This is a genomic window from Ruegeria sp. (assembly GCF_965243365.1).
Lineage (GTDB): Bacteria > Pseudomonadota > Alphaproteobacteria > Rhodobacterales > Rhodobacteraceae > Ruegeria.
In genome coordinates, this window is sequence record NZ_CBDEUW010000001.1 from 1 (window position 1) to 230,686 (window position 230,686).

Annotated in this window: 209 protein-coding genes and 5 pseudogenes (1 of these 214 cut by a window edge); 102 read left to right on the forward strand and 112 right to left on the reverse strand. The window is 57.2% G+C overall.

Annotated elements, in window-relative coordinates; translation table 11 throughout:
- A partial coding sequence (locus ACP0GE_RS00005; RefSeq protein ID WP_424829957.1) for a hypothetical protein occupies nt 1–486 on the forward strand: 486 nt, incomplete at its 5' end.
- Nucleotides 486–1,034, forward strand: a complete 549-nt coding sequence (locus tag ACP0GE_RS00010) for a helicase HerA domain-containing protein (protein ID WP_424829958.1) — start codon at nt 486–488, stop codon at nt 1,032–1,034. The genes ACP0GE_RS00005 and ACP0GE_RS00010, both read left to right, overlap by 1 nt.
- 367 nt (nt 1,035–1,401) lie before the next feature.
- Here the strand turns inward: ACP0GE_RS00010 and ACP0GE_RS00015 are convergent, their stop codons facing one another.
- The 19 genes from ACP0GE_RS00015 to ACP0GE_RS00105 all read right to left on the reverse strand — a co-directional run bounded on the left by ACP0GE_RS00015 (nt 1,402) and on the right by ACP0GE_RS00105 (nt 10,416).
- On the reverse strand, nt 1,402–1,617 hold the full coding sequence (locus ACP0GE_RS00015) for a hypothetical protein (RefSeq protein ID WP_424829959.1): 216 nt from the start codon (nt 1,615–1,617) through the stop codon (nt 1,402–1,404).
- A 121-nt stretch (nt 1,618–1,738) separates the two neighbouring features.
- A complete protein-coding gene (locus ACP0GE_RS00020) occupies nt 1,739–2,047 on the reverse strand; it encodes a hypothetical protein (protein WP_424829960.1) in 309 nt (102 codons plus the stop codon).
- Nucleotides 2,044–2,661, reverse strand: coding sequence for a hypothetical protein (locus ACP0GE_RS00025; RefSeq protein ID WP_424829961.1), 618 nt, complete (start codon nt 2,659–2,661; stop codon nt 2,044–2,046). The genes ACP0GE_RS00020 and ACP0GE_RS00025 overlap by 4 nt, the downstream gene beginning before the upstream one ends.
- Nucleotides 2,654–2,866, reverse strand: a complete 213-nt coding sequence (locus ACP0GE_RS00030; RefSeq protein ID WP_424829962.1) for a hypothetical protein — start codon at nt 2,864–2,866, stop codon at nt 2,654–2,656. The genes ACP0GE_RS00025 and ACP0GE_RS00030 overlap by 8 nt, the downstream gene beginning before the upstream one ends.
- Nucleotides 2,867–3,461: 595 nt before the next feature.
- Nucleotides 3,462–4,001, reverse strand: a complete 540-nt coding sequence (locus ACP0GE_RS00035; RefSeq protein WP_424829963.1) for a M15 family metallopeptidase — start codon at nt 3,999–4,001, stop codon at nt 3,462–3,464.
- Nucleotides 3,998–4,387 (reverse strand): hypothetical protein, encoded by a 390-nt coding sequence (locus ACP0GE_RS00040; protein WP_424829964.1) that lies wholly within the window; start codon nt 4,385–4,387, stop codon nt 3,998–4,000. The genes ACP0GE_RS00035 and ACP0GE_RS00040 overlap by 4 nt, the downstream gene beginning before the upstream one ends.
- Nucleotides 4,384–4,569 (reverse strand): hypothetical protein, encoded by a 186-nt coding sequence (locus ACP0GE_RS00045; protein ID WP_424829965.1) that lies wholly within the window; start codon nt 4,567–4,569, stop codon nt 4,384–4,386. The genes ACP0GE_RS00040 and ACP0GE_RS00045 overlap by 4 nt, the downstream gene beginning before the upstream one ends.
- On the reverse strand, nt 4,566–4,691 hold the full coding sequence (locus ACP0GE_RS00050; protein ID WP_424829966.1) for a hypothetical protein: 126 nt from the start codon (nt 4,689–4,691) through the stop codon (nt 4,566–4,568). The genes ACP0GE_RS00045 and ACP0GE_RS00050 overlap by 4 nt, the downstream gene beginning before the upstream one ends.
- A complete protein-coding gene (locus ACP0GE_RS00055) occupies nt 4,688–4,852 on the reverse strand; it encodes a hypothetical protein (RefSeq protein WP_424829967.1) in 165 nt (54 codons plus the stop codon). Before ACP0GE_RS00055 ends, ACP0GE_RS00050 begins: the two co-directional genes overlap by 4 nt.
- Nucleotides 4,849–5,091 (reverse strand): hypothetical protein, encoded by a 243-nt coding sequence (locus tag ACP0GE_RS00060; RefSeq protein ID WP_424829968.1) that lies wholly within the window; start codon nt 5,089–5,091, stop codon nt 4,849–4,851. The genes ACP0GE_RS00055 and ACP0GE_RS00060 overlap by 4 nt, the downstream gene beginning before the upstream one ends.
- Nucleotides 5,091–5,702 (reverse strand): transglycosylase SLT domain-containing protein, encoded by a 612-nt coding sequence (locus tag ACP0GE_RS00065; protein ID WP_424829969.1) that lies wholly within the window; start codon nt 5,700–5,702, stop codon nt 5,091–5,093. The genes ACP0GE_RS00060 and ACP0GE_RS00065 overlap by 1 nt, the downstream gene beginning before the upstream one ends.
- Nucleotides 5,699–6,448, reverse strand: coding sequence for a hypothetical protein (locus ACP0GE_RS00070; protein ID WP_424829970.1), 750 nt, complete (start codon nt 6,446–6,448; stop codon nt 5,699–5,701). The genes ACP0GE_RS00065 and ACP0GE_RS00070 overlap by 4 nt, the downstream gene beginning before the upstream one ends.
- Complete coding sequence (locus tag ACP0GE_RS00075; RefSeq protein ID WP_424829971.1) at nt 6,445–7,518, reverse strand: hypothetical protein; 1,074 nt, start codon at nt 7,516–7,518, stop codon at nt 6,445–6,447. The genes ACP0GE_RS00070 and ACP0GE_RS00075 overlap by 4 nt, the downstream gene beginning before the upstream one ends.
- Nucleotides 7,508–7,939 (reverse strand): hypothetical protein, encoded by a 432-nt coding sequence (locus tag ACP0GE_RS00080; RefSeq protein WP_424829972.1) that lies wholly within the window; start codon nt 7,937–7,939, stop codon nt 7,508–7,510. The genes ACP0GE_RS00075 and ACP0GE_RS00080 overlap by 11 nt, the downstream gene beginning before the upstream one ends.
- A 3-nt stretch (nt 7,940–7,942) precedes the next feature.
- On the reverse strand, nt 7,943–8,293 hold the full coding sequence (locus ACP0GE_RS00085; RefSeq protein ID WP_424829973.1) for a hypothetical protein: 351 nt from the start codon (nt 8,291–8,293) through the stop codon (nt 7,943–7,945).
- The gene (locus ACP0GE_RS00090) at nt 8,290–8,532 is read right to left on the reverse strand and encodes a hypothetical protein (RefSeq protein ID WP_424829974.1); all 243 of its coding nucleotides are present in this window, start codon (nt 8,530–8,532) and stop codon (nt 8,290–8,292) included. Before ACP0GE_RS00090 ends, ACP0GE_RS00085 begins: the two co-directional genes overlap by 4 nt.
- Nucleotides 8,532–9,059 (reverse strand): hypothetical protein, encoded by a 528-nt coding sequence (locus ACP0GE_RS00095; RefSeq protein WP_424829975.1) that lies wholly within the window; start codon nt 9,057–9,059, stop codon nt 8,532–8,534. The genes ACP0GE_RS00090 and ACP0GE_RS00095 overlap by 1 nt, the downstream gene beginning before the upstream one ends.
- A 12-nt stretch (nt 9,060–9,071) precedes the next feature.
- The gene (locus ACP0GE_RS00100; RefSeq protein WP_424829976.1) at nt 9,072–10,172 is read right to left on the reverse strand and encodes a hypothetical protein; all 1,101 of its coding nucleotides are present in this window, start codon (nt 10,170–10,172) and stop codon (nt 9,072–9,074) included.
- Nucleotides 10,173–10,287: 115 nt separating this feature from the next.
- Nucleotides 10,288–10,416: a hypothetical protein gene (locus tag ACP0GE_RS00105; RefSeq protein WP_424829977.1), complete on the reverse strand. Its 129-nt coding sequence runs from the start codon at nt 10,414–10,416 to the stop codon at nt 10,288–10,290.
- A gap of 90 nt (nt 10,417–10,506) precedes the next feature.
- Here ACP0GE_RS00105 and ACP0GE_RS00110 point away from each other — a divergent pair, with 90 nt between their 5' ends.
- Nucleotides 10,507–11,280: a helix-turn-helix domain-containing protein gene (locus ACP0GE_RS00110; protein WP_424829978.1), complete on the forward strand. Its 774-nt coding sequence runs from the start codon at nt 10,507–10,509 to the stop codon at nt 11,278–11,280.
- Entirely contained in the window at nt 11,280–11,828 is a 549-nt protein-coding gene (locus tag ACP0GE_RS00115; protein WP_424829979.1) for a helicase HerA domain-containing protein, read from the forward strand. The genes ACP0GE_RS00110 and ACP0GE_RS00115 overlap by 1 nt, the downstream gene beginning before the upstream one ends.
- Nucleotides 11,829–12,130: 302 nt before the next feature.
- Here the strand turns inward: ACP0GE_RS00115 and ACP0GE_RS00120 are convergent, their stop codons facing one another.
- The 5 genes from ACP0GE_RS00120 to ACP0GE_RS00140 form a co-directional block, all read right to left on the reverse strand.
- Nucleotides 12,131–12,361 (reverse strand): hypothetical protein, encoded by a 231-nt coding sequence (locus tag ACP0GE_RS00120; RefSeq protein ID WP_424829980.1) that lies wholly within the window; start codon nt 12,359–12,361, stop codon nt 12,131–12,133.
- Nucleotides 12,354–12,611 (reverse strand): hypothetical protein, encoded by a 258-nt coding sequence (locus tag ACP0GE_RS00125; protein WP_424829981.1) that lies wholly within the window; start codon nt 12,609–12,611, stop codon nt 12,354–12,356. Before ACP0GE_RS00125 ends, ACP0GE_RS00120 begins: the two co-directional genes overlap by 8 nt.
- A 108-nt stretch (nt 12,612–12,719) precedes the next feature.
- The gene (locus ACP0GE_RS00130; RefSeq protein WP_424829982.1) at nt 12,720–12,962 is read right to left on the reverse strand and encodes a hypothetical protein; all 243 of its coding nucleotides are present in this window, start codon (nt 12,960–12,962) and stop codon (nt 12,720–12,722) included.
- Entirely contained in the window at nt 12,959–13,579 is a 621-nt protein-coding gene (locus tag ACP0GE_RS00135) for a hypothetical protein (protein WP_424829983.1), read from the reverse strand. Before ACP0GE_RS00135 ends, ACP0GE_RS00130 begins: the two co-directional genes overlap by 4 nt.
- Nucleotides 13,572–13,787 (reverse strand): hypothetical protein, encoded by a 216-nt coding sequence (locus ACP0GE_RS00140; protein WP_424829984.1) that lies wholly within the window; start codon nt 13,785–13,787, stop codon nt 13,572–13,574. The genes ACP0GE_RS00135 and ACP0GE_RS00140 overlap by 8 nt, the downstream gene beginning before the upstream one ends.
- A gap of 202 nt (nt 13,788–13,989) precedes the next feature.
- Between ACP0GE_RS00140 and ACP0GE_RS00145 the strand changes: the two genes are divergently transcribed.
- The 10 genes from ACP0GE_RS00145 (at nt 13,990) to ACP0GE_RS00190 (ending at nt 27,277) form a co-directional block, all read left to right on the forward strand.
- Nucleotides 13,990–15,621, forward strand: coding sequence for a dynamin family protein (locus ACP0GE_RS00145; protein ID WP_424829985.1), 1,632 nt, complete (start codon nt 13,990–13,992; stop codon nt 15,619–15,621).
- 51 nt (nt 15,622–15,672) lie between these two features.
- Nucleotides 15,673–16,074 (forward strand): hypothetical protein, encoded by a 402-nt coding sequence (locus tag ACP0GE_RS00150; RefSeq protein WP_424829986.1) that lies wholly within the window; start codon nt 15,673–15,675, stop codon nt 16,072–16,074.
- 24 nt (nt 16,075–16,098) lie between these two features.
- Nucleotides 16,099–16,953: a hypothetical protein gene (locus ACP0GE_RS00155; protein ID WP_424829987.1), complete on the forward strand. Its 855-nt coding sequence runs from the start codon at nt 16,099–16,101 to the stop codon at nt 16,951–16,953.
- A 69-nt stretch (nt 16,954–17,022) separates the two neighbouring features.
- On the forward strand, nt 17,023–19,065 hold the full coding sequence (locus tag ACP0GE_RS00160; RefSeq protein WP_424829988.1) for a dynamin family protein: 2,043 nt from the start codon (nt 17,023–17,025) through the stop codon (nt 19,063–19,065).
- Nucleotides 19,062–20,351: a dynamin family protein gene (locus ACP0GE_RS00165; RefSeq protein WP_424829989.1), complete on the forward strand. Its 1,290-nt coding sequence runs from the start codon at nt 19,062–19,064 to the stop codon at nt 20,349–20,351. Before ACP0GE_RS00160 ends, ACP0GE_RS00165 begins: the two co-directional genes overlap by 4 nt.
- A 336-nt stretch (nt 20,352–20,687) precedes the next feature.
- Entirely contained in the window at nt 20,688–22,820 is a 2,133-nt protein-coding gene (locus tag ACP0GE_RS00170; protein WP_424829990.1) for a serine/threonine protein kinase, read from the forward strand.
- A 201-nt stretch (nt 22,821–23,021) separates the two neighbouring features.
- Nucleotides 23,022–24,062 (forward strand): FHA domain-containing protein, encoded by a 1,041-nt coding sequence (locus ACP0GE_RS00175; RefSeq protein ID WP_424829991.1) that lies wholly within the window; start codon nt 23,022–23,024, stop codon nt 24,060–24,062.
- Entirely contained in the window at nt 24,062–24,841 is a 780-nt protein-coding gene (locus ACP0GE_RS00180; RefSeq protein WP_424829992.1) for a PP2C family protein-serine/threonine phosphatase, read from the forward strand. Before ACP0GE_RS00175 ends, ACP0GE_RS00180 begins: the two co-directional genes overlap by 1 nt.
- A gap of 21 nt (nt 24,842–24,862) precedes the next feature.
- Nucleotides 24,863–26,125 carry a peptidoglycan-binding protein LysM gene (locus ACP0GE_RS00185; RefSeq protein ID WP_424829993.1) on the forward strand — a complete coding sequence of 421 codons (1,263 nt, stop codon included), beginning with the start codon at nt 24,863–24,865 and terminating at the stop codon, nt 26,123–26,125.
- Nucleotides 26,126–26,170: 45 nt separating this feature from the next.
- Entirely contained in the window at nt 26,171–27,277 is a 1,107-nt protein-coding gene (locus ACP0GE_RS00190; protein WP_424829994.1) for a peptidoglycan-binding protein LysM, read from the forward strand.
- Nucleotides 27,278–27,565: 288 nt separating this feature from the next.
- Here the strand turns inward: ACP0GE_RS00190 and ACP0GE_RS00195 are convergent, their stop codons facing one another.
- Nucleotides 27,566–29,779: an NADP-dependent isocitrate dehydrogenase gene (locus tag ACP0GE_RS00195; protein ID WP_424829995.1), complete on the reverse strand. Its 2,214-nt coding sequence runs from the start codon at nt 29,777–29,779 to the stop codon at nt 27,566–27,568.
- Between the two features lie 353 nt (nt 29,780–30,132).
- On the opposite strand from ACP0GE_RS00195, the gene ACP0GE_RS00200 reads away from it, so the two are divergent.
- Nucleotides 30,133–32,319, forward strand: a complete 2,187-nt coding sequence (locus tag ACP0GE_RS00200) for a Tex family protein (RefSeq protein ID WP_424829996.1) — start codon at nt 30,133–30,135, stop codon at nt 32,317–32,319.
- Nucleotide 32,320: 1 nt separating this feature from the next.
- Here ACP0GE_RS00200 and ACP0GE_RS00205 read toward each other — a convergent pair whose 3' ends face one another.
- Both ACP0GE_RS00205 and gap read right to left on the reverse strand, forming a co-directional pair.
- The gene (locus ACP0GE_RS00205) at nt 32,321–34,252 is read right to left on the reverse strand and encodes a multiheme c-type cytochrome (protein ID WP_424829997.1); all 1,932 of its coding nucleotides are present in this window, start codon (nt 34,250–34,252) and stop codon (nt 32,321–32,323) included.
- A 288-nt stretch (nt 34,253–34,540) separates the two neighbouring features.
- Entirely contained in the window at nt 34,541–35,542 is a 1,002-nt protein-coding gene (gene gap / locus ACP0GE_RS00210; protein WP_424829998.1) for a type I glyceraldehyde-3-phosphate dehydrogenase, read from the reverse strand.
- Nucleotides 35,543–35,761: 219 nt separating this feature from the next.
- Here gap and ACP0GE_RS00215 point away from each other — a divergent pair, with 219 nt between their 5' ends.
- Nucleotides 35,762–36,520, forward strand: a complete 759-nt coding sequence (locus ACP0GE_RS00215) for a DeoR/GlpR family DNA-binding transcription regulator (protein WP_424829999.1) — start codon at nt 35,762–35,764, stop codon at nt 36,518–36,520.
- A 69-nt stretch (nt 36,521–36,589) separates the two neighbouring features.
- Here the strand turns inward: ACP0GE_RS00215 and ACP0GE_RS00220 are convergent, their stop codons facing one another.
- Together ACP0GE_RS00220 and ACP0GE_RS00225 are read right to left on the reverse strand one after the other, a co-directional pair.
- Nucleotides 36,590–37,720: a Hint domain-containing protein gene (locus tag ACP0GE_RS00220; RefSeq protein ID WP_424830000.1), complete on the reverse strand. Its 1,131-nt coding sequence runs from the start codon at nt 37,718–37,720 to the stop codon at nt 36,590–36,592.
- Nucleotides 37,721–38,280: 560 nt separating this feature from the next.
- Nucleotides 38,281–39,462, reverse strand: a complete 1,182-nt coding sequence (locus ACP0GE_RS00225) for an ABC transporter substrate-binding protein (RefSeq protein ID WP_424830001.1) — start codon at nt 39,460–39,462, stop codon at nt 38,281–38,283.
- A 237-nt stretch (nt 39,463–39,699) separates the two neighbouring features.
- Between ACP0GE_RS00225 and ACP0GE_RS00230 the strand changes: the two genes are divergently transcribed.
- Complete coding sequence (locus ACP0GE_RS00230; protein WP_424830002.1) at nt 39,700–40,551, forward strand: aminotransferase class IV; 852 nt, start codon at nt 39,700–39,702, stop codon at nt 40,549–40,551.
- A 263-nt stretch (nt 40,552–40,814) separates the two neighbouring features.
- Here the strand turns inward: ACP0GE_RS00230 and ACP0GE_RS00235 are convergent, their stop codons facing one another.
- The 8 genes from ACP0GE_RS00235 to ACP0GE_RS00270 all read right to left on the reverse strand — a co-directional run bounded on the left by ACP0GE_RS00235 (nt 40,815) and on the right by ACP0GE_RS00270 (nt 50,199).
- Complete coding sequence (locus tag ACP0GE_RS00235; RefSeq protein ID WP_424830003.1) at nt 40,815–42,125, reverse strand: branched-chain amino acid ABC transporter permease; 1,311 nt, start codon at nt 42,123–42,125, stop codon at nt 40,815–40,817.
- Nucleotides 42,122–43,132, reverse strand: coding sequence for a branched-chain amino acid ABC transporter permease (locus tag ACP0GE_RS00240; RefSeq protein WP_424830004.1), 1,011 nt, complete (start codon nt 43,130–43,132; stop codon nt 42,122–42,124). Before ACP0GE_RS00240 ends, ACP0GE_RS00235 begins: the two co-directional genes overlap by 4 nt.
- 3 nt (nt 43,133–43,135) lie before the next feature.
- Nucleotides 43,136–43,969: an ABC transporter ATP-binding protein gene (locus ACP0GE_RS00245; protein ID WP_424830005.1), complete on the reverse strand. Its 834-nt coding sequence runs from the start codon at nt 43,967–43,969 to the stop codon at nt 43,136–43,138.
- On the reverse strand, nt 43,966–44,754 hold the full coding sequence (locus ACP0GE_RS00250; protein ID WP_424830006.1) for an ABC transporter ATP-binding protein: 789 nt from the start codon (nt 44,752–44,754) through the stop codon (nt 43,966–43,968). Before ACP0GE_RS00250 ends, ACP0GE_RS00245 begins: the two co-directional genes overlap by 4 nt.
- Before the next feature lie 248 nt (nt 44,755–45,002).
- Nucleotides 45,003–46,397 carry a formimidoylglutamate deiminase gene (locus ACP0GE_RS00255; RefSeq protein WP_424830007.1) on the reverse strand — a complete coding sequence of 465 codons (1,395 nt, stop codon included), beginning with the start codon at nt 46,395–46,397 and terminating at the stop codon, nt 45,003–45,005.
- A gap of 13 nt (nt 46,398–46,410) precedes the next feature.
- Nucleotides 46,411–47,217, reverse strand: a complete 807-nt coding sequence (gene hutG, locus ACP0GE_RS00260; protein ID WP_424830008.1) for an N-formylglutamate deformylase — start codon at nt 47,215–47,217, stop codon at nt 46,411–46,413.
- Nucleotides 47,217–48,464, reverse strand: coding sequence for an imidazolonepropionase (gene hutI / locus ACP0GE_RS00265; protein WP_424830009.1), 1,248 nt, complete (start codon nt 48,462–48,464; stop codon nt 47,217–47,219). The genes hutG and hutI overlap by 1 nt, the downstream gene beginning before the upstream one ends.
- Before the next feature lie 16 nt (nt 48,465–48,480).
- On the reverse strand, nt 48,481–50,199 hold the full coding sequence (locus ACP0GE_RS00270) for a urocanate hydratase (protein WP_424830010.1): 1,719 nt from the start codon (nt 50,197–50,199) through the stop codon (nt 48,481–48,483).
- A 200-nt stretch (nt 50,200–50,399) separates the two neighbouring features.
- On the opposite strand from ACP0GE_RS00270, the gene hutC reads away from it, so the two are divergent.
- The 11 genes from hutC (at nt 50,400) to ACP0GE_RS00325 (ending at nt 61,891) form a co-directional block, all read left to right on the forward strand.
- Nucleotides 50,400–51,161 (forward strand): histidine utilization repressor, encoded by a 762-nt coding sequence (gene hutC, locus ACP0GE_RS00275; protein ID WP_424830011.1) that lies wholly within the window; start codon nt 50,400–50,402, stop codon nt 51,159–51,161.
- Nucleotides 51,162–51,223: 62 nt separating this feature from the next.
- Entirely contained in the window at nt 51,224–52,510 is a 1,287-nt protein-coding gene (gene hisC / locus ACP0GE_RS00280; RefSeq protein ID WP_424830012.1) for a histidinol-phosphate transaminase, read from the forward strand.
- A gap of 43 nt (nt 52,511–52,553) precedes the next feature.
- Nucleotides 52,554–54,203 (forward strand): HAL/PAL/TAL family ammonia-lyase, encoded by a 1,650-nt coding sequence (locus ACP0GE_RS00285; RefSeq protein ID WP_424830013.1) that lies wholly within the window; start codon nt 52,554–52,556, stop codon nt 54,201–54,203.
- 25 nt (nt 54,204–54,228) lie between these two features.
- On the forward strand, nt 54,229–54,603 hold the full coding sequence (locus tag ACP0GE_RS00290; protein ID WP_424830014.1) for a thioesterase family protein: 375 nt from the start codon (nt 54,229–54,231) through the stop codon (nt 54,601–54,603).
- 317 nt (nt 54,604–54,920) lie between these two features.
- Nucleotides 54,921–55,163 (forward strand): hypothetical protein, encoded by a 243-nt coding sequence (locus tag ACP0GE_RS00295; protein ID WP_424830015.1) that lies wholly within the window; start codon nt 54,921–54,923, stop codon nt 55,161–55,163.
- A 133-nt stretch (nt 55,164–55,296) separates the two neighbouring features.
- The gene (locus tag ACP0GE_RS00300; RefSeq protein ID WP_424830016.1) at nt 55,297–56,382 is read left to right on the forward strand and encodes a TRAP transporter substrate-binding protein; all 1,086 of its coding nucleotides are present in this window, start codon (nt 55,297–55,299) and stop codon (nt 56,380–56,382) included.
- Between the two features lie 72 nt (nt 56,383–56,454).
- On the forward strand, nt 56,455–56,946 hold the full coding sequence (locus ACP0GE_RS00305; RefSeq protein ID WP_424830017.1) for a TRAP transporter small permease subunit: 492 nt from the start codon (nt 56,455–56,457) through the stop codon (nt 56,944–56,946).
- The gene (locus ACP0GE_RS00310) at nt 56,943–58,487 is read left to right on the forward strand and encodes a TRAP transporter large permease (RefSeq protein WP_424830018.1); all 1,545 of its coding nucleotides are present in this window, start codon (nt 56,943–56,945) and stop codon (nt 58,485–58,487) included. The genes ACP0GE_RS00305 and ACP0GE_RS00310 overlap by 4 nt, the downstream gene beginning before the upstream one ends.
- A 558-nt stretch (nt 58,488–59,045) precedes the next feature.
- Nucleotides 59,046–59,915, forward strand: a complete 870-nt coding sequence (locus ACP0GE_RS00315; protein ID WP_424830019.1) for an ABC transporter permease — start codon at nt 59,046–59,048, stop codon at nt 59,913–59,915.
- A 65-nt stretch (nt 59,916–59,980) separates the two neighbouring features.
- On the forward strand, nt 59,981–61,027 hold the full coding sequence (locus tag ACP0GE_RS00320) for an ABC transporter substrate-binding protein (protein ID WP_424830020.1): 1,047 nt from the start codon (nt 59,981–59,983) through the stop codon (nt 61,025–61,027).
- Between the two features lie 60 nt (nt 61,028–61,087).
- Nucleotides 61,088–61,891, forward strand: coding sequence for an ABC transporter ATP-binding protein (locus tag ACP0GE_RS00325; protein ID WP_424830021.1), 804 nt, complete (start codon nt 61,088–61,090; stop codon nt 61,889–61,891).
- An 18-nt stretch (nt 61,892–61,909) separates the two neighbouring features.
- On the opposite strand, the gene ACP0GE_RS00330 is transcribed toward ACP0GE_RS00325, so the two are convergent.
- The 12 genes from ACP0GE_RS00330 to ACP0GE_RS00385 all read right to left on the reverse strand — a co-directional run bounded on the left by ACP0GE_RS00330 (nt 61,910) and on the right by ACP0GE_RS00385 (nt 73,705).
- Nucleotides 61,910–62,440, reverse strand: coding sequence for an Lrp/AsnC family transcriptional regulator (locus tag ACP0GE_RS00330; protein ID WP_424830022.1), 531 nt, complete (start codon nt 62,438–62,440; stop codon nt 61,910–61,912).
- Nucleotides 62,441–62,654: 214 nt separating this feature from the next.
- A complete protein-coding gene (locus tag ACP0GE_RS00335; protein WP_424830023.1) occupies nt 62,655–63,671 on the reverse strand; it encodes an alpha/beta fold hydrolase in 1,017 nt (338 codons plus the stop codon).
- Nucleotides 63,672–63,731: 60 nt separating this feature from the next.
- Nucleotides 63,732–65,174: a glutamine synthetase family protein gene (locus ACP0GE_RS00340; RefSeq protein ID WP_424830024.1), complete on the reverse strand. Its 1,443-nt coding sequence runs from the start codon at nt 65,172–65,174 to the stop codon at nt 63,732–63,734.
- Nucleotides 65,175–65,327: 153 nt separating this feature from the next.
- Nucleotides 65,328–65,732: a cupin domain-containing protein gene (locus ACP0GE_RS00345; RefSeq protein WP_424830025.1), complete on the reverse strand. Its 405-nt coding sequence runs from the start codon at nt 65,730–65,732 to the stop codon at nt 65,328–65,330.
- Nucleotides 65,733–65,735: 3 nt separating this feature from the next.
- Nucleotides 65,736–66,173, reverse strand: a complete 438-nt coding sequence (gene gloA, locus ACP0GE_RS00350) for a lactoylglutathione lyase (RefSeq protein ID WP_424830026.1) — start codon at nt 66,171–66,173, stop codon at nt 65,736–65,738.
- Nucleotides 66,174–66,188: 15 nt separating this feature from the next.
- Complete coding sequence (locus ACP0GE_RS00355; RefSeq protein ID WP_424830027.1) at nt 66,189–67,298, reverse strand: aromatic ring-hydroxylating oxygenase subunit alpha; 1,110 nt, start codon at nt 67,296–67,298, stop codon at nt 66,189–66,191.
- Nucleotides 67,299–67,558: 260 nt separating this feature from the next.
- Nucleotides 67,559–68,422, reverse strand: a complete 864-nt coding sequence (locus ACP0GE_RS00360) for a nitronate monooxygenase (protein WP_424830028.1) — start codon at nt 68,420–68,422, stop codon at nt 67,559–67,561.
- A gap of 119 nt (nt 68,423–68,541) precedes the next feature.
- Nucleotides 68,542–69,870, reverse strand: coding sequence for a type III glutamate--ammonia ligase (gene glnT / locus ACP0GE_RS00365; RefSeq protein WP_424830029.1), 1,329 nt, complete (start codon nt 69,868–69,870; stop codon nt 68,542–68,544).
- 79 nt (nt 69,871–69,949) lie between these two features.
- Nucleotides 69,950–71,287 (reverse strand): FMN-binding glutamate synthase family protein, encoded by a 1,338-nt coding sequence (locus ACP0GE_RS00370; protein WP_424830030.1) that lies wholly within the window; start codon nt 71,285–71,287, stop codon nt 69,950–69,952.
- Nucleotides 71,288–71,297: 10 nt separating this feature from the next.
- On the reverse strand, nt 71,298–71,981 hold the full coding sequence (locus tag ACP0GE_RS00375) for a protein GlxC (protein ID WP_424830031.1): 684 nt from the start codon (nt 71,979–71,981) through the stop codon (nt 71,298–71,300).
- Between the two features lies 1 nt (nt 71,982).
- Nucleotides 71,983–72,879 carry a class II glutamine amidotransferase gene (locus ACP0GE_RS00380; protein WP_424830032.1) on the reverse strand — a complete coding sequence of 299 codons (897 nt, stop codon included), beginning with the start codon at nt 72,877–72,879 and terminating at the stop codon, nt 71,983–71,985.
- 175 nt (nt 72,880–73,054) lie between these two features.
- Nucleotides 73,055–73,705 (reverse strand): helix-turn-helix domain-containing protein, encoded by a 651-nt coding sequence (locus ACP0GE_RS00385; RefSeq protein WP_424830033.1) that lies wholly within the window; start codon nt 73,703–73,705, stop codon nt 73,055–73,057.
- A 177-nt stretch (nt 73,706–73,882) separates the two neighbouring features.
- Here ACP0GE_RS00385 and ACP0GE_RS00390 point away from each other — a divergent pair, with 177 nt between their 5' ends.
- The gene (locus tag ACP0GE_RS00390) at nt 73,883–74,917 is read left to right on the forward strand and encodes a GlxA family transcriptional regulator (protein WP_424830034.1); all 1,035 of its coding nucleotides are present in this window, start codon (nt 73,883–73,885) and stop codon (nt 74,915–74,917) included.
- Nucleotides 74,918–74,919: 2 nt separating this feature from the next.
- On the opposite strand, the gene ACP0GE_RS00395 is transcribed toward ACP0GE_RS00390, so the two are convergent.
- The 4 genes from ACP0GE_RS00395 to ACP0GE_RS00410 form a co-directional block, all read right to left on the reverse strand.
- Nucleotides 74,920–75,486, reverse strand: coding sequence for a sarcosine oxidase subunit gamma (locus ACP0GE_RS00395; protein ID WP_424830035.1), 567 nt, complete (start codon nt 75,484–75,486; stop codon nt 74,920–74,922).
- Nucleotides 75,479–78,436 (reverse strand): sarcosine oxidase subunit alpha family protein, encoded by a 2,958-nt coding sequence (locus ACP0GE_RS00400; protein WP_424830036.1) that lies wholly within the window; start codon nt 78,434–78,436, stop codon nt 75,479–75,481. The genes ACP0GE_RS00395 and ACP0GE_RS00400 overlap by 8 nt, the downstream gene beginning before the upstream one ends.
- The gene (locus tag ACP0GE_RS00405) at nt 78,433–78,720 is read right to left on the reverse strand and encodes a sarcosine oxidase subunit delta (RefSeq protein WP_424830037.1); all 288 of its coding nucleotides are present in this window, start codon (nt 78,718–78,720) and stop codon (nt 78,433–78,435) included. Before ACP0GE_RS00405 ends, ACP0GE_RS00400 begins: the two co-directional genes overlap by 4 nt.
- Before the next feature lie 72 nt (nt 78,721–78,792).
- Nucleotides 78,793–80,043, reverse strand: coding sequence for a sarcosine oxidase subunit beta family protein (locus ACP0GE_RS00410; protein ID WP_424830038.1), 1,251 nt, complete (start codon nt 80,041–80,043; stop codon nt 78,793–78,795).
- Nucleotides 80,044–80,278: 235 nt separating this feature from the next.
- On the opposite strand from ACP0GE_RS00410, the gene ACP0GE_RS00415 reads away from it, so the two are divergent.
- Nucleotides 80,279–80,734, forward strand: coding sequence for a MarR family winged helix-turn-helix transcriptional regulator (locus ACP0GE_RS00415; protein ID WP_424830039.1), 456 nt, complete (start codon nt 80,279–80,281; stop codon nt 80,732–80,734).
- Here ACP0GE_RS00415 and maiA read toward each other — a convergent pair.
- Nucleotides 80,731–81,348, reverse strand: coding sequence for a maleylacetoacetate isomerase (gene maiA / locus ACP0GE_RS00420; protein ID WP_424830040.1), 618 nt, complete (start codon nt 81,346–81,348; stop codon nt 80,731–80,733). The two genes, ACP0GE_RS00415 and maiA, sit on opposite strands and share 4 nt — an antisense overlap.
- Nucleotides 81,349–81,786: a MarR family winged helix-turn-helix transcriptional regulator gene (locus tag ACP0GE_RS00425; protein ID WP_424830041.1), complete on the reverse strand. Its 438-nt coding sequence runs from the start codon at nt 81,784–81,786 to the stop codon at nt 81,349–81,351.
- Between the two features lie 134 nt (nt 81,787–81,920).
- On the opposite strand from ACP0GE_RS00425, the gene hmgA reads away from it, so the two are divergent.
- The 3 genes from hmgA (at nt 81,921) to ACP0GE_RS00440 (ending at nt 85,590) form a co-directional block, all read left to right on the forward strand.
- A complete protein-coding gene (gene hmgA / locus ACP0GE_RS00430) occupies nt 81,921–83,276 on the forward strand; it encodes a homogentisate 1,2-dioxygenase (RefSeq protein ID WP_424830042.1) in 1,356 nt (451 codons plus the stop codon).
- A 66-nt stretch (nt 83,277–83,342) separates the two neighbouring features.
- Nucleotides 83,343–84,602 (forward strand): fumarylacetoacetase, encoded by a 1,260-nt coding sequence (gene fahA / locus ACP0GE_RS00435; protein ID WP_424830043.1) that lies wholly within the window; start codon nt 83,343–83,345, stop codon nt 84,600–84,602.
- Nucleotides 84,603–84,639: 37 nt separating this feature from the next.
- Nucleotides 84,640–85,590, forward strand: coding sequence for an MBL fold metallo-hydrolase (locus ACP0GE_RS00440; RefSeq protein ID WP_424830044.1), 951 nt, complete (start codon nt 84,640–84,642; stop codon nt 85,588–85,590).
- Nucleotides 85,591–85,660: 70 nt separating this feature from the next.
- Here ACP0GE_RS00440 and ACP0GE_RS00445 read toward each other — a convergent pair whose 3' ends face one another.
- Entirely contained in the window at nt 85,661–87,718 is a 2,058-nt protein-coding gene (locus tag ACP0GE_RS00445; RefSeq protein WP_424830045.1) for an adenylate/guanylate cyclase domain-containing protein, read from the reverse strand.
- A gap of 560 nt (nt 87,719–88,278) precedes the next feature.
- Between ACP0GE_RS00445 and ACP0GE_RS00450 the strand changes: the two genes are divergently transcribed.
- Entirely contained in the window at nt 88,279–90,003 is a 1,725-nt protein-coding gene (locus ACP0GE_RS00450; RefSeq protein WP_424830657.1) for a type I secretion system permease/ATPase, read from the forward strand.
- On the forward strand, nt 90,000–91,307 hold the full coding sequence (locus tag ACP0GE_RS00455) for an HlyD family type I secretion periplasmic adaptor subunit (RefSeq protein ID WP_424830046.1): 1,308 nt from the start codon (nt 90,000–90,002) through the stop codon (nt 91,305–91,307). Before ACP0GE_RS00450 ends, ACP0GE_RS00455 begins: the two co-directional genes overlap by 4 nt.
- Nucleotides 91,308–91,316: 9 nt before the next feature.
- On the opposite strand, the gene ACP0GE_RS00460 is transcribed toward ACP0GE_RS00455, so the two are convergent.
- The gene (locus ACP0GE_RS00460; RefSeq protein ID WP_424830047.1) at nt 91,317–93,365 is read right to left on the reverse strand and encodes a dockerin type I domain-containing protein; all 2,049 of its coding nucleotides are present in this window, start codon (nt 93,363–93,365) and stop codon (nt 91,317–91,319) included.
- Between the two features lie 222 nt (nt 93,366–93,587).
- Between ACP0GE_RS00460 and ACP0GE_RS00465 the strand changes: the two genes are divergently transcribed.
- The 5 genes from ACP0GE_RS00465 (at nt 93,588) to ACP0GE_RS00485 (ending at nt 103,038) form a co-directional block, all read left to right on the forward strand.
- Nucleotides 93,588–97,412 carry an Ig-like domain-containing protein gene (locus ACP0GE_RS00465; RefSeq protein ID WP_424830048.1) on the forward strand — a complete coding sequence of 1,275 codons (3,825 nt, stop codon included), beginning with the start codon at nt 93,588–93,590 and terminating at the stop codon, nt 97,410–97,412.
- A gap of 63 nt (nt 97,413–97,475) precedes the next feature.
- A complete protein-coding gene (locus ACP0GE_RS00470) occupies nt 97,476–98,297 on the forward strand; it encodes a SapC family protein (protein ID WP_424830049.1) in 822 nt (273 codons plus the stop codon).
- Nucleotides 98,287–99,618, forward strand: coding sequence for a TolC family protein (locus ACP0GE_RS00475; protein WP_424830050.1), 1,332 nt, complete (start codon nt 98,287–98,289; stop codon nt 99,616–99,618). Before ACP0GE_RS00470 ends, ACP0GE_RS00475 begins: the two co-directional genes overlap by 11 nt.
- The gene (locus ACP0GE_RS00480) at nt 99,618–101,744 is read left to right on the forward strand and encodes a type I secretion system permease/ATPase (protein ID WP_424830051.1); all 2,127 of its coding nucleotides are present in this window, start codon (nt 99,618–99,620) and stop codon (nt 101,742–101,744) included. Before ACP0GE_RS00475 ends, ACP0GE_RS00480 begins: the two co-directional genes overlap by 1 nt.
- Nucleotides 101,728–103,038 (forward strand): HlyD family type I secretion periplasmic adaptor subunit, encoded by a 1,311-nt coding sequence (locus ACP0GE_RS00485; protein WP_424830052.1) that lies wholly within the window; start codon nt 101,728–101,730, stop codon nt 103,036–103,038. Before ACP0GE_RS00480 ends, ACP0GE_RS00485 begins: the two co-directional genes overlap by 17 nt.
- Before the next feature lie 72 nt (nt 103,039–103,110).
- Here the strand turns inward: ACP0GE_RS00485 and ACP0GE_RS00490 are convergent, their stop codons facing one another.
- From ACP0GE_RS00490 to aspT, 4 genes are all read right to left on the reverse strand, one after another.
- Nucleotides 103,111–103,812, reverse strand: coding sequence for a response regulator transcription factor (locus ACP0GE_RS00490; RefSeq protein ID WP_424830053.1), 702 nt, complete (start codon nt 103,810–103,812; stop codon nt 103,111–103,113).
- A complete protein-coding gene (locus tag ACP0GE_RS00495) occupies nt 103,812–105,674 on the reverse strand; it encodes a PAS-domain containing protein (protein ID WP_424830658.1) in 1,863 nt (620 codons plus the stop codon). Before ACP0GE_RS00495 ends, ACP0GE_RS00490 begins: the two co-directional genes overlap by 1 nt.
- Nucleotides 105,675–105,764: 90 nt before the next feature.
- Nucleotides 105,765–107,381: a bifunctional aspartate transaminase/aspartate 4-decarboxylase gene (locus ACP0GE_RS00500; RefSeq protein ID WP_424830054.1), complete on the reverse strand. Its 1,617-nt coding sequence runs from the start codon at nt 107,379–107,381 to the stop codon at nt 105,765–105,767.
- Between the two features lie 19 nt (nt 107,382–107,400).
- Nucleotides 107,401–109,086, reverse strand: coding sequence for an aspartate-alanine antiporter (aspT, locus tag ACP0GE_RS00505; protein ID WP_424830055.1), 1,686 nt, complete (start codon nt 109,084–109,086; stop codon nt 107,401–107,403).
- Nucleotides 109,087–109,355: 269 nt separating this feature from the next.
- Between aspT and ACP0GE_RS00510 the strand changes: the two genes are divergently transcribed.
- From ACP0GE_RS00510 to ACP0GE_RS00525, 4 genes are read left to right on the forward strand one after another with little or no spacing between them, the layout of a single operon-like run.
- On the forward strand, nt 109,356–110,480 hold the full coding sequence (locus ACP0GE_RS00510) for an ABC transporter permease (RefSeq protein WP_424830056.1): 1,125 nt from the start codon (nt 109,356–109,358) through the stop codon (nt 110,478–110,480).
- Nucleotide 110,481: 1 nt separating this feature from the next.
- Nucleotides 110,482–111,297 carry an ABC transporter ATP-binding protein gene (locus tag ACP0GE_RS00515; protein ID WP_424830057.1) on the forward strand — a complete coding sequence of 272 codons (816 nt, stop codon included), beginning with the start codon at nt 110,482–110,484 and terminating at the stop codon, nt 111,295–111,297.
- A 5-nt stretch (nt 111,298–111,302) separates the two neighbouring features.
- A complete protein-coding gene (locus ACP0GE_RS00520) occupies nt 111,303–112,619 on the forward strand; it encodes an MlaD family protein (protein WP_424830058.1) in 1,317 nt (438 codons plus the stop codon).
- The gene (locus ACP0GE_RS00525) at nt 112,616–113,272 is read left to right on the forward strand and encodes an ABC-type transport auxiliary lipoprotein family protein (protein WP_424830059.1); all 657 of its coding nucleotides are present in this window, start codon (nt 112,616–112,618) and stop codon (nt 113,270–113,272) included. Before ACP0GE_RS00520 ends, ACP0GE_RS00525 begins: the two co-directional genes overlap by 4 nt.
- A gap of 21 nt (nt 113,273–113,293) precedes the next feature.
- On the opposite strand, the gene ACP0GE_RS00530 is transcribed toward ACP0GE_RS00525, so the two are convergent.
- The gene (locus ACP0GE_RS00530) at nt 113,294–114,874 is read right to left on the reverse strand and encodes an FMN-binding glutamate synthase family protein (RefSeq protein WP_424830060.1); all 1,581 of its coding nucleotides are present in this window, start codon (nt 114,872–114,874) and stop codon (nt 113,294–113,296) included.
- Nucleotides 114,875–115,041: 167 nt separating this feature from the next.
- On the opposite strand from ACP0GE_RS00530, the gene ACP0GE_RS00535 reads away from it, so the two are divergent.
- Both ACP0GE_RS00535 and ACP0GE_RS00540 read left to right on the forward strand, forming a co-directional pair.
- Entirely contained in the window at nt 115,042–115,437 is a 396-nt protein-coding gene (locus ACP0GE_RS00535; protein ID WP_424830061.1) for a fluoride efflux transporter FluC, read from the forward strand.
- A complete protein-coding gene (locus tag ACP0GE_RS00540) occupies nt 115,434–115,805 on the forward strand; it encodes a fluoride efflux transporter FluC (RefSeq protein ID WP_424830062.1) in 372 nt (123 codons plus the stop codon). The genes ACP0GE_RS00535 and ACP0GE_RS00540 overlap by 4 nt, the downstream gene beginning before the upstream one ends.
- On the opposite strand, the gene ACP0GE_RS00545 is transcribed toward ACP0GE_RS00540, so the two are convergent.
- From ACP0GE_RS00545 to ACP0GE_RS00560, 4 genes are read right to left on the reverse strand one after another with little or no spacing between them, the layout of a single operon-like run.
- On the reverse strand, nt 115,798–116,124 hold the full coding sequence (locus ACP0GE_RS00545) for a cytochrome o ubiquinol oxidase subunit IV (protein ID WP_424830063.1): 327 nt from the start codon (nt 116,122–116,124) through the stop codon (nt 115,798–115,800). The two genes, ACP0GE_RS00540 and ACP0GE_RS00545, sit on opposite strands and share 8 nt — an antisense overlap.
- Nucleotides 116,117–116,749, reverse strand: coding sequence for a cytochrome c oxidase subunit 3 (locus tag ACP0GE_RS00550; protein WP_424830064.1), 633 nt, complete (start codon nt 116,747–116,749; stop codon nt 116,117–116,119). Before ACP0GE_RS00550 ends, ACP0GE_RS00545 begins: the two co-directional genes overlap by 8 nt.
- On the reverse strand, nt 116,746–118,836 hold the full coding sequence (locus ACP0GE_RS00555) for a cbb3-type cytochrome c oxidase subunit I (RefSeq protein ID WP_424830065.1): 2,091 nt from the start codon (nt 118,834–118,836) through the stop codon (nt 116,746–116,748). Before ACP0GE_RS00555 ends, ACP0GE_RS00550 begins: the two co-directional genes overlap by 4 nt.
- Nucleotides 118,833–119,795, reverse strand: a complete 963-nt coding sequence (locus tag ACP0GE_RS00560) for a cytochrome ubiquinol oxidase subunit II (protein ID WP_424830066.1) — start codon at nt 119,793–119,795, stop codon at nt 118,833–118,835. Before ACP0GE_RS00560 ends, ACP0GE_RS00555 begins: the two co-directional genes overlap by 4 nt.
- A gap of 141 nt (nt 119,796–119,936) precedes the next feature.
- On the opposite strand from ACP0GE_RS00560, the gene ACP0GE_RS00565 reads away from it, so the two are divergent.
- The 8 genes from ACP0GE_RS00565 (at nt 119,937) to ACP0GE_RS00600 (ending at nt 130,913) form a co-directional block, all read left to right on the forward strand.
- The gene (locus ACP0GE_RS00565) at nt 119,937–121,172 is read left to right on the forward strand and encodes a lytic murein transglycosylase (protein ID WP_424830067.1); all 1,236 of its coding nucleotides are present in this window, start codon (nt 119,937–119,939) and stop codon (nt 121,170–121,172) included.
- A 389-nt stretch (nt 121,173–121,561) separates the two neighbouring features.
- The gene (locus ACP0GE_RS00570; RefSeq protein WP_424830068.1) at nt 121,562–123,190 is read left to right on the forward strand and encodes a peptide ABC transporter substrate-binding protein; all 1,629 of its coding nucleotides are present in this window, start codon (nt 121,562–121,564) and stop codon (nt 123,188–123,190) included.
- 66 nt (nt 123,191–123,256) lie between these two features.
- Nucleotides 123,257–124,180, forward strand: a complete 924-nt coding sequence (gene oppB / locus ACP0GE_RS00575) for an oligopeptide ABC transporter permease OppB (protein ID WP_424830069.1) — start codon at nt 123,257–123,259, stop codon at nt 124,178–124,180.
- Between the two features lie 10 nt (nt 124,181–124,190).
- Complete coding sequence (locus tag ACP0GE_RS00580; protein ID WP_424830070.1) at nt 124,191–125,120, forward strand: ABC transporter permease subunit; 930 nt, start codon at nt 124,191–124,193, stop codon at nt 125,118–125,120.
- Between the two features lies 1 nt (nt 125,121).
- Nucleotides 125,122–126,927, forward strand: a complete 1,806-nt coding sequence (locus ACP0GE_RS00585; protein ID WP_424830071.1) for a dipeptide ABC transporter ATP-binding protein — start codon at nt 125,122–125,124, stop codon at nt 126,925–126,927.
- A gap of 294 nt (nt 126,928–127,221) precedes the next feature.
- Nucleotides 127,222–128,115: a UTP--glucose-1-phosphate uridylyltransferase GalU gene (gene galU, locus ACP0GE_RS00590; RefSeq protein ID WP_424830072.1), complete on the forward strand. Its 894-nt coding sequence runs from the start codon at nt 127,222–127,224 to the stop codon at nt 128,113–128,115.
- Between the two features lie 72 nt (nt 128,116–128,187).
- Entirely contained in the window at nt 128,188–129,624 is a 1,437-nt protein-coding gene (locus tag ACP0GE_RS00595) for a mannose-1-phosphate guanylyltransferase/mannose-6-phosphate isomerase (RefSeq protein ID WP_424830073.1), read from the forward strand.
- A 212-nt stretch (nt 129,625–129,836) separates the two neighbouring features.
- Nucleotides 129,837–130,913: a DUF2793 domain-containing protein gene (locus ACP0GE_RS00600; protein ID WP_424830074.1), complete on the forward strand. Its 1,077-nt coding sequence runs from the start codon at nt 129,837–129,839 to the stop codon at nt 130,911–130,913.
- Between the two features lie 25 nt (nt 130,914–130,938).
- Here the strand turns inward: ACP0GE_RS00600 and fcl are convergent, their stop codons facing one another.
- Both fcl and gmd read right to left on the reverse strand, forming a co-directional pair.
- Nucleotides 130,939–131,916, reverse strand: coding sequence for a GDP-L-fucose synthase (gene fcl / locus ACP0GE_RS00605; protein WP_424830075.1), 978 nt, complete (start codon nt 131,914–131,916; stop codon nt 130,939–130,941).
- A gap of 9 nt (nt 131,917–131,925) precedes the next feature.
- Nucleotides 131,926–133,050, reverse strand: coding sequence for a GDP-mannose 4,6-dehydratase (gmd, locus tag ACP0GE_RS00610; RefSeq protein ID WP_424830076.1), 1,125 nt, complete (start codon nt 133,048–133,050; stop codon nt 131,926–131,928).
- A 159-nt stretch (nt 133,051–133,209) separates the two neighbouring features.
- Here gmd and ACP0GE_RS00615 point away from each other — a divergent pair, with 159 nt between their 5' ends.
- Entirely contained in the window at nt 133,210–134,514 is a 1,305-nt protein-coding gene (locus tag ACP0GE_RS00615) for a UDP-glucose dehydrogenase family protein (RefSeq protein ID WP_424830077.1), read from the forward strand.
- Nucleotides 134,515–134,519: 5 nt separating this feature from the next.
- Here the strand turns inward: ACP0GE_RS00615 and ACP0GE_RS00620 are convergent, their stop codons facing one another.
- Complete coding sequence (locus ACP0GE_RS00620; protein WP_424830078.1) at nt 134,520–135,521, reverse strand: sterol desaturase family protein; 1,002 nt, start codon at nt 135,519–135,521, stop codon at nt 134,520–134,522.
- 108 nt (nt 135,522–135,629) lie between these two features.
- Between ACP0GE_RS00620 and ACP0GE_RS00625 the strand changes: the two genes are divergently transcribed.
- A complete protein-coding gene (locus tag ACP0GE_RS00625; protein ID WP_424830079.1) occupies nt 135,630–136,520 on the forward strand; it encodes a LysR family transcriptional regulator in 891 nt (296 codons plus the stop codon).
- Here the strand turns inward: ACP0GE_RS00625 and ACP0GE_RS00630 are convergent.
- From ACP0GE_RS00630 to ACP0GE_RS00640, 3 genes are read right to left on the reverse strand one after another with little or no spacing between them, the layout of a single operon-like run.
- Nucleotides 136,493–137,566 carry a helix-turn-helix domain-containing protein gene (locus ACP0GE_RS00630; RefSeq protein WP_424830080.1) on the reverse strand — a complete coding sequence of 358 codons (1,074 nt, stop codon included), beginning with the start codon at nt 137,564–137,566 and terminating at the stop codon, nt 136,493–136,495. The genes ACP0GE_RS00625 and ACP0GE_RS00630 overlap by 28 nt on opposite strands.
- A 60-nt stretch (nt 137,567–137,626) precedes the next feature.
- On the reverse strand, nt 137,627–138,370 hold the full coding sequence (locus ACP0GE_RS00635) for a hypothetical protein (RefSeq protein WP_424830081.1): 744 nt from the start codon (nt 138,368–138,370) through the stop codon (nt 137,627–137,629).
- Complete coding sequence (locus ACP0GE_RS00640; protein ID WP_424830082.1) at nt 138,367–138,888, reverse strand: RNA polymerase sigma factor; 522 nt, start codon at nt 138,886–138,888, stop codon at nt 138,367–138,369. Before ACP0GE_RS00640 ends, ACP0GE_RS00635 begins: the two co-directional genes overlap by 4 nt.
- Before the next feature lie 96 nt (nt 138,889–138,984).
- Here ACP0GE_RS00640 and ACP0GE_RS00645 point away from each other — a divergent pair, with 96 nt between their 5' ends.
- On the forward strand, nt 138,985–139,566 hold the full coding sequence (locus tag ACP0GE_RS00645; RefSeq protein ID WP_424830083.1) for a YceI family protein: 582 nt from the start codon (nt 138,985–138,987) through the stop codon (nt 139,564–139,566).
- On the opposite strand, the gene ACP0GE_RS00650 is transcribed toward ACP0GE_RS00645, so the two are convergent.
- From ACP0GE_RS00650 to ACP0GE_RS00675, 6 genes are all read right to left on the reverse strand, one after another.
- Entirely contained in the window at nt 139,563–140,609 is a 1,047-nt protein-coding gene (locus tag ACP0GE_RS00650) for a trans-3-hydroxy-L-proline dehydratase (protein ID WP_424830084.1), read from the reverse strand. The two genes, ACP0GE_RS00645 and ACP0GE_RS00650, sit on opposite strands and share 4 nt — an antisense overlap.
- A gap of 10 nt (nt 140,610–140,619) precedes the next feature.
- Nucleotides 140,620–141,858 carry an NAD(P)/FAD-dependent oxidoreductase gene (locus tag ACP0GE_RS00655; RefSeq protein WP_424830659.1) on the reverse strand — a complete coding sequence of 413 codons (1,239 nt, stop codon included), beginning with the start codon at nt 141,856–141,858 and terminating at the stop codon, nt 140,620–140,622.
- A 2-nt stretch (nt 141,859–141,860) separates the two neighbouring features.
- Nucleotides 141,861–142,787 (reverse strand): proline racemase family protein, encoded by a 927-nt coding sequence (locus ACP0GE_RS00660; RefSeq protein ID WP_424830085.1) that lies wholly within the window; start codon nt 142,785–142,787, stop codon nt 141,861–141,863.
- On the reverse strand, nt 142,778–143,737 hold the full coding sequence (locus tag ACP0GE_RS00665) for a dihydrodipicolinate synthase family protein (RefSeq protein WP_424830086.1): 960 nt from the start codon (nt 143,735–143,737) through the stop codon (nt 142,778–142,780). Before ACP0GE_RS00665 ends, ACP0GE_RS00660 begins: the two co-directional genes overlap by 10 nt.
- Nucleotides 143,738–143,896: 159 nt before the next feature.
- On the reverse strand, nt 143,897–144,955 hold the full coding sequence (locus ACP0GE_RS00670) for an ABC transporter ATP-binding protein (RefSeq protein WP_424830087.1): 1,059 nt from the start codon (nt 144,953–144,955) through the stop codon (nt 143,897–143,899).
- Nucleotides 144,952–145,758 carry an IclR family transcriptional regulator gene (locus ACP0GE_RS00675; protein WP_424830088.1) on the reverse strand — a complete coding sequence of 269 codons (807 nt, stop codon included), beginning with the start codon at nt 145,756–145,758 and terminating at the stop codon, nt 144,952–144,954. The genes ACP0GE_RS00670 and ACP0GE_RS00675 overlap by 4 nt, the downstream gene beginning before the upstream one ends.
- Before the next feature lie 153 nt (nt 145,759–145,911).
- Between ACP0GE_RS00675 and ACP0GE_RS00680 the strand changes: the two genes are divergently transcribed.
- The 13 genes from ACP0GE_RS00680 (at nt 145,912) to ACP0GE_RS00740 (ending at nt 159,911) form a co-directional block, all read left to right on the forward strand.
- Nucleotides 145,912–147,171: an ABC transporter substrate-binding protein gene (locus ACP0GE_RS00680; RefSeq protein ID WP_424830089.1), complete on the forward strand. Its 1,260-nt coding sequence runs from the start codon at nt 145,912–145,914 to the stop codon at nt 147,169–147,171.
- 97 nt (nt 147,172–147,268) lie between these two features.
- Nucleotides 147,269–148,192 carry a carbohydrate ABC transporter permease gene (locus tag ACP0GE_RS00685; RefSeq protein ID WP_424830090.1) on the forward strand — a complete coding sequence of 308 codons (924 nt, stop codon included), beginning with the start codon at nt 147,269–147,271 and terminating at the stop codon, nt 148,190–148,192.
- Between the two features lies 1 nt (nt 148,193).
- Nucleotides 148,194–149,042 (forward strand): carbohydrate ABC transporter permease, encoded by an 849-nt coding sequence (locus tag ACP0GE_RS00690; protein ID WP_424830091.1) that lies wholly within the window; start codon nt 148,194–148,196, stop codon nt 149,040–149,042.
- Nucleotides 149,039–150,379 carry an alpha-glucosidase/alpha-galactosidase gene (locus ACP0GE_RS00695; protein ID WP_424830092.1) on the forward strand — a complete coding sequence of 447 codons (1,341 nt, stop codon included), beginning with the start codon at nt 149,039–149,041 and terminating at the stop codon, nt 150,377–150,379. Before ACP0GE_RS00690 ends, ACP0GE_RS00695 begins: the two co-directional genes overlap by 4 nt.
- A 57-nt stretch (nt 150,380–150,436) precedes the next feature.
- Nucleotides 150,437–152,143 (forward strand): IlvD/Edd family dehydratase, encoded by a 1,707-nt coding sequence (locus ACP0GE_RS00700; protein WP_424830093.1) that lies wholly within the window; start codon nt 150,437–150,439, stop codon nt 152,141–152,143.
- The gene (locus tag ACP0GE_RS00705) at nt 152,143–152,907 is read left to right on the forward strand and encodes an SDR family NAD(P)-dependent oxidoreductase (RefSeq protein ID WP_424830094.1); all 765 of its coding nucleotides are present in this window, start codon (nt 152,143–152,145) and stop codon (nt 152,905–152,907) included. The genes ACP0GE_RS00700 and ACP0GE_RS00705 overlap by 1 nt, the downstream gene beginning before the upstream one ends.
- 4 nt (nt 152,908–152,911) lie before the next feature.
- Entirely contained in the window at nt 152,912–153,805 is an 894-nt protein-coding gene (locus ACP0GE_RS00710) for a 2-dehydro-3-deoxygalactonokinase (RefSeq protein WP_424830095.1), read from the forward strand.
- The gene (locus tag ACP0GE_RS00715; protein WP_424830096.1) at nt 153,802–154,407 is read left to right on the forward strand and encodes a 2-dehydro-3-deoxy-6-phosphogalactonate aldolase; all 606 of its coding nucleotides are present in this window, start codon (nt 153,802–153,804) and stop codon (nt 154,405–154,407) included. Before ACP0GE_RS00710 ends, ACP0GE_RS00715 begins: the two co-directional genes overlap by 4 nt.
- Complete coding sequence (locus ACP0GE_RS00720) at nt 154,404–155,264, forward strand: SMP-30/gluconolactonase/LRE family protein (RefSeq protein ID WP_424830097.1); 861 nt, start codon at nt 154,404–154,406, stop codon at nt 155,262–155,264. The genes ACP0GE_RS00715 and ACP0GE_RS00720 overlap by 4 nt, the downstream gene beginning before the upstream one ends.
- On the forward strand, nt 155,261–157,177 hold the full coding sequence (locus ACP0GE_RS00725; RefSeq protein WP_424830098.1) for a beta-galactosidase: 1,917 nt from the start codon (nt 155,261–155,263) through the stop codon (nt 157,175–157,177). Before ACP0GE_RS00720 ends, ACP0GE_RS00725 begins: the two co-directional genes overlap by 4 nt.
- 75 nt (nt 157,178–157,252) lie before the next feature.
- Nucleotides 157,253–158,302 carry an ROK family protein gene (locus ACP0GE_RS00730; RefSeq protein WP_424830099.1) on the forward strand — a complete coding sequence of 350 codons (1,050 nt, stop codon included), beginning with the start codon at nt 157,253–157,255 and terminating at the stop codon, nt 158,300–158,302.
- 1 nt (nt 158,303) lies between these two features.
- The gene (locus ACP0GE_RS00735) at nt 158,304–159,239 is read left to right on the forward strand and encodes a carbohydrate kinase family protein (RefSeq protein ID WP_424830100.1); all 936 of its coding nucleotides are present in this window, start codon (nt 158,304–158,306) and stop codon (nt 159,237–159,239) included.
- 6 nt (nt 159,240–159,245) lie between these two features.
- Complete coding sequence (locus tag ACP0GE_RS00740) at nt 159,246–159,911, forward strand: D-lyxose/D-mannose family sugar isomerase (protein ID WP_424830101.1); 666 nt, start codon at nt 159,246–159,248, stop codon at nt 159,909–159,911.
- On the opposite strand, the gene ACP0GE_RS00745 is transcribed toward ACP0GE_RS00740, so the two are convergent.
- Nucleotides 159,908–160,822, reverse strand: coding sequence for a GlxA family transcriptional regulator (locus ACP0GE_RS00745; RefSeq protein ID WP_424830102.1), 915 nt, complete (start codon nt 160,820–160,822; stop codon nt 159,908–159,910). The two genes, ACP0GE_RS00740 and ACP0GE_RS00745, sit on opposite strands and share 4 nt — an antisense overlap.
- A 97-nt stretch (nt 160,823–160,919) precedes the next feature.
- On the opposite strand from ACP0GE_RS00745, the gene ACP0GE_RS00750 reads away from it, so the two are divergent.
- Genes ACP0GE_RS00750 through ACP0GE_RS00760 form a run of 3 tightly spaced genes read left to right on the forward strand, consistent with a single transcriptional unit; the run spans nt 160,920 to nt 164,881 of the window.
- Complete coding sequence (locus ACP0GE_RS00750) at nt 160,920–162,080, forward strand: acyl-CoA dehydrogenase family protein (RefSeq protein ID WP_424830103.1); 1,161 nt, start codon at nt 160,920–160,922, stop codon at nt 162,078–162,080.
- A gap of 2 nt (nt 162,081–162,082) precedes the next feature.
- On the forward strand, nt 162,083–164,098 hold the full coding sequence (locus ACP0GE_RS00755) for an acetate--CoA ligase family protein (protein WP_424830104.1): 2,016 nt from the start codon (nt 162,083–162,085) through the stop codon (nt 164,096–164,098).
- 3 nt (nt 164,099–164,101) lie between these two features.
- Nucleotides 164,102–164,881, forward strand: coding sequence for a carnitinyl-CoA dehydratase (locus tag ACP0GE_RS00760; RefSeq protein ID WP_424830105.1), 780 nt, complete (start codon nt 164,102–164,104; stop codon nt 164,879–164,881).
- Between the two features lie 84 nt (nt 164,882–164,965).
- On the opposite strand, the gene ACP0GE_RS00765 is transcribed toward ACP0GE_RS00760, so the two are convergent.
- Entirely contained in the window at nt 164,966–165,649 is a 684-nt protein-coding gene (locus tag ACP0GE_RS00765; RefSeq protein ID WP_424830106.1) for a DnaA N-terminal domain-containing protein, read from the reverse strand.
- 468 nt (nt 165,650–166,117) lie between these two features.
- Between ACP0GE_RS00765 and ACP0GE_RS00770 the strand changes: the two genes are divergently transcribed.
- Together ACP0GE_RS00770 and ACP0GE_RS00775 are read left to right on the forward strand one after the other, a co-directional pair.
- Complete coding sequence (locus ACP0GE_RS00770; RefSeq protein ID WP_424830107.1) at nt 166,118–167,425, forward strand: AAA family ATPase; 1,308 nt, start codon at nt 166,118–166,120, stop codon at nt 167,423–167,425.
- The gene (locus ACP0GE_RS00775; protein ID WP_424830108.1) at nt 167,422–168,528 is read left to right on the forward strand and encodes a ParB/RepB/Spo0J family partition protein; all 1,107 of its coding nucleotides are present in this window, start codon (nt 167,422–167,424) and stop codon (nt 168,526–168,528) included. Before ACP0GE_RS00770 ends, ACP0GE_RS00775 begins: the two co-directional genes overlap by 4 nt.
- 41 nt (nt 168,529–168,569) lie before the next feature.
- Here ACP0GE_RS00775 and ACP0GE_RS00780 read toward each other — a convergent pair whose 3' ends face one another.
- The 10 genes from ACP0GE_RS00780 to ACP0GE_RS00825 all read right to left on the reverse strand — a co-directional run bounded on the left by ACP0GE_RS00780 (nt 168,570) and on the right by ACP0GE_RS00825 (nt 178,242).
- Complete coding sequence (locus tag ACP0GE_RS00780; protein WP_424830109.1) at nt 168,570–169,625, reverse strand: tyrosine-type recombinase/integrase; 1,056 nt, start codon at nt 169,623–169,625, stop codon at nt 168,570–168,572.
- A 259-nt stretch (nt 169,626–169,884) separates the two neighbouring features.
- Entirely contained in the window at nt 169,885–170,565 is a 681-nt protein-coding gene (locus tag ACP0GE_RS00785; RefSeq protein WP_424830110.1) for an IS6 family transposase, read from the reverse strand.
- A 95-nt stretch (nt 170,566–170,660) separates the two neighbouring features.
- Nucleotides 170,661–171,452 carry an amino acid ABC transporter ATP-binding protein gene (locus tag ACP0GE_RS00790; protein ID WP_424830111.1) on the reverse strand — a complete coding sequence of 264 codons (792 nt, stop codon included), beginning with the start codon at nt 171,450–171,452 and terminating at the stop codon, nt 170,661–170,663.
- Nucleotides 171,434–172,387, reverse strand: coding sequence for an ornithine cyclodeaminase family protein (locus tag ACP0GE_RS00795; protein WP_424830112.1), 954 nt, complete (start codon nt 172,385–172,387; stop codon nt 171,434–171,436). Before ACP0GE_RS00795 ends, ACP0GE_RS00790 begins: the two co-directional genes overlap by 19 nt.
- A 3-nt stretch (nt 172,388–172,390) precedes the next feature.
- Entirely contained in the window at nt 172,391–173,530 is a 1,140-nt protein-coding gene (locus ACP0GE_RS00800; RefSeq protein ID WP_424830113.1) for an NAD(P)/FAD-dependent oxidoreductase, read from the reverse strand.
- Nucleotides 173,523–175,019, reverse strand: coding sequence for a M81 family metallopeptidase (locus ACP0GE_RS00805; RefSeq protein WP_424830114.1), 1,497 nt, complete (start codon nt 175,017–175,019; stop codon nt 173,523–173,525). The genes ACP0GE_RS00800 and ACP0GE_RS00805 overlap by 8 nt, the downstream gene beginning before the upstream one ends.
- A complete protein-coding gene (gene speB / locus ACP0GE_RS00810; RefSeq protein ID WP_424830115.1) occupies nt 175,016–175,984 on the reverse strand; it encodes an agmatinase in 969 nt (322 codons plus the stop codon). The genes ACP0GE_RS00805 and speB overlap by 4 nt, the downstream gene beginning before the upstream one ends.
- 5 nt (nt 175,985–175,989) lie before the next feature.
- On the reverse strand, nt 175,990–176,673 hold the full coding sequence (locus tag ACP0GE_RS00815) for an ABC transporter permease (RefSeq protein WP_424830116.1): 684 nt from the start codon (nt 176,671–176,673) through the stop codon (nt 175,990–175,992).
- 1 nt (nt 176,674) lies between these two features.
- Nucleotides 176,675–177,391, reverse strand: coding sequence for an ABC transporter permease (locus ACP0GE_RS00820; RefSeq protein ID WP_424830117.1), 717 nt, complete (start codon nt 177,389–177,391; stop codon nt 176,675–176,677).
- 56 nt (nt 177,392–177,447) lie between these two features.
- Complete coding sequence (locus tag ACP0GE_RS00825) at nt 177,448–178,242, reverse strand: transporter substrate-binding domain-containing protein (protein ID WP_424830118.1); 795 nt, start codon at nt 178,240–178,242, stop codon at nt 177,448–177,450.
- Nucleotides 178,243–178,359: 117 nt separating this feature from the next.
- Between ACP0GE_RS00825 and ACP0GE_RS00830 the strand changes: the two genes are divergently transcribed.
- The 3 genes from ACP0GE_RS00830 to ACP0GE_RS00840 all read left to right on the forward strand — a co-directional run bounded on the left by ACP0GE_RS00830 (nt 178,360) and on the right by ACP0GE_RS00840 (nt 180,879).
- Nucleotides 178,360–179,277, forward strand: a complete 918-nt coding sequence (locus ACP0GE_RS00830; RefSeq protein WP_424830119.1) for a LysR family transcriptional regulator — start codon at nt 178,360–178,362, stop codon at nt 179,275–179,277.
- A gap of 97 nt (nt 179,278–179,374) precedes the next feature.
- Nucleotides 179,375–180,055: an IS6 family transposase gene (locus tag ACP0GE_RS00835; RefSeq protein ID WP_424830120.1), complete on the forward strand. Its 681-nt coding sequence runs from the start codon at nt 179,375–179,377 to the stop codon at nt 180,053–180,055.
- Nucleotides 180,056–180,195: 140 nt separating this feature from the next.
- A complete protein-coding gene (locus tag ACP0GE_RS00840) occupies nt 180,196–180,879 on the forward strand; it encodes an IS6 family transposase (protein ID WP_424830121.1) in 684 nt (227 codons plus the stop codon).
- Nucleotides 180,880–180,925: 46 nt separating this feature from the next.
- Here ACP0GE_RS00840 and ACP0GE_RS00845 read toward each other — a convergent pair.
- Nucleotides 180,926–181,141, reverse strand: a pseudogene (locus ACP0GE_RS00845) (IS6 family transposase); the annotation flags it as partial.
- Between the two features lie 122 nt (nt 181,142–181,263).
- Nucleotides 181,264–181,701, reverse strand: a complete 438-nt coding sequence (locus tag ACP0GE_RS00850; RefSeq protein ID WP_424830122.1) for a 3-keto-5-aminohexanoate cleavage protein — start codon at nt 181,699–181,701, stop codon at nt 181,264–181,266.
- On the opposite strand from ACP0GE_RS00850, the gene ACP0GE_RS00855 reads away from it, so the two are divergent.
- Complete coding sequence (locus ACP0GE_RS00855; RefSeq protein ID WP_424830123.1) at nt 181,700–182,119, forward strand: HpcH/HpaI aldolase family protein; 420 nt, start codon at nt 181,700–181,702, stop codon at nt 182,117–182,119. The genes ACP0GE_RS00850 and ACP0GE_RS00855 overlap by 2 nt on opposite strands.
- Nucleotides 182,120–182,143: 24 nt before the next feature.
- Nucleotides 182,144–183,151 (forward strand): annotated as a pseudogene (locus ACP0GE_RS00860) (arginase family protein).
- Nucleotides 183,152–183,521: 370 nt separating this feature from the next.
- Here the strand turns inward: ACP0GE_RS00860 and ACP0GE_RS00865 are convergent.
- Nucleotides 183,522–183,770 (reverse strand): hypothetical protein, encoded by a 249-nt coding sequence (locus tag ACP0GE_RS00865; RefSeq protein WP_424830124.1) that lies wholly within the window; start codon nt 183,768–183,770, stop codon nt 183,522–183,524.
- Between the two features lie 133 nt (nt 183,771–183,903).
- Nucleotides 183,904–184,086: pseudogene (locus tag ACP0GE_RS00870) on the reverse strand (DDE-type integrase/transposase/recombinase); the annotation flags it as partial.
- A gap of 250 nt (nt 184,087–184,336) precedes the next feature.
- Here ACP0GE_RS00870 and ACP0GE_RS00875 point away from each other — a divergent pair.
- A pseudogene (locus tag ACP0GE_RS00875) lies at nt 184,337–185,554 on the forward strand (IS110 family transposase).
- Nucleotides 185,555–185,581: 27 nt separating this feature from the next.
- On the opposite strand, the gene ACP0GE_RS00880 reads toward ACP0GE_RS00875, so the two are convergent.
- Nucleotides 185,582–185,884: a DDE-type integrase/transposase/recombinase gene (locus ACP0GE_RS00880; protein ID WP_424830660.1), complete on the reverse strand. Its 303-nt coding sequence runs from the start codon at nt 185,882–185,884 to the stop codon at nt 185,582–185,584.
- 868 nt (nt 185,885–186,752) lie between these two features.
- On the opposite strand from ACP0GE_RS00880, the gene ACP0GE_RS00885 reads away from it, so the two are divergent.
- The 4 genes from ACP0GE_RS00885 (at nt 186,753) to ACP0GE_RS00900 (ending at nt 189,908) form a co-directional block, all read left to right on the forward strand.
- Nucleotides 186,753–188,195 carry a glutamine synthetase family protein gene (locus tag ACP0GE_RS00885; RefSeq protein WP_424830024.1) on the forward strand — a complete coding sequence of 481 codons (1,443 nt, stop codon included), beginning with the start codon at nt 186,753–186,755 and terminating at the stop codon, nt 188,193–188,195.
- A 93-nt stretch (nt 188,196–188,288) separates the two neighbouring features.
- Nucleotides 188,289–189,113 carry a 3-methyl-2-oxobutanoate hydroxymethyltransferase gene (locus ACP0GE_RS00890; protein WP_424830125.1) on the forward strand — a complete coding sequence of 275 codons (825 nt, stop codon included), beginning with the start codon at nt 188,289–188,291 and terminating at the stop codon, nt 189,111–189,113.
- A 64-nt stretch (nt 189,114–189,177) separates the two neighbouring features.
- Entirely contained in the window at nt 189,178–189,567 is a 390-nt protein-coding gene (locus tag ACP0GE_RS00895) for a hypothetical protein (RefSeq protein ID WP_424830126.1), read from the forward strand.
- Nucleotides 189,568–189,584: 17 nt separating this feature from the next.
- Nucleotides 189,585–189,908: a 2Fe-2S iron-sulfur cluster-binding protein gene (locus ACP0GE_RS00900; protein WP_424830127.1), complete on the forward strand. Its 324-nt coding sequence runs from the start codon at nt 189,585–189,587 to the stop codon at nt 189,906–189,908.
- An 8-nt stretch (nt 189,909–189,916) separates the two neighbouring features.
- On the opposite strand, the gene ACP0GE_RS00905 is transcribed toward ACP0GE_RS00900, so the two are convergent.
- The 6 genes from ACP0GE_RS00905 to ACP0GE_RS00930 are packed head-to-tail and all read right to left on the reverse strand — an operon-like array spanning nt 189,917 to nt 196,261.
- Nucleotides 189,917–191,065, reverse strand: coding sequence for an alpha-hydroxy acid oxidase (locus tag ACP0GE_RS00905; RefSeq protein ID WP_424830128.1), 1,149 nt, complete (start codon nt 191,063–191,065; stop codon nt 189,917–189,919).
- On the reverse strand, nt 191,062–192,324 hold the full coding sequence (locus ACP0GE_RS00910; protein ID WP_424830129.1) for a M24 family metallopeptidase: 1,263 nt from the start codon (nt 192,322–192,324) through the stop codon (nt 191,062–191,064). Before ACP0GE_RS00910 ends, ACP0GE_RS00905 begins: the two co-directional genes overlap by 4 nt.
- A 5-nt stretch (nt 192,325–192,329) precedes the next feature.
- Nucleotides 192,330–192,641, reverse strand: coding sequence for a non-heme iron oxygenase ferredoxin subunit (locus tag ACP0GE_RS00915; RefSeq protein WP_424830130.1), 312 nt, complete (start codon nt 192,639–192,641; stop codon nt 192,330–192,332).
- Nucleotides 192,622–193,635 (reverse strand): fatty acid desaturase, encoded by a 1,014-nt coding sequence (locus tag ACP0GE_RS00920; RefSeq protein ID WP_424830131.1) that lies wholly within the window; start codon nt 193,633–193,635, stop codon nt 192,622–192,624. The genes ACP0GE_RS00915 and ACP0GE_RS00920 overlap by 20 nt, the downstream gene beginning before the upstream one ends.
- A gap of 28 nt (nt 193,636–193,663) precedes the next feature.
- Complete coding sequence (locus ACP0GE_RS00925; protein WP_424830132.1) at nt 193,664–195,286, reverse strand: 5-guanidino-2-oxopentanoate decarboxylase; 1,623 nt, start codon at nt 195,284–195,286, stop codon at nt 193,664–193,666.
- Between the two features lie 3 nt (nt 195,287–195,289).
- On the reverse strand, nt 195,290–196,261 hold the full coding sequence (locus ACP0GE_RS00930; protein ID WP_424830133.1) for a C-terminal binding protein: 972 nt from the start codon (nt 196,259–196,261) through the stop codon (nt 195,290–195,292).
- A gap of 142 nt (nt 196,262–196,403) precedes the next feature.
- Here ACP0GE_RS00930 and ACP0GE_RS00935 point away from each other — a divergent pair, with 142 nt between their 5' ends.
- The gene (locus tag ACP0GE_RS00935) at nt 196,404–197,297 is read left to right on the forward strand and encodes a LysR substrate-binding domain-containing protein (protein ID WP_424830134.1); all 894 of its coding nucleotides are present in this window, start codon (nt 196,404–196,406) and stop codon (nt 197,295–197,297) included.
- 9 nt (nt 197,298–197,306) lie between these two features.
- On the opposite strand, the gene ACP0GE_RS00940 is transcribed toward ACP0GE_RS00935, so the two are convergent.
- The 3 genes from ACP0GE_RS00940 to ACP0GE_RS00950 all read right to left on the reverse strand — a co-directional run bounded on the left by ACP0GE_RS00940 (nt 197,307) and on the right by ACP0GE_RS00950 (nt 200,692).
- Nucleotides 197,307–198,197 (reverse strand): 2-hydroxy-3-oxopropionate reductase, encoded by an 891-nt coding sequence (locus ACP0GE_RS00940; protein ID WP_424830135.1) that lies wholly within the window; start codon nt 198,195–198,197, stop codon nt 197,307–197,309.
- A 10-nt stretch (nt 198,198–198,207) separates the two neighbouring features.
- A complete protein-coding gene (locus ACP0GE_RS00945) occupies nt 198,208–199,224 on the reverse strand; it encodes a D-2-hydroxyacid dehydrogenase (RefSeq protein ID WP_424830136.1) in 1,017 nt (338 codons plus the stop codon).
- A gap of 82 nt (nt 199,225–199,306) precedes the next feature.
- The gene (locus ACP0GE_RS00950; RefSeq protein WP_424830137.1) at nt 199,307–200,692 is read right to left on the reverse strand and encodes a Rieske 2Fe-2S domain-containing protein; all 1,386 of its coding nucleotides are present in this window, start codon (nt 200,690–200,692) and stop codon (nt 199,307–199,309) included.
- Here ACP0GE_RS00950 and ACP0GE_RS00955 point away from each other — a divergent pair, their 5' ends adjacent.
- The 6 genes from ACP0GE_RS00955 (at nt 200,693) to ehuA (ending at nt 206,428) form a co-directional block, all read left to right on the forward strand.
- Nucleotides 200,693–201,397: an Lrp/AsnC family transcriptional regulator gene (locus ACP0GE_RS00955; protein WP_424830138.1), complete on the forward strand. Its 705-nt coding sequence runs from the start codon at nt 200,693–200,695 to the stop codon at nt 201,395–201,397. It begins immediately after the preceding gene.
- 299 nt (nt 201,398–201,696) lie between these two features.
- Nucleotides 201,697–203,160 carry a betaine-aldehyde dehydrogenase gene (gene betB, locus ACP0GE_RS00960; protein ID WP_424830661.1) on the forward strand — a complete coding sequence of 488 codons (1,464 nt, stop codon included), beginning with the start codon at nt 201,697–201,699 and terminating at the stop codon, nt 203,158–203,160.
- 170 nt (nt 203,161–203,330) lie between these two features.
- On the forward strand, nt 203,331–204,170 hold the full coding sequence (locus ACP0GE_RS00965) for a transporter substrate-binding domain-containing protein (RefSeq protein ID WP_424830139.1): 840 nt from the start codon (nt 203,331–203,333) through the stop codon (nt 204,168–204,170).
- 105 nt (nt 204,171–204,275) lie between these two features.
- Entirely contained in the window at nt 204,276–204,941 is a 666-nt protein-coding gene (ehuC, locus tag ACP0GE_RS00970; RefSeq protein ID WP_424830140.1) for an ectoine/hydroxyectoine ABC transporter permease subunit EhuC, read from the forward strand.
- A 3-nt stretch (nt 204,942–204,944) separates the two neighbouring features.
- Complete coding sequence (gene ehuD, locus ACP0GE_RS00975; protein ID WP_424830141.1) at nt 204,945–205,613, forward strand: ectoine/hydroxyectoine ABC transporter permease subunit EhuD; 669 nt, start codon at nt 204,945–204,947, stop codon at nt 205,611–205,613.
- On the forward strand, nt 205,610–206,428 hold the full coding sequence (ehuA, locus tag ACP0GE_RS00980) for an ectoine/hydroxyectoine ABC transporter ATP-binding protein EhuA (protein ID WP_424830142.1): 819 nt from the start codon (nt 205,610–205,612) through the stop codon (nt 206,426–206,428). The genes ehuD and ehuA overlap by 4 nt, the downstream gene beginning before the upstream one ends.
- Before the next feature lie 433 nt (nt 206,429–206,861).
- On the opposite strand, the gene ACP0GE_RS00985 is transcribed toward ehuA, so the two are convergent.
- The 4 genes from ACP0GE_RS00985 to ACP0GE_RS01000 all read right to left on the reverse strand — a co-directional run bounded on the left by ACP0GE_RS00985 (nt 206,862) and on the right by ACP0GE_RS01000 (nt 211,610).
- Nucleotides 206,862–208,109, reverse strand: coding sequence for an RNA polymerase sigma factor (locus ACP0GE_RS00985; RefSeq protein ID WP_424830143.1), 1,248 nt, complete (start codon nt 208,107–208,109; stop codon nt 206,862–206,864).
- Between the two features lie 6 nt (nt 208,110–208,115).
- A complete protein-coding gene (locus tag ACP0GE_RS00990; protein ID WP_424830144.1) occupies nt 208,116–208,598 on the reverse strand; it encodes a YciI family protein in 483 nt (160 codons plus the stop codon).
- 458 nt (nt 208,599–209,056) lie between these two features.
- Nucleotides 209,057–210,064 carry a DUF1254 domain-containing protein gene (locus ACP0GE_RS00995; protein WP_424830145.1) on the reverse strand — a complete coding sequence of 336 codons (1,008 nt, stop codon included), beginning with the start codon at nt 210,062–210,064 and terminating at the stop codon, nt 209,057–209,059.
- 37 nt (nt 210,065–210,101) lie between these two features.
- On the reverse strand, nt 210,102–211,610 hold the full coding sequence (locus tag ACP0GE_RS01000) for a DUF1254 domain-containing protein (protein ID WP_424830146.1): 1,509 nt from the start codon (nt 211,608–211,610) through the stop codon (nt 210,102–210,104).
- 203 nt (nt 211,611–211,813) lie between these two features.
- On the opposite strand from ACP0GE_RS01000, the gene ACP0GE_RS01005 reads away from it, so the two are divergent.
- Entirely contained in the window at nt 211,814–212,419 is a 606-nt protein-coding gene (locus tag ACP0GE_RS01005) for a Crp/Fnr family transcriptional regulator (RefSeq protein ID WP_424830147.1), read from the forward strand.
- A 441-nt stretch (nt 212,420–212,860) separates the two neighbouring features.
- On the forward strand, nt 212,861–213,232 hold the full coding sequence (locus ACP0GE_RS01010) for a hypothetical protein (protein WP_424830148.1): 372 nt from the start codon (nt 212,861–212,863) through the stop codon (nt 213,230–213,232).
- 146 nt (nt 213,233–213,378) lie between these two features.
- On the opposite strand, the pseudogene ACP0GE_RS01015 reads toward ACP0GE_RS01010, so the two are convergent.
- A pseudogene (locus ACP0GE_RS01015) lies at nt 213,379–214,302 on the reverse strand (hypothetical protein); the annotation flags it as partial.
- A 376-nt stretch (nt 214,303–214,678) separates the two neighbouring features.
- On the opposite strand from ACP0GE_RS01015, the gene ACP0GE_RS01020 reads away from it, so the two are divergent.
- The gene (locus ACP0GE_RS01020) at nt 214,679–215,401 is read left to right on the forward strand and encodes a response regulator (RefSeq protein ID WP_424830149.1); all 723 of its coding nucleotides are present in this window, start codon (nt 214,679–214,681) and stop codon (nt 215,399–215,401) included.
- Here ACP0GE_RS01020 and ACP0GE_RS01025 read toward each other — a convergent pair.
- On the reverse strand, nt 215,398–216,792 hold the full coding sequence (locus tag ACP0GE_RS01025) for a sensor histidine kinase (protein ID WP_424830150.1): 1,395 nt from the start codon (nt 216,790–216,792) through the stop codon (nt 215,398–215,400). The genes ACP0GE_RS01020 and ACP0GE_RS01025 overlap by 4 nt on opposite strands.
- A gap of 260 nt (nt 216,793–217,052) precedes the next feature.
- Here ACP0GE_RS01025 and ACP0GE_RS01030 point away from each other — a divergent pair, with 260 nt between their 5' ends.
- The 7 genes from ACP0GE_RS01030 to ACP0GE_RS01060 all read left to right on the forward strand — a co-directional run bounded on the left by ACP0GE_RS01030 (nt 217,053) and on the right by ACP0GE_RS01060 (nt 228,453).
- Complete coding sequence (locus tag ACP0GE_RS01030; protein WP_424830151.1) at nt 217,053–218,834, forward strand: type I secretion system permease/ATPase; 1,782 nt, start codon at nt 217,053–217,055, stop codon at nt 218,832–218,834.
- A gap of 38 nt (nt 218,835–218,872) precedes the next feature.
- On the forward strand, nt 218,873–220,204 hold the full coding sequence (locus ACP0GE_RS01035) for an HlyD family type I secretion periplasmic adaptor subunit (protein ID WP_424830152.1): 1,332 nt from the start codon (nt 218,873–218,875) through the stop codon (nt 220,202–220,204).
- 288 nt (nt 220,205–220,492) lie between these two features.
- Nucleotides 220,493–221,155, forward strand: coding sequence for a hypothetical protein (locus tag ACP0GE_RS01040; RefSeq protein ID WP_424830153.1), 663 nt, complete (start codon nt 220,493–220,495; stop codon nt 221,153–221,155).
- 307 nt (nt 221,156–221,462) lie between these two features.
- Nucleotides 221,463–223,778, forward strand: a complete 2,316-nt coding sequence (locus ACP0GE_RS01045) for a calcium-binding protein (RefSeq protein ID WP_424830154.1) — start codon at nt 221,463–221,465, stop codon at nt 223,776–223,778.
- A 42-nt stretch (nt 223,779–223,820) separates the two neighbouring features.
- On the forward strand, nt 223,821–224,912 hold the full coding sequence (locus tag ACP0GE_RS01050; protein ID WP_424830155.1) for an IS630 family transposase: 1,092 nt from the start codon (nt 223,821–223,823) through the stop codon (nt 224,910–224,912).
- Between the two features lie 101 nt (nt 224,913–225,013).
- Nucleotides 225,014–225,523 carry a M10 family metallopeptidase C-terminal domain-containing protein gene (locus tag ACP0GE_RS01055; RefSeq protein ID WP_424830156.1) on the forward strand — a complete coding sequence of 170 codons (510 nt, stop codon included), beginning with the start codon at nt 225,014–225,016 and terminating at the stop codon, nt 225,521–225,523.
- 353 nt (nt 225,524–225,876) lie between these two features.
- Nucleotides 225,877–228,453: a hypothetical protein gene (locus tag ACP0GE_RS01060; protein ID WP_424830157.1), complete on the forward strand. Its 2,577-nt coding sequence runs from the start codon at nt 225,877–225,879 to the stop codon at nt 228,451–228,453.
- A 301-nt stretch (nt 228,454–228,754) separates the two neighbouring features.
- On the opposite strand, the gene ACP0GE_RS01065 is transcribed toward ACP0GE_RS01060, so the two are convergent.
- Nucleotides 228,755–229,783 carry a bestrophin family protein gene (locus tag ACP0GE_RS01065; RefSeq protein WP_424830158.1) on the reverse strand — a complete coding sequence of 343 codons (1,029 nt, stop codon included), beginning with the start codon at nt 229,781–229,783 and terminating at the stop codon, nt 228,755–228,757.
- Nucleotides 229,784–230,107: 324 nt separating this feature from the next.
- A protein-coding gene (locus ACP0GE_RS01070) for a DMT family transporter (protein ID WP_424830159.1) crosses the window boundary here: on the reverse strand, nt 230,108–230,686 show its 3' portion. 369 nt of this gene lie beyond the right edge of the window; 579 of the gene's 948 nt are visible here — the last part of the coding sequence; its start codon lies beyond the right edge, outside the window — the gene reads right to left on this strand; it ends in the stop codon at nt 230,108–230,110.

Consider the following 230,686-nt stretch of genomic DNA (forward strand, 5'->3'; position numbering starts at 1 on the left):
ACCGATCATGACAATCTTGACGCGGATCATGACACTCATGACGGCAATCATGACAGTCATGACGCGAATCCTGACAATCTTGACGCTCCGGCCGCGCGGATCGCTCCGGAAAGCATGGCGGACCTGGAAGCGGCCGTGCTGGGTGCCACGCCCCAGGATGTCATCGAGGTCGGTAGTGCCGATCTTGACACCGGCCCTGCCCTGCCCGCTCCGTCCAGCGAGTGGCGCGATAATGTCTGGCTGTTTGCTCATGACATGATCGCCGCCTATGTCGGCCCTCCACGCGGCCCCCTGATCGCCAAACACGCCCGGTCGGCCCATGGCACCGCAGCCTGCGAAGCGTCCGAGCGCGTAGCGCACCGCATGGGCCTGGACAATCTCATGAGGTCCGGACACTGGACCGTCGATCTGGCCATCATGGCCAGCTACGCCATCACCGTTCTGAAGATCACGAAGGGTCCGGACGAAAAACAAGAGGTCGCTTGATGACAGACACCCCCGTCCTCGATGCCGCCGCGCGCTCCGCAATCTGGGGCGTGTCCGGCTCCGGCAAGAGCACGCTCGCCGCGCGGATCGCCGCGTCCTGGGCGTCGGCCCGGGCCGTGGTGATCATCGATCCCACCGGACCCCATCACCCCGCCCTGCCCCCGGACTGGAAGCCCCGGCCCGGCTTGACGGCGCTGTCACCGTCCACGCCCGACCAATGCACCGCCGCGCTCCTGACCGCTTACCTGGTCAGCCACCGCACAACACCGGTCACCGTGATCTGCGACGAAGCGCCCTTTTTCCTGGCGAAGCCATCGGAAGCCGTCCTGAAGGTGGTCTACCAGGGCAGACATCGCGGCCTCGGCATGGTCCTCGTCGGTCAACGGCCCTCTGCCGTCGCCCCCGGTGTGCGCTCGCAGGTCACGCGGACGATCTACATGAAGCTGACGGATCGCGCCGATCTCAACATCGTCGCCGCCAGTTCCCGCCAGTTGGCCGCCGATCTGCCCGGCCTCGATGTTGGAGAATGGAGACAATGGCCGACATGATCTGCATGACACCAGATCAGATTATAGATCTGATCTGCAGAAGCGTTACCGTCGTGTTGGGCGTCGTTTTGGTGCTGGGATTGTCCATAAAATGAAAGTAGAAACAAAGAACGGGCCGTGATTGCCTCACGACCCGCCAACCCAAAATCACCAAACCGCTGAAAGGAGGTGATATTGATGAGTACTCAGCAGAGTTATATGGCATTCGCCTGTGCAATGGCAATCGGCTTTTGTGCCGCTGCACTACGGAAAGCGCTGAAGTCTGTTCCGGGTCCGCTTTCTGATAAGCCACCTGAACCTGACGACACAATTCACTAAAATATGATCCGCGTCCAAAATTCCAGCGGGCGCGGATCGCGCGTATCACTCAATGCCCGTCGCTGATCTCCAGGCGACGTTCGATCCGCTCAACGCGGCGCGTCAAGGCGTCATGATCCTGGTCAAGCCGTGTCATGCTTTTGACAAGAACCGCCATATGACCTTCAAGGGCACCAAGCCGATCTTCAACGCGCTCCAAGCGTCCTTCAATACCAGAAAGCTTTTTCTGGATCGCCTTGAGGTGCTCAAGGAGATCGTTTGTCACGTTATCTGTCATGATTGGCAAGTTCCCATGTTGACTGTCAATGACACTGCCATGATTCCGTCATCGATGTCCATGACGGCCGGAAAAGATTCTTCACGATGTCAAAGAGCTAACCAGCCCATCAGCTGGTGGATTTCATAGGTTTTCCGATCTCGGCCGCTTCCAGGTCCACCGCGCCGTTATCGCCTATGAATTTTGCAATGGGCTTTACTTTTTTCCATGTCACGTAGCGCGCTTCGTATTTGTAATCTGTTGGTGATAGTATGTATTCCCGGAGGGTGGCCTGGGCGAACAGCTTCGTGGTGGCGGTGCAATCGTCATAGCTTGCCGCTGTGATCGGGTGTAGCTCATGCCATACCATCAAAGGCACACGAAGCGTTTTTTTATCACCTTCATCTGTCGAGCGTTCCCAGATGTTGATTTTTATCATTCCGGCGGCTCCTCGATGTCCCCTGCGTCCCAGGCGGTGATCAGTTCCTTGGCGGCTGCATAAGTCCCGCCATACTTCAACGCCTTCACGAAGCGCCGCGTTTCCGCCTCTCGCTCCGGCGTCATTTTGCGTTGCTGTTTCTCAGCAAATTTGCCGCCGCTCGGTCGATCCCCGCGCTTTATCCCGCTTCCGCTGCGACCAGCAGCGGGCCTTTTTCGGACTGCCGAAGGCGGGCCGTCAGACATGGAATCTATGGATTCTATGGTAGGGGGGTCATCATGACCCCCTTTAGGTTCATCATGACCCCCTTTAGGTTCACCATGACCCCCTTTTTTTGCAACAAGCAGTCGATAAGTGGGACATCTTGAGCGTCCCCCCAAGCCATTGTAGATGACCTCGATTGATCCAACAGATTCTAAACATCTCAAAGCGCGGCGAACGGTGCTTTTTGAAACCCCCGCGCGGCGCATAATTTGGTCTTTGGTGATCGAAACCTCTGGCCTGTCGAACTCGGCTTGCCAGCACAAAACAAGCAATACATTTTTTGTTGACTGAATTACTTCAGAAGCCGCCAGTACGCGGTTCAGATAAGTGCGCGATCTGTACTCACTCATCGCCGACCTCGATCTCGAAGCCTGGCAACGGCAACTGGTCGAGTGTGCCGTCCCGTTCCATCTGCTTGTACGCTTGATACACAGCCGTCTTAGACCGCTTGAGTGCCTTCGCAGTCTGGCCGTAGCTCCACCCCTGATGACCAACCATAAGCCGGATGAAGTCTGCCTCGAAATTGGAAAGCGGCTTTGCGCCTTTGGTTTTCATTTGCGTGTCCCTTTACAATCGGGAACGCAATGTTTATAAAATTTTTACGTTCGTGAACGAGCCTTGCCCCTCTAAGTCCGCTTTGAGATAGCTACAAAGTTTGAGTACGAGGACGGGTAAGGCCCCTTCCCTACCTTAAATTTGCCATATTTTTCTCTTACAAAGCAAGGAAGCAGCGTAAGAAGAGTTATGGTAAATTCGCGGGTGAACGCTTTTTACCTCCACACAAAGCGATTATTAACTAAGCCTATTAATACACGAATTGTTTGGTTGTCAAACTTAAAGCATCACTTCAACTTCGCGGCGCGGTTCTCGCCTCGATCTTCCTGAAGGAATCGCCTTCAGGGTGTTTGGATCGTGTTTGGATCGTGCTAAACGAGGTGAGCCGGTGCGTGTGTGCGCACCGGCTCTGAAAGATAACCGCCGGATTGGCGATGGAATGCTAGCGCGCTCACTGTGAGCGCATGGCAACCAAAGGTCAACCGTGATCGCCGCTTTGCTCCGGAGATAACCAGGGCGGGCTGTAACCTGCCGGAAATATTGGTTATTCCAACCGGCTGACGCGGTTCAAATGTTTTTCACCGCCCGAAGAGGATTAATCCGGATACCATTCCCTGGGCAACTGGAAGTGCGGGCCGTCCACGAAGCGCGCCCAGTCGCCGCCCCATTCGAGCGGGATGCCGAGGTCATCGGCCGCGCGTTTCCAGGTCGTGGCCATGCGCTGCCAAGCGCGCCAGTCGTTCCAGGGAATATCGCCATCGATCCACGGATGCGCGTCGAGCGCATGGCCGGTCACGTGGCGGCTGTCCATGGTCAGGCTCTTGCCGGTTTTCACGAGGATCTTCTGCTCCTCGATCGATCGCAGCCCGCAGTGGATGCCAAAATCGTGGCTGCTCATCTCAAGCGCGCGCCGCGCCACCCGGACCAGATCCGGGTGAACGGCTTCAAAACAGTCCTCGGACCGCTTGCCGAAACGGAACTTTTTGGCCCGGCCCATCACTTCCACGCCTTCTTCATGGCCTTGGACAAAGCCGCCTTGCTCGGCTTCTTTCCCTTCTTGTTGCGCCAGGCCTTCTTCATCTCCGCCCGCGCCACGGACTTGTTGAATCGCTTCTTTCGTTTCATCGCGTTTCACTCCTTTTTTTTTGAGTTGAATTGAGGGATCACACGCCGGCCGAATGCAAAGCTGATCGCGCTCAGCAGCGCCCACTGATACCAATCCGGCGTGGCATCGAGCGCGTCGAATCCGGCCTCGATATAGGGCGGAATGCCAGGGACGAAGCTGAGCAACAGCGGAATCGACAAAACGATTGTGAACCATTCATCTTTCCAGCTTGTTTTGCTTGCCTGGACTGCCAGCAACTCCCATGACTTGCCATGCTCCACGGCGGCTGTGGCCGCTTTCGCGCGCGCCGTCTCGATGTCCGCGCGCGCCTTCAGCTCCGCGACCTTCAGGTCAGCGCGCGCTTTAAGCGCCTCGCCGCCGATGCCCAGCACCCCCGCCAATAATTGTAGGATCATTCCCCCGGCTCCCTGTAACTGTTCAACTGATCGATCTTGACCAGCAATTCGCGGATTGCCTCCGCCAAAGGCTCAAGCACCTCGCGGCGCTCGCGCTGTGACTGGATGACCAGGTAGAGCGCGCCGGTGAGCGCCAGCATCCCCATGCCGCCGTCGATGATATGCGGCAGGATCTCGATCATCTCGAGTCCTCCCCTTCAACTGGCCGCGTCAGCCGTGCCAGCGCCATTGCGCCGGCCAGCAGCACCAGCCAGGCCGGCAGTTTGTTCAGCTTGTCGAGATTGCCCAGCAATTGATCGATCATTTGATGATCCTCCACAGCAACACGCCCAGCAACGCATAGACGATCAGCCCGTTCGCGCCGCCGATCCCCGCGTTGGCCCCGGCCCAGGCGTGACGCACATCGTCCAGCCCGTGCATGTGATCGCGCCCGCGCCCGTCTCCGCTGTATCCGCGCCGTCTCATCCGCTTCGCCCTCCGTTTCTCGCCAGCATGTAGGCCCCCAGACCGGCGCTCACGCCCAGCAGCGCGTTATCGGTGACGGCCCCCACCGCAACGCCGGTGAGCGCGCCGATCGCCACGTCGCCCAGCGTGTCAACGTCCTCGACAACCGCGTCGGTCGACTCCTTCGCCCACCAGGCGAGAACCGCGCCGCCGGCCACCACCGCGCCTTTGATGATCCAGGGTGTCAGAGGTCCCGCCATCAAGCCGCCTCCGATTGCTGCCGCGCCTGGACGGCCCGGATCGCTTCGAGATAGCGCAGGGTCGCCGCGCGCACCCCGGTGCCCTTCTCGTGCCAGGTCTCGCCGCCATTATAGGCGCGGATCACCCAGTCTTCCGGCGCGTCTGCGTAAGCGTCCGGAACACGGTCCCGCAGATACCGGATATAGGCGTAGCCGATGATCACGCCCCAGACCGGATCGAACAGCGCCTGGCCCAGATCGTCCCGGCCGAAGCGCCGGCGCAGGCCCAGCGTTCCCGTGTCCGCGTCCCAGAGGCCGCGCGCGGTGCTCAACTGGACTTGCATCAGGCCCCGGCTGTCCTCGCCGGCCGTGTTGTGCGCCAGCGGATCGCCGCCGCTCTCCACCTCGATCATCGCGGCCACAAGCGACTGGTCGCGCGCCGGTACACCGGCCTGGCGCGCATAGGCCCAGGCGCGGGTTCCGGTTCCTGGTGTGCGGTCCACGTTTGCGGATGGTGCGGGATCCAGCGCCCCGCGCACCTCGCCGATCAGGCCGGCCACCTGAGCCCGGTTGTGATAGAGCCACCAGGCGGCCGCCGCGATGACCGCAAGCGATGCAAGGTCCCGGATCATGGCCGCACCTTCCCAAGCAACCGCACTTTGATTGTCATCAGTGCGCCAAATTGCAGCCAGAGTTGATTAGTTAAGCCAGTGTATTCAGCTTCATACGTGACATGCAGCTTCAACATCGTACCGGTCGCCACCAGATAGGGCGACGGCAGGATGAATGCTTCGCCTTGGAATACCGGCACCGAGTCATGTTCGACGGGATCCGTATTAGCGGTATTTCTCACATGAAACAGGTCCGGCGGCTGACCGCCCGCGTGCCCGTATGATGCGATGACTCTTTGACCGGCCGGCAGCAAGGGAACGGGCGAAACCTCGTTGGTGATCACATTGGCCCGCAGCCTTCCAGCTTTTGGCTGTGGGTCCAAATTCGTAAAATCCACTTCGACCTGCTCGCCTTCAGGCGGCTTCAGGTAAATCGATTTTGTTTGATCCGTTTCCCGTCTCAGATTCACATAGTAATAGAAAACGTCCTTCTCTTTGGCATAGGAAGGTTCATCGGCATGGCCATCCACGAGGCGGCGGCCAAATTCGAGCGTCACGTCCACCGCGCGATGCGTCAGCGGCGATGCCACCACCATGTCAGACCGCGCGCCGGCGATGATCCCGCCGCGCGGCAGACGATGCCAGGTGCCGCCGTGCCGCACAAACAACTCGTCCACGTCGCCCTGGACGTAGCGGACCTGTTCATGACTGCCCAGATTGCGCTCGCCCAGCAGGGTGTAGCTCGCATAATAAACGCCCGCAGTCATGCCGCCCTCCAATTGCCCGCAAACACGATCACCGCCGCGCCGATCAGCGCCCAGGTGATCAAACGGACCTGCACATTGCTTGTTTGACCCAGGGTTCCGCGCGCGAGGTCCAGAATCTCGCCCGTGACCCGATCCTGCCGATCCCCGGCCCTGTCGATCAGATCCGCGCCCACATCCAGCGCCGAACGCTGCTCCCGCCCAACCGCCGCAACCAGCCGCGCGCCGGTGTCCAGCACGTCCTGTTGCCGGTCACCCACCGCCGCAACCAGGCGCGTATTGATTGCATGTTGGTTCTCCGCCCTCTGACCAGCCCGGTCCACCAGCCGCGCGCCGGTATCGAGCGCGTCCTGTTGCCGGTCGCCTGCAGATGCGACCAGCCGCGCGCCGGTGTCCAGCGCCTCCTGTTGCCGGTCACCCGCCGTCGCAACCAGCCGCGCGCCGGTGTCCAGCGCCTCCTGTTGCCGGTCACCCGCCGTCGCAATCAGCCGCGCGCCGGTGTCCAGCGCCTCCTGTTGCCGGTCGCCCGCAGATGCAATCAGCCGCGCGCCGGTGTCCAGCGCCTCCTGTTGCCGGTCGCCCGCAGATGCAATCAGCCGCGCGCCGGTATCGAGCGCCGCTTCGGCAAAATCGATCCCGGCCTGCAGCTGCCCCTGCCAGCTTTGAAGCTGCGCGTAATGGGCGTCATTGACCGCAATGATGCCGTCATTGGCCGCCGCCAGAACCTCGCTCAGAAGCCGGTTGATGCCGTCCTGATCGAAGCGCCGCGCGCTCAGCAATTCGGCCGCCTGGCGCTCCCAGGCCGCCACCGTCGCCCGCAGCGTCTCGTCGCTGGGATCGATGTTGACGTAGACCGAATCGAGGATCTGCGTCGCGTCGTTGAGAACGGCGCGCTTGTCCACACTCGAATCCGTGATGTCGAAGTGGCGGTTGTCGCTCAGGTCGCGGTTGTCCTCGGTATGGACATTCGTGGTGTTGGTGGTCTCGTTGACGTTGCTCGTGATCGTCCTGTTCTCGACATTCGAGCTGGACTTGTTGGACGTTCTGCTTCTGGAACTGGATTTACTGCCCATCGGTGCCCTCCCAGACCCGCTTCAGGATCCATTCGTCCCCGGCCTCAAGCACCCAGCCTTCCCGCGCCATCGCCCGCTGCGCCGCCGCCAGCAGCGGACGGGCCAGGCCCTTCAGCTTCGGGCTTGGCAAGCACCGGATCACCCCGATCCGGCCCGTGTTCCGAAGCGCGCGCCAGATCGCCAGGGCTTCCCCCCAGGTCTCGAAATGGTCGTAGACCATCTGCCACGCTTCGGACGCTCCGGACACCGCTCCGGGGCGCTCCTGCGCCAGCAGAACCCAGGTATCCCCGCAGCGCGCCGTGAAGCTGTTGTTAGCGTTCACACCGGCGGCCCAGGCCTCTTCGGCCGTCACCAGGCCGATCACCGGTCCACTGGCGACCTGGACGGGCGCGTCGGACGGTTTATAGCTTCGGTCCAGCATCGATCAGCCCCGCTTCCTCATCAGCCACCACAGGCCCAGCCCTGCCGCTCCCAGGACGCCCAGGACGATCAGCGGGTTTGCACCGCCGCCCCCGCCCGGGTTCTTCAGCCCCGCACTCCGGACGGCCGCGCTGAAGAACCCGTCCTCAGCGGCGGCGCCGAACACCACCGGCCCTGTCTGCCCGGTCACGTCGCCGGTCGAGACGTCCGCGCGCGTGTCGGCACTGCCCGTGTTCTCCAGGTCCTTCAGGATGTCGTTCACGACGTCATCGGCCGATTGCGCCGCCGCCTCGGCAATCGCCGTGGCGTCTGCCGCGCTTGGGGCGGAAAGGCTCAGATCCGGAATGGTGGTCATGATCCGCGTTCCTCAAGCAGCCGGTTGGTCAGCGAGCGATAGCGGCCCTGGCTCAGCGCCAGTTCGCGTTCGGCCAGTTCCAGTTCCTCCTGCGTCCGCCGCGCGACCAGCTCGTGCCGGCGCAACAGCGCCCGCGCCAGCGCCGCGCGCAGCCGCTCAACACGCCGGTCGGCCCTGGCCACCATGAGCCGCGCCGCGCCCAGCACGTCCTCTTCCACCCGCCGGTCGATCTGATCCATTAGCGTAGCTCCCTGAATACGTAGATCGCCCCCACCGCGGCCGCGGCCAAAGCCGCCGGCCACATCAGGCGGCTGATCAGCGTGTCGCCGCGCCGCGACTCGAAGGCTTCGCGGTAGAGCGTGCCCCGGTCCACCAGCAGCCGGCGCGCGTCGTCGCGTTCCTCGTGCTGTGCGTCAAGCGTCACCTCGTAAGCCGCCAGTTCGTCGTTGCGCTCCCGGTCCTCGCGCGTGGTCACGTCCCGGAACCGCTCGTTCCCGTCGTCGCGTTCCAGGTCCTCACGATCCGTTTCCAGGCGATACTGCGCGCGCTTGTCATCGAGCCGGGACCGGATCAGGTCGTGCTCGTCGTCCCGCGCCCGGTCCTGACGGTCGGTATCGTCCCGGAACCGTTCATTGCCCCGCAGCCGGCGGTCGGCCCGGTCCTGGTACTCGCGCAGCCGGCGGTCCTGCCGGTCCCTGGCCCGCCGGTCGAGCGTGTCGTCCAGCGTGTCCCAGGCCCGGCCCAGCAGATCATCCCAACTCGACATGGCTACCTCTCGTCAGAGACGATCCGCGAAATAGACCTCGACTGTGACCTCCGTGTTGGCCGACGTCAGTTCCAGTTCGATCTCGATCCGGTCATCGCGCCGGCGTTGCTGATCAGACGTCAGCGGCGCAAGCGCCAGCCCGTCGCGTTCCTGATCGATCAGCAGGTCAACGCAGCCCCCTACCCCGATCAGCGCGCCCGTCGCATTGCGGTACGGACCAACATCCTCCTGATCTGATGCCTTGTTCGGCCTCAGCAGCGCCTCGACATGATTCACATGCGTGTCGGATTTGATCCATTCCACATCGCCGATGCTCACCTCGAAGTTCTCGATCTTCTTGCCAGCGCCGGATGTCACGATGATGCGCTGAATGCGCCGGTCGATGCGGATGTCGTCGATGATATGCTTGCCCGAGGTGGCGAAGCTCTTCTTGTAGACCTGGCGGGAAATGACATTGCCGGCCGGCACCAGAACCGGGTTGTAAAAGGCGATGATTTGAGGCTTGATCTCGGTCTTGTGCTTGTCGGTCGTGTAGAGCGTCAGGCGCAGATCGCGGATATTGCCGGTTCCCAGGGCGTAGAGGTCCTGGACCGGTGCGCCGGCGCGGAACACGTTCGGCCACCCAAACGGGATGAACCACGCGGTTCCCAGCCCCAGACACCCGTTCATGCGCAGATACGCCTCGAATCTGGTGATGTCCTCGAAGTCCCAGATCGTGATGCCGTCCGCCTCCAACTTGATCCGGTCCAGGATCTTCGCGAAATGGTCGGTGTTGACGTATTTTTCGCCGTTATCGCCCGTTTCCAGAAGATCGTTGGCATTGGTGCCGGTGATCGCTGTATTGGCCAGCGTCTCGAAGCGCAGCATCAGCCCGCGATAGGTGTATGCGCCGGTTGGTACATCGATCTCGTATTCGCCGCCTGAGAGCCTCTGGGAGATTGTCACCAGATCGTCGGCCACGTTGATGTAGTCTGGAAGCGCCGCGTCCGCGCCCATCACAAGTTGAGAGCCGGGCATCCCGGCGCGGACCAGGTTGGGATTGACCGGTGCCGCAGCGGCCGACGCGGGTGCGCCACGCGCGGCCGCCCGTGCGCGATTGAGGAAGTTCGACATTAGAAGCCTCCGAACGCCCGCCGGATCGACCGGCTGTCGGCAAAGATGGAATAGATGAACAGACCGGCCACCGTGCCGATCGTCGATGCCAGGATCAGTTCGCTTTTCATGAGCGTTACCGGCTGATCATTCTGGATACGGACTGGACCAGCCGATCCGTCAGGCCGGAATTGTCCAGGACTTCGTAGAGGAAGATCCCGACCATGGTTCCGGCGGCATAGTGCATAAGCGTCTTGGCTTTCATTGCTGAGCTCCGAAGCTGAAGAAAGAAAAGATGCCGCCCAGCATGGCGCTGTCATTATTCGTCAACAAATACAATTTGGTGACAGTCATCATGACACGTAAATTGACGGTCATGACCAATGTTGACACCAATGTTGACGGGGCGATTGACCACCTGAACCGGGTGATCGCGGCCAGAGGCCGGGGCGGGGGCTTCTCCGTGGCCGTGGATTTGGGCGTTGATCCCTCGCAAGTGTCGCACTGGCGGCGCGGAAAGCGGGTCCCCTCCCCCGACATGACACGCAAAATCAACGGCTTGCCTGTCATTGACAATCATGACGGTGACAAACTTGACACCGATCATGACAAACTTGACACCGATCATGACAAACTTGACACCGATCATGACAATCTTGACGCGGATCATGACAGTCATGACGCGAATCCTGACAGTCATGACGCGAATCCTGACAATCTTGACGCTCCGGACCCCGTGCGGATTGGTCCGGAAAGCATGGCGGACCTGGAAGCGGCCGTGCTGGGTGCCACGCCCCAGGATGTCATCGAGGTCGGTAGTGCCGATCTTGACACCGGCCCTGCCCTGCCCGCTCCGTCCAGCGAGTGGCGCGATAATGTCTGGCTGTTCGCGCATGACATGATCGCCGCCTATGTCGGCCCTCCACGCGGCCCCCTGATCGCCAAACACGCGCGGTCGGCCCATGGCACCGCAGCCTGCGAAGCGTCCGAGCGCGTAGCGCACCGGATGGGCCTGGACAATCTCATGAGGTCCGGACACTGGACCGTCGATCTGGCCATCATGGCCAGCTACGCCATCACCGTCCTGAAGATCACGAAGGGTCCGGACGAAAAACAAGAGGTCGCTTGATGACAGACGCCCCCGTCCTCGATGCCGCCGCGCGCTCCGCAATCTGGGGTGTGTCGGGCTCCGGCAAGAGCACGCTCGCCGCGCGGATCGCCGCGTCGTGGGCGTCAGCCCGGGCCGTGGTGATCATCGATCCCACCGGACCCCATCACCCCGCCCTGCCCCCGGACTGGAAGCCCCGGCCCGGCTTGACGGCGCTGTCACCGTCCACGCCGGACCAATGCACCGCCGCGCTCCTGACCGCTTACCTTGTCAGCCACCGCACAACGCCGGTCACCGTGATCTGCGACGAAGCGCCCTTTTTCCTGGCGAAGCCATCGGAGGCCGTCCTGAAGGTGGTCTACCAGGGCAGACATCGCGGCCTCGGCATGGTCCTCGTCGGTCAACGGCCCTCGGCCGTCGCCCCCGGTGTGCGCTCGCAGGTCACGCGGACGATCTACATGAAGCTGACGGATCGCGCCGATCTCAACATCGTCGCCGCCAGTTCCCGCCAGTTGGCCGCCGATCTGCCCGGCCTCGATGTAGGAGAATGGAGACAATGGCCGAAATGATCTGCATGACACCAGATCAGATTATAGATCTGATCTGCGCCAGCGCCACGGTCGCCTTGTGCGTCGTTTTGGTGCTGGGATTGTCCTTAAAATGAAAATGGAAGTCGCTGGAAGTTCGCGGACGTCAGTGATCCTGTTCCGCCTTCAATTTTCTTATGCGTTCTTTCTCGTTCTGTCTCTCATTGAGAAATTGACTGATTGCCTGAATCCAAGCCGGTCCCTTCACAATCACACACAGAAGTACAGCAAACGTAAAACCATGGCGGACCAGATCGCTTATTTCCGAAACCTCGCTCAATCACTCAATGCCCGTCGCTGATCTCAAGCCGCCGTTCGATCCGCTCAAGGCGCGTCTGCATTGCGGCAATAGCGTTGTCTTGGGCAACTTCGGACTGCATGAACCCGGCCATGTGCGCCTTGATGCCACGCATATCGGATTTCAGGTCGCCAATATCAGAGGCCATTTCGGCAAGTTTCGCCTGGATCGCCTTGAGGTGCTCAAGGATCAATTCGTTGGTTACGTTTTCAGGCATGGAACTTTTCCTTCTTGGGAAAGTCGAATCCCAATCCGCTCAGAGTTTTGCGCAGTTCCTCGCGAATCTCGGGATTTAACTCTTCGCATTCGAGCACTTCAAAAACCGTCTCTCGAACATACGGGTTCATGTCGTCACCAAGCATCTGCTTGATCGCGACCTCCATGCCCATTTCAACCAAACGACTCCATTGTTCAAGCTTCTCAATTCGGCTTTGGAGCCGCGAAATTGATTCCTCCATTTTGGTCATGAACGGCAAGTCCCATGTTGACTGTCAATGACACTGCCATGATTCCGTCATCGATGTCCATCACGGCCGGAAAAGATTCTTCACGATGTCAAAGAGCTAACTAGCCGATCAGCTCGTGGATTTCTTTGTCAATCCGGAATTAAGTTCACGGAGATTTTTGATACTCTCATCAACTTTCAGGTGACGAACGGATTCGAGATACTGAATCCGCCCGAACGTCTCCGAATACAGTTGGCAGGTTTTGCCGCGCTCTCCAAAGTCCCTGACCAGGTGATCCAACACCTGTTTGTGAAATTGAAGATGACGTTCGATCTCTTGGTACGACATGTCCGTGGTGGTGATAGCGGTCATTCCGGCGGCTCCTCGATGTCGCCTGCGTCCCAGGCGGTGATCAGGTTCTTGGCGGCTCCATAAGTCCCGCCATACTTCAACGCCTTCACGAAGCGCCGCGTTTCCGCCTCTCGCTCCGGCGTCATTTTCTCAGCAAATTTGCCGCCGTTCGATTGTCCGCTGCTCGGTCGATCCCCGCGCTTTATCCCGCTTCCGCTGCGACCAGCAGCGGGCCTTTTTCGGACTGCCGAAGGCGGGCCGTCAGACATGGAATCTATGGAGTCTATGGTAGGGGGCTTGTTAAGCGCCCCTTTAGCGACATTAAGCGCCCCTTTAGCGACATTAAGCGCCCCTTTTTGTGCAACAAGAAGTCGATAAGTGGGACATCTTGAGCGTCCCCCCAACCCGTTGTAGATCACCTTGATTGACCCCTCATCTTCAAGCCGCCGCAGAGCTATCCGAACACGATCAGAGCACAATCCTGTGGCCTCCATGATCTGTGGTTTGCTGATCGTGACTTCCGGCCGGTCGAATTCGGCCTGCCAGCACATGACTCGGAGCACGTGCGCGACCGAATGCGTTGCTGTCGATGCGTCCAGTACGCGGTTCAGATAGGCTCTTGGCCGGTACTCACTCATGGCCAGCCTCGATCCCGAAGCCTGGAAGCGGCAACTGGTCGAGTGTGCCGGCGCGCTTCATTGCCTGATATGTCTTGTAAACAGTCGTCTTTGGTCGCCCGAGATATTGGGCGGTCTTTCCGAAGCTCCATCCGTGCTGGACGATCATCAGACGGATAAAATCGCGCTCAAATTCATCAACGAATTTAGCGCCTTTGGTCTTGGCCATGCGAACGCACCTCTTTACTTCGTGGTTCGCTTTGTGTATTAATTATTAGCGTTCGAGAACGAAGCCTCGCCCCTCTGCGCTCGTCCTGAGATAGCTACAGGACTACCACGGCGGACTGGGTGAGGCGCTCTCGGTCCCCTTCCCTACCTTAAATTTGCCATATTTTTCTCTTACAAAGCAAGGAAGCAGCGTAAGAAGAGTTATGGTAAAAGATAGTCAAACCCGCTTCGTCTCTCCTAAGGCATGGGAACGCATCGAGCAGTGGTCCCGCCGCAAGCCTGTGTTTGCGCTTATGGGGGAATTCAGTGCCGGCAAATCGACGCTGATGAACTTTCTTCTGCGCAAGCACGCCTTGCCCACGCAGGTAACGGCGACCCAGCTGCCACCTATCTGGTTCAGCTGGGGTCGGCGGCCTGCCTATGTCAAGCGTAACGATGGGACCTCGCACTCAATCGAACTGGACCAACTCGATTCTGTTGGTGTCAATGACGTCCAGTTCGTCCGCATTTATCTTGAGGCCGATATCCTTGAAGCTGTCGACCTGATCGACACACCCGGAATTTCGGACCCCAAGATTTCAAGCGACGTCTGGCAGCGCGCTGTTGGACAGGCAAATGGTGTCTTGTGGTGTACGCATTCGACACAAGCCTGGCGCGAAACGGAACGGGCCACATGGGTCTCACTACCTGAGCGTTTGCAGAACAACTCATTGTTGCTGGTTACTCGCGCTGACGCGCTGAGCCAGAAAGATCGGCAAAAAGTGCTGCGCCGCGTAAATCGTGAGGCGGGCCACCTGTTCAACCGCTCGATCTTGTTCTCGGCACGTGACGCAATTCTGGCCCGCGATAAAACTGGTGATGCCGACATGTGGGCGCGCAGCGGCGGAGGCAAGGTTGTCGACAGCTTCCTTCAGATCACCGAACAGGTCATGGACGTCCGTGCGGACCTGATGGCCCGGTATCAGGTCGACAAGTCCATGCAGACCACCACCAAAGTACAACCCATCCGCCCATCCAAAAGTGCCGACGCCGAGGTGGCAACCCTAACGGTGGTCGAAACCGTGGATCAGGATGACGCAAACGGTGACGTGGTTACAAGCTTCCCGGTCCGTCCTGCACGCGTTGAACGGCGTGATGATGAGCTTGGGCGCGAACGAATTGGCGCCGAAGAAGCCGAAAAGCTGCGCGCTGAAATGACGTCGGAACCGGATGAAACCGGAGAAGATCTGCGGGCATATTTCCGCGAGGCGAATGACGACCCGCTGGAATTGAATATTCTGGCCCGCCCTGGCGAGGACGTGGATGAATTCGAGTTCATGGACGAAGAAGACGGCGAAGACGATTCGGAACTGATCGTTGTTGCAGCAGACGAGGTTGAGGAATCGAGAGAGGACAGCCAACCGGAGGCCACCTCGGAAATCGAAGCCTCGGTATCGTCTATCACCGCATTGCTGTCGGAACAGGCGCAAAACGCAGATCAGGAATATGAACCTGAACCGGAATCGAATGCGCTTACTCCTGCCAACGATGAGCAAGCAGCGGGCGCTGATCATATCCGGTCGATCGAATCCGAAGACGCTGGTGAAACCGCCCCTGAACTGACGAAACTGCTGAATGTACCTGCCGGTATGCCCCTCAGCGCGTTGGATATGTGGCGCGAAGTTGTTGCGAATGAACAGCTTCCGGAAGACGCGCAGAGACTACAAACTGTATTTGCGGCTTTCTTGTCCGAGTTCGACCAGATTGCAAAGGAACACAGCACGACCAGTCGGAGCGAGCCGCGCCCGATGCAGAAGCTGCAGGAAAACGGCGGAGCTGAGTGGCATGTATTATAACGGCCCTGGTTCCGGATATCCTGTCTGTCGGTATTGCGAGTGAGAGAAATGATGCCGATAGAAACAGCCTTGTCCTCTGCCATGAAGACCATACCCGACTGCATTGCAGCCGGGTATGTCGATATGGAGACCGGTATGTTGCTGGGCCTTCAAGAGACAGAAGATGGGCACGCAAATCTTTTAGGAAACCTGGCGCTGGCCGTCGCAAACCTGTTTCAGGGCCGCGGAATAGCCGCCTTTGAAGAGTTGTTGCGCACCGCTGGTGTCGATGAGTCTGAACATCCGGGATTTGGGGAAATCGCGGTCTTTTCAGACGACCGGTTGCACATCTTTTTGCGCACACCGGATTACCCCGATCATGTGGTCTGTTACATCTGTCAGGACAGTACAAATGTCGGGTTGGCGCTTACGAAATCACATCTCAGCCTTGGGCCAGTGGTGGCAGCAGTTTAGACGGGACCAGAGGGGGTCACGGAAATGAAGGATACGGACATTCTGGAATTGCTCGAAGACATCGGGCGATCTTCGACGGCGCGGCTGTCTCCGGCGGTTAGTCTTTTCGGAGAAACTGCACACGAACGTCGCCAGAGGATTCTGCAAACTATTCGGGGCACCATATTGCCCCGCCGATTGGAACTCACGGCTGCAAATGGCGACTTTCTTGCCATCGAAGTCAACAGCTCACGCATCACTGATGTTTTCCGCACCAGCGCAGGGCCTGTGCCGGATTTCGAAACCGAGCCGCGCGCCGAACTGACATCGAAACTGGCCCGGCTGGTCTCGGATCTGTCGCTGCCCGCCGGGCCTTTGGAATTGGTTTCAAAACGCCCCGATTCCACGTTAGAGGCAGATGATGTTGGGATAACTTTTTCGGAATTCGAAACCGCTTGCAGGCAAATCGAGCTGCCTGAAGAACCCCAAATGTCCATCGTCGCCAGCACCGACGACGAACCGGACCCCAAAGAAGACACCCCAAGCGACGCCGGGCTGGCCGAACAGTTCTACGACGGGGCCGGTCAATTTGCTCAGGGTCGTGTGCTATTTGATGGCCAAGGGGCCTCTGAGCCTCAGTTTGACGGATTGTGCGCTCCGGACCGCCCGGCTCATCCGGATGATACGCTGCTGACCCGGTTCACCCGCGATTTGGCCCGTTGGGATGAAGACAGCTCTTTGTCGCAACCCCAGATGATCGTATTACGCCCTTCAGGAGGCCGCGGCATGGGTCTCGCTTTGCTGCGGGATGGGCATCATTCTGCCACTGCGCTACATGACGCCCGCAAGCTCGGTGCGGTCGTAAACCTTTGGAAGTCCCTTAGGGACGCCGCCGAATAACCCCGATCCTGCCCAATATTGTCCTTTGTGTTATGTCAATCTGAGAATACGAGTTATCAAGGTGCAACTATGAGTGAGTTTAACCGCCGTGAGCTGATCCGCATCGCAGAAGAGATGAACGGGATGAGTAATGACGAAACCCGTCAATTCATCACGCGCATCATCGATGATCTTTCCAACCTGAAACCATCGATTGCATTCGTAGGTCAGATCAAAGCAGGAAAGTCGCGCCTTATCAACGGCTTCACGGGTCAGCCCGAGTATCTGCCCTCGGATGTAAACCCTTGGACCACTGTAATCACCGACATGCATTTCGGCCATCCATCCGGGCGGACCTCGGGGGCTGAATTCCACTTCTTCGACAATCGTCAATGGCAAGCTCTGATCGCCGAGGGCGAAGAACTGCGCAACATGTTTCCCGACGAGGAAGACAGCTATAAGCGCGAAATGATTGAGGAGCAGGTCGAGGCGATGAAGACCCGCGCTCAGCTGCGCCTGGGCGATAGCTATGAGCAGTTGTTGGGACAGCATCACGATCTCGAAGAACTGACCTCAGACGACTTGGCGCGCTATGTCTGCGCAGGTGATGATCCGACCGAAGAAGGTGAGCATGATCCCGGGTCCGACCGCGGGCTGTACAGCGATATCACCCGCAAGGCCGAGGTCTATTTCGACATCGGCCACTTCCCCTACCCCCTTACCGTCACCGACACACCGGGCGTCAACGACCCGCTGCTGATCCGCGAAGAAATCTCGCGCCAGTATCTCAAGGAATCGGATTTCTTCGTTGTCGTGCTATCCGCCCATCAGGCTCTGTCTCGGGCGGATCTAAAACTGTTCCGTCTGATGCAGGCGCTGGAACTGGGCCAGATCGTCGTGTTCATTAACCGTGTGGACGAATTGGGTGACGGTGCCATGGACGCGGCCAAAGTCCGGGCCGATGTTCAGGACGGGCTGGAGCGCGCGCTGGGCAACTCGGATATCGACGTTCTGATGGGCAGTGCTCAGTGGGCCCATTATGCGCTGACCGGCGACGAAACCGGCATCAGCCATGACAGCATTCTGGCCTGGTTGCGCGCTCACCCCGAACAGATGAAGCAATATCTGGAAGGTGTCGAAGAGATCAAACAAGGCCCCGGCCCCATCAGCCGCGAGGCCGTGCTGCGTTTCGCCGCCATGATTGCTTCGGGCTTGCCGGACCTTCGGCGCCATGTAACCCAGGCCCTGACAAACGGCCCGCGCAATGAACAAATGCGCATGGCGTGGCAGCACCTAAACAGCTTCGCGCAGGGTGAGCTGGAACGCAGCACAGCCCGGTTGCGGGCTTTGGCGGCTGAAGAAAGCCCCGATGCCAACGATGCAGATGAAAGCAACAAACTTCTGAGCGACCTCCGTGCCCTGGTCGCCGAAAAGACCGAGGCCATCACCAGTGACATGGATGATGTCCTGTCCAACCTGCGTGGTGTCATGGACGACACCGTGGCCGAGGCTGTTTCAACCGTCGTGCGCGGACCCGATGGGACGTCGCCTTTACTGGCCAAGAACGGCGAAACCGAAATGAACTTCACGCCCCTGCGCGAGCGTATGCGCGAATTGGTGCAGGGGGCCACTCAGGTGGTGCGGCAGCGCATGCTGAGCGAACTTTATGCAATCGACCTGCAAAGCAACGCCGCCCTGCGCGCCCTGCCCGGCTGGCAGGAGCCGGTGGACAATCGAATGAACACAAGCGCGGTCCGCTGGTTCCGGCCGGACATGACGGCGCTGACCCGTGGGATTACCGTGGAACTGCGCGTGACCTGGCTGTCACGCCTTATCTCGCGCAAAAGTGTTGTCAGCCGTGCAGAGCGGATGATCGTGCAGGAATTCGAAATGATCGGTGATGATTTGATCGACACCGCACGCGGCGACCTGGCAGAGCGTTTGCAAACTGTCGTTGACCACTATCTGGCGCTGTTGGCAGGTCATCTGGAACATCGCGTTGGGCCAGATGGCACCAACCCGCATACCGAAGCGCAGCGCGCAGTTGATCAAGCCCGGCGCATTACCGACGAGTTGAGCACAGCGCTGGGACCCGTCCCGGCAGATAATCTACAGGCAGAGGCTGCAGAATGATCGAATTCCCCGGAACCGAACAGGAAGTACGACAACTTGAGCGCTTTCTGAACGCGACTGAAAAAACACCACAATCGGAAGAGATGGAAGAACTGCGCGCCCGCGCGCTGACCCATGCCGAACGATTGTCTAACGCAGTCACCATTGGTTTCGCCGGAGAGTTCGGCGCCGGTAAATCCAGCCTTGCCAATATGTTAGCCGGGGCTGATATATTGCCAACCGGACCGCATCACCTGAAATTGCCTTTGGTCATCGTGGCCTATGCCGAACAACCCGAAACCACAGTGGGTTGGTGGGACAAAGAACCCAAAACTTACTCCGGCATAGCCCTCGACAAAGCCGCCGGCGACAACCCGGATTTCATCTCGGTCGGACTGAATACGCCAGCGCTGCAAGAGATTTCCCTGTACGATCTGCCGGGATCAGGGGCGCTGGACGACACCTACAAACAAACCCTCGAGCTGCTCGACTATGTCGATTGCGCGATCTGGTGCACCAATGGCACCACCGCATGGCGAGAGACTGAGCGGCACCTGTGGAAGCAGGTACCCCAAAAACTGCGGCAAAACAGCCTATTGGCCGTCACCCACGCGGATCTGCTGTCTGAGGACTCAGCTTTGGATCGTGTTGTCGGTCGATTGGAAAAGGAAAAGGGCGACCTGTTTCAGGCGGTGGTTCCTATCGGTACCCCCGTGGCAGTAAAGGCCATGGCCCAGGAACCAGAGCCCGATTTCGACCTGTGGACATCCTGTGGCGGTCAAGACTTGGCCGAGCAGGTGCTCGGCGTGGCATCGCGCCATCGGCAGCATGATCTGGACGCGGCACGGCAAGACCTGACCGAACATTTCCTGCCCTATCTGGAATCCCTGGAAGTTCAGGCAACGACCGCTGATACAATTTCACCGGCTCAGGCTGTGCAGTCCAGTCTGACGACCGCCCTGCCCCCTTTGGACAACCCGATTCTCGAAGACTGGCTGGCGGCGATTACCAGTATCTATGACGATCTGCGTGAAAGTTCTGATATGGAGCCCGCGACATTCCTGCACAGCTGTCAGGAAATTGTCGAAGAGTTTGCCGAACGGCTCGAAAGTGGCAACGAGATTGACCCGGAAGCCGACTGGATTCCCGCCGAATTCGAAAAGGCAACCGACCTGCTGCTGTTACTGCAATTCGAAAGCGGCGATGCGCCGCTGAAGGATGCGGTTAGCATACTGGCACAGCTCAGCGACAATCTGGCCTGGGCCGGCAGCACCGTTGCCTCTGCTCCACCGCGTACCGGCACCTGATCTTTTCCCGTTTAGATTGAGTAAATGCGAGTCGAATCGGGCGCCCAGGAATCGCCCGTTTATTGTTTCGAATTCGTAGACCAAACTGCAATTTTTCAAGAATAGGCGCGCCGCACCTTGCCCTATGCCACCATATGTTGCGCCGCACATCCACCGACCACTAAATGTGCGATTTCTCATTTACACATCCTTAGTGAAGCCATGAGGCGGCCCCAATAAAGTCAAATTTGAAACGTCTAACCGTCTTAAGTGTCCTGCGGTTGTTTTTGGTTGTGAGTTCGTGGGCTGATTGCCCGGTTATCTGTACCGCAAAGTGAATTGAATGGGCGGGAAGACATGAGTCACAATCAGGCGGTCGGCGCGACGCACGACGAACCTCAAATCGAAGGCCTGAAACCAGGCGCAAAACTGCTGCGCGGCCAGTACGAGATCATCCGTTTCCTCAGTAATGGCGGCTTTGGGATTACCTATCTTGCGCGCGATAGCCTGGAGCGTAACGTCGTCATCAAAGAATGCTTCCCCGGAGCTCTTTGCCAGCGCAAAGGTGATCTGGTCGAACCGGCCAACTCGGATCACAAGGAAGATCTGCGTTCAATTATCGACCTGTTTATTCTGGAAGCACGGAACCACGCGCGACTGGTGCATCCCAACATCGTCGACGTCCATCAGGTGTTCGAAGACAACAACACCGCCTATATCGCGATGGACCTGATCCGCGGCTGCGATCTGCTCGACTATATCGAAAACCCGGACAACGAAAGCGGTCCGGACTTCATCGTGCAAGTGACCGAAAAGATGCTATCGGCGGTGTCCTTTATTCACCAGAGCGGCATGCTGCACCGCGATATCTCGCCCGACAACATTCTGATCGACGAACATGGCGAACCAATCCTGATCGATTTTGGTGCTGCACGGGAACAAGCGGCCAACCAGAATGCAGCTCTGCTGACGTTGCGCGTTATTAAGGATGGCTACTCGCCCCACGAGTTCTATATCCGCGGTGCTGAACAAGGGCCCAGCAGCGACCTCTATGTTCTGGCAGCCACATTGTACCACGCCATCAGCGGTGAACGCCCAATTGACGGCCAAACCCGCCTGAATGCGTTCAATAGCGGCCAGGCGGACCCCTATCGCCCGCTGGCTGGGCGGTATGTTGGGTACCCCAACGGTTTCCTGGAAGCGATCGACAAAGCGATGGAGGTCCACACCCCCGATCGGCTGCAATCGGCTTTGGACTGGTTGCGGATGTTCCGCGGACCGGATGTCATGTTCGACAGCTTCGCTTACCGTCCGGTCTCTGTCATCGTTGGTATGGACCGCAAAGATGACGAGGTCGAACAAGAGCGCATCAAAGCCGAAAGCGAAAACGCCGAGGCTGTGGTAACCGCTTTGCTGGCAGGCAACGCCGATCTGGCTTTGGGCAACCAAGAGAAGCCCGACGAGGATCTGAACAAGCTTACTCCTAAAGAAGAACCTCCTGTCGCCGTAGATACGATTGTAAAAAGCGGGTCGGGTGGTTCCAGCAAGACGATCCTGTTTGCAGGGGTTGCATTGGTGGCCATTGCAGCAGGTGGTTTCTTTGTCATGTCGGGCGACTCCTCAGAGCCCGAAGCAAGTCCGGTGACAGCGCAGGCTCCGACCACTCCGGAACCCGCAGTTGCTGCGCCGGAACCGGTCGAGCAGACCGCCGAAGCCGCAGCAGAGCCGGAACCGGCCGAACCCGCTTTGGCATCAGAAGAAACTCAAGTGGCGCAGGAACAGCCTGTCGAGCAGGCGCAGACAGAAGTCGCCACCCCTGCGGAAGAAGAACAGGTGGTCGAGGCCCCTGCCGAGCCGGCCGCCACCACGGATGCTCCGGTCAATCTGGCAGAAAATCAGGTCGCCTATGCTCATTGGGATGTTGAGGTTCCATTCACAACGTCCAGACGCAGGGGCACCACCGGGAACGTGCTGGCTGTCACAGGTGTTGATGCTGGTCAGGACATGTCTGTCATCGGTGACTGGATACAGCGCGGCGCAACGATATTTACGCTGAACGGCGAACCGGTGCGTGCTGACGCCTCATTGGCCGCGCAAGTCTTGGACAATTTCTCGGTCGACCCGGATGGCTATGTCCGCGTTACAGCGCGCTATCGGGCATTGGGACAGCAACGCGCCCAAAATGGCCTGCTTGCCCTGCCCGCCAAGCGCGAATTTGGTCTGGAAAACGGTTACGCATTCGAAGCGCTGAACACTGGTGACTCCGGCTGGCAGACAGTTGTGACAGCAGCCACCCAAACTGGCGCCGGGGATCTGCAACAGGGGGATATCCTGCTGCGTGAGAACCAGACCGATCAGGCGATTGATGCCGCAAAGAGTTTGGAGGCGGTGCTGATGGCGCTGGTTTCCGACAGTAAACCCACCGCTCAGCTGACCGTTCTAAGGAACGGGGCCGAGGTTTCGGCCACCATGCAGCTGACACAGGAGTAGAACTGACCGGTGTAAGTGAAATTCGCCAGCGTGTGTGTGCTGAGAGAGGCACGAATACTGCCTCTCTGTCGGGAACCGGCCCGTCGCGGAGTTAAATAGTTTCCCTGTTTCTCTTCATCAGTGCCCCTGCCCCAAGTGCAGAGGTTTGTAGCAGCCCCGCGGGCGAAACCCCGCGCCAGAATTCGAAAAGGTGTCGACACCATGTTCAAATACAAAAGCCCTCTCAGCCGGCTTCTCGAAGGTGGCGGTAAAACTAAAGACGAGGATCAAACCGAAGCGGAGGTTGCGGAAACCGAGCATTCAGAACAGCCTGCTCCGATTGCCGATTTCAATGCGCTGCGTCAGGCCTTGGGCGGCGGGGTTTCGCCGTCGGAATCCTACGAGGAAGCCGATGAATTGATCCCGGAAGAAAAAATGCCGGAGTTTGAAGAGGCTGAAGAAGCAGAGCCAGAGGTCGACGAGATCGAAGCCGATGCTCCCTCGGAAGAGGTTGAAGAGGGCAACGACCAGATCGTCACCCTGCATCTGAGCCAGAAGGATGCCGCGGACCCTGAAGAGGACATGCTGGCTGCGGTCGCAAAAGCTTCGACAGAGGCCGAAGAACCTGTCGCCGAAGCGGTGGCAGAGCCCGTCGCCCCCGAGGTCGAAACGTCCGAGCCTGTCGTTGAGCCGACGGCTGAAGAGACACCTGAACCGGTAGCCGAAGAGACGCCGGAGCCGGCCCCCGAACCTGAAGCCACCGTTGCCGAGCAACCTGAGCCCACACCTGCCCCGGCCACAGATCGCCGGTCCCGCGTGAAAACAACGTTCCTGGGTTTCGAGCGTGCTGATACGCATGTTCAGGACATGCTGGAAACCGCCGAACCGGTGGCTAAATCCGAAACCACGCAGCAAACCTTCCCTGTCGGGTGGCTGGTAGTGACCTCCGGACCGGGGCGCGGAGCCTGCATCACTCTGACCGAAGGCCTGATGCAGATCGGCCGGAACGACGATCAGGCGATCCAGCTGGATTTCGGCGATACCGGTATTTCGCGCAGCAATCACGCGGTGGTCGCTTACGATCCCGAAGACCGCAAGTGTTACTTGGGTCACGGTGGCAAAGCGAACCTGGTGCGTCTGAACGGCAAACCCGTTCTGAGCACAGTTCCGCTGTCCAATGGCGACCTGATCCGCATCAGCGAAACGTCCATCCGCTTTACTGCCTTCTGCGATGACGGTTTTGACTGGAGGGATGCTGAATAATGCTGGCAACCCCTGCATATGACATCGCCCTGATCCTGCATCAGGGTCAGCGCGATGCGCAGGAAGACGCGATTGCGGCCCGGGTATCGGACGCGGCAAGCGCGGGATACGTGGTCGTTGCTGACGGCATGGGAGGACATGAGGCGGGCGATATCGCCTCGGGCCTTGTCATCTCTGCCTGGCGCGACGCGATGGATACTCAACTGGATGGACCGGACCTTGTCGAGAGCGCCCTGCTCGACGCTCTGCCATTGGCCGCGATGCAGGCCAATGCCGCCGTGGCAAACCATGGTGAAGAAAACGGGGTCAACCTGGGGTCAACCCTGTTGGGTATGCTGATGTTGGGACGCCGGGTGTTCTGGATATCCATCGGCGACAGCCCGCTCTACCTTTTCCGTGACGGCAGGCTCACGCAGATCAACGAAGATCACTCGATGGCACCGATGATCGACGCACAGGTCGCCGATGGCACCCTGTCTGCCGACGAAGCGTTGATACATCCGGATCGCAATCAGTTGACCTCGGTCATCATGGGCGCTGCAATCCCCAAGGTGGACTGCCCCGAACAGCCACTGGCGTTGCGCCCGGCCGATATTCTGATCCTGGGCAGCGATGGTCTGCAATACCTTAAGAATTCCGAGATCGAGAGCCTGTTGCGCACCCATGTCCAATCCCCGGCGCGGGACATCTCCGACGCATTGCTGAGGGCGCTACAGGCCAAGGGTGATCCGGATCAGGACAACATATCAATCGCCGTGGTCAAACCGGCTAAACCCTAAAATTGCAGGGAAAGAACATCTATGAAAACCCGTCTGATCGTATCAAGCTTGGCCCTTGCAGCCGCTACCGGCGCAGCCTCGGCGCAAGAAGCATGCTCGACCTATGAAATCCAGCCCGGCGACAGCTTGCGCGAGCTGGCAATTGCGATTTACGCGACCGAGGACTACCGTGTTATTCACAACGCAAACCGCGATGTGATTGGTTCGAACCCCAACCTTATTCGTGTCGGAGACATTCTGACCCTACCCTGTCTGGACGAGGCCGGAAGGGGTCCTCAACTGCCGGATACCGAAGCTGGACGCATGGCAGCCGAGATGGCAGCGGAACTGGTCAAAGCCGCCGAACAGCGTGCAGAAAAGGCAATCGCTGAGGCCGAAGCCCGTGTTGCCGAGGCCGAAGCAGAAGCCAAGAAGGCCAGCGAAGATGCCGTGATCGCGGCCAAAGCTGCCGCCAAACAGGAAATCGAAGCTGCCCGCGCGGAAGGCGCTGCCCTGATCCGTAACGCGGATGAAGGTGGCCACCCGGAAATCCGGGACCGCCAATTGCTGCTGATTACAGGCGGCAACTATGCGCCCTTCACCGATGAAGGCCTACCGCAGCGTGGCCTGTATACCGAGCTGGTGGAAACAGCGTTTCTGCGGGCAGCACCGGAACAGGGCTACAAAATCCAGTTCGTGAATGACTGGTCGTCACATCTAGACCTTCTGATGCCGACTCTTGCGTTCGACGCGACATTCCCGTGGTCCCGCCCCAATTGCGATGCAGCTGAAACGCTTTCAGAAGCTGACCGGGGCCGCTGTGAAACCTATGACTTTTCTAATCCGTTCTACGAAGTCGTAGATTCCTTCTTTGCTCTCGAGGGCTCAACCTACGTCGAAACCCTGTCCTATGCCGACTTTGCCGGCACAACGATCTGCCGCCCTGAAGGTTGGTCAATGACACATATGGACCTGGTCAGCCTTTACGAGCCCGTCGTCACGCTGATGCGTCCGGTTTCCCCCGATGATTGCTTCCACGCCGTTATGGACGGAACAGCAGACATCGTAGCCATCGAGGCGCACCTGGCCGTCGAGGCCATCAGCCGCCTGGGGTATCAGCATCAGATCATAGAAAACCCCAACCTAGCGGCAATCAAACCGCTTAACATCATGATCCATAAAGACAATCCAGATGGGGATGCGATCCTTGAGACGTTGAATCAGGGTCTGGCGATCATGCAGCAATCCGGCGAATGGCGGGACATCGTCTCAACCGCATTACGTCATCAAATGGAAAATGGATAAGGCCCCGAACAGCCTGAAAACACTATTAATCCGGAGGAAGTGGAAATGTTTGAATTCAATCTGAAGAAAGTTGTGATGTCGGCCACGGCCGTCACCGCCCTCAGCGCTGGCGCCGCCGCAGCTCAGGAAGCCTGTACCAACTATACAGTGCAGGACGGTGACACGATGGCGACAATTGCGATCGCAGCTTATGGCACATCGAACTATCAGCCGATCTTCAACGCGAACCGCAACGCGATCACCAACCCCGGCTCGCTGCAGCCCGGTCTGGTTCTGGCTCTGCCCTGTGAGGACGGTAGCCTGCCAAACGGTCAGTCCGCACAAGAACTGATCGCGGCAGAAGAGAAGCGCGCGGCCAGCGTCAAACGCTCGAACGTCTATGCCCCACCGATCAAGTTGGTCGCGGGTAATGGTTGGGAGCCATTCACCACCGAAGCGCTGAGCGGCGGCGGCATCATGACCCGTCTGGCCACAACCAGCCTGCAGCGAGCAGGCAACAGCCGCGACTATTCGGTCAGCTTCGTGGATGACTGGAGCTCGCACCTGGAAACCCTGCTGCCGCTTGGAGCGTTTGACATTTCGATCGCATGGACCGTCCCGGACTGCACCAACCGCTCGTACGAGTGGTCGGCGGAAACCGAAGCACGCTGCACGCAGTTCGTCGCATCGGTGCCGGTCTACGACGTTGTGGGCGGCTTCTACACCCTGCCGGAAAGCGAATATGCTGCGGCGACGGATTTCTCGGACTTGGAAGGCTCGACCATCTGCCGCATGGCGGGTTGGAGCATGGTCGTGCTGGAAGAAGTTGGCCTGAATCGCTCGAACATTTCGGTGGTGCAGCCAAATTCGGCCCGCGAATGCCTTGACGCGGTTCTGACCGGCACTGCGGATGTTGCAGCGTTCGAAGTTGAGCTGTTCGCCTCAACCATGAAAGACATGGGTCTGACTTCGGCCGACATCGCCGAAAACCCATATGTTTCGACCCTGTCCTCGATGAGCTTCCTTGCTCATCGCACCAATCCCTTCGCGCGTGAATACATCGCGATGATCAACAAAGGTCTGGTCGAGATGCGCGAAACCGGTGAGTGGTACGCAATCATCTCGGACACTCTGCGCGAACAGAATGAAAAGTTGAACACAGCATCGAACTGATCCCTCGGTTCAGCTGATAGACTTAGGCCGGTCGAAAGACCGGCCTTTTTTGTAAAGGTGGACTTCTGGAACACCGATTTTCCCGGCACTCTACGGGAATCCCCCAATATTCAGGGGCAGCAAACGGCGTAAGATAAACTCAGCTACACCGGTGAGGCTTTGGCCCCACCACTCACTCCGAAAGGGACCGGCTACGGGGGCTGGTCCCTTTCTTGTTTAAAATGGAAAAACCGGCCCTGAGCAGAGCCGGTTTCGCATGTCGGTCGCGGAGATTCTCCTGCCGGTCGATTATCCGATTATCGCGTTCAGTGTCGGACTGGGCCGCATGACACTTGCGGTTTTGGCAGCATTGGTGTGGTAGTACCCACCCAAATCCGCAGCAGCGCCCTGCGCAGCTGCAAGCTCCGACAGAATCTGCTCCTCATTTTCTGCCAGTTCTTTGGCAAGCGGAGCAAATTCGGCAGCCAGTTCCGCATCCTCCGATTGCGCGGTCAACGCTTCGGCCCAGTAACGTGCAAACCAGTAGTGGCTATCCCGGTTGTCAGGTTGCCCCACCTTACGGCTGGGTGAGCGGTTGTTGTCCAGAATGCCCTGAGTTGCGGCCTCGGCTGCGGCACCCAGAACACCAGCTTTGGTGTTGCCCTTGCTATCGGCCAGGAAGTTCAGGGATTCACCCAGCGCGCAGAACTCACCCATCGAGTCCCACCGAAGGTGGTTTTCTTCGACCAACTGCTGCACATGCTTCGGGGCCGATCCCCCTGCCCCGGTTTCGAACAGACCGCCGCCATTCATCAGTTTGACGATGGACAGCATCTTGGCCGAGGTGCCCAGTTCGAGGATCGGGAAAAGGTCGGTCAGATAGTCACGCAGCACGTTACCGGTGATGGCAATCGAGTCCTTGCCTGCCGTGATCGTTTCAAGCGACTGGCGGGTCGCCTCACGTGGGGCCATGATCTGGAACTTGTCGGCGACGCCAGCAGTTTCCAAAGCCGGTTTGACGTATTTGATCAACTCAGCATCATGGGCGCGATTGGCATCTAACCAAAAGATCGCCTCGGACCCCGTCAGGCGCTGACGATCCATCGCCAACTGAATCCAATTCTCAATCGGGGCTTTCTTCACAGTGCAAGACCGCCAGATGTCACCCTTTTCGACGTCGTGCGAATGCAGCACGTCACCGTTGGCCAAAACAATGCGGATCGTGCCATCCGAAGGGGCCTGGAACGTCGTCGGGTGCGAGCCGTATTCTTCCGCCTTCTGCGCCATTAGACCAACATTGGCCACTGCTCCGGCGGTTGCGGGGCTCAGCGCGCCATTGGCTTTGAAAAAGTTGATGGCTTCGTCATAAACCGGTGCATAGCAGCGGTCGGGGATCACGCAGTTGGTGTCGCCTTTCGCTCCGGATTCGTCCCAGCCCTTGCCACCTGCGCGGATCACGGCAGGCATCGAGGCGTCGATGATTACATCCGAAGGCACGTGCAAATTCGTAATGCCACGGTCCGAGTCGACCATGTAGATGGATGGACGATCTGCTTTCAGCGCATCGATGGCCGCCACAATCTCGGCATTGTCCTTCACGCGCTCCAGCAGGTCACCCAGGCCCGAGTTCGGGTTAACGCCCAGCGCGTCCAGTTCGGCGCCGAATTTATCGAACACCGGAGCCAACCACGCCTTGACCGCATAGCCAAAGATGATCGGATCACTGACCTTCATCATCGTCGCCTTCAAATGCAGCGAGAACATGGTGCCATCATCCTTGGTGTCTTCGATGGCATTGGCCAAGAACGATGACAGCGCCTTGACCGACATGAAGGTCGCATCGGCAACGGTGCCTTCTTCCAATGGCCAGCTATCTTTCAACACGGCGAGGCTGCCGTCTTTGCCAACAAATTCAATTTTGGCATCACCCGCCTGAGCGGCGGTAATGGTGGCTGACTTTTCATTCGCATAGAAATCATCGCCAGACATGGACGAAACCTTGGTTTTGCTGTCCGATACCCACTCACCCATCGAATGCGGGTTCTTCTGGGCGTAATTCTTCACCGCCCGCGCAGCACGGCGATCGCTGTTGCCCTCGCGCAGGACCGGGTTCACGGCCGACCCTTTGATGGCATCATACCGGACACGGATCGCTTTTTCGGCGTCAGTCGAAGGTTCTTCAGGATAATTGGGGATATCATACCCCTGCGACTGCAATTCCTCGATGGCGGCCATCAACTGCGGAACCGAAGCCGAGATGTTTGGCAGTTTGATAACGTTGGCATCGGGCGTTTTCACCAACTCACCCAAAGCCGCCAGATCATCGGTGATGCGCTGCGCATCCGTCAGGTTTTCCGGGAACGTCGCCAGAATACGACCAGCAAGCGAAATATCCTTAGTGCCAACGCTGACACCTGCGGCCGAGGCGAACTTGCGGATGATGGGCAGGAACGACGCGCTCGCCAGCTCGGGCGCTTCGTCTACAATGGTATACAATATGTCGAAGTTCGATTTTTCTGCCATATTCCTTTACCTTTTTTAAAGCCTTTCGGGGCGTGCGATCCAAGAGTGTGTGCCAACGCTCAATACTGGCACCGAGCCGTAACGAGGCGTTGACGCCCCACGGGTGACTCTGATTTGACAGGGCCTCCCTTAAATCAGGATGGGCTTGGGATCAATCCATGTTCGGGCGCGCATATTGACACGGGGGGTGTGCTAATTCACCCATCACCCCAGCACCCGGCAATCAACACAGTGGGCTTGCCACAAGGCGACTCTCTGATTTCGCTTATCCACAAACCCTGCCTCACGGTCTCTTTCCCTTGTCCCAATGACTGGCTAGAACGGGCCTCCAACTGCTAGAATGGAGCCCCCTTTTGGACCGCATCACCAGCACCATCGCTACGGACATCAACGCGCGCGTCAATCAGGTCAGCGCTGCGATCAAACTTCTGGATGAGGGTGCAACAGTCCCTTTTGTGGCCCGCTATCGCAAAGAGGCCACGGGTGGATTGGACGATTCTCAGCTGCGGGTTCTATCCGACCGGCTGGCCTATCTGCGCGAACTTGAAGCGCGGCGCGAAACCATTCTGGGCTCGATCAAAGATCAGGGTAAGCTGACCGACGATCTGGCCAAATCCATTGCGCGGGCCGACACGAAGGCGCAGTTGGAAGATATCTATCTGCCCTTCAAACCCAAACGACGAACCAAAGCGATGATCGCCCGCGAGAACGGATTGGAACCGCTGGCGGACGCAATCTTGGCTGACCGCTCGGCAAGCCCTGAAAGACTGGCAGAAACTTATGTCACTGGGGCTTTAGCCTCGACAAAAGATGCGTTGAACGGCGCACGGGACATCATCACAGAGCGGCTTACCGAAAACGCGGACCTGCTTGGTGAATTACGCAGTTTCATGCAGCACGACGCGTTGCTAAGCGCCAAGGTGATTGAGGGCAAGCAGCAGGAAGGTGCCAAGTTCAGCGATTATTTCGACCATTCGGAGCTTTGGGCCGCTGTCCCGTCACATCGGGCTCTTGCGATGCTGCGCGCCTCAAAAGAAGGAATCGTGACGCTCGACATCGCGCCTGAACCAGAATTTGGCGGCCCCCGGGCCGAGGCGATCGTTGCCGCCCATCTGCACACACGTACAGACGGCCCCGGGGACGCATGGCTGCGCAAGGTGGCAGGCTGGACCTGGCGGGTAAAACTGTCGCTGTCGATGATGGTCGAGTTGATGGCTGATCTGCGATCCCGCGCGCAGGAAGAGGCGATTCAGGTCTTCTCGCGCAATCTGAAGGATCTGCTGCTATCCGCCCCTGCAGGGGCGCGGACTACATTGGGTCTTGATCCAGGTATTCGGACAGGAGTCAAAGCTGCGGTTGTGGACGCAACGGGTAAGGTTTTGGCAACGGATACGCTTTATCCTTTTCAGCCAAAGAACGATCTGCGCGGTGCTCAGGATACCATTTTCCGGCTGATCACGACCCACAAGATCGAGTTGGTCGCCATTGGCAACGGCACTGCCAGCCGTGAAACTGAACGGCTTGTGGCTGACACACTAAAGCTGCTGCCCAATACGGTTACGACCCCGACCAAGGTTGTGGTATCCGAGGCCGGAGCATCGGTCTATTCCGCCTCGGAACTGGCTGCGCGGGAATTTCCGAATCTGGATGTATCGCTGCGCGGCGCGGTGTCGATTGCCCGCCGCCTGCAAGATCCACTGGCCGAACTGGTTAAAATTGAGCCCAAAAGCATCGGCGTCGGGCAGTATCAGCACGAAGTAGATCAGCATAAACTGTCTCAATCGCTCGAAGCTGTGATCGAGGATGTTGTGAACGCGGTCGGCGTTGATCTGAACACAGCCTCGGCCCCGTTGCTTTCACATGTCTCGGGTCTTGGGCCTGGGCTGGCAGAAGCGATTGTGACGCATCGGGACATCAATGGCGCTTTCGCAACGCGTGCGGACCTGCTGAAGGTCGCCCGCCTTGGTCCGCGCGCCTATGAGCAATGCGCCGGGTTCCTTCGTATTCGAGACGGGGATGAGCCACTGGATGCCTCCTCGGTCCACCCCGAAGCTTATGACGTTGCGCGAAAGGTCGTTGCCGCCTGCGGCCGTGATATCCGGCAGATCATGGGGCACGATGGGGCATTGAAACGGTTAAGGGCCGAACACTTTGTAAATGATCGGTTTGGCCTGCCCACGGTGCGCGACATTTTTGCCGAGCTCGAAAAACCGGGCCGCGACCCCCGCCCCAGCTTTGTCACCGCCTCTTTCGCTGACGGGGTCGAAGAAATCACCGACCTCAAGCCTGGAATGACGCTGGAAGGTACCGTGACAAATGTCGCCGCCTTTGGTGCCTTCGTCGATATCGGCGTGCATCAGGACGGATTGGTTCACATCAGCCAACTGGCCGACCGGTTCGTGAAAGACCCGCATGAGGTGGTCAAAACAGGCGAAGTGGTCAAGGTGCGCGTGACCGAGGTTGACGTGCCCCGCAAGCGGATTGGTTTGACGATGCGCAAACAGGGTGGATCGTCAGATCAGCAGCAACGGGCGCGCTGACCTATTGCGCAAGGATCGCGGCGCGCAGCTCGGCCAGCACCTGACTGGCCGGCACCCTTTCCAGCGCCTCGTCAAGCACCTGCAATGATGCCGCACGCCCTTCCGTAGCGGCAGTGATCCGGGCCAGCATAACCCATGCGTCTTCGCGCTGGGGGTCCATGCGCACAACCTCTTGAAACGCGCCCTTGGCGGCAGGGAAGTTGCGGAGCGTCAGGGCCATGCCACCCAGTACCAGATGGGTTTCCGGAAAGTCGATCCGCGCCTGCAATGTTTGCTGCCACTCGGCCATCGCCTTCTGCATCTCGGCCTGGACAGGATCAGGAAGACGCGCCGCGGGAAGGGTCAGCATGGCTTTGGCCGCCTCAATCCGGACAGATCGGACCGGATCACTCAGCAACTGACCCACCCGTTGCGCCAGAACCAAGGGCGGTGCATCCTGTTGAACCGCAATTGCCGCCGCCCGCACCAAAGGATCATCATCCGCCAATAAAGGAGCCATCGCCGCCGCCATATCTGCGTCAGCGGCTTGAGATAACAACCAAACAGCCGTCGCTCGGATAAGCCCCGGCTGCGCTTGATCCAATGCCAGAGTACTCAGATCTGATTGCGCGTTCACGGGATCGGCCCGCCCTGCCGCCAACGTGACTCCGTAATGCGACCGAACCGCTGCATCGGGATAGCGCTTGGCGATTTCGGCAGCGGCCCATTCGGCGGTCTGATCTGCGTGGCAGTCCGTGCAGGCATCGGGTGCCCCTGTCGCCGCTGCTAAATCGGGTCTCGGGATGCGGAAACTGTGATCCCTGCGGCCATCGATGCCCATATAGGCGCGTTCGATCATATGACAGCTTTTGCACTGCGCCCCTTCGGAACCTTCCATATGAAAATGGTGGGACGGATCGTCATAGACTTTCAAAGGCAGCGTTTCAAAATCCGGGTTCCCGGCTGGTGAGTGGCACTGCGTGCACACCGTGTTACCTTCGCCCTTCATCCCGGCGCTGTGGGCGTCATGACAGTTCAGACAACCTACACCTTTGGAGTACATTTTGGATTGAAGGAAGGACCCGTAAACATAAACCTCATCCAGAATCTGGCCGTCTGCATGATATAACCCAGGGCGAAGCAAAGACAGGTTATAGGCATCGTGATAGGGCGTTCCCGGCAACGGATTGCCTTCACCAAATGGTTCTCGCCGAGAGTGACAGGTCGCACATTGTTGTATCGTCGCTTCGGTGCCGCGCGTCGAAAAATCCATCGAAAACCCATATCCGGCAGGCGCCGATTGGGAACCCGTGCCCGATGCCTCTGCCCATTCGACGTGGCGTGAACCGGGACCATGACAAGCTTCGCAGCCGACCCCGATCTCGGCCTGCGTTGAGGCATACGACTGCCGGGCTTCATCATACCGCTTTTCAAACCCGGTCGCGTGGCACTCGGCACATCGGGCGTTCCAGTTTTTGTATGGGCCAGTCCAGTGCAACCCGTCATCCGGCGGCAGGCTCTGGTGTGGATACAGGTGGAACCAGCGTTTTCCGGGAACGTCCCAAACGACATCAAAACTCTGTAACCGACCCGACTCGGTTTCGATCAGATATTGCTGAAGCGGCGCGACCCCCGCGACTGAATGCACGGTGTAATTTTTCTTGGTCCCGTCGGCCTCGGTCAACAAAACGCGGTAAGTGCCTTCCGCGATCGAAAATTCATATTGCACCCCGTCATGCTCGAAACGAGTCTCGTCAAAATCGGCCAATATTGTATCTGCGGAAGGGAGTGTCCACGCGAGCGCGTGATGCGACCCACTCCAGACCTCTGCCACATCCTGATGACATGCGGTGCACTGATCCGAACCGGTATATCGGGCCGGATCGTCCTCAGTTTGCGCCGCTATGGACGTCGCCCATAATAACAACACGGGAAAGATCAGGAGATGATTCAAGAGGTCCTCCTGCCAACTAGGGCCCGCCCGATGATCGCTTCGCCCATAAGGGAAATCAAATTTTCGACGGCTTCTTGCGGGCCTGTAGCCATGGGAGATTCAACGCAGATTGAACGAAATTGACCTGAACTGTTGGAAACAGGCCAGGCGCGAAAAAGAGATCAGCGACATTGAACCCGCTGATCAAACCGATTGCAATGCTGGAACGTGATGGTCGGCATAGGCCCAACAAAAAAAGACGCCTTTCCAACAGGAAAGACGCCCCAAACTTCACCAAGTGTGAACCAACTACAGTCGGCCCATCATTGCGCAGGCGGTATCCAGCATGCGATTGGAAAAACCCCACTCGTTGTCATACCAGCTAAGAATGCGAACCATTCCGCCGTCTGTCAGCCGCGTCTGTTGCGTAGCAAAGATCGATGAATGCGGATCATGGTTGAAATCTGTCGAGACCAAAGGTTCATCCGTCACGGCCAACACACCGCGCATCTCGCCCTCTGCCGCTGCCCGGATTGCGTCATTTACTTCCTCAACGGTTACGTCCCGTTTGGGCATAAAGCACAAATCCACCGCCGAGACGTTTGGCGTCGGCACCCGAATGGCCGACCCGTCCAGCTTGCCTTTCAACTGCGGCAGCACTTCGCCCACGGCGCGGGCGGCTCCGGTCGAAGTCGGGATCATCGACATGGCTGCCGCCCGGGCGCGGTAGAGATCCTTGTGCAATGTGTCCAGCGTTGGCTGATCGCCGGTGTAGGAATGAATGGTAGTCATATACCCGGTTTCGATCCCAAAAGTATCATCCAGAACTTTCGCTACCGGGGACAGGCAATTGGTCGTGCAACTTGCGTTCGAAACGACCAGATCCTTGCCGGTCAGGCTTTTGTGGTTCACACCAAACACGATGGTCTTGTCCGCATCAGTGGCAGGCGCGGAAACCAAAACCTTTTTCGAACCGTTTCCAAGATGCTGAATGGCGCTTTCGCGTTTGGTGAACAGGCCGGTGCATTCCAGAGCCACATCCACATCCTGCCAGGCCAGTTTAGACGGATCACGCTCGGCGCTGACGCGAATCTGACGGCCACCGACCAGCATGGTGTTGCCTTCAATCTGAACATCGGCGTTCAGACGACCATGTACACTGTCGTATCTTAACAAGTGAGCATTGGTTTCAACCGGCCCCAAATCGTTGATCGCGACGACCGAGACATCGTTTCTGCCGACTTCAACCAAGGATCTCAGGACACCGCGACCGATGCGACCAAACCCGTTAATGGCTACTTTTACAGTCATTTTCGTCTCTCCCACTTTTCAGCGATGCCTGCCGAAATTGCGTGTCCACACGACTCGCGTAAATTTGTTATCGCTAACAATCACTATTTGACTCAAAAGTCAACACATTCGCACTTCGATCCTGCGCCGTTATGTTCGTTAAAAGAGAAATCGAACATTTCAGCCTTGCGAAAATGTGCGAAATTGAGCAAATTCGAACAATCTACAGGGCAAACGAACATGTTGAGCAGAAATCGGAAGTCGGAAATACTCCAGATCGCACAAAGTGAAGGAACCATTCGGGTCGAAGATCTGGCGCGGCGGTTTAACGTTGCGGAACAGACAATCCGCAGGGATCTGTCACAGCTATCGGACGCAGGGCATCTGGAACGCGTTCACGGTGGTGCAATCCTATCTTCAGGGCTGGGAAACCTTGACTATGTGCAACGCAGGAATAGGAACACGCAGGGCAAAGCGTTAATCGGCCGAGAATGCGCACGCCACGTTCCCAACGGATCAACCGTTTTCATCAATATCGGCACCACTACCGAAGCCGTCGCCCGGGAAATGCTGACCCACACCGATCTGCTTGTGGTTACCAACAGCCTGAATACGGCCAATATCCTTGCCGCCAATCCCAATATCGAGATCGTCGTCGCCGGAGGCTCGCTCCGGCGCACGGACGGGGGATTGCTTGGCAATCTGACTACGCAGGTTGTCGATCTGTTCAAGTTCGACTTCGCGATCATCAGCTGTGCTGGAATAGATGCCGATCTCGATCTGCTGGATTTCGACTTTCAGGAGGTCCGGGCGACCAAGTCGATCATTCGCCAGTCAAAATCGGCTTTTGTGGTGGCCGATAGCTCGAAAATTCTGCGATCTGCCCCGGGGCGGATCGGAAATCTGGGGGATGCCGATACCCTGTTTACGGATGCTCCGCTGCCTGGGGAAATGAGTGCCAGACTGTCCAATCTGGAAACCTCTGTTGTCGTGCCCTAGCATCGATAATGGCTAAGCAGGCAAACGCGTTATTCACCCCACAACAGTTCTGAAGCCAAACACCCGCTGTCAGGCAATTCTTCTGACCGGCTCCTCAGGTTCCGATACAGCCCACGACCCATACGTTTCCAGCAATGGCTTGTGATTTTCCATGTGCCGCACAACAAGTTTCTTTTGCTGCGGCCCATTTGGGATAAGCAACGCGGGTTTTGGCGAATAGTTTGCATTCTTCAAATCTGGAAAGATGGTAAGAATTTCGCGCCGCGCTTCCTCCGAAACTGATTTCAAAGCTTCGGGCCCTGTAAACAGGCTCTCGGTCGGCGCGCCCTCAGCAAAGATAATTTCATGCCGATCAAACATCAGGTGGAAGTACTCTACATCCTCGATCGTTTCATCGACAAACACACCCGGCATCTCGGTCAGTTTTATTGCAGGAACAAGAACTTCGGGAACCCCAAACATGCGATCGACGATCCGTGAAGACACAGTCATGCGATGTTGACGAGAGACGACAAGATCACGTTTCGGAAAACCGTTTCCTAAGGCACCTTGAGTGATCCGGATCGGCACCATCCTAGGATTTCGGCTCAGAGTAGTCTTGCATAGCTTCCGGGAGCCAATCCAACGTACCGGCTGCAATCCCTGACCCTGCGTTACAATCAGATCACCGACCTCAATATCTTCGATTGCCCGTGGTCCAGAGGAAGTTTCAATAAACACACCTTTGGTGAAGCAGACCATCGTCCCATCAAATGAGACATTGTCCACAAAGGCATCAAGGCTGCCTAAATTCCCGGTCGACGTATCGGTTATGCGAATTGTGTAGTCATTTGTGGTGGCCACAAAAGACGTTGAAGAGGTCGTGCCCGCTGTTGTGGCAGTTTGCGAGAAGACGACGTTTCCATCCCCGTCCAGAATTTCGACAAGCACGCTGGCGTCTCCACCGCCGCTGCCGCCACCAGCTTCACCGTAGTCGAAAGAAAACGTAACCGGATCTCCGATTTTGACTCCGGTCACTGTCTGCTCAATCTGACCTCCGGCGTCGCTGCCATTTCGGTTAAACTGAACCCGGTCCTTGTTGACCTGCACCTGATCGTCGTTTGTCTCGGTGACTGTCCAGAGAGCCGGATCCAAACCCGTTCCTGCACCACCATCAGGAGATGTCTGCGAAAAATCTCCGTTTACCACAAACTCAACCACGTTTTTTCTCCTACACTTATTGCGACCGGCAACCGAGTTGACCAGTATTTGCGCGGTGCCGCTGCAGGTCTCGCCCAAGGCCGAGGGGAAAGCCTCAAAGACGACGTTGAGAGTGAGTGACTACCTACAGCGGCACGGCGCAAATACTCACGAAGGTCTTGCACTCCAAGGGGAATTTCTGTCAAATCACATCTTAATTGACCAATCAGTCAAAAAAGTGGCAGGCCTGTTCTTTTTTTCCCTAAAAGCATCGAAGCACATTCTTCGTATGGGAAAACCGAGGATCGAAAACTGGCGAAGGTGCACATAACACATGCCGGATATCGGCAGTCTGCTTTACATCTTTCGCAGACCACAAGCAGGCGAAGAAAGTGGACTTCTATTGCGTGCCATAAAGAGCAGGCCCACCCTGGCAGTAGCAGGAATACAGGGTCACCCGACATCAGAGGTCAACTTATGCGACCGGTGGACGGAAAAGGTATACTCGAATGGGAGGCACCACCTACCTGCAGGGAGTTTACAAGGTAGGTGGTGCCAGAGCGCTGAAAGGCTAATGCCTATCAGCGGATATCAACCTGCTCGTAGTCGCCGCCGTTGATTGTATAGTGCAGGAACGTACCGGACACCTCACCGGGGCCGATCAGTTCGATATTGGTGGCACCAACATAATCAACTTCGCCGCCGTTCTTCAGGATTTCGATCCCCTTGGCGAGCTCACCCGGCAGGATGGGTTCTCCGGGGCCGTTTGCCACTTTCCACATGCTTTCCTTGATGGCTTCCGGAGAGGTTTCGCCAGCAGCCTGGATTGCAAGGGCAATTAGCGCCGCCGCGTCATAACTCTCACGTGTATAAGAAGCTGAACCGTCTACATTGGCCGCTTCTGCAAGGGCAGCAAAAGCATCGGCGCCTTCACCATGCGTCCACGGCACCGCACCAAACGAACCGTCCAGCCCATCACCAAATTCACTGATCAGCGAGTCACCATACATGGCCTCACCCAACAGGAAGGTATCGAAAGCACCTGCATCAAGCGCGGCCTGAATGATGCCACGGCCACCCTGATCGGCGTAGCCGAGAACAACAAGCAGTTCCCCGCCGGCCGAGAACAGGGCGCCAACTTCCGCCGAGTAGTCAGGCTTTCCGTCTTCATGCGAGGCGTTCAGCGTGATCTCGCCGCCTTGCGACGTGAATGCGCTGACGAAACTGTTCGACAGTCCTTTGCCGTAGTCGTTGTTGGTATAGGTAACAGCAACGTTTTTGATACCCTTTTCGACAAGCAGCTCAGCCAGAACTTCGCCTTGGCGGGCATCCGACGTTGCCGTCCGGAAGAACAGGCCATCATCTTCTGCCGTCGATAGCGCCGGCGAGCTGGCCGAAGGTGAAACCAAGGGGATCTTGTTCGGGACGGCCACATTGGCAAGAACAGCACCCGTCACGCCCGAGCAATCCGCGCCAAGGATAGTCACAACGCCATCGGACGTGATCAGCCGTTCGGCTGCAGCAACAGCAGCACCGGCATCGACGCAGGTGGCATCCCCCCTATGCACCGAAATCATGTCACCATCGAACAAACCGCCAGCCGCATTGACTTCGCTAAATGCCAGCTCACTCGAATCCGCCATTGGAGGCACCAGAGATTCAATTGGTCCGGTAAAACTCAAAAGGAGGCCGACTTTGATATCCTCCGCGCTCGCAGCAACGGCACCGCAAATTAAAACCGTTGAGAGCATTAGCTTCTTCATTATTGCCTTCCTCCTCACATTTGTTGGCAGTTATATATACAACTATATACTAAGTCGGTCAATGATTTGCATTGAGCTGTATTCATTGTTCTCATTGTCCCGAATTAGCAATTGACTATAGTTACATAAGCAATAGAGCTGTTGACGCCCGAGCAACGATAAGGCCTAGAGTCGCCTGGCAAATTTACCCACCCTTCAGTCCAAGTGGACGCATATCAACTGACCAAGGAGGAATTCATGCCACGTACAGTTTTTGTGAATGGCGACTTTGTGCGGGAAGATAACGCGATGGTCTCGGTCTTCGATCGTGGTTTCCTCATGGGGGATGCGATTTACGAAGTCACAACCGTGCTCAATGGAAAGTTGATCGAGTTCGACGCGCACATGACCAGGCTGAAACGTTCACTGGATGCTTTGGAGATTCCCTATGTTGTGGACTCAGCCGTACTTCTGGATATTCATCGCAACCTGATTGAAAAAAACGGTATCAAGAATGGTACTGTATACATTCAGGTCAGCCGCGGTGCAGCCGACCGTTCGTTTCATTACCCTGAAGGAATCGAACCGACGGTGGTTGCCTTCACTCAGGATATCGACTGGCTGGCCGCGCCGTTTGTCGAATCTGGTCTCAAGGTTATGTCGCATCCAGACAAGCGCTGGGGCCGTCGCGACATCAAGACCACTCAGCTTCTCTGGGGCAGCATGAGCATGATGGCCGCGAAGCGCGGCGGAGTGGACGACGTTTGGTTCGTTCAGGATGGTGAGGTGACCGAAGGCTCGTTCTGCAACGCATTCATTGTCAAAGACCGGAAGATCATCACACGTGAACTGTCGAACGACATTCTTCATGGCACCATGCGTGCAAGCATTCTGGGGTATGCGCGCCAAAATGGTTTCGAAGTGGAAGAACGCACGTTTTCCATCTCAGAAGCGCAATCGGCCGATGAAGCCTTTGTCACCGCTTCACCTTTGTTTGCGACCGGAGTGGTCGAGATTGACGGCAAGATGATTGGCAACGGAAAACCCGGCGCGGTCACAGTTGAGCTTCGGAAGATCATCCTCGAAGAAAGCCTCAAGACCGGGGTCTGATCCTCTGCAATAACCGACCAAACGGGTTTCAAAACTATGTAACGCCTTCGTCCGCGGACGGAGGCGTTTTCTTTGTGCGCAAAGAGTTCGCCAGAACCCCTCCAGGCTTTAAGCCCATTCAAGCAGACTAAACAACCATCCGAGCGTCCAACATGGATAAGAAGCAGGGATCTGACCGATGATCGACTAACCACTTTCCTTCGATCAAAAAAGCTGGCCCCTTCCAGGAGCCAGCCTGTGCAATTCAATGGTGATACGGTCGATTATCTCTCTGGAATCAGACCTCTGGGACTAAAGCGAAGAACCAGCACCAGGATCAGACCCATTGTGAACAAACGCATATGCGCGATCCCATCCAGAAGGTGCTCCTTTACAATAGAGCCATCCGGCATCCAGGATGTCAGAACGTGCATCAGCCCCGCGCCGATGGGTTCGACCTGCACCCAGAAAAACCAGATAACGATCCCACCCAAAATTGCCCCAAGATTGCTGCCAGAACCGCCAACGATGACCATCACCCAAATCAGGAAGGTAAACCGCAACGGTTGGTACGTACCCGGCGTCAACTGCCCATCCAGTGTCGTCATCATTGCACCGGCCAATCCGCAAACCGCTGAACCCAGAATGAATATCTGAAGGTGCCTTTTGGTGATGTCCTTCCCCATCGCGCGCGCGGCATCTTCATTGTCTCTGATGGCGCGCATCATGCGTCCCCAGGGGCTTTTCAGAGCTCCTTGCGCCAGCGCGAACAGGATGATCAACACGATCAGGAACAGCACCGAATAGGCAAGCTTCACATAAAGCGTCGAAGCTACGACCGGATCCATTCCCAAAGAAGTGGCCGTTTCGGCAAATCTGGGGTTGGCTTGCAGCTCGGCCTCGTAACCGACCATGCCCGGGCGTGGGAGACCGGCGACATTCTTGACGCCTCGGCTTAACCAATCCTCGTTCTTCATTATCGCGATCAGGATTTCCGCAATGCCCAGCGTTGCAATCGCCAGATAATCCGACCGCAGCCCCAGTGTTACCTTACCAATAAACCAGGCCACACCAGCGGCCAGTAAGGCACCAACAGGCCATGACAGCAGAACAGGAAGCCCAAGACCGCCAAGATAGCCGGTAGCGGCGGGATTAACGGCTTCGATGGCTACCACTGCCGGATCATAGATGGACCGGAAGATGAAGAAACCAGCGACAGCGATTGCAGCGACGACCAGCTTCCGAACCAAACCAGGTTGCATCCGGTTGTGTGTCAGAACCGCAGCGACCACGACAGCCACTGCAAAGACCAACGCCAAAAGGACCCTAGGACCGCCCTGAGTCCACGCGTCGGCAACCGGTGACGCAGAGACCAAGACAACGGCAAGCCCGCCGACCGCAACAAATCCCATAATCCCGACATTGAACAAGCCCGCAAAACCCCATTGAAGGTTCACTCCAACCGCCATGATCGCCGAGATCAATCCCATGTTTAGGATCAGCAGCGCCGAGTTCCAGCTTTGAAAGATTCCTGTCCCCAGAAGCAGGAGCGCAACAATCGCAAAGTAGATTGAGTTCTTTTGTGAAGTGCTCATGTCGATTTCCCGTTAAAGAGGCCTGTTGGCTTGATCAGAAGAACAATGACCAGGATGACAAAGCTGACCGCAAATTTGTACTCGGTCGACAGAATCTGCACCAGGCCGGACGGCTCAAGGCTTGTCGGCAACATATAGACCAGCGCCTTCTTCCAGACATAGGTTACCGCGACTTCAGAGAACGCGATGACAAACCCACCGACAATTGCGCCGATCGGACTGCCGATACCGCCGACGATGGCTGCGGCAAACATGGGCAGCAGAAGCTGGAAATAAGTGAATGGCTTGAACGATTTGTCGAGGCCATACAGCACACCGGCAATTGTCGTAAGCGCGGCAACTATGATCCAGGTGTTTCTGACAACGCGATCCGGATCGATACCCGACAAGAGTGCCAGATCCTCGTTATCGGAATACGCCCGCATGGACTTTCCCGCGCGCGTTCTGTTCAGGAACCAGAACAGCAGCGCCACCGCGATGACCGCTGTGATGATGGTCAGGCCTTGCGACATTTTAAAGCTGATACCCTCGGGCAGGCCTGTCGATTCTTTGAAGTCTCTGGCAGAGACCAGGAAACGGGTTCCATCTGCGAAACGCTGATTGTCCGGTCCGATGATAAATCGAACAACCCCATTGGTCATGAACATCACACCGATAGAGACAATCACCAGAATGACCGGATCGGCCTTTTGGGTCCGGTAGAAGCGATAGATGTACTTATCGGCCAACAATACGAGTGCGGCGCAGAAAACGATACCAGCCGGCAGCGCCAAAAGAGCCGTTGGGAGGGGACCCAACGAGACACCCATCGATTGCAACCACCAAGTCACCAGAATGGTGACCATGGTGCCAAAAGCCATCGTGTCGCCATGTGCAAAGTTGGAAAACCGCAGGATCCCATAGACCAGGGTAATCCCAAGCGCCCCGAGGGCAAGCTGGCTTCCATATGCAATGGCAGGAATGAAAACAAAGTTCGTCAGAACCAAAATGCCGTTCAGAACATCCATACCTCAGCCCCCCAGGAACGATTTGCGCACTTCTTCGTCCGCCAGCAGATCCTTTCCGCTGCCGGTGTGGGCATTTCGGCCCTGAACCAGAACATAGCCTTTGTCAGCGATTTCAAGCGCTTGCCGGGCGTTTTGCTCAACCATCAGAATCGGGATGCCCGTTCGCGAGACCTCGATGATCCGGTCAAAAAGTTCGTCCATAACGATCGGAGATACGCCGGCGGTCGGCTCGTCAAGCATAAGCACCTTTGGCTTTGTCATCAGGGCGCGACCAACGGCAACTTGTTGCCGCTGACCCCCGGACAATTCTCCAGCGGCCTGAAATCGCTTGTCCTTGAGGATCGGGAACAGACCGTAAATCTGTTCCATCGTGTCCGAGATATCATCCTCGCGGATGAAGGCCCCCATCTCCAGATTTTCCTCAACCGTCATCGAGGTGAAGATGTTGTTAACCTGAGGGACAAAACCCATCCCCTTTATCACGCGGTCCTGCGGGCTTAATTCGGAAATATCTTCACCATCCAGCGAAACCGATCCGCCGCGCAGATTCAACATGCCAAAAACGGCCTTCATGGCCGTGGACTTTCCCGCGCCGTTCGGGCCGACAATGACCGCGATTTCGCCTTTATCAACCGAGATCGTGCAATCGTGGAGAATATCAGGACCGGTCTTGCCGTATCCTCCGGTCATGTTATCGCCAATCAGAAACGGCCGGTCCGTGACGGGTTTGCTGCTGCCGCTTTTTGGGTGAGCAGGGATAAGTGTTCCCCTGCCCTTGCGGTTTGTGATCGAGGCATCTTTGTTGCCACGCGAGTCATCATAAAAATCGCTTGTCACGCCCCTGCCTCCAACTTGTCTTTGTTCTTGAGGCCAGTGCCCAGATAAGCCTCGATCACGTGCTCATTGTTTTTGATCTCTTCCAGCGTTCCTTCGGCCAGTACTTTCCCTTCGGCCATGCAAATGACCGGATCACAGATTTTTCCGATGAAATCCATGTCATGCTCGATCACAACAAAGGTATAGCCGCGCTCTTCGTTCAGCTGCTTGATAGCGTCAGCAATCGTATAAAGCAGCGTCCGGTTCACACCCGCGCCCACTTCGTCCAGAAACACGATCTTGGCGTCGACCATCATGGTCCGCCCAAGTTCAAGCAGCTTCTTTTGCCCGCCAGACACTTCGCCCGCTTTCAGATCCGCGATATGCGAAATGGTCAGAAATTCCAGAACCTCATCTGCCTTAGCCCGCAGGGCGCGTTCTTCATCAGCAATTCGCTTGCGCCCGAACCAGGTGTTCCAAAGCATCTCGCCAGATTGACCGCCCGGAACCATCATCAGGTTTTCGCGACACGTCATCGAGCTGAACTCGTGGGCAATCTGGAACGTTCTCAGCAGCCCTTTGTGGAAAAGTTCATGGGGTGGCTTTCCGGTGATGTCCTCACCATCCAGAAGAACCTGACCCGATGTCGGCTTATGTACCCCGGCAATGACATTGAATAGCGTAGTCTTTCCTGCGCCATTCGGGCCGATCAAGCCTGTGATCGTCTGCTTGCCAATCTCCAGCGTCGCGCCATCAACCGCGCTGAAGCCCCCAAACTTTTTGTGTATGTCGTCTACGACAATCATGAACTCCTCCCCGAGTTCGCCAGAATTCCGCCGGTTATGCTGATGAACATCAGGGCGAGTGGCCCCGTCATCGCAAATCAGCGGAATTCGATCATTTGTAGTACCTGTTGTCTGTCGCAAAGCGCGGATGCTGTGGTGTTTTTATCCCGCACTTGTACAGTACATTCCTTCTCTCGCAATATTGTATGATGTTGTATAGACAATACGACAGGCTTTGCCGGATTGTCAATGTCCAGACCACACTCACTTCAGCTTGTCAGTCGCTTCATCGCTGCTTGATAATCCTGCCGCACGGTGTCCTGTTGCGGATGGCGACCATCCCTGATGACCCAGTTACCGGCGACCATGACGTCCCGAACCGGGTTCTCTGTTCCGCCCAGCATCCATGCATCCAGTACCGTTCTGGATGTATGCCCAAGGAACACATCCGCATTCGGGTCCAGCATGACCAGATCGGCACGACGTCCCGGCACCAAGGCTCCGCCGCCCTGACGCGATGACAGCTCGCCACCTTTCAAAGCAGTGTCAAAATGAATGCGGCCCGTGTGAACTTCCGCATCGCCATCCGGTTCAGCAATGACGTTACGACGGCGCAATTCCAGGCGCTTGCCGCATTCAAGAATTCTAAGCTCCTCGGAAATACTGGTCGAGTAATGGCTGTCGGTGCCAATACCCCAGTTGCCCCGGGCTTTGTGATATTCCACCAACGGGAAGAAGCCATCGCCCATGGTTGCCTCGGTCAACGGGCAGATTCCAGCCACTGCACCGCTTTTTGCAGAACCGGCGATCTCGGATGCGTCCAGATGCGTGGCATGCACAAGGCACCATTTGTCGTTCAGATCCACATTGTCGATTAGCCACTGAACCGGGCGGGCGCCCAGCCCTGCCTCAACCTCTTCAACTTCATGCGTTGTCTCAGAGACATGGATGTGAATGGGGGCGTCCGGGGCCATTCGATTGAAACCGGCAAGAGTCTCGTGTACCTCGTCCGGTGTGACGGCCCGCAGCGAGTGCAAAGCGACACCGACGTTCAGCGTCCGATTGTCGGCCATGCCCGTGCGCAGATTTTCGATCAGCGCCAGATATTCGTCGACGGTATGCACGAACCTTTTCTGAGTTGGCTCGACCGGCTTATTGATGCCGCCATGCGCATACAATACCGGCAGCATTGTCATTCCCAGACCGGTACGACCAGCGGCGGCAATCAGCCGTTTTGACATTTCGGCCGGGTCGGCGAACTTGGCTCCACCCGGCTGATGATGCACGTAATGAAATTCACAGACAGCCGTCATGCCAAATTTCAGCATTTCCAGATAGACCTGCGCGCCAATCGCCTCATAATCTTCCGGCGTTAGCCGGTCGACCATGCGGTACATTTCCTTACGCCATGTCCAAAGGTTGTCTTCTGCTAGGGCACCCGTGACAAATTCGGTCCGCCCGGCCAAAGCCCGTTGAAAGGCGTGGGAGTGCAGGTTTGAAAGGCCCGGAACGCCGTAACCCGAAAGGCTTTCAACTTCCTTGCCCTGAGGCCGATCACCAGAGACCGATACGATCTTTCCGGCCTGATCCACTTCAACATAGCCCGGTGAAAGCCATCCATCAGGCTGGTGGAGATGTTCAACTTCGTAGGTTTTCGTGGACATTTGACTAACCGTTTTAGTTTTTTGTGAATTGGCCTGAGCGAGCGGCGGTTTCCAGTGACGCAAGGAGCGCTGCCAATGTCTGCCGCAGTGGCGCAGCCACAGTTGAGTTGTATTCCCAGGGCGCTTTTTCAGCGCTCAGATAGGCACGCTGCGCCAGTTCCATCTGGATCGTATGAACGTTGTGTTCGGGGTTTGCATAGTGCCGGGTTGTCCAGCCGCCCTTGAACCGACCGTTCACCACAAAGCTCTCGCCGCTATCACGGCACGCCTCGGTGACGATACGCTCAATCGCCGGATCGCAAGTCGTGCCGACATTGGTTCCAATGGAGTAAACGGGCAGAAGACCTTCGAACAGAAACGGGATCTCTGATCGAATTGAGTGGCAGTCATACAGGATTGCAACCCCGTGTTTGGCCTTAACCCGCTCGATCTGATCGGCCAGCGCCTGATGATAGGGGCGGTGATACCCGTCACGGCGTTCCGCGATTTCGTCCGCGTTGGGCTCCTGACCTTCGCGCCAGATCGGCTGGCCGTCAAAATCCGTTACAGGACACAGATTGGTTGTGTTCTGGCCGGGGTACAGTGACTGCCCCTCGGGGTCGCGGTTGGCGTCAATCAGATAGCGATGGAAGTTTGCCTTAACCACCGTCGCCGACGGCAAAAGCCCGTCATACAAACGGTCGATATGCCAGTCTGTATCGGCCAGCTCTTGCCCGCGCGATGTCAAACGGTCAGCTATGCCGTCAGGCAGCCACGTTCCAACATGCGGCTGCCCAAGAATGATCGGGCTGTCGCCCTCGATCACCTCAAAGGGCGGCATTAGCTGACCGCCCCGGCATCATATACAACTTTGCCATCTTTCAGCACCTTGGAGGCCTGCCCGCGACCAAGCCGATAGGCCATGTCTTCATAACGCTCATACGGGAAGATCGCGATGTCAGCCTTTTTGCCGGGTTCAAGCGAACCCAGACTGTCTTCACGACACACCGACATAGCGGCGTGAAGCGTACCGGCGCGAATGGCTTCGGCTGGGCTGAACTTGTACAGACGGCACGCCAACTGAATTACGAACGGCATGGATTCCAGCCAGCAGCCGGGGCACATGTCGGTCGCCAGCGCCAAAGTGACTCCGGCATCCAGCATGGCGCGAGAGTTGAATGGCTTGGTGTGGCCAACGGCGAAATCGAGCGCAGGCATGACTACGCCAACGACACCTGCCTCGCGCAATTTGGCGTATTCTTCCGGGGCGGTGTAGTTCAGGTGGTCGGCGGAAACGGCACCCATTTCAGCAGCGAGTGTTGAGCCGCCGATATGCGAATAAGCATCGGTGTGAATCTTGATCTTCAGGCCGTGCTGTTCGCCGACTTCCAGGATCTTGCGGCTTTCTTCGACGGTGTAGTAGCCATCATCGCAGTACACGTCGTTAAATTCGGCCAGCTTGCGGCGCCCGACCTCTGGGATCATCTCGGTCAGGATCTCTTCGATATACGCCTCGCGATCCTTGTCATCGGGGAACTCATGCGCACCGAGGAAGGTTGAGATGATATCGATTGAATGGTGCTCGTTCAGATCTTGGTTGACCTCGAGCATCTTGATTTCGGTCTCGGTGTTGAGACCGTAGCCGCTTTTGCTTTCCACGGTTGTGGTGCCAAAAGCCAGCATATAGTCCAGCCGCTCTTTTGCGCTTTCGAACAGCTGTTCCTTACTGGCTTCGCGCATCATACGAGCAGTGGCGGAAATCCCGACAGGAATGCCCATCGCGCGGACTTCATCTGCCGTCGCGCCGCGAACCTTCTGGGCGTATTCTTCAACCCGGGATTTGTGAAAAACCAGGTGCGTGTGGCAGTCGACGAAACCGGGCATCACCATTTCGCCATTGGCGTCAATGCGTTCAGCTTCACTCAAATCGAACTGCGCAGCAATTTCTTCAGGGGTGCCGGTGGCGGCGATCGTGTCTCCACTGATCGCCACTACCGTGTTCTTGGACGCTCCGACAAGATCAGGCGCGTCTTTTGCACAGGTCAGGACTTGGCCTGTATTTTCAATAAGTGCGGTAATTCTGGTCATGTCGGAGCTCTTCTACTTACGAGTTTTTCTTACGAGGTGCGCCGGAATCATCCGGACCGAAGGTTGCAGTGGGTTCCCACCACAGCGGTACCGAAACACCGTCTTTCTCGAAACGATCAGCCGCGGTTTTGCGCGCGATGTCGTAACCAGCCTGTGCGTGACGCACAACACCGATACCACTGTCAGTGGTCAGCGATGCGGACAGACGCAGGTCAGATTCTGCGGTACCATCGGCGATCATGGTCACGCCGGTGTGCACAGCTTCACCCATCGAGTAGTTTTCCTGGATAGCAACCAGGTCAGCACCCGCAGCAACGTTCAGCAGAGCGTTCAGGTAAGGCCAGTCAGAGATCAGGTCCGAACCATCCTTCATCCGCTCGGATTCGAAGGTCGGGTTCACGATCGAACCGGAGTCCAGGTTGTCGCGCGAGAAGCCGACAGGACCTTTCAGTTCGCCAGTGCGGACCATTTCGTTCACGCGCATGCCGAAGGCTTTACGCTGACCGAAGCCCAGATAGCAGATACGTGCCGGCAGACCTTCGATCGGCAGGTGCTTACGCGCCTTCTTGATCCAGCCAACAACCAGCTCGTCGTCCGCGAACATCTCTTCGATCAGGTCGTCCAGTTTGGCCAGATCTTCCGGATCACGCGACAGGCAGGTCCAGCGGAACGGACCACGGCCTTCGCAGAACAGCGGACGGATGTAAGCAGCCACGAAGCCAGGCAGCTTCATTGCTTCTTCAACGTCCATGCCGGCGTCACGCGCTTCTTTGCGCAGCGAGTTACCGTATTCGAAGACCTGTACGCCACGATCGTAGAAGCGGTTCAGGGTTTCCAGGTGCTCGATCATCGAAGCGCCTGCACGCTTGAAGTACTCGTCGCGGTCGTTCTTACGCAGATCGCGCGCTTCTTCGACAGTCATGCCAACCGGGATGTACGAAATCGGGTCGTGCGCCGGTGTCATGTCGGTGATGATGTCGGGCATGAAGCCGGTTTCTTCGGCCTTCTTCAGCACGTCAACAGCGTTACCCATCAGAGCGATACCCAGCGGGCGCTTCTCGGCGGCTGCTTCTTTTGCCAGACGAACGGCTTCGTCGAAGTCTTCCACGATCACGTCGCAGAAACCAACTTCTTTACGGTGGTTGACAACGTCACGGTCAACGTCGGCACAGATGCAGACACCGCCCAGCATTGTCATGGCACGCGGCTGGTTGCCGCCCATGCCGCCCATGCCTGCAGTCAGCAGGATGCGGCCGCGCAGGTCGCCATCAAACTTCTGGTCACCGATTGCAACCAGAGTCTGGAAAGTGCCCTGGATAACGCCCTGTGTACCGATGTACTCCCACGGTGCCGCTGTATAGTTGGCATACATGGTCAGGTTCTTGTCCTGCAGATCGTAGAAGATCGGCCAGGTGGCTTTCATGATGTTGGTGGTCGCCATGACGACGCGCGGTGCCAGCTTGTTGGTCGGGAAGATCGCAACAGGCATACCGGACTGAACAACCAGAGTCTGGTCATCTTCCAGCTCTTGCAGCGCATCAACGATGGCGTGGTAGCTTTCCCAGTTACGGGCGCATTTGCCAATACCGCCGTAGATCACCAGCTCTTCGGGGTGCTCGGCGTTTTCCATGTTGTTTTCCAGCATCCGCAGGATGCTTTCCTGCTTCCAGCCTTTACAGCGCAGGTTGTTGCCGCCCTGGGCGCGAACTTCATAGAGGATTTCTGGTTTGCTCACAGCAGTCTCCTTTTTTGATAAGCCAAGTTTTAGCTTGGTAAGGGTATAGCTTATATATACAACCTCATACAAGCGAGGTTCTTGGAGAGTCAAGCGAGAAAATGTCCGGCTGCAAGAAACGCCATTATGATAAAGCAGTGTTGACTGTACATCTTTTCGACTATGGTACGGCAAGCAAAGAAGAAACGAAGGTTTAGGTTATGAAAAAGAAGGCAATTGAAAGGCAGGTTATTCACCCCCGGGGCAAGGGGGATATTGGGCTTCCGCTCGGCCAGCAGCTACGGCGGTACATATTGGGAATGATCGAATCCGGGGAGTGGGCAGAGGGTGACAGAATCCCCTCCGAGCCCAAACTGGTCGAGCAATTCGGTATCTCTCGGATGACGGCGCACATCGCCCTGCGGGACCTGGCCGCCGAGGGCCACCTTGTCCGCCGCCAGGGAACCGGTACGTTTGTTGCCCCCAAACCCAGCCAATCGACATTTATGCAGCTGCGAAATATCAAGGACGAGATTGAGGAGCGCGGCAGCCAACATACAACCGAGGTTCTGTCGCTTCATGCTATAGATTGTGAGCTTGGATTAGCGACAGAGCTTGACGTAATACCCGGAACAAAGCTTTTTCACTCGGTCATTGTCCACTATGAAAACGGTGAACCGATCCAGCTTGAAGACAGGTACGTCAACCCAAGCTTTGCACCATCCTATCTGGAACAGGCCTTTGAGGATAAAACCCCAAACGACTATCTGATGAGCTGCGGACCCCTTACCGAGGTCGAGCATATTATTCAGGCAATTCCCGCCGATAAAAACACAAGCCAGCTTCTGAAAGTGTCAGAAGGAGATGCGATACTATTGATTCGACGCCGCACATGGTCGGACAATGTTATTGTTACCAGCGCCCGCCTTAGGCATCCGGGATCGCGGTTCAGTCTGGCCGGACGGATGTCCAGCACAAACTGACCAAGCTGACAGAATCGGCGGACGCGCGACACGCCCTATAGTTGCATCTTGCCATATCAGGCGTGCGCGTTGCCCATGCAATATCTGCATCCGAAGGTATCGCCACAGTATTTTCCGGTAATCTGCCCTTGACACGGCCAAGGAAATCACGTTGCCTATACAAGTTCGATCAAGTGGTGGAATCGCACGAACTGCGGATAGTGCAGGTTGAAGCCATACACCAGGATCACAGGCATTGCTTTTTTACGACGTCGGAGAAGTTTGAAGTGCGCAGCGCGGAACAACAATCTTTGCAATCAAGTTCTCGGCTGAGAAATCTGCCCGGCTATGGACGCGGCAGAATTGCAAGCTTCCCCGCTGGCACAGCCCGGCTGGGTTCGAATGAGAATTCAATTCCCCCTTCCGAGCAAACTGTGGAGCAAGCCTCCAACGCTCTGACGGAACTTAACCGGTATCCAGACCTTCGCGGAGAAAGCCTTTCGGCGGCTCTGGCCGAGCTTCACGGCCTCCGGATTGAAAACGTTGCGGTATCTGCGGGTTCAGTCGTCATGCTTGACCTGCTTGTCCGCGCATATTGCGATGCTGGGGACGACGTGCTCACCGCATGGCCTTCTTATGAGGCCTATCCAATCATCGCAGGCGGGCAAGGATGCAGCCTGACTAAAATACCACTCACGCAAGAACAAGGCGTTGACCTCGACGCCATCGTCGCGTCGATCTCTGATCGCACGCGGATCGTGCTGATCTGCAATCCGAACAATCCTACGGGCACAGCCGTCAGCCTGCAGGAAATCGATCGCATCCTGAACGAAATCCCAAAGGACAGGCTCGTTATTCTGGACGAAGCCTATGCAGAGTATAATCCGTCCCGGCTCTCCGACATAAGCAATGCGCTTGCCGAGCATTCAAATCTGGCGGTTCTGCGCACATTCTCAAAGGCTTATGGCCTTGCCGGGATGCGGATCGGCTACTGTCTGGCCTCTTCAGATATCATCGACGCTGTACAAGCGCTGCAGCCTCCGTTCCCGCTGCCAACACCCGCCCTGACGGCGGCGATCAGTGCAGTTGGCGAACAACAATCGCTGGCGGAGCACATCGCGTCAAACGAGGTCGAACGCCGCAGATTGACAGACGAACTCAGAGCAATCGGATTGTCTGTCGCGGACTCATACGCCAACTTCGTGTTTCTTCCCTTGGGCGAAGAATCTCAGGCGTTTTCAAATGCCCTGAGCCAAGATGGGATTGTCACGCGGTGCTTTCCCGGCGACGGGGTCAGAATAACCATAGCCACTTCGGAGGATTCGATGCGCGTCATCGAAGCCGCCGGTCGTTGGTTCAACAGTAAATAACCATTTCCGTTCCCATTCGGATACGCAAAGTCAGGAAATACAAATGAACACGCACGTTGCACTCGGAACAAAGCCGCTCACCCTGCATGAGCTCAAATGTGTCGCTCAGGATGGCGCCAAAGTCACCCTTAGCGATGAAGCCCGCAAAATCATGGCACCCAGCGAGGCATGGGTCGCCGGAATTTCGGAACAAATGGACCGTGGCGAGCCCGCGCAGGCAATCTACTCGATTAACACCGGTTTTGGGTCGCTTTCCGGCCGCGAGGCTTTCAAGACAGCGGCGCAGGCCCGCGATCTGTCCCGCCGGCTCGTCATTTCCAACGCTGCGGGTGTTGGGCGCCTGTTCCCCGAAGAAATCGTACGCGCTGCGATGCTGATTCGCGCTGCCAGCCTGATCAAGGGCTACTCGGCAGCACGTCCGGTTGTGGTCGAAACGATTGTTGAGATGCTCAATAAAGGCGTCATCCCTGCGGTGCCCGAATACGGTTCGCTCGGGGCCAGCGGCGACCTGATTCCGTTGGCTCATATGGCGCTGGTCATGTCACGGGCGGAAGAAGGCGAAAAGGAAATCGACAGCGGGCAGGCTTTCTATAACGGCGAACTGATGTCCGGTGTTGCTGCAATGGAAAAAGCGGGCATTGAACGCATCGTCCTTGGTGCCAAGGAAGGGCTGGCGCTGCTGAACGGGACGTCCTTCTCAACCTCCCAGACAGCAATCGCCCTGTCCGATGCCAAAACACTTCTTGCCACTGCGGAATTTGCTGCGGCCATGTCGATCGAAGCGCTCATGGGCTTTGGCGACGCCTTCATCCCCGAACTGCATGAGGCGCGCGGACAGCCGGGCCAAATCGCAACCGCGGCGGCCATTCGGGCGGCGCTGAAAGGCAGCACGCTGATTGATGGCGGATCCGAACGGGACCCCGAGCGTCAACCCCCTCAGGATGCCTATTCATTACGTTGCACCCCGCAGGTTCTGGGCCCTGTTCGCGACACGCTTGAATTTGTCGAGGGCATTGTCGAACGCGAAATCAACGCGGCAACCGACAACCCGCTGATCTTTGCGGATGGCCTGCCCAAACGGAGCTTGAAAGCAGTTTCCGGCGGCAACTTCCACGCGGAGTACATCGCGTTTGCCGCAGACTTCCTGTCGATTGCGGTCACTGAGATCGGCAACATCGCCGAGCGCCGTTTGTTCCGCTTGAATGACGGCACCCTTAATCGTGGATTGCCCGATATGCTGGTCGACAGTGAATATGTCGGTATGGATTGCGGCTATATGCTGCCGCAGTATCTGGCGGCCGCGCTGGTGTCGGATTGTAAGACACTTGCACACCCCGACAGCGTGGACTCGATCCCGACCTGCTCGAACCAGGAAGATCACGTATCCATGGCCAACAATGCCGGACGTCACGCCAAGCAGATCGTTACGAATATTCAGAACGTCGTTGGCATCGAAGTACTGATGGCTGCTCAGGCATTAGAACTGCGGATGGCGGAACAAGGGATTGATGAATCTGCCTTGTCGCATGTCAGCCGTTCGGTGCTGAAGATGCTGCGCGCGCAACCCGCAACGGACGGGCGCCCGATCGATCACCTCAAGCAGGACGTGGTCATGTACCCGCGCATGCAGGCAGCCACAGAGCTGGTAAAATCCGGCGCAGTGTTGAATGCTGCCAACGCGGCGCTGCAATAAGCGCCGCCCAAATGCAGGGGTAAGAATGCATAAATTGAGGCCAGGAGTAAGCCAAACACTATCTCTGACGGTTACGCCAGAATACACCGCTCATGCCATGGGCAATACTGGTGTGCACGTTCTGGGAACACCGGCAATCGTCTTGAAGATGGAAGATGTTTCAAGCCGTATCCTGGCCTCATATCTCGAACCCGGCGAAACATCTGTCGGCACTATCGTCAACATCCAGCATATTGGTCCGGCCAAAACCGGCGATCTGGTTGTTTTCCGCTCCTTCGTTACATCCGTCGAACGGAACCGCGTGCAATTCCACTGCACGGCAGAGGCCGAAAACGGCCAGGTCCTTGCGCATGGAACGCATGAACGCGCAGTTATTCTGACTGAGCGTGTAGATCCCTGAGCTTCTTGAAAGTCGGGAGAGTTGCAGATTCTTAACGAAATGCACGGCCCCAACGAAAACTCTCCCGGCTGCAGAACTATATCCCGTTCAAATTATCGCACCCCACCCTGGAAGAACGGAATTGGTAGTACGACCGAGATACTGAACTGACCGGACAGAGAAGCCATGGACGGCTTCGCCATCCGGGCAGCCATAACTCCAATCCGACGGGCGGCAGAGTTCTCGACTTCGACGACAATCGGATTGAGCTCTCGGGGAACGAATCGTTTGCGTTTGGCCCGAGTGAAATCCCATATGGAACCCCAGGCGACTCGTTCGTGAAGGCTGTGGATTTGATGGCGCAAGGTGATCGGACAGCCATCTCTCATTGTAAGGTCGTCAACACCTCCGAACGTGCGCAGGGTGCCAACGAACTGACACTCATGCAGCCATTTACCGATCAGATTAAAGTGTCTGTTTCGGGATCGACAATTTCTTTTAATACTCTGGATATATTACTTATTTTCGGATATAAGAAAATTAATATACTATCAGATACACGCTGTTTTCTGGCAGCCTGACTGCTTCGCCGGGAAGCGGGTTCGCTTGCGCTCCCGCCTCCGGTGAACAACACGCCATTCTAAAGATCAAAATATTGGACTTTGGTTGCATGGGGTTGTACATATAATTCATTGCATACAAGGAGGATGTCGCATGGAACGCAGACAGTTTATCAAGACAGGTCTTGTTGGGGCCGGCGCAGCTGCTTTGGCAGCGCCTGCGATTGCACAAGATATCAGGCAGTGGAAAATGGTCACATCCTGGCCCAAGAACCTGCCAGGGCCGGGTGTGAACGCCCAGAAAATGGCCGACATGATCACCACGATCTCGGGCGGCAGGCTGGAAGTCAAACTGTATGCGGCCGGTGAGCTTGTGCCCGGAAACGGTGTTTTTGACGCTGTTTCGGAAGGCACGGCTGAAATGTACCACTCCGTACCTGCTTACTGGGGTTCCAAATCCAAAGGTATCCTGCTGTTTGGTTCTCAGCCTTTCGGCCTTCGCGCAGATGAGCAAATTGGCTGGCTGAAACATGGCGGCGGTCAGGAGCTCTATGACGAAATGTATGCACGCTTTGGCCTGAAGTCATTCCTGTGCGAAAACACCGGACCGCAGTGGGGTGGTTGGTTCCGCGAGGAAATCAACTCGCTGGATGACCTGAAAGGCATGAAATTCCGCACAACCGGCTTGTCGTCAGAAATGCACTCGAAAATCGGCATGGCCGTTCAGGCCATGGGCGGCGGCGCCATGTTCCAAGCACTGCAATCCGGCACGATCGATGCAGGTGAATTCATCGGACCCTGGACAGACAGCGCGCTGGGTTACCAGCAAGTTGCCAAGCACTACTACTGGCCCGGTGTGGGCGAACCTTCCTCAGCCGCGGAAGTGTCCATCAACCTGTCGGAATGGGAAGGCCTGCCGGATGACCTGAAAGAGGTTATCAAGCTGGCAAGCGACAGTGTTTATATCACATCGCTGACTGAGTATCAGACGAACCACGCCAAGGCACTTGAAACGCTTGTGGCCGAGCATGGCGTTCAGGTTCACAAGATGCCAGATGATGTCGTCGCAGCGATGGGCGAGGCTGCAAAAGAAGTCATCGGAGAACTGCAAGAGTCGGACGATGAACTTGTACGCCGCACAGCGGAAAGCTTTGTCGCCTATCGTGACTCCATCGGCCAATACATGGTTTACGCAGACGCAGGCGAGCTAAACGCCCGTGCTGCGGTCATGGGTTACTGAAAAAACGCTTGTGGGGGCAGCCAATTTTGGCTGCCCCGTGCTACTCTTGTGTGAAACAGCGCTGGCGACATCATGAAGTTCCTGGATGAAATAAACGAGCAGATGGGCCGGTTTGTCCGCTGGCTTGTTCTGGCAATGGTCCTGTTGCAGTTTGCCATTGTCGTTTTACGCTACGTATTCAGCTTCAGTTCGATCGCCCTGACAGAGCTGGTGCTTTATTTTCACGCCACACTCATCATGTTATCCGCCGGATACGCGCTGCTGCATGACAAACACGTCCGGGTCGACATATTTTACTCCGGTCTTTCAGAGCGCGCCAAAACGATCATCGACATCTGCGGCCACCTTTTCTTCGTTCTACCCTCCATGACCGTATTGCTGGTTATGTCCTGGCCCAGCGTTCGAAATTCCTGGTCGATCCTGGAAGGTCCAATCTCTGTTGGCGGGATACCGGCTTCTTTCTACCTGAAATCCCTCATCACCGCATTCAGCGTTCTCATCATCATCCAATCGGTGTCGATCCTGATTGGTAAGTTTCGGGCTGGCGGAGCATTCAGCAAATGATCACTCTGGATCTGATCATGTTCGCGGCGTTGATCGCTGCAATCCTGTCGGGTTTCCCGGTCGCATTCAGTATTGCGGGAATTGCCGTAATTTTCGGCACCATTGGCAGCATGACGGGTGTAATGGATTTTGGGCTGTTTGGCGCATTGGGGCAAAGGTTTTTCTCCACCATCACCAATGAGGTCCTGATCGCCATTCCTCTGTTCGTCTTCATGGGGGCAGTTCTGGAGAAAAGCGAGATCGCTGCCGATCTTCTTGAAACGATGGGCCGGCAATTCCGCAGTTTGCGGGGCGGGTTGGGCGTTTCAGTCATTCTTGTCGGGGCGCTTCTGGCGGCCTCAACAGGCATTGTCGGGGCTACTGTGACGGCGATGGGCCTGATCGCGCTGCCGACGATGCTGAAGAACGGCTATGATCCCAAACTGGCTGCGGGGATCGTTTGTACCGCTGGCACATTGGGGCAAATCATTCCCCCGTCCACGATGTTGATCATCCTTTCGGACGTTATGTCCAACGCCTTTCAGCAGGCACAGTATGCGCAGGGCAAATTTTCGATCGAGACGATCTCGGTCGGCCAAATCTTTGCGGCAGCCTTGGTTCCCGGCCTCCTGTTGGTCAGCATCTACATCGTCTATGTGTTGGGTTACGCTTTTTTGAATCCAAAGGTCGCGCCCGGCTTGGCGGTCGATGAAAAGCCGAGCTTTTCAGTGGTTTTCGGCGCGTTGGTGCCGCCGGTGCTGCTAATCCTTGCCGTTCTGGGTTCGATTCTGGGCGGTATCGCAACCCCGACCGAGGCTGCCTCGGTCGGAGCTGTTGGCGCAATACTGTTGACCGCCTGGAAGTTGAAAGCAAACAGGTTGCTGGTCATCGGCTCGGTTTTGTCCCTGGGGGTACTGGCTGTCGCTGCTGGTGTTTACCCAGTGCGTTTGCAACGTAGTGATATCGGAATAGGCGATTGGGTGCTTGCGGGCGTCTACTTGCTGATGGCCGCGATCATCTTTTATGGGCTTTTTGCAGGGCTAACCAAGTCACTTAAAACCGGAATGCTGGTGCCGGCCGTTACATCCAGTCTTACGGTCACCACAATGATCTTCGCCACCATTCTGGCGGCAAGTATGTTCTCGCTTGTTTTTGTCGGTTTGGGTGGTGACGAGACTATGGCGGCAATCCTCGAGCAGATGCCCGGAGGACCGACCGGAGCGCTGATATTTTGCATGGTGCTGATCTTCATCCTTGGGTTTTTCATCGATTTCGTTGAGATCACTGTAATCGTGTTGCCCGTGACCGTGCCGATCCTGATCGCGATGGGTCATGATCCAATCTGGCTGGCCATTCTGATTGCGATCAACCTGCAAACGTCCTTTCTTACCCCGCCCTTTGGCTTCTCGCTGTTCTATCTTCGCGGTGCTGCACCAAAGGAAATCACAACAGCGCATATCTACGGCGGTGTTGCTCCGTTCATTCTTCTGCAGATCATCGCTGTCGCGCTCATCTGGATATTCCCCGCGCTGACGACCTGGTTGCCGAGAGCCCTGTTTTAAGGGCTTGCCCAGTTTGGCCAATTAGGGACGTGCCAGCTCAACCAGAATAAGTGAGCACGGGCGCCGTACTAAACACGCCGGTCACACATCATTCTCTGATGGGGTTTGGGTCAAAAACGGCCGGCTCAACCATGTGCGATAAAGGTAAACGACACCATCCTGGTCAACCTGTGTTGCCCTCGGCTGTTGAAATGGGTGTCGCATTGGATTCTGCCGGTTCCTGGATCGTCGTAAAAGGATGTGATTGCGGCCGCGCTCAGGCGTTTTATCGATCGCCCGTACGTCAGCCTTCAAGATAGGTTTCAAGCCACTGATTTGCTCTCTCCATGTCAAAACTAGTCGAGCGCAGCAGCTAAAGCAGTGTTCCCTAAACTCCTGAATTTGACATTACTGATTCAAGCTCAATTTTCCTGTTATTTTATCCCTTTGCCTTAGGTATCGTAACAAAAATTACGAATTTCGATGTTTTTTGTTCATTATTCTGATTTTTCGTCATATCCTTTCTCCGTAATCCGCAGATTTGGCAACTTTGCGCGACAGAAAAATGGGGAAGACAGAGTGAGCGAACTGGTCAGCAAGTCAGCACGTCCAAGCCACAAAACGAAAACAGAGGCCTCTGCCGCACGCCCCGGTCGCCGCAGAAAGATATTCGAGTTCAAAAAAGACATCCCGGCCAGCTGGTCAATCGGACTGGGTATATTGGTTTGGCTGTTGTTTTTCGGCCTGTGGGAGATGGCCGTTTGGCTGAAATGGACCAACCCAATTCTTCTTCCGGGCCCAGGCAAGGTGCTGTCGGCACTTTATACGCTGTTTGTCGAAAACAACTTTGCCAATGACGTCCTGGTCAGCGTCTGGCGCGTTGTCCTAAGCTTTGCGTTGGCATGCGCCGTTGCGATTCCGCTGGGTATTCTGATGGGTACCTTTCGCGTGGTTGAGGCCTTTTTCAACCCGTTTGTCTCGGCCTGGCGTTATCTGCCAGCCCCGTCTTTCATTCCACTATTGCTGATGTGGTTTGGTGCCGGAGACATGCAAAAGCTGTCCCTGCTGTTCATCGGGGTTGTCTGGTTTCTGATCACGCTGATCATGGACCACGTCAAGGCGGTTCCGTCGGACCTGATCCGAACGGCCATGACGTTGGGAGGATCACGGATTCAGGTCCTACGCACAGTGGTCGTGCCTGCATCTCTGCCGAATATCATGATCGCAATGCGCCAAATGCTGGCGGTCAGCTGGACCTATCTGGTCATCGCCGAAATCACTGCCGCCGATGCCGGTATCGGGGCGATGATGATGCGCGCCAAACGGTTCCTGCATGTCGATGAGATCATGGCCGGAATTCTGGTGATCGGCGTTCTGGGCCTGCTGTTCGACTTCCTGCTCAGACAGCTTTACCAGATCGCGTTCCCCTATCTTGAGGAGAAAACTTAACGCCAAAAAAGCCCGAAGCGCGGAAGACGCAGGGGCCGCACACCCAACAGGAGAAGGAGATAACAATGAAATTCACCAAGCTACGCTGTGCAGCCGCAGGGGCGGTCATGGCCCTGGCGCCGACGCTGGCACAGGCGGCAGAGGATGTGAAGATATCCGGCTTTACCTGGCCCGGCTACGGGTTCTGGTACATTGCCATCGAAAAGGGTTTGGCGCCCGATCTGAACATCGACTACCAGGCGATTGAAGACCCCTATGAAAGCTTCAATCTGGTTGCCGCCGATCAGATGGACGTGGTCAGTTCGACTGTTGAGTTCACCCCTGTTGGCATCGAAAGCGGCCTGCCGATCAAGCTGGTGGCCTTTGGCAACCTGTCCTATGGCACCGACAAGATCGTGGCCGCGCCGGGCATCAACACCGCCGAAGATCTGGTCGGGCAAGAGGTCGCCGTACTGGAAGGTGGCCTGTCCCAAATATTCGTTGCGATGTGGCTGGAGCAAAATGGCGTCGCGTTTGACTCGGTAACCTATCGCAACATTATCGCCGATGATGCGTTCGCGGCAATGATTGGCGGTTCGGTTGCTGCATCTGAGTTTTGGGAACCTTATGGCGCCAATACGCTGAAGGCTCTGGAAGGCTCCAGCGTTCTGGCCCAATCACGCGAGCCCTATTGGCTGCAGAAAGGCGTTATCGCCGACGGTCTCTACATGAGCGACAAATTCGTGACCGAGCGCCGGGATACCGCCAAGATGACACTGCAGGCGCTTTATGATGCGATTGCGTGGTGGCAGGAAAACCCGACCGAAGGGAACCAGATCATCGCCGACGGCATGAAGATGAGTGTGGCAGATGTTGAACTGGTTCTGGGTAAGGACGGCAGCCGCACGGACGGAGGTCTTTACGTCTATGACTTCATGGAGGCCGCGCAATTTTGCGGAGCCGCACCCGGGAATCCTCCGTTCGACCAGTCCAATGGACAGATGGCCGATCATTGGAATCTGGTCAGCGAATGGTGGGTCAAATTCAACCTGATCGAAAAGATCAACCCGCCGGAAACCGGCATTGAATGCGATCTGCACCGCGAGCTTTACGAAGCTGGATATCGCGGCTGAACACTCGAATACCCGGGCGGCAAAAGCCGCCCGATTACACTTGCACTACAGAGATTTGACATGCCGTTAGACGATACAATCCTGACCGCGCAGAATGTCTGCAAGACTTTTGGCGGCAAACACCAAACCGTCGAAGCTCTGCGAGATATTACATTCTCGGTCGAGAAAAACGAACTCTGCGTCCTGCTGGGCCCCTCGGGATGCGGCAAGTCCACCTTGCTCAATATCGTGGCAGGCCTGGAAGAGCCGACAAGTGGCATGGTCCATCTGGACGGGCACGAGGTGTTAGGTCCCGCTCGCGAGCGGGGCATGGTCTTCCAAAGCTATACGTCCTTTCCCTGGTTGACCGTCATTCAAAACGTCGAATACGGCATGAAGCTGAATGGCGTTCCCAAGGAGGAGCGGCGTGCGCGGGCCGAGAAATTTCTGGATCTGGTACATCTGTCACGGTTCAGGGATGCCTACCCCAAAACCTTGTCAGGCGGGATGAAGCAACGGGTGGCCATTGCCCGAACACTAGCAAACCAGCCCGAAATCCTGCTGATGGACGAACCTTTTGGCGCCTTGGATGCCGAGACGCGCTGGCATATGCAGGAGATGCTGCTGGAGATTGTCGAGACAACCCACACGACCATACTGCTCGTCACCCACGACATTCAGGAGGCCATCTTTCTGGCGGACAAGATCGTATTCCTATCTGCCAATCCTGGCCGGCTGAAAACCATTCTGGACCTGGACTTCAAAAAAGGTATCGATCTGCACAGCAAGGAAGAACTGATCGCCCTGCCCGGTTATCTGGAATGCGAACGGGAAATTACTGCGCTGATGCGCTCGGAAGCTGGCCAAAACCGGGACGAAATGTAGCCTCACCCCCTTGGGGATTTAAGTTTTGGACCGCTGCTCCCAGTTGCGCTTGAGCAGGAACTGATTTTTGAAGTTCTTGAGGCCCAGCATCACCTCGGCGTCGACTATGTCTTCTACGCCGTGGATATGCTCCTCAAGAAAGGTCGCCAGATCGTCCGGTTCATCGCAAACCAGCTCGACCATCAGATCAAACCGTCCTGTGACCCAGAGGATATAGACAACACTGGGCACCGCACCCAGTCTTTCAGCGACAATGTGCGGGGTCGTACCTGGTGCAACTTTCAGGCAAACCATCGCATCCGCCTTGTATTCGGCTGCTGTGGGATCGGCGATCGCAACAATCCGCAGCAAACCGGCATCTTTCATGGCGTTGACGCGGTTGCGCACCGTACCTTCGGACACACCAAGCTTCTGTGCAATCTCGGAGAATGGCATCCGACCGTCCAGTTCGAGCATTTGAACAATTTCGCTGTTCAAACGCTCTTCAACCGAATGTGTGCCCCGTTGACGGGAAGGTTTTTCCGCTTCTGACTTTCGCGATAAGTTCAAGGCACTTCCTCTTTTTTAGCGTCAGGCATACGCGACCAGATCATAGGCGGTAAGTCGTGAAAATATCAAACCGATTTCCCGATACCTGCGGCCTTCCGTTAGTCTGAACCCCTCCGGACCTTCGCAGAACCAGGATATTGCCCCGCTCACTATTCTGACCCCCTCCCAGTCAGCCGTTTTGGTCATGTTAGCCCGTTAGGCAGGCATACACGACTTACTCCTGCAAAAGCTCACGAATTCCATCATCCAGCGCGGCGGTGAACCCCGGATCGTTGCCCGGATTGGCCGCGCAGTGGCCCCAGGCGGAGTCATACGGGCGGAACTCGGCATTCGGCATATGCCGCGCTTCGATTTCATTGTCTTCCGGTGGGAAATACAGATCCTGCGTGCAGGGCATCAGGATCGCCCGGGCCTTGATCGCGCCGAGTGCGGCCTTGAAATCGCCTTTGTAGAGCGGCCCGGCCGAGATATCGCCGGCCTGCCATGTTGCCAGTTTGGCCAGCAGATTGTTGGCGTCCCAACCATCGACGTGGTCGACCTCCCAATCCACCAGCAGAGCTTCGATGGTTTCAAAACCAAGCTGTTTGTACAGAGCCTCGCGGTAGAAGGTCTGCGAGAAGGCCCACCCCGCGTAGACCCGTCCAAACGCTTTCAGACCAGCCACCGGTGGGCTGTCGTAATCACCACCATTCCAGGTTTGATCCGCGCAGAGCGCAGCTTTGACGCCTTCAAGGAACACGAAGTTATGGGGCGAGGTCTTGGCCGAAGCGCAAAACGGCAGGATTGCCTGCACCATATCGGGATACTGTGCGGCCCACTGATAAGACTGGCAGCCAGCCATCGACCAACCTGCTACCAAAGCAATCTGTTCGATCCCCAGATGGTCATGGACCAGACGATGCTGGGCCGCGATGTTGTCCCACATCTGTACCAGCGGAAAACGCGGCCCATCCTGCGGCGCAGGCGTATTCGACGGCGACGAGGATCGCCCGTTGCCGAACAGGTTCGGACTGACAATGAAATGCCGGGCCGGATCGATTGCCCGCCCCGGACCAAAGAACCCTTCGTTGCGAGAGTTTGTGCCCGTGTAGAAGGTGGGCAGGACAATCACATTGTCTCGCTCGGGCGACAGGGTGCCGTAGGTCTGATAGGCAAGCTTGGCATCTTTAAAAACCTCGCCTGACAACAACTGAAAATCGCCCAGTTCGAGTATCTGAAAGTCTTGCGTCATCGTTTGCCCGCTGTTCAAAGAAGTTCGGCCCCGACACATGCCGGGGCCGTATGATTTTGATTAGTATAGCCGCAGATATTCCTGGACTTCCCAATCTGTCACCGACTGGTGGTATCGTTCCCACTCGTCGTTTTTGTATTCGAGGTAGGATTTGCGCATCACCGGGCCCATGACGTGTTCGGCCATGTCGTCCTGGCGCAGCGCCTCAATGGCGTTGAACAGAGTGCGCGGCAGGCGGCGGATGCCCAGCTCGGCCAGTTCGGCGTCGGTTTTCGAATACAGGTCAAAGTCGGTCGGCTTGCCGGGATCGATCTTGTGTTTGATCCCATGCAGCGCACTACTCAGATGCATCGCCATCGCCAGATAGACGTTCATCGTCATGTCGCAGGCGCGGTTTTCGATACAGTGACGGCTCTGCGGCAGGCGGAACTGGGCCGAGCGGTTGTTGAACCCGTAAGTAATATTGGTCGGCGCCCAGGTCACGGTGCCGCCTTCGAACCCGCCAACACGCGGGACCAGACCGTTATACGAGTTCACGGTCGGGCAGGTGATCGCCGTGATCGCCTCGGCATGCTGCATCAGGCCACCAACGGCCCACCGGCTTTCATCCGACCAGTCGCTGCCATCTTCGGTTTCAAAGATGTTCTGACCCGGACGGCTTTCATGCTGCATCGACATGTTGATATGCGCGCCTGACCGCCAGTCACCCACTGTGGGTTTCGGCATGAAGGTCACGAACATGCCGTGCTTCTTGGCCACCTCTTTCAGCACGATGCGCAAAAACGCCAGACGGTCAGACATTTCCAGCATGTTGGTATAATGGAAATCCAGCTCGAACTGGGAATAAGCCCCTTCGGCCACCACATCATGCAGGTTCCAGCCCAGACCTTCGATGATGTCGATCATGTCCTTCAGGAAGGGCATCGAGTCGATCGAGTATTCCACATCATAACCAAAGGCCTGACGGCGGGGGCTGATCGCCTTGCCCAGATCGTCGTCGAAGGCTTTCACGGGCTGCCCGTCTTCGTCGTATTTCATGACGATGAATTCGGGCTCGACCCCGGCGTATCCGGTGTATCCTTCGTCTGCGGCTTCTTTCATGGCGCGTTTCAGCGCCTGACGCGGGCAGACATTGTAAGGTGCATCCTCCCAATAGAGATCCGAGAAGATGATCGCCATCGACGTGTCCCACGGGCAGATATAGACCGCGTCCAGATCCGGCACCACGACCTGATCGCTATCAGCCGGGCTGAGTTCCGGCACGAACGAGATCGAGTGAACAGCAAATTGCGGACCTTTGCCCAGGCACAACGGTTCGAAATCGCTCATCGGGACGGGTTTGGTCTTTGGGATGCCATGCAGGTCGATCCAGGCAGCCATCACATATTTAACGCCTGCATCCTCCAGTCGCTTTTGAACGGCAGGAATTTTCGGGCGGTTCCGGTCAACCGCTTCCTGAAAAGTCTCGTAGTAGATCTTACCGGTCGCATTGTCTTTAGGCACGTGGCGTCCTCCTGTCAGGGTGCCGTCGGTCTCTGGCGTCAAAGCCGGACGGTCTGGAATATATCAGCGCTTTCTGCGCCGCTTGGGGGGAAGGCAGGCACTCCACAGCAGGGAGAGCACAATGAGAGCCTGCCTTCAGACCGCAGCAGGCTATCAGCCCGCTACAAAATCATCCGGATCAATGCCGGGAACCTTTGTAATCCCGGCCAATTGCTTCCAGTTATGCGGGTAGGCAGCGTAGAAGATCACGCAGCGATCATCCGCCTCATACGAGATGTGGTTGTCCTTGGGGATGTAGAGCACATCACCGCGGTTGCAGATGTAGCTTTCACCGTCACAAACCAGGCGAAACGTACCTTCAAGAACATAGATGATCTCATCACAAGTCAGATCCCACGGCACCTTGATGTTCTTCAGAACATTGATGCCGCCGCACATGGTCTTGGAAAACTCACTGGTGACCATCGGCTTGATGTAGGTGTCACTGTCCTTGTCGCCGATCTGGTTATAACGATCTTCGACAAGATCCCATTTCATCAATTGTGGCTTTTCACCCATGGATCAGGATCCTTCTTTAGCCAGGTGTTTCAGAATGGACTCGTTCAGCTCGACCTTGTAGCCGTCCGGGTCTTCGCAGAAGGCAATCACGCGGGTGCCGTTTTTCATTGGCCCCGGCGGGCGGGTGATATTCACACCTGCCGCCGCCAGTTCCTCGCAAGCCTTGTAGACATCGGGGGTTTCGATGCAGATGTGCCCCCAGCCATTGCCCTTGTCATAGTGTTCTTCCTGACCCCAGTTGGCGGTCAATTCCAATGTCGGGTGTTCCGCCTCGGGGCCATACCCGATGAAGGTGTTGGTGAATTTGCCCTCGGGGTAATCAGTGCGGCGCAGAACCTGCATCCCCAGAATTCCACAGTAGAATTCCAGTGATTTCTCCATGTCCTTCACCCGCATCATTGTGTGGGCAAGGCGGAAGCCGCTGCTAATGCTGTCGGTCACGTTGGTCTCCTCAATTCAGTGTTTCTCGGTGGTGGTCACATCCCGTGCCACCATCTCCTGGAACGCACGCACACTGTCTTCCCAAGCCGGGGATAACACGCCGCCTGCTTCGGAAATGGTCGAAGCCCGACCCAGCTGCAGCCGTTCCGTCATTTCGTGATCTTCCTTGTGCACATCCCACCAGAGCTTTTTCAGCCCCTCAACTTCTTCGGGCGTCAGGGATTGGCCTTCGGTGGTGTAAAGCGCCCGTTTCTGCATCATCGTGCCGGGGCCCGTGGGGATGTTCAGATAAACCCCCAGCTGGTCGGGAAAATACCGCCCCAGAATGAAGTTCGGATATAGCGTCAGATAGCGCGAGCTGACACCCAGACTGCAGGACGTTCCGATCTCTTCCTCCAGATCAACCGCACTGCCCAGACAATTGCCGTCAATGATCGTATAGTGATCCTCTAACGGCTGATCCGTGGTCGAGGAATGCACGAACTGCACGTGATACGGCTCGATGAAGTTCTCCATGATGAACTTCCAGTTGCAGGCCACCTCGCCGAAATCCAGGGTTCCGATACAGTTGAGCTTGCCCCAGTCCATTCCATCCAACCGCGACTGGATCGAGGCGGAGTACGCGTCGAAATCGGGGGCTTGCCCGTCGAGGTTCACAAAGATCCAGTCATTCCAGATATGGCTGCGCACGGGGACAAGGCTGTTTTGCGCCTTGTCAAATCCATCCGCCTGATGATCATTGGCGCCCCCGAAATGAGGGGCCGCACGCAGTTGACCGTCCAGATCATAGGCCCATGCGTGATAGGGGCAACGAATGAGCTTACCCACGTTTTTGGGTGCATCCACCAAAGTCAGGCAGCGGTGGCGGCAAATGTTGTGGAATGCCTTAATTTCACCGGCAGTGTTGCGCACCAAAAGCAGGGGATGTTCGGCCACTGTAACCGGCACGGCATCTCCGGCGGCCTGCAGCTCATGCGCGAAACCAACGCAAACCCAATTGCGCGTGAAAACCGACGCGCATTCGGCACGCCAGAATTCGGCATCCTTGTAAGCCGCGGCAGGCAGGCCGCGCCGAGGAGTGGTTTCTTCGTAGAAAGACTCAAGCAACGAATCGATTGGCTTCATCGTTCAAGTTCCAGACTTAGGGTTTCAAGGTCCACACCGCAGCCTTGCTATCGATGTGCATCGCATTTTCTGAGCCATAGTGAACTGCGAAAATCGCACCTTGTCCATCAATTTCTGCGGATTCATTACAAAATTTATAGCTTACCAGCATTTCACGATTGTTCTGGCACGCCATTCCTGATGGTTTCGCATTTCCACGAAACCTATTTTCGCGAAGCCGCAGGCAGTCCTTCAACAGGCTGCGATTCCTGCAACGTCCGCTACGGCACCACTTTGCGTTGCGCATGAACCATCAGCCGGCTGGCTTTCTGCGTAATGACACGCAGGATATCGTCAACTGATGGCATATCCCGGATCAGGCCAATCCCCTCTCCCGCGGGGATCGCCTCCGATGAGATGTGCAAGGCGCGGGCCTCGACGGAATCGGACCAATCCGCGCCTGACATTTTCGTCACTTCAGTGTCGTCACCTGTCGCCTGCAAAACTGCGTCGGCATATTGCGCTGATCCCTGTCCCTCGCGGCTGGCCCAAAGCCTTGTACCCATGACAACACCATCTGCGCCCATCACAATACAGGCAGCCAGACCACGGGAATCTGCGATACCACCGGCCGCAAGCAACAGGGTGTCGTGGGCTTCACGGTGCAGAAAATCCGCGACCTCCGGCAGCAAGGTCAGCGTCGAACGCGACCCTGAGATACCGGCCGACGCGCGCCCCTGCGCCACAATAACACTGGCTCCGGCTTCGACAGCCCGGGCTGTGCTTTGTAAACCCTGCACCTGACAAATCAACGGAATCTTCGCATCTGCGATACGGTCTGCGAAAGGGCGAGGATCACCGTGGCTTAGAAAAATTGCACGTGGACGTTTTGCCAGCACCTGACACAACAGTTCCGGCGTTTGCGCCAAACGCCAGGTGACAAACCCACAGCCGACTGCTTCATTTCCAGCTGCCCGGAACTGGGCATCTATCCACTCCGCATCACACACTCCGGCACCAATTATTCCCAAAGCGCCCGCTGTCGCCACAGCAGCAGCCAGCCGCCCGTCAGCCTGCCCGTGCATCGGGGCAAGAACGACGGGGCACGTCAAACCGAAAAGACGAGTCAATCGGGTGTCAATCACACTCCACCTCTTGGATTTTGTGTGACTTAAACACAGACGCCGGAGCGTAACGAACACTCCGGCGACATGAATGGTCTGGTCGCGGCATTTCAGCAAAAAACCGCGGCGACTGCGTGGAACTAGATGTCCAGAGTGTGCTCTTTCTCCCAGCGTGAGAAATGGCTGACGAAAGAGTCCCATTCCTGGCGCTTCATCTTCAGGTAAGCGGCCGAGAATTCTTCGCCCATGGCCGCCTTGAGGCCTGCGTCTTTATCATATTCCCGCAGCGCATCCAGCATGTTCAGCGGCAGCTTCGGTGCATCGGTGATCGTGTGGCCCTCGGCATACATGTCAATGTCATAGCGGCGGCCCGGGTCGGCCTTTGACCGGATACCCGAAAGGCCCGCGGCGATGATCACCGACTGAAGCAGATAGGGGTTCACCGCACCGTCCGGCAGGCGCAATTCGAACCGGCCCGGCCCGGGAACACGCACCATGTGCGTACGGTTGTTGCCGGTCCATGTGACGGTGTTCGGCGCCCAGGTCGCACCCGACATGGTGCGCGGAGCATTGATGCGCTTGTACGAGTTCACCGTTGGGTTGGTGATTGCCGCCAGCGCACTGGCGTGTTTCATGATCCCGCCAAGGAAGTGCTTGCCTTTTTCGCCCAGGCCGACCTCTCCGGTCGGGCCATCGCCTTTACCTGCGAACACGTTGGTCTTGGCATCTGCGCCGGGTGCATCCCAGACCGAAATATGAGCGTGACAGCCATTACCTGTCAGCCCCTCGATCGGTTTGGGCATGAATGTCGCGCGGAAGCCGTGCTTTTCCGCGACGGATTTCGTCATGAACTTGAAGAATGAGTGCTTGTCCGCAGTCTTCAACGCGTCGTCAAATTCCCAGTTCATCTCGAACTGGCCATTGGCGTCCTCGTGGTCGTTCTGGTACGGACCCCAGCCCAGCTCCAGCATGTAGTCACAGATTTCGCGGACCACATCATAGCGGCGCATGACGGCCTGCTGGTCATAGCAGGGCTTTGCCGCCGTGTCGTAAGGGTCGCTGATCTGCTCTCCATCCGGAGTCAGCAGGAAAAATTCCGCCTCGATCCCGGTTTTGACATGCATCCCGTCAGAGGCGGCCTCGTCAATCAGGCGGCGCAGTACGTTGCGCGGGGCCTGTGCCACATCCTGGCCTTCCATCACGCAGTTGCCGGCGACCCATGCGACCTCGGGCTTCCAGGGAAGTTGGATCACCGAAGACGGATCCGGTACTGCCAGCATGTCGGGGTGCGCAGGAGTCATATCGAGCCATGTGGCAAATCCCGCAAAGCCCGCGCCATCCTCTTGCATATCGGCGATGGCCTGTGCGGGGACCAGCTTGGCCCGCTGTCCACCGAACAGATCGGTGAACGAAATCATGAAGTATTTAACGCCTTTTTCCTTGGCGAAAGCTGCCAGATCTGTCGTCATGGTCGGCTTCCCTTTCCCTGTTGATGCGGTTCAATATATGAACGGCGCCGCCCATAGGGCAGCGCCTTTTTTAATCGGATCAGAACCCGGCCTTGCCCGGGTACCAGTCGGTGCCTGCCAGCGGAACCCGCGCCATTGCGGCGGCCTCCATCGTCAGGGCGCACAGATCTTCGGGTTCCAGATTATGCAGGTGGTTGTGGCCACAGGCCCGCGCGATGGTCTGCGCCTCAAGCGTCATAACCTTCAGATAGTTGCGCAGGCGGCGCCCGGCCTCGATCGGGTCAAGACGCGCGGCCAGTTCGGGATCCTGAGTGGTGATCCCCGCCGGATCCAATCCTTCGTGCCAGTCGTCATATGCACCGGTTGTGGTGCCCAGCTTTTGATATTCGGCCTCCCATTTCGGGTCGTTGTCGCCCAGTGCGATCAAAGCCGCGGTACCGATGGCCACCGCGTCCGCACCCAGCGCCATCGCCTTAGCCACATCGGCCCCGGTACGGATACCGCCCGAGATCACCAGTTGCACTTCGCGATGCACGCCCAAATCCTGCAGCGCCTGAACAGCGGGGCGGATGCACGACAAGGTCGGTAGGCCGACATGTTCGATGAACACATCCTGCGTGGCAGCTGTACCGCCCTGCATCCCGTCCATCACCACAACATCAGCCCCCGCCTTCACCGCCAGCGCGGTGTCGTAGTAGGGCCGTGTTGCGCCGACCTTGACGTAGATCGGCACCTGCCAATCGGTGATTTCCCGCAGTTCGAGGATCTTGATTTCCAGATCGTCCGGGCCGGTCCAGTCCGGGTGACGGCAGGCCGAACGTTGGTCGATACCCTTGGGCAGAGTACGCATTTCAGCCACTCGGTCGCTGATCTTCTGACCCAGCAGCATGCCGCCGCCGCCGGGCTTCGCACCTTGACCTACAACAACCTCAATGGCGTCAGCCTTACGCAGATCGTCGGGGTTCATACCGTAACGCGAGGGCAAATACTGATAGACCAGCTTGGAGGAATGCCCACGCTCTTCAGGGGTCATGCCGCCGTCACCGGTGGTGGTTGACGTACCCGCCATGGAGGCACCCCGGCCCAAAGCCTCTTTCGCGGGACCCGAAAGCGCGCCAAAGCTCATGCCCGCAATGGTCACCGGAATGTCCAGCTGAATTGGCTTCTTGGCAAAGCGCGTCCCCAGCGTGACCGAAGTATCGCAACGCTCCCGATAGCCTTCCAACGGGTAGCGCGAAACCGACGCGCCCAGAAACAGCAGATCGTCGAAATGCGGCACCTTGCGTTTGGCACCACCACCACGGATGTCGTAGATGCCAGTCGCAGCCGCCCGGCGAATTTCCGCGTTGATCGGGTTGGTGAAGGTCGCCGACTGAATCGGCTCTGTGCGAGGGATGTGATTATCTGAATCTTTCATGGCCATTTCCCTAGTACGCCGCCGCGTTGTCGACGTCGAAATTGTAAAGCTGTCGGGCCGAGCCGTAGCGCTTGAACTCTTCCGGCTTGGCATCGCTGCCAGCCCGTTCCAGCAAGTCTTTCAAAATCTCGATATGCTCTGGCCGCATCTCTTTTTCGATGCAATCGGCACCGAGGCTTTTGACAGAGCCACGGACGAACAGGCGCGCTTCGTAAAGGGAATCCCCCAGCGCGTCTCCTGCGTCGCCGCAAACCACCAGATTGCCCGCTTGCGCCATGAAGGCTGACATGTGGCCGATATTGCCATGCACGACGATATCGATCCCTTTCATCGAGATCCCGCAGCGCGAGCTTGCATTGCCCTTGATCACAAGCAGTCCGCCATGCCCGGTCGCGCCAGCATACTGGCTGGCATCGCCGTCAACGACCACGGTGCCGGACATCATGTTCTCGGCCACGCCAGGGCCAACCGAGCCTTCGACCTTGACGGTTGCCTGCTGGTTCATGCCCGCGCAGTAGTAACCAGTCGAGCCTTTGACGGTGACCTCAATCGGCGCGTCCAGACCCACCGCAATGGCGTGACTGCCTTTGGGATTCTGCACCACCCAATTGGTCTGGTTGGTTTCATTACGTTGCGCCTGCAGGGCCGAATTCAACCCGCGCAGGCCATTTTCTGCGACATCATAAGTCTGCATCTTAGTGGCTCCAGAAATAGACGGTTGCGGGCTCGGGCTCCCAGACTTTGGCGTCTTCGATGCCCGGCAGGTTGACCAGCGCGCGATATTCGCTGCCGAAAGCCACGTACTGATCGGTCTCGGCCATCACCGCCGGTTTGCAGGCGATCGGGTCACGAACCACGCCGAACCCGTCCTTGGTGCCCACAACAAAGGTGAAGAACCCATCCAGATCTTCAAGGCTGCCTTCCAGCGCCTCACCCAGGGTGGCCCCGTTCTGCATCTTCCAGGTCAGATAGGCCGCACCAACCTCGGTGTCGTTCATCGATTCAACCCGCACACCTTCGCGCTTGAGCTTGCGGCGCAGGGAATTGTGGTTCGACAGCGAGCCATTATGGACCAGACACTGATCCGACCCGGTGTTAAACGGGTGTGCGCCTTCAGTGGTCACGGCGGATTCCGTTGCCATACGCGTATGGCCAATACCGTGGCTACCACCCATGGTCGATACGCTGAAACGTTCAGCCACATCCTTGGGCAATCCGACCTCTTTGTAGATTTCGATCGCCGCGCCGTCCGACATCACCCGCATCCCCGGGCGCAGTTCGCGCACAGTCTGCCGCGCCTGTTCCACCTTAGAGGCGTCCAGTTCCAACACCGCATGGGTGTCATTGGCACGCAAAGTGACCTTGGCCCCAACGGCGGCCCCCAAGTCTGCGGCGAGCGTGGCAAAATCCTGCTCGGGCTGGTCCGACTGTACTGTCAGTTTGGCCGCGTTGTCCGATTCCGCCCCGTAAATCGCAATCCCCGCACTATCCGGGCCGCGGTCAGTCATGGTGACCAGCATATCTGTCAGCATCGCCCCGAGTTCGGGCTCCAACGTTCTGTCTTTTAGAAACAGACCGACAATTCCACACATCAGCTTTTGCCCTCTGAAATTTCGTCGAGTCAGACGCTAGCAGGCCGTTTTTGAAAAGACAACTATAAGAAATAAATTTTCCTGATAGGAAAATCCAAAACCCTTAAAGCCGACAAAACCAAACCCGGCCGGTAAGCCCGCGGACCAGAGCTTCTTGGAATCAACAGCTTAGCGGTCAGCTGGTCTGAGGATACGAGATGATCGATAGATATTTGGCAGGCAGCTTCACCAGACCCTCGGGCCCGTGCGGAGCGTCGGCATCAAAGAAAAGTGTATCCCCCGGCCTCAGCGAATAGATCGAGTCGCCGTGGCGGTAGTCAACTTCCCCTTCCAGCATGTAGAGCATTTCGATGCCGTCATGCTGAAACGTTGGGAAGCGATCGGACTCCTCGGTCAGTGTGATCAGATAGGGTTCGACCACGACGCCGCTGGCATTTGCCCCGAGATGACCCAGAAGATTATATTGGTGACCGGCGCGTGTCCCGGCCCGCTCTGTCTCAACCCCCTGACCCGCTTTTGTGTGTACCGCGTTGCGGTTTTCCTCGTACCTGCGAAAGAATGAGGTGATCGGTGTGCTAAGCGCATTGGCCAGCAATTGCAGCGTCGTCAGTGAAGCCGAGGTCGCGCCGTTCTCGATCTTGGACAACATGCTGATGGACAATCCGGTCAGGACTGATAATTCGGCGATAGTGATGTCCTGCTGTAGACGCAAAGCCTTGATTTCGCGCCCAATGGCGGTTTCAAGGTCCTTTTCACCGCTGTCCCGAACCCTGTGCGGATCCTGTGACAGCGCCACCGTCTCATCTTTGTTTTCCGTCTGCGCCATCGGGTTCCTCTTGATCCGCATCACCGTCCCGGGCAACCATGGCACAGGTCAGGGGCGTTTGTGTAGTCAGCCCTGTCAGGAAAATTTATTTCACAACAGGGAAAACTCTGATAAAGTGCCCTTTGCCCCGCCAATTGTCGGGCACAGTGTGGCGATTTGCAGATATCAGAGGCTGTCATGCACCAGATCTCAGCACCCCTGAAATACCTGAAATTCGATGGACGCATCCAGATTTCCATCGGCTTCCTGTTGTTGCCCGGTTTCCCGATGGCTTGTCTTTCTTCGGTGATCGAACCTCTCAGGGCAGCTAACGAGATTTCCGGACAGGAGAAGTTCTCCTGGACCCTGTATTCCGAAGACGGCACCTCGGTCCGGTCCAGCGCGCGCCTGTCGTTTGAGGTGGATGGCGCATTGAGCGACGTAAGCGAAGTTGATTTCCTGGTCGTCCTGTCCGAACCCGACGGCACATTCTCGAATCCGCAATCGGCGACGGGTAAGCTGAGGTATCTGTTCCGGCATGGAACCACGCTATGCGCGATCAGTGGCGGTGTTTTCCCGTTGGCGCGCTCTGGTGTTTTGGATGGCCAGACGTGCTCGGTGCATTGGCTCTATCGCACTGCATTTGCAGCGGAATTCCCACAGATTGAAACGACGGATGACGTGATTGCCATCAACCGCAGGTCCTGCACGGCGTCGGGGGCGGCCTCGGCCTTCGATCTGGCGCTGCACGTAATTGATGCGGCCCTTGGCGAGTCCACTATGGCCGAGGTCGCCTGCTGGTTTCAGCACTCGGCGATCCGCAATCCCAATATTCGGCAGAAAACACCGACATTTGGCACGGACGAAACCGCTGATCACCTGCCTGACAATGTCTCACGCGCGATTTCGCTGTTTTCCGAAAATCTGGAGTTCCCCCTGACCACTCGCGAGGTGGCCCGTCAGGTCGGCGTATCCGCCCGGCATCTGGAACGCAGTTTCCGGCAGGCCATTGGTCAAAGCCCCGGTGAATACTATCGCCTGCTGCGCCTGCGGGCGGCGCGGCAACTTGTGATCTACACGCAGGATTCGCTGACCTCTATCGCCCATGCTGTTGGGTATACCAGTCCAACCTCAATGTCGCGGCAATACGCCGAACAGTTCGGGGCCTCGCCACGGCAGGATCGTCAGGAACACAACCGATTCCGGGTAACCAGCAACGCGTTCCTGCACTAAGATCAGGCGACAGCCTGTGCGGTTTCGATCAATGCGTGATGCAATGAACCCGCCGATGATCTTGGCCCGAGGACCGAGAACGTCTGACCAGCCTCGCGGCACCAGATATAACAGCCGATATGATGAATGGCGCATCGTGTGGCCGTATCGGACTGCATAGCACGGATATCGGCGTTGGACAGCCGTTCGAACAGATCGCATACCGCAGCACCGGTCACATCAAAACGGCACCACCCGTCGGTTTGTTCGACGACCGATGCGGTCTCCTGCATCACCGACTTGATCTGGGCAGCGAGATCTTCGTAACCGGCGTAGTCAGCATCGATCATCCAACTGTCCGGAGATATCCAAAAGGCCGCAAAGGACGTGCCAACAGACGCACCACCCGGTTGGGGCAGGTCGAAACCCAGCAGGTCCTGCGCTCGTTTGGTGAATTCACTGTCATGACCAAGCCGCATGGACAATGAGGCCAGGGCCCGATCCGTCACCTCGGTAATCGTCAGGTTTTGGAATTCATCTGTCGATGGCCCTGTTGCGCCAAGCGGTGTTATCGCTTTCAATTTATGCACGCTGACGTCCTCCGTCCGGATCGACGAAATGGGCACTGACCACCTCGACCTTCACTTCGCTGCCCTCCAGCGGGTTCGCAAGGCGCAGAACCTCACCCATCCGCTCGGCCCCGTTTTTCAGATAGCCAATACCGATTGAGCTTTGAAGCACCGGCGAATAAGCCGCCGAGGTGACATAGCCCTGATCATGGGCCGCATCGACCGGACCATCTGCATTCATCAGATGGCCCCCGGCCGCAACGGTATCCCCGGCATCCAACGGTTTGAAACCCACCAGCCTCAGGGCGTCAGCTTCGTTCAATCCTTCACGTTCGCTGAGCGTATTGCCGATGCAGTCTTTCTTTTTGCTGACCATCCGGCCCATGCCGAGGTTCAACGCTGTGGTGGTGCCGTTCAGCTCATTGCCTGCCGCGTGACCTTTTTCGATCCGCATGACCCCCAATGCCTCGGTACCATAGGGGACCACATCGAACTCCTCGCCCGCCTCCATAAGCGCGCGGATCATTGCGTCGCCATAGCGCGTTGGAACAGCGATTTCATAAGCAAGCTCACCGCTGAACGAGATACGGAACAGCCGCGCACGGCAACCGCCGCAGACGGTGATCTCAGCACAAGCCATGAAAGGGAAGGCCTCGTTCGACAGGTCGACATCGTCGACGATCTTTTCCAGCAACTTGCGCGAGTTCGGACCTGCCACCGCATACTGAGCCCAGGCCTCGGTCGTGGAAATGAGCTGCACGTCAAGGTCCGGCCACAGGCACTGCCGCGCGAACTCCATCCGGCGATAGACCAGCACTGCATTGGCGGTGGTGGTGGTGACAACAAAATGATCATCGGCAAAGCGGGCTGCGGTGCCGTCATCATAGGCAATCCCGTCCTCGCGCAGCATCAGACCATAGCGGACCTTGCCCACAGGCAGTTTCGCAAACCCGTTGGCATAGATTTTGTTGAGGAACTCTGCCGCATCCGCGCCCTGAACGTCGATTTTACCCAGAGTCGTCACGTCACAGACACCGACCGAATTGCGGGTCGCCAACACTTCGCGATCCACTGATTGCCGCCAATGGGTTTCACCCTTGCGAGGGAACCACTGCGCGCGCAGCCAGTCACCGACTTCGGTGAATACAGCACCTTGCTCAACTGCCCATTTGTGACTGGGGGTTTCGCGGGTCGGGTGGAAATGCTTGCCAACCGCGCGCCCGGCCAGCGCACCCATCGCCACCGGCGTATACGGCGGGCGGAAGATGGTTGTGCCGGTCTCGGGGATCGACTTGCCGGTCATCTCGGCCATGACCGCAAGGCCACCCATGTTCGAGGTCTTGCCCTGATCGGTTGCCATCCCAAGGGTCGTGTAGCGTTTCAGATGTTCGACCGAAACGAAGTTCTCCTGATGCGCCAGCTTCACATCCTTGACGGTCACATCATTCTGCTGATCAATCCAGGCCCGGCCCTTGCCGTCTTTCACATACCAGAAGGGTTGCAGATTGACCGGCGCATCTTCGGCCTGCGGAACATTGCCCGGCTTGGCCTGAATGCCCAGATCGGCCAGCGCTTCGACAGCACGGGCAGCACCCGTTTCCAAAGCCCCATGAGTGGATAGCGCACCATCCGCTGCTCCGGCGACGGACAGCCCGACGGGCAGGGATTCGCCCGGCACAAAAGCGGCCAGTGCTTCGTTCCACTGAGGACGCTCACGCTGATGACAGGTCAGATGCACATTCGGGTTCCAGCCGCCGGAAACCGCCAGCGCACCACAGATGATGTCGCGGGTAAAGCCTTGCTGCGTCTGGACCGTTACGACCTCCAAACCCAAACGCCCCTTGCTGCCGATCACCTGCGCGCCGGCAAAGACTTCGGTGCCATCGAGCTGGGGCGCGTCGGCACGCGTATCGATAACGGCGGCAACCTGAACGCCTTTGGCCATCAGGTCAGCGGCGGTGCGATGCCCATCGTCATTATTGGTGAAGACGGAGATCCGTTGATCCGGTGTCACCGCCCAACGATTGGCATAAGATCGCACGGCACCGGCCATCATGATCCCAGGCCGGTCATTGTTTGGAAACGCGATAGGACGTTCCGTTGCACCGGCACATAGAACGGCCCGTTTCGAATAGATCCGCCAGAAGATCTGACGCGGCTCGTCTGCGCCGGGCTGCGGTTTATGATCGGCAACACGCTCAACAGCGCCATAGATGCCGTGATCAAAGGCACCGACCACTGTTGTACGTGGCAACAGGCGCACATTGTCCATCGACGACAACTCAGCCACAGCCTGAATGGCCCAATCCGAACCGGCCATGTTGTCGACGGCATAGGTTTCCGAATTCAACCGCCCGCCGAGCGCAAAATCCTCATCCGCCAGAATGACCCGAGCCCCGGCGCGCCCAGCTGTCAGCGCCGCCGACAGACCCGCAGGACCAGCCCCGATCACCAGCAGGTCGCAATGCAGGAAGCCCTTGTCATAAACATCCGGGTCATCTTCACCCGAAACGCTGCCAAGACCCGCGGCACGACGGATAATCGGCTCGTACAGTTTCTCCCAAAACGCCTTGGGCCACATGAACGTTTTGTAATAGAAGCCTGCTGTCAGGAAATTGCTGAACAGATCATTGACCGCCAACACGTCCCGCTGCAGCGACGGCCAGCGATTCTGAGAGTTCGCGTTCAGCCCCTCATAAAGCTCGGCCACAGTGGCGCGGGTGTTCGGCTCCTGCCGTCCGCCTGAGCGCAGCTCAACCAGCGCATTTGGTTCTTCCGATCCGGCCGTCAGCACCCCGCGCGGGCGGTGGTATTTAAAGGAACGGCCCATCAGGCGCACGCCATTGGCCAGAAGAGCTGAGGCCAGCGTATCGCCCGCAAGCCCCTGATAGCTTTTGCCGTCAAAGGTGAAATTCAGGTTTTGGCCATGGTCGACCAGACCACCATTCAGTCGATTGATCTGTCCGCTCATCTGCCGCGCCCCTGTGCCCGGGCCACGTCGCGGGCCAGTTCAACACTTGTAATCTCATGTGTCAGCGTATTGCGCGTGACCACCAGCCACGACCGGTCGCCCTGCTCGTGATACCAAAGCTCACGATGCTCACCCGCCGGGTTGTCGCGTAGGTAGAGATAGTCGTGAAACGCCTCTGCTGCGTTTTCCGCCTGCCAGTCGGGGCGGTTGATCATTGCCGCATCGCCCAGATAGACAAATTCCTGCGCATCGCGGGGGCCAAGAAGAGGATGATTGATAATCATGTGTCGCTTTCCTGTCGCATTTCCGAACCGCAAAACCGGTTCCCACTTTTGCTGAAAATGCTCATGCCTCCGTCAGTGCAGGTTGGGCTGCGCGCCCACCCCTTTTTCATCGATTATGTGCCCGGTACGGAATCGATCCAGACGATAGGCTGTTGCGACCTCATGCGGGCGGGCGGTGGACAGAAGATGCGCGAAACACCAACCCGAGGCGGGCGTGGCCTTGAAGCCGCCATAACACCAGCCACCGTTGAAATAGAGACCATCGATCCCGGTCCGGTCGATGAACGGAGAGCCATCCATCGACATGTCCATGACACCGCCCCACGCCCGCAGCAGACGCACGCGGCCCAATGCGGGGATCAGAGAGATGCCGCTTTCGACCACATCCTCGACCGCTGGCAGGTTCCCCCGCTGGGCATAAGTGTTGTACATGTCGATATCGCCACCAAAGACCAGCCCACCCTTGTCCGACTGGCTGCAATAGAAATGCCCGGCACCATAGGTGATCACTCCGGGGATCACCGGTTTCAGACCCTCTGACACAAACGCCTGCAACACGTGGCTTTCGATCGGCAGGCGCATGCCCGCCTTCTCCATCACCCGGCTGGATGATCCGGCAACCGCCACTCCAACCTTTTTGGCGCCGATATAGCCGCGCGTGGTTTCCACACCTTGCACACTACCGTTTTCGATACGGAACCCGGTCACTTCGCAGTTCTGTATGATATCCACACCACGTAAATCCGCGCCACGCGCATAGCCCCAGGCAACTGCGTCATGACGCACGGTACCGCCACGTCGATGCAGCAAGCCCCCTTTGATCGGGAAGCGTGCGTTGTTGAAGTTCAGGAACGGGTACATCGCCCGGACGCCATCAGTATCCAGCAGCTCGGCATCCGAGCCATTCAGGATCATCGCATTGCCCCGCCGCCTTGCCGCATCCCGTTGGGCATCGGTATGCACGAGGTTCAGAATCCCGCGCTGACTGACCATGGCGTTGAAGTTGAAATCCTGCTCCAACCCTTCCCAGAGCTTCAACGAGAACTCATAGAAAGGCTCATTTCCGTCCAGCAGATAGTTCGAGCGGATGATAGTCGTGTTCCGCCCGACGTTACCGCCACCGATCCAGCCTTTTTCAAGAACTGCAATCCGGGCTTCACCGAATTCCTTTGCCAGATAGTACGCTGTAGCAAGCCCATGGCCGCCACCACCGACGATCACAAAATCATACTGGTCTTGCGGCTCTGGGTCGCGCCAGGCCGGTTTCCAGCCTTTATGCCCCGTCAAAGCCTCTTTAAGAATCCGAAGTCCGGAATAGCGCATAGGTCTCTCGTGTCAGTTTGATGACAAATTGCGTGAAGCTGAATTGAAAGTCTTGGCAGTTTTGCGGTGTCCAAATGCTCGATTGCGACCGATGCAGCGTTGTTGGTCGTATTCGAAGGTCCGAAAAGACTGAGGCAGCTGAACTTTGGTTTGCAACAGTGTTTCCTTGGCCTATTGATCTGAATCATTTCGTTGCACCTGCAACAAAATACAATACAGGCAAAAAGGTGCGCTTATGGATCTCGATACTTATTTTCCCTATCAACTCGCATCAACGGCCGAGGCGTTCTCGCGCCAGCTTGTTGAAGTCTATGGCGGTACCTATGGGCTGTCCCGGGAAGAGTGGCGCATGCTTCTTTTACTCGCTGACGCGGGACAGCTGAATTCACAGGAGCTGGCGCAACGCACAACACTGGACAAAGTTCAGGTAAGCCGTGCAGCGACGCGGTTAGAGAGCAAAGGGCTGATCAGCCGCGCAGTGGCCGACAGCGACCGTCGGTTACGCCAATACACCTGCACCTCAAAAGGCAGGTCCCTTTTTGACCGCGTGTTTCCAGCCGTTCAATTCTGCGCTGACACAATTCTGGGACATATGGACAGCGACGATCTGAACAAGTTGCGAGACGGGTTGCGCGCCCTGGAACAGGCCGTAGCCAAGTTTGACACAGGTCGGAAGATGGCAGCCGGTTAGTGCGGGCTGCGATCCGGGTGGGCGTTCTGAAAGGCCGGTATCAAGTCCAGAGTTTCCTTGACCCGCGAAGTTTTCGGAAACAAAGACAGATCAATGCCCCAACGCTGCGCGTTATAAAGTTGCGGCATCAAGCAAATGTCGGCCAGAGACACAGTGTCGCCAAATGAATAGTCTCCTCCGGATATAAGGGCCTCGTAAGCTTTCAGCCCTTTTTCGATGAAATGCTGCATCCAGCCTTCCATTGTGATCTTTTGATCCGATTGCTCCACTGCCCATTTTGCGACACCAAGGTTGCAGATCGGATGGATTTCCATCGCAATCGCATAAGACAGGGCACGCACAGTGGCGCGGGCAACAGGGGCTGCGGGCAGAAGCCCGAGGCCTCTGGTCTCATCGATATACTCGATCTGCGCGAGGGATTGGGTAAAACGATGGCCATCAATCTCAAGAACCGGCACCAGGCCTTGTGGGTTCAGCGCCAAGTGTTCTTTTGACCGGTGTTCGGCCTCCAACAGGTTTACCGTGACCGTTTCCCATGTTTCCCCCGCCAACCCCAGGGCGATCCGGACGCGATAGCTGGCTGAAGACCGCCAGTAGTCATAGAGCTTTATCATTCAATCTTCCGATAGCAGATCGAGGGCCGCATGCAGCGCTTCCTCGGTTTCGCCAAGTTTGGCCTTGAGGCTGATTTGATAGGACAGTGCAATTGGGATGAGCCGTCCAAGAACGTCGACCCCCTGGTCAGTCAGGTTGAGTTTGACAAGACGGCGGTCATCAGGGTCGACAACCTTGGTGATCAGGCCACGGGCTTCAAGCCGCGCCGCCGCCCTGCTGACTTTCGACTTATCCAGGTTGACCCGCCTTTCAATATCCCGAACCGACGGGTTTTCGACATATCCAACATTTACCAAGACCCGCCATTCAGGGATCGAGATCCCGAATTCACCCTTATAGCGCTGGGCCAATTCCCCGCTCAGCCGCGCTGCCAATGCTGTCAGGCGATACGGCAAGTACCTGTCTAAATCGAACTCTGGCAAGTCTTTAGCGGTCATCGGGATTTCCTTTTGCCTGCATAGAATTCAAACTGTCGTTGCAAATGCAACAAAAATATTGACACCGTTGCAAATGCAACGAATATTCGGCGCAACGCCAAAACCTGCTCGAATCGTTTGAATAGGAGGCCCCGATGAATGAGCTTTCGACTTACAGCGGACTGACCGTTGCCATTGATAAATCAGCCGTTACAGAGGGTTATATGCCCGGCTGGGCGAATGATTTCGAGACCGAGGCCCTGCCCGGCGCGCTGCCACGTGGCATGAACAGCCCGCAAAAGTGCAATTACGGCCTTTATGGCGAACAGCTGAGCGGTACTGCATTCACCGCGAATCCGCCCGAACGGACATGGTGTTACCGGATACGACCCTCGGTCAAACACTCTCATCGCTACAAGAAGATCGATGTGCCGTATTGGAAATCGGCCCCCAACGTTGACCCGGACGTCATCAGCCTGGGGCAATACCGCTGGGATGCCGTGCCGCATTCGAGTGAGGCGCTGAACTGGATCACCGGGATGCGCACCGTGACCACCGCCGGTGACGTGAACACTCAGGTCGGTATGGCCAGCCATGTCTATCTGGTCACTGAATCCATGATGGATGACTATTTCTTCTCGGCTGACAGCGAATTGTTGGTTGTGCCGCAAGAGGGCCGTCTGCGCTTTGCGACAGAACTGGGGATCATCGATCTTGAACCCAAAGAGATCGCCATCATCCCGCGCGGACTGGTCTATCGTGTTGAAGTGCTGGAAGGCCCTTGCAGAGGCTTTGTCTGCGAAAATTATGGCCAGAAATTCGATCTGCCCGGTCGAGGGCCAATCGGAGCCAACTGCATGGCCAACCCGCGCGATTTCAAGGCCCCGGTCGCCGCGTTCGAAGACCGCGAGGTACCTTCGACCATCACCGTGAAATGGTGCGGCCAGTTTCACGTGACCAAAGTAGATCAGAGCCCTCTGGATGTGGTCGCATGGCACGGCAACTACGCGCCCTACAAATACGACCTGCGCACCTATTGCCCGGTCGGTGCCATCCTGTTCGACCATCCGGACCCGTCGATATTTACCGTGTTGACCGCCCCGTCAGGTCAGCCGGGGACCGCCAATATCGACTTTGTCCTGTTCCGCGAACGTTGGCTGGTCATGGAAGACACGTTCCGTCCGCCCTGGTATCACAAGAACATCATGTCCGAACTGATGGGCAATATCTACGGCCAGTATGACGCCAAGCCGCAGGGCTTTGTTCCTGGCGGCCTGAGCTTGCACAACATGATGCTGCCACATGGGCCCGACAAGGAAGCCTTTGAAAACGCGTCGAATTCAAATCTGGGGCCGGACAAGCTGGAAAATACCATGTCCTTCATGTTCGAAACCCGCTTCCCACAGCACCTGACAGCATTTGCAGCCAATGAGGCCCCGTTGCAGGATGACTACATCGACTGCTGGACCGACATCGAAAAGAAATTCGACGGCACCCCCGGCAAGAAGTAAACACTATCTCGGCTCAAGATTTCTTGTCGAGGAATCTTGCCGACGTGACGAAGGTCTGGAGACAAAATGCCTTTGAAAAAATCCTGGGTGGCTTCGGCCAATGATGAAACCCATCCCTTTCCGCTGAACAACCTGCCCTACGGTGTTTTTTCAACCAACGGCGAAGACCCCCGATGCGGCGTTGCGATCGGCGATATGATTCTGGACGTCACTGCTGCCGAGGAACAGGGGCTGATCGTCTTGTCGGACGAGCCATTGTTCGACCTACCCTTCTGGAACCCTCTGATGGAGGAAGGCCCCGCCGTGTGGGCGGCATTGCGGGACCGCCTCACAACACTGCTGGCTGATGGATCTGAGGATCGCAACAGCGTAGAGCCCCTGTTGGTGGCACAGAGCGATGTCCAGATGCACCTGCCCCTGGTGGTCAGCGAATATACCGACTTCTACGCCGGTCGCCATCATGCCTTCAATGTCGGAACGATGTTCCGCGGGCCAGAAAACGCCTTGCCGCCAAACTGGCTGCACATTCCAATCGGGTATAACGGTCGCGCTTCCTCGGTCGTTGTGTCGGGCACCGATATTCGCAGGCCTTGGGGTCAGCTCAAAGGCCCCAACGATGCGCTGCCCCGCTTTGCGCCGTCGCAGCGGTTTGATATCGAACTGGAAATGGGAGCCATTGTCGGCACGCCATCCGATGGACCAATTTCCGTGCAGGAAGCCGATGACAACATCTTTGGCTACGTGCTGCTGAATGACTGGTCCGCGCGCGACATTCAGGCCTGGGAATACCAGCCCCTCGGCCCATTTCAAGCCAAGGCAACGGCCACCTCAATTTCTCCGTGGATCGTCACCAAAGCGGCGTTGGAGCCGTTCCGCTGCGACACTCCGGCACGTGAATTTGAGCTGCTGGATCATCTGAAAGACGTTGGGCCGATGTTGTATGACATCGATCTGTCGGTCACCATGGCACCCGCAGGCCAGTCCGCTACCACGATTGCCCAGACCAACTACAAAGAGATGTATTATTCTGCGGCACAGCAATTGGCACATCACACCACCTCCGGCTGCCCGATGAACACTGGTGACCTGTTGGGCTCTGGCACAATCTCCGGCCCGGAAAAGCAGAATCGCGGGTCGCTGTTAGAGCTTAGCTGGGGCGGTAAGGAACCATTGACCCTCGACTCTGGCGAAACGCGCAGTTTCATAGAAGATGGTGACACATTGACGCTACAGGGTGTGGCCAAGGGTGACGGTTATCTGATCGGCTTTGGCGATTGCACCGGGACTGTTCTTCCGGCGCTTGATGCGCCATACAAACGCAGCTGAGCCGTACGACCATCGGCCAGAACACCGGAGACCACCCATGGCAAAAGCATTCGCATCGCAAGGCGATCTGACCGAAAAGACAATCACCTTTGATGAGATCGGAGAGGGGCTGTGGGCTTTTACCGCCGAGGGTGACCCGAATTCGGGTGTCATCATCGGTGATGACAGCGTGATGATCATCGAAGCGCAGGCCACACCGCGCCTTGCAAACAAGGTGATCGAAAAAGTTCGAGAGGTTACCGACAAGCCTATCAGCCACGTTGTCCTGACCCATTACCACGCAGTGCGCGTGCTTGGAGCCTCGGCCTACAACGCGGAACAGGTGATCATGTCCGACGTGGCCCGTTCAATGGTCGTAGAGCGCGGGCAAGAGGATTGGGACAGCGAATTCCAACGCTTCCCGCGCTTGTTCGAAGGACATGAAAGCATACCGGGCCTGACCTGGCCCACCACCACATTCAGCGACAGCATGACCGTATATCTGGGCAATCGCCGTGTGGACATCAAACAGATCGGCCGGGCCCACACAGCCGGTGATGCGGTGATTCATGTGCCTGATCAGAACGTGATGTTCACTGGCGACATCGTCGAAGACCACTCGGCCTGTTATTGTGGCGACGGTCATTTCGAGGAGTGGGGCGGCACCCTGAACGCGATCAAAGCATATGACGTGGACGCCATTGCTCCGGGGCGCGGTGCGGCACTGGTTGGCAAGGACGCCGTGGAACGCGCGATTGAAAGCACACGGGACTTTGTGAATTCCACTTACACACCGGCCAAACGTGTGGCGATGAAGGGTGGCTCGCTGAAAGATGCCTGGGACGCCGTGCGCGAAGCCTGCGACCCGAAGTTCAAGGATTATGCGATCTACGAACATTGCCTGCCCTTCAACGTCAGCCGCGCCTATGACGAAGCCCGCGGGATCACACACCCTCGCATCTGGACGGACAAGCGCGATCTGGAGATGTGGGAGCAGTTGCAAGGCTGAACCTCGTTAGGCTGTTCCAACGCACAAAAGAAAGGCCTGGCGCCGCTGGGCGGTGTAAGGCTGTTTGGAACTACTTGTCTGCGACGACCGAAACACCCGTCCAATCATCTGTGGGCGGCTCAGCCTGCAGCGCGGCGGCCCTTTGGATCATCAAGACCGAGGCCGGATCGCCGCCACGCAGCCGATCGGCTGTTTCAAATGCGCTGACGGCCTGAGAGAATTGTTTGGCCCTGTAATGGGCCAAACCCGTTTCGTAGGCATCAATCCAGTTTCGATGACCATCGAAACTGTCTGACATCGCGATCAACTCAAACACAACAAGTTCACCTGACCTGCCCGCGACCGCCAGCATGTCCAGTTCTCTGACAACAATCGCTTCGCCCGCTTCGCGTCGTGTCTCGGGGCCAATCAGAATCGCGCTGCCATAAACCTTGTTCACGCCTTCCAAACGGCTGGCTACATTCACGACATCACCGATTGCGGTATAATTCAACCGTTGCTCCGAGCCGATATTGCCGACTAGCGCTTCGCCACTGTTCACTCCAATCCTGACACGCAGCGTGGTGCCGGAGTCATCGTGTATTCCAGCCTTTTCGACCACGGACACAAGCTCCAGCGCAGCGCGACAGGCGCTTTCCGCGTGTTTGGGATTCTGCCTTGGGGCACCCCAGAACGCCATGACTGCATCCCCAATGAACTTGTCGATCGTGCCATCGTGACGCTCGATCGTCGAGGACGCCGCGCTGAAGAAGGGTTCTAACAACCGGACGATCTTTGGCCCGTGCTTTTCTGCCAGCCCTGTGAACCCCGAGACATCGCAAAACAGAACCGAAATCTGTTTTGTCTCGCCACCGGGTTGGGTTTCAATACCCTCGGCCACCAGCATTTTGACAAGGTCGGTTGGAACATATTTTCGGAAAGCCGACAGCCCCGCAGCCATATTTGCGGTGGCGGCCGAAAGGTTTTCCAGCTCTTTAAGCCGGGACGGGCGGCGCGACACCTGTTCGACGTCGAAACGTTCAATTTTACTCAGGTCCTCGGCAACCCGGGACAGCGGTTTTGCAACGATCCCGCGCACCAACAAGATCGCCAGACCCGTTGCTGCAACCACCACCACCAGCAGCGCGTAAACCAAGTTGACCAGCGTGCGGTCGATGCCCGACAGAAATGCAGATTCAGGAATTACCGTGGCAACGCGCCAGCCATAGAACCCAAGAGGTGTCAGGGCCACGGCATAGGGCACATCGTCATACACTATTCGTTTCGTCAGGCTGCCGGCAACGGTCCGCTCGGCATTGGCCAACAAGCGTTCTCCGGAAATTCTTGCGACTTCGTATAGTTCACCCTCGCCCATGCGTGCCGGAGTGATCTCATCGGCATTCGGGTCCGGAATGGCGATCACCTTGCCGTCGGCGTTCAGCACAAAGGCCGCGCCAAATTCACCGGGGCGCAGCGATCCCAGAAACCGGGACAACCGGTCGGTATCGATTGCAACCGCCAGCACACCCTGCCGCCTGCGGTTCACATCAATCGGCCCCGCAAACGCATAGATCGTCTTGTCACTGTCCGGCAGGTCGCGCACCTCGATCCAGTCGGGCATATCGCGGGTGATCGAATTGCTGTACCACGCGTGGTCTCGCGGATCGAAATCCGTTTCCGAGAAACTGCGCTCTTCGAACTGAATATCGCCGGGGATAAAAATGTAGCGGTCCCGTCGCAGCATCCGATCCCGAATTTCTTCGTCGATTTCCATCATCTCCAAACCACCGTCACCCAAACGATGGGCGGCAAAGAAATTGCCATCGGGCCAGCCGAACGCGATCCAAGATATGTTGGGCTGTGCTTGCAACTGCGACAGAAAAACGAATTCGCGCTTGTCGGCTTGTCGGGTCTGGATGACGTTTTGCACAAAAACTGTCCTGACCGCCGCCCAGGCCGCCTCGGCTGATCTGAGGGTCAGCCCAACCTCGATTCGAACAGTATTGGCGATCTGGCTGTTGATCTCAGCCGCCAGCATCCGGCTGTTTTCCCGCGCCGTAGTCCACCACAGCGAATGCACAACAAATGTCGATGCGCCGATTGACAGGGCGACAAGTATTGATACCGCAATCCCTACGCTGAAACGCATTTTGGCTCCAAAACAGCCGCAGAATTAATTTCTTCGCCCGGCCAGAAGGTCAGGCAGAGTTTAGGATTTGCAAATCTGTGTTTCCAGAAGATTTCAGAAAACACACCATCTTGTTTACAAGACTTTACATCACGTGGTTATCAAGCACCTTATCAAATTACGTGAAGCCCCTGCCCTCCCTACCAGTTCGTGGATTTGTGTACCTCCAATGCTGCGCCAGAAATAGCAGGTAGCACGGGCGTAAATTTGCCAATCCGCAAAGTGGAGGGTTTTCGCATTGGGAAACACTGGAACCCGTTCAAGTTGCGGACGCTTTTTTGCTCAACACAATCTGAAAGGCGGCGCATTACCCAACCGATTTCGGCATATTCTTGCTGGATTCCTGATCTCACAATTGTACTGCTGGCCGATAATTGAACTCAGAACTACAAACCCCCGTTGTTCGAGTCCCGGCGCGTCGATATACTTTGCAAGTATACCGAGTAGCTATTGAGCCGCCATCACCGGCCGGACTCGATTGGGGATAACAAGGACAGGCAGTCGTGATTTTTAGAAACCGTATGCCCGCGCAACAGCGACAGGAGTTGCTGAATGTGGGCCGTGAAGGGACGTCGTTCCTGGCCATCGCTTTTCTGTTTAGCGTTTTCGTCAACCTGTTGATGCTGACCGGGCCGCTGTTCATGTTGCAGGTCTATGACCGGGTTCTTGGATCGCGTTCTGTCGAAACCCTGACGGCGCTATTCCTGCTGGTGGGTTTGCTGTACGCGTTGATGGCCATGCTGGACTATGCGCGAGGCCGGATCGTCGCGCGGTTTGGTGCCCGGTTTCAGTCCAAGCTGGATGAACGGGTGTTTGAGGCAACCATGCGTCGGTCGCTGTTCCCACAGATCAGATCGGCCCCGGCAACAGCTTTGCGTGATCTGGAATCAATCCGCACCTTGTTTGCCTCTCCGGTCTTTTTGGCGTTGATGGATATCCCATGGACGCCGATCTTTCTGGCCGCAATCTTTCTGTTCCATCCCCTGTTGGGCTGGCTCGCCGTTGCAGGTGGCGTGCTATTGGTAGCAATTGCCGTGATCAACCAGGCCATGACCCACCGAAAGGTGGCCGAGGCACAGGGCGCGGCGGCCAAAGCAAGCTCATTTGCTGAACACGCGCGTCATGCGGCCGAAGTTGTCCGGTCGCAGGGGATGCAACGGGATGTGACCAACCGGTGGCTCAAACAGCGCTCACAGGCGTTGACGCAAAGCATCGCTGCGAACGACTGGACTGGCAGCTTCACCTCACTGACCAAATCACTGAGGTTGTTTCTGCAATCCGCCATGCTGGCATTGGGTGCCTGGCTGGTTCTGCGCAATGAGATGACGCCAGGGGCCATGATCGCCGGTTCGATCCTGCTTGGTCGGGCGCTGGCACCAGTCGAGATGTCGGTGGGCCAGTGGGCTCTGATCGAGCGCGCGCGCACGGGCTGGTTGTCGCTTACCAAATTTCTCGACACCACCCCACCCGAAGCGCCCAGAACCAAACTGCCGGTTCCGTCAGGCCGTCTGGTTGCCAAGGGGTTGACGGTGATCCCACCGGGTATCAAGACCCCCACATTGCGCAATGCATCTTTGCACCTCGAACCCGGCAAGGCGTTGGGGGTGATCGGGAAAAGCGGTTCCGGGAAAACCACCCTGGCAAAGGCTTTGCTGGGGTTGTGGTCGCCTGCGGCTGGCGAGATACGTCTGGGCGGAGCAACGTTGGATCAATACGACTCGGACGATCTGGGCAATCATATCGGATATCTGCCGCAACAGGTGACCTTGTTTAACGGGACCGTCGCAGAAAACATCGCACGCATGTCGGAAACACCGGATTCCGCGGCTGTGGTTGCCGCTGCCAAGAAAGCCAACGCGCATGATATGATCCTGGAGCTGGAAAAGGGTTATGACACCTTTCTGGAAGGGAATGACAGCCAGCTATCGGGCGGGCAAAAACAGCGGATCGCACTCGCGCGCGCGCTTTACGGTGATCCCGTTCTGCTGATTCTGGATGAACCGAATTCGGCATTGGATGCGGAAGGAACAGAGGCGCTGAATGCGGCTGTCCGCGGGCTTAAGGCTGCCGGAAAGGCTGCCATCATCATGACCCACCGGCCTCAGGCGATTTCGGAATGTGATGACTTGGTCGTTGTCGAAAAGGGTCAAATTGTCAAAGCTGGGCCGCGCGACGAAGTTCTCGGATCCATGGTCCAAAACGCGAATGTCATCAAACGGCATCTGAGCAAGGTGGGTGAGAAATGATCTGGTCCACGGAACGGTCGGCCTGGAACATAACGGTTCCGGCACTTGTTGGGTTTTTTGCACTGGGGATTCTGGTCATCGGACTGGGGGTGTGGAGCATTCGCACTCAGTTGGCCGGTGCGGTGATCTCGCAAGGCATCGTTGAAGTGCAAAGCAACCGGCAGGTGATCGAACACCCCGACGGCGGTGTTGTTGGCGAAATTTTCGTTCGCGACGGTGACACTGTGGCGCGCGGTGATCTGTTGCTGCAGTTGGATGACACGTTCCTGTCATCAGAAAACACCATCGTTGAATCCCAACTGTTTGAGTTGCTGGCTCGCAAGGCGCGGCTGGAAGCCGAACGCGACGACGACGATGAAAAAGGTCTGGCTGCCCGGCTAGAGGAGCTGGATCAAAAGGAAGATATCGACCCCGAGCTGCTGGCGGGCCAGATGCGTCTTTTCTCGGCCCGTCTGGACACGCTGACCCAAAAAACCGAGCAATTGGGCAAACAGCGTGTTCAGATCGAAAGCGAAATCGAGGGCACGCAAGCGCAGTTGGTATCTCAGCGCACACAGCTTGAATTGATTGCCAACGAGCTGACGGATCAGGAAGGTCTTTTGAAACGTGGATTGACTCAGGCTAGCCGGGTCTCGGCCCTGCAACGGGAAGAAGCCAGCCTGACCGGTGAAATCGGGCGCCTGGAAGCTTCGGTTGCGCGACTGAAAGGCCAGATCGCCACCACCGAAATCCAGATTGTCGAATTGCAGGCGACACGACGCGAAGAAGCGATTACCGAGCTGCGCGATGTAGAAGCACGGGTGGTTGAGCTATCGGAACAGCGCCTATCCCTGACCGAGCGTATGTCACGTCTGGACATTCGCGCTCCGGTCGCGGGCACGGTGTATGACAGTCAGGTCTTTGCCGTACAATCGGTGGTTCGCTCGGCAGAGCCGATGATGTATGTAGTTCCGCAAGATACGCCCTTGGTGGTCGCAGCACGAGTTGATGCGCTGCATGTCGACCAGTTGCATCGGGGGCAAGAGGTCGCCCTGCGGTTCCCCGCGTTCAACCAGCGTGAAACACCCGAACTTTATGGTCATGTGATCAACGTCTCGGCAGATACTTTTACCGACGAAAACACTGGTTTTACATTTTACCGAGCCGAAGTCATACCCGATGAGGGACAGATTGAGCGGTTGAACGGACAGGAATTGCTGCCTGGCATGCCCGTCGAAGCGATGATCAAGACCGACGAACGGACGCCTCTGTCCTATCTGGTCAAACCACTATCCGATTATTTCTACCGCGCGTTCCGTGAATGATCTTGGGGGTTACGGCGTAGCTTCGACATTTCCCAACAGGATCGAGGTCATATCTGCCGTAACCGCCCCATCCACAACGGTCACGTTGACGCCGGTGTCATAGGATACATCAGACTTTGAAATCGCTGAAAGGTCAGCGTCAGCATCCAGAAACACCCATTCGGGTTCATATTCGGAAGGTTGCTGAACAGCCACTTGCAATATGGCCAATGCGTCCAACGCATTGACCGTCCCGTCCCGGGTGATGTCGGCGGCGATCAGGTTCTCCGGTGATGCCGGTCCAAAGGTCGGATCCAGACCCACCGCTATCCGCAGGACCTGCAGCGCATCCAGCGCTGAAATCTCTCCGCTGGCGGTAGAATAGGATTTCAGAATGTCTAATTCGCCGGGGAAAGTACCCGAGGGCATATCCAGTTGAAATTCGCCTTGATCGTTGGCCTGAGCGGTGATGGTCGAGCCACCACTCGGGGTGAACAGAACCTCGGCTCCATGCAGCGCCGGGTTCGTGGCCTCGGAGTCAATGGTGACAGCCCCCAGAACGCCCGGAGATGCGTTGCTGTCCGGTCCGCTGCTCAGATCAACTGGGATATGATCGGGCCCATCAAAACCAGCGCCAAAGATATCAGTGAGCGTCAAAGACCCGCCTGAGGCGGAAATCACGTCGATCGTTTCTTCCTTATATTCAATCCTTGCACCTTGGGCCGTTGTTCTAAAACTCAACTGTGCCGGTGATCGCAAGAATGGGAAATCGGTCAGATCCAATTGATCGGAGCCTGCTTGAAAGTCAGTGATGGTTGTATGGCCGCTGTCTTCGCGCAAGACAAAAGTATCTGACCCTGCGCCTCCGGTCATCGTCGTCGCGCTGGTTCCAGTGATTAGAATGTCATTCCCTGCCCCTCCGTTCAGGGTTGTGTCCAGGATCCCACCACTCAACATGTCATCCTGCGCCGTGCCGGTCACAGAGCCATACCCCTGCCGGACCTCTCCCAGGTTTGAGATGTCGACCTTCAATTGTGTTAGCCCTGCATCCTGTTGAGATGTCGCGAAAATCTGCAACTCATCACCAATATGCGCAACACTCAGCGATTCGACGTTTTGCAGGCCGGTGGACAGAGTGTCGGCGAAACTGTCCATGTGGATCAATTGCCCGTCCGGAGTAAGCGTAAACAGGGAAACCCCATCATCGCCGCCCCCTGCTACGACAAATACACGCCCGGCGACCTCGACCAACGACACGTCCTGAACGTCTCCAAACCGGGTATGCAAGGTATCCAGAGCGTGGTCCGTCGCCGTAAGCTGGCCATCGCTGCCTAACTTCATCGCTGTCAGAGAGTTACTGCCCGCCCCGGCGACTACCACCCAGGCTTCGCCGTATGCCTGTACGGTTTCGACAGCAGTGGGCGCGTTGATCCCCAAGGTTTGAATCGCACTGTCAGCGGCGACTTCGTTCAGCGTTCCGGTCGTTGGGTCCACAGAATAGGTCGTGATTGCGCTGTTAACCGCATCCGCAGCAATGACGAAGTGGTTTGTCCCGGATTGCAGAGTTTGCAGGAAGTCCGCTTGTGCTGATACCGAATCGGCAGCCGTCAGGGTCCCGTCAGCGTTGATATGATATGTGCTGATCTGATCGGTATCCGAATGGGCCAACGTCAGCATGTCGGTCGCCCCAAACGCAACCTGAACGGCGGCCGAAACATCTCCGCCGCCGATCAGGGTTCCGGTTTCCTGCAATGTGCCAATTGACCCATCGCCCAGCAAATCATAGCTGACCAGACCGGATGCGATGTCCACGTCCAGAACCAAATGATCCGCGCCGCCCAGCGCGACCGGAACGCCCTCGCGCCCGACCTGATACGCAATGGTGATGTCATAATACTGTTGATCCTGAATGACCGGGGCTGCCCCTTCGATCAGGTGCCAGGACACGATCCCTCCACCCGGGCCGCTGACGGTGAAAAGACACGTTTCACCGTTAAACGTTTTTAAAGCCGTATCGCCGATACCTGAATCGAGCGCCGTGGCCCCTGTTGCCACCACTGTTCCGAATTGAAGCATCATCACTCTCACCCACAGGCCACCCCTGGCCGTGATGTTCAAGTGAAACGATGCCCGGGCCGGAACCGAAGCAAGAATGTGGTGAAAACAAGGAGTTCGGCTTCAGTTTAACTCAAGTTTTCTGGTTCGACCGTATGGGACACCCAGCGACAACACTGATGAACATTTCCCTGCAACCCCTGGGGCGCAACCCGGTTGATTGCAGTCGCAAAATATGAGGGCACCATGACAGAAACACCTATTTTCAAGAACAATGAAACCTCGGAAAACCTGCCTGAAGGCGGGCGGCGTCATGTTCGCAAATGGATGGCATCCAAGCTGAAAAAATGGGCCGGGCGCGGACTGGCCGGAGGATTGGGTTCAACGTTGATGGCATTACCCGCTTTGGCACAAGCCACGGATTCCGAGTTGGACGCCTATCAGTTTGCTGAATCAATCCCCGGAGTACGTTCTGTAAAACTGCTGTCCAACGGTGACTTGCAGTTGAAAATGGCCGACGGGCGCACGCTGATTGTGGCCGCTGAAAACGTTCATGTGCTGGAAAACGGCGCTGTAATGATCGCGGACGCCGCGGTGAGCGAGATTGCCGAATTCGCCGCCACCGCCGAAGCGGCAGGCGCGGCAGCAGCCGGTGGTGGCGGTATCAGCGGCGCTGGTGCAGTATTGGGTGGCTTGGGTTTGGCAGGTGCAGCGGCAGCCGGTGGTGGCGGCGGTGACGATAGCGATGAGTCACCTACCACAGTCCCGACATACCCCAGCCTGAACCTTGCGGGCCTGCAGGCAACAGCGCTCAACAATATCAGCGCAAACCTCACCGCGCCTGAAGGAACTACCTCGATTGAGGTAACCATCGGTTCCCTGACAAAAACGATCATCCCCGATGCGGACGGAAACTGGAGTCTGTCGCTAACCGAAGCCGAGGCCGCCTCACTGCCGCAGGGTGTGTCGACCATAACGGTCGTGAATCTGGATAGTGAAGGCGAAGAGCTTTCGGTTCAGAATGTGGAATTCGACATCGATACGATTCCTCCGACGGTAACAATATCCGCAATCTCAGCCGGTGATGTTCTGAACGCGGCAGAGCAAGGCTCTGATCTGAATATTTCAGGCACCTCCGACGCCGAAGACGGTCAGGTTGTGACGGTTTCGGTCAATGGGCAGACATATACAGGTGAGGTGGCGACCGGAGTTTGGAACGTCTCGATCCCACCTTCGGATTTGGCGAGCCTGCCCGATGCAGCAACCATTTCGGTAACCGCGGATGTTTCCGACAGCGCGGGAAACCCGGCCATTCAGGCAACCGACAGCTTTGACACTGATTTCACTGGGCCTTCTGTGACACTCGACGCCGTGGCAGGTGGATCCATCGATCTTATCGACGTGGGAAGCGATCTGGTTCTGACAGGCACCACCACCGCCGAGGATGGTCAGATCGTTACCGTAATGCTTGACGGTCAAGAGTACACCGGAACCGCATCGGGTGGCGGCTGGACCGTAACCATTCCGGTGGCCGATCTGACGGGTCTGTCAACCGGCACGCCTGCAGCAATCAGCGTATCCGTCAGTGACGTTTCAGGGAATCCGGCAGCGCCTGTCTCGGTCTCGGTACCGGTTGATTTGACCGGCCCTTCCATCTCGATTTCCCCGCTTCCTGTCGGCGATATCATCAACTCAGCCGAGGTAGGATCTGATCTGATTGTCAGTGGCACAACCGGAAATGTGCAGGATGGTCAGCAGGTTACGGTCACGCTTGACGGGCAGACATATACCGGAACCGTGTCCGGCGGAGGCTGGAGCGTAACCGTGCCCAGCGCCGATCTAAGCGCGCTGGCCGATGGCGGTACCTTCACGGTAACGGCAGACGTTTCGGATACGGATGGATTGAATGCCCCTCAGGCCAATGTCGGCGTGTCCAAAGATGTGACTGCTCCAAGTCTGAGCATCGACAGCTTCTCGGATGGGGCCGTGATGAATGCTGCGGAACAGGGAACCGACCTGACGATTATAGGATCAACCGACGCAGAAGACGGACAGACAGTGTCAGTCTCGTTGAACGGACAAAGCTATACCGGCACAGTGGCGGGTGGCGGGTGGAGTGTAACTGTACCAGCCTCTGACCTCGGTGCGCTTTCGGACGGGACAACCATAAACGTCACAGCGGATGTAACAGATGCAGCCGGGAACCCGGCAATACAGGCATCGGACAGCTTTGCGACGGACTTTACCGCACCGTCTTTAGCCATTTCCTCACTGTCCGATGGCGCGGTCATGAACAGCGCCGAACAAGGAACGAATCTGGTAGTCACCGGAACATCCGATGCTGCGGACGGAACCCTCGTTTCAATCGAGATCACTCGGCCGGATGGTACGATAGACGTAAGCGGCACGGCCACCGTGTCGGGCGGAAGCTGGAGCTTTACTGCATCCCCCACTGCGCTGGGTGCCTTGCAGGATGGTGTGACCTACAATGTGGATGCTTCAGTTTCAGATGCGGCTGGCAACTCGACATCGGTCAACAGCAGCTTTGTAACAGATTTTACGGCACCCACGATTTCACTGGATCCCTTGCCTACCGGCCCTGAACTCGACGTTGTAGAACAGGGAGCTGACCTTGCCATCTCGGGCACGACCTCAGCCGTGGATGGGCAGTTGGTGACAGTCAACCTGAATGGTCAGGACTACACAGCCACTGTCTCGGGTGGGGTGTGGACAGCGACCATTCCCAGCGGTGACTTGGCCACCCTTTCTGACGGCACAAATTATACCGTGACCGCCTCGGTGCAGGACGTATCGGGCAACCCGTCCACGGATGCGACAACGTCGCTGACCACGGATTTTCGACCGATCCTGAACATGGATCCAATTGGTGTAAACGACGCCCTCGGACTAGGGGAAATTCAGGCGTCAGGTCTGACGATCACCGGAACATCAATTGGTCTAGGCGCGGGCCAGACCGTAGATGTGACACTCAACTCGGGCTCCATCGGCACCGCAACCGTCGCTGGTGATGGCAGTTGGAGCCTGACCGTCCCAGCATCGAGCTTCACGGGGTTCGACGAAGAAAACATGATGAACTTCCAGGCTCAAGCGACGGTTTCAGGCGGCTCTGATCCCTTGCCCGCGACTGATCAAGTCGTAACACACGCACCGGCCGCCTATATCATCACGCAGGCCGGACAATCGGGTTCAACGATCACGTTCGAAATCTACGCGGATTCGGATCGAGATATCTCCAGCGGGCTTGCGGTGACAACTCAGCTTGAGTTCGACCCCTCCGTCGTGACGTATGACACCGGATCAGACGTTGAGAACAGCGATTTTGACCTGTTTCTCGCCAACCCCACCAGCCCAACCACGGTTAGCTTTGGTGGAGCGGCAACAAGCTATAGCGACCTGTCGCAACCCATCCTTACCTTCACCATGACGGTTCAGGACCCCACCCAACCTATCGAACTGAAACTCACAACCGAAGATGGCGGACCAACTCAATTTGTATTGGGGACAGGTACCGCGGACACTTTGACCGGTTCGAATATCGATGACGTGATCCGAGGCGGCGCAGGGGATGACACCATCGACATCTCAGGCGCCGGGCGGGATGTCGTTGTTTTCGAGGCCAACCCGTCGGCCAACGGCGTAGATACGATCAGTGGCTTCACGCTTGGCCCATCAGCAGATGTATCTGACGCACTGATGTTTCACGGGCTGGACGTAACGTCGCTACGCGGCGACGGGACGGGCGTAGAAAGCCTGAACGTAGGAGATACGCTTGGAACAAACACAGGTTTCGTCGGCCTGCAAACAACCCTTGCCGACCTTTCAACTGGGACAATTGCATCGGCGGTCGAAGGACTAAGCGGAGCTCAGGCCGGAGATGAGATCTATGTTCTGGCCACAGATGGAACAGACAGTGTTTTGGTCAAGGTGGACTATTCGGCACCCGACGGCGCCTCGGTGGAAACGCTCGCCCAATTTGAGGACCTGTCGGACCTGAGCAGTTTAACGGCCGACAATATCCTCCATACCGACCCGACAGGCGCGACGGCTTGATCGGGGCACAGGAATTCAGCCATGCGACGAACCGCATAGCTGGCTCAAACTCGGAGGGTTGATATGGCAGAGAACGGCCTTTTCCCGGTCAGCGTCAAACGTCACCGGGATCGCTACTGGCGCAGGTACAGATCGTACGATTTCGCGCAATACGTCAGTGAATGCGTATTGGTTGACGACGAAATTTGCCCGGCGGCAGCAGCCTTTCCAATTGTTTTTCGAAAGGACGCCAGCGGCGTTTCCCCCGTCGCCGTACTTTCAATGAACAAGGCTGCAGGGACACCGTTCGTGTCACCTGATGGCAGTTGGCTGGCGGGCTATGTCCCCTCTGCCCTTCGCTGTCATCCATTCTTGGCGGAACCTTCGTCAGAGGCATCTTTGGGCACCAATAGTCCACGCAGGCTCTTTGTGGATGAGGCGTCGGGTCTTGTGACGGATGATTCCCGGGATCAAGCCTTTTTCACCACCCACGGCACACTGACTTCAGATCTCGATAACATCCTCAAATTCTTTGAGTACCGTCAATTCGCACTGTCGCGAACACGCACGCTTTGCTCACTTTTGGAAAAGTTGGGGCTATTCAATCCACTTGAGCAGCCGACAACGGCTGCTCTGCCTGGCGGTTTGCACGAGGTCGACGTCACAAAACTGCAAAACCTACCGCGGGATCAGATCGCCGTCTTGTTCAACGGTGGTGCCCTGCAAATGGTCCAGGCCCATCAGGTTTCATTATCGCATTTCGGTTGGATGATACGTGCCCAACGACGCCATTCCGTAGCCCCCCAACGTGATGAGGCAAGTACCGGGTTAAACGGTTTCATGTCCGCTCTGGCAGCCGAAGCCGTGGTGACTCAACAAGATTGGGAGGTGCCCTGTGCGGTATAACCTCATGTTCTGCGCCATCTATTCCATTGGTTTGGCATTCGGCCTGTCTGCCTGCACTTCAGCGCCTGATCTGACAACCGTCGAAATGTCGTTTGCCAGCGAAAGCCCTGTTGCTGCCGTGGTGTCCGGATCAGTTGCAAAAAGTGCATTTGGAAAACGGGTGCGTGAGGCTGTGCAGAACAGCCCGACCTTGGCACAAAGCGATACTCGGATGGACATCGCTCGGGCTGAGAAGGACGCTGCACAAGGCGCTTTTCTTCCTCAGGTTTCGCTGGGGTTGAACGCCCGGTCAGAGCGGATCAACTCGGACATTGCCGATGTGTCTCCCTATTTGCGGGTGTCTCAACTGGTCTATGACGGGGGCGCGGCGCGCGGCGACCTGACCGCTGCGCGCGCGCGGGTATTGGAAAGTCGCGGCGACCAGATTCAAACCGCGGCCTCCACCGCCTTGGCCGCCGTTGAAACTTATGTTCTGGTTCTGAATCACCGCGATATTTTGGAAATTTCTAGCCAGAATGTCGAAGTTCACGAAGAGATTGAGGGACAGATCTCTGACCGCGTGGCCGGAGGGTTGGGATCCAACGCGGATGTGCTGACCGCACGGTCACGGAGCGCGGATGCCAGAACCAGACACGCCGACGCCAGGGCACGGTTGGACAAGGCGGAAGCGCGGTTTCGCGAGGTCTTTGGCGCGGCGCCGGGCCCGTTGCCACCCCCGATCGCCGCGCCCGAACTGACCCTCAGCAGCACACAGATTATCAAGGACAGCCCCCAGATACGCCGGGCAGATGCCAACCTGATAGCCGCCAAAGCAGAATTGGCGGCTGCGCAAGCCCGCCGTCAGCCGGATCTGCGCCTTGCGGCTTTTGCCAATCAGGACGACAGAAAGGGCGCGAATTTTGGTGTGGATTTGTCTTTCAACTACGAAATTGACAGCACCGGCCAAAGACGCGCCACCATTGCCGCGGCCGAAGCACGGGTCAGAGACTCAGAAGCAAACCGCGATGCTTTGATCCGGGAGATCGGGCGAGAGTTGGACTTCATCCGGTCCGATCAAAAAGCCGGGGCGGAACGTTTGCGCGATGCGCAGGCCGCCGTTCGCGCAAATTCTGACAGCGTCGCGGCAACACGGGCCCAGTTCACCATCGGTCGCAGAAACCTGATCGAGATCCTGGATGCACAACGAGACTATGTGAATGCGCAGGAACGCTTGATCCTGGCCGAGCAGAACTTCTTTTTGACCAATTACGCCGCCCTGAGTCTGACAGGCGACATTCTGAACCTGTTCGGCATCACCTTGACCCAATGGGATAGTCTGTAATGACAGATGCGCGGCTGACTGACCTGGAATCCTGCCTGATCCACGTGGCCAACAAACTTGAACGCCCCCTGACCGTGGCCGCCATTCAAGCGGCACAATCGGGTGGCAGCGACGGCTTGACTGTTCGCGATGCAATCACCGCGGCAAACCGGGTCGGACTTCAGGCCGGTTTTGGGGAACGCAAGCTGTCCGCTTTCGATGCCGATTTGACTCCTGCGATCCTGCTTCTGGAAGGCGATCGCACGGTCGTCTACTATGGCCGTTCGTCATCCGGCGATTTGCTGATCCACGATCCCCTCATCGATGAAGGTATCGGAGAGGTAAGCGAAAGCCAGTTGCACGATACCTATACCGGCTATGCACTGCTGTTTCGACGCGAATATCACGAGCCATCTAAGTCCGAACAGGTGAAACTGAGCAACCATTGGTTCTGGTCGGCCATTGCCGCGAACCGCTGGTCCTATACCCAGGTCGCGTTGGCGGCAGCACTGACAAATGTACTGGGGCTGTCCACCTCGGTATTCATCATGATTGTATACGATCGGGTGCTTCCGAATGAAGCAACCGAGTCCCTGATTGCCCTGACAACCGGCGTGTGTCTGGCTTTGATTTTCGACTTCATCCTCAAAATACTGCGCGCGGGTTTCATCGACCGGGCCGGACAGAAAGCGGATATGTTCATGGGGCGGCGTGTCTTTGATCAGCTGCTCGATATCCGCATGACCTCTCGCACCGGGTCGACAGGCGCCGTGGCCAGCACGGTACGTGAGTTCGAAACACTGCGCGAATTTTTTACCTCCGCCACGCTGGTCGCGGTCGTAGACCTGCCGTTTATCGGATTGTTTATCTTCACCATCTACATGGTCGGCGGCCCGCTGGCTGCGATTCCGGCACTGGCGGTTCCAATCGTTTTGATCACCGGCCTCGCAATCCAACCCCTGCTCTCCCGACTGGCCGAGGAGAGTTTCGCGGATGGTCAATCCAAACAATCCGTACTGGTCGAAGCCGTCTCGGGTCTTGAGACGGTCAAAACCACTGCCGCAAGCCAGAAAATGCGCAATCGGTGGCAAAATGCGCTCGAAAGACAGTCAAACCACGGGATACGCAGCAGGGCCATCACCCAGCTGGCGCTAAATCTCACCGGGTTTACCCAACAGGCGGCGCAGGTGCTGATTGTGTTTTATGGGGTGTTTCTGATCGCCGGCGGACAGGCGAGCATGGGGGCGTTGGTAGCGTCGGTGATGTTGACGGGTCGGGCCCTGGCACCTTTGGCCCAGCTGGCGCAAACCCTCACGCGCGTCAATCATGCACGCAGCGCCTATCGAAACCTCGACGCCTTGATGCGTGCGGACAGCGAACGCCCGGCTGGGAAGACCTGGATCAGCCGCCCCAGTTTCAACGGCAGCATCACATTCAACAATGTGTACTTTGCCTATCCCGATCAGGTCGAGGATGCCCTGAAAGGTGTGTCTTTTACCATTGCTCAGGGGGAGAAGGTGGCGATTCTGGGTCGGATCGGATCGGGTAAAAGCACGGTCGCCCGCCTGATGCTGGGCCTCTACCAGCCGCGTGTTGGATCGGTGATGATGGACGGGTTGGATATCCGGCAGATCGATCCGGGCGACCTCAGGCGCAATATCGGTTCCGTCCTGCAAGAGGTTTGGCTGTTTTCAGGAACGATACGTGACAATATCAACGCTGGCACCATTCGGCCACGCGACGACGACCTGATCCGGGCGGGTCGTATTGCCGGAGTGGAAAACTTCATCGCCCGGAACCCCTGCGGGTACGATATGCCATTGGCCGAGCGGGGCGAAGGGCTGTCGGGCGGCCAACGTCAAGCGATTACGTTGGCCCGGGCGCTGATCGGGCAGCCTCCAGTGTTGTTACTGGATGAACCCACCAGCGCGATGGACGTCAAGAATGAGGCCGAGGTTATCGCTCGTCTGAAAGAAGCAACACAAGATACCACGATGGTGATCGTGACCCATCGCACAAGCTTGTTAGAGCTGGTTGACAGGGTCATCGTCATCGAGGACGGGCAAGTTGGCGTGGACGGGCCCAAAAGCCTGTTGGCGGAACATGCAAAAAAGCCTCGGAGGCATTTGAATGTCGCGGCATCCTGATCTGGATCGACTGGCGCGTGAAATGCGCGGTCGGTCCCCTTTACGTGGATCAATTTTGTTGTTCGTCATTTTGGCATGTCTGGTGACAGCCGGAATATGGGCCTATTTGACCGAGCTGGACGATGTCGTGCGGGCCGATGGGCGCGTCGTGCCATCCGGCGACATTCAATTGATCGAAGCGACAGAGCCCGGTGTCTTGCTGGCCATTCACGTGCGCGAGGGCGAGATTGTGGATACAGGAACGCTGTTGATGGAGTTCGACGCGACACAAATCGACAGCGAGCTGAGCCGTGAACAACAGCGTGCCTTTGGGCTGATGGCGCGCACGCAAAGGCTGCAGGCCGAGATCGATGGAACGGAGTTGACGTTTGATGCCCGGCTGATCCAGGGGGCACCGGAAGTTGTCCGGTCAGAGACCGCTTTGTATCTGGGACGGCAAGCGGAATTGACGGCCGAGATCGCCATCCTGGAGCGTCAGCGCCAACAGCGCCGGCAGGAATACGAAGAAGGTCTGGTCGATCAGGTCATGGCAGATGAGACGCTTTTGGTGTTGGCGGAAGAGCGTGCGATAATGGCCCCTCTTGTCGAACAACGGATGGAACCGGCCACAACGTTGCTGGCGTTGCGGCGCAGCGAGGCAGAGTGGAAGGGCCGCAAAGTCCGGGCAGAAGCAATGATCAGCCGGCTCCGGTCCGGGTTGGACGAGGTTGACGATCGGATCAAATCAGTTCGCAGCCGATTTCGCAGTGCGGCCTTGACTGATCTGGCGTTGGCAACTGCGGAATTGGCCACCCTTCAACCTGCCCTGCCTGCCCTGCGCAATCGCGCCGATCGAGCGCAAGTTCGTACTCCGGTCCGAGGTGTCGTCAATCGGATTCACCGGTCCACCATCGGCGGGTTGGCCCGGAGCGGCGAGGAATTGATCGAAATCGTTCCACTGGATGACAGTTTGCTGGTCGAAGCCTATGTCAGGCCCGAGGATATCGGGTTTTTGTACGCAGGGCAGCGCGTCAAAGTCAAAATTACGGCCTACGATTTTGCCAGGTATGGTGGCCTGCAAGGCGAAATCGTCCGGATCGGCGCCAATACAATAACGCGGTCCGAACGTAATGACGAAGAAGTCTTCGTCGTTGAAATCCGAACCGAGAACACGATGCTGGACGCCGGCGGCGTTGCCGTTGAAATTATCCCCGGCATGGTTGCCGAGGTGGATGTTCTGGCGGGTCGCAAGACGGTTTTGGAGTACTTGATTCAGCCGGTGCTCAAGATCAAGAATCAGGCGTTGCGTGAATGAATCGATTGGAGTTTGATCAAGCTGTGCATCTGCCATCTCTGAGCAACAGCCCGAAACGCGAGTATCAGGCCTTCAACGCCATTTGACATCTCCGAGAAAGATATAGCCCGCACCGTAGATCGTCTTGATCAGCCTTGGGTTTTTGGGGTCCTCACCAAGCTTTGTGCGCAACCTGGAAATTCGCACATCCATAGCGCGGTCGAAACTGTCGCCAGCCCCGCTGCCCAGCATTTCCTGCATCCGGCTGCGGCTGATCAATCGTTTCGGGCTTTCCAGGAACAGGCGCAAAACCTCACCTTCGGCATGGCTGAACGGCGTTTCAGCACCCTCGGCATCGATCAGCACATACCGGTCAAACTGCGCCGTCCAACCGTTGAATTCGGCAACTTCTGACGTTTGTACACCGGTCCGTGGCCCACGCAGACGCGCGCGTATGCGGGCCACAACTTCGGCCGGATCAAACGGTTTGGTGATGTAATCATCGGCCCCTAGTTCAAGCCCGGTCACGCGATCCTGCACCTGCGCGCGGCCCGAGATGATAATCACCGCCGCCCCTTGCTCCAACGCCAGCCGATGGACCAAGGCAAGACCATCTGTATCGGGCAAAGACAGGTCGACAAGGCAGACATCGGGCGTAACGCGCTTCAGTGACGCCTCGAATTCGCGCGCGCGGGAAAAGCTCTGCGTTCGAAACCCAGCTTCTTCCAGTGAATCGGTCAGGATGCGCCGGATTTCCGGTTCATCGTCCAGAATGGTCACCAACGGTTGTGACATCAGGCGGCCTCGGTTCTGATCAGCGCAGATAGTTGCGCCTGGGTAAAGGGTTTGTGCAGCACCGGCGCCAAGGTCAGAGCCTGACGGTGCAACGGATCGGAATAGGGCAGTGACGTCATCAAAATGCAAGGGATTGCGTTCTGGAGGCGGTGGATTAGGTCAAGCCCAGTCTCGTCCCCCTGTAGGCGGATATCCGACAGCACCATGCTGATATCTCCGATATCGCCCGTCAAGGTCATGGCCTCTTCGACCGAGGTCGCCTCAATAACCGCGCATCCCAGGTCGACCAGCATGTCGCGGAACTGACTGCGCAACTCGTCCTGATCCTCGACCAGAAGTACCAGACCGGATTGCGCAGGCGGCGCCGGACGATACGGCAGGCGCAGAATGACCGACGCGCCGGACGGCGTGTTTCGCAGCTGCAAGTCCCCCCCAGCCAATTTGACGGTGTCATAGACCATCGGCAAACCCAAACCGGACCCATCGCTGCCCTTTGTTGTGAAGAACGGATTCAGCGCGTTCTGCAAGGCCTCGGCCGAGAACCCCGGACCAGTGTCCGAGACGGTGATCTCTGCCCAGATTCTACCGATAGCATGGGCACTGATGGTGATTTGCCCGGATGTGCCACAGGCGTCCCGCGCATTCAGGACAAGGTTCAACAGCGCATCTTGAACCATGCCAGGATCCAACATCAACGGCTTGTCCGGCAAGGTATTGACTACCGAGAACCCCATGCCCCGAGGCAAGGATGGCGAGGCCAGAATACGCAGATCCTCTAACAACGCCCGTATATCGGTTGCCTGCGGCTGCGGTGTCCTGTTCCCGGTCATGTCGGCGATGCGATTCAGCAACTGCCCGCCGCGCCGCGCGGTCTGCTGGGTGGCGACGACCAACTCGGCCGCTTCATCCGAGAGGTTCATTTTGGCCAGCTTTGCCTGCATCCCCAGAATGATGGTCAGCAAGTTCGAGAAATCATGTGCCAGCCCGCTGGTCATCTGCGCCGCCATTTCCCGGCGGCGGGTTTGCTGCAAAGCGACACGCGCCTGCGTTTCTTCGGTGATATCAACCGACATGACATAAACGCCGCCAGTGCCGTCCGGCGTAAAGGATACTCGAATCCGGCGCTGGTCCTGGTCTTCGGTAAACTCAAATACGGACACCTGACCACCATAGGCCTTTTCGAGATGAGGTTTGACCCGTTCGTAAGCCGCCGCCCCCAGCGCCTGTGAAATATGAAGCCCCAGAATTTCAGAGGGCCGCCCCGGCATCACAGCACTGAGGCGTCGGTTGGAATAATCATACCGCGCGTCACCATCCAGATGCGCGATATGGGCCGGCATCATCTCGGTCGTCATACGCGTGCGCGCTTCGATCTCGGTGAGTTGCCGCTTGGCCTCCTCCAACGCGGTGATCGTAGCGGCCAGTTTCCGGTTCGAGGCCGAAAGTTCTTCGGCCCGGTTCAACAACTGTTCGGACAACTCCTCGGATCTTGCCCTCAGCATGTCCTCGGCCTGTTTCGTGCGGGTGATATCCGTATAAACCGTCACCCAGCCGCCGGTGGGCAAAGGTGCGCCTTCGACGGAAATCACCTGCCCGTTCGGGCGGGTGCGTTCCATATAGTGGGGCTCAAACGCCAGGGCCTGCTCGACCCGTTGGGAAACCATTTCCTCCACATCCGAAGCGTTGCCGTATTCGCCCCTGCTTGCCAAAAAGTGGATCGTGTCGCGGAACAGGGCACCGGGTTGAACCAGTTCGTCCGGCAGGTCGAACATTTCCTGAAATCGCAGGTTGCACAAAACCAGCCGCAACTGACTGTCATAGATCGACAAGGCCTGACCGATCAGGTTCAGGCCCGTGGTCATCGCTTTGATGCGCTGTTTGTTGACGTCCAAAACCATCCTCCCCTGCGCCTATGGGTAGCACCAGTTCAGGCGCAGGTGTAGGGGACAGGTCTATCCATGCAGTGGCAAGTTGTTCGCCGCGCGGTAGGCCTGCACGTAACCTCGGGCAACCGAGCGCACCGCCGTACCGATTTGCGAATAGGCCTCATCCGGAAGATTTGCAAAAGAGACGCGCGCAGACCAGCCCGGAGCGTCGAAGCCACTGCCGTTCAAAAGAACGATCCCGTAGTCCTCGGCCAGTTTGAACGCGATATCCAACGGGTGCACATTTTGCTTAATCCACGCCACAACGTCTTCACCCACATATTTCCGTAACCAGAATTCAAAGTCGATGATGCCGTAGTATGCGTCGTAATGTTCGCCGGCTTTGACTTCGACGCCCATCGCATCCGTCAACAGTTTGAAGCGTCGGTGTACAAGCTCCATACAGGCTTTTTGATAGGCTTTCTTGGTATCCACCAACTCACACAGAGAAAACAGCGTCATCATCACCTGCTGTGGCAATGAAAGACCTGCAGTGTGATTGAGGGCGACGTCGCGACTATCGGCCACCAGCCGATCGATGAACCGAATGTCGCGCGGCGTCAGGCTGAGCGTTCCATAGCGCTTGTCGAGCACCTCTTTGATCTCATCAGGATGGCCCGCCAGTTTGAGGTCAAATATATTGTCTTGCGCCACCGCAATGACACCCAGCCGCCAACCGGTACAGCCGAAATACTTCGAATAGGAATAAACCCCGATAGTATTGCGCGGCAGATGCCCCATGACTGAAGTAAAGTCATGCACAAACGTGCCATATACATCGTCGGTCAGAACGATCAGATCGGGCCTGTGGTTTTCCACCAGATCAGCCAGTTTCCGCAATGACCCAGTGCTGAGCGCGACCGAAGACGGGTTGCCGGGATTCACCAGAAAGAACGCTTTGACCTTCGGATCCTTCAGCTTTTCAACCGCTGCATCGGTCAGCTGAAACCCATCCTCTTCATCCGTATCTACATGGACCGACTCAAGGCTGTAGTCTTCAAGTTCCGGCATTTCGAGATAGGGCGTGAAAATCGGGGTGCACAGGGCAATTGTGTCACCCGGATTCAGCAGCCGGTTCGCCTTGAGCGTTTTGAAGATATAGCACATCGCCGCCGTGCCGCCTTCAACGGCAAACAGGTCAAATTGTGCATCCGGGCGATGCCCGGAACACATCGCCCACATCAGATATTCATGTGCAATGGCGGCGTTGTGCTTCAGGATGCGGTCAGGCACCGGGTAATTGTCGCCTATGATGGAATCCGTCAGCTCGTGCACAAAGGCGTCCGCGTCAAAGTCAAAGGCCGCGATGGCGTGCCCAACGACATCGACCAAGGTATCGACGCCCGGCGTATTGGCGTTTTCGGCCGCCCAATCCTGCAATCGGGCATGGCAGCCTTGCAAAGCGGGCATTCCACCCAGACCGGCAGGATGGTTCATAACCCGCTTGGACTCGGTAATTGCGAACTGGCCAAGGGCAAAAAACGCCTCGCGCGGGCTGGTGGCGACCCAGTTGGGGTTGCCACGTCCGGCATTCAGAAAGGCGCTGTTGGCCTTGCGCGCCTCGGCCGAGGCCAGCTGGATCAGTTCATCCTTGATTTGAAACGGGCTGAGCGCTTCGTAATCGTGCAGCTTCACTCTATCCATCGATCAAACCTTTCCAAAATCAACTGAGGATCAAAACCACGACCATTCCGAAAATGGTCAGTAACGTATTGCCGATGGCATAGGGCATACCGTAGCCAAGGGCAGGAATACGGCTTTGTGCGGCTTCTTGAATCATCCCAAGTGCGGCAGTTGTGGTCCGCGCGCCTGCACAGGCTCCGAACAAGATGGCCGGGTGAAACTTGAAGACGTAGTGGCCAACATAGACCGAGAAAATCATTGGCAATGATGTCGCGACAATGCCCCATAGCAGCAACGCCACCCCGGCCTGCTGCAGCCCGGCAACAAATCCCGGACCTGCGGTAATGCCGATCACCGCGATGAACACGTTCAGACCCAGGGTGTTCATCAGCCACAAGGCGGGGCCGGGAATGCGCCCAAAGGTCGGGTGAACCGTGCGCAGCCAACCCAGCACCAACCCCGCCAACAATGCGCCGCCGGTCGTGGACAGGCTGATCGGAAACCCACCGATCATGATGGCCAGCGTACCGATTATGCCACCGACAAAAATGCCCCAACCCACAAAGGCAAGGTCGGTTGTGTCCACGGGGCGGTCCGCATAACCGATCTCGGCGATTGCAGCCTCAACATGCCGTTTGCTGCCTTGCAGGGTCATGATATCCCCTCGGTGCACCACGGTACCAGGCAACATAGGCAGGTCGAGCATGTTGCGCATCAGCTTCGACAGGTATACGCCCCGGGCAATTGACATTTTGCTTAGTTCTTCCAACGTCTTGCCGTGCACCTCTTTACTGGTGATCAGAACATCCAGTTTTTCGGATGGGATACTCAGCAGGTCCGGTGCGTCGGCCTCCTTCAGGCTGGTTTCGAGCAACCCTACCAGATCGGCGCGACGTCCCGAGAACATGACAACGTCACCGGGCTGCAGGATTGTATCATCATTCACTTCGATTATCTGGCCTGCGCGACGCAGCCGCTCGGCATAGATGCGCACACCGGGCAGCAGATCCTTGACCGGCTTGCCCAGCAAATCGCTGCCATCGGGGATCTCAAAAGCACGCGCCTCGATTGCGCGGTAACCGGAAACGATTCCTTCGCCGGTTTCGATGTTCGTACTACCGCCCAGTTTGGCCTCGTATTCCTTGCAGGCCGCCACCAGATCGACCCCAATCAGGCGGGGCCCGATTTTGGCCAGAATGATGGCCGAGCCAATGGTGCCGTAGATATAGGTCACTGCATACGCGACCGGAATCTGGTTGGCATAGGTCTTGGCCTGATCCGCCGACAATCCCAGTTGGCCAATCTGATCCGTCGCAACGCCAATGGCCGCCGAGATCGTTTGCGACCCGGCATAAAGACCGGCGGCATACCCAAGTTCAAGCCCTGCCACTTTGGCAGCCACAAGCGGCACAATCAGACACAGGGCCAGCACACTCAGTGCAAAAAAGACTTCTCGCGCGCCATCTACCTTCAGACCGCGCATGAACTGTGGGCCAACCCCATACCCAACCGCAAAAATGAAAAGGATGAAAAAGGTCGATTTGACAGCAGAATCGATCTCGATATGCGCCTGCCCGATCACCACCGCCGCCAGCAGGGTGGCCGTGACTGTTCCCAGGCTAAACCCCATCAGCTTCCATGGGCCAATCAGAAATCCGATGCCAATGGACAGAAAAACCGCCAGTTCCGGATAGGTTTGCAAAATATTCACGAACCAGTCGATCATGGATGCCCCCAATACAAGCCGGTGCCAAAACCGTACGAAGCGCAGACAGACCCATTGGTGGGATTACGTGGGTCTAATGCCACTCAATCAAAACTAGAAATTTGAATGCAACGATACCGTTAGCAACTCGTTTGTCTAGATTTTTTGAGTCGCGTGGCAAAGCACTTAGACCGAGCCAACTGTCACAACTGCGCATCCTGCGACCAAAATATCTTTGTGACCGGAACAAACCCGTTGCAGCTCTGGGACGTTTCACATCACATATGCGCATGACGCAACCGGCAATAAACCTGGACAACAATGCAACCGGTGTTTGCATAAGACTCTCTGGCGATTTGCTGACGCAATCGCTTGAAACTGTCGAAGCCGGGTTCAGGGCTGTCAAACCCATCAGCGGAGACGTGGTGGTTGACCTGTCACAGATTCAGGCGCTGGACACGGGCGGGGCCTGGCTGATTGCGGATTTGGAACGTCGTTTGACCTCGAACGGGGCGCACGTTCAGATTCAGGGCGCGCAACCTGCGCATGCCACCCTGATTGAAACGGTTTCGCGTAACATCCCGAAAGAGGTCGGTGAACAAGAACCGCCGGGCGGGTTCGTCAATTGGGTCGCCCGGCTTGGTCATCGAACAACCTCGGGCTGGGAAGATACCCTTTCGATTCTGGCATTTCTGGGCCTGACGCTGCACCGCCTTGCACGCACAATTGTCATGCCGTGGCGCCTGCGCCGCGCGGCGTTGGTATCCCAGATGGAGCAGGCCGGGTTCAAAGCATTGCCCATTGTATCCCTGATGGGGTTTCTGATCGGCGTCGTGCTGGCCTTTCAGGGCGCGACCCAGCTGAAACAGTTCGGAGCCGAGATTTTTGTGGTCGAGCTGATCTCGATCTCGATCCTGCGGGAACTGGGCGTGTTGCTGACTGCGATTATCGTTGCAGGCCGGTCCGGTTCAGCCTTCACCGCGTCCATCGGGTCAATGAAAGTGCAGGAAGAAATCGACGCCATGCGCACGCTGGGTCTGGACCCGATCGAAGTGCTTGTCGTGCCGCGCGTGCTGGCCCTGCTGATCATGCTGCCCATTCTTGGATTTGTCGCAGATATCGCTGGTCTGATCGGCGGCGCGTTGATGAGCTGGATCGATCTGGGCGTCAGCCCGGGCATGTTTCTGACACGCCTGAAAGAAAATACAGATGTCTGGCAACTTGCGGTTGGTCTGATCAAAGCGCCATTCTTTGCGCTGGTGATTGGCGTGATCGCCTGCTGGCAGGCCATGCAGGTTCGTGGCTCTTCGGAAAGTGTTGGTCAACGGACTACGGCTTCGGTCGTGCAATCCATCTTTATGGTCATCGCCATCGACGCCCTGTTTTCGATCTTCTTCTCGGAACTGGGGGTCTGACATGGACGGCACCGCCCTTCAGGACGGCACCCAGACTGAAGCCCAGCGCGAGGCGGTGATCCGCGTGCGCAACCTGACCAACCGCTTTGGCGAACAGGTGGTGCATGACAATCTGAATCTGGATGTCTGGCGGGGTGAGGTGCTGGGCGTCGTCGGCGGGTCAGGTACCGGTAAGTCTGTGTTGTTGCGCACGATAGTCGGCCTCAACAGGCCGGCTGCAGGCAGTATCGAAGTGCTGGGTGTCGATGTTCTGAACGGCCCTGAAGAAGATCGCCAGCGTATCGAAAAAAGCTGGGGCGTGGCGTTTCAGGACGGCGCCCTGTTTTCATCGCTGACCGTTTTGCAGAACGTGATGGCACCGCTGCGTGAACACACCGGGATCAGCGAAAGCCTGATGGAGGCGCTTGGCGGGCTCAAGATCAGCCTTGTTGGCCTGCCGCAGCTGAGTTGCAGCAAATTTCCCTCGGAACTGTCGGGCGGGATGCGCAAAAGGGCGGCGCTGGCACGGGCTTTGTCGCTGGACCCCGAGATCGTTTTTCTGGACGAACCCACCGCCGGATTGGACCCCATCGGGGCCGCCGCCTATGATGACCTGATCGGAGAGCTGCAACAGGCGCTGGGTCTGACCGTGTTCATGGTAACCCACGACCTGGACAGTCTTTATGCAATTTGCGACCGCATCGCGGTGCTTGCGGAAAAACGCGTGCTGGTTGAAGGTCCGATTGAAGAGATGACCAAGGTCGACCACCCTTGGGTACAGGAATATTTCACAGGCCCCCGCGCCCGCGCGGCGCAGCAGAAGGGGCAAGACAGGTAGAGGCGATGGAAACCCGAGCGAACTATATCCTGATCGGTGCGTTTACCCTGGCTGGTATCCTGGGGGTCTTTGGCTTTTTCCTTTGGCTGGCAAAGTTCGAAGTCACCCGGCAATACGCCTATTACGAGGTGCTGTTTGACAATGTCTCGGGCCTGTCGGCTGCGGGGGGTGTGAACTACAACGGTCTGCCGGTCGGCCAGGTCATTTCCCTGGATCTGGACGATGATGACCCGTCAAAGGTGCGGGTCCGGCTGGAAGTGGATGCTGATATCCCGGTCACCAAAGACACAATCGCACAGCTTCAGTCCTTGGGCGTGACTGGTGTTGCCTATGTGGAACTGTCCGGCGGATCGCCCAGCGCGGAACGTCTGCCGCAGAACAGCGTTATTCCAAGCAAGCGCAGTTCAATCCAATCCCTTCTTGAGGGCGCGCCTGAGGTGCTGGAAAAAGCCGTCACCCTCTTGGAAAACCTGAATTCGGTTGTAGATGAGAAGAACCGCAAATCTGTGTCGGATATACTAACCAAACTGGCGGACGCTTCCGGCAAGCTGGACAAGACTCTGACAGATTTTCAATCCTTATCTAGCGATCTGGGCACTGCGGCTAAGGAAATTGGGGCGTTTACCAAACGTCTGGATACATTGGCCAACACAGCCGAGACAACACTGACCACCGGAACCGACACACTGAAAAGCGTTAAGGAGGCATCGGATTCCGCCAAGACAGCGTTGGATACGGCAAATACCACCTTGCAAGCGGCGGATCAGGTGATTGCGCAAGATATCCGGCCGTTTATCGAGCGCGCATCTTCATTGGCCGAGCGGCTGACTCGCCTCTCGGATGAAGGCAGTGTCACGCTTGGTGTCATCAGCGAGACAGTATTGAATGCCAACACCACTCTGGGTTCGATCACCGCCGCGATGGACAAAGCTCAAGGGACTCTCTCTTCCGCCGAGCGGGCCTTTGATTCAGCCAATCGTGTGATGGATGAGGATATCGCCCCGGTCGCGGCGGAAGTCAGCAAAGCAGCCAACCAGGTGGCTGAGACCGTTTCCAACATAACTGGCAAGGTTGACAAAATCTCTGACGATATCCTTAGCGCGTCCAAATCCGCGTCCGAGCTGTTGGGTACAATTGATAGCATTGTTCAGGATAACAGCCGTCAGGTCTCGGATTTCCTGCGTGTTGGTCTGGGGCAGTTCGTCCGCTTTATTGAAGAATCCCAACGACTGGTTATCAGTCTGGACCGGTTGGTCGACAAGGTTGAACGCGACCCGGCGCGCTTTTTGTTGGGCACCCAAGCATCGGAGTTTCGCCAATGATCCGCCCCCTTATCCTGACCCTGGCTCTGGTCGCGCTCAGCGGATGCACCGGTTTGGGGACATTGCGACAGGCATCCAAGCCGAACGATCTGTATCTGCTGACACCCAAAAGCACGTTCTCATCATCTCTGCCGCGGGTGCAGAAACAAATCGTGGTTGAAGAACCCACCGCAACCGCGGCCGTCAACACCGATCAGATCGCCGTTCAGCCGACCGCGTTGCAGGTGCAATATCTGCCCCGCGCCCGCTGGGTGGATCGCGCGCCTTTGATCGTTCAGGCGCTGATGGTGGAAAGCTATGAGAACTCGGGCAAGGTGGCGGCGGTGGGCCGCTCGACCGTCGGGCTGCGGGCTGACTACGTCATTGCCCCTGACTTGCGAGAGTTTCAAGGCGTCGTCGTCAGCGAGACCGAGAACACCAAAACCGTACGCGTGGAAGTGCGGATCAACATCAAGATCATTGACGAATACGAAGACAAGATCATCGCCTCCAGCTCATTTCAGGAGAACGTGGTGGCCACCAGCGATCAGACGTCCGATCTGGTTGAGGCATTCGACGTCGCACTGGGTCGGACCATGCGGGATGCAGTCGAGTGGAGCGTGCGCAGAATTCACTCTCACGCAGCCAACAATCCACGAAACACGCGCTTCTGATCGCCTCTTGGGCAACTGTGATCAGAAATGAGCTGAGGAGGCACGTTTCCAATCCTCTGCATAGGCTTGCGGAAGGTTATCCGCAAGCAAGGCACCGTCCTCGATAAACTCATACAGCTCGGCGTAAGAGCGTTCGCGTTCATCAGCCGTGCGACGCCGGATGTCCGACGGGCGCAGCTCCGCAACCGTTGCCTTGCCCATTGCGCCCAGAAGTTCCCGGAAACTTTCTATCGTGCTGTCGTGAAAGCGATGCACCCGTTTCCGTTTCTCGGGAACCTTGATCGCATTACCCCGGACCGGGTCCTGCGTTGCCACACCCGACGGGCATCGGTTCGTATTGCAGTGCAGCGCCTGAATACACCCAACGGCAAACATCATCGCCCGCGCGGCGTTACACATATCCGCGCCAAGTGCGAATTTTTCGACCATATCGAAGCCGGTTGCCACTTTGCCTGAACAAATGACCCGGATCTTGTCGCGCACGCCAATACCGCGCAGGCAGTTGTTCACAAAGATCAGCGCCTCGTTCAAAGGCATACCCAGCCGGTTGGTGAATTCGACCGGGGCCGCCCCGGTGCCGCCTTCGGCCCCGTCCACTGTAATGAAATCGGGCAGGATGCCTGTCTCAAGCATTGCTTTGCATATCGCCATGAACTCGGACGGGTCGCCAATGCACAGTTTGAACCCGATGGGTTTACCCCCGGACATTTCACGCAGATGCTGCACGAACTCCATCAACCCGGTCGGGCCGTCAAAGGCGGAATGGATCGGCGGAGAGATCACATCCTGATGTTCCGGCACACCCCGGATTTCCGCAATCTCGGCATCCACCTTGGCCGCAGGCAAAACCCCGCCATGCGAGGGTTTGGCGCCCTGAGACAGCTTGATCTCAATCGCCTTGACCACGTCTTTGTGCGCCTTTTTCGCGAACTCGTCCTTGTCGAACCCGCCCTCAGACGTGCGGCACCCGAAATAGCCGGTGCCGATCTGCCAGATGATGTCCCCGCCCTCGGCCAGATGGTGCGGCGACAAACCGCCCTCACCGGTGTTGTGGGCAAAGCCGCCATCCTTGGCGCCACCATTTAGAGATCGGATCGCATTGGCGCTAAGCGCACCAAAGCTCATGGCCGACACGTTCAGCCGGGATGCGTTATAGGGTTTTTCACATTGCGGCCCACCCAGCATTACGCGCTCTTCACTGACGTCCACATCCTTGGGGGCCAGCGAGTGATTGGCGCGATGATAGCCAACGGTCAAAATATCGTACTGTGTTCCAAAAGCCTGAGTGTCGACCTGCCCCTTGGCACGCGCATAGACCAAACCGCGGATGATCCGGTTAAAGGGCCGCCCGCTTTCATTTGTCTCCACGAAATACTGACGGATTTCCGGGCTGACGAATTCCAGCATGTAGCGGAAGTGACCCAGAACCGGATAGTTGTTCAGCACGTTATGCTTGGTTGTCTTGATGTCGTAGTAGCCGATCAGAACATAGGGAATGACCAGTACCAGCAGCCAGAAGGCAGGGGCCCACAGCAGGCCAAGCAGAATAGTCAGGGGCAGGCCCAGAAACGCGACCGCGAAATATATCCTGCGAACAATCATTCCTGCTCTCCTTCGGCTGAGCCATACCCATTTGCTTATACGATGGTGGAATAGATTGGTCTTCGATTGCAAGGGCTTGAAACTTTGCCCTGCCCGCTCTGCCGTTGATCCACACCCCCGCAAACGGTATGCCGAGGGCGAATGCGGGCCAAAGCAGGATCAATCGCGTGGCAAAACCAAAGCCCCAGACCAAAGACCAAGCCCTGATGTATGCGGCCGTCTTCGTGGGCGGCGCGGCAGGGTCACTGCTGCGCGAAGCCTTTGCGCTTGAGATCCCGGGCGCACCGTTGCTGACTGCGACATTCGGCATCAACATCGCAGCTTGTTTCATTCTGGGTTGGCTTTATGCCGTCCGGCATCGGGTGCACGCGCATGTCCTGCATCTGGGCGCCGTCGGCTTTTGCGGCGGGCTATCGACCTTCTCGTCGTTCGTGGCCGAATTGGAACGCATCGCCCTGACCAGTGGTTGGTTCGTAAGCATCCCCATCCTGGCTGAAATCATCTGTGGTCTCGGCGCGGCCATTCTGGGCGAAGCGGTTGGGCGCAGGAGGGTACGGGAATGACCGACCTCTATCTGCATGCGATGTTCGGTCTGGGCGGAGGTCTGGGGGCCGTTGCACGTCATTGGCTGTCGCTGCGGGTTACGCATGACCTGCCCGTTTCGACGCTGATCGTGAATGTCGCGGGTAGCCTGCTGCTGGGCCTTTGGATCGGATATCTGGGCGGCCCAGTTGAGATGGGCGAGCAAGAAAAGCGGCTGGTCTTCGGCTTCTGCGGCGGCTTCACCACCTTTTCCAGCTTCGCCTACCAGTCACTTGATCTGCACCGAAACCGCACCGTTGTTTTTGCTGCCGGGAACATCCTGTTCAGCGTCGCGCTCTGCTGGATGGCCTTGTGGCTGGGGTTGGTTCTAACGGGCGGTCTTACATAGGGTGCATATGCATGCGAACGGCCAGATTCCCCAGAATCCACACCGTGCCGCCGATGATAATTAGCAAGACGAGTGTCGAAAACAGGATCAGGTCCAGATCTTCACGGCTGCTGCGACGCCGGTCGATATGCAGGAAATAGACCAGTTGCACGACCAGTTGCGCCAGTCCCAGCAGGCCAATGGACAGATAGACGCCCTTGGTTTCAATCCCGTATCGGTGAGCGATAAAAAACACGGTCAGCGTCAGCAACAGCGACCCGCCATAGCCGATCACATAACGACGGCGTTCGCGCCGGTGCATCTCGGTGCGTCTATCCATAGGTCAGCCCTCCGAAATATACGATGGTGATGATGCCGATCCAGATCAGGTCGAGGAAGTGCCAGAACAGGGCCAGCCGCACCATGCGTGACATCAACAGGTCAGTCAGCCCCATCATGCGCAGTTGAATGCCCAGCACAACCAGCCAAAGGCACCCCGCCGCCACATGCAACCCGTGCAGCGGGACCAACCCATAAAACGCAGACAGGAACCCGCTGCGCTGGGGAACGCCGCCTTGTGCGGCCATGTTCATGAAGTCCCGGATTTCCAGCACCAAAAAGCTGATCCCAAGAACCAAGGTAACCCCGAACCACAGCACGATCCGGGGACGTGGTAAATTGTATTTCAAGGCCAGCATGGCCAGCCCGACTGTCAGACTGCTGGTCAGCAGGATCAGGGTTTGCGCGAAGATACTATACAGGTCAAACAGCTCGTGCGGACCGGGGCCGCCGGCCTGCGCATCGATCATGGTGATATAGATGCCAAACATCAGGCCGAAATAGACCAGATCGCTCATCAGAAAGACCCAGAATCCAAAGGTGACAACCTCGGCCGCCTTGTCGGCGCTGGCGTGGTCCTCACCCAGGTTGATGCCGGGATAGCTGTGGGACGGCGCGCGCCTCATGTCACGGCCTCCATATCAGGGCGGGCCAGGCCGCGGTTTTCGGGGGCTGCCTCATGATCGCGGTCCACGGCTGTTGCGCTGTGAACAAGATCCAGCCATGCCTCGTGATCTTTGCGGACCTCTTCGGCAGGGATGACGAACTCGGTGCTGGTGTCAAAACTCCAGACAATGATCGACAGGATGATCAGAACGGTCATCAGCGCGGCGAGCCACCAGATCCACCAGACCAGAGCAAACATCCAAATGCCGCTGAGTACACACAGAATGAATCCGATCCCGGTGTTGCGGGGCATTTCGATATCCTCATAGGCGTCCGGCGTCGGATAGGCCACGCCCCTCTCCTTGGCTGCTGCAAAGTCGTCCCGGTCGGTGACCTGAGGGATGATCGCGAAGTTATAGGGTGGCGGCGGTGATGGGATCGACCATTCCAGAGTGCGCCCGTCCCATGGGTCACCCACCGGCACGGCGTTCTTCTCTCGGTCGCGGATGCTGACCCATAGCTGGATCAGAACCGAGAACAACGCAGCCGTGATAACCAATGCGCCTATTACGGCCACAATCATATAGGGATGGAAGTTGGGATCCTCCCAGCTGAACGAACGGCGCGGCATGCCCATCAGGCCGACGAAATAGAGCGGCAGAAAGGTCAGCATGAACCCAAAGGTCCACAGGGCCACCGTCACGCGGCCCCAGAACTCGTTCAGGCGAAAACCAAAAGCCTTTGGGAACCAATAGTTGTACGCGGCCAGCAGACCAAACAGCACACCGGGCAGCAGCACGTTGTGGAAATGGGCCACCAGGAACAGCGTGTTATGGACCTGATAGTCCACGGTCGGGTTGGCCAGAACAACACCGCTAAGACCGCCGATCACGAACAGCATCAGGAACGACAGACCATAAAGCATCGGCACTGAAAACCGGATACGCCCCCGCCACAACGTCGCCATCCAGTCATAGACTTTAACCCCCGTCGGGACGGCGATCAGCATGGTTGCGATTCCGAACACCGCATTGATCAGCGCGCTTTGACCCATAGTGAAGAAATGATGCAGCCAGACGGTAAAGGACAGCACTGCGATCGACATGGTGGCGATGACCAGCGAGTGATACCCATAAAGCCGTTTGGCCGAGAATGTCGCAAATACCTCGGAATAGATACCATAGGCGGGCAGGACCAGCAGGTAGACCTCGGGATGGCCAAACAGCCAGAACAGGTTGGCATAGTTCATCATGTTACCGCCGAGGTCGTTGGTGAAGAAATGGAAATCCAGATAGCGGTCGGCGGCCAGCAGCAGCGCCGCAACCCCCAGCGGCGGCATTGCGAATACAATCAAGATCGAGCTGCAAATGATCGTCCAGCAATACATCGGCAACCGCATGAACTTCATTCCAGGCGCCCGCATCTTGTAGATGGTGACCGCGAAATTGATACCGGTCAGAGATGTGCCAACACCGGACACGACGATGGCCCAGATCCAGTAGTCCGGCCCCACGCCGGGGTTGAAGGCTGCTCCGGTATAAGGCGGGTAGGCCGTCCACCCCCCGGTCGAGAACTTACCGACCACCAGAGACACCATCAGCATCATACCAGCCGAGACCGTCAGGCCGAGGCTGATCTGGTTCAGCCGCGGAAAGGCCACATCCCGCGCGCCGATCATCAGCGGCACCACATAGTTGGCAATGCCAAAGACAAATGGCACGGCCACAAAGAAGATCATGATCGTGCCATGAGTACTGAAGAGTTCGGCAAAATGTTCAGCTTCCAGAAAACCATCGCCGGGCCCGGCGGCCTGTTGCGCGCGCATGACCACGCCCTCAAGCACCCCACGCGCCAGCATGACGATGGCAAAGACAATATACATAATGCCGATCTTCTTGTGGTCGGCACTGGTCAGCCAGTCTCGCCACAGCGACCTCCAGAGGCGGAAATAACTCAGCAGGCCAACCACGGCGACCACACCGACAATCACAACCGCCGCAGCCACGTTGGCAATAATTTCATTGACGCTGGGGTTTTGGATCAGCCCTGCAATGGGAAACGCATCCCAGGTCAGGCGGCCAAAGAAACCGGTGTCAGGGGATGTCATTGGCCTGCCTCCTGCCCGAAAACGGCGGTACCGGGCTGCTGATCCAGCGGTAATGGCTTGCCGCTGTGATACCGGTGCAAGATGGTGCGAAACAGGTCGTTTTCCTCCAACGTGAAATACAGTGCATTTGCGGGCATCTTGTCTGTTCCCAAAGCGGCCTGAACTTCATCCCGATCCGTGCGCATAGCAAGCGTTTGATATGTCGACGCATCCAGTGGAATGCCGTTCGCGCGCACACGTTCAACCCATGTACTGAAATCCTGCGTTGTCATCGCCCGCGTTTCGAACTTCTGTTTGGTAAAGCCCCGACCGTTATATTGCGTATTCTCACCCTGCATCGTTTCGGGCGTATCGGCCACCAAATGCAACTGCGTTGTCATCCCCGGCATCGCATAGATCTGACCCGCCAGCGCCGGTATCATGAAGGATTGCATGACCGTATCGGTCGTCAGAGTCATGGCAATCTGCTGTTTGACAGGGATGCCCAGCTCTCCGACGCTGGCGATACCCAGGTCGGGATAGATAAACAGCCATTTCCAATCCAACCCGACAACCTGCACCCGAACCACCGGTTCTTCGCCAAAATTGGCGGCATACGGGTCTAGACGATGAGTATGTTGCCAAAGAAAAAGGGAAAGGATCGCCACGATCACGACGGGCACGCCCCACATCACGAATTCCAGACCGGCCGAAAAGTCCCACGCGGGCCGATATGCGGCGGCGCTACCCTTGCGGCGGCGATATCGCAGCGCAATCAGAGGAACCAGAACCAAAACCGGGATGACCGCGACCAGGATCAACGCTGTTGCGCGTAACAAATGAGTTTTCTGAATGGCCGCAATCGGGCCTTGCGGATCCATGAAACTGTCGCTGGCCAATGCAAATTGCGGAAAGGCAAACGCGCACACCACACCCGCAAGTGCCAGCCCGACAAAACGATGCATCCTGAAAATGGTCACGCCCAGCTCGTCCTCAAAATATCAGCTCAATATGCCCAACTATCGGCAGAGTCACACAATTTCTCAAGGTATTTTCCTGAACACCCCATGGGACCGGCAAGTGATTGACATGTATCGGCTCAGGGGCCAGACCTGTGGGTGATGCTCCGATATGCCATTGCCCTGCTATTGTGCCTGTTTGCGCCGGTTGCCCTGGCGCAGAACCGCACTGCGGTCGAGCGGCAGTTTCAGGACTGGATCTGGCAAACCATCTGGCCTCAGGCAAAGGCTAAAGGCGTGTCCCGCCGCACGATGGAGCAAGCCTTTGTCGGGGTAACCCTGAACTGGGACCTCCCGGATTTGGTTCCACCCGGTCAAAGCCCAAAGAAGCAGAAAAAACAGCGGCAGGCCGAATTCGGATCACCGGGGCGGTATTTCAACGCCAACTCGGTACAGGGTGCCACATCTGTCGGGCGCAAAATGGCGCAGCGGCACGCGGATACGCTGGCGCGGATCGAGGCAGAAACCGGCGTACCGGGCCGCGTCCTTCTGGCCATCTGGGGGCGCGAAAGCGGCTATGGCCAAGTGCCGATCCGACATGATGCCTTTCAGGTTCTTGGCACCAAAGGGTTCATGAGCACGCGCGCCGCATATTTCACCGATGAGCTTATCGCGGCCCTGCAAATCGCCGAGGCCGGTCATGTCCCGGCGCGGGGAATGAAAAGCAGCTGGGCCGGGGCTTTGGGTCAGCCGCAGTTTATGCCCTCCAGTTTCCTGAACTATGCGACGGATGGTAACCGGGACGGGCGCGCGGACATCTGGGGGTCACCAGCGGACACGCTGGCATCGATTGCGCATTATCTGGATCAGCACGGTTGGATCAAAGGTCGCGATTGGGGGTTCGAGGTGACGGTGCCGAACACCGTCTCCTGTGCGCTGGAAGGCCCGGACCAGGGCCGATCCATCAGGGATTGGGCGGCGATGGGCATTTCCCGCGTCTCGGGACGGCCCTTTCCGGCGCATGAGATTCCGGCCGAAGGGTACCTGATGATGCCCGCCGGGCGCCATGGCCCAGCCTTCATCGTCACACCAAACTTCTATGTCCTGAAAGATTACAACACCAGCGACCTCTATGCCCTGTTCGTCGGGCATGTCGGCGACCGGATTCAATATGGCGTCGGCAATTTTCAGGGCCAATGGGGCAAGGTCGGTGGGCTGTACCGGTCGGACATTGCCCAAATGCAGGCAGCGCTGGAACAACAGGGGCACGATGTCGGCGGCGTCGACGGATTGCCCGGATACAAAACCCGCCGATCCATCGGACGCTGGCAAGAAGCCACCGGACGCTCACCTACCTGCTTTCCCAAAGCGGGGATGAAGGCTCATCTGACACCCTGATTCTCTGGGTGATTCGCCCGCTCATACGCATTTCTGACCACTCCATTGCATACAGCGAGTAATGGACCTTCGCGAAAATGTCATGCGCGCGACACGTTTCAGAATAAAGTTTCCAAAGCCAGCCTTGTTACGTTTCGTTTCGGCTTTTGCTCGCTCATTTGACTAAAAAAGGTTTTACCCGATCCAAAAAACTGCCACGTTTCGCCGCAGCGAAAGGCAGCTTTCGCAAACGGACGTCCGACAATTGAACGGGTTCAGCAGGAAGAATGAATGTACCCAATCACAATCTGGATCATCGGAGAGACCCAGCGGATGCCGGAAACACACGGACCCGGGCCACATTGCGGACATATGCACACGCCCGGTGACAAAAAATGGGAGTAACACTTATGAACAGAATTATCCGAACATCACTGGCAGGGCTATTGTGCTCAACCATGATCACCGGTGCCGCCTTTGCGGCCGGAACCCATCCCGAAACCGGCGAAGCGCTGGCGGATGACCAGACTTTTGTTTACCGTATTCTGGACGAACACAGCTCAGTTGACCCGCAGGTCGTGGAAGACGTGTCCGGGGCCGAGATCGTACGCGATCTGTTTGAAGGCCTGATGAACCAGGACGAAGACGGCAACCTGGTCCCCGGCGTTGCAACGGGCTTTGAAGTCAACGACACCAAAGACGTCTACACGTTCACCCTGCGCGACAACGCGAAGTGGTCGAATGGTGACCCGGTCACCGCAGGTGATTTCGTTTATGCTTGGAAACGCGCCGTCGATCCCGAACTGTCTTCGCCCTACGCTTGGTTCATGGAACTGATGGCAATCGAAAACGCTTCGGCCATTATTGCGGGCGAAAAGCCGGTTGATGATCTGGGCGTCAAGGCCATCGACGATCATACGCTTGAGGTAAAGCTTAGCTCCGCTCTGCCGTATTTCCCGCAAATGACAACGCATTCGACGACGTTCCCGGCACCGCAAAAGGTGATCGCAGAGTTCGGCGACGCCTGGACCAAACCGGAAAACATCGTATCCAACGGCGCTTATGTCCTGACCGAGCACCTGCCGCAAGAACGTTCGGTGCGCGAACGCAACGAGATGTATTGGGATAACAACAACACCATCATCGACAAAGTTGTAGCGCTTGTGATCAACGACGAGAACGTTGCGCTGACCCGCTATCTTGCTGGTGAACTGGACCGCACTGAAATTCCTGCCGGCCAATACCCACGCCTGAAGGTCGAGCATCCGGAAGAAGCCATCAGCTTCCCGCGTCTGTGCAACTACTATTACACCTTCAATCTGTCCGACGGCGGACCCGAGGCCTTCAAGGACCCCAACGTCCGCCAGGCCCTTTCGCTGGCAGTGGATCGTGGGATCATCACTGAAAAAGTTATGGCCGGTGGTCAGCCCGAAGCCTACACTTTTGCCCCCGAAGCCACAGCAGGCTTTACTGTTCCGGCTGTCGAAATGGCGTCCATGACCCAGTCCGAGCGCGATCAGCTCGCCAAGGAACTGCTGGCCGAGGCCGGTTATGGCCCCGATAATCCGTTGAGCTTCGAAATGGTCTACAACACTTCGGAAGGCCACAAGAAGGTCGCCGTGGCGCTAAGCCAGATGTGGAAACAGAAGCTGGGCGTGAATGTTGAGCTGGCCAACATGGAATGGAAGGTCTTCCTAGAAGAGCGCGGCAATCAGAACTTCGAACTGGCGCGCGGCGCATGGTGCGGCGACTATAACGAAGCGTCCACCTTCCTTGACCTGCTTCAGTCCGACTCGGGCTATAACGACGGCAAATTCAACAACGCCCGCGTTGACGAATTGCTGGCCGAAGCCAAAACCTCGGACGATCCGGCACCTCTGTACACCGAGGTCGAGCGTATCATCGCTCAGGAAACACCTGTGATCCCGATCTACCACTACGCCGGTGTCTATATGATGGACAGCGACGTTGGGAACTGGCCGGTGAACAATGTCGAGCAGAACTGGTACTCGAAAAACCTCTATAAAATCGCCGAGTAATCGTCTTTGAACCGCGCCCTGCCCCGGAAACCTCCGGGGCAGGGCCAATAAACATGGGGGCATGGAATGCTTGCCTATAGTGTAAGGCGACTGCTGGTCGCCATTCCGACGATCCTGTTGCTGATCGTCGCGTGTTTTTTCCTGATGCACTTCGCGCCCGGTGGGCCCTTCACCTCGGAACGGCCGTTGCCGCCTGCGGTTCTGGCCAATATCGAGGCCCGCTATGGTTTGGACCAGCCGCTTTGGAAGCAGCTTTGGGACTATCTATATAACATCGTCGTGCATTTCGATTTCGGCCCGTCCTTCAAGTTCAAGGACCGCGACGTAAACGACATCATCGCGCAGGGTTTCCCGATCTCGCTGACCTACGGGTCGCTGTCGTTCCTTTTCGCAACCGCCGTGGGTGTCAGCCTGGGCATCGCGGCTGCGATCAAGCACAACAGCTGGATCGACTATTTCGCGGTTGGTCTGGGCATCGCCGCACAAGCGCTGCCGAACTTCATCATGGGCCCGATCCTGATTCTGACCTTCACCCTGTGGCTGGGATGGCTGCCGGGCGGTGGCTGGAACGGCGGTCAGTGGCAATATCTGATCATGCCGGTCATCGCACTGGCGACATCCTATATGGGGTCGATCGCGCGGATCACCCGGTCGTCGATGCTTGAGGTTCTGAACTCGAACTTCATCCGCACCGCGCGCGCCAAGGGCTTGCCGACCAGAACTGTGATCTGGCGCCATGCGCTAAAACCCACGCTGCTGCCAGTGGTCTCTTATCTGGGGCCGGTCTTTGTCTACGTTCTGACAGGTTCGGTCTTTGTTGACATCTACTTTTCGACCGGTGGTCTGGGTCAGGCCTATGTCGGCTCGGCCCTGTCGCGCGATTATGCCGTGCTGCTGGGGGTCACGATCCTGTATGGCGCACTCACCGTCATCGTAAACCTGCTGACCGACCTGGCTTATGCCTGGTTCGATCCGAAAATCCGTTACTGAGGGGCTGGCAATGCTTGGAAAATCACAAAAAGCCGCCCATCTGGCCGAGGAAATCACCGATTACACGGTCATTCAGGGGCGTTCTCTGTGGCAGGACGCGCGGATGCGTTTTGTCCGCAACAAGGCCGCGATGGCTAGCGTCTTCATTCTGGGGCTTATCGTCCTGTTTACGATCATCGGCCCATACTTTGCCGTCTGGACCAACGAAGAAATCGACTGGAACGTCATGGGTGACGTGCGCGGTATGGGAATGCCATCCGTCGAGACTGGCCATTACTTCGGCGTCGATGATCTGGGGCGTGACCTTTACAGCCGCGTCATTCAGGCCACGACCACGTCTTTGCTGGTCGGTCTGATCGGGGCCGCAACCGCGCTGATCGTCGGGACCTGCTATGGTATCGCGGCGGGCTATATCGGCGGCCGGACCGACAGCGTTATGATGCGCTTTGTCGACATCCTGCTGGCGATCCCGGCCACGCTGGTCATCATCCTTCTGCTGGTCGTGGCGGGGCGATCCTTCTTCATGCTGTTCATCGCGCTTGGTGCGGTTGGCTGGCTGACCATGGCGCGGATCGTACGAGGTCAGACCCTGACGCTGAAGAACCGTGAATTCATCGAAGCTGCCCGCGCAGCAGGCGTCAGCGAATTCACCATCATGTACCGGCACATCCTGCCGAACCTTCTGGGTGTGGTGATCGTCTATGCCTCGCTTCTGGTGCCCGAGATGATCCTGACTGAAAGCTTTATCTCGTTCCTTGGGCTGGGGATTTCGGAACCCTACACCTCGCTGGGGCGTCTGATCGCCGAAGGGGCCGGAACAATGGCTTACGGAACCCTGTGGCAACTGGTGTACCCTCTGACATTCTACGTCGCCATCATCATCACCATGTTCTTTATCGGTGATGGTCTGCGTGACGCTCTGGACCCAAAGGATCGCTGATATGAGTCTGTTTTCCGTAAAGGACCTGAGTGTCCAGTTCGACACCCCGGATGGCGTGGTCGAGGCCGTCAAAGGCATCAGCTTTGACATCAATCCCGGCGAATGCCTTGGTATCGTCGGCGAAAGTGGGTCAGGCAAAAGCCAGACCTTCATGGCCGCAATGGGCTTGCTGCCCCCTGCCGGGCATGCCAGCGGGTCAGCCATGTTAAACGGCGAGGAAATCCTGAACCTGCCGGTGAACAAGCTGAACCAGATCCGTGGCGACGATGTCGGCATGATCTTTCAGGACCCGCTGACCGCCCTGACCCCGCACCTGCGGATCGGGCAGCAAATGCGCGAAGTGTTGCAGGTGCACGAGGGCCTGCAAGGCTCGGCGGCCCGTGCGCGCTGTCTGGAATGGCTGGATCGTGTTCGCATCCCCGAGGCCAGACGCCGTCTGGATCAGTACCCACATGAACTGTCCGGCGGTATGCGACAGCGGGTCATGATCGCGATGTCGATGCTGTGTAACCCCAAGCTGCTGATCGCGGATGAACCGACCACCGCACTAGACGTCACCGTTCAGGCGGACATTCTGGATTTGATGGTGAACCTGCAAAAAGACGAAGGCACTGCCATCGCCCTGATCACGCATGACATGGGCGTTGTTGCCCGCATGTGCGACCGCATTCAGGTGATGCGCATGGGCGAATTTGTCGAGGCTGGGGACACAACCGAGATTTTCCGGACCCCCAAACATGAATACACCCGCACCCTGCTGGAGGCGATGCCCCGCATCGATGCTGGCGACGCGCCAAAGGCGTTGAAGCAGGTAGAAGACCCGTTGCTCAAAGTGGATGACGTAAAAGTGCATTTCCCGATCCACGTTTCCGGTGGGCTATTCGGGCGCAAGGTGCCGCTGAAAGCAGTCGATGGCGTCAGCTTTGACATCCGCAAGGGCGAAACGCTGGGCGTGGTTGGCGAATCCGGCTGCGGCAAATCCACTTTGGCCCGGGCTGTGCTGCAACTGATTGAACCCAGTGCGGGCAATGTCAGTTGGTTGGGGCACCCGATTGTCGGGCTGAAAAGGTCTGAACTGAACAAGTACCGCAAAGACCTGCAGATCGTGTTCCAGGATCCGCTGGCCAGCCTTGATCCTCGGATGACGATCTCGGCTTCGATCGCCGAGCCGCTGAAAACCTATCGCCCTGACCTGACCGAGCGGGAACGCAAGGACATGGTTGCCGAGATGATGGAGCGCGTGGGCCTCAAGGCCAACATGATCAACCGGTATCCGCATGAACTGTCGGGCGGGCAAAACCAGCGCGTCGGAATCGCCCGCGCGATGATCAACAAGCCAAAGCTGATCATTTGTGACGAAGCCGTCTCTGCCCTGGATGTGTCCATTCAGGCTCAGATCGTCGAATTGTTGCGTGAATTGCAACAGGAGTTCGGCCTTTCGATGATCTTCATCAGCCACGATCTGTCGGTTGTTCGGGCGGTCTCGAACCGCATCATGGTTTTGTATCTGGGGCGCATCGTTGAACTGGGTGACGGAGAAGTGATCTGTTCCGATCCGATCCACCCGTACACCAAATCTTTGATCTCTGCCGTACCCATTCCGGACCCCGAGGTCGAGCGCAGCAGGAAGCGCCTGAAACTGCCGGGTGAACTGCCATCGCCCATGGATCCTAAGGCTGCACTTCGCTTTCTGCCCAGTCGCTTAGCGGCTGGCGAGACAAGCTATGTCCCGCAATTGAGCGAAGTCTCCCCGGACCATTTCGTGGCAGAACATGATCCGTTGGAGTCGATCATGGGCGCGGCCTAAACTATCTCCCCAAGGCCAATAAACCGGCCTTGGGGAACCGTTCAAACCTTGATACAATCCCAGTTGTAACATCCCTGATCGTGCGGGAACGGTTCGCAATTGGCCGCTGTATTGAAGACCAAACCGGCAAATTCCCGCGCTAACAGTTTTGACTCTGCCTCTGATTAAATGGCAGATTCCAAGTGTTGCAGGTTTGCGGTACTGCGTGACATTGAATGTCGCGCTCAGGAAGCCTAAGAGCGGGCGGGACAGCGCTTCGGATTGTAGAGAGTTGATTCAATTTAGAGAGGTCACATGACACGCAAGGTTACCAAAGCAATTTTCCCCGTTGCTGGGCTGGGTACCCGCTTCTTGCCAGCGACCAAGTCCGTTCCCAAAGAAATCATGACATTGGTCGATCGCCCCCTGGTTCAATATGCCATTGACGAGGCCCGGGCGGCCGGCATCAAAGAATTCATCTTTGTCACATCGCGCGGCAAGTCGGCGCTGGAAGATTATTTCGACCACAATCTGGTTCTAGAGCAGGAACTGAAAGCCAAAGGCAAGGACGACCTGCTTGAAACTCTAAGCGCAACCAACATGGAAAGCGGTGCCATCGCTTACATCCGGCAGCACAAGGCTTTGGGTCTGGGTCATGCGGTATGGTGCGCACGCAGGCTGATCGGTGACGAGCCGTTTGCGGTTATGTTGCCGGACGACGTGATCGCCGCAGACAAGCCCTGCCTGCAACAGATGATCGAAGCCTACGAGGAAACCGGCGGCAATATGGTTGCCGCAATGGAGGTTCCGAACGAACGCACAAGCTCGTACGGTATTCTGGACGTGAATGGCAGCGTCGGCACCGTGACCCGCGCCAAAGGCATGGTGGAAAAGCCGAAACCGGAAGAGGCCCCGTCAAATCTGGCCGTGATCGGCCGCTACATTCTGGGCCCGTCGGTTCTGTATAACCTGAACCAGAAAAAGAAAGGCAGCGGCGGAGAGATCCAGCTGACCGATGCCATCGCAGAAGATATCGGAAACGGTGTGCCTGTCTTTGGCTACAAGTTTGAAGGGCAAAGGTTCGACTGCGGATCGAAATCGGGTTTCCTTCAGGCAACCGTTGCGTTTGCGCTGGCTCGGGACGATTTGCGTGATGACCTGAATCACTACTTGCATGATCTCGTGATTTCGAGCCGGGCCGCGCAGTAACAGCATGTCCTGCGCGGAACGGTTCAGTTTCCAGAGCCTCAGGTGTCAATGCGATCAGTTGGTTGGACAGCCATGACGAATATTTTTCCTGTCATCCTTTGTGGCGGTTCCGGCACGCGGCTTTGGCCGCTGTCGCGTAAAAGCTACCCCAAGCAGTTCGTGCCCCTGATCGGCGAGACCAGTCTGTTGCAGGACTGCGCCGAACGGCTGCGGGGGCCAGCGGATGCTCCATATGCCAAACCCTTGGTTCTGACGAACGAGGCATTTCGTTTTGTGGTGCCCGAGCAATTGGCGGGTATTGGCATTGACCCCGGCCCGGTCCTGATCGAACCCGAAGGACGCAACACTGCGCCGGCCGTTCTGGCTGCAGCGCTTTATCTGGCGAAAACCGATCCTAACGCGGTGATGCTGGTTGCCCCGTCCGATCACGTTGTACCCGACAAACCGGCGTTCCATCAGGCGGTTGCGCAGGGGGTTCAGGCGATTGAAAGTCGCGGCGATCTGGTGACTTTCGGCATCACGCCGGATCGACCGGAAACGGGCTATGGCTACCTCAAACTGCGCCATGCACCGGACGCGACGGGTACCCCGGTGCCTTTGGACCGTTTCGTGGAAAAACCGGACCTGGACAGCGCCCGGGCCATGGTGGACGAAGGCACATATCTGTGGAACTCCGGCATCTTTCTGTTCGCTGTGAAGGACATTATCGCAGCGTTTCAGCAGCACGCCCCGGATTTGATTGCCCCGGTCACTGCAGCCGTTGATGCAGCTAAGACCGATCTTGGGTTTATCCGATTGGACGCCGAATCCTGGTCGGCGGTCGAGGATATCTCGATCGATTATGCGGTCATGGAAAAGGCCCGCAATCTCAGCGTGGTCCCCTACGCAGCCGGATGGTCCGACGTCGGCAGCTGGTCAGCAGTACAAGAGCTCAGCAACCCCGACTCCAATGGTGTGGCCACAACGGGCGAGGTCACGGCCATTGATTGCAACAACGTACTGATCCGATCAGAATCGTCCGCACAGGAAGTTGTGGCCATGGGGGTCGAGAACGTGATCGCCGTCGCCATGCCCGACGCTGTTCTGGTCGCTAGCATGGACAAAGCGCAAGACGTCAAACAAGCCGTTGCAGCTCTGAAAGCCAAGGGTGCAAAACAGGCAGAGGAATTGCCTGTCGATCACCGCCCCTGGGGTTGGTTCGAAAGCCTTGTTGTCGGGGATCGATTTCAGGTCAAACGTATCCATGTCCATCCGGGCGCGGCGCTTAGCCTGCAATCCCATCACCATCGGTCCGAGCACTGGATCGTCGTCGAAGGCACCGCAAAGGTCACGATCGGCGAGAAGGAAAGCCTGGTTTCCGAAAACGAGTCCGTCTACATCCCGCTGGGTGAAGTTCATCGCATGGAAAACCCCGGCAAAGTTCCAATGGTTCTCATCGAAGTTCAGACCGGAACTTATCTGGGCGAGGATGACATCGTCCGATACGAGGATATCTACGCCCGCAACTAGGGTTCCGATTGGCTGCCGGTAGAATCCGTGGCCCCTCCCGACCGACATCAACCTGAACAATGCTGCAGTTTATAGCGGCATTGTTTCCAAATCATGGTTAATCACTTAACAAACCCTTAGCCGAGGGCTCGCTCTGGTGAGACGGGCTTCATCTCTCCGACGGCAATTTGGCGCGCATTCATTTTCGGACCGATGGTCTCAGGAGGACGCCCATGTCGCAAAACTCACCCCGATTGAACCTGCCCTATCTGCAACCCGCGCAGGCACAGAAACACGTCACCCATAATGAGGCGTTACGCCAACTTGATCTGGTGGTGCAACTGACCGTTGCCACGTTGAATGCAACAACCCCGCCAGCCGTTCCAAACCAGGGTGACATTCACGCATTGGGGGCAAACCCTGTAAATGAATGGAACGGACAGGCCGGTAAGCTTGCCGCATGGCTCGACAATGCATGGCATTTCATCACTCCTGACATCGGTTGGCGGGCGTGGGATCAGGCCAGCGCGCAGTTGAAAATCTGGGATGGGACAGACTGGATCGATCCGCCGATCGCGACTCAGAACCTGAACGGGGTCGGAATTGCCACCGGATATGACAGCACCAACCGCCTGTCCGTGCGATCTCCTGCTACTCTGCTCAGCCATGACGGAGCGGGGCACCAGCTAAAGATCAACAAGGCAGCGGCGGGCGATACGGCCTCGCTGCTGTTTCAGTCGAACTGGACCGGACATGCGGAAATGGGGCTGGCGGGTGACACCGGGTTCTCGATCAAGGTGTCGGCTGACGGCAGCACATGGGCCAACGCGCTGAGTTTTGATCCGGCCACCGGCCTCGCCAGCGGCGCGGCAGTTCAAAGCTCGGCAGATGACACCAGCGCTGGTCGCCTGATGCGCGCAGATTATGGCTATGGGCCCGGCAATGTGTTGGGCGCCGTCTCGGAAAGCAGTGGCGCACCAACCGGAGCGGTGATCGAACGTGGCAGCAACGGCAACGGTGATTATGTTCGGTTCGCGGATGGCACCCAGATTTGCTCGGCCACGCTGAGTGCGGTGGATTGTACGACAGCAGAGGGGGCTTTGTTCGCAAGCGGGTCCGGTGACTGGGCGTTCCCAGCCAGCTTTGCCTCAGGCAGCACGCCAGGCCTGAGTGGCAGCGCAGGTAAAATCGCGCGCTTTCTGTGCTTTGACACGCCAACCGATACAGATGTGACCTGGCAAGCTCTGTCCGCGACCTTGGACATGTCGACCGCCGCCCCGACTGTTGTCGCAATCGGTCGCTGGTTCTGAATTCTCGCCGCCCGGACCCGGGCGGCTATTTGCTGCGCAGGTCGATTTCGGCCTGCGACAGAAACCACGCATAGGTTTCGCGGATACCGTCATCCAGTTGGATACGCGCCTGCCAACCCAAGCCCCCCAGCCGTGATACATCCATCAGCTTGCGCATCACCCCATCCGGTTTACTGGTGTCCTGTGTGATCTTCCCTTTGAACCCCGTCACCTCGGCCACCAAAGCAGCCAGGTCTGCAATCGAGATATCCTCGCCGCTTCCGATATTGATATGGCTTAGCATCGGTTGCGTGTTGGCCGCGTAGACCTCATGCGGTAGGTCCAGGACGAACAGCGCCGCGTCTGCCATGTCATCCACATGCAGGAATTCGCGCCGGGGTTCTCCGCTGCCCCAGATCACAACTTCGTCTAATCCGTCCCGCTGCGCCTCGTGAAATCGCCGGATCAACGCGGGCAGAACGTGGCTGTTTTCAGGATGGAAATTGTCACTGGGGCCATACAGGTTGGTCGGCATCACCGAGCGATAGTCGACCCCATGCTGCCGATTGTAACTCTCACACAGCTTGATCCCGGCGATCTTGGCCACGGCATAGGGTTCATTTGTTGGCTCTAGAACTCCGGTCAGCAAGGCATCCTCTCGCATGGGCTGCGCGACGTCGCGCGGATAGATGCACGAGCTTCCCAACTGCAGCAGCGACCGGACGCCGGCTGCAAACGCCTGATGGATCACGTTGCATTCGATCATCAGGTTTTCGTAAATGAAATCCGCCGGATAGGTGTTGTTGGCGTGAATGCCCCCGACTTTGGCGGCAGCCAGAATGACAACGTCCGGTCGTTCTGCCTGCATGAAATCGCGCACGGCCGCCTGATCCGTCAGATCCAGTTCAGCGCTTGATCGGGTGAGCAGTTCCAACGCCTCGCCCGCAGCCTTACGCCGCTCAAACCGACGCAGGATCGCGCGGCCCACCATACCGCGATGCCCGGCGATATAGACCTTGCGCATCACGCCACCTTATCCGTTCTCCAAAGTGACCGGCAGTTCCAGCCCGTGCTGTTTCAGCAAGGCGTGGCGTTTGGCGGTGATCAGGTCTTCGGCCACCATTTCAGCGCACATGTCCTGCACAGAACAGTCAGGCTCCCACCCCAGTTTCTGCTTTGCCTTCGAGGCATCGCCCAGCAGGCTGTCCACCTCGGCCGGGCGGAAATACTGCGGATCAATGCGCATGATCACATCGCCCGGTTTGAGCGCGGGTGCGTTGTCACCTTCGATGGCTGTGACAGTCGCAATCTCATCCACGCCTTCGCCGGAAAACTCCAGCACAATACCCAGCTCGGCTGCGGACCATTCGATAAACTGCCGTACGGAATACTGCTTGCCAGTGGCAATTACGAAGTCTTCCGGTGTTTCTTGTTGCAGCATCAGCCACTGCATCTGCACATAGTCCCGCGCGTGCCCCCAATCGCGCTGGCTGTCGATATTGCCCATGTACAAACAATCTTCGAGCCCCTGCGCGATATTGGCCAGCCCGCGCGTGATCTTACGGGTCACAAAGGTCTCGCCGCGGCGCGGGCTTTCGTGATTGAACAGAATGCCGTTGCAGGCATACATCCCGTAGGCCTCACGATAGTTCACCGTGATCCAATAGGAATACAGCTTGGCCACCGCATACGGGGATCGCGGATGAAACGGCGTCGTCTCGCGTTGTGGCCGCTCTTGCACCAGACCGTACAGCTCGGATGTCGAGGCCTGATAGAAACGCGTCTTCCGTTCCAGCCCCAGAAACCGGATCGCCTCGAGCAAACGCAACGTTCCCAGAGCATCCACATCCGCCGTGTATTCCGGCGCCTCAAAGCTGACCGCCACATGGGACTGCGCCCCGAGGTTATATACCTCGTCCGGCTGCACCTGCTGAATGATGCGGGTCAGGTTCGATGTATCGCTCAGATCGCCGTAGTGCAGTCGCAGTTTCGGGTCGGGCTCATGCGGGTCCTGATAGATATGGTCGATCCGTTGCGTGTTGAACGATGACGCGCGCCGCTTGATCCCGTGAACCTCATATCCCTTCTCCAGCAACAATTCCGCCAGATAAGACCCATCCTGCCCTGTTATGCCTGTAATCAACGCAGTCTTGGCCATGAATATGCCCCGCCCTGTTCCAAAACCCTTTTCTTCTGTTCCAAAGACAGTAAGAAGCCCGGGAAAGCAACCCATGGGGCGATCAGGGATTGAATCCACTCGCGGATTGCAGGACTGTGCAGCCTTTAGGCTGGAACGACGAAAAAAGGAATTTGAACGATGCGCATTGCGATGATTGGCACCGGGTATGTGGGGCTTGTGTCCGGTGTGTGTTTCTCGGATTTTGGCCATGATGTCGTCTGCGTCGACAAGGCGGAAAAGAAGATTGACATGCTTCAGTCCGGCGAGGTTCCGATTTACGAACCTGGCCTCGACGTGCTGATGGCCAAGAACGTCGCCGCGGGCCGTCTGAGTTTCACCACCGATCTGGCCGCCGCCGTGGATGGTGCGGATGCCGTATTCATTGCAGTTGGCACCCCGACCCGCCGAGGGGACGGACACGCGGACCTGACCTATGTCACCGCCGCCGCGAAAGAGATCGCACAAGCGGTGACCGGATATACCGTGATCGTGACCAAATCGACCGTGCCTGTCGGAACCAACCGGATGGTTCACAATGTGGTTTCGGAAACCAACCCGGACGCGGATTTCGATGTCGCCTCAAACCCTGAATTCCTGCGCGAAGGTGCGGCGATTGACGACTTCATGCGCCCCGACCGTGTTGTTGTTGGTGTTGAAAGCGACCGCGCCGCCGAAGTGATGGCCGAAATCTATCGCCCCCTTTACCTGCGCGACTTCCCGATCCTGACCACTGATCTGGAAAGTGCCGAGATGATCAAATACGCCGCCAACGCATTTCTGGCGACCAAGATCACCTTCATCAACGAAATCGCGGGCCTGTGCGAACGGGTCGGCGCGGATGTCAAAGAGGTGTCGCGCGGGATCGGTCTGGATGGCCGGATCGGCAACAAGTTCCTGCATGCAGGCCCTGGCTATGGCGGTTCGTGCTTTCCCAAGGATACGGCCGCGCTTGCGCGGATCGGGCAGGATCATGCCTTCCCGATGCAAATCACCGAAACTGTCATGCGGGTGAACGACGAAGTTAAAAAGCGAATGATCGAAAAGATCCGCGAAGCCTGTAACGACAGCTTCAACGGCAAGACCATTGCGGTTCTGGGGGTGACCTTCAAACCCAATACCGACGACATGCGGGATGCACCTTCACTGTCCATTGTGCCCGCCCTGATCGGTGGCGGCGCGAAAGTTCGCGTTGTCGATCCGCAGGGCCGCGCAGAGGGCGAGGAATTGCTGCCCGGTGTCGAATGGTCCGACGACCCTTATGCCGCCGCGCAGGATGCCGATGCGGTTGTGCTGCTGACCGAATGGAACGAGTTCCGCGCCCTGAACCTGACCGAACTTGCCGAGGCCATGAACACGCCGCGCATGATCGATCTGCGCAACGTCTATTCGGACACGCTGGTGCTGAATTCCGGTTTCGAATCCTATGTCGGTGTCGGGCGCTAAGCGCGTTAGCCACTCATCCAGATTTTGCGGCGACGCTCTTTTACCAAGTCATTCCCCTCATCGGTCCCATCGTGGAAGGTGTTGAACCATTCATCCCAAGGCGTTTCCCACGTGCCGTAGTTGCAGTCGAAGAACTTGTGGTGAAGTTGGTGAAAGAAATCCCCGACCAGGAATTTGCCCTTGTTCCCAAATTTCACATGCTCGAATCCCGCATGAGAGGTTGGTGCGCCGATCCCATGGTGGAACAGCAGGAAGATGGCGTGAACCGGGTGCGAGGGAAGCAGAAAAAAGATCATCGTATCGAACATCAGAAAGAAGCTTTCGACCGGATGCATCGCCAGCCCTGACCATGGGCCGGTATTGATGTTGCGATGATGCCAGGCGTGGACCCTGGTATATAGGACACCCACATGCAGCAGCCGGTGCAGCCAGTAGAAATGGAACCCCGCCCAGATCGGGATGAACACCACCATGGCAACAAACCAGAGCGGATTGCCGTCGAATGTGATCATGGTGATCCAGCCTTTGGCATAGGCGTGCAGAATGAAGCACTCCCAGACGGTCCAGAAAGTCAGCGCCGGACCAAGGGTCCAGAACATGTTGTCCCAGACCTGGTTTTTGAAGGTGAACACTTTGGCCCCCTTCATCATCGGTCGCATGTCATACCGATATTCATCCTGCTGCGTACGGAACTTCCACAGGGCCAGATGCAGGCCGCCTGCAACCACGATCAGAATACAGAAATTGCGGAACCAGATTTCGGCCACCCAATCCCAGCTGAGCGTTTCGATCCGCGCCAATGAAGGTGTCAGATAGTTCCAGGTGATGATGGCAAACACCAACAAAAGCGCGCGCAGCGCCAGCGGGTTCCAGCTTTGCAGCAGGTATTTCAGCGCCGCCAGCGGCTTCATCGGCCAATCCCAATACGGAGAGGTCTGGATAGGCAGCTGCGGCGTATAGTTCCAAATCTTGCGTTTGGGGCGCGGCGGCAAAACTGGTTCTGACATGGTGTGACTCTTCTGGTCTGTTTACTGACAGAAACTGTACCGACCTTCGCATGCAGCCCAGAACGCTATGTCTTGCAGGTCAGGCCAAGTTTTGCTTAGCCTGACTGAATGTCGACCCGGATCCCTTCTCTCAACTGGTTGCGCGTGTTCGAAGCAGCCGCCCGCACCGAAAGCTTTGCGCGCGCCGCTGTCCAACTGAACATGTCCGCCGCAGCCGTCAGCCAGCAGGTCAAAGCGCTGGAAACCCGCTTGGGCACGCCGCTGTTCCACCGTCACGCGCATGCGGTGACCCTGACCGAGGCCGGGCGCGCCTATCTGCCGTCGGTCCAGCAATCGCTGTTAATGCTGGAAACGGCCACCACCGGGCTGTTTGGTGAGACGCGGGAACAAAGGCTTTATGTCCAATCCGTACTTCTGTTTGCCCATGGTGTTCTTGCATCAGGATTGCCCGGGTTTCAGGCGGCGCACCCTCAGATCAACCTGTCTTTGTCCACCGGCAATGTGATCTCGGACTTCGCCAACCGATTTACCGATCTGCAGATCGTCTTTGGCAATCCCGCCCTGTTCAACACCGAAAGCGATGAGCTGTTGCGCGAACATCTCTATCCTGTGGCGCTACCCGAGATTGCGGAGCAAATCGCCAAACCGCAGGATCTGTTGAAGTTCACCTTGATTGAGGTTTCAACGCACCGCGCCAGCTGGCCCCGCCTGTTTGAACACCTGCGCCTTCCGGCAGGGCAGGCGCGGTATTTCTTTGCTGACAATTCCCTTATGGCCGCCGAACTGGCCGCCCATGGCAGCGGCGTCGCACTGGCTCGTGCCCCGGCTTCGGACCGGATCATCAGCTTGTCCGGGCTTGTGCCCTGCCTTCCCGACATCGCCTGCCCAGGACAGGAGGCCTATCATCTGGTCTATCCGTCCAGAACCTCGATGCGCCCCGCCGCGCGCGTATTTCGGGATTGGCTGATGGATTACAGCGCCGCGGTCCAAACGCGATAGCGGCCTTGCCCTGTCACCTCACGGATCAATCCCCGCCGCATAAACAAATCCAGATTGCGCTGCGCCGCCGCGCGCGAGGCCTGCGTCAGCTCTTCCGCCAAGGGGGCCGAGACCATGGGCCAGGCCGTCAGAACATCGATCAGGACCGGGGGAGTGCGCCCGCTCAGATCTGATATGGCTTCTTTCGCGCGTTGTTCCCACGCATTGATTCGGTCAAGATGCAGCAGCGCCGCCAACGTCGCCTGTCCAGCGCCGCGCAGCCAGGCGGACAGTTTTTCCGCCGGGTCCCCGACTCCGCGTAGTGCCCCGGGACCAGACAGGGCCAGTGGCATGAACAGCGCCCCACCCCGCCCCATCGCAGCCGCATGACGCGCGGCGATGATGGCAGCCTCGGTATCCTGCCCCATGCGCTGCGACAGCGCGCGCCAGGCATGAAATGCAATGGCAGCCTGAGTGACCGGGTGCAGCCCCGCAGCATTTTCCATCACTTCACCCAAATCGGCGACGGTTTCGGGCACGTCTTCGATACCCTGCGCCATACGATCCAGAAAACCCGCAAGGCCGGTATCCCAGCCGTCCTGGGATGGTGTTGCCCCCGAGGTCAGCCGCCGCACCGCCCATCCGGCCCGAAATAACGCCTGGACATCATCACTCGTCGCGCCGATCCGCAGCCCGATCCATAAAGCCAGCCGATCAACGCTGATGCGATCGCCGGTCCACCAGCCTAGGTCGGACACTTCCATCAGCGCAAGGCGATGACCCCAGCCGGTTGGGCCCGCCCGCAAGCGTTCGTCCAAAGCTCCGAAAGTCGCGGCAAGGTCGGCCAATTCAAAGGACAGCTCATCCTGCGCCGCGCGCCAGTCCCGGGGATCGAACAGCAAGCGCTGGTCCGGACGAGGTCCGGGGGTCAGAAAATCGACCTCGCCCTCTTCGTCCGGCGGGGGCATGAACCACAGGTCTTCCTCGTCGGTCGGTTCGGCATCGTAGATACTCGCCGGGCCGATATCGGCCTCATCCGGGTCAGGAAGGGTGTGTTTGGGTTTCATGCCCGGTATTCTTCGAGCATTTCGCGCGGTTCACAAGCGGTTTTCCAGCACCATTCCGGCTCAGCCCGAAAAGCTGGATGTCAGAATATCCAACTGACCGGACAGATCAGTCTGCGCATCATGGCCCAGCACCATGTAACCATAGCCATCCTGCGCCCATGTCGCTGTGGCCAGCCCGCTCAGCACGGCCTGTTTGACCGGCTTGTCTTCGGCTGCCGCACCCTGACGAATGACACAAAAGGCAAAAGGCTGCCCCTGTGCGTCGGCATAGACCATCTGAACCAGAGGTTTGCCCTTGAAGGACAAAACCTGCGCCCGTTTCAGGTTCAGGTCGGGCAGGTTCTCCAACACCTCTCGGTTCAAAGACCGGCCCAACTGCGCTTCGGCCTGCGCGAATTGCGCATCAAGCGCTGCTGGCGAATTGTCCAATCCGGAAATTGTGTCCGGCGCGTAAAGGGACTGGTAAATTGCCGCCTGGGCAGCCCAGCCCAGCTCGGCCGGGCGCGTAGCCCAGAACGTCGCCGAAACAGCAATCACCGCCACGGATGCGGCCACCGCGATCAGACGCATCAAACCGACAGGCTGCGCAGCGGGCGCAAACCCGGGCGCGGGCAAATCGACCGCAGGCGTTTTCGCAGGCACGCCCTGAAACGCGTCGTGAACCACGCCGGCAATCGGATCCAGCGCCATCAACCGCGCCTCCAGTTCGGGGTCGGCTTCAACGGCGTTCTCAATCGCGCGGCTCTGATCGGCACTCAGAGTCCCTTGCAGATAGGCCAGCAAATCTTCGTCTTTGAACGTCATTTGCCACTCCGTTGGGCGCTGGCCGCATCGGGCTGCATTACAGTTCTCAGCTTCTGCCGGGCGTTGGACAACCGGCTCATGATCGTGCCGATGGGAACCTCCAGCAGCGCGGCGGCCTCGCGATAACTATAACCTTCGACGAACACAAGCATCACCGTTTCCCTCTGCGCTTCCGGCAGGTGCATCACTTGGGTAAACACTTGAGCGGCGAAAATATTCGTTTCCGCATCGGGACCGGCGGCTACCAGTTCGGCCTCGGGCGTCACCGACAGGGCCTGCGCCTTGCGCACCGACCGCGCGCGCAGTTCATTCAACCAGATCGAGCGGCAGATCGTCATCAACCAACTGTCCAACCGCGCGTGCGATGTGACCTGATGATGCCGCTCTAACGCGCGCAAGCAAGTCGCTTGCAGCAGGTCATCCGCAATATCCGGCGTCCCCGACAGCGCGAGACCAAACCGCCAGACACGTTTTGAATGTGTCTGGATCGCGCCGCGCACGGCCTGTTCGGAACTCATCTCACCACTCATCGAATAAAACGCGACCTGTGTGTGTTTGCTTTGCACGAGCCGGGCCCGTGGGTTCAGGACTGACACAGACTCTGGAGGAATGAAATGAAACTTCTACTCAAAACCATCACGATCGCGTCGACAATTATTACGGCTCCGGCCTTTGCGGCCAACTGGACGCTGGTTTCGGATGCGTCGCATCTGGCCTATGGCACCGTGAAAATCGACGATATCGGCGAGGTCAATTCCTTCACCAACCTGTCCGGTCACGTAGGCGATGACGGTTGGGTCGACATTCAGATCGACCTGTCTTCGGTTGAAACCAATATCGACATCCGCAACGAACGTATGATCGAACATGTGTTCCGCAAGGCGGCCATGGCCACGTTATCGGCCCAGATTGATATGAACGTGGTCTCACAACTGGACGTGGGGCAAAGCGAAACCTTCGAGGTTGATGCCAAACTGTCTCTGGTAGGTACCGACGTCGATTTCACAACCGAAATGTTTGTCCTGCGTCTTTCCGAAACATCCGTCATGGTCTCGACCAATGACATGGTCTTTATTAGCGCCGAAGATGCTGGCGTGACGGCAGGCGTCGACAAGCTGATGGAACTGGCTCAGCTACCTGGCATCACCCGAACCGTGCCGGTCACTGCGCGGTTGATGTTCAGTCAGGACGGCTAGGGCCTGGCCTTTGGCGCGGCGGCACCCCATGTGTCGCTCAGCCGATAACCGCCGGGCCATGGGTCATCCGGGTCCAGCATGTGCTGATGCGTCCCGGTGATCCAGCCCCGGCCCGAGATTTCCGGCACAATCGCTGCGCGCTCACCCACGCGCGTGGCTTCCACGATCCGGCCCGTGAACTGCGAGCCGATGATCGAAATGGCCTCAAAGCTCTGGCCCGGTTGCATCTGGCCTTTGGCAGCCATCAGCGCCATCCGGGCCGACACCGCCGTACCGGTCGGGGACCGGTCAACCTTGCCCGGTTGAATCGCCACCGCCGATTTGCCGCGCAGTCCGGTCGGAGTTTCCTCCAGCGGGCCGCAGAATGCACAGAACGAAATATGGTCCCAATCGGGGTTTTCCGGGTGGGAAAACCCAAGCTGATCATTGGCCGCATTGGTGATTGCCACCCCCAAACCTGCAATATCCCGAGCCTCTGCCCCGACAATCTCAAAGCCCAGCGCGGCAGCCTCGACCACAACGAAACTGTCGCCGCCATACGCCGTGTCCACGGTCAAAGTACCAATGCCCGGCACCTCAAGCGGGACGCTGATCTTGCCTGCAAAACTGGGCAGGTTCTGCACGAATATGCGCTCGGCTTTGCCATTGCGGCACTCCGCCCGCACCCGCACCAGCCCGCCGGGCGCCTCAAGCGTCATGTGGGTTTCGGGTTCCTGCATCGGGATGATCCCGCCATCCAGCAGCACGGTCGACACGCAGATCGAGTTCGACCCGGACATGGGTGGCGTGTCCTCAGGCTCCATGATGATAAAGGCGGCATCAGCCTCGGGGTGTTTGGGCGGCACCAGCAGGTTCACGTGGCGAAACACACCGCCGCGCGGCTCGTTCAGAACAAAGTTGCGAAGGGTCTGATCACTGGCGATGAAGGCGCGTTGTTCCCACAACGTGTCACCCGGGGGTGGCGTCACCCCGCCGACAATGACATCACCCACTTCACCCTCGGCATGGGCCGAAATCACATGAACGGTCTTGCTGCTGCGCATCGTACCCCTTTCAGAACCGCGTGGCCGAGAAGACCTCGACCGGAATTGGCGGTGCTAGCCCGTTGATCATGGCCGCAACCATCTCGGCGGTGCCAGCGGATTGGGTCAGGCCCAGATGGCCATGCCCAAAGGCATACACCACGTTCTGCGCACTCGGCGCAGGGCCAATCACCGGAATGCTGTCCGGCATCGAAGGGCGATACCCCATCCACTGTGTACCGCCCTCGGTTTTAAGTCCCGGCAGGAATTGCTGCGCCTTGTCCAGCAAGGTCTCGGCCCGTTTGAAGTTGGGCGGCAGTTTCAGCCCGCCCAGTTCGACCGCTCCGCCGACCCGCACACCGCCATTGATACGGGTGGCAACAAAGCCGTGTCTTGGGAAGGTCAGGTGCATCCGCAAATCAAACGCGCCCTGAGGCAAGGTTGTGTTGTACCCGCGTTCCGTCTCAAGCGGGATGTGATCTCCCAGCGTCCGCGCAAGGTGATGCGACCACGCACCTGCGCACACCACGACCTTGTCCGCATGCTCTGCACCCACTGCCAATTCGACGCGCACGCCATCGGGTGTTTGCGCCAGACTTCGAACATCCCTTTGCTCGATCTGCCCGCCCAGATCCCGGAAGGCCTGTGCCAGATGTTCGACCCAGGATTTCGGATCAATCGTGTTCATCCAGTCCGGTGTGAATCCAGCATGGGTAAACCGGGGGCTAAGACCGGGTTGCTTTTCCGCAATGGCCTTGGGGCTTTCCAACAGTTCAAATTCGATCCCATGCTGGCGGCGCAGCTCCCAAGTCGGCAGGGAAGCCCTGAATTCGGCCTCGCTTTCATAAAGCTGCATCTGACCATCGCGCTGCATCATGCTTTCGCCATCGACAAGGTCAATCTGTCGGTTCACCGCGGCCTTGGACAGCTCCATCAAACTGACCTGAGCACCCAGTAGTCGGCGATACCGATCCGGTCGGCTGGCCCGCCAGAACCGGAACATCCACGGTGCGATTTGCAATGCGTAAGCCGGAGGGATGGAAAGCGGGCCCAGCGGGTCCAGCAACCACTTCGGGGCCTTTCGTAAAATGCCAGGTGTGGCCAGCGGCTCGACCTCGGTAAAGGCAAAGGCACCGGCATTCCCGGCCGAGGTCTCTGCGGCGATCCCCTTGCGGTCAAAAACCCGAACCGAATGGCCCAGCCGCTGCAGCTCAAGCGCGGTGCTGATCCCGACAACGCCCGCGCCTATGACGATGACTTGATGCATCAGGGTTAAATGCCCTCTTTAAAGGGATCGTTCGGATCGAATATCAGCCGCGCCTCGGACATCACATAAGCCTGACCGGTGATCGACGGGATGACTCCGCCACCCGGCCCCGGCTGATAGGATAGCCGATAAGAGCTGCCGATCACACTTTCCTGCACGATTTCCTCACCTGCCGCAAGCGCGCCGTCCGCCGCCAGACAGGCCAGCCGAGCCGAACAGCCCGTGCCGCAGGGCGACCGGTCATAAGCATCATCCGGGCACAGCACAAAGTTACGGCTGTGCACGCCATCCTCGGGGTTGTTTTCGTGAAAGATCACGTGATCGATGGGCTCGCCCTGTTCACCGCCGACCCCCTGCGCAATCGAGGCTTCGCGGATGGCGATCGCCGCATCGGTCATCTGTGGGATATTGACGGGCTTCACCGGAATCGGGCTGGGGTCGACAATAAAGAACCAGTTGCCGCCATAGGCCACATCCCCGGCGACCTGCCCCAGACCGGGCACATCCAAAGAAACTGCGCGGTGCACCCGACGACTTTCTATATTTGTCACCGTCACCGTATTGGCGTCATGCAACTCCACCGTCACCACACCGGCGGGGGTTTCGATACGGTGGGTTCCAACGCCGATCCGCCCCAGATGGGCCAGCGTCACGGTCAGCCCGATGGTGCCGTGACCACACATGCCCAGCACCGCGTCGACATCGAAATAGATCACCCCGGTGGCACAGGATGGATCAACCGGCTCGACCAGTAGCGCCGCAACCATGGCGGGCTGCCCCCGTGGCTCCAGCATGACAGACCGGTAAAACGCCTCATGCTCGGTCGCCAAACGGCGCGCGCGCTCGGCCAGAGGGCCCGATCCCAGATCAGGCGCGCCATCCAGAATGACCCGTGTGGGCTCACCGCCGGTGTGGCTGTCGATCACATGCATTCAGCGATCACTCCACCCTGTTTCGACCAATCGGCGAACCAGGTGCGGAACAGAGCGTATTGTTGCTCGCAATAGTTACGCTGTGCATCGGTCAGCTCATCCGTTTCATTGAAATGCAGACGGTATTCGGGTTCCCCGTTCAACACCAGCAGGTGTTTGTAATACAGAACCAGATCCGGCCCCTCATCAAAGCTGGACAGGACGTGGAAGGCTTCGGTCAGTTCCTGCGCGCGCTGGCGCGCCTCGGCGTGACCGTCCGCCGCTTTCTGGGACAGCGCGGCCAGCAACAATGCCTCGCGCGGCAACGCAGTGCCGATCCCGGTGATCGCTCCGGTCGCACCGCAATTGACAAAGCCATGGTAGACCTCGGTGTCGACACCGACCATCAGCGTGACCTGATCATCTTGACTGGTGATATTTTCCGCCGCATAGCGCAGATCGTCCTTACCGCCAAACTCCTTGAACCCGACAAGGTTCGGGTGCTCAGCGCGCAGGGCAAAAAACAGATCGGCCTTGGTGGCAAAGCCGTAATAAGGGCTGTTGTAGATGATCGCAGGCACATCCGGTGCAGCGGTCAGAATGGCCTTGAAATGGTTTTTCTGCGCTGCAGGCGATGTACCGCGCGACAGAACGCGCGGGATAACCATCAACCCCGCTGCGCCCACTTTTTGCGCATGGGCTGCGTGGGCAACCGCTGATTTCGTGTTGACCGCCCCTGTGCCCACCACAACCGGCAGGCCCGCATCGATAAGGCGCTCAACCCCCTCCATACGCTGCTGATCGGTCAGCAACGGCCAATCTCCCATCGAGCCACAGTAGACCACAGCCGACATACCGGCATCGATCATTTCGCGGCCCTTGCGCACCAGCGCATCGAAATCCGGCGTTCGGTCTTCCTTGCACGGTGTCATCAAGGCGGGCATGGTACCGGTGAAAACGTCTGTCTGCATGATTTCAATCCTTTGAAGGGGTCTTACGCTGGGGCCGATCATTCGGTTCAGAATCGCAATATCGGATATTGGATACAAAATCCATATTTTTCCACCCGCACGAAAAAGCGTGACCTCCCCGACCGGGACGCCCTGATGAATTTGTCTGAAAGAATACGCCTAACGCAAGCGCTGACCAGTTTCCGGATCAAACAGCATCGCACGCTCTGGCCGCACTGAAAGGCCGATTTTTTCGCCCTGTGCGCTGCGTTGATCATCCCGTTCTTCGACGATCAGCTTGTCCCCATTCGGTGTCAGCAAATAGGAATAGGAGACACCACCCAACGCCTCGGTCAGATCAACGGTACAGGAGTCGCCGGCGCGGTCGACCTGGACATGTTCCGGCCGAATGCCAAGCGTCACCCTTTTTGCATCCGAAGGCACTGAGCCCGTCACCGGGATGGTATCAGTCAGCGCAGGATGCCGGACCACACCGTTTACAACGTCACAGTCCAGAAAGTTCATCGCAGGTGATCCGATGAAGCCGGCCACAAACCGGTTATCGGGATCCCGATACAAATCCATCGGAGCCCCCACTTGCTCGATCCGCCCATCCCGCAGCACCACGATCTTGTCGGCCATGGTCATCGCCTCGACCTGATCGTGGGTCACGTAGATCATCGTCGCGCCGATTTCGTTATGCAGCCGCGCGATCTCGACCCGCATCTCGACCCGCAATTCCGCGTCGAGGTTTGACAGCGGCTCATCGAACAGAAACACCTCGGGGCCGCGTACAATGGCCCGGCCAATGGCGACGCGCTGACGCTGCCCGCCGGACAAAGCCTTGGGTTTGCGTTTGAGGTATTGATCCAATTTCAGGATGTTCGACGCTTCCTGAACCTTCTTCTCGATCTCGGCTTTGGCCACGCCGTTCATGCGCAGGCCAAAGCCCATGTTCTCGGCAACGGTCATATGCGGATACAAAGCGTAGGTCTGGAACACCATCGCCACACCCCGCTTGGCCGGATCCATATGGGTCACCTCACGGGCTCCGATGTGAATCTCGCCTTCCGAGGTCTCCTCAAGACCGGCAATCATCCGCAACAGAGTAGACTTCCCGCAGCCCGAAGGACCGACAAACACACAGAACTCACCATCTTCGATCTGCAGGTCGATTCCGTGGATCACCTGTGTCTGACCATACCGCTTGATCGCCTGGTTCAGTGTTACACCCGTCATGTCGCTTGCATCCTGTCGCTACTGGCCAACTGGCGGCTCTCGGGGAACCGCCAGGCCTGCGCCTCGACTCCGATCTGATCGGCCACATGCCGAACCCGCGGAATCCAGGCTTCCAATTGGTTGAAATCCATACGCTCGGTCGAACCGGTGACCGAAATCGCCCCCAGCATGCGCCCGCCTGCCGTCAAAATCGGGCAGGCAATGCAGATGATACCGGGCTCATGTTCTTCATCGTCAATGGCATATCCGCGGCTGCGGATCAGTGAAAGATCGTCCCGCAGCGCCTGCTCGGACGCCAGCGTCTTGTCGGTGAACCGGTGATAGCTTTGCTGTGAAACAGCCCGGTCCAGCGCCTCATCCTCCAGAAACGCCATCATCGCCTTCCCGACACCGGTGCAATAGGCCGGGCCAACCTTACCGGCCTGCGAAAACATCTCGACCGGTTGGGCCGCGTTGCGCTTGTCGACATAAAGCACCTGACTGGAATCGAGCTGCGCCAGATGGACCGTTTCTCCGGTTTCGCGGCTGAGCGCGTCCAGAAATGGCCGCGCAATCGGTGCCAGCGAACTTTGCGTCCACGCCGCATGGGCCAGCCGCACCAACCGCATGCCGGGCGCATAGGTCTGCCGGTCAGGGTCATAGGACAGCATGCCCTGATTGGTCAGCGATTGCAGAAACCGATACAGGGTCGCTTTGGGAAAATCGCTGTCGTCCAGCAGCTCCGCAAACCTGACCGGGCGCGCGAAAGACGCCACCTGATCCAGCACGTCACATGCTTTGCCTATCGTTCCATCACCTGCCACGGGCGCCAGTTCTCCTCCTCTTGACCCACCGCCATCCTCACGAGGGTCTTGACAAGACTAACCGAGTCGATGTGTAGTTTTCAATATATAAAACACGGTTTCATTATTTGGAACCTTTGAATACCAAAAAATGGAAGCTTAAGGGAGGAAACCATGCATTCCATGTTCAAGCGCACTGCGGCCGCGCTGGCGGCCAGTGTGGCACTTGCCGCGCCTGCCGCGGCCGAACTGACCGGCGAGCTGCGAATTTTCCTTGATACATCGAACCCGGCGCCGCGCGCGACGATGGAAGCGATGATCGAGCGGTTCGCGGCCCAGCACCCCGGGCTCGAGATCGAAACCACCGTGATCGACCGCGAAGCCTACAAGACCCAGATCCGCAACTTCCTGACGGCGGACACGCCGGATGTCGCCACATGGTATGCGGCCAACCGCATGAAGCCTTATGTCGAGGCGGGTCTGTTCGAAGACGTCTCGGACCTGTGGGCGGAACCCGAGATTGCCGACAACCTCGCCTCGACCAAAGGCGCGATGACCATCGACGGCAAGCAGTGGGGCGTACCCTATACCTACTATCAGTGGGGCGTTTACTACCGCAAAGACATCTTTGATGAACTGGGCCTGACCGAGCCGACCACCTGGGAAGAGGAACTGGCCAACTGCCAGAAGATCGTAGATTCGGGTCGTGCCTGCTATACTATCGGCACCAAGTTCCTGTGGACCGCCGGTGGCTGGTTTGACTATCTGAACATGCGCACCAACGGCTTCGACTTCCACAACCAGCTCGCCAATGGCGAAATCAGCTGGGAAGACGACCGGGTCAAACAGACCTTCGCCAACTGGAAACAGCTGATCGACATGGGTGCGTTCATCGACAACCACCAGACCTATAGCTGGCAAGAGGCCCTGCCGTTCATGGTCAACGGTGAAGCAGCCGCGTATCTGATGGGTAACTTTGCCGTTGCACCGCTGCGCGAAGCAGGTCTGTCCGACGATCAGCTGGACTTCTATCAGTTCGTTGCGATCAACCCGAATGTCGAACTGGCCGAAGACGCGCCGACCGACACGTTCCACATCCCGGCCAATGCATCGAACAAGGAGGCGGCGCGTGAATTCCTGCGTTTCGCTGTCTCGGCGGACGAGCAGACAGAAATCAACAACGGCGCCAATCTCGGCCAGTTGCCGGTGAACGCACAATCTGCGGTGGATGACGACAAGTTCCTGCAGCAGGGCTTTGCCATGCTGTCGTCGAACAGCCCCGGCGGTGTTGCCCAGTTCTGGGACCGCGACGCACCGGCTGAAATGGCCAAAGTGTCGATGGAAGGCTTCCAGGAATTCATGGTCAAGCCGGACAACGCTGACCGTATCCTGGCCAAACTGGAACGTGCGCGCGAGCGTATCTACGACAACTAAAACCGGCCAAGGTCGGGCTATGCCCGGCCTGCACCTCAAACCTGCGTAAGGCGGGTGCAAATCCGCCTTACCCCGTCTACCTAACCCCGAGTGTCTCATGTCAGCCATCGACGCCCCCGAACAGGAAAGCTGGTTCCACAGAAATCAGCAACGCATCGCACCCTGGCTGTTTCTGGCCCCGGGGCTGCTGTTTTTCATGGTCTATGTGATCATCCCGGTCTTTCAGTCCTTCAACCTGTCGCTGTACGAATGGGATGGGTTGGGTGCCGCGGAATATGTGGGCTTCCGCAACTATGAAGACCTCTATTGGGAATGGGTCGACCGGGATGCCTTCTACATCTCACTGAAAAACAACCTGATCTGGCTGGTTCTCTACCTGCTGGCCATCCCCGCGGGCCTGTTCATAGCCCTGTTCCTGAACCAGACCGTCTGGGGCATCCGCCTCTATAAATCCCTGTTTTTCTTCCCATTCGTCATCTCTCAGGTGGTCGTCGGTCTTGTCTTCACATGGTTCTATGATCCGACCTTCGGCCTGTTGAACGAGTTCCTCGGCCTGTTCGGGCTTGGCCCCCTCAACGTGCTGGGCGACGAGCGGTTCGTGACCTACGGCATCATCTTTGCCGGTCTCTGGCCGCAAACCGCCTATTGCATGATCCTCTACCTCACCGGCCTGAACGCCGTGGACCCCGAACAGATCGAGGCCGGGCGTCTGGACGGCGCCAAGGGTGCCCGAATGCTGTGGCACATCATCCTGCCGCAACTGCGCCCCGCCACTTTCATCGCCTTTGTTGTCACCATCATCGGCGCGCTGCGCAGCTTCGACCTGATCTCGATCATGACCCAGGGCGGACCTTTTGGATCGTCCCGCGTGCTGGCCTACTACATGTTCGAGGTCGCGCTATCCGAATACGGTTTCCGCATGGGATACGGCGCCGCCATCGCGGTGATCCTGTTCCTTATCATGCTCTGCTTCATTGCCTACTTCCTGTGGTCGATGTACCGAGAAGAAAAGGGGCACTGAGATGTTTCCCAAACCCATCGAAAAACAACCCCGCGCAGCTCAGATCACCTATCAGGCCATGCTGCCTCTGGCCCTGCTTCTCTGGCTTGGTCCGTTGCTGGCGGTTGCCCTGTTCTCGGTCAAACCCGCGGCGGATTTCACCAACGCGAACTATTGGGGCCTGCCGTCCAGCTTTGAGGGCGCATTCAACTATGGGCAGGTCTTTTTCAACTCGGACATGCCGCGGTATCTGCTGAACTCGTTCCTGATCACCGTCCCGACCGTGATCGGAGCCGTCGCCCTCAGCTGCATGACCGGGTTCGCGCTGGGGATCTACAAGTTCAAATCGAACCTCTGGATCTTCTTCATGTTCGTGGCGGGCAATTTCGTGCCCTTCCAAATTCTGATGGTACCCGTCCGCGACCTGACACTCGAGCTAGGCCTCTACAACACCAAAACCGGCCTCGTCCTGTTCCATATCGCCTTCCAAACCGGGTTCTGTACGCTGTTCATGCGCAACTTCATCCGCGCACTTCCGTTCGAACTGATCGAGGCCGCGCGCGTCGAAGGCATCAGCGAATGGCGCATCTTCTGGTACGTCGTGCTGCCGCTGATGAAACCCGCCATCGCCGCGCTCAGCGTGCTGATCTTCACCTTCATCTGGAACGATTATTTCTGGGCCGTTGTTCTGACCCAAGGCGCTGAAAGCCAGCCTGTCACCGCAGGCATCACCAGCTTTAACGCTCAGTTCCGGGCCGCCTATCAACTGATGAGCGCCGGTTCCATCGTTGCGGCCCTGCCGCCGGTGGCCATGTTCTTCCTCATGCAGAAACACTTCATCGCGGGCCTGACCCTCGGAGCTGTAAAATGACAAAAATCTCATTTATCGGCGCAGGCTCCACGATTTTCATGAAAAACATCGTGGGTGACGCGCTGCTGACTCCGGCCCTCTGCGACAGCCATTTCGCATTGATGGATATCGACGCTCAGCGTCTGGCCGAAAGCGAAACCGTGGCCCGCGCCATGATTCGCGCGGTTGGCACCGGCGCAACCGTAACCACCCATACCGACCGCCGCGAAGCGCTGGACGGCGCAGATTTCGTCATCACAGCCTTTCAGGTCGGAGGCTACGAGCCCTGCACCGTCACCGATTTCGAAATCCCCAAACAATACGGGTTGCGCCAGACCATCGCTGACACGCTTGGCGTCGGCGGCATCATGCGCGGGCTGCGCACGGTACCGGTTCTGTGGGACGTCGCGCGCGACATGATGCAGCTCTGCCCCGATGCGACGCTGCTGCAATACGTCAACCCAATGGCGATCAACACCTGGGCACTGGCCGAGCAATTCCCGGCGCTGAAGCATGTGGGCCTCTGCCACTCAGTCCAGAACACGGTCGAAGAACTGGCCCATGATCTCGACCTGCCCAAGGATGAATTCCGCTACAAGGTCGCAGGCGTCAATCATGTCGCCTTCTTCCTGAAGCTCGAACATCAGGGTCGCGACCTCTATCCCATACTGCGGCAGGGTTATGCCAGCGGGAGTCTGCCCAAAGCGCCGTTGCTAATGCCGCGCTGCCCCAACACAGTGCGCTACGAGGTGATGGACCATCTCGGCTATTTCTGCACCGAAAGCTCGGAACATCTGGCCGAATACGTCCCCTGGTTCATCAAGGATGGCCGACAAGACCTGATCGAGCAATTCTCGATCCCATTGGACGAATACCCCACCCGCTGCGTCGAACAGGTCGCCCACTGGAAAGAACAGGCCAAAACCCTGACTGATGGCCGCACTATCGAAGTGACCCGTAGCCACGAATTCGCCGCCGACCTGATGAACGCCATTGTCACCGACGCGCCCTACGCGGCCTACGGCAATCTGCCGAATACAGGCCAGATTCCGCAACTCCCGCTCGGTGCCGCGGTCGAAACCCCCTGTCTGGTCGACAGCAATGGTGTGCAACCCTCGGTGGTCACAGACATTCCGCCGCAGTTGATCGCGCTGATGCGCGGCCAGATCAATGTGCAGGAGTTGACAGTCCGCGCGCTGGTCGATCAGAACCCGGAATACATCTATCACGCCGCCATGATGGACCCGCACACCGCCGCCGAGCTGGACCTGCGCCAGATCCGCAATCTTGTCACTGACCTGCTGACCGCCCATGCCGACTGGCTGCCCGACTGGTGCCGACCGGCGCGCGCCGCCTGATCTTCATCTTTTCACAAATACTCAATTTCAACCCGAGCCACCAAGAAGCCAATCAAAATGAAAAAACGCCGCTCTCAGCACTGGTATGGAAAACTCGACAAGGACGGGTTCATCCACCGCTCATGGATGAAGAACCAGGGCTTTCCCGATCACGCCTTTGACGGGCGACCGATCATTGGCATCTGCAACACCTGGTCGGAACTCACCCCCTGCAACTCGGGCCTGCGCGATCTGGCCGAGGGCGTCAAACGCGGCGTGTGGGAGGCCGGAGGTTTCCCGGTCGAATTCCCTGTCATGTCGCTGGGTGAGACGCAGATGAAACCCACCGCCATGCTGTTCCGAAACCTGCTGGCCATGGATGTCGAGGAGTCGATCCGCGCTTATGGCATTGACGGCGTTGTCCTGCTGGGCGGCTGCGACAAGACCACGCCAGGGCAGCTGATGGGCGCGGCTTCGGTCGATCTGCCCTCTATCGTGGTCAGCTCTGGCCCAATGCTGAACGGCAAATACCGCGGGCAGGATATCGGCTCGGGCACCGATGTGTGGAAATTCTCCGAAGCGGTCCGGGCCGGAGAGATGACCCTGCAGGACTTCATGAACGCGGAATCCGGTATGTCCCGCAGCGCCGGGGTGTGCATGACCATGGGCACTGCCAGCACGATGGCGTCGCTGGTCGAGGCGATGGGCATGTCCCTGCCCACCAACGCCGCCCTTCCGGCGGTCGATGCCCGCCGCATGGCGCTGGCGCATCTGACAGGCAAGCGGATTGTCGAGATGGTGGATGAAGACCTCAAACCCTCGAACATTCTGACCAAAGAGGCGTTTGAGAACGCCATCCTCGCCAATGCCGCCGTCGGAGGCTCGACCAATGCGGTGGTTCACCTGCTGGCGCTTGCAGGTCGGGTCGGAGTGGACCTGTCGCTGAAGGATTTTGAAATCGGCTCGGAAATCCCCCTGCTGGTGAACTGCATGCCTTCAGGCAAATACCTGATGGAGGATTTCTGCTACGCAGGCGGCGTGCCGGTGGTTCTGAACGAACTCAAACCCTTCCTGCGCCCGGCAAAAACCGTTCTCAACAGGGACATTTCGGCCCACTACGAAGGTGCCGAGTGTTTCAATACAGACGTCATCCGTCCCTTCAACGATCCGGTCAAACCAGCCGCAGGTCTGCGCGTTCTGCGCGGAAACCTCGCACCAAACGGGGCCATTGTGAAGCCTTCGGCGGCGACCGATGCTCTGCTTGAAACTGAAGCTGAGGCGTTCGTTTTCGAGAATATCGAAGACCTCAAAGCCAATATCGACCGCGACGACCTGCCGGTCACGCCCGAGACCATTTTGGTCCTCAAGGGCTGCGGACCCAAGGGTTATCCGGGCATGCCCGAGGTCGGCAACATGCCGATCCCGGCCAAGCTGGTGAAAGAGGGCGTGCGCGACATGATCCGCATCTCGGACGCGCGCATGTCCGGCACCGCCTATGGAACCGTCATCCTGCATGTCAGCCCCGAGGCGCAGGCGGGCGGCACGCTGGCGCTGGTCAAAACCGGCGACCGCATCCGCGTGTCGGCCAGCAAGGGTGAGATTGAACTGCTCGTCGATGAAAAGGAACTGGACGCCCGCCGCGCCGCGTGGCAACCGGATGATCCGCACTACACCCGCGGCTACGCCAAGCTTTATATCGACCACGTGCTGCAAGCCGATCAGGGCGCGGATCTTGATTTCCTCGTCGGCAAAGACACCCGCCTTGTGACCAGAGAGAGCCATTGATGACCCAGCCCGCCACGTTCCACGACCTGAAAGGGGCGTCTGTTTACATCACCGGCGGCGGTTCGGGCGTCGGTGCTGCACTGACCGATGGGTTTCTGGCCCAAGGTGCCAATGTCGCCTTCATCGGCCGTTCTGACGCCAGCGCTTTTGTCGATGAAATGCGCGACAAACACGGCCGCGCGCCCTTGTTCCTGCAAGGCGACATGACCGACACCGAGCTGTTGCACGCCACAATGGGCAAGGCGGCCGAAGCACATGGCCCGATCAAGGTACTGATCAACAATGCCGCCAACGATCAGCGCCACGCCTTGGACGAGTCCACTCCGGAGTTCTGGGACTGGATGATCGAAGTCAACCTCAAGGCCTATTTCTTCGCCTGTCAGGAAGCTGCCCGGCAGATGGACCATGGCGGCTCGATCATCAATTTCAGCTCGATCAGCTACATGATGGGGAATGCCGGCTATCCGATCTATACCACATCGAATGCCGGAATCACCGGGATGACACGGTCCCTGGCGCGCGAATTGGGGCCAAAGAACATACGCGTGAATGCACTGGCCCCGGGCTGGGTTCTCACACAGAAACAGCTGGACCAATGGGCCACGCCCGAGGATCTGGCCGCTCATCTGGATCGCCAATGCCTGAAAAGACATCTAACGCCCGACGACATGATCGGACCCACCCTGTTCCTGGCCTCAGAGGCAAGCGGCGCGATGACCGGGCAGTGCATAGTGGCCGACGGCGGCGTTGTGACGACGGGGTGAAGGCATGAAGACTGAATGGATCGCTGTTGACTGGGGCACCTCTCACTTACGCGCATGGGCCATGGATGGCGGCGCCGTGCTGGACAGCGCCCGGTCGGAACAAGGCATGGCTCGTCTGGCCAAAGGTGAATTTCAGGCCGCGCTGCTGGCTCTGATCGAAAGTTGGCTGGATGACGCACCAGTTGACGTCATCGCCTGCGGCATGGTGGGCGCGCGGCAGGGCTGGGTCGAGGCACCCTATACCGCCGTCCCCTCGGCCCCCGTACCCGACACGCCGATCCGCGTACCCGGCACCGATCCCCGTATCCGAGCGTTTGTGGTCCCCGGTCTGAAACAGAATGCGCCACCGGATGTCATGCGGGGCGAAGAAACTCAGATCGCCGGGTTTCTGGACAGTCATCCGAACTGGGATGGCGTCATCTGCCTGCCCGGAACCCACACGAAGTGGGCGCAGGTCAGCGCCAACGAGGTCGTAAGCTTCCGCACCTTCATGACGGGTGAGCTGTTCGACCTGCTGCGTGGGCACTCAGTATTACAACACTCGGTTGGCGATGGTTGGGATACCGCCGCCTTTGCCGAGGCGGTCGAGGATACACTGTCAAAACCCGAACAACTCGCCGCCCGCCTGTTTGGCCTGCGCGCCGCCGATCTCTTGCATGCTCAGGACGCGGGCACCGCCCGCGCTCGGCTGTCCGGTTTGTTGATCGGGGCAGAGCTCGCGGCCTCGCGCCCTTATTGGCTGGGGCAGCAGATTGCCATCATCGGGGCCGAGGAGCTGTCTGCTGTTTACGCTCAAGCCTTGCAGCCACAAGGTGCTTTTGTCGAAACCGCCGATGCCACCCAATCCACTCTAGCCGGTCTGACCCGGGCCCGTAATCTGACAAGGCAAACTGCATGAGCCGCCCTATCATTGCAATTCTACGCGGCCTGACCCCGGCCGCAGCCACCCCCGTGGCCCAAGCCCTGATCGACGCCGGAATCGACCGGATCGAGGTTCCACTGAACTCTCCGGACCCGCTGGAAAGCATTGGGACCATCGCCCGCGCTTTCGGGGAACGTGCCCTCATCGGAGCGGGCACCGTCCTGACCACTGATCAGGTCGAGGCAGTGGCCGAAGCTGGCGGCAAGCTGATCGTGTCCCCCAATTGCGACCCGGACGTGATCCGGCGCTCGGTCGCGTTGGGGCTGCAAAGCTGGCCCGGTGTTTTCACCCCGACCGAGGCTTTTGCGGCGTTGCAGACCGGGGCAACGGGCCTGAAACTATTCCCCGGTACAATGGCCGGTCCCGAAGGTCTGGCCGCGATGCGGGCCGTGCTGCCTGCGGGGACACAGGTCTTTGCCGTTGGTGGCGCAGGCCCCGAAAACTTCGACCTGTGGATCAAGGCCAGCGCGGACGGTTTCGGGATCGGATCGGCCTTGTTCAAACCGGGCATGTCAGTCGAAGACGTTGCCGCCCGCGCCCGGCAGATCGTCACCGCCTATGACGAGGCAATCACATGACCCAGATCCACGATGACCGCCCCTGCGAACTGGGCGAAGGTCCGCTTTGGCATCCGGCGCGGCGGCAGCTTTTTTGGTTCGACATCATCGGCAAACGCTTGATGACACAAGAGAACGGAGAACCCAGAGAGTGGGGTTTTGACGAACACGTCTCGGCGGCCGGATGGGTAGATCGCAGCACGCTTTTGATTGCTTCGGAAACCGGCTTGTGGCGGTTCAACCTGAGCTCAGGTGAGAAAGAACTGGTCACACCACTGGAGGCTGACAACCCCATCACCCGTTCGAATGACGGGCGCGCCGATCCTTGGGGCGGATTTTGGATCGGAACCATGGGCAAAAACGCGGAACCCGGAGCCGGAGCGATCTATCGCTTCTGGAAGGGTGAGCTACGCCAACTGGTGCCGGATGTGACCATCTCAAACGCGATCTGCTTCGCGCCGGATAAATCCTGCGCCTACTACACGGACACCAAGACCAAGCAGATCATGCGATGGGGCCTGAACCCGGAAACCGGTTGGCCAGAGGGCGCTGCCCAGGTCTTTCTGGATCTGAACGCAAACAGCCTAAGCCCAGACGGCGCTGTCGTGGATGCGCAGGGCAATATCTGGATCGCGCAGTGGGGTGCCGCGCGCGTGGCGGCCTATGATCCGGCCGGGCAGTTTCTTCAGGCAGTGGAGTTTGAGGCCAGACATACCTCCTGCCCCGCTTTTGGGGGCAATGATCTGACAACGCTCTATTGCACATCGGCTCGTCAGGGGCTGGATGCCAAAACCCTCGAAATGGAACCCACGAACGGTATGACCCTTGCCGCCGCGAATGCGGGGCAGGGCCATCCCGAACCCCGAGTCCTTCTATGACCCCTGAACTTGGCGTCTGCTATTACCCCGAACACTGGCCCGAAGAGATGTGGGCTTCCGACGCGGCCCGCATGGTGGACACCGGTCTGACTTGGGTTCGGATCGGCGAGTTTGCCTGGAGTCGGCTGGAACCCACACCCGGCGATCTGCAATTCGACTGGCTGGACCGCGCGGTTGAAACATTGGGCACCGCCGGGTTGAAGGTGGTGATGGGCACGCCCACTGCCACCCCGCCCCGCTGGATGCTGGACAAGCACCCCGACATGCTGGCCGTCGATGCGCAGGGAAATCCGCGCAAATTCGGATCGCGGAGGCATTACTGTTTCAGTCACCGGGGCTATATCGACGAATGCACCCGTATCGCGCAGATCATGGGCGAACGCTATGGACGTAACCCGCATGTCGCCGCGTGGCAGATCGACAATGAGTACGGGTGTCACGACACAACACTCTGCTATTCCCAACCTGCCGCACTGGCCTTTCGGCAGTGGCTGGCAGAGCACTATGGCGCGATCGACGCGCTGAACGCGGCTTGGGGCAATGTCTTCTGGTCGATGGAGTATGCATCTTTCGACCAAATCGACCTGCCCAACCTGACTGTGACGGAACCCAACCCCGCGCATGTGCTGGCGTTTCGGCGGTTCAGCTCCGATCAGGTGGTGCAGTTCAACAAGGCGCAGGTGGACGTACTGCGCCCGCTGACCGACGCGCCGCTGCTGCACAACTATATGGGCCGGGTTCTGGAATTCGACCATTTCCAAGTGGGTCAGGACCTGGATATTGCCACTTGGGACAGCTATCCAATCGGCTTTCTGTCCGACCGGCTCGAGGCCGATACCGATCACAAATCCGCCTTCCTGCAGCAAGGCGATCCGGATATGCAGGCCTTTCATCACGACCTCTACCGCGCGGTCGGGCGCGGGCGCTGGTGGGTGATGGAACAGCAACCCGGTCCGGTCAACTGGGCGCCGTACAATCCGGCCCCCCTGCCCGGCATGGTCCGCCTTTGGTCGCTTGAGGCCGTCGCCCACGGGGCCGAAGTGGTCAGCTATTTCCGCTGGCGGCAGGCACCCTTTGGGCAGGAACAAATGCATGCCGGGTTGCAAACGCCATCCGGCGCCGACGCGCCCGCTATGGCCGAGGCGCGCCAGACGGCTGATGACCTGGAACGTATGGGCAGGATCGAACCGGCGAAAGCTCAAGTCGCAATCTTGTTTGATTACGCTTCGGACTGGGCCTGGGCGACACAGCCTCAGGGCGCGGGATTCGACTATTTCCGTCTGGTGTTTTCGGCCTATCGTGCCCTGCGGCGGGCGGGGCTGTCGGTGGATTTCATCTCCGCCTCTGACATTCCGTCACAAGGCTACAGGCTGATCCTTGCGCCCGGGCTGGCCACCATAGACGCCGATCTGAACTGGAAACTGACAGAAGGTTGCGATCTGACCCTTCTTGGCCCGCGCAGCGGAGCGATTACCGAGGATTTCCAGATCCCCCCACAAGGCCGCCCTAGCATACCCGCGCTCGACTGCACTGTCGACCTGATCGAAACCCTGCCACCGAATGCTACCCGAGAGGTCACCGGCGGAGGTGCGGCAGCCCATTGGGTGGAACGGCTGTCCGGCAGCGCCCCAAACCTGCTGACCTTCGAAGACGGCACCCCGGCGCTGAAGGGGATCGACGGGATTTGGTATCTGGCCGGTTTCCCGGATGACAACCTTTGGGATCGGCTGATCGCAATGGCCGCGCAAGAAACCGGCCTGACCCTTTACCCGATGCCGCCCGGACTGCGGCGGCGTGAAACGGCAGATCATGAGGTCCTGATAAACTACAATGCCCACCCGGTTACATGGAACGGCACGCATGTATCCGGCTGCGATGTTGTCTTCAAACTCCTTGCGCCTGACGCCGGGTAGAGCAAAATATTTGATACCGCTAACATAACCTGCTAGGGGCTTCTGGCAGGTCCTGGCCTGATTTGGCAGATGGCGATGGACCCTGTATCAAAAACCGCACGCAATACACCGGGATCACGTATCTTGCTCAACGCCAGCCATCAGACCGCACACCACTGGAACCTCGTGGCCGATATCGGCGGAACCAACACGCGGCTTGGCGTGGTCACTGATGGGCAGCTGACCGATCTGCGCAAACATCCAACCGGCACCATGGCCGATTTGCGCGACGCCCTGCACGCGTTGCGCGATGAGGTTGGAACCGACCCGCGCGCCGTGGTGGCCGCCGGGGCTGGTCCGGTCCGTGATGGACGCATTCGCCTGACCAACGCCAATCTTGACCTGACCGAGGGTGAGCTTGCCCGCGCCACAGGCGCGAGCCATACCTATGTGATCAACGATTTCACCGCTGCCGCCTGGTCAGTGGCCGAAATCTCCCCTGCCGATGCCGATGTCCTGCAAGGGGCGGATACGCCACCATTGGGCACACGGCTTGTGGTCGGACCGGGAACCGGGCTGGGTGTCGGCGCGCTACTTTATTCCGAAGGGCATTTTCACACGGTCTCTGGCGAAGGGGGCCATATGGGCATTTCCCCCCGCCACCGCGATGAGGTCGACGTGTTTGAAGCGGCCCGCCGCATCGCGCCCGAATGTTTCTTTGACGACAGTCTGACCCTTGAGGCCGAGATGTTCCTAAGCGGTACAGGTCTGCCAATCCTTTATCAGGCCATCATCATGGCCGCCGGAAAACCGGACATACCCGCCCGCTCCGCCAAGGACATCCTGCAGGACGCTCGTGACGGCGCTGATCCCTGCGCCGTCAGAACGGCGCGGATTTTCACCGAACATCTGGGCGCGATCATGGGCGATCTTGCTGTCGCGCTTGTGCCCACCGGCGGCGTCTTTCTGGTCGGCGGCGTCGCCGAAAAGAACCGCTGGCTGTTTGAGCAGGATTTCCTGCGCGCCTTCAATGCCGGTGGACGGTTTGACGCGCTGCGCCGGTCGATGAACCTCTATGTATCCAAGCAGGACGAGTTCGGCCTCATCGGCGCCAGCAACTTCTGCAAAAACGCACTGGCACACTGAAATGATCCTGTGTTGCGGAGAAGCCCTGATCGACATGATCCCCGAAGCCACGGTCTCGGGCCGTGACGGGTTCGTTCCACATTCGGGCGGCGCGGTGTTCAATACAGCCATTGCCCTGGGACGCCTCGGTGGGCCTGCGGGCCTGCTGACCGGCCTTTCAACAGATATGTTCGGCCAGCAATTGGCCGAGACCCTGAAGGCCAGCCATGTCGACACCGCCCACCTGATCCGATCCGACCGACCGACAACTCTGGCTTTTGTAAAACTGCAAGATGGGCACGCCAGTTACAGTTTCGTCGATGAAAACTCGGCCGGTCGGATGTTGTTGCCCGAAGACATGCCGCGCCAACTGCCCGCTATTTCCGCGCTTTATTTCGGGGGGATCAGCCTGGCGGTCGAGCCCTGCGCGGATGCCTATGCGTCCCTGCTCGATATGCACGGCGGGGATCAGGCGGTGATGATCGACCCGAATATCCGCCCGGGATTCATCAAGGACCAGACCCGCTATCGCACGCGTCTGAACAGGATGATCGCGCAATGCGACATCGTGAAAGTCTCGGATGAGGATCTGGACTGGATCATTCCCGGCCCTGAAAGCCTCGCCGAAAAAGTCCCTTTGTTGCTCCAAGCTGGCCCCGCAGTGGTGATCGTCACCCGCGGTGGATACGGTGCCACCGGCTATCTGGCCGACGGGTCCGAGGTTTCGGTCCCCGTGAATCCGGTGCAGGTCGTTGATACCGTCGGCGCAGGGGACACGTTCAACGCCGGGGTCCTGGCCGAACTGGAACGCGCCGGCCACCTGAGCAAACCCGCCCTGCGCGCCCTGCCCCCAGCCGCGCTGCGTGCTGCGCTGGCAAAAGGTGCTCAGGTCGCCGCCGTCACCGTATCCCGTGCCGGGGCGAACCCACCCTGGGCGCACGAACTGCAAGATGGATAGACGCCAATGAAACGTTCCGAGATCAACCGCATCAAGGCCGAGGCGCAGACCTTCATCAAATCCTTCGGCGCGGTGTTGCCACCTTTCGCCGACTGGACCCCTGATCAGATGCGCAGCGATCAGGCCGCCGGTATCCGCGCCCGCAGTCTGGGCTGGGACATCACAGATTACGGCCAGGGCCGGTTCGATGAACTGGGTCTGTTCCTGTTCACTCTGCGCAACGGCGATGAAAAGGACCTGAACAAAGGCAGCGGCATGCTTTACGCCGAGAAACTCCTGATCTCACGCGACCGGCAACTGTCGCCGATGCACCGCCACATCATCAAGGCCGAGGACATCATCAATCGCGGCGGCGGTGATCTGGTGATGGAGATCTATGCCACGGCCCCCGATGGCAGCATCGACCGTGACACTCCGGTCGTAGTGCCCAGCGATGCCTGCCCGGTGACCATCCAACCCGGCGAGCATCTGCGTCTGAAACCCGGTCAAAGCGTCACCCTGATGCCCGGCATCTGGCACGCGTTCTGGGCCGAACAGGGGGATTGCCTGATTGGCGAGGTTTCAACCGTCAATGACGACCGCACCGACAACGTGTTCGAAGACCCGATTCCGCGCTTCGCTACCATCGAAGAAGACACCGCGCCGGACTTTCTATTGGTCGCCGACTACTAGCCCGCCCGATACGCCGAAGGCGTCTGCCCGAACTCGGCCCGAAACGCCCGCGTCATCGCGCTGGCGTTTTCATATCCACAGCGGCTGGCAATCTCTGCGACCGACTGCTCTGTCTCTGCCGCCAGCTTGCGCGCAAGGTTCAGACGCAACCGCCGATACAACGCACGCGGCGTCGTACCCAGTTCGGCCAATACCCGGGTTTCAATCTTCTTCTGCGAACACCCCAATTGTCTGGCGATGTCCTGTATACGGATCGGAGCCTCGATCGTATCCTGCATGATCCGCAACACCCGGTTCACCAAGGTATCCTGCGATTTCATCGGCAGGCTGTAGGCCTGAGGCACACCGCGATTCATCAGAAGATGCGCAACCTCCATCGACAGCAACGGCCCATGGTCGGCGCGGATCAAGGCGTCGGCCAAATCAAACGCCGCCATCGCGCCGGAACATGTCATGCGATTGCCATCGATCACAAACCTCTCCTGCACAGCGTCGACAGCGGGAAAGGCTTCCTCGAACCGCGACAGCTCATCCCAGTGAATCGTCGCGCGGCAATGATCCAGCAAACCGGCGCGGGCCAATAACCAACTGCCGGTATCCAGCCCTGCCAACTTTTGGTGATTTCGTGCAGCCGCCTTTATCGCCCGTGTCACCTCGGGCACATCCAATTGCAAAAACCCATATGAAGGCATGACGACCAGAACATCGCCCTCCCCCTGCCCCAGAGTCGCATCGGGCGTAATCTGCAATCCGCTGGAACTACGCGCCGGTCCGCCATCCAGCGAACAGAACTGCCAATCGTAAAGCGATTGACGCGACAGCGTGTTGGCCGCGCGCAAGGGTTCAACCATGTTGGCGAGGCAGTGATTGGAAAACCCATCAAACAGAAGAACGGTGAAGCGCCGAGTCATTTTTTCCAAATCCGCATAAGAATCCGCCAATTCAGCATGTCACTGAATACCGCCCTGCGCTTTCATCGGTCAATCACTGATCTAAGGAATCCGCGCGATGAACTTTGGCCTGTCCGATGAACAAGAGATGATCGTCTCAACCGTTCGCAGCTTTGTCGAAAACGAAATCTACCCGCATGAGGCCGCCGTCGAGCGCACCGGTCAGGTGCCACGCGAACTGGGGGAAGAGATCAAGCAGAAATGCATCGACCTGGGCTTCTATGCCTGCAACTTCCCCGAAGAGGTCGGCGGCGCGGGTCTGTCCCATGTCGATTTCACATTGGTCGAGCGTGAGCTGGGCCGCGGCTCGATGGCACTGACCCATTTCTTTGGCCGCCCGCAAAACATTCTGATGGCCTGTAACGCAGAACAGCGCGAGCAATACCTGCTGCCAGCTGTGCGCGGTCAGAAGATGGACGCACTGGCGATGACCGAACCCGACGCGGGCTCGGATGTACGCGGAATGAAATGTCAGGCCGCGCGCGATGGCGGTGATTGGGTGGTCAATGGATCCAAACATTTCATCTCGGGTGCCGAGCATGCGGACTTCTTTATTGCGTTCATTGCAACCGGAGTTGATAATACGCAAAAAGGACCCAAAAAGCGCATTACCACATTTCTTGTAGATCGCGGGACTCCAGGCTTTGAAGTGCGCGAAGGCTATAATTCCGTCAGTCACAAGGGCTACAAGAACTATATCCTCTATTTCGACAACTGCCGCCTGCCCGATGCGCAGGTTCTGGGCGAGGTCGATGGAGGCTTTGCCGTGATGAACGAGTGGCTGTATGCCACCCGCCTAACCGTCGCCGCCTTCTCGGTCGGGCGCGCACGGCGCTGTTTCGATTACGCTCTGAACTACGCAGCCGAACGCAAACAGTTCGGTCAACCCATCGGGAAATTTCAGGGCGTCAGCTTTCAGATCGCCGACCTGATCACCGAGATCGACGCCGCCGATTGGTTGACTCTCTCCGCTGCCTGGCGTCTGGACCAAAACCTGCCATCGAACCGAGAGATCGCGTCAGCCAAGCTTTATGCTTCGGAAATGTTGGCCCGGGTTACCGATACAACGCTGCAAATCTTTGGCGGCATGGGTTTGATGGATGACTTTCCAATCGAGCGGTTCTGGCGCGATGCAAGGGTTGAACGCATCTGGGACGGCACCAGCGAAATTCAGCGCCACATCATCAGCCGCGATCTGCTGCGTCCGTTAGGGGCGTGACGATGGCCAAAGACCTCTCTCGCTTGTTGCGCCCCAAATCCATCGCCGTGATCGGCGGCGGGTCATGGGGTCAGCAAATCATCCTGCAATCCGAGCGTATGGGCTTTGGCGGATCAATCTGGCCCGTACATCCCAAGGCCGATGACATCGCAGGGCACCAGACGTTTGCCCGGATCGAAGACCTGCCCGAACCCCCGGACGCCGTCTTCATCGGCATCAATCGCCACGCCACGATCGAAGCGGTTCAAGCCCTGTCGGATATGGGCGCGGGCGGCGCGGTCTGTTTTGCTTCGGGGTTTTCCGAGTCGGTGGCCGAGGACAATACCGGTGGCGACCTACAAACCCGACTGATCGCAGCCGCGGGCGACATGCCCATTCTCGGCCCTAATTGTTACGGATTTATCAATGCCTTAGATGGTGCGCTATTGTGGCCAGACCAACATGGTGCATCCCGGGTCGACAAAGGCGTTGCCATCCTGACGCAAAGCTCGAACATCTCGATCAACCTCACCATGCAGAAACGCGCGCTGCCGATTGCCTATATGGTCGCCTGCGGAAACATGGCGCAAACCAGCCAGGCGCAGATTGCGGCAGCGCTGATCGACGATCCTCGGGTAACCGCCGTGGGCTTGCATATCGAAGGGTTTGGAAACATCCGTGAGTGGGAGGCACTGGCCACCAAGGCCCATCACCGGGGCGTCCCCCTGATCGCACTCAAGGTCGGTGCATCCGAGCAGGCGCAGGCCGCAACGGTATCCCACACCGCATCTCTGGCAGGCAGCGATGCGGGGGCGCAAGCCTTATTGGACCGGTTGGGCATTCCCCGGCTGACCGCCCTGCCCGATTTCCTCGAAACGCTGAAACTGCTGCATTGCTGTGGTCCCCTCACCGGCAGCAATGTCGCCTCGATCAGCTGTTCCGGGGGTGAGGCCAGCCTGATCGCGGATATGGCGGTGGGCACAGGTGTGACGTTTCCACCCCTGAACAACGATCAAAAGACCCGGCTGCGCGCCGCGCTCGGCCCCATGGTCGCATTAAATAACCCTTTGGATTATCACACTTATATCTGGCGCGATGAGGGGGCGATGACGCGCGCCTGGTCGGGCATGACCGGTGGTGCGACCGATCTGACACTGTCTATTGTCGATTACCCGACCACGGATCCAACCGACTGGGCCTGTGCGACCCGGGCCGCCCTAAATGTCCGTGCCAAGACCGGCACCCCTTTCGCCATCGCCTCTACATTGCCCGAGCTGCTGCCCGAGGACACCGCACGGGACCTGATGGCAGGCGGCGTTGTCCCTCTTATGGGCCTGCGCGAAGCCATATCCGCCATCCGCGCGGCGTGTCAGATCAAACCGCCCTCTGCCGATCCTATCTGTCTGCCCGGCCACATAACAGGCTCACAACTGCTGACCGAAGGGGCCTCCAAACAGGCTTTGGCCGACTACGGGCTACCTGTGCCGCAAAACCGCACTGTACGCGGCGCTGAACAGGCTCAAAGGGCCGCGCAGGAACTGGACGGCCCATTCGCCGTCAAAGGCGTCGGTCTGGCGCATAAGTCGGACCAATTCGCCGTGCGTCTTGGCGTTCGCCCGACCGAAGTTGGCCAGGTCGCCAAAGACATCGGCACCGAAGATATCCTTCTTGAAGAAATGATCACGGGGACCGTCGCAGAGCTGCTGATCGGAGTGGTCCGCGACCCGGCCCATGGGTTTGTTCTGACGCTTGGGGCTGGCGGCGTTCTGACCGAAGTGATGCGCGACACGGTTTCCCTTTTGATTCCAAGCGGTTCCGAAACCATCCGAACCGCGCTTGGGAAGCTGAAAACCGCCCCCCTTCTGGCGGGCTATCGCGGTCAGCCCGCCGCTGATATGGATTCGATACTCGCCGCCATTCAGGCCGTTCAGGCCTATGTCATTGAAAACGCCGACCTGATTGACGAGGTCGAGATCAACCCGCTCCTCTGCACACCGGATAAGGCGGTGGCGGTGGATGCCCTCATCAGAAAGGCCTGAGACATGGACCCGATCAAAACACGACGCGACGGCGCGATCCTTGAGGTGACACTGGACCGGCCCAAGGCCAACGCAATCGACCTGGCTACCAGCCGGATCATGGGGCAGGTCTTTGCCGATTTCCGCGATGACCCAGAGCTGCGCGTCGCTATTCTGACTGGGGTGGGCGAGAAATTCTTTTGCCCCGGCTGGGACTTAAAGGCTGCTGCCGATGGGGATGCCGTAGACGGAGATTACGGCGTCGGCGGTTTTGGCGGCCTGCAAGAGCTGCGGGACTTGAACAAGCCCGTCATCGCAGCCGTGAACGGCATCGCCTGCGGCGGCGGGCTGGAACTGGCTTTGTCCGCCGACATGATATTGGCTGCGGACCACGCCACATTTGCCCTGCCCGAGATCCGTTCGGGCACGGTTGCTGACGCGGCCAGCGTGAAACTGCCCAAGCGTATCCCGTACCACATCGCTATGGAATTGCTGCTGACCGGGCGCTGGTTCGACGCCGAAGAAGCCAATCGTTGGGGTTTGGTGAACGAAATCGTCGCCCCTGATCAGCTATTGGACCGCGCGTGGGAACTGGCCCGCCTGCTGGCTTCGGGTCCGCCACTGGTTTACGCGGCGATCAAAGAGATCGTCCGCGATGCCGAAGACCGCACGTTCCAGGACAGCATGAACCGCATAACCAAGCGCCAGCTGCGTTCAGTCGACGTGCTTTACAGCAGTGAGGATCAGCTGGAAGGTGCCCGCGCCTTTGCAGAGAAGCGTGAACCGGTCTGGAAGGGGAAATAGACCCTAATCCGGCGATTTCGCCGCCAATCGGAGCCTTTCAGGGACCACCACACCCATTTTTAGGCCAATACAGCGCCTCAGAGCCTATTCTGAGGCCTCAAACCGCACGGATCTGACCGATGGGTCCACACGGCCATACGCAGCCAACACACGGCCTGTCCACTTCTGAGCGATGTAATCCGCCATAAACCGCGATGGTGCCACAAGGGTTGCAACCCCCCCTGCCCTATCGGCTTCGGCAAGGTGCTGGAACCAACTGGACCAAAGCTCGGGATCGCGGGTGTGCAGCATCTTTTGCACTTGCCCCCAGATGTCGTCATCGCTCGGCGCTTCGCCGGGCCCTTTGACCTTGAACGGAACAACGTTTGTCTGCGGCTCGTCCCCCTGCCCCATCCGTTCCTGAAAATCCGGACCGATAACAGGCCAGATGTCGGTCGTATCGATCATGATCTGCTTGAGATCCAGTTCATAGACTGCAACACGACCTCGGGCAGCAGACCGTTTGACGGCAATCCACCCCATCACCCGCAACTTGGCCATTTCCCGCTTGACCGTTCTCGGGTCAACAGACCACAGGCGCGATATCTCCTCGCGACCGATCGACAGTTCGTTTGTTCGCCAGTTATATCGTGTGGTGATCAGTGTCAGAATACGAAGAACCCGGCGTTGCAGATGCTTGTCGCCGGACAAAGCATACACGCCCAATGCAGAGAGTATATCGTATTTGAGGGCTGGCGCGTTCCGGCCAACCGGCTTTGTAACCTGCATTCACGTCCTCACCGCTCAATCTGCCTCAAACGGGTTAAACCCGCTGCTTGCGCTGTTTGCCAACGCTTTTCGTGATGTTGAGCTGATTAGCGTCCAAAGCTCCGATTCTGTCAAGAGAAGACTGTCAGAGGCGAAGTTTCGGGGCGAAATCCGAATTCAAAAATAAAAGAATCCGGTGAAGTATTGGTGAAGGGGGGCATCCAGAGTGTCCCCTTATTTCCTTGTTCTGTCCCCCTAAATCCGGGGATAGAGCCTGTCACGTCCCCCTAAATGAAGTGGTCGAACCCAAGCGGATCATCTCGAATCAACCTGGCCGCACCGAATCGCCTGACATCCTGGAAGGCCCTTGTTTTCTTACCCGTGGGTAAGATCGCGATCTCATAATAATTTCTTTTGCCTATTATGCAAATCAAGCGTAAAAAGCCAACAGGTAATAATTTACGTCCAATAAAGAATGAGAGCAGAGGCATGTACACGCACGAAGACCTGAATGCATTGCGCAATCAGTCCCTCAAACTGCAAGGCTGGATCCGGCAGCAGACCTTTAGCCCAGAGATGGAAAAGACCCTGCGGCGGTTTTCCAGCTGGGAAGTGTCCGAGCTGATCTTCCGCGTCAATCAGTCGACCTTTCGCGGCAAGCTTGCGGCCGACCCCTCCTTGCCCGGGGGTGAGGTTGAGCCGGAAGGCCGTCAGCGTTGGTTCAGCCTTGAAGAGGTGAATGAGCTGCGCCGCCGCCTCAAGGTCAATCGCAAGTCTCTGATGCCCCCGCGCCCCGTGGGCAAACGGGCGATCCGTGCCGCGGTGGCGAATTTCAAAGGCGGCGCGGGCAAATCGACTGTTGCGTTGCACCTTGCCCATGCGGCGGCGCTGGACGGCTATCGGGTTTTGGTTGTCGATTTCGACCCGCAGGCAACGCTCAGCCATTCTATGGGCCTGACCGATGTGGCCGAAGACTTCACGGTCTGGGGCATCATGGCGCGCGACCTGATCCGGGAAACCGAGCGCATGAACGACCGGCCGGCAGCCGCGCAATCCGGGACCGCCCTGCCCCGCCGCGAATTGCCGCCTTCGATTTCAGATATGGGGCTGGGTGACCTGCGCGTGTCAGACTTCATCAAGCAGACCTCATGGTCGACGATCGATGCGATCCCATCCTGCGCCAACGCCGCCTTTGTTGAGTTCGCTTCAGCGCAGTATCGGCACCTGAACCCCGAATGGTCGTTCTTTGCGGCAGTATCCCGGTATCTGGATCAGATCCCCGATGATGCCTATGACCTGATCCTGTTCGATTGCCCCCCTGCTATTGGATACCAGTCAATGAACGCGGTATTTGCCGCAGACATGCTCTATATCCCCTCTGGCCCGGGCTATTGGGAATATGATTCAACGACGTCCTTTATCGGTCAGCTTTCCGAAGCGCTGGAAGATCTGGCTTATGGGTTCGACAAGACCTTACCCACGGGTAAGATCGGTTTACCCAAGACATTCTGTGAACTGCGGTTCCTGTTGACCCGCTATGAGCCGGGCAATGCGCTGCATCTGGCGATGTTCGATGCGTTCAGGAAAGTGTTTGGTGAACACGTTGCCCAGCATCCCGTTGAAATGACCCGCGCGGTTGAGCAATCGGGCCGTTTCCTGAGCTCGGTCTACGAAATGGATTATCGCGAGATGACGCGCGAAACCTGGCGTCGCGCGCGATCGACATTCGACAATGTATACGAGGAATTCCGGGGCGTGATGCTGTCCGCCTGGGACAAGCTGGAGGATGACGCATGAGCCGCAAACGCAGAATGTTCGATATCGACATGCCAGCGATGGAGGACATCCCGGTTGGCAAGGTTCCGGATAAAGTTCTGGAGAAACGGCGCGGGCCGATGGCCGCTGCAATCTCAGAGAACGCGGACGCCTTGAGAGATCAGCAAAGTACCGAGGATGCCATTCGTGCCGAAAACGACAAGCTTGCGCATGAGCTGGTGCGCTTGCGGTCGGAAGGATTGGTGATCGAACGGATCGCGCTATCTGATGTGGTCACAGAAAAACTGACTCGGGATCGTAAACCTGGTCCCGACCCGGATCTGGATGAGCTTAAGGCCTCAATCCGTGAAATTGGATTGTCCAATCCGATCCGCGTCGAACGTCGCCAGGATGGAAAATTCGACCTGATTCAGGGAATGCGTCGCCTATCGGCGTATCGCGCGTTGCAGGAGGAAACGGGCGATGACGGATATGCCACAATCCCCGCAGGGATTGCCGAGGTCGCGGCACTGGACGATAGCTATCGCCGGATGGTGGATGAGAACTTGATCCGGAAGGATATTTCATTTGCCGAGATGGGCGCGCTGGCCCGCGCGTATACCGAAGACCCGGCAAATGATTGTGCCGAAGTCGATAAGGCGGTCTCGATTCTGTTCAAGTCCGCCAGCTATACCAAGCGCAGCTATATTCGGGCATTCGCCAGCTTGCTTGCTATGTTGGACAAGGTGCTGATGCATCCAAATGACATCCCGCGCAATGTCGGCGTCGACCTGAAACGTAAACTGGATGCGGACCCGGGGCTGATCCGTCAGGTCAGCACGGCATTGATGGCGGAACCGAACCGGGACAGCACCCGGGAGATCTCGATTCTGCGCGGGTTTCTAAGCGCGGGCGCGACGCCGACACCAAAACAAAAACCTGACGGGGCCAGCAAGCCGCGCCGAGCGAAGACGACTTTTCAGGTGTCCGGGCGGGCAGGGATTGCAAAGTGCTCAGCATCCAGCGGGCGGATTGAACTGCGTTACGATCTGGATTTCACACGGATCGACCGGGCCAAGCTGGAGGCGGCAATCGCTGCTTTGATTGACGATCTTCAGGAAGAGGATGATCTTACCCACGGGTAAGATCGGTTTTGCTGGGGGAGGGGGAGCGACCTTCCGCGCATTTACCCCAACAAATCGGTTGCCGGGTTTTCAGTGATATCGACGTCATCGTAATATTTCTGCGCCTGGGCAAGGGATCGATGCAGGGAGAGACGCATGGCAGCCTGGATGGGCGCGCCGTCCAGCGCGGCCTGGGTCAGAAACCCCGAGCGCAGCCCGTGCGGTGAGGCGAAATCTTGCGGTAACCCCGCCAGTTTCAGCCGGTGTTTGACGATCTGATAGATGGCATCCGGAGACAGGCGGCGTTTCAACACGCGGTCCGCCTTTGAAATCGGGCGGAACAGGGGGCCAGCGTCAATCTGTCCGACCTCGATCCAATGCTCCAGCGCCTGTGCTGCGCGACCCTTCAGCACCAGTCGAGGGGTCTCGCCCTTATCTGTGGTCTTGGTCTCCAGCAGAGAAATCCAGATCACGCCGCTCTTGTCGAACTCTTTGAGGGACACATCCTCGCGCCTCAGCCCGGTGATCTCGGACCGCCGACGTCCGCCTGAGGCCCAGCCCAGCATCAGGATCGCCCGGTCGCGGCAATCCCGGCGCGAGCCCCGGCAGGTGGCTAGCAGCTGCTCCAGCACGTCGCGGGTGATCGGATGGGCGGATTTCGGGGCAGGGGGCCTTGCAGCGGCGCGGCGCGCCTTGGCGCGCGCCTGTTTCACCTGTGGCGCGTCAAAAGGGGAAGAGAGATTCTTCATCCGGTGAAAGGCCAGCCAGGAGGCGATGCGCCGGTCCAGGGTTGAGGGCGCCGGGCAGGCCAGCGATTTGCGCAACCCCTGAGCAATCAGGACCTCAGCGGTTTGACGCGCGATGTCATCCTCCGGCGCATCGCTGAGATCGCGGGCGTGGTCGAGGAGGAAGGCGAGGGCGGTGGCTTCGCTCTCGGGCCACTCCAAAGCTGCGCTGAATCGCGTAGCTCTCCAAGCGGTGATGTAGAGCAGGTCGTGCTCATACGCCCGCAGCGTATTGGCGGGGGTGCCGCGCACATACAGGTCTGTCAGCGCCTCCTGATCCGCCTTTGACAGGGCAGGGGAGGGGGCAGGCAGATAGGGAGCAGGGGGCTTCATGGGGCTTATTCTGCGCAGATTCCCCGGCAAAATCAATCATACACGATAAGGGATACTTATCGGATATTATATCTTACTTTTCGAATTACGAATCTAATGATCATAAACTTCTAATTTTGCGCGTTGAGAGAGTAGGGCGCCTTTGGAATTGAATATTCGTGGGATCCGCCACAAATCTAAAGTGTATCAACGAGGGTTCTGTCGCAGGTTCTGTCGCACACTTTTTAACGGCAGAGCATCATTGGAGTTAGAGAGCGGTTTACCCTGCCATTTGCGCGAACTGCCGAAACGGACTGAGTCCAGGCGTGAGTTGATCTTTGCGGATCATGTTGACCAATTCTATGCCTGCCAGGACAGATGCGGTTGAGGCGAAAGATTTGAATCCCAACATTGGTCTGATCCTTCGTTTGATGCAACGGTGATCCTGTTCAATGATGTTATTGAGGTATTTCTGCCTAACCATTTCGATCGGGATCGGGCAGCCAAAGCTTTTGAGCATCTTGTTGATCGCTTTGATCCCAGCTGTATTGGCACCGCTTTTGTCGATGACAATCTTTCTAGGGAGTCCGTTGACCTCCAGTGTCCGGGCAAAGAATTTGGTGGCGGCAGGTTTGTTTCGACGCTGCGAAAGCATGAAATCAAGCGTCTTACCGTGCTTGTCGACAGCTCGGTAGAGATATACCCACACCCCTTTCACCTTGATGTAGGTCTCGTCCATTCTCCAAGAACGGTCGCAAGATTTTTTGCGGCGACGCGCGGCCTCAGCAATCGCGCTGGAGTATCTTTCCACCCAGCGGTTCAGTGTAGTGTGGTCCACCGAAACACCGCGCTCACCCATGATTTCCTCCAGGTCACGGTATGAAACACCGTATCGAACGTAGAAGAAGACCGCGAATAGGATCACATCCTTCGGATATTGCGCACCCTTAAAAGAAATCATGAACCGACTTTCGGCTGAATTACACGGGCTGCTATTCACTCTCTGCGTTTTTGAGCGTCAATGGCAAAAAGTTTGCAACAGAACCACTTTCATTGCTAATGCCCCAGAATCTGGCTGAGGAACAGTTTGGTCCGCTCTGATTGCGGGTTGTTGAAGAACTCTTCGGGTTCGTTTTGTTCCACAATCTGGCCGGCATCCATAAAGATCACGCGGTTGGCGACCTGACGGGCAAAGCCCATCTCATGCGTCACACACAGCATGGTCATGCCTTCCTCGGCCAGTTCGATCATGGTGTCGAGCACCTCTTTGATCATCTCAGGGTCAAGGGCCGATGTCGGTTCATCGAACAACATGATCCGCGGCATCATGCACAGCGAGCGGGCAATCGCCACACGCTGCTGCTGCCCCCCCGAAAGCTGGCCAGGATACTTATCGGCCTGCTCGGGGATCTTCACCTTCTCCAGGAAGTGCATCGCACGTTCTTCGGCCTCCTTCTTGGGCGTCTTGCGCACCCAGATCGGGGCCAGCGTGCAGTTTTCCAGAATGGTCAGATGCGGGAACAAGTTGAAGTGCTGGAACACCATGCCAACCTCGGACCGGATCTTGTCGATGTTCTTGAGGTCATTCGACAACTCAATCCCATCCACCATGATCGTGCCCTGCTGGTGTTCTTCCAGCGCGTTCAGGCAGCGGATCAGGGTGGATTTACCCGACCCTGACGGCCCCGCGATCACGATCCGCTCGCCCTGATTGACGGTCAGATTGATGTCGCGCAGCACGTGGAAGGACCCGTACCACTTGTTCATTCCGTTGATTTCGATGGCGACCTCGTCGCTCACCGACATCTTGGAACGGTCGATTTCGCGTTCTAAGGCAAATTGAGACATTGGTCCTCCTCCAGCTTCCTTGTGGCGGTGATTGCACCGGCAAGGTCCATCACCGCGTTTCCTACCGATTTGAACAGGGTGATGTCCTGTGCGCTGTTGCGGCCGGTTTTACCCTGTGTCAGCGCGTAGAGATCACCCAGAATATCCGTCTGGGCGATTGCGCCGGTTTCCAAAGGTGTCTTCAGCTCTCCGGCCTCAATTGCCGCGAATTTGGTGTCGACAAACAGGTGGGCGCGTTGAAGGGCGCGGTCGTCAGCCTCGCGCATGGCCGGGGTGAAGGCACCGATCAGGTCCACATGCTGACCGGGTATCAGCCAATCCCCCTTTAACAAGGGCTCGGTTGCCAGCGTTGCTGCGCTGATGATGTCGGCTTGCGGCACGGCTGTTTCCAGATCAGGCACTGCCTGAGCGTCCCAGCCAGCCTCTTTCAGGGTGTCTGCCAGCCGTTCCGCAGCAGCCGGGAAAACGTCCCAAATGCGCACGGTCTTGATCGGGCGCACTGCACGGAAAGCGTCGGGGAGTTGAGCGGCAACTTTTCCGGCCCCGATGACCAGCAGGTTTTGCGCATCTTCCCGCGCCAGATGCCGCGCTCCCAAAGCCGAGGCCGCAGCTGTACGCCGTGCCGTCAGCACTGCACCGTCAAGCAGGGCCAGATGTTCGCCGGTGGTCCGGTCAAACACCAGCACCGACCCGGCAATCGCAGGCAATTTGCGGGCCGAGTTACCCGGCGTGGCCGTCACAACCTTCACGCAGCCCAGGGTTTCGGTCCAGGCGGGCATCAGCAGCAGCGTCGCGTCAGGTTCCTCCTGCATCGGCATGGTGTGGTGGTGCCGGTCGGGCGAGGTCAGGCCGTTTGCGAACAGTTCTTCCATCTGATCGATCAGACCACCAAAGGGAAGCGCGCTTGCCGTTATTTCAGCGTCGAGAATTTTCATGAGTCAGCTTTCAAAACGGGATGGAGAGAACAGGGAAGCGTCAACGCCCGCCCTGGTCAGATTCGAAGGCATCTGCGTGCCGGTCAGCAGCGACGCGGCGAGTTGACCCACAGCAGGCGAGGTCTGGATGCCATACCCGCCCACGCCTGCCAGCCAGAACAGACCTTCGATCTGACCCGAGAATCCGATGACGGGCAATCTGTCCTTGGCAAAGGTACGCAGACCCGCCCAGCTATGGGCGACATGCGTGACCTCCAGCGTGGTACATTCGCTTAGGTAATGGGCCGCGTAAGCGATATCCAATTCCTCGGGCCAGGCGTCGTGCGGGTCGACAGGGGTTTCGTCCGCGGGGCTGACCATCAATTGGCCTGCGTCGGGCTTGAAATAGAATACTTCATCGATCTCATTAACCTCGGGCATGTGTGACACGTCGTGGTCCGGAACCTTGACGCTGATTGCCGTGCGGCGGTGGGGTAGGATGCCCAGAGGGTCAGCGCCGAACATCCCGGCAACAGGATCGGCCCAGCCGCCGGTGGCATTGACGACCATGCGGGCCTTTATCTCACCGGAAGATGTTTCCAGCACCCAATGGTCGCTTTCCCGATGGGCGGCGGTCACAACGCTGGCTTGGCGGAACTCGGCGCCTTTGGCCTTGGCGCCGCGCGTGTATCCCTGCAACAGGTTTTCCACTTCGACATCCCAGCAATCGGGATCGAAAAACGCCGCTTTGACCCAATCGGGGTCGAGGAAGGGCATTTTCTCCAAAGCTTGATCGACGCTCAGCAATTCAACCGGCGATGCACCTTCGGGCGCGTTTGCCTGTTCGTGCTCATACACCTGACGCAAATGGTCCGCCTTTTCGGCATCGGCGATCAACAGGTTGCCGCGCGGGCGCAGTAGATCGACCTCGGTGAACCCGGCGGGTGGCTGCATCATGAAACCGCTGCTGGCCTGCGTGAGCTGCCCGGTCACTTTTGAATGAAACCGGCGGGTGAATTCCGCAGCCGAGCGTCCGGTGGAATGATATCCCAGTGAGGTTTCCTGTTCCAACAGGATAACCGAACGCTGCCCGTTCAGAAAATACGCGGCAGAGGCTCCGGCAATTCCGCCCCCGATGATGGCGATGTCGAAAATCTCAGGCATTGATCTCATCCAGCGGAAAGACAGGGCGGCGCAGGCGGGTATAGGTGCGCCGCTTGACGTTGGGGGTGCACAATCCGCCCGCGTCGGTGATGATGATGCGCGATGCGATCGGACCGAAGGCTCCTTTGAAGTGCTGCATCGACTTAACGGCCAGAACGGCCTTGTCCGTGGGTTCGATCCCCACAACGCGGAATACGTTTTTGTCGAGCATTTGCATCCGGTCGGAAACGATCATGATGTCGATCCCTTGCACCCGCAGGCAGACGCTTTGCCCGGTTGAGCCCGGAAGGCCGGTGAACATCGGACCTTCGAAGGTAAAGCTACCATCGCTGATGGCCATGATCTTGCCTGTCACCTGTAGCGGCCCGCCACCCACGGACGCGTCGGTTTTGCCACCGAGGGAGAGCGTGATTTCGGCGCCGACGCCGTGGGTGACGAGCTGTGATACGGCCTGGGGGTCGTAAAGCGCCCCGGCTGCCGCGTTCTGAATTCCGGCCTCAAGCATGGCCGCGATCAACGCCGTGCAATCGCTATATGCGCCCGAGCCGGGGTTGTCTGAGAAATCCGCGACCACAATGGGGCCAGCGCCTACGCTAGAGGTTTTGAGTTGCGCGATACAGTCCTCCAACGGAAATGGCAGATCCCACCGATCGCGGAACGACCAGATCCTGTCGCACGTCCGTTCGGCGCAGCCTGCCGCGGCATCGCTGGGAGTTGTGGCTGTGTCATAGGTTACCAGAACAGATGGCCCCGCGGCCCAGACATCGGCATCGGTGAACCCCGCATTGATTGCGACGTTCAGTATACCAGGGGTTTGCATTTCCTCGGCGGCATCTTCCAGAAGGCGGTACATCGGGCCGTTTTCAGTCGTGCGCCCGTCATCGCAACCCACCAGCATCGGCGGGCGGCGCAACAGCAGCTTTGGTGTGATCTCACCCTCCAGCGCCCGGTGCAGCAATTCACAGGCCTCGACCCCGACCTCGCGCATGTCCACATGCGGATAGGTGCGGAAGGACACGGCGATTTGCACCAGCTCAGCCGTCTCGTCCGAAATGTTGGCGTGCAGATCAAGCGTGATGGCCAGTGGAATCTCATCCCCCACAACGGCCCGAATCTCGCGCAGGAACTGGCAGTCACCGTCCTCGTCTGTCTCGGTTACCATTGCGCCGTGCAGTGCGACAAATACGCCGTCGAACGGTCCGTTTTCACGCAGGCGGTGGACGCACTCTCCGGTGATTTCGGCCCGCGCGGCCTCGGTCACGGGACCGTTTGGTTCGGCATGGGCGGCGGTGATATAGACGGGCGTCCAGCCGCGCGCCTCGGCCACTTCGATTGCGCCGCCAACCTCGGACCCGGTGCCGCGGAAATTGGCCGGGATCTCGTCACCTTTGAAGTAATGCGAGGCGCGAAAGTCATCCATGCCCGTCCGCATCACGGTGAACGTGTTGCTTTCGTTGATGAACTCGATGATGGCGACACGGTGGGTCATGAAGCGGAATTCCTCTGGGCTGCGCGGGCACAGATGTACTCCAGCGCCAGAGACGCCCCAAGCAACGCCGTTACATCCGCATGGTCGTAAGGAGGGGACACTTCAACGATATCCATGCCAACGAAATTCATATCCACGCTGCCGCGTAGGAACTGGATGATGTCATTCGGGGTCAGCCCGTCCACGACGGGTGTACCGGTTCCGGGCGCATATGCCGGATCAAGGCTGTCGATATCAATCGTGAGATAGGTCGGGCGATTGCCGACAACCTCACGGACTTTCTCCAATGCCCCACGCCAACCATGATCATGCATCCAGTCGCGGTAGAGAACGGTGATCGGGTCATCATCCTCATAAAACGTGCGGATTCCGATCTGGATCGAGTGTTCAGGGTCGATCAGCCCCTCGTTCATCGCGTGATGCACGAATGTACCGTGATCGAACCAGTCGCTTTTCTGCGTGTCGCGATGCGCGTCAAACTGGATTAGCGCCAGGGGCCCGTGCTTTTCGGCATGGGCTTTCAGCGCTGTGTAGGTGGTGCAATGATCGCCCCCCAGCATAAGAGTACTGGCCCCGGACGAAGCGATATGACGCGCCATGGCAATGGCGCTCTCGCGCATCTGTTCGACCTGACCACGCCGGAATGGCACGTCACCACAATCGACGACCGACAGAATATCGAACGGGTCAAAGCCCCACGGCCAGACCTCGCCCCAAGCCAGGTGAGAGGTTGCTTCCCGCAACGCGCTTGGACCCAATCGGGCACCCGGGCGACCCGAGGTAGTCAGGTCGAACGGAACGCCGTAGACGCCGATATCAACACCATCCATATCCACGGTGGGGCGGCGGCGCATGAACGTGCGGATGCCGGAATAGGGCATCTCCACATGGGTACCGTCGGGGCCGGTCGCAGTACGAAACACGCCTTCGCGACCGAACGCGATGTCGTCAGCCTGAATCTTCATCGCAATTATCCCTTGTACTTGAGCCAGACGTTGCGGTTTTCGAGATGTCGCCAGATTGCTTCGATCAGAAGAACGACGATCAAATAGTTTACTGCGGCGATATAAAAGACGCTCAGATCAAAGGTTTCACCGAACAAGTAGCGCGCCTGTCCCATCAGATCCCGGACGGTGATCACGCTGACCAGCGCCGACGCCTTGAGCAGCAATACCAGTTCGTTGCCAAATGCGGGCAGCATCCGGGCAATGGTGATCGGCAGGATCAGCAGGCGGAAAATCTGAAAGCGATGCAGTCCAAGCGCCTGGCCTGCCTCGATAGTCCCTTTCGGAATGGCCAGAATACCACCCCGCAGAATCTCGGCCTGATACGCGGCCGAATTCAGCGTGAAGGCCAGCAGCCCGCAATAATATGCATCACGGAAGAACCACCAGACACCCAGTGCCTTAAACTCTTTGTGGAACTGGCCCAGCCCGTAATAGATGATGAAGATCTGCACCAGCAGCGGGGTGCCCCTCACCATGTAGATGTAGAAATAGGCCAGACGGGACAGCCACTTGTGCTTGCTCAACCTTGCTGCGGCCAGTGGAATGGCAACAAAGAAGCCGAGGATGAAGCCGAAAACCGTCAGGCTGACTGTGTTCTGCAGCCCTTCAATCCACAGATCGAGGTTGTCTGTTACATGCGTCCACATCTCAGCGCCCTCCGACCAGATTGCGATTGGCGCGGCGCTCCAGAACGGTCTGGATCTGTCCCGAGATGAAGGCCAGCGTCACATAGATCAGTGCGAGGACCGAATAGAAAAAGAACGGTTCGCGCGTGGTGGCGATCGCCATGTTGGCGTAGCGCATCATGTCACTTACGGCGATGATTGAGATAAGCGAGGTGTCCTTGAGTAGGATCAGCCACAGATTCCCAAAGGCGGGAATGGCGTGCCGCCACATCTGGGGCAGGACCACGAGAAAAAAGGCCTGTGTCCTATGAAGGCCCATCGCAGCGGCAGCTTCGGACTGACCTTGACCAACGGCCTGGTAGGCCGTGCGCACAACCTCGGACCCCAGGGCCGAGAACACAAGTGTCAAGGCGACGACACCGGCGGCGAACGCATTGAGTGAGATGTTCGCATCCGGAACGAACAGCCTGACCGCGAAATTCAGAAGGCTCTGCAGCTGATAGTAGATGAGGATCAGGGTCAGAATCTCGGGCAGGCTGCGAAACACGGTCGTATAGCCATTTGCCAACGTGCGGACCCATTTGCGCTTGGAATGCTTGCCCCAGGCTATGACAAAGGACATCACCAGTGCGCATGGGGCCGTTACCAAAGCCAAAGCCATCGTAACCCAGAAGCCGTGCAATAACTCATCTCCCCAGCCGTCGTCGCCGAAGGCCAGTAGCGAAAACAGATCTGTCATGGGTGAAGTCCCCCGGTTGCGGCAGGGTCCGCAGGCAATTGCGGACCCCGTACTGCTCAGTTACCCAGAAGTTCGGATGCTTTCTTGGGCTGGGTCATAATGTCGAAAGTGAAGTATTCGTCCCGGATCTTGTCATAGGTACCGTCGGCGACGATCTCGTCCAGCGCCGCATTCAGCGCATCACGCAGTTCGGTGTCGTCCTGACGCACGGCGATGCCGGTGCCCTTTGCAAAATCGGGCAGGAAGGCTTCGCCGACAAACTCACAGCAGGCGCCTTCGTCGGTCTTCAACCAGTCGCCCAGCACGAACTGACTGGCCAGAACTAGGTCGACCCGGCCTGTTTCCAGATCAAGCAGAGCATCGTCCAGTTTGGGATAAAGCTTGAGTTCGCTGTCGGGGAAATACTGCTCAAGAATTTCAACCTCGCCCGTGGCCGACTGGGTTCCGATAATCTTGCCCTTAAGGTCCACAGGCAGGGCATTTTCCAGACCATGACCTTCGGCAGCGACAAAGCGGATCGAGTTGAAGTAGTAAGGTTTGGAAAAGCTGACAACCTCGCTGCGCTCGTCCGTGATGGTCATTGAGGCGATAATTGTGTCGAACTTGTCCGAGTTCAGGGCCGGGATGATGCCATCCCAGTCCGTCGTCACCCACTCGCACTTGACGTCCATTCGTTCGCAAAGCGCGTTGCCGACATCAATGTCGAAACCCTTGATTTGCCCGGCACTGTCGAAAAAGTTGAAGGGCGGATAGTAACCTTCGGTTCCCATGCGAACCGTTTTGTCCTCGGCCAGTGCCGACGTTGCCAACGCGGATGCGGCGACGGCAGCCAGTGTGATCTTCGCAAACATGAATTCCTCCCGATGGTCTGCTGGATTTGATGAGGGAAGATTCCCGATGCCCCTGCCTTATTCAAGTTTATAGTTTTTAGGTTTGGCATTTACCAAACTTATGCTGTAGTAGGCTGTATGAGCGATTTTGCGCGAAATCTGGACTGGAACCTTCTGTATACATTCATGGTCGTCGTGCAGAACGACTCCATGACGAAGGCAGCGGAAGAGCTTTTGCGTTCGCAGCCCGCAGTCAGTCTGGCCGTCAAACGCCTGGAGCAAAGCACCGGAAAGCGTCTTTTGATCCGCAAGGGGAACCGGATTGCGGTCAGCCCGGCCGGTCAGGCTCTCTATGAGCAGGCGACAGAGATCTACTCGGCCATTTCAAGGCTGCCCTTGACCTTTGAAAAAGCGCCTCGGGCCCTGACGGGCAAGATCAGGATCGCTTCGATCGACCATGTCGAAAGTAGTGTTTTTAATCAACGCCTTGCCCGGTTTTTTTGTGAATACCCAAGTGTTGAGCTTGAGATATTGGTGGCGACGACAGCAGAAGTCATCCGAATGGTCGAGCTTGGGTCAGCGACGTTTGGCTTGTGCGATGGCGTCATCCCGCAAAGCCTGAATAGCACGACATTGTTGGACGAGCGTTTCGGCCTCTATTGCGGTTCCGACTACCATCTTGCCGGGCGGACCGATCTTGCTGCCATCGACCTGAGAGGAGAGCCGTTCATAGGGTTCACGGCGGATGTCCTGGGGGGCAGTCATATGGGCGACGTGACCGCATTCCGCGCACGAGCCTCAATCGGTCAGTATGTCAGAGGGCAGTCCAGCCATGTGAACGAGGTCAGGCGGATGATCGAATGTGGATTGGGCATTGGGTTCCTTCCCGTTCATCTGGCTGACCCCTACGCGGAAAAAGGCGATTTGTTCCGCCTTCCGCCCTATGAAAACGAGCCAAGCGCAACTGTTTTTCTGATCGCAAATCCTGCTGTGTCGTTGTCTGAAGCGGAGCAAATACTCGTAGAAGAGATGCAAAGAGAGACGGCTATGAAATAAAGAACTCATAAAGGTTCTGTTGCAAACTTTTTGCCATTGACGCTCAAGAACGCAGAGAGTGAATAGCAGCCCGTGTAATTCAGCCGAAAGTCGGTTCATGATTTCTTTTAAGGGTGCGCAATATCCGAAGGATGTGATCCTATTCGCGGTCTTCTTCTACGTTCGATACGGTGTTTCATACCGTGACCTGGAGGAAATCATGGGTGAGCGCGGTGTTTCGGTGGACCACACTACACTGAACCGCTGGGTGGAAAGATACTCCAGCGCGATTGCTGAGGCCGCGCGTCGCCGCAAAAAATCTTGCGACCGTTCTTGGAGAATGGACGAGACCTACATCAAGGTGAAAGGGGTGTGGGTATATCTCTACCGAGCTGTCGACAAGCACGGTAAGACGCTTGATTTCATGCTTTCGCAGCGTCGAAACAAACCTGCCGCCACCAAATTCTTTGCCCGGACACTGGAGGTCAACGGACTCCCTAGAAAGATTGTCATCGACAAAAGCGGAGCTAACACGGCTGGTATCAAGGCCATAAACAAGATGTTGAAAGGCTTTGGTTGCCCGATCCCAATTGAAATGGTCAGGCGGAAATACTTGAACAACATTGTGGAGCAGGATCATCGTTTCATAAAAAGACGAACCCGCCCGATGCTGGGGTTCAAAGCCTTCGCATCAGCAGCAGCAACATTGGATGGAATCGAAGTGGCGCACATGATCCGCAAAGGCCAAATCACGCCCGGACTCTGTCCGTTTCGCCAGTTCGCGGAACTTGCCTCTTAAACCTGCTGCTACAGCGCGTTCACTTCAGCCAACCAAAACTTCGCAACAGAACCCCGTTGGGTTCTGTCGCAAACTTATTTCCGACCTGTCAGAATAAGTGTCGTTTTGGTGGCGCATGCTCACGTTGACAGGAGCAGACCGTGACAATCTCTTTCAAGGGTGCACACTTTCCGAAAGAAGTGATCTTGTACGCTGTTTTCTTCTATCTCCGATACGGCGTGTCATATCGGGATCTGGAAGAAATCATGGCAGAACGTGGCGTTGAATTGGATCATGCAACCCTGAACCGCTGGGTGAGCCGATATGCAGGTCTTGTAGCTGATGCTTCGCGGTACAAAAAGCATCCTACCGACCGTTCATGGCGCATGGATGAGACCTATGTGAAAGTGAAGGGTGAGTGGGTTTATCTTTATCGCGCCATCGACAAACACGGAAAGACCCTGGACTTCATGCTATCCAAACGCAGGAACAAAGCTGCAGCGACGAAATTCTTTGCTCGTGCGCTTGAGGTGAACGGTTTACCACCAAAGATTGTCATCGACAAAAGCGGGGCCAACACTGCTGGCATCAAAGCAATAAACAAAATGCTGAAAGGCTTTGGTTGTCCGATACTGGTCGAAATGGTGAGGCAGAAGTATCTCAACAACATCATTGAACAAGACCATCGATTCATCAAACGTCGGATCAGGCCCATGATGGGTTTCAAGTCTTTCGATTCCGCTGCATCTGCCCTGGCTGGTATCGAGCTGGTCAATATGATCCGCAAAGGTCAATTCACACCCGGACTCTCTGCATTTCAGCAGTTTGCCCAACTGGCAGGGTAATCAACCTGCCTGCGTCATCTCTTCAGCCTTCAAAGGAAATTGCGACAGAGCCGTCACACGGTCCCTTGTGCTTGCGCGCGACTTCGGCAGTTGCACTAGCGTATTTTGTCACCCACCGGTTCAGCGTTGTGTGATCTACCGCAACGCCACGCTCAGACATGATTTCTTCAAGATCACGATACGACACGCCGTATCGAACGTGGATGAACACAGCAAAGAGGATTACATCCTTGGGGTATTGCGCGCCTTTGAAGGAGATCATGAGTTGGCTTTCGACTAGTTTGGACCGAAAGCCATCCACTCGCTAAACCCAAGCGCGTCAACAGCTAAAAGTTTGCAACAGAACCTTCCGGTCTGATTGGATTGGCCAAACCGGAAATTTTCTTAGCTAGCTTGCTTAAGGCCGAGAATGTCGCGAGCTTTTTGCGGTCCGACAATGCGACCGCCGAGTTGCTCGACGATGTTTACACCACGCTCAACGAGTTGCCCATTGGTCGCCTTTACCCCTCGTTCAAGATAGAGGTTGTCCTCTAGCCCGACTCGTACATTTCCTCCTAGGATTGCAGATTGTGCCAGCATCGGCATTTGAGCGCGGCCGATACCAAAGGCCGCCCAATTGGCATTCTCAGGCAGTTCGTCGACCATCGCCTTCATGCTGTTCGTGTTTGCTTCAGCACCCCACGGGATACCTAAGCAGATCTGGAACATCGGCGGCTCATCGATCAGCCCTTCAGAAAGCATCTGTTTGGCGAACCGCAAATGCCCAAGTTCGAAAACTTCCAATTCCGGCTTAACACCCAGTTCTTGTAGCCTTCCAGCCATGGTTCGCAGTGTGACGGCCAGTGGTCGCGCTAGCCGCTTCGGGCGCGTTAAAGACTATTTGAGGAATGCGGACAAAGAAATCTGTGTTCTGGTGCAAATTGAAACGCTTACTGCACTGGAGAATCTTGAAGAAATAGCATCAACACCAGGTGTTGATGGCGTATTTGTTGGTCCCGCCGATCTGGCTGCTTCGATGGGTCACATTGGCATTCCGTCCCACCCGGACGTGCAGTCCGCGATCCATAGTGCGGTCGATGTTCTCAACCGATTAGGAAAGCCCGCCGGCATCCTATCGATGAACGACGAAGATTCTGAACGCTATATCGATTGGGGTTTTAGCTTTGTGGCGGTGGGAAGCGATCTTTCGCTTCTTGCGCGTAGTTCCGACAACCTGGCGCGTCGGTTTCAAGAAAATTAACCAACGACTAAGTGGAGCAAACGCATGACGTATGACCTAAGCAAGGATGACGATCTGGAAAGGGCGAAACAGGATACAAGCAAATGGTATTGGTGGGGGATCCCAACCTTCTTCAAGTGCCCGCACATAGAGGATCCCAATCTGGCGGATATTGCGCTTGTCGGCGTGCCTCACAGTTCCGGGAACGGTTCAACCGAGCGTGATCAGCACCTCGGTCCTCGCGCCGTACGGCATGTTTCAGGGCTGTATCGCCGTATGCACACGGACTTCGGTATCAACCCATGGGAAATGGCCAGGATCAACGATCTGGGCGATGTTCCCTTACCGGAAGCTATGGTTAACGACATATGCGTTGAGCATATTGAAGCGTATTACAAACGATTGGATCAGGCTGGTGTTCGACCTGTTTCCATGGGCGGCGACCACGCCATTACAGGTCCAATCCTAAAGGCTATTTCCGGACCAAATGCCAAGTTAACCGACGGAAAACCGGTAGCCTTGGTTCACATTGACTCACACACGGACACTTATGATCACCTTCCACATTGGTTGGGTGCAAAGCGATCTGCTGCGCATTGGGGCGGCTATACCGCAGCCGAAGGGCATGTTGATCCATCCAAAAGTCTGCAAATTGGCTTACGTGGTCATACCGGGACGCTTGACTGGTATGAGGCCAGTCAAAAGCATGGCTATGAAATAGTTCCAATAAAACGGTTCCGCGATCTTGGAGTGGAAGGTACAATTGAATTGGTACGCTAGCGCGTTGGCGATGCTCCGATTTACATTACTTTCGATCTCGATGCACTTGATCCAACTGTTGCACCAGCTGCGTCAAATATTGAGGTAACTCAAACCGGAATGTCGATGTCGGAGGCTGTATCAATCCTTCAAGGACTCCGTGGATTGAACGTAATCGGAGGAGACGTTGTCTGTTTTATTCCATCCAAAGACAATCCAAACCGTCTGACTGCCCATGTAGCCATGGCCATCATGTTTGAGATGATTGCCCTGGTGGCAGACGGAATGCGATAGAAGCAACTCTCCGAACGGTGTTTGACGATGCAGAATTTTAGGAGCGTGCAAACTCAGGCTACTTGTATCAAATCACAAATACTGCAGACAGGAGAGCACATAAATACCCCTTGTCGAAATCCAACACTTATACCGACGCGGGAATTACTCGATTGGTAGACCTTTCTCCCCAGCGGAACCGACTGGTTTCGTAACTGGCCGGACTTATCGTCCGGCCATCTTTTTTGGAAAAGAGTTCTATGAATTGTCTTGCCATTTGCGGAGAGCCATCATTCAAAATAAATTTGTTTTTGACCCGTGTAGCGGAAAATTTGCTCCGGCAAATCGGTTCACATGGTTTGTCAGGAAAAATTTTCCTGTAGCGACGTGGTTATCGATCGAGGATCGAGACGTATTCACCTGATTGCCTGCGGCGGCTCTTTTTCTTGTTGGCATCATCCTTATCATCTTTTTCAGCCATGCCAAACTCTGTTTCAACCGTTGTTGGCGCACCCCCGCCATCAGCGTAGTCCCAGACGTGACGAACGGCAGAGGCGATCCATTCGCCATCCGCATCAGGAGCGACGCCCAGAACGGCATTGCCAACTTGTTTGCGCGTTCTGAACTGGTTAGGCCTCACGCATGAAGATGCCGTCCAAGATGCCTCGCCTGTATGAGATGGGCACATCGGAATTACATCGAACCAGCATCATGTTGGCAGGGTTCTGTCGCAAATTTCTTCGAAAGCTACGTGGATGCAGCAGGCTGGTCGATTATCCTGCCAATTGCGCCAACTGCTGAAACGGACGGAGTCCTGGTGTGAATTGACCTTTGCGGATCATGTTGACCAGCTCGATGCCAGCCAGGGCAGCTGAAGCTGAAGCGAAAGACTTGAAACCCAACATTGGCCTGATCCGACGTTTGATGAACCAATGGTCTTGCTCAATGATATTGTTATCCGGCATGAATGGGCGCGACGCTCCAATCGGAGGTTTTGAAGGCTTTGATGTGGATTACTATTGGTCCACCGGGATTGGGGCGTTGGGAGCACGAATGGCGGGCAGGCCGATGTATCTCATCAGCTGTGAGCTCGAGTTGTTATCTGTCCGCCCCTTCGACTTGCCCGGTTGCGCTGCGAGCGCGGATCCGTAGTTGTCGTGTGGCCCGCTGGCTCCCTTGGTTACTAACCTTGGAAAGGAGCCAGTCATGAAGATCATTGCTCTTGATGTTCATAGAACCTTTGCTCAGGTGGCGATCCTGGAGAATGGCAAGATCCGGGATGCTGGTCGCCTCGAGCTTGAGCGTGAACACATCCTGAAATTCGCCGAGCAACTTAGCTTGGATGATGAGATCGTCCTGGAAGCGACAGTCAACACAAAGGCCATAGTGCGGCTGCTGTCCCCTTTTGTGAATCGCGTTGTCATCTCAAATCCACTGCTCGTTCGCGCCATCGCCTGGGCCAAAGTCAAGACCGACAAGATCGATGCAAGTGTTCTGGCGAAACTTCACGCCAGCGGTTTTCTACCAGAAGTTTGGATGCCGGATGAATAAACGGAAAGGCTGCGTCGGGTCGTGGCTGAGCGGGTGCAGTTGGTTTCCCAGATGACCTGTCTCAAGAACAGGATCCATTCGGTGCTGCATGCCAATCTGATCCCGCCGTACAATGCGTCTCTTTTCACAAAGCGTGGAAGGAAATGGCTGGCGGAACAACCTGTCGCGCAAGACCAGCGGCGCGTCATCCTCCGTCATGCCGGCGAGCTGGACCGTCTCGGTTGCGAACTCAAACAGATCGATGAAGACCTTGCACAGACAGCGCTTCAGGAGCCGCGCGTGAAACAGCTGATGACGATCACTGGTGTCAACATGATGGTTGCACTAAGTGTTCTGGCCGCAATCGGCGATATCGAGCGCTTCTCGTCTCCGGAGAAACTCGTCAGCTATTTCGGGCTCAATCCTCGGGTGCGTCAATCCGGAGACAGACCTGCCTACCACGGCCGCATCACCAAGCAGGGTAGATCGCATGCGCGGGCAATGCTGGTGGAGGCAACCTGGTCAACTTCACGAACACCCGGCCCGCTACGCGCCTTCTTCAGGAGGATCAAAGAAAAGCGGGGCAACCAAGTTGCTGCTGTTGGGACGGCGCGCAAGCTGACGGTCGTCGTCTGGCACATGCTGTCCAAGGGCGAAGAATACATCTGGAGCCATCCCGCCCTATTGGACTGGAAGCTGAGGAAACTGGAACTGACTGCGGGCTATCCCTCACACCGTGGTGGCAGGACAAAGGGATCCGTCGCCAACTACGGCCTCAAATCGGTACGAGATCAGGAGAGGAAAGCTGTCGGCCACGCCGAAGAAGTTTACAGGCGCTTCGCGGCCAAATGGAAACAGCGGTCACCGATGGCCAAGCCCGTTTCTCCTCAGTAGCTCAACCAAAGACAAGGGCGCGGTACCTCAAAAGCTCTTGTCAAATGCATCCGTCGGATACTTGGACCGGACGGTTTGCATTTTGGCCGGGTAGCCAATCCGAGCAAGGGCGTTGTTCACATCTCGAGTGCTCGCCGCGTTGGCTCCACTTCTATCGATGACGATCTTGCCTGGAATTCCATTGGAGGACTGACCTTTGGCATTGAAAAGGGTTGCCGCCGGACGGTTTATGCGCTCGGATTGCATGAACTTGAAGGCGTTTCCAGCTTTGTAGACGGTCGGATAGAGGTACATCCATTTGCCGCGAACATGAACATATGTCTTGTTTATTCACCAGGAACTCAGTGTTGGGTGTTTCTTCGATTTCACTCTCTCTGCGATCATCGGTGAACATCTCACAACCCACATATTGAGAGTGGCGTGCTACACCTAAACGCCGCGTTCAGTCGTTGTCTCTTCTAAATTTCGCTTTGACACTTTGTATCGCAAACAGATGTACAAAGCGCAGAAACCCGCATCCTTAGGGAAAATGACAGCATTTCAAAGAGATTATGCTGAAACCTATAAAAGAACTATACGCTGAGGACAAACGCCGGAACCCGCGTGCTTGTCAATTTAGAAATAAGTTTGCGACACTTTTGAATTTTCGGGATCGCTAGTGCAGAGGCTGACTTGCTGAATTCCACAAGTACGTCGTGGACAGCCGGAAAAGCCGCTTGCCCTCAAATCTGCCGTCTAGCGCCTGTGTGAGGTAGAGCTTTTGTGTCCAAGTTTGCGAAATTCGAAATTTAGCGTGAATAAATCACCAAAATAGTGACGATAAGTCGAAAAACCTACTGAAGAAGCAACATATGTGTGGACAAGATCAATTTTTCGCAGTTCACTCCTATGCGTGGAATCATGATGCCTGGTGTGGCAACTCAAGAAGGTGAACCAGCTAATGCAACAAGGATGTGCAATACACTGAACAATTTGAAATCGAATACGACCGGTTTCTTGCAAGAAAATCCCCGGCATTGATCCGGATGATTTTGTAGCGGGCTGATAGCCTGCTGCGGTCTGAAGGCAGGCTCTCATTGTGCTCTCCCTGCTGTGGAGTGCCTGCCTTCCCCCCAAGCGGCGCAGAAAGCGCTGATATATTCCAGACCGTCCGGCTTTGACGCCAGAGACCGACGGCACCCTGACAGGAGGACGCCACGTGCCTAAAGACAATGCGACCGGTAAGATCTACTACGAGACTTTTCAGGAAGCGGTTGACCGGAACCGCCCGAAAATTCCTGCCGTTCAAAAGCGACTGGAGGATGCAGGCGTTAAATATGTGATGGCTGCCTGGATCGACCTGCATGGCATCCCAAAGACCAAACCCGTCCCGATGAGCGATTTCGAACCGTTGTGCCTGGGCAAAGGTCCGCAATTTGCTGTTCACTCGATCTCGTTCGTGCCGGAACTCAGCCCGGCTGATAGCGATCAGGTCGTGGTGCCGGATCTGGACGCGGTCTATATCTGCCCGTGGGACACGTCGATGGCGATCATCTTCTCGGATCTCTATTGGGAGGATGCACCTTACAATGTCTGCCCGCGTCAGGCGCTGAAACGCGCCATGAAAGAAGCCGCAGACGAAGGATACACCGGATACGCCGGGGTCGAGCCCGAATTCATCGTCATGAAATACGACGAAGACGGGCAGCCCGTGAAAGCCTTCGACGACGATCTGGGCAAGGCGATCAGCCCCCGCCGTCAGGCCTTTGGTTATGATGTGGAATACTCGATCGACTCGATGCCCTTCCTGAAGGACATGATCGACATCATCGAAGGTCTGGGCTGGAACCTGCATGATGTGGTGGCCGAAGGGGCTTATTCCCAGTTCGAGCTGGATTTCCATTATACCAACATGCTGGAAATGTCTGACCGTCTGGCGTTTTTGCGCATCGTGCTGAAAGAGGTGGCCAAGAAGCACGGCATGTTCGTGACCTTCATGCCGAAACCCACAGTGGGTGACTGGCGGTCAGGCGCGCATATCAACATGTCGATGCAGCATGAAAGCCGTCCGGGTCAGAACATCTTTGAAACCGAAGATGGCAGCGACTGGTCGGATGAAAGCCGGTGGGCCGTTGGTGGCCTGATGCAGCATGCCGAGGCGATCACGGCGATCACCTGCCCGACCGTGAACTCGTATAACGGTCTGGTCCCGCGTGTTGGCGGGTTCGAAGGCGGCACCGTGACCTGGGCGCCGACCAATATTACTTACGGGTTCAACAACCGCTCGGCCCAGTTCCGCCTGCCGCAGAGCCGTCACTGTATCGAAAACCGCGCCTGCGACATGACGATGAACGTCTATCTGGCGATGGCGATGCATCTGAGTAGTGCGCTGCATGGGATCAAACACAAGATCGATCCCGGCAAGCCGACCGACTTTGACCTGTATTCGAAAACCGACGCCGAACTGGCCGAGCTGGGCATCCGCCGCCTGCCGCGCACTCTGTTCAACGCCATTGAGGCGCTGCGCCAGGACGACATGGCCGAACACGTCATGGGCCCGGTGATGCGCAAATCCTACCTCGAATACAAAAACGACGAGTGGGAACGATACCACCAGTCGGTGACAGATTGGGAAGTCCAGGAATATCTGCGGCTGTACTAGTCAACCAATCGTGGGGCGATCGGGTTGTCCGGGATCGCCCTGCCGAAGTTGCCAAGAGTATCAACAATCTACGGATCATCTGAGGCCACGACGATGAAGAACATCTACACGTTCAACGGAACACCTGCGAAGCGCAACTTTACAGTCGCCGACCTGCGGGCACGCAAAGGCGTGAAAGACAAATTGACGATGGTCAACCCGTCCAGCCCGGAAGAAGCGCGGGCCGCGGTTGAAGCCGGTATCGATTTATTCACCCTGTGGGATGAGCAGGTGGAAATGGTGCGCGAGGTCGCCCCCACAACCTTTGCGGGGTCTGGTATGGGGTGGGAACAACACGCTACCAACGATGACATTCTTCGGGCCGGGATCGCGTCGATGGAACGGGGTGCGGACTTCTTTTACACGAACCGTAGTTATGACGCCGTCGAGCTGCTGGCCAAGAACGGCATACCCGTCCAAGCGCATATGGGGTTGATCCCGCGCTTGTCGACCTGGGTGGGGGGCCTTCGGGCCATTGGAAAGACCGCAGACGAGGCGATGGAGTTACATCGCACGTTCAAGCGTCTGGAAGATGCAGGGTGCTTTGCGGTTGAGATTGAATGCGTCGCCGAAGAGGCACTGCTGGCGCTGAACGACAAAACCAGTATCGTCACGTGCTCGCTGGGCTCCGGTTATGCCGGAGATATCATTTTCCTCTTTTTGCATGACATCTGCGGCGAGGCGCCCAATGACCCGAAACACGCAAGAGCGTTCGGTGATGTGGGGCGGCTGCACCGGCAGATTTATAGTGAGCGGGTTGAGGCTATGGTCAAATTCCGCGATGCCGTGAACGAGGGCTCGTTTCCCGGACCGAAGGAGACCGTCCATATGTCAAAAGAAGAAAACGAGAAGTTGCTCGAAGCGCTGGATAAGCTCTAAGGGGCTTGGCTGCCGGTTCGGATAGAGCCAAAGAAGCACACCCGCCGTGAATAGGAGAAAACTCGTGGAAGCACGCCAATGGCTTGAGATCTATCTCGAAGGGTGGCGGAAGGGGGACGCGGAGAAAAGCCTGGGGGCGACCGCCCCAGGTTTCTACTACGATGATCCCGCCACTGGCAGAATCCAGCGCAGGGACTTCATAGACTTTGTCGAAGACTTCAAAGCTGCCGGGGCAGAGTTGGCCAACGGGCGCATGCCATCTCCATTTCTGCAATATTCAGATTTGATTGTCTCGGGCACGGCGCCGTCAACCGCCTGGTGCTGGTGGTGTGTAACCGGGACCGATCTGCAGGGGGCTGCTCTGATCCATTTTGACGACACAGGAATACTGTCAGAACGTATTGCCTATTTCACCAGTAATCCGGTGGCCACGGCCATTCCGGCAGAGACGTAAACAGAGAGACTGAGAAAATGGCGACGATTACCTATGTCGAGCATGGCGGCATTGCGCATGTTGTTGAGGTCGAAAACGGGCTGACCGTGATGGAAGGTGCAAGGGACAATAACCTTCCCGGGATTGATGCGGATTGCGGCGGTGCTTGTGCCTGTTCGACATGTCACGTCTATGTTGATGCGGCTTGGGTCGAGAAACTGCCGGGCAAGGACGACATGGAAGAGGATATGTTGGATTTTGCCTATGAGCCTGATCCGGCGCGGTCGCGTCTGACTTGCCAGATCAAAGTGTCCGATGCAATCGATGGTCTGGTGGTTCACCTGCCTGAGAAACAGATTTAAGCCGACGCTCAGAACAGAAATTCAGGCAGGTCGCGTGGTGTCTGACATCCGATCTGTCTCAGGGCCGTTGCGAATTCAGTGAGAAAAACGTCTAAGACGTGATCTGCACCTCTCGGCCCAAGTGCGGCGACGCCTGCATAGAATGGACGACCAGTGCAAACAAAGTCGGCCCCCAGTGCAATTAGGCGGCAAATATCCAGGCCCGAGCGGACCCCGCCTTCGGCCAAAATCGGATAGTCTGGTCCCAGCAGGCTGCGCATTGCGGGCAAAACCTCGACCGGAGAAGGTGCCGCGTCGTATTGTCGGCCACCGTGGTTAGAGACCACCACGCCATCGCAGCCTAGGTCGCGCAGCTTTGCGGCCTCGGTAGGGGACAAAACGCCCTTGGCCACAAGCTTGCCGGGCCAGCGATCCCTGATAGCGCTCAGGCGGTCGGCAGTGACGGGGGCGGACAGGCTTGCGATCACGTCGGCGGCGTTCCGGCCATCGCGGTCCATATAGGGGCGTAGATTGGCGAAATCCATCATGCCATGGCGCAGGACGTGACGCAGATTGGCCCAGCTCCAGACCGGGTTTATTGCCATCTGCCACAGTTTGATCAGGTTGAACCGGAACGGAAATTCCAGCGCGTTGCGCAGATCATGGGCGCGCCGTGCAGGGGCAGGCACATCCATCGTCACCAGTAGAACCTCATACCCGGCAGCTTCAGCCCGGTTCAAAAGGTCAACGGTGATCTCGTCCCGGGATGATACATAGAGCTGCAACCAGGCCATTGGTCCCGCGATCTGTCGCAGTTCTTCCAGTGTTGCGGCCGTATAGGTTGAAGCCGTAAAGGCGACTCCGGCCCGAGCGGCTGCGGATGCCAGATAAGATCCGGCCTGCGGCCATGCAATCTCACCCCCACCAACCGGAGAGACGCCAAATGGCGCGGCATATTGCTGGCCAAAAAGAGTGCAGGCCAGGTCAGGCCCTTCGGCGTCATGAAGACTGCGCGGCGTCAGAGTGACCTCAGACAATTCTGCCCGGTTCCGGGCCATCGTCGCATTGTCATCGACGCCTTCGAAAATGAAGTCTCGGGCAAATCCCGGCAAGCGTTGCCGTGCCCGCCGTTCTAGATCAATGATGCGGGGAAAGTGCCGATGCAGCTCCTCTGTCAAATCTCGCGGCCGAGCAGGTTGGATTCGAAGGGGAACTTGGATAGCAGCTCATACCCGTCCTCGGTGATCAGAACCTGCTCTTCCAGTTTCACACCTTCGGCTCCGCCGATTTCACCCACATAGCTTTCGACGCACATCGCCATGCCGGGCTCAAGCACGCCGTCATAAGCTAGCGCTTCATCCTGCGGGTAGTAGATGCACGGCCATTCATCGGACATCCCGATGCCATGAGCCAGAACCGCATAATGCTGATCCTGGAATTGTTCAGGCTGTTTGAACCCTTTCTCCATGACATCTCGGAACGACATGCCCGGTTTCATCAGTTCCAGATTGTGCTGAATTTCGTCATACGCGCGGTTGTATAGCTCGCGTTGATAGTCGCTAGGGCGGCCCGAGCCGCAAAACAATGTGCGAGACACATCTGCTGAATATCCGAACGGGCCAACCATATCGGTGTCAAAAGCCACCAACTCTCCGGGGCGAATGATGCGGGCCGATGCTTCTTGCAGCCACGGGTTGGTGCGGTCTCCGGCTGCCAGCAGGCGCCCCTCGATCCAGTCGCCGCCTGCCTCGACATTGGCTTTCCACAGATACGACCACAGCTCGATCTCCGTGATGCCGGGGCGCAGAGCCTCGCGCATGCGCCACATGCCGTCTTCCGCTACGGCGATAGCGTAGTTCATACACAGGATTTCCTCGATGGATTTGATGGCGCGGGCCGGTTCAACCACCTTATGCGCGTGCACCACATCCAAGCCCTTATCAGCAAATAGCGCAGCGACCTGTGGCACCGGGCTTTCGACCCCAAGCCGTTTGCTGCCGCCGCCATGGCGCTGCATCAGGGCGGCGATCTGATTGACCCAGCGCTCGATCATCTCATCCATCCGGGTACCGGCGAACATGTAGCTGATCTGGATTGCTTCATCGCCCAGTTCATCAATAGTCTCGAGACCCTGCGCGATCTTTTTGCCGGTTTCGCCGTCGAAATAGACTGTTGGTCCTTCAGCGGGCACGAACAGATAACTCAGCGGGATGTGGCTTTGCATGATGCCGGCATCGCGCATGCCTGTAGCGTAGCGGATCGAATAGACCGAGGTCAGGACGCAGCCGCCCATGTCCTGTCGCTTCATTTCGTCCCGTAGCCGTTGCAAGCGATAGGCTCGCATCTTTGGCAGATCGATCATTTCCAACGTGTCGGTCATGCCGACGACCGGCGTGACGCGGGCGGCCTGCGCCAGTGTCATATCGGCATAGCGCATGGGACTTAAACCTTCACAAAGACGCGCCCGTTTTCGACGCGGGTTTCATAGGCGCATAAGTCGGTAATGGCCGGGGCGCTCAGCGCTTTGCCTGTACGGACACAGAACCGACCCTGATGCAGCGGGCATTCGATTACGCCGTCCATCACCAGACCATCACCCAGCGACTCGTCCTCATGCGTACACATCCCGTCCGTGGCAAAGAACCCTTCTGGCGTGTTGTAGATGGCCAGATGCTTCCCGCCCAGATCCATGGTGATCAGGTCTTCGTCATCGATGTCGTCGGTGGCACAGGCGTCAAGCCATTGCTCTGTCATTGTCGTCTCCTGCTTGGTCGTCTGAGAATGCCTGGCGGATTTTGGTGGAACGGTCATTGCGCCCGAGTGAGCGGCGTATCGTGATTTTCAGAACCTCCCAATGAGTGCTCAGAAATCCAGCGTCCGGCTCAGGCAACTGGTCGGTGAGTGCCTCGCTCAGCTCTGGCAGCGCATGGAAGGGTACGGTTGGATAGAGGTGATGCTCGATATGGTTGTTCATGTTGAAATACAGGAACTGAAAGAACCAATTGGTGCGGAACGAGCGGGTCGATTGCACGATATTGGGCTGGTTTTCGGCCATTTCCACATGCTGCATCAGGATGAAGGCGTTCATGATCGGACCGCCCAGAACGCGCGGGATCACGATCAGCCACAGCGGCCAGAGCCAGCCAAACCAGATGCTGATCGCAGCGAGACCCAGATAGATGGCGACGCAAATCTGGGTGTTGCGCTGCATCCGGGGCAGTTCGCTTTCCGGTGTGACGCGCTTGACGTCGTCCGAGAAGATGCCCAGCGAATGCAGCACGAACATCTTCGTCTGATGCCAGTAGAGGCCGAGGCCCAGAATTTCCTCGACCCAGCCCAGAAACGTCAATGGGATCGGGGCATAGGGCATCTGGTTATCTTCGCCCTCGATCCAGGTGTGTGTGTGATGGCTGGCGTGCGAGTAACGACGGTGCAGTGGTTCCTCATAGTAGAGCAACGAGGTGAACCAGAAGACGGTCTCATTCAGCCAGCGGGTGCGAAAGGCGGTGCCATGGGCGCATTCATGGGATAGGGCATAGGCTGAAACGGCAAAGAACCCGGAATAGACCAGCAGAGTTGGCACCATCCACCAGGTGCCGACGGACAGTATCACCAAAGTCCCGGTGACAGCCAAAAGCCCAAGCCAGCAGCCCAGATAGATCAGTCCGGGCCGATCGCTGCGCCGCATCAGGGCTTTGACCGCCTTTTTGTCGAGATGAATGTTGGATGTCTTTGCGTTGGTAATCATCGGCGGCCTCCAACTGAGGCCCGGCTGCTTATTGCAGCCAGGCGTCTTTCTCGTCGATTTCGATGATGGTCGGGCCATCTGCCTGAAGGGCAAACTCCAGCGCCTCGCGCAGTTCATCAGCGCTTTGCGGGCGGCGGCCATTGGCCCCGAAGGCTTCGGCGATCTTCTTGAATTCCGGGTTGTAGATCGTGCAGCCGATGGTGGGCAGACCTTTGCTATCCATATATTCCCGGATTTCCTGATAGCCGTCATTCGACCAGACGATAATCGGCATCGAAAGTTTTTGTTCAACCGCTGCGGCCAGTTCCTCACAAGTCATCTGGAAGGAACCATCCCCGGTGATACAGGCCACCGGTTTGTCACCCGCGCCAACCTTCATGCCGATGGCAACCGGTACGCCAAAGCCCATTGCGGCATAACCGTTGGGAAAGTGGAACAGGTTCGGGTGTTTCATCGGGTAGTGATAGAGCCCGGTATAGCAGACCTGAGACGCATCGGCGCTGATGATCGTGTCTTCGGGCAGAACATCATGGATGATCTCAAGCGCCTTTTTGTGCTTGGGGGATTCTTTGCACAGATCGCCGCTGAATTTGGTCCTGGTCTCGGCCACCAGATCGGCCGCTGGCTGGTCATGCTGCGGGCCATTGTGGTTTTCCAGCGCCTTCAGAATGGCCGACACTGCCAGCTTTGAATCGCTCAATAAGGCAGCAGCGGGTTTGGAGTAGTGCATGATCTGACCGGGATCGATATCGATCCTGATTAACTGGCCATTGATCGGGTAATCTTCGGTGAAATACCGATCAGGTTCGGCAAACTCGGTGCCGATGGCCAGCACTGTGTCTGCGTCACGTAGCAGGTCGCGCACCGGATCAAAAGCTTGCGTGAAACCCATGCACAGCGGATGATCTTCCGGGATCACGCCCTTGCCTGCGCAGGAGTTGATGACGGGTGCATCCAGCCGCTCGGCCAGTTCCAGAACCTCTTTTGATGCCGGGATCGCACCGCCGCCGACCACGATCATGGTCGATTTGCTGTCAGAAAGCATTCCGGCGATGCGGTCCACTTCATTCGGATCGGGGCCGGGTTTGGGGGCAGGGGGCCAAGCCTCGATGTCAAAATTGGCCGGGCCGGCTAGAACGTCCTGTGGGATCTGAATACAGACTGGGCGCGGGCGCTGACCTGAGAAAACGGCGAATGCACGGGCCAGAACCTCGGGCAGGTTGCGCGCGTCCAGCAGGGTGTGGGTAAAGGCCGTCACCTGATCCAGAATGTCCGACTGAGAACGCAGCTCGTGCATACGACCCCCATTCATTCCCAGCTCATGCACATTGTTCATGGTGGTGAAGATCAGCATTGGGATTGAGTTGGAGTAGGCCTCGCCAATTGCGGTGGTCCCGTTAGTCACACCCGCGCCGGTGACCAGAAAACAGACGCCGGGCTTGCCGGTTGCGGCAGCGTATCCATAGGCCCCGTAGGCCGAGCCCTGCTCATGCCGGGGCGTAACCTGCCGGATGCCCATCTTATCAAAATTCCGATAGAACTCGACAGTGTGATAGCCGGGGATGCCGAATGCGGTGTCGATGCCATAGGCTTTGAGCAGGTGCAGCAGGCCTTCGCCGCAGGTCATGGCGGATGTGTCGATATCTTTCATGGATTATTTCGTCCCTTCGACGACAAAATGGTCGGGGCGACCGGTGTTTGCATAGGTGATTACGTTCTTGATCGCGCGCGAGCGGCCCTCTTCATCGGCCTCGACCGAGTAGTAGGCAGCATGTGGCGAAACCACAGTGCGGGGGTGGTGTAGCAGCGGGTCGTTCGGATCTGGTGGTTCAACCTCGAACACATCGAGCCCAGCACCGCCGATCTGACCGCTGTCGAGCGCTGCCAGCAGGGCCGAGGGATCAATCAGCGCACCACGTGAGGCGTTGACGATGAAACTGCCGCGCTGCATCCGGCCCAGCAGATCGGTGTTGACGATATGTTTGGTCTCTGCCGTTAACGGTGAGTGCAGCGAAACCACATTGGCCTGTTCAAACAGCGCCTCTTTACTATCTACTCGCTCGATCCAGTCTGGAAACGCCTCGGCGGGCATGTACGGGTCGTAGGCGATAACTTTGCCAAAGCTCGGCGCGGCACTGCGTGCGGCCTGCTGACCGATGCGGCCGCAACCTAGCAGGCCAAAGGTCATGTCGTGGGTGCGGTGCAGAACGCCTGGCTCTTCATAATCCCAGCGTTTTTCACGCACCGACCGATCATAGAAAGGCAGGTGCCGGACCAACGAAAGCGCCATCGCGGCGGCGTGAACGCCGACCTCGGACACCCAGGCATCGGGGATATGTGCAATCCAGACGCCATGACGCTTGGCGGCCTCGGTATCGATTGCGTCCACACCGACCAGCGGAACGCTAACAACCTTCAGATCGGGCAGGGCGGAAAACACCGCCTCGCCAATCGGCGCATAAAGCGACACGATTGCGTCGGCACCAGAGCTTTTAACAAAGTCGATGACCTCTTGTTCTGTGGTACAATGCGGGTCAGCTACGACCATCTCGAACCCGGCATCTTTGATAAGCGCGGTTTCCAGTTCAAGGTCGGGTTGTACGAAATCGGTAAAGGCGATCTTCACACCTGGGTCTCCTTACTGAGCCTTGGGTAACCCGGCGCAGCCCTGACTGCCCGGTGACTCGATAAAGGGGTTTTGAACTCATCTTTTCAAACGACTAATTCCAGGCCATGATACGACGAAATGGAATGGCAAAGTTGAGGCTATGAGCAAGCGATCTGACAATCGGCAAGCCGTGACGCCGCCGCTGCATTGGCTGAGAGCTTTCTCGGCCTCGGCGCGGCATCTTAGTTTCACTGACGCGGCACAGGAACTGCTGATCACCCAATCTGCGGTCAGCAAACAGGTTCGACTTCTGGAACAGGCGTTGGGACAGCAGTTGTTCATCCGTCGCCACCGGGGTCTGACCCTAAGCGAGGCCGGTCGCAATTATCTGCCTATTGTAGAGCGGGCCTTCAACACGCTGGAGCAGGGGACGCGATCGTTTCTGGGATACTCCACAGGCCGTAATCTTCACCTGAAAGTGAACTACTCTTTTGCGTCTCTTTGGCTGATGGAATGTCTGGACACGTTCATGGACACGTATCCGGACGTACAACTCACCGTCTCGACCGCGCTGTGGGAGCAGGATTTTCAAGGTACTAGCGCGGATATCGAAATCCACTATGGCCGGGAAGAGGCTTTTCGCGATGAGGCCATTCGATTGCGGCAGGAGACGTTGACGCCGGTTTGCGCGCCTGAGGTTGCGCAGCGGTTGAACGACCCTCGCGATTTGATGAACGAACGCATCCTCGATCTGACGGGAATCAATGAAACCTGGAATTTCTGGCTGGCCCGATCAGGGATCAAAGGGCTTGCCCTTGAGAACCGGCATTTCTTCAGTACCTATGTTTTGTCGCTGACAATGGCGCAAGCGGGTAAGGGCGTGTCGATGGGACACACAACCCTGATCGAGAACGCGATGGCACGTGGCGATTTGGTGGCACCGTTCGATATTCAGGTGCCGGGACGAGACGGGTATTTCCTGATCCACAACACGAGCAGCACCGCAAACCCTTATGCGGCGCTGTTTGCCGATTGGCTTCAGGCGCGGTTTTGAAACAGGCCGCTACCCTTCCGCAACAGGATGATTGGCCATCCGTTCCAGCGCTTTGACCATGCCGGAGTGATCGTCCTGCGCGCCGCCATTTGCCGCGCAGGAATTGAAAAGCTCCTGCGCTGTCGCGGTGTTGGGCAGCGAGACGCCAAGCGCGCGCGCCGAGGACAGCGCCAGATTGAGGTCTTTCTGGTGCAACTCGATACGGAACCCGGGGGCCATCGTGCGGTTGATCATGCGCTCGCCATGGACTTCGAGGATTTTCGAAGACGCAAAGCCCCCCATCAGGGCCTCGCGTACCGTGGCCGGATCGCAACCTGCTTTGGACGCAAAGACCAGCGCTTCCGCCACGGCCTCGATATTCAAAGCAACAATGATCTGATTGGCGATCTTGCAGGTCTGGCCCGCTCCGTTGTGCTCGCCAATCAAAGTGATGTTCTTGCCCATCAGTTCGAACAGTGGCCTGGCGCGATCAAAGGCCGACTGGGGGCCACCGCACATGATGGTCAGGCTGGCCGCCTTGGCACCCACTTCGCCGCCCGACACAGGAGCGTCGATGTATTGACCACCCTTTTCGTTCACAGCCTTCGCCAGCGTCTCGGTCGCGATCGGGCTGATCGAGGACATGTCGATGATCAAAGACCCCTCATGCACATTGACCAGCACACCGTTTTCGCCTGAGATGACACGTTCGACATCCGGGGTGTCCGGGACCATGATGATTACAGTGTCACAGTGCGCGGCTACCTCTGCCGGGTTGCCGACCACCTGAACCGATTTGCCTTCAAGCACCTCGGGCAGACCCGAACGATTAAGGCATGTGAAAACATTGTGCCCCGCATCTGCCAGATGCCCGGCCATCGGCGCGCCCATGACGCCCAGTCCGATAAATCCGATATTCATGCCGTGCTCCTCAATATCCGAGCTTGGGGTCGATAGGGTTCAGTAGGGGTTTGTCTGCCAGGAACAGCTCCATGTTCTGAAAGAACAGACCCAGTGTCAGCGGGATGTACGCATCGCCGTCATCCGCTGACACATGAGGCGTGATGATCATGTTTTTGGTGTTCCAAAGCCGTGACTCTGCCGCGATTGGTTCGGGGTCAAACACGTCCAGAATGGCCCCGCCCAGACTGCCTTCGTCCAGCTTGTCGCAGAGCGCGTCGTAGTCCATCACCGCCTCGCGCCCGATATTGATGATGCCAGCCGTGGGCTTCATCAGATCCAGCCGCCGCCGGTCCATCAATCCGCGCGTATCGGGTGTATCAGGTGTGGCGATCAGCAGATAGTCAGCCAGCGGAAGAACCGCGTCCAACTGGGCGGTTGGCACACAACGGTCACACCCTTCCACATCGCGGCCCGAGCGGTTCACGCCGATGACGTTGACGCCCAGAGGCTTGATCATCTTTGCGCCAGACCCGCCCAAAGATCCTGTGCCCAGCACAACAACCGTTTTCCCGGCAATCGGCGAGCAATAGAGCGATTCATAATGTGCCTTGCGCTGGTTGGTCACGATGGCGGGCATATGGGAATGCAGCATCAGGATCGCCATCAAGCCGAACTCACCCGCCTTGGCAGCGTGAACGCCCTTGTTGTTGGTCAATGTGACACCTTCGGGCAGCCAGTCCATCGGCAGCATGTGCTCGACCCCGGCCCCGATGCAGTGAATCCATTTTAGATTGGGTGCGACCCGCGCCAGATTTTCAGTGGGCATGTTCCAGGTAAGCAGAACCTCGGCATCCGCCATCGAGCTTTTCCAGTTGTCCGTATCCCAATCGATGAACGGATCAAGCTTGCCGACCACATCGGGGTGCTGTGCCTCAGCTGTGTCAAAGCGTTCGCGGGTGATGGTGAACACCTCTTCGCCCTCAGGCGTGTTCGGGAACGACCCTTCGGCCCAACGGTTGTTTTTGACGTGAACTTTCACTGTCATGGTGAATCCCTTACTCGGAGTTAATCAAAAAACCTCCGCGAGCCGAATGAACCGGGCGGCACGCGGAGGAAGTACAGGGAGTTCACCCGATACCGTTGGTTTCCATTTCCTTCAGTTTTTCGATGATCGCCGGGTCACGGTTTTCGTCGCACCAGTCTTCATGTTCGAACTGCATGTCCATCACAGCCTCGCCAATCTTCAGCAGATAGGCGCTGTCGTCTTCGCCTTCGATCGGGGGCAGATGAAGCACCGTGTCCTGACCGTATGTGCGCACCGAATGGTTGTCATGCCGCAGCGGCTGAGGCGGCTCGATCCCATCATTTTCCAGATCGCGGATCGCCTTGCGCACGCGGCGGCGGTAGAGCGAAATGCCTCGATCCGTTGGCATCAGGTTCTCGCCTTTGTGTGTCGAGATTGGCCCCATCCCCTCGACAGCTTCCGAGTCGGCAGGGTAGCGCTGTTTCTCTTCCGGTGTCCGATCCAGCACTTCACCTTGTTCGATCATCTCATGACCTTCCTTGGTGTTGTACTCATGCGGGTCCCAGCGGTCGCCGAAATTGGCCCAAGCGTACACGATGGTGTTTTCGTCATCCACCGGCACCACCCACCGCGTGAAACACGACCGTCCGAAATAGCGCTGTTCGGTCCCGTCGGCGGCATAGGCCGACCCCGCCTGTGTGAAGTTCGGCAGGATCAACTCGTTCAGCCGGACCCAAGCGTTTTCGCCGATGCGCCGTGTGGACGTGCCGAGGAAGTGGTTTTCATTGCGTTCATAGAATTTCAGCTCACCCGAGGCCATCATTCCTTCGGAAAATTGCGGGTGGCTGTTCTGGCTATGCAGGAAGGTTGTATGTGTCGGGTCCATGATCGCGTCCTGCACCTGAATCCAGTTGCAGGTGTAGGGAGCTTTGTAAGGGGCACTCGTCATGCCCTCATGCTCGAACGCGTCATAGATCGGGAAGTCGGGCTGCTTGTCGGGAGGGCCCATATATGCAAAGACAAGGCCGCGATATTCGATGACCGGGTAAGCTCCTAACCGGGTGCGTTCCTTGACCATCTCAACTGCGCGGGCAGTCTGATCCTCGGCCGGAGCTTCCAGAATTTCGCCATCCGGTGCGAAGAGCCACCCGTGATAGCAACAGCGAATACCCCGATCTTCGCACTTGCCGTATTCCAGTGAGGCCCGCCGGTGGGGGCAGTACTTATGCACCAGTCCAATCTGCTGTTTGTCCTCGCCATAGCGGAACAGAACCAGCTCCTCACCAAGGATGGTGATTGCTTTGGGCAGATCGCCCAGATCTTCGGTGATATGAACAGGATGCCAGAACCGCCGTAGGTATTCGCCGGCCGGCGTGCCAGGACCAATGCGTGCAATTTCTTCGTCGATTTCAGCGGCGTTGGATTGGTTGTATCCTTGAAAATTCCCTGCAAAAACTTTGATCTGCGGTTTTTCTGCTTCGGATGACATATGTGGCTTCCTTCTGGTCAGTCAGGCGCTGGAATTCATCGGACTGCAGTTCTGCGAGTCAGCGTAATTCGAACTTTGTTGGCGAAATACGCTGCGTCAATGATAAATTTGCATTTCAGATTTACGAATAACGTAGTAAAATTCGATTTCATCATTTTCTGGGAGAGCTTTATGGTGAAGGAAAGCAAAAAAAAACCACCGTCGGAGCAACCTGCGGGTGCCAACATTCGGCAAAGGGATTCCGCGTCACTGAATGACCGATTAAATCAGGAAATTATCCAGAAACTTCAAAAGGATGGTCGAACGCCGTTTGCGGAAATTGCCCAAAGCCTCAATGTATCCGAAGGCACAATCCGCAACCGCGTAGGCGCGATGAAAGCTGGTGGTAGCTTGCGCATTGTCGCCGTGACGGATTCGGGTGTGTCCGAATACCGGACCGAAGCCATGGTGGGTATCCGTATCGCAGCCGGGCATCGGCCAGAAGATGTTGCTGCACGTCTGTCTGCTTTGGAGGAAATCGTTTATGTTGTGTGGGTAAGCGGCAACTACGATCTGCTTATCGAGATTGTGGCAGATGACCGACAAGCCTTTCTCAACATGTTATCCGAACATGTCTATTGCTGGGACGATATCGGCTCGGCAGATGTGATGACGGGTCTAAAGAACTTCAAAAACCAATTCCTTCTGAAAAGCAACTGGGGTTGACGGATTAAAGCATGAAATGCGGGCACATCATTGTTGCGCATGCTGTTGTGCGGAATTCGTAATTATGTAGCCGATCACTGACAAAATTTTTACTCCAACAGTAAAAGTGTTGCGTAAAACGAAATATCGAACCTATCATGATTAGGGAGAACGCTCGAATCGGACGCGCCACGCGGTCAAATGTCCTCATGCCAAAAGGAACGGACATGGACTTAGAAGCCAAGTCGACCCCATTGGGGACTACCGCCAGAGCAGGCGACCACGGTCGCGTGCCCGGTGCCTCTCTGAAGGCATATGAAATGCAGGCGCAACCGCAAGCGTCGCATTTTGTTGACGGTGTCTACATGGAAGATCCCGCAGGCGCTCCTATTGAGTGTATCTACCCGGCAACCGGTGAACGGATCGCCTTGCTGCATTCCGCGACACCCGAGATTATCGAGCGCGCGGTTCACAGCGCCAAGCGTGCTCAGTCGGAATGGGAGAAGACACTTCCCGCCGAACGTGGTCGCATTCTGCGCCGGGCCGCTGATATCATGCGCGAACGGAACCACGAATTATCAGTGCTCGAGACGCTGGACACAGGAAAGCCTTATCAGGAAACAAGTGTCGCTGACGCCTTATCCGGTGCCGAAGCATTCGAGTTCTACGGTGGGCTTGCCAGTACCAATTCTGGTGAGTGCATCCCGTATGGTGACTCTTTCATCTACACAAAGCGCGTTGCACTGGGTGTCTGCCTGGGCATCGGTGCCTGGAACTATCCGACACAGATCGCCTGCTACAAAGGAGCTGCGGCGCTGGCTTGCGGCAATTCAGTGATCTTCAAACCTTCTGAAGTCACTCCGCTGTGCGCCCTTAAAGTCGCCGAAATCCTTGTCGAGGCAGGGCTTCCCAAAGGGCTTTATAATGTCGTTCAGGGGTACGGAGATGTCGGCGCCGCTCTGGTCTCTCATCCGGATGTCGAAAAGGTTTCGCTGACCGGTTCGGTGCCGACCGGGTCCAAAGTTATGGCTGCGGCCGGGGCGGGGATCAAACACGTCACGATGGAGTTGGGCGGCAAGTCACCGCTGATCATATTCGATGACGCCGATCTGGATGCGGCTGTAAGCGGCGCGATTTTGGGCAACTTTTATTCGGCTGGCCAGATTTGTTCTAACGGTACACGAGTTTTTGTTCATAGGTCTATCCGGCCCGAGTTCGAACGCAAGCTAGTGGACAGGACGCGCCGGATTCGAATGGGGGACCCGCTGGAGCCGGGCACCCAGATGGGATCGCTGATCTCGGTCGGACATATGCAGAAAGTGTTGGGGCATATCAATGTGGGGCAAGCCGAAGGCGCCCGTCTGTTGTGTGGCGGGGATCGGGCCAAAGTATCCGGTTTTGAGGATGGGTGTTTCGTTGAGCCTACGATCTTCTCAGATGTCACAGACGATATGAGCATTGCCCGTCAGGAAATCTTCGGGCCGGTTCTGTCGATCCTGGAGTTTTCGGACGAAGACGAAGTGATCCGCCGTGCCAATGACACTGAGTTCGGGCTGGCGGCGGGGGTATTCACGCGCGATTTGACGCGTGCACACCGGGTGATCGATCGTTTGCAGGCCGGGACATGCTGGATCAACACCTATAACGCCATGCCGGTTGAAATGCCATTTGGCGGTTTTAAGCAATCCGGCGTGGGCAAAGAGAATTCCCGCGCAGCACTGGATCACTATAGCCAAATCAAATCCGTTTACGTCGAAATGGGAGGAGTTGAAGCACCCTATTGAAATCATCTGACGTCGCCGGAGACAGGAATTCTTGCGCCGATTTCTCGGTAAAATCCGTCAACCGGCTCAGCCTGAAAAAGACGCGGAAAACCGCGCGTCGGGTGGGCAAACGTATCTGGGGACGGATCGTTTTGTCTGACCAGTCTTTCCAACAGTAAGGAGAACCAAACATGAAATCGAAGTTTCTGGGAACTGTCTTTTCCGCCACTCTCGCTCTGACCGCCGGCAGCGCTTTGGCTGGCCCGCTGGAAGATCGCATTGCAGCAGGTGAGCCGATCCGTTTGGGCTTTGCCGCCGCCGCACCCTGGGCGCATCCAGGTGAGAATGGCGAGCCGCTGGGTTTCGTTAACGTGATCACGCTCGATGTGCTAGAAAAAATGGGCCACACCAATATCGAACCGGTTGTCACCGATTGGGCCGGTCTGATCCCCAGCTTGATGGCTGGCCGGGTCGATGTAATCACCGGTGGGATGTATATTCTGGGCGAGCGTTGCGCCAATATCGACTTCTCCGAGCCAATTGGCCAGTTCGGTGTGGCCTTCATTGTTCCGGAGGGCAATCCACAAGGTCTGGATACCTATGACGCGATCCGTGATGCCGGAGTTACAGTGGCCGCAGTCGCGGGCTACGCCAATGTGGCGCAGGCACAGGAAGCTGGTATTGCGGATGATAAGATCATGCAGCTTCCAGGCATCACCGAGGTGCTTGCCGCTGTCAAATCCGGACGCGCTGCTGCAGGCGCCATCACGTCGTTGGAAGCGCTCGACCTGTCCAAGAAGAATGAGGGCATCGATGCAACAGACCAGAATGCACTGCCCAAAGAGTTCTTCAATTGGGTCGGTATCGGCTTCCACCCTGAGGATGACGAATTCCGCGCGGCCTTCAACGCGGCTCTGCAGGATGGGTATCTTGGCAGCGACGCGATGATGCAAGGCGTGGAAGAGTTTGACTACGCGGCCTTCAATCTTCCGGATGACACGTCCGCGGAATGGGCCTGCGCCAACCGCTGAAGCCCTTTGAAGCACGACACATATCACAACACTTCAGCGCTCTGCGGAGCAGGGCGCTGGACTTTGTACTTCATGTCCTCTGATCAGTAACGAAGGGAGCGGGGCTTGCCCTATCTTGAATTCCTCGAGACCTATGGTGGACGGCTGCTGGAAGGATCGCTGATCACACTGATACAGTTTGTGTTGGCGACAATTGTTTCAGTCATTGTAGCCGTATCATTTGGCCTGATGCGCTTGTCTCAAAACACGACAGTCAAAAGTGTTGCAACGGTCTACATCGAGATTTTCCGCGGGACCTCTCTGCTGGTTCAATTGTTCTGGATTTTCTTCGTTCTGCCTTTGTTCGGTATCACGCTGGACAAATTCACGGCGGGTTTCCTTGCCGTTGGAATGAATATGGGTGCCTATGGGGCTGAACTGGTTCGCGGGGCAATTCTGGCCGTTCCAAAGGGGCAATGGGAAGCGGCCAAAGCCATCAACATGACGCCATCTCAAAGGATGCGGCGCATCATTCTGCCGCAAGCCTTCGTCATTATGTTGCCGCCCTGGGGCAACCTCGTCATCGAGATATTGAAAGGGACGGCTCTGGTGGCGCTGATTTCGGTCATGGACCTGATGTTCGAGGTGCGTCAGATCAACATCTCGACCTTCCTGTCGGTACAGAGTTTCGGCACAGCTTTGGTTATCTACTACGTCTTCGCACGGTTCCTTATTACGCCTTTCATGCGATATTTCGAACGCGCGATGGCCCGCAAAATCGGGAGGGCCTGATCGATGGAATGGCGCTGGGACTGGACCTGGGAATTGCTGCCGCGTTTTATCGATGCGACAGGGAAAACCCTGTTGGCGGCAGGTGGCGGATATGCAATTGCAGTTGTATTGGGGCTTGTGCTCGTGCTGGCACAGCGCACGCCCTATCGCATACTCACGCTTTGCGTGCGAGAGTTTGTCGAGTTCATCCGCTCGACCCCGCTGCTTCTGCAGGTGTTCTTTGTTTTCTATGTGGGCCCGCAATTCGGTATCAACCTGTCGCCTTGGACATCCGGCCTGATCGCAATTGGTCTTCACTATGCCGCCTACCTGTCCGAGGTGTATCGCGGTGGCATTGAAAGCGTGCCCAACGGCCAATGGGAAGCCGCGACGGCAATCAACATGCCGGTCATGCAGACCTATCGCCGTATCATCATCCCTCAGGCCTTGCCGCCTGCGATCTCGGGAATGGGCAACTACCTTGTGGGCATCTTCAAAGATACGCCCATGTTGTCAGTGATCGGTGTGGCTGAACTGATGCACACCGCCAATGCGGTGGGCGCAGAAAGCTATCGCTACCTTGAACCTTATACGATGGTTGGCGTGATCTTCCTCGCGATTTCGCTGCCAACCGCGTTTTTGATCGCACAGTTTGAAAGATGGGTGCGCCGTAAGATGGGAATGACCAAATGACCGAAGACATGAGCCAATACCCGTTGCGTTTGGAAGGCGACAACATCCCGATGGTCCGGTTTCAGAATGTGCGCAAGAGCTATGGCAGCCTGGTAGTGCTGGATGATCTGAACCTGGATATCGATGCCGGAGAGATGGTCACAATCATCGGGCCCTCGGGATCGGGCAAGACGACCGTTCTGCGGATGCTTATGACCCTTGAGACGATCAACGGAGGCGTCATCTATGTAGATGGGGAACCGCTGACGCATATGGAGAAAAACGGCGTTCTTGTACCCGCCAACCCCGCGCATATTCGGCGCATCCGAAGCAAGATCGGGATGTGTTTCCAGCACTTTAATCTGTTTCCACATATGACGGCGCTGCAAAACTGTATGGAAGGTCCGGTCCAGGTATTGGGTCTGCCGAAGAAAGAGGCGGAAGAGCGGTCAATGGAGTTGCTTCAGATGGTGGGTATGGATGAAAAACGGGATCAGCATCCTTCTCGTCTGTCCGGTGGTCAGCAGCAGCGCGTCGCCATCGCGCGCGCTTTGGCAATGCGTCCAAAGGTTATGCTGTTCGACGAAGTGACCTCGGCCCTCGACCCCGAAGTGATTGGCGAGGTGACCAACGTAATCCGTAAACTGGTGGATGCCCACAACCTGACGATGCTCATGGTGACGCACCAGATGGGGTTTGCAAAGGACATCTCGGACCGGGTGTGCTTCTTCTTCAACGGAGCCATCGAAGAACAGGCGGCACCCAAGGATCTATTCGAAAACCCACAACGGGAACGCACACAGCAGTTCCTCAACGCTGTTCTGGAATCTAATTAAGCGGACGGGGTCTGTCGCAGACTTCCTGGATTGCAGCATTGGCGGGATTGGTGGTGCTGGTTACCCCGCCTGTTGGAAAAACTGCCGATACGGAGAGAGGCCGGGCGTGCTTTGACCTTTCCGAACCATGGCGACCAGTTCGGTGCAAGTCTTTTGCAGCCGTTAAACCATTGACTTTTGCGACATTAGCAACTGTCGGCGCACGGAGTTATCCAGCAGAAGGTTGATCCGTGATTTCTTTCAAAGATGTGCAGTATCCAATAGAAGTGGTCCTATTCGCTATTTTCCAAACTTAATCCATTCCAGACTTGTCCGAATTTGGTGAGTTCAAAATTGCCTGAATAATGCTCGTGCGGCGAACGGCTGCTTTGAAGGGCCGCACGGCAGCATTGAGTATTTGTGGTGAAAGTCTGAATTGGGCCGGACCCGGAAACTACTCAACAAAGACACAAGCAGCCTTGCGAGCCTTGAGGAAAGTAACTTCTTCAGGGGCCTCGGTAAGAGCGATGGCACGGTCATAGGCTCTTTTCGCCTCCTCCAACCGGCCTTGCCGTGCCAGAAGATCCGCGCGGCAGGCATGATAAGGTTGATAGGCCTGCAGGTGCTGACTTGCGCCGGTTGCTTCCAATTGCTTTAACGCGGTCGACGCGTCTGTTGCATAGGATTGTGCGACTGCACAATTGACTAATATCACTGGATTGGGCTGTCGCTTCCACAACAGATCATAGAGCGCCACGATCTGCGTCCAGTCGGTGCTGGTGAAATCGGGCGCCTCCGCGTGCAGCGCACTGATTGCAGCCTGTAGTGCGTAAACTCCGGGCGGACCGGCTTTGAGAACCTGTTCCACTAAAGCTTTGCCCTGATGGATTTTGCCTCGGTCCCAGCGAGCACGCGCTTGTTGCTCAAGCGGTATGAAGGCGCCATCGGGCCCTTTGCGCGTTAGGCGGCGGGCGTCTGTCAGTAGCATTAAGGCAAGTAACCCCTTGGCTTCGAGATGATCCGGCAGACAAGTGGTTAGTATGCGGCCTAGGCGAATGGCTTCTTCAGCCAGATCGGTGCGCATGAGCTGATCCGAACTCCCGCGATGGCCCTCATTGAAGATGAGGTAGAGTACCTTAAGAACGCCATCTACGCGGTCTGGCAAATCTTCTGGATCTGGCAAGCAAAACCGAATACCCGCTGCTGCGATCTTCTTCTTGGCACGGGTCAGCCGAATTCCCATGGTTTCTTTCTTATCAAGGAAGGCCGCTGCGATTTCGGCGGTTGTCAGCCCTCCGATCGAGCGCAAGGTCAAGGCAACACGCGACTTTTCGTCGAGCGCCGGATGGCAGCAGGTGAAAATGAGCTCCAGCCTTTTGTCTGGCAAGGTCTGGAGTTCTTCAGCCTCGGATGCGTGCTGCCAATGCCAAAGTGCAACTGCGCCGGCCTTGTCCGCCTTTGTCCGAGCACGGCGCAGCCGATCAATTGCTTTGCGCCGCGCTGTTGTGATCAACCACGCGTCAGGCGCATCAGGCAGCCCTTTAGTTGGCCAAGCCTGCAGGGCCGCGACGACGGCATCCTGCAGGCAGTCCTCAGCCAGAGCCAGATCTCCACCGAAGTCAGTCAGCACCGCGACCAGCCGACCCCAGTCCTCGCGGATCAGGCGGGTGATTTGGGCGTCTGCCAGGCTCTGCGACGGCATCACGGATCAGTCGTAGACCGCAATCGGGCGTATCTCAATCCTGCCATAACTGGCAGTCGGGATCTCGGCAGCGCATTTCAATGCTTCATCCAGGTCAGCAAACTCGAGCAGATAGTACCCGCCCAGTTGCTCTTTGGTCTCCGCAAATGGTCCATCCACCGTCTCTGCTTTCCCGTCTCGGATTGAAAGTGTTGTCGCTGTTGCGACGGGCTGCAACCCCTCACCAGAGATCAGTTTACCTTCGTCCTTCATTTTCTGAGTGAAGCCCATATAGGCCCCGATAAAAGGTCCAAACTCATCCGTACCGGGCTGCGGTCCAGAACCCTCCTGGCTGTAGATCAAGAGCATGAATTGCATGTTGGTCATCCTTTCTTGGCAATCGAAAGCAGCAATCGCTTTCTGACCACTAGACGCTCGAAGCCAGACGAGTTTTACAACTCGGACAAACTTTTCCCAAAAAATTTTTGCAATCAACGCAGCGAAAAACATCTTCGCTTAAACCTGGACGGCTTAATCAGCACCGTTTCATAGCACCGAAATAGGCCGAAGTGACCCACCAATGAGAAACCTCTCGTTTATCAAGTAGACCGGGATAGTCCGGTTCAACCATCGCACTTGGAACATTTTCAGCGTTTGATGTGTGCGACGCAGCTTTCCCTTCTGTTCTTGGAACCATCAAAATGCGTGACTGGAGATTTTTGCGCTTGCAGCGAAAGCCGGAAAGCGGCTCGCGGTCGCGGCGTTACTGATCGACGATGAAAGTCTCCTATGCGCCGGAATAACCCGACGCTGTCCCCGGCATGTGCTACACGCCGGGTCGCATCCGATGTTCGGCGTGAGCCTAAGCTCAGGGTTTCTGCATTTTCTAAGGAAGGCTCATATTTTTCCAAATCCCGAAACACCGGCACCGCAAGCTTCGAGAGTTCATCCGCAGATCAAATGTCGCCTCAGTTTTCAAGAGGCTTGGGATTGATGGGGCGAAAATCACCATCCAGTACTGCTTGGCTGACGCCATAGTTTCGCACGCTGTAATTGAACGGTTCACCACCAGAGGACAAGGAATTGATCGCGTTGTCTCCGCAGTTGAAGCGCACGGTGATGGTCCCATCCGCATTTGGTTCCCACATATTCGAGTTGATATGCGTGTTCCCGGCCATCAGATAACCCGCTTCATCATAGAGCGTGAAGGACGTGAAGAACTTGTTCTTGGGATCGTCAAAAGTGATGCCAAGGCACTCATCACCGGGCAATGGGGGCGAGCTGGAATACGCGTTAGAAACACCAAGTTCTGGTGGATACCCGCCCCAGCCTGCGGCATGTGAAATGTCCAGCAGATGCTGGTCGGCTGCGCCGGGTGCTTTGGCATAGGTGTAGTCAACGCCGGCCTTCAAGAACTCTTCTTTGTAGGCGACACGCAGCGCTTCGAGCTGCTTCTGATCATAGTCTGCCGAAACATAGGGGCTGCTTTCAACATAGTCCGAAACAGCGATCATATCCTGTACGACATGAAGGTGATCCAACGTAGCCGCGTCGGTGCGGTCCTTGAGCTCTGTTCGAAACATGACAAAGGCAAAGTCCGTCGAAACTGTAAGTTGGTGTTCACCCGGCTCAACAATGAAATAAGGCGAAAATCCGTCTTCATCAATGATCTGCACCGAGACATAAAGGTCGGAGTCCGGAATGGTGACAGTGAATTCGTGGTCGTCCGAAACATCAACAATTTGAATGGAATACAACGTATCCCAGTTCATGCGCACTGTGGGGGCTTCGGCCCCGACTGGTGACACTTCTCGCAGGTGCAGGATCTCTTTGTCTGCACCTCTGCGCGCCCAATTGGCAAAATTCCAGGCGGTTTCGGCTTGAGCAAAATTATCAGCCGTGACGGCGATCGTTTCCGCCTGCGCCAGCGACGCAGACGCCAAGAATGTTGCAGTCAGAAGGAGCGGGGATTTCATTTTCAAAACTCCTGATATTTTGTTGCTTCTCGAATGATCATTTGACCAGCTCGATCTCACCGGGGCGCCAGGTGCCATCAAACCAGGGCTCAAGCGGGCCATAGAGACGCAGGATGGTCGACCAAGATTTGCCCGGCATGGTCTGAATCCAGTTGCCTTCTTGGCCCTTCGGCGCTTGGGGGCTAAACCAGACTGTATAGCTGCCATCGTCATTGGCTTCGAGGGTCGGCAATGTGCTGTCGACACCGGCCAGTTTCTGATCTGTTTCCAGCAAGGATCGCGTCTGGGTGCTATAGACCACGAATGACCAATAGTTGTTCACCGGCACGTTCGCTGGAACGGTGATTGAATAAGTTTGGCTACCATCGAGATAGCGACCATCGCTGTCACGGTTGATCATCGCATATTGCGACCCGACGCCGACATTCTTGGCCACCATCGCGGGGGTGATGCCGGTGGCGTAGTAGTGAAACAGCGTGCGGGCATCGACAAGCTTTACGTCGCCCGCCTGGAATTCGTGATCACCGCCAACAAAGGGGGTCTTCCAATAGCCGCTTTCATACAGGAAGGGGGCTCTGGTACGGGGTGCATAGATCAGCGAACGCGCAGCTGCGGTTCCTATGGCGAGTGCCTCGGTTAGAGTTTGGGCCAAACGTTCGTCAGGCTCAAACGGTTGCCCCTTGCGAATGCCCAGGGTGAACAGATCGCCCAACAACTCCGCAGGCAAGGCACCTTCGGGTTCTGCATCGACAACAGCTTTCATTTCTTCGAAAAACGAAAAGTCGTTGGCGTGGATGGTATTGAGCTGCATATCCGTCATATCGACAAACCCGGTTTCCGGCGGATTGTCACGCTCGGACCAAGGGTAAATGCGCAAGTTCTCTTTGACACGGTTGGCTTCAGGTGCCGGCCCATCTGCGCCGGGGAAGGCCCGAAGCGCGAGCCAGTTCATGTAGCTTGGCGTCTTCAGGATGTAGTATCCGTCCTCGGGCAGGTCGCCATCGTAGTCATTGGGCACGATCAGGTACTTCCCGCCTTTGCCCTTGTCCGGCCCCGCGTTTCCCACATCGCCCACATAGCGCATGTAGACATCGTCAATCAGCCCCAGAATGCCTGATGGCAGTTCCAGAACCACTGGACCATTCGACAGATCAGTGCATCCCATCACATAAATTGTTGTGGTGTTGGGCGTCAGCAGTAAGGAACGGGCGTTGTAGAGATCCTGAAAAATCCCGAAACTTCCCACAACAGCTCCGGATTCAGCGAGTCCGCGGCACATCGCATAGGTGGACGCTGCGGGCATCCCGTCTGTAAAGGCTGTAATCCCCCGCGCAAGGTTGAGCGCGTCGTAGGCAACGGCGGCTGTTTCCGGGGTCGGGAGACCGTCAAAATATTCCAATGTTCCCAGACGTGTTTCAAAGCTGTCGGGCACAATGATGCTATCAGGCACATCCGCCGCGTATTCAGGAACGTCTTGCGCCAAAGCTAGCGTCGCACTGAAAATCGCAGCAACCGAACTGGTGAGTTTTAGCAAGGGTTCAAACATGGTTTTAGTGCTCCCCAACAAAATATTCCGCCATACAACAGCGGCAAGGATCATCAAATTGGGGGTATGATACCAATGGCTACCGACCTAAACTGCACGTCAACGGGCATTTGAGGGCAATTATGGATCGGGACGAAGCGGTTCACTTTTTGCGGCAAAACGGCTGGCTTTCGCGTTTGCCGGAAACTGTACAGCAGGACTGGTTGGACGGCGCGCGGTTTCATCAGATTTCCAAAGGGGAGCGTATCTTTGAAGTCGAGGATGATCCGCGTTTTATGGTTGGTCTCGCAAGCGGCTCAGTCGGTGCATATCTGAGCTATCATCACGACGAAACCCGATTAGTTTTGCTATACGAAGAGGGAAATTGGTTTGGCGACGCCGCTGTCATCACCGGTGAGCCGCATCGAGGTACAGGTGTTGCGCGAACCGATTGCGCAATACTCGTGGTGCCAGCAACCCACGTAGAAAAGGTAAACGAGCGCCATCCGGACGTTTGGCGTTACATTTCCATGAACGTGCTTTTCCAAATCGACAGTTATCTGACCCTAACTGAGGCCGCGCTCAACCGGGACCCCGTGGGCCGCGTGATCACTATGTTGATCAGCCTCAAAAAACTGAACCCAAGGCACAGTGTTTTCAATCTGTCCAATGAAGAAGTCGGGCAAATGACTGGGCTGACACGAAACACAGCAAACAAATGCCTTCGCACGTTGGAAACCGCCGGAGCGATTGAACGAAGCTATGCACGCATTCGTGTCTCAGACTTGCAGTCTTTGGAACAACATCTTAGGCAGAATAGCACAAAATGATCGCCAGCTTAGGCAGACATACGCTGTAAACTGAATTGCGGTGTGGCAAAGCTTCTTTGGGTTTAAGTTGAATTTTTCAATGCTGCTTTTTGCGAACGCTGAAACGAAATTCACACTTTGCCTGCGATGTGTAAGTTCGGCCTGACCTCGATCTTGCGCTCGCAGCGAATGTCCGATCTGACGGGCCGCGGCGCAGCGATGACTACTATCAAGTCAACGGCAGCTTTGGGCCGTTTTCAGTTGTTCTCAGATACCCAAGGCCTTATCGGAATGATGGAGGAGAACCTCAATTAGGTATACGTAGTGCGCAGTTTCCTTTGCCGAAAGATGGATGCGCAAGAGTTAATGCACGTTAAGCAAATTTAACTTTGGCTTTTTCCAACCATAACGCGACTTCATCTATAACATTTGCCGAGTTCTTAAAGCTAATGGAGTGCGGCAATGTTTGACTTTAGTGACGTCACCTTCGACGTGGAAAGTTCATATGTGGTTGAAGCAGGATCACAGGATTATGCGATTAACACCAATGATTTGGGTTTGAACTTGGATTCTGATGATTTGGATCTTGAATTTGAAGAGTGGACAGACTCGTTGGATCATCCAACAAATTCGGAATGGGCGTCTGGTTTTCTAAGTGAGTCTGAAGACCTGCAAAGGCTTCGCGATATGCAAGGGTTGATTGAGAATGGCGCACTTAGCCTCACGGCTGAAGAACTGAACCACCATAATCAACTGTTGCGGGTGCTTATGCATACTTACGGGAATACAGTAGTTGACTTGACGCGAGCGATTGCATTCAGCCAATCACGCTAGTTTTATTGACGGGCCGCGCTGCAGCATTGTGAAGGTTTACCAACAGGAGGAATAGGCCGTCCCCCATCAAAATGCTGAGCGCTGTTCTCAGCAGGTTTCAGCCGAAACACTTCACCGATGCTTGTAGTGCGAATGCCAGTCTCTTGTCACGTTCTACGGAGAACAACAACGAGGTGCCAAACTTCGCATGCGTACTTGCTTGTCGCAGCCTCATAGAGCCGCGCGAGACGGCTGTAAAACTCGATCATAAGCCGATCCAGCAGTTCAGAGTTGTCGCAGTTGGGACCGAACAACTGCGTTCTCAAAGTGGAGTCAGCAAAGGCCCGGGTGTATCCAACACATTTCTTGGCGTAGGTGTCCGGATCGTCGATATGCTCCTTGAAGATGTCTTCAGCTTTGATCGGGGCACGTTCCACACTGATCCGGCAGATTTCGAATGCATCCTTTAGCTTGGCATTTTCTTCAAGAGCATATTGGGCCTCTGCCTTCATCATAAACCAAAGCGAGAACAAAAACGAATTGAGGTTTTCAGAGCTTATGAGGCCGTCGTCTGTCATTGCCTGTACCACAACTTGAATCGCGCAATAAGTGCCACGTCCCGATGCAGCGATGCCGTTGATCTCGGATGGATCAGGAATAGAGCCAAGTGTTCCGACAACAAGATATCCTCCGGCGCGTAGTTCCTGCGCGCGCTGAAGCAGGAAACGGGTCCAGTCCTTTTGCGCGATCCGCTCGACAATTTGTCGGGCATCGCCGTGAAGATCTGCGAACCAGACGGTCCCTGGCGAGTTCAGTTGAATGCTCTGGCTCAGCCAATGGCTTGCAAAAATACATGTCCCGATCGACGCCGAAGCCGGAGATGTCACCTGATCGTAAAAAGATCCGATTGCTGCCTCGGTACGGATGTTCTTGGAGATATGTGAATAGCTGGCTGGGCCTTTGACCAATTCAAATATAGTGTTCCAATCATTGCCTACCTGATCGGAATGGCCAACGACAATGGGCTGATCGCCGAACTTCTCCAAACTCGCCTCGATGGCTGGTTTGACCATCTCGATAGAGTTGACACCTGGCCCGCACCCGTAGCCACGATCTCGAACTCGGTCTCAGGCTCATCCATTGAGGAAACCAAATTGCGAACAAGTGGGCTCAACAGACGAACCAATTGCAATTGGGCAGAGGAGTTTTCGTTGTAATCGACCATGCCCTCGGTCTCTTTTTCCGAACGAACTTGTTGATCCGTCATGTGCTGGCCCTCAATTCGAAATCGGCTATCAAATGACAGAACAATACGGGTCCAGACGCGGGCTGTCAGGTCAATCCGTCGAAAAGGTTCCCGGGCATACCGAATTCGACTCATGCAACGCTCGTTGGCTGCGTCGTTGACACTGAGTGATGCCCGATGCTGTTATCAAAATGAAAAACTTCTCCTTAGGAGCATACAGAATGAATGAGGCCGCGGACGGGTCTACTGTTATCGACGAACGGATTCTAATCTGTGACGACGATGTGGAATTTGCCGAGAACGTCTGTGTTTTCCTTCGAACCAAAGGCTACCAAATTGATCACGTGCCAAATGTTCCTGCGGCCCGGGAAAAGATAGAATCCGAAGATTATGATCTTTTTCTATTGGATCTCGTTATGCCGGGCACAAACGGGAAAGTGCTGTGTCGAGAGATAGCTTCGCGCCTTGATGCCGGGATCATCATGATCAGTTCGGTTGACGATGATGCGGAACGTATTTCCCTGCTGGAACTGGGCGCGGACGACTACATTATCAAACCCTTCAATGACCTTGAACTTCTGGCGCGTATCCGGGCGCTTATGAGGCGTCGGCAAACAGGCCAGAAAACTCAGAAACGTCTGACCCGATTTGGTCCCTGGGAACTGGTGGAAAACGAGCGGCACCTCAAGCACGATGATGGGCGTGTGATCACTCTGACCTCGAGTGAGGCTCGGGTCATGCGGTTCTTTGTCGAGAATTCGGATGTTCTTTGCACGCGGGAAGACCTTTTGGCGGTCGCGCGTACAAGGCAGCACGGTGGCGCAGGTGACCGCAGCGTCGACGCCTTGATCAAGCGGTTACGATCCAAGATCGAAAGCGATCCGGCCAACCCGGAACATATCCGCACCGTCTGGGGGCAGGGTTACATTTTCCGACCCGGCTAATTGTGCTTGTCAATCGGCAGGAAGACGCTCGCCCTCAGGCCCCCGCCTGCGCGGTTTTCCAAAGACACCGTGCCGCCCTGATCCACAACAATGGTTCTGACAATCGCCAGTCCAAGCCCACTACCGGGGCCCTCAGCGCCAAGCCTTTGGAATGGCTCAAATGCGGTCTCTAACTGCTCGGCAGGGATGCCCGGGCCTTCATCGTCGATCTGAATTGCGGCCATTTCGTCCACTCTGGTCAAGGTAACATTTGTACGCCCGCCGTATTTGACCGCGTTCTCCAGAAGATTTCGCAGAACACGGGTGAGCGCATTATGACGCCCGTTAACTATGGCAGATTGCTCGATGGTGTAGGTCACGTCGCGGCCAGCATCCACCTGCTCTTCCACCAGAGCTTCGATCAATGAGCGCAGATCCAATCGCGCAAGATCTCCATCGTGATGGGTTTCACGATTGAGGTCGGTGACAGAGTTCACAATCTCGCTGAGGGCATCCAACCGGTTGTGAAGCTGCTCTTTGGTGGCTGTTGGCTCCAGCTTCTCGATGGCGTCGTGCATCCGGGCAATCGGCCCTTTTAAGTCATGCCCAAGGCTGCGAAGCAAGGTGGTCTTGTATTCAAGCGCCAGAACAATCCGGGCTTCCATGCGGTTGAACGCGATGATGGTTTGACGGATGTCCGCTGCACCGGTCTCGATCAGCGGGCCGACTTCTTCACCCCTGCCAATCAACTCGGCATTGACGGCCATAGCGCTGAGCGGACGCATGACTTTCTGGATGAGAAATGCGAGAGTGCAAAGCAGGATAAGCGCGACCAGACTGTCGATGGAGCCAACAAAGACAAAAGGCGCTATACTGTTGTTTTTCATCAGCAAATAGCAGTTCAGCCACTCTTCATCATCCTTGAGCCGGACCGAGAAAACACTCACCAGAAACGCGTCGACGCTTTCTGCGTCTAGGGGCGTACCGGAATGGCTCTTGAACAGTTGCAACAGCGCGCTTTGGTCGTGTCTGGCGTCAATGACCGTATCCGCAACGGACAGTTCCGCGACAGCGATCCCGCGGTGTTCCAACCGCGCCATCAGCCAGTCCGCCATGTTCGGGCGATGGCGACCTTTGCCCAGAGCGGCGGCTGCATCCTGCGCACCAACCCTGACACTCCATTCTGCGGGAAAGAAACCAAGCGCTGCTTCGGCGCGGTCGTCAGGCGGTACGCGGGCCAGGGTTGAAACGACCTGAGCGAGAAAGGCATCGCCACGATTTCGGATTTCTTCGGCGCGAGACTCGCGGATCTGGACCATATCGGTGGTAACCGAGAACACGCCGACTATCGCCCAGCTGACGAACACGATGCTCATAACTTGTGTTCGAAGTTTCAGATCATTCCAGCGCATCGCGCTTCGGCTCCCCGTCCCGTCCCCTTGGATAGGACGCTATTTCAATTTCGACTGCTTTCCCAAGCGGAAATTGCATCTGTGACACGGCGGATGTGAGGGGTTTTGGCTCTGGCCGGAAACATGGCTGGGCGTGTGGTTCAGAAACCTGGTCCCGCTAAGGGTCGAAAAGCCAATTGAATCAAAGTGTGACAAAGCCTTGGGGCAATCAAAGCGGGCTCCCACGTATTTCCCACAGACATCATTATTGGAGGCCCGTTATGAATTCGCATTCGTCCGTTCACCCGCAACTCGTCGGCGCGCGTCGCGCACTCCGCGGCAACCTGATCGCCACCGGCGTCTTCAGCGGTGCCGTGAACCTACTGATGCTTACGGGGCCGATTTTCATGCTCCAGATCTATGACCGCGTCATGTCGAGTCAGAGCGTGAATACACTCGTGGCCCTCAGTACGCTTGTCGCTGGTCTGTATCTTTTCATGGCCCTGATTGACGGCGCCCGCACCCGCGTTCTTGTCGCCATGGGGCATCGTTTTGAACAGAGGCTTTCAAAAACCGCGTTCGACTGTTCGCTCGCAGAACCCTCGCTTCATCGCACATCCGGCAACCCGGCGGCGGCCATTCAGGATGTCGAGAAAATTCGTAGCTTCCTGTCGGGTCAGGGTGCGGGTGCACTGTTTGATCTGCCCTGGATCCCAGTTTATCTGGGTCTGGTCTTTGCCATGCATATGTGGCTCGGTCTGGTCGGCGTCGTCGGCGCTGTGGCTCTGATCGCGATCGCGATTATCACCGATATCAAAGTGCGCGCTGCGGCTTGCGTTCAGTCTGAATACGCGGGCAAGCGCAGCCGTCTGGCCGAGGCCAGCCGCCGCAACGCCGAGATGATCCGCGCCATGGGCATGCAGTCCAATCTGGGCCGGACCTGGCAAGATGTGAACGACTTGCATCTTGGTGCAAGCGCCAATGCCGCAACAACGGTCGGCGTTTCAGGCAGCTTTACCAAGGTCTTCCGTCTTGCGCTGCAGTCTGGCGTCCTGGCGGTTGCGGCGTACCTCGCGATTCACGGGCAAATCTCGGCAGGCTCGATTGTCGCCGCTTCGGTCATCATGTCCCGTGGCCTGCAACCCATCGAAACCCTTGTCGGCAGCTGGCGCAGCCTGGTGGCGGCCCGGCAGGCCTGGGCACAGCTGAAGACCACATTGTCGGGTGATGAGGCGGATCATAGAATCTCTCTTCCAAAAGCTCAAAAATCACTGACCGTTGACGGGCTGATCGCTGCCCCGCCGATGGCGACCACCGCCGTTCTCAAAGGCGTTGGTTTCGATATGAAGGCGGGCGAAGCTCTGGCGGTGATCGGTTCAACGGGCAGCGGTAAATCGACCCTCGCCCGCACTTTGGTTGGTGCGTGGTCGGCGGCTAAAGGCAACATCAACCTCGACGGGGTGCCGCTTGATCAATACCTGCCCGAAGAACTGGGTCCGCAGATCGGCTTTCTGCCGCAGGATGTCGAACTGTTTGACGGCACCATAGCCCAGAACATCGCGCGCTTTGATCCCGAAGCGAAAGACGAACAGGTTATTGCCGCGGCCAAGGCTGCCGGTGTCCATGAACTGATCGCCAGCTTCAAAAACGGCTATGCCACGTCGGTGGGCGAGCGCGGAGCGGCCCTGTCTGGTGGTCAGCGCCAGCGTGTTGCTCTTGCCCGCGCATTGTATGGAAACCCCTTTCTGGTGGTCCTGGATGAGCCGAACTCGAACCTGGATGCCGTTGGTGAGGCTGCGCTGAACCATGCGATCCAAGCTGCCAAGGCACGCGGCGCGATTGTCATCGTCATTGCGCATCGGGCCAGCGTGCTGGGTTCGGTCGACAAGATCCTGATCATGGAAGAAGGCCGTGTCGGAGATTTTGGCCCCCGCGCTGAAGTGATGGATCGGTTGCGCCAGCGCAATCAGGCCGCCGCTGCCGCGCAGACGAACCAGAAAACAGTCGAACAATCCCCGCAGGCAGAAGCCGCAGACGCGACGCCAGCCGCTGCAGCAGGCTGAGCTGAGCCTGCATTGAAACCGAATGAATGGAGGAGACCATGAATACCAACCCGAATTCCAACACCCCGACCGAAGGCTTCAAGGACCGTTCCATCCGATCCATCGGATTTGGCCTGGCCGCCATCGCCATACTTGCCATTGGCTTCGGCGGCTGGGCAACGACGGCGCGTATGTCCGGCGCCGTGGTAACAGCGGGCAATGTCGTGGTGTCATCTGACCTGCGCGCCGTACAGCATCCCGATGGCGGCATCGTCGGCGACATCCACGTCAGAAACGGAGATCGCGTTCAGGCCGGAGATGTGGTTCTGAGGCTCGACGACCAGTTGCCGTCGGGAAGTCAGGCGCTGGTCGATGACAGGCTTGTCGCGATTGAGGCGCAACTGGCCCGGCTCACAGCCGAACGGGATGGGTTGGATGATCTGGTATTGTCCGACGAACTCATGTCGCGAGAAGATGAGGCCAAAGTTCAGCGCGCCTTGGCAAGCCAAAGGGCGGTTATGGGCGCACGTCGTCTGTCCCAGGATGGAGAGGTCGCGGCGCTGACCGAGCAGATCACGCAGATCGAACAGGAAATCACCGGCCTCGAAGCGCAGCGCAATGCGGCAGAGGAAGAGATCGAATTGATCGAGCGCGAACTTGCCGGTCAGCAGCAACTGCTGGCAAAGGGCCTGACACCCGAAACCCGCGTGACTGCCCTGAAGCGTCAGCGCAGCGGTCTGGTTGGCAATAGCGGAGGTCTGATCTCGCGCATCGCCGTCGCCCGTGGGCGGATCAGTGAGACACGGATCAACATTCTGCAGCTTGAAAAGACCTTTCGCGAGCAGGTCATGAACGAGATCTCGGCGCTTGAGGTTGAACTGGACGGTCTGAAGGAACGCCGCAGCGCTGCGGAACTGCAACTGGCCCGGGTCGATCTTCGGGCTCCGGCGGATGGGATCGTACACGAGATGATGGTGCATACGGTTGGTGGCGTTGTATCGCCGGGCGAGACCTTGATGCAGATCGTGCCCGAGGGGGACGGTTTGGTCGTGACAGCCAGCGTCATGCCGCAGGACATCAACAATGTTGCAGTCGGGCAATTGGCCAGTGTGGTCATCGCAGCCTTTGACCAGCACATTGTGTCCCGGTTGGATGGCAGCGTCGAGTTTGTCTCGGCTGATCTCAAAACCGATCCGATGACGGGAATGCCGTATTATGAGGCTCGGGTCGCTCTGGACGAAGAGGCCTTTGCGCTGTTGGAAGAGCGTCAGCTCAACCTGCTGCCGGGCATGCCAGCCGAGGTCTATATCGCGACCGGAGAGCGAACCTTGTTCGAGTATCTGATCGACCCGCTCAGCAAGCAGATCCGAACGACCTTTCGCGAGGTTTGATCGGTTTGCCCAGACGGCACTAGCCGCAGACCAAAAGACATGACCAGCGCCAGAAATGGCGCTGGTTTTTTGCAATCTGACAGTTGGTAAAATTCAAAACGATCTTGCGTGTTTCCGCGGATTCAAATCACATATCCTGAGGCAGTTTTTGTCATACTTTGTAACATTTTACGCCCCTTTCCCGCATTGCAACGACGGGCCGGAATAACCACCTTTTTATCATGCCCGAGGAGGAAGTTTTCAACATTTTCTGGGTGTCAAACAACGTGTGAAACAAGGAGAAATACTATGACAAATGTAACCGATACGCGCTTCGAATCTGCCAACGACGATGTCATCGCCGTGCCCCCGATCATGCCCTTTCCCAAGTGCGGCACCGAAGTGCCGAACGATGGCGAAGATCTGGTGGCCGTAAACCCGCTGCCCTTTGGTGCGGTGCCTGCCGCAGAAGATGGCGATCTTACCGCCGTATCTCCGATCATGCCTGACCCGAGATGCGGGACCGAATTTCCGCAGGACGGCGAAGACCTGGTCGCGGTGAACCCTCTGCCTTACGGTGCGGTTCCTGCCGGTCAGGGTGATGATCTGGTCGCGGTAGCGCCTCTGCCATTTGGCGCAGTTCCTGCCGGCGAAGGTGACGATGTCACTGCGGTTTCCCCGATCATGCCTGATCCGCGCTGCGGCACTCCGGTGCCTCAGGACGGTGAAGATCTGGTTGCGGTGAACCCGCTGCCTTTTGATCCGATCGTTCTGGACCAGGGTGACGACGTGATTGCCGTACCCCCGATCATGCCTCTGCCCAAATGCGGCACCGAGGTTCCGGAGGACGAGATGGAGCTGACGGAAATGGCGCCTCCGCCGCTGTGCGAAATCGTTCCGACTGCGGGCGGTGAAGACATCTGCGGAACCCCCGTTCCGACCGATAGTTTCTTTGTCGATCTGGTCGCCTAAGTGGGGCGAAACTCAGCGATCATCCATCGCTGCTTAACCAAAATCCGGGCGTCTTTGTTCCTTTCGAAAATGACGCCCGGGCACCCAAATGGAAAAATGAGCTTACCGGCTGGGGCCAGAAACGGCGCCAGCCGGGTGCTTTGTTTTCTAATGCTTTGATTTCTATTTTTGTCATACTTTGTAACAACTTAGGTTACATTTCCCTGTTGAGATCAATGGCCTGAAAAACCACATCTTTCCTATGAACTGCGATGCGTATGGGCCCGATACCCGGGCAATGACCATCCAGAAAACAGGAGGAAAGAAAATGAAACATGTCAGCAAATCGAAATACCAGCCCAACTCGACAGATACGATCAACATATCCGTTGGCCTTGGAGAATCGGACGACGATCCTATCGTGATTCCGCCGGTAAGCCTGTTGTCAGAAGATAGCCTCGAACCGCAGGTTTATGTGTCGGAGAGTGCCGCCACTGAAGAGGTGGAAGAGACCGTACTCAGCAATAAACCTGACATTCCGGTTTGGACTGGCGGGAAATCACCCGGCGATGGTCACTCCGGTTGGTGGGACAAATACGGAACACACCTGCATGACACCAGCGGCACTTACGTCGGCCGCGATGTCAAAGCCCGCGGTGAATACAAAATGGCCGATGGCGAGGTGAGCTTTGAGAACCTGATGAGCCGCATTTCAAGCGGACCAAGCAAAGGCACCTATTTGTACACCCGTATCGAAGGGAATGACGGCGATAATGTCATCCACGGCTGGAACCCTGAGAACTGGGATAACTATGATGGGGGCAGCTCTATCAAGAACTACTATTCCAACTATCATCATCGTGACAACATCTCGGGCGGTGACGGGGATGATACCATCATCGCCTACCGAGGGAACGATCAGTTGTTCGGCGATGGCGGTAATGATGTGATCTATGGTGGCGGTGGCCACGATTATATCGATGGTGGTGAAGGTAACGACCAGCTGTTCGGCGAATCCGGCAATGACAAGATCATCGGCGGCGGCGGCAAGAACATCCTTGTTGGCGGCGAAGGCGATGACATCCTGATTGCAGGGAATGAAGGTGATAAACTGTTCGGTGGTACGGGCAACGACCTTCTTGTTGGTGGAGACGGTGATGACATCCTGTTCACCGGGCATATCGACGAAACCTCTGCCGACACACTTTACGGTGGAAAAGGGGCCGACACGTTCGTCATAGGCTCTGTGCCTGAACCAACAACTCATGATCCCAACCATAACCAATCGAATGGTCTGGGCGAAGAGTGGCTTGAAGAGGCAGGCAATCTGGCACTCGCCAAGATGCTGCCGGGTGCGAAACTGTTCATCAACCTCGCCAGGAGTTTGATCGACGGGATCAAGAACATGTTCAAGACGGAGGAGCAGGTTGTCGAAACCGTCAATCCGCCGAAGGTGTCGCTGGTCGAGATCCTCGACTTTAATCCGCTGGAAGACAAAATCATTGTACCCGTCAACGTGGAGGGGCCAGTAACGCTTGACCTTCAGGCGTCGATCGTTGATGGCGCGGCATTCGATCTGGTCGCGCTTGATCCGGCCGACAACAAGTTCAAGGTGATTGCAACGTTCTACTGGGATGAGGCGTCGAACATCTTTCCGGATGCGACAAGTATCTCGCCGCAGAACGCGGATGCCTTCATTCAGCGGTTGAAAGAAACCGCTCTGATCACCGGGCCGGATGGTGCGCATTATGGTCTGGGCCAAAAGATCGACCTTGGACTGAGCAGCGAAGACCTTGCGGGCCTTGGAACCAGCAAGTTCGTTACATTCGGGGCGTTCGGCGGTGTTTCGATGGTCGGCTTTCACGACGAGGATCGCCAAATGGGAACAAACCACAATGACGTTCTGCAGGCCTATACGTCCGAGCGCGATACCCACGGCGGAAACGAGGCCGAAATCCGTAATGACGGCAATGATGTTCTCTACGGCTTTGGCGGTGACGATATCATGGCTGGCGGCGGCGGCTTCAACAAGCTGTATGGCGGCGAAGGCAATGACACAGCCTGGTATGGAGACAGCCTGAGCGGCATCTATGTCGACATGAACAACACGTCGGAAGATGCCAGTGGTGAATACTACTGGGCCTGGCATGGTAACAGTGCCACTCCGTTCGACCTGCATGACGATATCCGCAACAAGGAAGGCTACGACCTGCTGTGGAGTGTCGAAAACATCTATGGCAGCAACCATAACGATGTGATCATCGGCGACGACGGCGACAATGTGTTCACCTCAGGCGATGGCGAAGACGTGCTGACGGGTAATGGCGGAGCCGACACCTTCATTCTGAATGGAGGCGAGAACACGATCACCGATTTTGACGCCAGCGAAGGCGACCGGATCGAGATCGACCTCGACGCCTATGGGATGACCGGCTGGTTCGATCTGGATCACCGCATCGAAAACGGTCAGATCGTGCTGTTCAACAAGCTGACAGACGACATCATCGTGCGCTATGACGATGACGGAAACGGTTTTGACCCGTCCTACATCGATCTGCGTAGCCTGGTTGGCAACGACAAAGACGGCTATCAGGTTGTCTATGAGCCTCCATTTGGCGCGAACACGCTAGTGTTCCCCACCTGACGTAGGATTCCGATCTGCGGCTTTGTGTGTCACTGTTGTGTCATGAGACGCGATGACATTTGCCTTTATCTGTGCCCCGACGACCGAGCCGAATTGCAAGCCCTTGTTGCCAACCGTAACACCCCGCGCAAGCTGGTCTGGCGTGCCGAGATTGTGCTGGCGACGGTGGACGGGCACGGCACCTTCGAGATCATGCGGCGTTCGAAGACGTCGAAGCCCACGGTTTGGCGCTGGCAGGCGCGCTATCTCGATGAGGGTGTGGAGGGGCTCAAGCGCGACAAGACCCGGCCCTCGCGGGTGCCGCCCCTGCCACGGGAGATACGCCTGAAAGTGATCGCCAAGACGGTGCGGGAGAGCCCGCCGAATGCGACCCACTGGAGCCGTTCGACCATGGCTGCGGCGGTGGGGATTTCGCCGTCGAGCGTCGGGCGCATCTGGGCCGAGGCCGGTCTGAAACCGCACCTGACGAAGGGCTTCAAGGTGTCCAACGACCCGATGTTCGAAGAAAAAGTCACCGACATCGTCGGGCTTTACCTCGATCCGCCGGAGCGGGCGGTGGTGCTGTGCGTGGATGAGAAGTCGCAGATACAGGCGCTGGACCGGACCCAGCCGGGATTGCCGCTCAAGAAAGGCCGGGCCGCGACGATGACCCATGATTACAAGCGCCACGGCACGACCACGCTGTTCGCCGCGCTCGACGTCAAATCCGGTGTGGTCATTGGCGAGTGCCTGCCGCGCCACAGGGCCAAGGAGTTCCTGAAGTTCCTGCGCCGCATCGACCGCGCAGTCCTCAAGCCTCGCGACATCCATATCGTGCTCGACAACTACGCCACCCACAAAACGGCCGAGGTGCAGGCATGGCTAGCGAAGCATCCACGTTTCCATCTGCATTTCACGCCGACCAGCGCGTCCTGGCTGAACCTCGTCGAACGCTTCTTCGCCGAAATCACCTCGAAACGCATCCGACGCGGCAGCTACACCAGCGTCGGTGATCTGGAGACCGCCATCTACGACTACCTGCTGCAGCACAACGCCAAGCCCAAGCCATTCGTCTGGACAAAAACCGCCAACGATATCCTCACACGAGAACGCCGGGCTCTCGAAATCCTCGATGAAATCCGCGGAAACAGGTAGCAAGTGTCAGACTCGGAACACTAGAGTGGTTCGAGAAGTACGGCAACAAGATCAACGTCGAAACTGGCGAGACCGGTCATGGTACCGATAGCTGGGACTATATGGTCGGAGGTGATGGCAACGATCTGACCAGCCTCTATGGTGGTGCCGGAGACGACTATCTCATCGGGGGTGGCGCTTCACTCACCACACTTGATGGAGGTGAGGGGAACGACATCCTCTTGATCCGCAAGGGTGCATTGGTCACCAATGCGTATGGCGGAGATGGAGATGACGTGATCATCCTCGATGCGGATCAATCGACCGAGGCAGGTTATGCTGGCCTATTCGGCGGTGAAGGCAGCGATACTTTTGTCATCACAGGTCCGGGCAGCCAGTATGGCGGTCAGGTGATCCGGGACTTCGAGGCCAATGACTCGATTGTCATCGATCTGGAAGGGTTCGGCATCTCATCTCTGGATCAACTTCAGATCGAATGGATGGGAAACACACACTGGATCAAGGCCAACGGCCAAAAGGTCATCAGTGTTCAGGGTGTTGATGAGCATTATGATGTCATGCAGCACATCAGTGAACTGACGGCTCAGCAGTCGCAGGACTGGAGTCTGTGATCATCGCCTGACTAACGAAAACGCCTCAGCCGGTCTGGATCGGCTGAGGCTTTCTTAACAATTCGATCCGGCAATGATGCAAAGTTAATAATTGCGGCATTCCAATTTTGGCGAAGACCCGCGCAACTGCGCCGATCTCTTGCTCAAACCCCGCTATAACCCACTGACCTACGGCGTTTTTATGCGCAGCATTGGTCACAATCTGAGCCCGTATCCGCGCAGATTAATTCGTTAATGAACTCTTAACCTATCCCGAGCTTCTGACTTGTTACCCAAGTTGGGCCCGACGTGAACGGGCTACGAAAGCCGCGAATTGTCGGCTTGTACAAAGACAAGATGGGAGTCTGTTTCTGATGAGTAATGGAACATATGAAGAATTTCGCGACGCCCTGCGCGCGTTTGAATCCGGCTGGGACCGAGAACGCTATGACGCGGGCGTCATTCAGGATTGGCAGCTTAACCAATGGGCCGGTGGCGAAGTCACCGAATTTTACCCCGGATATTCCAGCTGGTCAGATCTGAACAGTGACGAGTGGGACGCCATGTCCTATCGCTCGATGAACTCATTGGGTTTTGTCGGCTATCAGTTTGGTGAGGCATTGCTGATCGACCTGGGGTATTACACCGATGACGTCTACTACGGAAACGGCGCTGCGTCGAACACTTGGGACGGGACCTGGACCGGGAAGAACGGGGTCAATTCTCTGGCGGATTTCACTACCGCCCAAGCGCAGGAACGCGCCATACAGGAAGCCTTCGGATATAACCTTCAGGTCATTGAAACCGGGCTGGGATATCAGGGGGAAAGCCTGTCGGACTATATCGGCACAACCCGCACCTATTTGGAGAATGGTCAAGAAGTGTCCGTGACCCTCAGCCTGACAGGCATCATGGCCGCTGCCCATCTGCGCGGCGCTTGGGGCACGTTGTCACTTCTTCAGGGCGGGAACGTGTCTGTCGATGAATACGGCACGTCGATCTTGCGCTATATTTCGCAGTTCGGTGGCTATGACGCGCCTTCGATAGACGATGCGATCAAGGTTTACACGGTCGGTATTTTGCCAACGGACTCCGGAGGAGGCACCGATACCGGCGACACGTCTCCGCCGGTCGTTCCGCCGACCACGCCCCCTGCTCCGACTGAGCCGACCGGCAATGGCACTGCCGACACCACCGAGAACACCGCCGATGTGGTGATCACATGGGCCTGGGGCACCAACGCCATGATTTCCGATTTCAACCCGGCGACCGATACGATCTTTATCTCGTGGGTCGGCGCTGACGCACTGGATGTCAGTGAGGTGAATGGCTCGGTCGTGTTCGCCATCCCGTCGAACAATCAGACCACAACACTTAGCGGCGTCACCTTCGCCGACCTGAGTGCTGCAAACTTCACCATTCTGGACGATACCGCAGCGACCGAGGTGCTGAGCCTTGTGGGGGCCGGCGTCACCCCACCGGGCGGAAGTGGCCACGGCGGTGGCAACGGCCATCAGCATATGCATATTGTCCTGAGCCTTGCCAGTGCAGCCCAGGTCATAGACGGGTTCATGCCGGCGATGGGCGATGTCATCGAAATCGGCGCGGATATCACGGCCGAGGACTTCTCCATTTTTGAAGAAAGCGGGGATGCGCTTGGACAGACTGTTCGCATTGAAGTAACCGAGGGCAATGTCACCAAACAAATTGTGTTTACAGGTTTTGGCTTGTCCGATCTGTCGGTCAGCAACTTCTCAATTACGGATCAGGCTGTGCTAAACGAAGTATCTTCAGCCCTGGGACAGGTCGTCGTTACTCCGGGTGCCGGTGAAGGGTATGCGCTCAGCTACGATGCAGATGGATCAAATCCACCTGTGACCACCGGGACCACAGATGCGGGCGGTTCCAAATACCGGGCCGACAGCAATGCCGATGACATAACCGGGTTCCGCCCTGGCGTGGACGAACTGGATTTCGGCGGCACCTCCGTTCACGGCATGATTGTCACCAAATCCGAGGCCGGAGAGATCGTCATTGACAGCCCGTGGTCAGACGCGGCGCAAATCGTGCAAGGCGTCACTTTCCAGGACGTGACCATCGACGGCTTCGGTGTGGTTGGCAACGAACATTTCCGTCAGGATATGGGTGGCGTCGTCAGTTGGGAGCAAGGCGTAGGGCCCCGTGAAGCCGACACCATCTATGTTCGCAGTCACGAATACGGCGTGCACGAGGTCATAGATGGCTTTGATCCGTCTACAATGAAGATCAGCTTTTTGTATTTCGGAACCCGCGAACGCCTCAGCGTCGAGGATAGTGCCGAGGGATTAGTCATCTCGTCCCTGCCGACTGGACAAAGCCTCACTCTGACAGATGTAACCAAGGCTGACTTGGTGCCCGGTCTGGTCGAATTCCATTTCGATCAGGTGATGGAGGATAACCTTGAGGTGCCCTTTGGCTTTGATCAGAACGATGTAACACTAGTAGACCGCACAATGCTGCTGACACCCGAAGCTCCGGCAGGAGCGACAACCGATGGCCATCAGACCAGAACAGGAGACTTGAAGGGCGGATCTACCCAGCCGGACAGCGGGGGTACGACAACCGATCCGGATGAAAATTCAACCCCGGACGTTGAGATATTTGGAGCACGGGCCGATTTGGCCGAGCTGACCTGGAACTGGGGCGCCAAATCTCAGATTTCTGGCTTCGATCCCGCTGAGGACGTTATCGACTTTAACGCGTTGAGCGAGCGTGATGTGTCAGTCACCGAAGTCGAAGGTGATCTGGTCTTTGAAGTCATCGGTAACGGCGGCCATACAATGACGCTTCAGGACATTCAGGCCGAAGATCTGGACCTGAACAATCTGACGGCGGATGTCTGGAATACAATCACCGAGGCAGAGAGCGCCTTGACGCTTCAACTCGAAACGCTCGGAATGTCCATCGCCTGAGGTGAATTTGCAATTGTTACTCGGCCTGCGCTGAGGTCGAGTAACATAAGGATTTCCTTGCCAGTGCAATTTCAATCCGAAACGCTTTGCAACGAAGAAGGATCTGAAGGTGCTGTCCAATCTCTCTTCTAAAGCAGATTGACGCGATTTGATGCTGCACGCCATTTTGGGCGTTGGATTGGGAGAGGTTATACTTGGTGACAGTGTCACCGCCGCAGATCTGGTCCAGAACCTTGTTCAGTTCGGGCCGCTTACGCTTCGATGCTCTGATCTTGTAAGGAAAACGGCCACTAGACCCCGGTTAATATAAAGATTGATCTATTGGCTCCGCAGGTTTGGGTGGAACTCCACAACTAGCCATCTGCCTAAGATCAATTTCGATGGACCGACATAAGGCCGAAATAGGAACATCGGTCACGTCACCCTCGAACGGATCTTCCATTGAAGCACTAACGCGTTCGGTCACAAAAAAAATCCAGCAGACCAAGGCACCGATCGGGGCAAGCGTAAGCCAGTCGATTATGATTGTTGAGAAGGTCGACGTTTCCATGCCTGAAACGACTGAGGGCTTGTCGCTAAACGCCAGTGGGAGCAGAAAGATGAAAATCCAGCTGAAAATGCGTCCGACCTCAGCAACTTGACGCGGGAACGGGGTATTTTTGATACGCTCACATTGACCTTGCGCGTTCGTGAAACGGGAAAGCCGACCCATTAACGCCACGTGCCAATATGAATCTATCGTGCCTTCGCGTGCCATATCCGACAATTTCTGAGCCTGAATATTCAGCAGATTTATTGCTCGGTTGGATTTTCCCTCGAGTTTAGGCAGATCTTGTTCCAGTTGGCTGGAACGCCAGCATTCTTGTTTTTGATGCAGTTCTTCTCGGTTTGACAGTTGGGAGTAGCCAAACATCCAAGGCCTATTTGATCGCCCGTTCGGTGCTGGCTGACGCAGTTGAAAGGCTAGCATATTGAGCCAGGCAATATGTCTTTCGATCAACTCGCGGCGCAAGTCAGGGTCGATCGGAGACCCATTCGGTTGCACCAGATTTCCGATTGTTTGGCCCCAATCCCGGCTGGCATTAACAATGTCGCCCCATAACACACGCGCTTCGCTCCATCGCCCATACGCAGACGTGTTTTTGAATCCAAGGAAAAAAGCCACCGTCAATCCAAGCATTGTGACGGGAGGACTTGGGTTCGAGATCAAGTTTACCGGAGTAAACTCGTCAATCATTTCCACCACTAATATCCAAGCCAGAACAATGCAGATAAACTTGGCGGATCCCCGAACTAACTTTCGAACCGTAATTCCATCGTGAAGTATCATAGCTGACGTAACTTGATGCTGGGTGATATTTGAAAGTTTGAACTCAGACCTATCCACTAGATCTGAGTTTTATGAATCCCTTGGTGATGGGCAAAATCAACTTCAGATGAAGCTGCCCCGCAAATTTACTGCTTGGCTGCGGCTTTGTGGCACAAAATTGCTAAACAATCATCGGCTGGAAAAAGTAGCGTTCATTTCTACCGGAAAACCTTTGGACACCTGTCAAAGCGGGTTCCGACGCAAATCTAAATGTCCGCAATGTGGACGCAACCGCAGAAATGGCGGCGCTGTGTCGAGTGATCGCTTAGGGCCGGGCGTGTAGCCTTAGATTGGAGGTACGGCACGCACGGCGACCAACTGTCTGGCGGCCACCCTTTCGCGATGTATCATGTACAGCCCCGCACTGATGATGATCGCAATGCCAAGCAGGCTAAGCGTGTTCGGGAAGTCATTGAAGACAAGATAGCCGAACAAGGTCGCGACCGGGAGCTCAAAATACTGCAGCGGTGCCAGCGTGGCGGAAGGCGCAAAAGACAGCGCATAGGTCATCATCATGTGGCTCACCGTCGCAAAAAAGCCAGCGCCCAAAAGCCACAACAACGCGATGTCTGTCGGCCAAACGGGATCAAACAAATCAGAGCCGGAACCTTGCGCAACAATTAGAGCTGGAATGCAAAACAGGCTGGCGATCAGGCCGGTGTGGAATTGTAGGGTCACAGGGTGCACCCGACGCGACAATCCCCGGGTCAAAAGAATGTAGAAAGCGAAGGCAACTGCCGTGCCAAGCGGAATAATGGCAACCGCGCCGAAAGCTGCGAAACTGGGCTGGATGACGAACAACACCCCGACAAACCCCACAAGCGCCGCGCCAACGCGACGCGGGCCGACGTCTTCACCAAGATA

Bases quoted from the DNA above. Each gene is read 5' to 3' on its own strand.
- ACP0GE_RS00010 (WP_424829958.1), top strand. From the start codon at position 486: ATGACAGACACCCCCGTCCTCGATGCCGCCGCGCGCTCCGCAATCTGG.
- ACP0GE_RS00020 (WP_424829960.1), bottom strand. From the start codon at position 2,047: ATGATAAAAATCAACATCTGGGAACGCTCGACAGATGAAGGTGATAAA.
- ACP0GE_RS00025 (WP_424829961.1), bottom strand. From the start codon at position 2,661: ATGAGTGAGTACAGATCGCGCACTTATCTGAACCGCGTACTGGCGGCT.
- ACP0GE_RS00030 (WP_424829962.1), bottom strand. From the start codon at position 2,866: ATGAAAACCAAAGGCGCAAAGCCGCTTTCCAATTTCGAGGCAGACTTC.
- ACP0GE_RS00040 (WP_424829964.1), bottom strand. From the start codon at position 4,387: ATGATCCTACAATTATTGGCGGGGGTGCTGGGCATCGGCGGCGAGGCG.
- ACP0GE_RS00045 (WP_424829965.1), bottom strand. From the start codon at position 4,569: ATGATCGAGATCCTGCCGCATATCATCGACGGCGGCATGGGGATGCTG.
- ACP0GE_RS00050 (WP_424829966.1), bottom strand. From the start codon at position 4,691: ATGATCGATCAATTGCTGGGCAATCTCGACAAGCTGAACAAACTGCCG.
- ACP0GE_RS00055 (WP_424829967.1), bottom strand. From the start codon at position 4,852: ATGAGACGGCGCGGATACAGCGGAGACGGGCGCGGGCGCGATCACATG.
- ACP0GE_RS00060 (WP_424829968.1), bottom strand. From the start codon at position 5,091: ATGGCGGGACCTCTGACACCCTGGATCATCAAAGGCGCGGTGGTGGCC.
- ACP0GE_RS00065 (WP_424829969.1), bottom strand. From the start codon at position 5,702: ATGATCCGGGACCTTGCATCGCTTGCGGTCATCGCGGCGGCCGCCTGG.
- ACP0GE_RS00070 (WP_424829970.1), bottom strand. From the start codon at position 6,448: ATGACTGCGGGCGTTTATTATGCGAGCTACACCCTGCTGGGCGAGCGC.
- ACP0GE_RS00075 (WP_424829971.1), bottom strand. From the start codon at position 7,518: ATGGGCAGTAAATCCAGTTCCAGAAGCAGAACGTCCAACAAGTCCAGC.
- ACP0GE_RS00080 (WP_424829972.1), bottom strand. From the start codon at position 7,939: ATGCTGGACCGAAGCTATAAACCGTCCGACGCGCCCGTCCAGGTCGCC.
- ACP0GE_RS00085 (WP_424829973.1), bottom strand. From the start codon at position 8,293: ATGACCACCATTCCGGATCTGAGCCTTTCCGCCCCAAGCGCGGCAGAC.
- ACP0GE_RS00090 (WP_424829974.1), bottom strand. From the start codon at position 8,532: ATGGATCAGATCGACCGGCGGGTGGAAGAGGACGTGCTGGGCGCGGCG.
- ACP0GE_RS00095 (WP_424829975.1), bottom strand. From the start codon at position 9,059: ATGTCGAGTTGGGATGATCTGCTGGGCCGGGCCTGGGACACGCTGGAC.
- ACP0GE_RS00100 (WP_424829976.1), bottom strand. From the start codon at position 10,172: ATGTCGAACTTCCTCAATCGCGCACGGGCGGCCGCGCGTGGCGCACCC.
- ACP0GE_RS00105 (WP_424829977.1), bottom strand. From the start codon at position 10,416: ATGAAAGCCAAGACGCTTATGCACTATGCCGCCGGAACCATGGTCGGG.
- ACP0GE_RS00110 (WP_424829978.1), top strand. From the start codon at position 10,507: ATGACACGTAAATTGACGGTCATGACCAATGTTGACACCAATGTTGAC.
- ACP0GE_RS00115 (WP_424829979.1), top strand. From the start codon at position 11,280: ATGACAGACGCCCCCGTCCTCGATGCCGCCGCGCGCTCCGCAATCTGG.
- ACP0GE_RS00120 (WP_424829980.1), bottom strand. From the start codon at position 12,361: ATGCCTGAAAACGTAACCAACGAATTGATCCTTGAGCACCTCAAGGCG.
- ACP0GE_RS00125 (WP_424829981.1), bottom strand. From the start codon at position 12,611: ATGACCAAAATGGAGGAATCAATTTCGCGGCTCCAAAGCCGAATTGAG.
- ACP0GE_RS00130 (WP_424829982.1), bottom strand. From the start codon at position 12,962: ATGACCGCTATCACCACCACGGACATGTCGTACCAAGAGATCGAACGT.
- ACP0GE_RS00135 (WP_424829983.1), bottom strand. From the start codon at position 13,579: ATGAGTGAGTACCGGCCAAGAGCCTATCTGAACCGCGTACTGGACGCA.
- ACP0GE_RS00140 (WP_424829984.1), bottom strand. From the start codon at position 13,787: ATGGCCAAGACCAAAGGCGCTAAATTCGTTGATGAATTTGAGCGCGAT.
- ACP0GE_RS00145 (WP_424829985.1), top strand. From the start codon at position 13,990: ATGGTAAAAGATAGTCAAACCCGCTTCGTCTCTCCTAAGGCATGGGAA.
- ACP0GE_RS00150 (WP_424829986.1), top strand. From the start codon at position 15,673: ATGCCGATAGAAACAGCCTTGTCCTCTGCCATGAAGACCATACCCGAC.
- ACP0GE_RS00155 (WP_424829987.1), top strand. From the start codon at position 16,099: ATGAAGGATACGGACATTCTGGAATTGCTCGAAGACATCGGGCGATCT.
- ACP0GE_RS00160 (WP_424829988.1), top strand. From the start codon at position 17,023: ATGAGTGAGTTTAACCGCCGTGAGCTGATCCGCATCGCAGAAGAGATG.
- ACP0GE_RS00165 (WP_424829989.1), top strand. From the start codon at position 19,062: ATGATCGAATTCCCCGGAACCGAACAGGAAGTACGACAACTTGAGCGC.
- ACP0GE_RS00170 (WP_424829990.1), top strand. From the start codon at position 20,688: ATGAGTCACAATCAGGCGGTCGGCGCGACGCACGACGAACCTCAAATC.
- ACP0GE_RS00175 (WP_424829991.1), top strand. From the start codon at position 23,022: ATGTTCAAATACAAAAGCCCTCTCAGCCGGCTTCTCGAAGGTGGCGGT.
- ACP0GE_RS00180 (WP_424829992.1), top strand. From the start codon at position 24,062: ATGCTGGCAACCCCTGCATATGACATCGCCCTGATCCTGCATCAGGGT.
- ACP0GE_RS00185 (WP_424829993.1), top strand. From the start codon at position 24,863: ATGAAAACCCGTCTGATCGTATCAAGCTTGGCCCTTGCAGCCGCTACC.
- ACP0GE_RS00190 (WP_424829994.1), top strand. From the start codon at position 26,171: ATGTTTGAATTCAATCTGAAGAAAGTTGTGATGTCGGCCACGGCCGTC.
- ACP0GE_RS00195 (WP_424829995.1), bottom strand. From the start codon at position 29,779: ATGGCAGAAAAATCGAACTTCGACATATTGTATACCATTGTAGACGAA.
- gap (WP_424829998.1), bottom strand. From the start codon at position 35,542: ATGACTGTAAAAGTAGCCATTAACGGGTTTGGTCGCATCGGTCGCGGT.
- ACP0GE_RS00215 (WP_424829999.1), top strand. From the start codon at position 35,762: ATGTTGAGCAGAAATCGGAAGTCGGAAATACTCCAGATCGCACAAAGT.
- ACP0GE_RS00225 (WP_424830001.1), bottom strand. From the start codon at position 39,462: ATGAAGAAGCTAATGCTCTCAACGGTTTTAATTTGCGGTGCCGTTGCT.
- ACP0GE_RS00230 (WP_424830002.1), top strand. From the start codon at position 39,700: ATGCCACGTACAGTTTTTGTGAATGGCGACTTTGTGCGGGAAGATAAC.
- ACP0GE_RS00235 (WP_424830003.1), bottom strand. From the start codon at position 42,125: ATGAGCACTTCACAAAAGAACTCAATCTACTTTGCGATTGTTGCGCTC.
- ACP0GE_RS00240 (WP_424830004.1), bottom strand. From the start codon at position 43,132: ATGGATGTTCTGAACGGCATTTTGGTTCTGACGAACTTTGTTTTCATT.
- ACP0GE_RS00250 (WP_424830006.1), bottom strand. From the start codon at position 44,754: ATGATTGTCGTAGACGACATACACAAAAAGTTTGGGGGCTTCAGCGCG.
- ACP0GE_RS00255 (WP_424830007.1), bottom strand. From the start codon at position 46,397: ATGTCCACGAAAACCTACGAAGTTGAACATCTCCACCAGCCTGATGGA.
- hutG (WP_424830008.1), bottom strand. From the start codon at position 47,217: ATGCCGCCCTTTGAGGTGATCGAGGGCGACAGCCCGATCATTCTTGGG.
- hutI (WP_424830009.1), bottom strand. From the start codon at position 48,464: ATGACCAGAATTACCGCACTTATTGAAAATACAGGCCAAGTCCTGACC.
- hutC (WP_424830011.1), top strand. From the start codon at position 50,400: ATGAAAAAGAAGGCAATTGAAAGGCAGGTTATTCACCCCCGGGGCAAG.
- ACP0GE_RS00285 (WP_424830013.1), top strand. From the start codon at position 52,554: ATGAACACGCACGTTGCACTCGGAACAAAGCCGCTCACCCTGCATGAG.
- ACP0GE_RS00290 (WP_424830014.1), top strand. From the start codon at position 54,229: ATGCATAAATTGAGGCCAGGAGTAAGCCAAACACTATCTCTGACGGTT.
- ACP0GE_RS00300 (WP_424830016.1), top strand. From the start codon at position 55,297: ATGGAACGCAGACAGTTTATCAAGACAGGTCTTGTTGGGGCCGGCGCA.
- ACP0GE_RS00305 (WP_424830017.1), top strand. From the start codon at position 56,455: ATGAAGTTCCTGGATGAAATAAACGAGCAGATGGGCCGGTTTGTCCGC.
- ACP0GE_RS00310 (WP_424830018.1), top strand. From the start codon at position 56,943: ATGATCACTCTGGATCTGATCATGTTCGCGGCGTTGATCGCTGCAATC.
- ACP0GE_RS00320 (WP_424830020.1), top strand. From the start codon at position 59,981: ATGAAATTCACCAAGCTACGCTGTGCAGCCGCAGGGGCGGTCATGGCC.
- ACP0GE_RS00325 (WP_424830021.1), top strand. From the start codon at position 61,088: ATGCCGTTAGACGATACAATCCTGACCGCGCAGAATGTCTGCAAGACT.
- ACP0GE_RS00335 (WP_424830023.1), bottom strand. From the start codon at position 63,671: ATGACGCAAGACTTTCAGATACTCGAACTGGGCGATTTTCAGTTGTTG.
- ACP0GE_RS00345 (WP_424830025.1), bottom strand. From the start codon at position 65,732: ATGGGTGAAAAGCCACAATTGATGAAATGGGATCTTGTCGAAGATCGT.
- ACP0GE_RS00355 (WP_424830027.1), bottom strand. From the start codon at position 67,298: ATGAAGCCAATCGATTCGTTGCTTGAGTCTTTCTACGAAGAAACCACT.
- glnT (WP_424830029.1), bottom strand. From the start codon at position 69,870: ATGACGACAGATCTGGCAGCTTTCGCCAAGGAAAAAGGCGTTAAATAC.
- ACP0GE_RS00370 (WP_424830030.1), bottom strand. From the start codon at position 71,287: ATGAAAGATTCAGATAATCACATCCCTCGCACAGAGCCGATTCAGTCG.
- ACP0GE_RS00375 (WP_424830031.1), bottom strand. From the start codon at position 71,981: ATGCAGACTTATGATGTCGCAGAAAATGGCCTGCGCGGGTTGAATTCG.
- ACP0GE_RS00380 (WP_424830032.1), bottom strand. From the start codon at position 72,879: ATGTGTGGAATTGTCGGTCTGTTTCTAAAAGACAGAACGTTGGAGCCC.
- ACP0GE_RS00385 (WP_424830033.1), bottom strand. From the start codon at position 73,705: ATGGCGCAGACGGAAAACAAAGATGAGACGGTGGCGCTGTCACAGGAT.
- ACP0GE_RS00390 (WP_424830034.1), top strand. From the start codon at position 73,883: ATGCACCAGATCTCAGCACCCCTGAAATACCTGAAATTCGATGGACGC.
- ACP0GE_RS00400 (WP_424830036.1), bottom strand. From the start codon at position 78,436: ATGAGCGGACAGATCAATCGACTGAATGGTGGTCTGGTCGACCATGGC.
- ACP0GE_RS00405 (WP_424830037.1), bottom strand. From the start codon at position 78,720: ATGATTATCAATCATCCTCTTCTTGGCCCCCGCGATGCGCAGGAATTT.
- ACP0GE_RS00410 (WP_424830038.1), bottom strand. From the start codon at position 80,043: ATGCGCTATTCCGGACTTCGGATTCTTAAAGAGGCTTTGACGGGGCAT.
- ACP0GE_RS00415 (WP_424830039.1), top strand. From the start codon at position 80,279: ATGGATCTCGATACTTATTTTCCCTATCAACTCGCATCAACGGCCGAG.
- maiA (WP_424830040.1), bottom strand. From the start codon at position 81,348: ATGATAAAGCTCTATGACTACTGGCGGTCTTCAGCCAGCTATCGCGTC.
- ACP0GE_RS00425 (WP_424830041.1), bottom strand. From the start codon at position 81,786: ATGACCGCTAAAGACTTGCCAGAGTTCGATTTAGACAGGTACTTGCCG.
- hmgA (WP_424830042.1), top strand. From the start codon at position 81,921: ATGAATGAGCTTTCGACTTACAGCGGACTGACCGTTGCCATTGATAAA.
- fahA (WP_424830043.1), top strand. From the start codon at position 83,343: ATGCCTTTGAAAAAATCCTGGGTGGCTTCGGCCAATGATGAAACCCAT.
- ACP0GE_RS00440 (WP_424830044.1), top strand. From the start codon at position 84,640: ATGGCAAAAGCATTCGCATCGCAAGGCGATCTGACCGAAAAGACAATC.
- ACP0GE_RS00445 (WP_424830045.1), bottom strand. From the start codon at position 87,718: ATGCGTTTCAGCGTAGGGATTGCGGTATCAATACTTGTCGCCCTGTCA.
- ACP0GE_RS00450 (WP_424830657.1), top strand. From the start codon at position 88,279: ATGCCCGCGCAACAGCGACAGGAGTTGCTGAATGTGGGCCGTGAAGGG.
- ACP0GE_RS00455 (WP_424830046.1), top strand. From the start codon at position 90,000: ATGATCTGGTCCACGGAACGGTCGGCCTGGAACATAACGGTTCCGGCA.
- ACP0GE_RS00460 (WP_424830047.1), bottom strand. From the start codon at position 93,365: ATGATGCTTCAATTCGGAACAGTGGTGGCAACAGGGGCCACGGCGCTC.
- ACP0GE_RS00465 (WP_424830048.1), top strand. From the start codon at position 93,588: ATGACAGAAACACCTATTTTCAAGAACAATGAAACCTCGGAAAACCTG.
- ACP0GE_RS00470 (WP_424830049.1), top strand. From the start codon at position 97,476: ATGGCAGAGAACGGCCTTTTCCCGGTCAGCGTCAAACGTCACCGGGAT.
- ACP0GE_RS00480 (WP_424830051.1), top strand. From the start codon at position 99,618: ATGACAGATGCGCGGCTGACTGACCTGGAATCCTGCCTGATCCACGTG.
- ACP0GE_RS00485 (WP_424830052.1), top strand. From the start codon at position 101,728: ATGTCGCGGCATCCTGATCTGGATCGACTGGCGCGTGAAATGCGCGGT.
- ACP0GE_RS00490 (WP_424830053.1), bottom strand. From the start codon at position 103,812: ATGTCACAACCGTTGGTGACCATTCTGGACGATGAACCGGAAATCCGG.
- ACP0GE_RS00495 (WP_424830658.1), bottom strand. From the start codon at position 105,674: ATGACCACGGGCCTGAACCTGATCGGTCAGGCCTTGTCGATCTATGAC.
- ACP0GE_RS00500 (WP_424830054.1), bottom strand. From the start codon at position 107,381: ATGGATAGAGTGAAGCTGCACGATTACGAAGCGCTCAGCCCGTTTCAA.
- aspT (WP_424830055.1), bottom strand. From the start codon at position 109,086: ATGATCGACTGGTTCGTGAATATTTTGCAAACCTATCCGGAACTGGCG.
- ACP0GE_RS00510 (WP_424830056.1), top strand. From the start codon at position 109,356: ATGACGCAACCGGCAATAAACCTGGACAACAATGCAACCGGTGTTTGC.
- ACP0GE_RS00515 (WP_424830057.1), top strand. From the start codon at position 110,482: ATGGACGGCACCGCCCTTCAGGACGGCACCCAGACTGAAGCCCAGCGC.
- ACP0GE_RS00520 (WP_424830058.1), top strand. From the start codon at position 111,303: ATGGAAACCCGAGCGAACTATATCCTGATCGGTGCGTTTACCCTGGCT.
- ACP0GE_RS00525 (WP_424830059.1), top strand. From the start codon at position 112,616: ATGATCCGCCCCCTTATCCTGACCCTGGCTCTGGTCGCGCTCAGCGGA.
- ACP0GE_RS00530 (WP_424830060.1), bottom strand. From the start codon at position 114,874: ATGATTGTTCGCAGGATATATTTCGCGGTCGCGTTTCTGGGCCTGCCC.
- ACP0GE_RS00540 (WP_424830062.1), top strand. From the start codon at position 115,434: ATGACCGACCTCTATCTGCATGCGATGTTCGGTCTGGGCGGAGGTCTG.
- ACP0GE_RS00545 (WP_424830063.1), bottom strand. From the start codon at position 116,124: ATGGATAGACGCACCGAGATGCACCGGCGCGAACGCCGTCGTTATGTG.
- ACP0GE_RS00550 (WP_424830064.1), bottom strand. From the start codon at position 116,749: ATGAGGCGCGCGCCGTCCCACAGCTATCCCGGCATCAACCTGGGTGAG.
- ACP0GE_RS00555 (WP_424830065.1), bottom strand. From the start codon at position 118,836: ATGACATCCCCTGACACCGGTTTCTTTGGCCGCCTGACCTGGGATGCG.
- ACP0GE_RS00565 (WP_424830067.1), top strand. From the start codon at position 119,937: ATGCTCCGATATGCCATTGCCCTGCTATTGTGCCTGTTTGCGCCGGTT.
- ACP0GE_RS00570 (WP_424830068.1), top strand. From the start codon at position 121,562: ATGAACAGAATTATCCGAACATCACTGGCAGGGCTATTGTGCTCAACC.
- oppB (WP_424830069.1), top strand. From the start codon at position 123,257: ATGCTTGCCTATAGTGTAAGGCGACTGCTGGTCGCCATTCCGACGATC.
- ACP0GE_RS00580 (WP_424830070.1), top strand. From the start codon at position 124,191: ATGCTTGGAAAATCACAAAAAGCCGCCCATCTGGCCGAGGAAATCACC.
- ACP0GE_RS00585 (WP_424830071.1), top strand. From the start codon at position 125,122: ATGAGTCTGTTTTCCGTAAAGGACCTGAGTGTCCAGTTCGACACCCCG.
- galU (WP_424830072.1), top strand. From the start codon at position 127,222: ATGACACGCAAGGTTACCAAAGCAATTTTCCCCGTTGCTGGGCTGGGT.
- ACP0GE_RS00595 (WP_424830073.1), top strand. From the start codon at position 128,188: ATGACGAATATTTTTCCTGTCATCCTTTGTGGCGGTTCCGGCACGCGG.
- ACP0GE_RS00600 (WP_424830074.1), top strand. From the start codon at position 129,837: ATGTCGCAAAACTCACCCCGATTGAACCTGCCCTATCTGCAACCCGCG.
- fcl (WP_424830075.1), bottom strand. From the start codon at position 131,916: ATGCGCAAGGTCTATATCGCCGGGCATCGCGGTATGGTGGGCCGCGCG.
- gmd (WP_424830076.1), bottom strand. From the start codon at position 133,050: ATGGCCAAGACTGCGTTGATTACAGGCATAACAGGGCAGGATGGGTCT.
- ACP0GE_RS00615 (WP_424830077.1), top strand. From the start codon at position 133,210: ATGCGCATTGCGATGATTGGCACCGGGTATGTGGGGCTTGTGTCCGGT.
- ACP0GE_RS00620 (WP_424830078.1), bottom strand. From the start codon at position 135,521: ATGTCAGAACCAGTTTTGCCGCCGCGCCCCAAACGCAAGATTTGGAAC.
- ACP0GE_RS00625 (WP_424830079.1), top strand. From the start codon at position 135,630: ATGTCGACCCGGATCCCTTCTCTCAACTGGTTGCGCGTGTTCGAAGCA.
- ACP0GE_RS00630 (WP_424830080.1), bottom strand. From the start codon at position 137,566: ATGAAACCCAAACACACCCTTCCTGACCCGGATGAGGCCGATATCGGC.
- ACP0GE_RS00635 (WP_424830081.1), bottom strand. From the start codon at position 138,370: ATGACGTTCAAAGACGAAGATTTGCTGGCCTATCTGCAAGGGACTCTG.
- ACP0GE_RS00640 (WP_424830082.1), bottom strand. From the start codon at position 138,888: ATGAGTTCCGAACAGGCCGTGCGCGGCGCGATCCAGACACATTCAAAA.
- ACP0GE_RS00645 (WP_424830083.1), top strand. From the start codon at position 138,985: ATGAAACTTCTACTCAAAACCATCACGATCGCGTCGACAATTATTACG.
- ACP0GE_RS00650 (WP_424830084.1), bottom strand. From the start codon at position 140,609: ATGCGCAGCAGCAAGACCGTTCATGTGATTTCGGCCCATGCCGAGGGT.
- ACP0GE_RS00660 (WP_424830085.1), bottom strand. From the start codon at position 142,787: ATGCATGTGATCGACAGCCACACCGGCGGTGAGCCCACACGGGTCATT.
- ACP0GE_RS00665 (WP_424830086.1), bottom strand. From the start codon at position 143,737: ATGCAGACAGACGTTTTCACCGGTACCATGCCCGCCTTGATGACACCG.
- ACP0GE_RS00670 (WP_424830087.1), bottom strand. From the start codon at position 144,955: ATGACGGGTGTAACACTGAACCAGGCGATCAAGCGGTATGGTCAGACA.
- ACP0GE_RS00680 (WP_424830089.1), top strand. From the start codon at position 145,912: ATGCATTCCATGTTCAAGCGCACTGCGGCCGCGCTGGCGGCCAGTGTG.
- ACP0GE_RS00685 (WP_424830090.1), top strand. From the start codon at position 147,269: ATGTCAGCCATCGACGCCCCCGAACAGGAAAGCTGGTTCCACAGAAAT.
- ACP0GE_RS00690 (WP_424830091.1), top strand. From the start codon at position 148,194: ATGTTTCCCAAACCCATCGAAAAACAACCCCGCGCAGCTCAGATCACC.
- ACP0GE_RS00695 (WP_424830092.1), top strand. From the start codon at position 149,039: ATGACAAAAATCTCATTTATCGGCGCAGGCTCCACGATTTTCATGAAA.
- ACP0GE_RS00700 (WP_424830093.1), top strand. From the start codon at position 150,437: ATGAAAAAACGCCGCTCTCAGCACTGGTATGGAAAACTCGACAAGGAC.
- ACP0GE_RS00705 (WP_424830094.1), top strand. From the start codon at position 152,143: ATGACCCAGCCCGCCACGTTCCACGACCTGAAAGGGGCGTCTGTTTAC.
- ACP0GE_RS00710 (WP_424830095.1), top strand. From the start codon at position 152,912: ATGAAGACTGAATGGATCGCTGTTGACTGGGGCACCTCTCACTTACGC.
- ACP0GE_RS00715 (WP_424830096.1), top strand. From the start codon at position 153,802: ATGAGCCGCCCTATCATTGCAATTCTACGCGGCCTGACCCCGGCCGCA.
- ACP0GE_RS00720 (WP_424830097.1), top strand. From the start codon at position 154,404: ATGACCCAGATCCACGATGACCGCCCCTGCGAACTGGGCGAAGGTCCG.
- ACP0GE_RS00725 (WP_424830098.1), top strand. From the start codon at position 155,261: ATGACCCCTGAACTTGGCGTCTGCTATTACCCCGAACACTGGCCCGAA.
- ACP0GE_RS00730 (WP_424830099.1), top strand. From the start codon at position 157,253: ATGGACCCTGTATCAAAAACCGCACGCAATACACCGGGATCACGTATC.
- ACP0GE_RS00735 (WP_424830100.1), top strand. From the start codon at position 158,304: ATGATCCTGTGTTGCGGAGAAGCCCTGATCGACATGATCCCCGAAGCC.
- ACP0GE_RS00740 (WP_424830101.1), top strand. From the start codon at position 159,246: ATGAAACGTTCCGAGATCAACCGCATCAAGGCCGAGGCGCAGACCTTC.
- ACP0GE_RS00745 (WP_424830102.1), bottom strand. From the start codon at position 160,822: ATGACTCGGCGCTTCACCGTTCTTCTGTTTGATGGGTTTTCCAATCAC.
- ACP0GE_RS00750 (WP_424830103.1), top strand. From the start codon at position 160,920: ATGAACTTTGGCCTGTCCGATGAACAAGAGATGATCGTCTCAACCGTT.
- ACP0GE_RS00755 (WP_424830104.1), top strand. From the start codon at position 162,083: ATGGCCAAAGACCTCTCTCGCTTGTTGCGCCCCAAATCCATCGCCGTG.
- ACP0GE_RS00760 (WP_424830105.1), top strand. From the start codon at position 164,102: ATGGACCCGATCAAAACACGACGCGACGGCGCGATCCTTGAGGTGACA.
- ACP0GE_RS00765 (WP_424830106.1), bottom strand. From the start codon at position 165,649: ATGCAGGTTACAAAGCCGGTTGGCCGGAACGCGCCAGCCCTCAAATAC.
- ACP0GE_RS00770 (WP_424830107.1), top strand. From the start codon at position 166,118: ATGTACACGCACGAAGACCTGAATGCATTGCGCAATCAGTCCCTCAAA.
- ACP0GE_RS00775 (WP_424830108.1), top strand. From the start codon at position 167,422: ATGAGCCGCAAACGCAGAATGTTCGATATCGACATGCCAGCGATGGAG.
- ACP0GE_RS00780 (WP_424830109.1), bottom strand. From the start codon at position 169,625: ATGAAGCCCCCTGCTCCCTATCTGCCTGCCCCCTCCCCTGCCCTGTCA.
- ACP0GE_RS00785 (WP_424830110.1), bottom strand. From the start codon at position 170,565: ATGATTTCTTTTAAGGGTGCGCAATATCCGAAGGATGTGATCCTATTC.
- ACP0GE_RS00790 (WP_424830111.1), bottom strand. From the start codon at position 171,452: ATGTCTCAATTTGCCTTAGAACGCGAAATCGACCGTTCCAAGATGTCG.
- ACP0GE_RS00795 (WP_424830112.1), bottom strand. From the start codon at position 172,387: ATGAAAATTCTCGACGCTGAAATAACGGCAAGCGCGCTTCCCTTTGGT.
- ACP0GE_RS00800 (WP_424830113.1), bottom strand. From the start codon at position 173,530: ATGCCTGAGATTTTCGACATCGCCATCATCGGGGGCGGAATTGCCGGA.
- ACP0GE_RS00805 (WP_424830114.1), bottom strand. From the start codon at position 175,019: ATGACCCACCGTGTCGCCATCATCGAGTTCATCAACGAAAGCAACACG.
- speB (WP_424830115.1), bottom strand. From the start codon at position 175,984: ATGAAGATTCAGGCTGACGACATCGCGTTCGGTCGCGAAGGCGTGTTT.
- ACP0GE_RS00815 (WP_424830116.1), bottom strand. From the start codon at position 176,673: ATGTGGACGCATGTAACAGACAACCTCGATCTGTGGATTGAAGGGCTG.
- ACP0GE_RS00820 (WP_424830117.1), bottom strand. From the start codon at position 177,391: ATGACAGATCTGTTTTCGCTACTGGCCTTCGGCGACGACGGCTGGGGA.
- ACP0GE_RS00825 (WP_424830118.1), bottom strand. From the start codon at position 178,242: ATGTTTGCGAAGATCACACTGGCTGCCGTCGCCGCATCCGCGTTGGCA.
- ACP0GE_RS00830 (WP_424830119.1), top strand. From the start codon at position 178,360: ATGAGCGATTTTGCGCGAAATCTGGACTGGAACCTTCTGTATACATTC.
- ACP0GE_RS00835 (WP_424830120.1), top strand. From the start codon at position 179,375: ATGATTTCTTTTAAGGGTGCGCAATATCCGAAGGATGTGATCCTATTC.
- ACP0GE_RS00855 (WP_424830123.1), top strand. From the start codon at position 181,700: ATGGTTCGCAGTGTGACGGCCAGTGGTCGCGCTAGCCGCTTCGGGCGC.
- ACP0GE_RS00850 (WP_424830122.1), bottom strand. From the start codon at position 181,701: ATGGCTGGAAGGCTACAAGAACTGGGTGTTAAGCCGGAATTGGAAGTT.
- ACP0GE_RS00890 (WP_424830125.1), top strand. From the start codon at position 188,289: ATGAAGAACATCTACACGTTCAACGGAACACCTGCGAAGCGCAACTTT.
- ACP0GE_RS00900 (WP_424830127.1), top strand. From the start codon at position 189,585: ATGGCGACGATTACCTATGTCGAGCATGGCGGCATTGCGCATGTTGTT.
- ACP0GE_RS00910 (WP_424830129.1), bottom strand. From the start codon at position 192,324: ATGCGCTATGCCGATATGACACTGGCGCAGGCCGCCCGCGTCACGCCG.
- ACP0GE_RS00915 (WP_424830130.1), bottom strand. From the start codon at position 192,641: ATGACAGAGCAATGGCTTGACGCCTGTGCCACCGACGACATCGATGAC.
- ACP0GE_RS00920 (WP_424830131.1), bottom strand. From the start codon at position 193,635: ATGATTACCAACGCAAAGACATCCAACATTCATCTCGACAAAAAGGCG.
- ACP0GE_RS00925 (WP_424830132.1), bottom strand. From the start codon at position 195,286: ATGAAAGATATCGACACATCCGCCATGACCTGCGGCGAAGGCCTGCTG.
- ACP0GE_RS00935 (WP_424830134.1), top strand. From the start codon at position 196,404: ATGAGCAAGCGATCTGACAATCGGCAAGCCGTGACGCCGCCGCTGCAT.
- ACP0GE_RS00940 (WP_424830135.1), bottom strand. From the start codon at position 198,197: ATGAATATCGGATTTATCGGACTGGGCGTCATGGGCGCGCCGATGGCC.
- ACP0GE_RS00945 (WP_424830136.1), bottom strand. From the start codon at position 199,224: ATGACAGTGAAAGTTCACGTCAAAAACAACCGTTGGGCCGAAGGGTCG.
- ACP0GE_RS00950 (WP_424830137.1), bottom strand. From the start codon at position 200,692: ATGTCATCCGAAGCAGAAAAACCGCAGATCAAAGTTTTTGCAGGGAAT.
- ACP0GE_RS00955 (WP_424830138.1), top strand. From the start codon at position 200,693: ATGTGGCTTCCTTCTGGTCAGTCAGGCGCTGGAATTCATCGGACTGCA.
- betB (WP_424830661.1), top strand. From the start codon at position 201,697: ATGCAGGCGCAACCGCAAGCGTCGCATTTTGTTGACGGTGTCTACATG.
- ACP0GE_RS00965 (WP_424830139.1), top strand. From the start codon at position 203,331: ATGAAATCGAAGTTTCTGGGAACTGTCTTTTCCGCCACTCTCGCTCTG.
- ehuD (WP_424830141.1), top strand. From the start codon at position 204,945: ATGGAATGGCGCTGGGACTGGACCTGGGAATTGCTGCCGCGTTTTATC.
- ehuA (WP_424830142.1), top strand. From the start codon at position 205,610: ATGACCGAAGACATGAGCCAATACCCGTTGCGTTTGGAAGGCGACAAC.
- ACP0GE_RS00985 (WP_424830143.1), bottom strand. From the start codon at position 208,109: ATGCCGTCGCAGAGCCTGGCAGACGCCCAAATCACCCGCCTGATCCGC.
- ACP0GE_RS00990 (WP_424830144.1), bottom strand. From the start codon at position 208,598: ATGTTTTTCGCTGCGTTGATTGCAAAAATTTTTTGGGAAAAGTTTGTC.
- ACP0GE_RS00995 (WP_424830145.1), bottom strand. From the start codon at position 210,064: ATGAAATCCCCGCTCCTTCTGACTGCAACATTCTTGGCGTCTGCGTCG.
- ACP0GE_RS01000 (WP_424830146.1), bottom strand. From the start codon at position 211,610: ATGTTTGAACCCTTGCTAAAACTCACCAGTTCGGTTGCTGCGATTTTC.
- ACP0GE_RS01010 (WP_424830148.1), top strand. From the start codon at position 212,861: ATGTTTGACTTTAGTGACGTCACCTTCGACGTGGAAAGTTCATATGTG.
- ACP0GE_RS01020 (WP_424830149.1), top strand. From the start codon at position 214,679: ATGAATGAGGCCGCGGACGGGTCTACTGTTATCGACGAACGGATTCTA.
- ACP0GE_RS01025 (WP_424830150.1), bottom strand. From the start codon at position 216,792: ATGCGCTGGAATGATCTGAAACTTCGAACACAAGTTATGAGCATCGTG.
- ACP0GE_RS01030 (WP_424830151.1), top strand. From the start codon at position 217,053: ATGAATTCGCATTCGTCCGTTCACCCGCAACTCGTCGGCGCGCGTCGC.
- ACP0GE_RS01035 (WP_424830152.1), top strand. From the start codon at position 218,873: ATGAATACCAACCCGAATTCCAACACCCCGACCGAAGGCTTCAAGGAC.
- ACP0GE_RS01040 (WP_424830153.1), top strand. From the start codon at position 220,493: ATGACAAATGTAACCGATACGCGCTTCGAATCTGCCAACGACGATGTC.
- ACP0GE_RS01045 (WP_424830154.1), top strand. From the start codon at position 221,463: ATGAAACATGTCAGCAAATCGAAATACCAGCCCAACTCGACAGATACG.
- ACP0GE_RS01050 (WP_424830155.1), top strand. From the start codon at position 223,821: ATGAGACGCGATGACATTTGCCTTTATCTGTGCCCCGACGACCGAGCC.
- ACP0GE_RS01055 (WP_424830156.1), top strand. From the start codon at position 225,014: ATGGTCGGAGGTGATGGCAACGATCTGACCAGCCTCTATGGTGGTGCC.
- ACP0GE_RS01060 (WP_424830157.1), top strand. From the start codon at position 225,877: ATGAGTAATGGAACATATGAAGAATTTCGCGACGCCCTGCGCGCGTTT.
- ACP0GE_RS01065 (WP_424830158.1), bottom strand. From the start codon at position 229,783: ATGATACTTCACGATGGAATTACGGTTCGAAAGTTAGTTCGGGGATCC.